The organism is Marinibacterium sp. SX1 (genome assembly GCF_050389775.1).
Classification (GTDB): domain Bacteria; phylum Pseudomonadota; class Alphaproteobacteria; order Rhodobacterales; family Rhodobacteraceae; genus Marinibacterium.
Window position 1 is genome coordinate 3361871 of record NZ_CP177144.1, and the last position, 227561, is coordinate 3589431.

A 227561-nucleotide genomic window follows, 5' to 3' on the forward strand; every position below is an offset into this window, starting at 1 on the left:
GGTGCCCGAAGGCGCCGACCGGGTGGTCATCCAGGAAGACGTGCGCCGCGACGGAAAGCTGATCTCGCTGCTGGAAGAGCCCGAGGACAGCCTGAACATCCGCCCCGCCGGCACCGATTTCACCGCCGGCACGCAGGTCGACGCGCCGCGCCGGCTGGGCCCGATGGACGTGGCCCTGCTGGCCGCGATGAACATCGGCCGGGTCACCGTCACGCGCAGGCCCCGAGTCGCGCTGATCTCGACCGGCGACGAGCTGGTCCTGCCCGGCGAAGATCCCGGCCCCGACCAGATCATCGCGTCCAACACATTCGGGCTGAAGGTCATGCTCGAGGCCGCCGGGGCCGAGGTGCACCTGCTGCCCATCGCCCGCGACACCACGGCCTCGCTCACCACGGCCTTCGACCTGGCCCGGGGCGCCGACCTCGTGGTGACGATCGGCGGCGCGTCTGTGGGCGATTACGACCTGGTCGGCGACGTGGCCGCCCAGCTGGGCATGAACCAGAGCTTCTACAAGGTGGCCATGCGCCCGGGCAAACCGCTGATGGCCGGGCGCATCGACGGCGCGGCCATGGTCGGCCTGCCGGGCAACCCGGTCTCGGCACTGGTCTGCGGCGAGGTCTTCCTGCGGCCGATGATCGACGGCTTCCTGGGCCTGGGCAAGGCCCCGGCCCCGCGCCGCCAGGCCGTGCTGAGCCAGCCGCTTGGCCCCAACGGCCCGCGCGAACATTACATGCGCGCCACGCTCGGCCCCGAGGGCATCCAGGCCTTCGACCGCCAGGACAGCGGTCTGCTCAGCGTGCTGACCCGGGCCAATGCGCTGCTGGTCCGCCCACCGCGCGACGCCGCGCGCGAGATCGGCGAGACGGTCGATTACCTGCCGCTCTGACAGGTATCCCTGCGGCGGCCGGGCAAAACGCCGCAGGGCAGATGCCGGAGGGGAAGGCTGTTGACACAAAACGGGAACATGCGTAGAACATATGTAAACGCAAGGTCCTGAAGGAGCGGCGCATGCTCACCAAGAAGCAGTTGGATTTGCTGGATTTCATCAACAAGCGGGTGCAGCGCGACGGCGTGCCCCCCAGTTTCGACGAAATGAAGGAAGCGCTGGATCTGCGATCGAAATCCGGCATTCACCGGCTGATCACGGCGCTCGAAGAGCGGGGCTTTATCCGCCGCCTGCCGCACCGGGCCCGGGCGCTGGAAATCCTCAAGCTGCCCGAAAGCCTGGGCGGCGCGCCGACCACGGGGTTCCATCCCCGGGTGATCGACGGCGACCAGGGCGAAAGCCACGTGGCGGCCAATGTCGAGCCGGCGGCCTTTGCCGCGGTCGAACTGCCGGTGATGGGCCGCATCGCCGCCGGTGTGCCGATCGAGGCGATCAGCCATGCCTCGCACCAGATCGCAGTGCCGGGCACGATGCTGTCTCAGGGCGAGCATTACGCACTTGAGGTCAAAGGCGATTCGATGATCGGCGTGGGCATCAACGACGGTGACATCGTGGTGATCCGCGAAACCTCGACGGCCGACAACGGGGATATCGTCGTGGCGCTGGTCGAGGATCACGAGGCCACGCTGAAGCGCTATATCCGCAAGGGCAATGCCATCGCGCTGGAGGCCGCCAACCCGGCCTATGAAACCCGTGTCTTCCCCGAGGACCAGGTCAAGGTGCAGGGCCGCCTGGTCGGGCTGATCCGCTCCTACTGATCAATTCCTGCGGATCCGCTCGGGTTGATTGCTCCCTTCTGACCCGTTCAGACTGGTCCGCTCGGTTGATCGCACCCATCTGGCCCGCTTCTGCTGATCCGTTAGCGCTGATCACCACCGTCTGGTCTGCCCTGCTAGTACGCTCAGGTTGATCACCCCCTGCTGATCCGCACCTGCGGGTCCAGTCGGGTTGATCACCACCGTCGGATCCACTCCTGCTGATCCGTTCGTGCTGATCACGACCCCTTCTCACCTGATCCTGCTGATCCCCATCTCCAAGCCACTTCACCGGCCGAGGTTCGGTGGAGTGCTCTTCCCGGGTTTGCGGTCGGGACATTCGTTCTCGCTGTTCAGCGTTTCATTGAAACGCCCCTGGCCACAGTCGCGGTGATGCCCCGTTCCACAGCCTGTGACCGGAAAGCTCCTGCGCGGTGACGATGCGCAGCCCCTTTGGCCCGGGGATGACCGCAAGGCTGCCGGTGTCGCGCAGACGCCGGGCGTCGTAGATCTCGCATCCCTGCGCGTTGTGGGCCGATGACTTCCCCGTCGCGATAGCTTCCTGCGACGTCTCTCCCCTCGTGCCGCTACTCCTTGACCTCAGTCCGCCTGTGCCGCTCTTCTGCGATGTTTCTCCCCTCGCGCCGCCACTACTTGCTCCCACTTCGCCCGTGCCGCTCTTCTGCGCCGTCACCCCACTCGCCCCGCTATTTGACGCCACCCCACTTTCCTCGACTTGCAACGTGGCCCCCGTCCACAACGCCGACCCGATCCCATTGCCCGTTTGCGCCGCTCCCCCTTCCGCATTGCCCGTCCCCGCCGTCTTGCCCGCCAGCACCGACAACGGCTCGGTCGAAATCACCAGGTCGCCCGCCTTGCAGCCACCGAATTGCCGCGCCGCGCGTTTGCCCGCCACATGGATCAGGGTCCCGCCCTCCAGCCCGATCCGCCGGATCAGTGCCGCCGGGTCGTCATCGGCCGGCCAGCGCGCCGCCGCCTGGGACTGGTCGGCCAAGTCGCCATCGTTCTCCAGCCAGATCCCCGCCACGAAGCCCGCCCCGCGCGGCCGGCTGAGCGCCCGGCCGCCTTCGGTCATCACCCCGACCAGCCCGCCGGTATCAGCGACCAGCACCGCCGGCCGCCCGGCGTCGGACCAGACCATCAGCGCCACGACCATCACCGGCACCCCGGCCCATCGCGCACGCCCCTGCCACAGGATGACCCACAGCGCCCCGAGGCTCAGCATCGGCAGCACCGCCGGCCCCGGGGCCACGACCGGCCGGCGCGCACCCTGCCAGGAGGACACCTCTCCGGCCACGGCCAGGATCCAGTCCAGCCCCAGCCCCATCACCTGCAATGCCGGCCCTTCCAACCCCAGCGGCGCCAGGATGGCCGCGACCACTGCCGCCGGCACGACGATCGTGCCCATCACCGGCACCGACACCAGGTTGGCCACCAACCCATAGGGCGCCAGAGCGTTGAAATGCGCCGCCGCCACCGGCGCGGTGGCCAGCCCGGCCACGGCCGAGGACAGCACCACGCCCATCACCGGTCGTGCCCAGCCCGGCAACAGCCGGCTTTCCAACCCGCGCAGGCCCGTGAACACCGCCACCAGCGCCGTCGTCGCGGCAAAGGACATCTGGAATCCCGGGGACAACAGCGCCTCGGGCCGCAATGCCAGGACGATCAGCGCGGCCAGCGCCACCGCCCGCAAGGACAGCGCGCGCCGGTCGAACAGCACCGCGACCAGCGCCACGGCAACCATGATGAAGGCCCGTTCGGTGGCCACGTTGCCCCCCGACAGCGCCAGGTAGACCGCCGCCGCGGCCAGCGCGCCAAGTGCGGCCATCTTGCGGATCGGCCAGCGCAACGCCAGTCGCGGCACCAGCGCCAGGGCCAGGCGCAGCCCGGAAAACACCACCCCCGCCAGCAGCCCCATGTGCAGCCCCGAGATCGCCAGCAGATGGGCCAGGTTGGACGCCCGCAACGCCTCCAGCGCGGCCTGCCCGATGCCCGACCGATCGCCGGTGGTGACCGCCGCGGCAAAGCCGCCGGTCTCGCCCGGCAGCCGGGCGCGGATATGGGCGGACACGGCCATGCGCAGGGCAAAGATCCGCATGGCCAACCCCTCGGCATCGGGCGGCCCGGCGATCAGCACCGGCACGCGGGTATAGCCCACCGCGCCAAGGCGCTGAAACCAGACATGGCGGCGGAAATCGAACCCGCCCGGCTCGGCCGGCCCCTGGGGCGGCGACAGGTGGCCCGTGGTCATGACCCGCTGGCCCGGCCGCAGATCGGCCCCCGGCCCGTGCAGCGACAGCCGCACCCGCGCCGGCACGCGCGCCGGGTTCATGTCGCGCAGGACCACCCGGTCCAGCGTCATGCGCGGCGCGTCGGAGGCCGAGCGATCCAGCGCCACGATGCGCCCTTCGACCGGGCCGTAATAACGAAATTCGAGCCGGGGCGCGCCGACCTGGTGGGCCCGGTGGCCGGCCAGCCCGAAGCCCAGGGCGCAGAGCGCCAACCCGGTCAGCAACGGCGCCCAGGCCCCCGGCCAGCGCCAAGCCACACCCGCCAGAAGGACGAAGAGCCCGGCCGCGATCGCGTAGCAGATCGCGCCGGGCTCTGTCCGCAGCCCGAAATAGAGCCCTATTCCGGCCGCGACGCAAACCGGCGACCAGGGAAACAGAAAGCCCCGCTGTCCCCAAAGGGCCGTTTCTACCCGGACCAGTTCGCGCATCTTGCCCCTTCATTGCGGGGTCGCTAGACAGGCTCAGATCCTACATTCGCTTGGTTAGCAAAAGGTAAACGCCTCCCCGTGACCGGCTCCGAGACTTCTCCCGTCATCACCCGCTTCGCGCCTTCGCCCACCGGCTTCCTGCATATCGGCGGCGCGCGAACCGCTTTGTTCAACTGGCTTTATGCCCGCGGCCGCGGCGGAAAATTCCTGCTGCGAATCGAGGACACCGACCGCGAACGGTCGACCCCCGAGGCAACGGCGGCCATCCTCCAGGGCATGGCCTGGCTGGGGCTCGACCACGACGGCGAGGTGGTCAGCCAGTTCGACGGCGCCGCGCGCCATGCCGAAGTGGCCCACCAGCTGCTGGCCGAGGGCAAGGCCTACAAGTGTTTTGCCACCCAGGACGAAATCGCGGCCTTCCGCGAGGCGGCCCGTGCCGAGGGCCGCTCGACGCTCTTCCGCTCGCCCTGGCGCGATGCCGACCCGGCCAGCCATCCCGACGCGCCTTTTGTCGTGCGGATCAAGGCCCCGCTGGAGGGCGAGACGGTCATCCGCGACCAGGTCCAGGGCGACGTGACGATCCGCAACGACCAGCTCGACGACATGGTCCTGCTGCGCGCCGACGGCACTCCGGTCTACATGCTGGCCGTGGTGGTCGACGACCACGACATGGGCGTGACCCATGTGATCCGGGGCGACGACCATCTCAACAATGCCGCGCGCCAGATGATGATCTATGACGCCATGGGCTGGGACGTCCCGGTCTGGGCGCATATCCCGCTGATCCACGGGCCCGACGGCAAGAAATTGTCGAAACGTCACGGCGCGCTGGGGGCCCAGGAATACCAGGCCATGGGCTATCCGGCCGCCGGCATGCGCAATTACCTGGCCCGGCTGGGCTGGAGTCATGGCGATGACGAATTCTTTACGGATGCGCAGGCACAATCCTGGTTCGATTTCGACGGAATCGGCAAGAGCCCGGCCCGGTTCGACACCAAGAAACTGGAAAACCTCTGCGGCCAGCACATCGCCGTCAGCGATGATGCCGCGCTGCGGCAGGAAATCGAGGCTTACCTGGTCGCCGCCGGCCAGCCCGCCCTGGCTCCGGCCAAGGCAGAGGCGCTGGAAACGGCCATGTATTGCCTGAAGGATCGCGCGAAGACATTTCCCGATCTTCTTGAAAAGGCACACTTCGCGTTAACCGATCGCCCGATAGAACCCGAACCGAAAGCCGCCAAGGCCCTCGATTCTGTATCCCGTGGTATGCTGAGCGATTTGACGCCGCAGTTGCAAAATGCTAGCTGGTCCCGTGACACGCTGGAGGCCGTGCTCAATGGCTTCGCCGAGGCGCAAGGGATGAAGTTCGGCAAGCTGGCCGGACCGCTTCGGGCCGCGTTGGCCGGTCGGGCCGCAACGCCTTCGGTGTTCGACATGATGGTGCTCCTGGGACGTGAGGAAACGATCGCCCGGCTCACCGATGCGGCGGGCTAGGCCCCGCCCCATGCCATTCGGGCCTGCGCCTCGCCGCGCGGGCCCTGTTCCGAGCGGGACCATACCGGGCCCCGCCCCTGTTAGGAGGGAGTCCCAATGACAGAACCCAGCAAGACAGCGACGCTGACCCTCGATGGACAGTCTATCGACCTGCCCATTCATTCGCCTTCCGCCGGGCCCGACGTGGTCGACATCCGCAAGCTCTATGGCGGCGCGGGCGTCTTCACCTATGACCCGGGCTTCACCTCGACGGCGTCCTGCCGCAGCACCATCACCTTCATCGACGGTGACAAGGGCGAGCTGCTGCACCGGGGCTACCCGATCGACCAGCTGGCGTCCAAGTCGCATTACCTCGAAGTCTGCTACCTGCTGCTTTACGGAGAGCTCCCGACCGCGACGCAGCTGGAAGATTTCGAAAGCCGCGTGACCAACCACACGATGCTGCATGAACAGATGCAGTATTTCTTCCGCGGGTTCCGCCGCGACGCCCACCCGATGGCCATCCTGGTCGGCGTGGTCGGCGCGATGTCGGCCTTCTACCACGACTCGACCGACATCAACGATCCCTGGCAGCGCGAGGTCGCCTCGATCCGCCTGATCGCCAAGATGCCGACGATCGCGGCCTGGGCCTATAAATACCACTTGGGCCAGCCCTTCGTGTATCCGCGCAACGACCTGGATTACGCGTCGAACTTCCTGCGCATGTGCTTTGCCGTGCCGGCCGAGGAATATGTCGTTGACCCGATCCTGAGCCGCGCGATGGACCGGATCTTTACCCTGCACGCCGACCACGAGCAGAACGCCTCGACCTCGACCGTGCGCCTGGCCTCGTCCTCGGGTGCCAACCCGTTTGCCTGCATCGCGGCCGGCATCGCCTGCCTCTGGGGCCCGGCCCATGGCGGCGCCAACCAGGCCTGCCTGGAGATGCTCAAGGAAATCGGCACGGTCGACAAGATCCCCGAGTTCATCGCCCGCGCGAAGGACAAGAACGATCCGTTCCGCCTGATGGGTTTCGGCCACCGCGTCTACAAGAACTTCGATCCCCGCGCGACGGTGATGAAGCAATCGGCAGACGAGGTGCTCGACCTGCTGGGTGTCGAGGACAACCCGATCCTGCAGGTGGCCAAGGAGCTTGAGAAACAGGCGCTGGAAGATCCGTATTTCGCGGACAAGAAACTCTTCCCGAACGTCGACTTCTACTCGGGCATCATCCTCGAGGCCATGGGCTTCCCGACCTCGATGTTCACCCCGATCTTCGCCCTGTCGCGGACCGTGGGCTGGATCTCGCAGTGGAAGGAACAGCTGTCGGATCCCGAGCACAAGATCGGCCGCCCGCGCCAGCTGTATGTCGGCGAAACGCTGCGCGACTACGTGGACATCGAAAACCGCTGATCGCGGCGACATCCGAAGACACCAGCGCCCCGGACTCGGTTCCGGGGCGCTTTTTTCTGCATTGTCGGTCCGGCGTCACCGGCGTGCCGGATATTTTCAAAGAGAAAGAAGCAGCAAGCGGCGCGCTCCTGCTTCTTTCTCTTTCCAAGTATTCCCGGGGGAGTCCTCCAACGGAGGACGGGGGCAGCGCCCCCTCAGCGACCTTCGAACCTGGCGGGCCGTTTCTCGAGAAAGGCCATCACGCCTTCCTGGAAATCGCGGGTCTTGCCACAGGCGCCCTGCAGCTGGGCCTCGACCGACAATTGCGCCTCAAGCGGGTTCTCGAAGCTCTGGCGCATGGCCGTCTTGACCGCCTTGAAGGCCTCGGTCGGGCCATTGGCCAGGTGGGCGGCGCGGGCCTGCCAATGGGCTTCGAACCCGTCATCCTCGACCGCTTCCCAGATCAGGCCCCAGTCTTCGGCCTGCCGGGCCGGGATCTTTTCGGCAAAGAGCGCGGCGCCCATGGCCTTGGCCAGGCCGGCCTTGCGCGGCATGAACCAGGTGCCGCCGGCATCGGGCATCAGGCCGATCCGGGTGAAGGCCTGGAGGAAATAGGCGCTTTCGCTGGCGATCACCACGTCGGCCGCCAGGGCCAGGTTGGCCCCTGCACCCGCCGCCGGACCATTGACCGCCGAGATCGTCGGCACCGGGCTTTCGGTGATGGCCAGGATCAGCGGGCCATATTCCTCGCGCAGGGTGCGTTCGAGATCGGCATCGGCCGCATTGGCCCGGTCGCCCAGGTCCTGGCCCGAACAAAAGGCCTTGCCCGCGCCGGTCAGCACGATCGCCCGGGCGCCTTCGGCCGGGGCGGCCCGTACGGCATGGGTCAGCTCGGCCCGCATCTGGGCGGTCAAGGCGTTGTATTTCTCCGGCCGGTTCAGCGTGATCACCGCAACGGCGTCGCGGATGTCCAGCGTGATCGTCGTATAGTCCATGGGGTTGGTCTCCGTCCCTGTCGCGGCGCATCGTGGGTTGCGCCGCCTCTCTTGGCCAGCAGAACGCCGCGTCAGCGGCCCTGGGCCTCGTCACTCTCCAGGATGGCCTTCAGCCGGGCCTGCTCGTCGGGGCTGAGCCCGGCCTCGGCCGTGGTCTCTGCCCGCGCACGCCCGCGCAGGAAGGCCAGCGCGGTGCCGGCGGCCAGGAGGAACATCAGCGGCCCCGCCGCCCAGAGCACCCAGTTGGCCCCGGTGGCCAGCGGGCGCAGCAGAACATATTCGCCGTAGCGGTCGGTGACAAAGGCCACGACCTCGGCGTCGCTGTCGCCGGCCACCAGCCGTTCGCGCACCAGCAGGCGCAGGTCGCGGGCCAGGTCCGCATTGGATTCGTCGATGCTCTCGTTGCGGCAGACCAGGCAGCGCAGGCCCTTGGAAATCTCGCGCGCCCGGGCTTCCAGCGCCGGGTCGGCCAGCACTTCGTCAGGCTGCACCGCCGCGGCGGGGATGGCCGCCAGCAGGGCCAGCGACAGGCAGATCCAGCGCAGCAGCCTCATTCCGCCGGCACTCCACCCGCAGTCCGGGCCTTGCGTGCCCCGGCGGCCACGCGGAACCGCCGGTCGCTCAGGCTGAGCACCCCGCCCAGGGCCATGATCAGGCAGCCCGCCCAGATCCAGTTGGCAAAGGGCTTGATATAGGTGCGCATGGTCCAGCCGCCGTCGGCCTGGCGGTCGCCGATCACCACGTAGAGATCGCGCAGCACGCGGTAGTCGATCGCCGCTTCGGTCGTGGGCATCCTCGCGACGGTGTAATTGCGTTTCTCGGGATACAGCCGGGTCAGCTCGCGCCCCTTCACAAAGACATGCACCTCGCCGACGATCGACGCATAGTTCGGCCCGCGCTGGCTGGTGACATCATGCAGGATCATGTCATAGCGCCCGACGGTGAACGGCTCGCCCGGATAGGCCACGCGGATGTCTTCCTTCTGCCAGGCGACCAGCCCGCAGATGGCAAAGATCGTGATGCCCAGCCCGGCATGGGCCACGGCCTTGCCCCAATCGGCCCGGGCCACGCGCATCAGCCGGCCAAGCCGGTCGATCCCGCCGCGCCCCGTCCGCCGCCACAGGTCGATCAGCGCGCCGGCAAAGACCCAGACGCCCAGAACGACGCCCATCGGCCCGACCGCGCTTTCGCCCGTGGTCACGGCATAGGCCAGCCCGCCAAGCGCGACCGACAGGCCCAGCACCGGCCAGAGCGGCTGCATCGTGCGCCGCAGGTTGCCGCGTTTCCAGGGCAGCATCGCCCCGACCGGCAGGATCACGGCCATGACGATGACAAAGGGCGTGAAGGCGGTGTCGAAGAACGGCGGCCCGACCGACAGCTTGCGGTCAAAGGCCATCTCGGCCACGACCGGCCAGACCGTGCCGACAAAGACCACAAGCGCGCTGACGGCCAGCAGGATGTTGTTGACGACCAGCGCACTTTCCCGGCTGACCATGCCAAAGACGCCCTTGGCCTCCATGGCCTGGGCGCGCACGGCGAAAAGGGTCAGCGCCCCGCCGGTGAAGGCGGCCAGGATCATCAGGATGAAAATCCCGCGCTCGGGATCGTTGGCAAAGGCATGCACCGAGGTGATGATGCCCGACCGCACGATGAAGGTGCCGATCAGCGAAAAGCCGAAGGCCAGGATGGCCAGCAGGATCGTCCAGCTCTTCAGCGCCTCGCGCTTTTCGACGACGATGGCCGAATGCAGCAGGGCCGCGGCAAAGAGCCAGGGCATGAAGGACGCGTTTTCCACCGGATCCCAGAACCAGAACCCGCCCCAGCCCAGCTCGTAATAGGCCCACCAGGACCCCAGCGCGATGCCGATGGTCAGAAAGACCCAGGCCGCCAGCGTCCAGGGCCGCACCCAGCGCGCCCAGGCCGCATCGACCCGGCCTTCGATCAGCGCGGCGACGGCAAAGGAGAAGGACATCGAAAGCCCGACATAGCCCAGGTAGAGAAACGGCGGATGGAAGGCCAGGCCCGGGTCCTGCAGCAACGGGTTCAGGTCCTGCCCGTCAAAGGGCGGCACGGCCATGCGCAGGAACGGGTTCGACGTGAACAGGATAAAGGCGAAAAAGGCCACGGCAATGGCCGATTGCACGGCCAGCACCCGCGCCCGCAGCGTCGGCGGCAGGTTGCCCCCGAACCAGGCGGCCATCGCGCCGAACAGCGTCAGGATCAGCACCCAGAGCAGCATCGACCCTTCGTGGTTCCCCCAGGTCCCGCTGATCTTGTAGAGCATCGGCTTGGCCGAATGCGAATTCAGCACCACCAGCTGCAACGAAAAATCCGAGGTCACGAAGGCCCAGGTCAGCGCGCCGAAACTGGCGGCTGTCAGGAGGAATTGCGCGGTGGCCGCGGGCTCGGCCACGGCCATCCAGCCGGGCCAGCGCCGGGCCGCCCCGATCAACGGGACAACGGCCTGCACGATGGCGACCAGGAAGGCGAGCACGAGGGCGAAATGGCCGAGTTCTGTGATCATGCCCTCAGGTATAGATCCGCGCCCGGGCGCCGCCAATCGCTTTCCGCCCGCCCCGCCCTGCGCAGATGGTCACGCCTGCGTCAGGGCGGGGCCGCGTCAGGCCGCCTGCGCCCGCCCGGCCTTCCAGGCCTCCAGCGCCGGGTTCTCGCCCCCGGCCACGACGCTCAGCGCCAGCCCGGCATCGGGCCCGGTATCAGCCGCCCCCGGCGTATCGGCCCGCATCTCGCGCAGCGCGGCGACGTTCTGCATCACCTCCGGCACCCGGCTCATCGTCTGGGCAATCTCGCGCTGAAAGGTCTGTGCCTTGGCCTGGTGACGCGCCCCGAAGTAAAAGGACACGATCACGCCCAACAGCCACCACAGCGGCTCGGGCACCAGGGCAATGCCCTGCATCCGCTCGGCAAACCACAGCGGATCGACCATGGCCGACACGAAAAGCCCCAATGTTCCCAAGGCCATGGCCGGCCGGGGCACGCGGTTGATCCCGTCCATCACCGCGTCGAACCGGCTGCGCCGGCCGGGCAGGAACTCGGCCGCTATCTGGGCCATGGCCTGGCCCTGCACCGCGCTTGCCCGCATCGCCCCCTTGTCGGAATTCTCGCGAAACAGTTCGACCGTCTCGGCCACCACGTTGCGCCCACCGCCAAAGACCAGCCCCATCGCTCCCTCGATCAGCCCCATGCCGCAACCCTCGCCTCGAATTCCGCGCCGCTCAGGTGCCAGGCCGGCGACAGGAACTCCTCGGCCCGCCGGATCCAGCCGCCCTTGCCGCCCGCCCTTGTGCGCGCGTACTTGCGGCTGGCCGGGCGCTGGTCGGCCAGACGAAAGTAGTAGTTCCGCCGGGCCACCCCATAGGCGTCACGCAGGGCCAGCGGATCGGGACGCGCGGCATCCTCGGCCGCCCCGATCGTCTGCGGCCCGATTGCCCCGTCGACGGCCACCGCATAGCCCATCTCCCGCAGTAGCCGCTGCAGGATCTTCACCGCGTTGGCCCCGGCATTCACATACATGTCGAACACGCTGGCCTGGATCTCGGCGGGTAGCTCGGCAATCCGCGGCCGCTGGTAATAATGCCGGATGAAGATATCCACCGCCTGCCCCCGGCTCAGCGCCCGCACATCCTCTTCGCTGACCCGCCCGTCCCCGGTCAGGTCCAGCCCCAGCCCCCGCATCGTGTGAATGGTCACCCCGTGGTTCGTCGCCCCGCCCGGGTCATCGGGGTCGTTGACGAAACCGCCTTCGCGGGCAACGATCTCTTCGGCTATCTCGCGCACTGTCTGCATGGCCGCCTCTCCGCGTCAAAACCGCAAAGACCCTGCCACCGCAAAGCTTAACGCCCCGCGCCGCCGGCGTACGTTGCGCCGCGCTCCTGCTTCTTTCTCTTCTTAAATATCCGGCGCGCCGGTCCCGCCCGCGCGCCGCTTCAGAACGGGGCGCTCAGCTTTCCGGTTCCTGGTAGACACCCTGTTCCTTCAGCGCATCCACCACTTCCTTGGGCATGTAGGTCTCGTCATGTTTGGCAAGGATTTCAGAAGCTTCGAAGACACCGTTGATGTAACGCCCGGTGCCGATCATGCCCTGGTTCTCCTCGAAGAGATCGGGCAGCACCCCGGTGAAGGTCACCGGGATCGACGCCCCGCCATCGGTCACGGAAAACCGCACCGTTTCCCCCTGGCCACGCACCAGCGTGCCTTCCTCGACCAGCCCGCCCAGGCGGAACACCTCCGAGGCCTGCGGCGGCTCTTCGACCACCTGGCTCGGCGCACGGAAATAGTTGATGCCGTCCCGCAGCGCATAGCCGATCAGCCCGGTCGACACGGCCAGCGCCACGAAGGCCAGCACGATCACCTGCACCCGCCGTTTCTTCTTCAGCCCCTTCATGACGCCTCCTCAAGCCATCACGGGAAGATCGGCGCCATCATCAGCCCCGAGGTTTCCTCTTCACCTAACATCAGGTTGGCGTTCTGCAATGCCTGGCCCGACGAGCCCTTGGTCAGGTTGTCGATCACCGAGACCACGATTGCCCGCCCGGGCACCCGGTCGGCAACCACGCCGACATGGCAGAAATTCGATCCGCGCACGTGATGCGTGCTGGGCGCCTCGCCGAAGGGCAATGTGACCACAAACGGCTCGTCGGCGTAAGCCTTTGACAGCGTGTCGTGAATCTCGGCCGCATCACCCCGCACGTAACAGGTCATCAGGATACCCCGGTTCACCGGCAGCAGATGCGGCGTCAGCTGCACCCGCACCTCGCGCCCGGCCGCCCGCGAGAATTCCTGGTCGAACTCGCCCAGGTGACGATGTGTCCCACCCATCGAATAGCCGTGATAGCCCTCGGACAGCTCGGCATGCAGCAGGTTTTCCTTGAGCGACCGCCCGGCCCCCGACACCGCCGCCTTCAGGTCCATGACGATCTCGTCCAGGTCGATCACCCCGGCCTTGACCAGCGGCATCAGCGCGAATTGCCCGGCGGCCGCGTTGCAGCCCGTGCCGGCCACCAGCCGCGCGCCCCGGATCTCGTCGCGGTAGAATTCGGTCAGCCCATAGACCGCCTCCTTCTGCAGCTCCAGTGCCGCATGGGCATTGCCGTACCATTTCTCATAGGCCGCCGGATCGCGCAGCCGGAAATCGGCCGACAGGTCGACGATCTTCAGATCGCGCGGCAGGGCCGAGATCACCGCCTGGCTGGTCTTGTGCGGCAAGGCGCAGAAACACAGGTCGATCTGCGAAAAGTCGATCTCGTCGATCTTCACCAGGTCCGGCAGGTCCAGGTGGCGCAGGTGGGGAAATACCTCGGCCATCGGCTGGCCGGCCTTGCGGTCGGCCGACAGGGCCTTGATTTCAAAAGACGGATGGCCGGCAATCAGCCGGACCAGCTCGGCCCCGGTATAGCCGGAGGCGCCAAGGATGGCGATGGAATGGGTCATGTGCGGACCTTTGATTCATGTGGGGGCGGATCGGGGCGATGGCCCGGCCCCCGGACAGGGAAGAAACGGATCGGGCCGTGATCAGACGGCGGAAAAGGCGATCTGTCGTCGCAGGAACTGCGTCGCGCGGTCGCTGACCTTGCGCGGATCGCCCGTGGTCACGAACCCGCCCGGGCCCTCGCCCAGCATGTTGGGATGGCGCGCCAGGTAATCGGCCAGGCTGGCCGCCACCAGGTCGGCCTGCGAGAACACCTTGACCTGCGGCCCCAGCGCCTCCTGAAAGGCCTCCTGCAGCAGCGGGTAATGGGTGCAACCCAGGATCGCGGCCTCGGGCTCGGGCATCTTGCGCTTGAGCGCGTCGACATGGCTGCGCACCAGCGCCTCGGCCAGGATCAGGTCGCCGTCCTCGATGGCATCCACCACCCCGCCGCAGGCCTGCGCCTCGACATCGACACCGATCGCCCGGAAGGCCAGCTCGCGCTGAAAGGCCCGGCTGCGCACCGTGGCCGGCGTGGCAAAGAGCGCCACGTGCTGCACGGCCACCTCGCGCGGCGGCGAGTTGTCGCCCCATTGCCGTTCGGTCAACGCCTCGATCAGCGGCACAAAGACACCCAGCACGCGCTTGCCGTTGGGCACGCCGTCTTCCTGCATCCGCCGCAGGCCGGCGGCCGAGGCCGTGTTGCAGGCCAGGATCACCAGGTCGCAGCCATTGTCCCACAGCCAGGTCACCGCATCGCGGGTCAGCCCGTGGATGTCATCGGCCTCGCGCACGCCGTAGGGCGCATTGGCGCTGTCGGCGTAATAGCGGAAGGGCACGTCGGGCAGACGCTTGGCAACGGCATCAAGGACGGTCAGGCCGCCCAGGCCGGAATCGAATATGCCGACGGACATGGCGCTTGCGGGGCTCTCGGGGTTCAGGCGCGGGTCACGCGCGGTGTTTCTCTTCGAATTCGAACCCGTATTCGTCGGAACGAAGCGGCTTCGGTGACAGCTCATACGTGGATTTGCGCAGGAAATCCATCATCGCCTTGCTGTCTTTTGCCAATGGGTTCAGCACCTCGCGCGAAATCGGCTTGCCAACGACCAGCCGCACGGGCGCATCGACCCGTTTGCGGAACTCCTTGATCAGCAATCCCATGCGCAGCGTGTAGTGGATATGGCTTGCCAGCTGGAACAGCCGCGAGTTCGACCCTTCGAAGAAGATCGGCACGACGGTGGCATCGCTCTTGGCCACCATCCGCGCGGTGAACCCGCGCCAGCCCGGATCCATGGGCCGTGAAAACGGCTTGGCCGCGGTCGACACGGTGCCCCCGGGAAAGATGCCGATGGCCCCGCCATCGCCCAGGTAGCGCAGCGATTCCCGGCGGGTTTCGATATTGGTGCGCACGGCTTCCTTGGTCTCGTCGAACGAGATCGGCAGGATGATCCGGTTGAGATCCTCGGCCTTGCGAAACACCCGATGCGCCAGGATGCGGAAATCGCCCCGGGTGACCGACAGGATATGGCCCATCACCAGCCCGTCGAGAATGCCGTAGGGATGATTGGCGATCAGGATCAGCGGGCCGGTGCGCGGGATGTGATCCAGCGACCCGCCGATGACATCCAGCGTCAAACCATAGCGTTCGACCATCACGGCCCAGAAATCCCGCCCTGCGGCCACCTCGGATTCGTAGCCGTTCGCGCGCTTGATCAGGCCGATCCGCCCGGTGGTGTTTTCCATGAGCCGGATCATGGCCCGGCCGGACTTGGTCTCGGCCGAATTCGCATAGGTAATATCGCGAACAACGTGTCGACGCGATGGCATCTGTGTCTCCGTCAGCCTCCCGGACCAATTTGCGGTCCGGGATACTAACATATGCTTTACGACACCCCGATGACAGCCCTATTCGGCCGCGCTCGCGACATCGGGACCGCCCGCGCGGATGACCGACAGCAGCTCTTCGCGGCGCTTGGCGGCCTTGCGTTCGTTGGCCTGCTTGACCGGTCCGAAGCCGCGGATGTCGAGCGGCAGCCGGGCCAGCGCGATGACCGCGTCGCGGGTTGCGGCGGACAGAAGGGGCAGCACCTCGCCCATGTCACGTTCGTATTGGTCGATCAGCGCGCGTTCCATCCGCCTTTCCTCGGTGCGCCCGAACGGGTCCAGCGGCCCGCCCCGCAGGGGCTTCATCCAGCTCAGCAGGCGCAACGGCAGTGTCATCCATGCGCCAAAGCGGCGCTTGGCCGGCCGGCCGTCGGGCCCCGGCCGGGCCAGCACCGGCGGCGACATGTGAAAGGACATCGAGAAATCGCCGTCGAACTCGGCCTCGGCCTTGGCTCGGGTGTCCAGCAGCAGGCGCGCGACCTCGTATTCGTCCTTGTAGGCCAACAGCTTGTGATAGCCCAGGGCCATGGCCTCGCGCAGGTCGCGGTCGGTCACGGCATCGACCCTCTCGCGATAGCGCCGGGCCAGCCGCCGCGATTGATAGGCCACCAGGTGATCCGCCCGAAAGGCAATGCGATCTTCCAGCGACCGGGGCAGCTGCACGACTTTGTCGGTCAGCAGCTCGGCGGCCTCGTTCGGGTGCAGAACGGCCCAGCGACCGATCTCGAAGGCCCGCTGGTTGCGCGCGACCGCCGCCCCGTTCAGCTCGATCGCGGCCATTATCGCGCCATGGCTCAGCGGCACCAGCCCGCGCTGCCAGGCCGCGCCGAAGACCATCATGTTGGAATAGATCGAATCCCCCAGCACCGACCGCGCCAGGTCCGAGGCATCGAACAGCGCGACCCTGTCCTTCATCCGTGCCTGAAGGGCCAGTTCAAGCCGGTCCGCCGGCAGGGCAAACTCGGTGTTGCGGGTGAAATCGCCGGTGATGATCTCGTGGCTGTTGACCACTGCCCCGGTCCGGCCCGGCCGGGTCAGGCCCAGCGTCTTGGCCCCGGCGCTGACCACGAGGTCACCGCCGATCAGCGCGTCTGCCTCGCCGGTGGCCACGCGTATGGCGCTGATATCGCCCGGTTTCTCGGCCAGCCGGCAATGGATGTGCACGGCGCCGCCCTTCTGGGCCAGCCCGGCCATTTCCATCATGCCCGCGCCCTTGCCGTCGATCTGAGCCGCCTGCGCCATCACCGCGCCGATGGTCACCACGCCGGTGCCGCCGACGCCCGTGATCACCACGTTCCAGGTCCCGTCGATGACCGGCAAGGCCGGTTCCGGCATGTCGGGCAGGTCCAGATCGGTCGTGGCCTCCTTGCGCGGCTTGGCCCCTTCGAGCGTCACGAAGGACGGGCAGAAGCCCTTGAGGCAGGAGAAATCCTTGTTGCACGACGATTGGTCGATCGCCCGCTTGCGGCCCAGCTCGGTTTCCTTGGGCACGATCGACACGCAGTTCGACTGGACCCCGCAATCGCCGCACCCCTCGCAGACGTCGGTATTGATGAAGACCCGCTTGTCGGGATCGGGGAACTTGCCGCGCTTGCGCCGGCGGCGCTTTTCCGCCGCGCAGGTCTGGATGTAGACGATGGCCGACACGCCCTCGACCTCGCGCAGGCGTTTCTGCACGTTGTCCAGCTCGGCCCGTTCGTGGAACGCCATGCCACGGGGAAAGGTCGATTGGTCGACGTCTTCCTTTTCGTCATAGACGACAACCACTTCGCCCACGCCCATCGCCTGCAGTTCGCGCACGATGCGCTGGGGCGACAGCCCGCCTTCGTTGGCCTGCCCGCCGGTCATGGCCACGGCGTCGTTGTAGAGGATCTTGTAGGTGATGTTGGTGCCGGCGGCCAAGGCGGCCCGGATGGCCTGCACGCCCGAATGGTTGTAGGTGCCGTCGCCCAGGTTCTGGAACACGTGTTTCGTCGTGGAAAACGGCGCCTCGCCGATCCAATTCGCGCCTTCGCCGCCCATGTGGGTGAAACCCAGCGTGTCGCGGTCCATCCATTGGGCCATGTAGTGACAGCCGATCCCGGCATAAGCCCGCGAGCCCTCGGGCACCTTCGTCGAGGTATTGTGCGGACAGCCCGAGCAGAAATAGGGGATGCGCGCGGCGATTTCCTGGGCATTGTCGTTGCGCCGCGCCTCGTCCAGCGCCTGCAGACCGGCCCGGATGCCGTCGGTCTCGCGGCCCTCTTCGACCAGGATGTCGCCCAGGGTCTGGGCGATCAGGATCGGATCCAGCGCGCCGCGCGTCGGGAACAGCTCTTCGCGGTGCATCGCGCCCGAGCCGCCCTTGTACCAGCCATAGACCCGCCGGCCGCGGCGGTCGTCGAATATCGCCTCCTTGATCTGCACCTCGATCAGCTTGCGCTTTTCCTCGACCACGACGATCAGGTCCAGCCCCTCGGCCCAGTCGTGAAAGCCCTGCATGTCCAGCGGGAAGGTCTGGCCGACCTTGTAAAGCGTGATGCCCAGCCGTTCGGCCTCGTTCTCGTCGATGTTCAGCAGCGACATGGCATGGATCAGGTCCAGCCAGTTCTTGCCCGCAGCGACAAAGCCGATCTTGGCACCCGGCTTGCCCCACATCCGCTTGTCCATGCCATTGGCCCGGGAAAACGCCTCGGCGGCAAAGCGCTTGTGGTCGATCATCCGGGTTTCCTGGGCCACGGGCGTGTCGAGCAGGCGGATGTTCAGCCCGCCCTCGGGCATCGGGAAATCGGGGGTCACCAGCTGCATGCGCTGGGGATCGCCATCGACCACGGCGGTGGTCTCGATCGTGTCCTTCATGGTCTTCAGCCCGACCCAGACCCCGGCAAAACGCGACAGGGCAAGGCCGTAGATGCCGTAATCCAGGATTTCCTGCACGCCGGCCGGGCTGACCACCGGGATATAGGCATCCACCATCGCCCATTCCGACTGGTGCAGCACGGTCGAGCTTTCGCCGGTGTGGTCGTCGCCCATGGCCATCAGCACCCCGCCCAGGGGCGCGGTGCCGGCCATGTTGGCATGTTTCATCGCATCGCCCGACCGGTCGACGCCCGGGCCCTTGCCGTACCACAGGCCGAACACCCCGTCGAAACGGTTCTCGCCCCGCAGGGCGGCCTGCTGGCTGCCCCAGAGCGCCGTGGCCGCCAGGTCTTCGTTCAGGCCGGATTGAAAGGTGATGTCGTGTTCGGCCAATGGCTTGGCCGCGCGCAGCATCTGCAGGTCGACGGCGCCAAGCGGCGATCCGCGGTAGCCCGTCACCAACCCGGCGGTTTCATGCCCGGCCGCCCTGTCGCGCATCTTCTGCATCATCATCAACCGGACCAGCGCCTGCGTACCGTTGAGCAGAACCGGGCTTTTTGTCAGGTCGAACCGATCGTTTAGGGAAATCTTTTGCTGAGTCATCTGGCTCCTCCCGTCCGGGTCAATTATTGATCACCGTAAGGGAAGGTTAGGTCAACTATACTGACCTGAACAGTGTTTTCTGTCGAAAGACCTCTTGTGAGGTTTATCTTAAGGCGTAGGTAGCAGTGTCAGGAAACACGGTCTCGTGTAGATGAAAGCGAAGAGATGGACTGGGACAAGCTGAGAATTTTTCACGCGGTGGCGGATGCGGGCAGCCTCACCCATGCCGGCGACAAGCTGAACCTGTCGCAATCGGCGGTGAGCCGGCAGATCCGCGCGCTGGAGGAAAGCCTTGGCGCCATCCTGTTCCACCGCCATGCCCGCGGGCTGATCCTGACCGAACAGGGCGAATTGCTGTTCGACGCGACCCGGTCGATGTCCAAGCGGCTGGAAGCCGCCGCCGCCCGCATCCGCGACAGCGAGGAAGAAGTCTTTGGCGAGCTGCGCGTGACCACGACGACCGGTTTCGGCACCATGTGGCTGGCCCCGCGCCTGCCCAAGCTCTACGAGAAATATCCCAATCTCAAGGTCGACCTGATGCTCGAGGAACGGGTGCTGGACCTGCCCATGCGCGAGGCCGACGTGGCCATCCGCATGAAAGAGCCCAGCCAGGCCGATCTCATCCGCAAGAAGCTGATGAACGTGCAGATGCGGCTGTATGCCTCGCGCGATTACCTCGACCGCGAAGGCGAGCCGGAAGAGATTTCCGACATTTCCGAACACCGGCTGATCTCGCAGAACACGCGGTCCGCCCAGGTCGCCGCCGGCGCGCTGCTGACCCAGCACCTGATGACCTTCAATCCGCGCTCGCTGTTGACGGTCAACAATTACTTCGGCGTGCTGCAGGCCGTGCTGAACAACCTGGGCATCGGCATCCTGCCCGATTACCTGGCCCAGGATTTCCCGGCCATGGTCCGCGTGCTGCCCGACCTGGAATCGGCCCCCGTGCCGACCTTCCTCGCCTATCCCGAGGAACTGCGCCATTCGCAGCGCATCGCGGCCTTCCGCGATTTCGTGCAGGACGAGATCATCGCCCACCGCAAGCAGCTGCGCGAGCTGGAACAGGTCTGATCCCCAGCTGACCCCGCCCCTGAGGTGGCCGGGCCCCGGGCGTTTCGCGCCCGGGTTGAACGTGATGGTGCGCTCAGCCCCGCAGTATCGCGCCGCGCCGACCTGACGCCATCTGGCGTCATCTTGTCTTTTGCCTTTGCGCGCTAGGTCTTGGACTGTCTTCTCCGGGGTCCGATCGGACCGCACCGGCCAGCCATGCATTGGGAACAGGTCAAGGCATGCACCAGATGCATAGCGGAGTTGACCTCGATTCGGCCGATCGCTCTTGATCGTTCGCATCCCGCCCCCTAAATGCGCAATTGAAGGTGGGAACGCTCAGCTGAGCATCACCTTCATACCTCCCTGTTGGACTTCGGCCGAGCTTAGTGCTCGGCCTTTTTTTTGGCCCCGGCGGAAATGCCGTGGCTGGCCCGCGCGCCCCTGCCCGGCCCACCCGTTCCCCCGATCACACAATCGTGCGCCTTTCTCGGCCCGGCCCGGCCTGCGGCCTTGCCCGGAGGCCGCCGCTCGTTAGGCTGGCCGCGTATTCAGGTTAATCGCCCACAGGTGGTGTCCCCATGTTCCATTTTGCCAGGATCATCCTGCTGGCCGCCGTGACGGCCGTTTTCGCGCTGTCCGCCCAGGCCCAGCACATGCCCGGTTCGTCCTCGGGCGGGTCGTCGGCGCCCCCCGCCACGCCCAGCCTGCCCGACCCGCTGACGCCCCAGGCCATCGAGGCCATGGTCGCGCGGATGTCGGACGACCAGGTGCGCAGCATGCTGCTCGACCGGCTCGATGCCGTGGCCGCCGCCGATGCCGCCTCGACCGGGCCCGACACGCTGACACATGACATCATGAGCGCCTGGCAGGCGTTCAGCGGGTCGATCACCATGGCCATCCAGCGCCTGCCCATGCTGCTGTCGGGCCAGGTCAGCGCCCTGGGCGCGTTCTTTGACACCTACGGGGTCGGCGGGGCCTTTGTGATGTTCCTGCTGATGGCCGTGGTCCTGGCGCTGGCCTATGGCGCGGAACGGCTGGTATCGATGTTGTTCCGCCGCTGGCAGAAGGAACCGCTGGCCGAGACCGACGAGGACAGCGGCCTGCTCGACACGGTCAGCTTCCTCGCTCGGCGGCTGATCCGCGAGCTGATCGGGCTGGCGGCCTTCTACCTGGTCATCCGCATCGCCGGACGGCTGCTGCTGAGCCCCGAACAGATCATCTTTGCCGGGCCGTTTGCCATCTACCTGATCTGGATGCCCCGCCTGGCCGCGGCCATCGGGCGCTTTGTCCTGGCTCCGAAACGGCCCGACAAGCGCCTGCTCACGGTCGACGACCACTGGGCCCGCTACCTGCAGCGCAACATCGTCGGCCTGGTCTTCCTCAGCGGGCTGACCATCTTCGTCGTCGCCTTCAACGCGCGCTTCGGGGTCGAGCCGGGCCTGACACGCATCGGCTTCTGGTTCGACAGCGCGGTCTATGTCTACATCATCATCATCGCCATGCAGGCCCGCGAGGCCCTGATCGGCATGATGCTGGGCAATCCGGAATCCCCCACCCGCTACGAGAAGATGATCTCGCGGGCCTATCCCTGGTACGCGGTGATCGTTTCCGTCGTGATGTGGGTCGTGGTCAACACGCTGATCGGCATGAACGAAATCGCCCTGCTGCTGGGCGGTGCCCATTACAAGACGCTGTTCTGGCTGCTGATCGCGCCGCTGCTCGACACGATGATCCGCGGCCTGACCCGTCACCTGGTGCCGCCGATGATCGGCGAGGGCCCGGTGGCCGAACATGCCCACGAGGCGACCAAGCGCAGCTATATCCGCATCGGGCGAGTCGTGCTGGTTGCCGCCGTGGCGATGATCATCCGCGACATCTGGAACATCAAGCTGACCGGCCAGGAAAGCTTTGGCGCCGACCTGATCGAATTCGTGATGACCTGTGCCGTGGGCTACATCGCCTTCGAACTGGCCGCGCTCTGGGTCAACCGCCGGCTGGCGCGGGAACAGACCTCGATGGGCAACCCGGCCGAAACCGAGACCGGCGGCGAAGGCGGCGGCGCGGGCGGCTCGCGGCTGACCACCGTCCTGCCGCTGGTGCTGGCGGCCGTGCAGGTGGCCATCGTCGTGGTCTTTGCCCTGCTGGCCATCGGCTCGCTGGGCATCGACACCACGCCGCTGCTGGCCTCGGCCGGCATCTTGGGCCTGGCCATCGGGTTCGGCGCCCAGAAGCTGGTGTCGGACGTGGTCGGCGGGATCTTCTTCCTGATCGACGATGCCTTCCGGGTCGGCGAATATGTCGATGTCGGCGGCACCACCGGCACGGTCGAAAAGATCTCGATCCGCTCGTTCCAGCTGCGCCACCACCGCGGACCGGTGCACACGATCCCCTATGGCGAGATTTCCAAGCTGACCAATTACAGCCGCGACTGGGTGATCATGAAGCTCAAGTTCACCGTGCCGTTCGACACCGATCCCAACAAGGTCAAGAAGATCTTCAAGAAGATCGGCGCCGAGATGATGGCCGACGAGCTGTACAAGGACGACTTCCTGGAGCCGTTCAAAAGCCAGGGCGTGTTCGATTTCGACGATGTCGGCATGATCATCCGGGGCAAGTTCATGGCCAAGCCGGGCACCCAGTTCACGATCCGCAAGGAGATCTACAACCGGGTCAAGAATGCCTTCCGCGAGAACGACATCGAGTTCGCCCGCCGCGAGGTGCGCGTGGCCATTCCCGCGCTCGAAGACGAGGACCTGTCCGACGACGAGCGCAAGGCCATTGCCGCGGCCGCCGGGGCCGCCGTGCAGCAGCAGGAGAACCCGCCGGGCTGACGCCCCGCCCGACCCTTGCGCGATGGCGCCGCAGCCCTGCCCGCCCCGTCCCCGCGACGGGGCGGTTGTCGTTTGCGGGCCGCGTCCTTTGCGGGGCATTGCGGGCCCAGTCGGGGGCGCGAAACCGGGCCGGCGGAGCGGGCCGACGCACCCCTTCGGAGCGGGGCGATATGTTTCCTTCGGACCGGGCCGATGTGTTTATGTGCAATTTTCTTGGAACCTATCCGGGTGCCCGCGGTTGACCAACCAGAGCAACACGGAAGGGAATGTACAATGCAACGCCTTGTTATGACTTCGATTTTCGCCCTTGGCATCGCAACCGCCGCAAGCGCCACGGTTGTGTCCGAAGACTCGCCGGCTGCAGACAACACCGACAGTGTCTATGAAGAGACGCTCGATTTCGTGGGCAACCCGGTCTACACCTCGGACGGTGAAATGATCGGCGTCGTGTCGTCGGCCACCACCGAAGCCGATGGCGACCGGATGATCCTGGTCACCTTCGACGACAGCTTCAACGACGAATATGCCGGCTGGGAATTCGAACTGGACGACAAGTGGGAAACCACCGGTGAGCTGACCGTCCTGTGGACCGCCGAAGAGCTGAAAGGCTGGATCGACGCCAACGGCGCCCTGCAGCAAGAGGCCCGCGAAGCGGCCAAGGTCGAAAACTGACCTGACCTGTGGGGGTGACATTGCCCCCGGGCCGCCGGCCGCATCCGCCCGGCACATGCCCCGAACAGACCAAGGCCCCCGCGCATCACGCCCGGGGGCTTTCGCGTGGGGGGCTTTCACCTTGCGCGGCGCTTCGGTAAAGGACCATCAACGGGAACGGGACAAAGGAAGCGCAGGCCATGTCGGAGCCCGCAATCACGCCGGAACTGATCGAAGCTCACGGGCTGAAGCCCGAGGAATACGCGGATATCCTGCGAATCCTCGATCGCGAGCCGAATTTCACCGAGATCGGCATCTTTTCGGCCATGTGGAACGAACATTGTTCCTACAAGTCGTCGAAGAAATGGCTGCGGACCCTGCCCACCAAGGGCCCCCAGGTCATCTGCGGCCCCGGCGAGAACGCCGGCGTGGTCGATATCGGCGATGGCCAGGCGGTGGTCTTCAAGATGGAAAGCCACAACCACCCGTCCTACATCGAGCCCTACCAGGGCGCGGCGACGGGCGTGGGCGGCATCCTGCGCGACGTGTTCACCATGGGCGCGCGGCCCATCGCGGCGATGAACGCGCTCAGCTTTGGCGAGCCGGCCCACCCCAAGACGAAATCGCTGGTGGCCGGTGTCGTCGCCGGTGTCGGCGGTTACGGCAATGCCTTTGGCGTGCCGACCGTGGGCGGCGAAGTGCGGTTCCATGCCGCTTACAACGGCAATTGCCTGGTCAATGCCTTTGCAGCCGGTTTGGCCGACGCCGACAAGATCTTCTACTCGGCCGCCTCGGGCGTGGGCATGCCCGTCGTCTACCTGGGCGCCAAGACCGGCCGCGACGGTGTCGGCGGGGCCACCATGGCCTCGGCCGAATTCGACGAGACCATCGAGGAAAAGCGCCCCACGGTGCAGGTCGGCGACCCGTTCACCGAGAAATGCCTGATGGAAGCCTGCCTCGAACTGATGACCACCGGCGCGGTGATCTCGATCCAGGACATGGGCGCCGCAGGCCTGACCTGTTCGGCCGTGGAAATGGGCGACAAGGGCAACCTGGGCATCAAGCTGGACCTCGACCGGGTGCCGACCCGCGAAAAGGCGATGACGGCCTATGAGATGATGCTCTCGGAAAGCCAGGAACGCATGCTGATGGTCCTGCGCCCCGAGAAAGAGGCCGAGGCCAAGGCCGTTTTCGACAAGTGGGACCTGGATTTCGCCATCGTCGGCGAAACCATCCCCGAGGACCGGTTCATCGTCATGCATGGCGGCGAGGTAAAGGCCGATCTGCCGCTCAAGGCGCTGTCGGGCGAGGCCCCGGAATACGACCGCCCCTGGGAGCCGACCGAGGCGCCCGAGCCGATGGCCGACGTGCCGGAGATCGACGCGATCGACGGGCTGAAGGGCCTGATCTCCAGCCCGAATTATGCCGCCAAGCAATGGGTTTACGAGCAATACGACAGCATGGTCATGGCCGATACCGTGCGCAACCCGGGGCTGGGCGCGGGCGTGATCCGCGTGCATGGCACCGACAAGCTGCTGGCCTTCACCTCGGACGTGACGCCCCGCTACGTGGTGGCCGACCCGGTCGAGGGCGGCAAGCAGGCGGTGGCCGAAGCCTGGCGCAACCTCTGCGCCGTGGGGGCCAGGCCGCTGGCCACGACCGACAACATGAACTTCGGCAACCCCGAAAAGCCCGAGATCATGGGCCAGTTCGTCGGCGCCATCCAGGGCATCGGCGCGGCGGTCGAGGCGCTGAACATGCCCATCGTGTCGGGCAACGTGTCGCTTTACAACGAAACCGACGGCGAGCCGATCCTGCCGACGCCGACCATCGGCGCGGTCGGGCTGATCGCCCATGCCGACCAGATGATCGCCGGCACCGCCCGTGACGGCCACCTGGCCATCCTGGTCGGCGAGACCACCGGCCACCTGGGCCGCTCGGCCCTGCTGGCCGAAGTGTTCAACCGCGAGGACGGCACCGCGCCCACCGTCGACCTGGACGCCGAAAAGCGCAACGGAGAGTTCATCCGCGCCAATGTCGACCTGATCCGCGCCTGCACCGACCTGGGCGACGGCGGGCTGGCGCTGGCCGCCTTCGAGATGGCCGAAGCCTCGGGCGTGGGCATCCAGATCGACGACGGCAGCACCCCGGCGCTCTTTGCCGAGGACCAGGCCCGTTACCTGATCGCCTGCAACTGGGATTGCGCCGAAGAGCTGATGATCCGCGCCGGCCAGGCCGGGGTGCAGATCTCGACCGTGGGCAAGTTCGCCGGCGACAGCGTCAAGTTCGGAAGCAGCGAAGCGCCGCTGGACGAGTTGACCGCGCTCTATCGCGGGGCCTTTGCCGAGGCCGTGGGCTGAGCCGCCGCCGCCCGGACCGGCGCGCATGCGGGGCCTGCCCTGCGTCTTGCACCGGGCCGGGCCACGGCCTACATTTTCTCACCGAGCAGGGAGACCATCGCCATGGCCATGCAAGCCCATGAAATCGAGACTCTGATCCGGGAGAGCTTTCCGGAGGCCAGGATCACCATCACCGACCTCGCGGGGGACGGAAACCATTACGCGGCCGAGGTGATCGACGAAAGTTTCCGCGGCAAGAACCGGGTGCAGCAGCAGCGCGCGGTCTATGCCGCGCTCAAGGGCAAGATGGACGGCGCGCAGGGCGAATTGCATGCCCTGGCCCTGACCACCAAGGCGCCCGACTGACCGACCGCAGGGGCCGCCGGGCCGCAGATCGCCCGGCCCCCGCCGCGACCCCACCTTCGACCGTAAAGGGACAAGAACATGAGTGCTGAACAGCAGATCAAGGACACGATCACCGCCAACACCGTGGTGCTCTTCATGAAGGGCACCAAGTCGATGCCGCAATGCGGCTTTTCCAGCCGCGTGGCCGGGGTGCTGAACTACATGGGCGTCGATTTCACCGACGTGAACGTGCTGGCCGATGACGAGATCCGCCAGGGCATTAAGGATTTCTCCGACTGGCCGACGATCCCCCAGCTCTATGTGAAGGGCGAATTTGTCGGCGGCTGCGACATCATCACCGAAATGACCCTGTCGGGCGAGCTGGACACGTTGTTCGAAGACAATGGCGTGACTTACGACAAGGACGCGGCGAACAAGATCCGCGAAGCCAACGCCTGAACGCCGCTCGCCCGGGCCTGACCCGGCACGGCCGATCCTGATGCAAACGGCCCCCGGGAGATGTCCCGGGGGCCGTTTTCCGTTTCTGCGCTGTCAGGCTCCGCGCTGTCAGGCGCCGCGCGGCCTATTCGTCGGCCGTGGCCGGAGCGGTGTCATCCGCCGCTGCCGCGGGAGGCTGGCCGGGCGCGCCCGCCTGGTCGCGGCGCGCTCGGGGCAGCTCGTCGCGGGTGATCACGCCGTCGGAATTGGCATCGAGCCGGCCGAAGATCTGGTCGGCCTTGGCATCGAACTCGGCCCGCGAGATTTCGCCATCGGCCATCAGCTCGGCAAAGAACGGCGGGTGGCGCAGCGGCCCACGGGCCTGGCCGGGGCCAACTTCCTTGCCGGACATGCGCCGGTGCTCACCCATGCCGGGCTTGCCGCCCTGCGGGCCATGGCCGCCCATCATGCCGCCGGGATGGGGCATCATCTGCTGGCCCATCTGCGGCCCCATGCCGGGCATCATCTGGGGCATCATTTGCGGCATCGGCATCATCTGGGGCATCATCGGCGGCATGACCGGCACCATGACATAGCCCGGCACCATGGCGTAGCCGGGCATCATGGGCGCCATCATCGGAGGCATCATGCCGGGCATGCCACCGGGGCGCATGCCCTGGCCCATCCCCTGCCCCATGCCCATCTGGCCGGGATACTGACCATGGTGATAGCCCTCGCCCCGGGCCTGGTGTTCGGGCCGCGGGCCCTTGCCCTTCCCGTGGCCCATGGCCCCACCGGCCGCGCCCTGCTCGGCCGCCTGTTCGCGGGCCGGCGGCGTCGTCGGCGCCTGGGTGTCGGGGGTGGTCTGGGCAAAGGCCGAGGCGGCCGTGACGGCCAGGACCTGGGAAGCGATCAACAAGGATTTCATAATCCGCTCCTGTCTTTAGGGTCTTGTCCCTAGCAAACGCAGGAGCCCCGTCGATCCGTCGCGGAAAATCCGCGGCCCGGGAAAGGGGGTGGCAAAGGGGCGGGCCGTGGGCGGATCACCGCCGCCCACGGCCCGGTGCCGGGCTCAGGCCGGCGGCGTGGTTTCGTCGGCCGGCGCCTCGCCTTCGGCCTTTTCCTCGACCTCGGCAGCCAGTGCCTCGGCCTGGGCGGCCAGTTCGGCCAGCGTGTCGGTCACCGAGGCCGGCACCACCGGCACCTCGACACGCTCGGGCTCGGGCGGCGGCGCATCGCGGAAGGCCGCCAGTTCGGCATCGCGTTCGGCCAGCACGGCCTCTACCTCGCGGATGCGGTCTTCGACCGCCGCGGTCTTGTCGGCCAGCATCAGCCCGGCCATCAGCAACATCCGCCCCTCGGGCATGCGCCCGATCTGCTGGGCCAGCACCTGGGCCTCTTCGTCCAGCATGGCCGCGGCCGATTGCAGGTAGCTTTCCTCGCCTTCCTGGCAGGCCACGGCAAAATCACGGCCGCCGATCTGGATCGTCACCTCGGGCATCAGGCGTCCTCCTCGTCGGTGTCATTGGCCAGGGTCGAATTGGCCGCCGCCAGCAGCGGCTGCAGCCGGGCCAGGATCGCCCCGGCCTCGGCGGTTTCGGCCGCCCGCGCCGCACGCAGGGCTTCCAGCTCGGCCAGCATGGCCTTGTTGATCAGGTCGGGGGCGCCGACGCCCTCTTCGTTGGCCGCACGCAGCTGCGCATTGCTGTCGCGCAGCTGGTCATTGGCCTGGCGCAGGCGCTGAACATCCATGTCCAGCCGGGCCATCGCGTCCGACTGGGCCTCGATTTCCTTTTTCAGCGTGGCCAGTTCCGTGTCATGGCGCGCCCGCAGGGACAGGATGCGCTCGGCCAGCTGGGCATTGGCCAGCCGTTCCTCTTCCAATGCCTCGGCCAGCCCCGGTTCGGGGGCGTCGACCGCCGGGCCAAGCCCGTCCAGCCCGGTGCGGATCCGCTGCATGGCGGCGACGATCCGCCCCTGCAATTCCTCGATTTCGCTCATGCCCGTCACCTTGCTTCGTGCGGTTGTCGTTTGCTCCCTGCCCCGGACCGGACCGCGAATCGCGCGTCCGGCCGGCGCGGTCCAGTTTAACGAATGGGAACAAGAATTGCCCAGCCATTGCAATCAAGCACTTGGGCGGCCCGGCTGACCCGGGGCGCGCGCTTGCACTTTGCGCCCCGCTTGGTATTCAGCGTCGAACAGAGATCAAATCAAGGAGTGTCCCGGTGGATCTCACTGCGCTGCGCAATGCCAACCCCGAACATTGGGCCAAGGCGGCCGCCATCCGCACCCTGACGCTGGATGCCGTCGCCGCCGCGAATTCCGGCCATTCCGGCATGCCGATGGGCATGGCCGACGTGGCCACGGTGCTCTTTGAAAAGCATCTGAAGTTCGATGCGGCCAATCCGCAATGGCCCGACCGCGACCGGTTCATCCTGTCGGCCGGCCATGGGTCGATGCTGATCTATTCGCTGCTCTATCTCACCGGCTCCGACGAGATCACGCTGGACCAGATCAAGAACTTCCGCCAGTGGGGCGCCAAGACCGCCGGCCACCCGGAAAACTTCCTGGCCGCCGGGATCGAGACGACGACCGGCCCACTGGGCCAGGGCATCGCCAATTCGGTGGGCTTTGCCATCGCCGAGGCCAGCCTGCGGGCGCGGTTCGGCAAGTCGCTGGTCGATCACTACACCTATGTCATCGCCGGCGACGGCTGCCTGATGGAAGGCGTCAGCCAGGAAGCCATCGCCCTGGCCGGGCGCCAGGAACTGGGCCGGCTGGTCGTGTTCTGGGACAACAACAACATCACCATCGACGGCACCGTCGACCTGGCCGACCGCACCAACCAGGTTGCGCGGTTCAAGGCCAGCGGCTGGCATGTCCAGGAAATCGACGGCCATGACCCCGAGGCGATCGACGCCGCGATCACGGCGGCCAAGTCGACCAAGAAACCGTCGATGATCGCCTGCAAGACCCATATCGCCATCGGCTCCTCGGCCCAGGACACGTCCAAGGGCCATGGCGCGCTGACCGATGCAACGCTGATTGCTGATGCCAAGAAGGCCTATGGCGCCCCCGCCGGTGCCTTCGAGGTTACCGACGAGGTCAAGACGGCCTGGGAAGAGATCGGCAAGCGCGGCGCGGCGGACAAGGCCGCCTGGGACGACCGCCTGGCCGCCCAGGGCGAAGCCAAGCGCAACCGGTTCAACCGGGTCATCGCCGGCGAAGCGCCCAAGCGCCTGTCGGCCACGATCCGCGCGCTGAAGAAGCAGGTCAGCGAGAGCGCGCCCAAGGTGGCCACGCGCAAGAGCTCGGAAATGGTGCTGGAAGTGGTCAACCCGATGATGGTCGAGACCATCGGCGGTTCGGCCGACCTGACCGGGTCGAACAACACCAAGACCGGCGACTTGGGCATCTTCGACACCGACAACCGCAAGGGCCGCTACATCCATTACGGCATCCGTGAACACGGCATGGCCGCGGCGATGAACGGCATGGCGCTGCATGGCGGCATCCGGCCCTACGGCGGCACGTTCATGTGCTTCACCGACTACGCCCGTCCGGCCATGCGCCTGGCCGCGCTGATGAAGGTGCCGACGGTCTTTGTCATGACCCACGATTCGATCGGCCTGGGCGAAGACGGCCCGACCCACCAGCCCGTCGAGCACCTGGCGATCAGCCGGGCCACGCCCAACACGCTGGTCTTCCGCCCGGCCGACACGGTGGAAACCGCCGAAGCTTGGGAACTGGCGCTGACCCAGCAGGACACGCCGTCGGTGCTGTCGCTGACCCGCCAGGGCCTGCCGACCGTGCGGACCGAGCACAAGACCAAGAACCTCACCGCCCAGGGCGCCTATATCCTGGCCGAAGCCGAGGGCAAGCGGCAGGTCATCCTGATGGCCACCGGTTCGGAAGTGGCCATTGCCCTGGAAGCCCGCGAGGCGCTTCAGGCCGAAGGCATCGGCACGCGCGTCGTGTCCATGCCCTGCATGGAGCTTTTCGCCCAGCAGGACGAAGCCTATCGCAAGCGCGTGCTGCCCGCCGGGCCGGTGCGCGTGGGCATCGAGGCCGCCGTGCGCCAGGGCTGGGACCGCTGGCTGCTGGGCGAACGTGGCCGCGACGCCAAGGCCGGCTTCGTCGGCATGGACAGCTTTGGCGCCTCGGCCCCGGCCGACGTGCTCTACGAGAAATTCGGCATCACTGCCGAGGGTGTGGTTGGCAAGGTCAAGGCTCTGCTCGCCTGATCCTTTGCCCCGATCACATCCAGAAGGCCCGCCGGCACCCGCCGGTGGGCCTTTTTTGTGGCCCATGGGCGGCCCGGCCCCTGGCCCCCGGTCCGCCTTTCCCGGCCGCATCTGACCCCGCCTGCCCGTCCCCCATCGTTCCGGCCATGTCGGCTTGCCTTGCCCGGGCCGGATCGGGCGTGTCTCATCCGTTACTCACCGGGCGCTTGCCGCTTTCCCCGGTCTGCTTGACGGTCGGCCGCGCCACACCCTGACCGCCCCGATCCGCCATGATCACCATCTGCCGCTTGCGCCCCGTCCGTCTGTCCATCTCAGCCCCCTGAACACGACCAAAACCACGGCAGTCAGCGGCAGATCGCCGCCCGCTCACGGTTTGCTGAAGATGAGCGTTTTTATCGGAATTGACTTCCCGAGTAATTCTGTCATCTATAAGGCACAAGCGACCGGGACCTAACGAATGATCATCTGCAGTTGCCAGCGCATCAGCGACACCGACATCAATTCGGCCATCGACTGGATGCGCAGCGCCGATCCGGCGACGATCATCACCCCCGGCAAGGTCTACCGCGCGCTCGGGAAAAAGCCCGATTGCGGCGGGTGCATGCATCTGTTTGTTGCCACCATGCGCCAAAGCGATAACCTAGAGGTACCCGCGGTCCTGCGCGGGTTGAAACCCAGGTACCGCGAGAAGGACAAGGCGCATGAAGGGCGACACCAAGGTCATCGAATATCTCAACAGGGCTCTTAGGGCCGAGCTGACGGCGGTCAACCAGTACTGGCTGCACTACCGGCTGCAGGCCGATTGGGGCTATGGCAAGCTGGCCAAGAAATCGCGGGCCGAATCCATCGAAGAGATGCATCACGCGGACAAGATCATCGACCGCATCATCTTTCTCGAAGGCCACCCCAACCTGCAGACGCTGGACCCGCTGCGCATCGGCGAAAACGTGCGCGAGACGCTGACCTGCGATCTGGCCGGCGAAATGGATGCGGTGGCGCTGTATTCCGAGGCCCGCAAGTATTGCAACGAGGTCGGCGATTACGTGTCGATGGCCCTGTTCGAGGAACTGCTGGTCGACGAGGAAGGCCACGTGGACTTCCTGGAAACCCAGATCGAGCTGCACGACCGGATCGGCGAACAGAATTACGGCCAGCTCAACGCCCAGTCGGTCGACGAGGTCGAAGGCTGACCCATCGGGCGGGCGCCCTGCGGCCCCGCCCCTGTCACCCCGGAACGCCCTGGCCCGCGGATGCGCCGGGCCGGGCAGGTTTGTTGCGTGATCATCGGACTGGATGGCACACACCGGAACGTGCCCAGTGGACCGGGCCGCGATCACGGGTCCGCACGACGCTCGCCAGGCTGAATCGCGCAGATCGACGCGCGCCAACCCGGGCCGTAATGCGCCCCACGGTCCTGCCCTTGGAACCATGGTCCCGCCTTGGCCAATCGTTCTGACCGGCTTCGATGTTCGCCTGACGGGAGCGCACACGCCAAACCGGGCCAACCCGGGCCGTGATGCGCCCCACGGTCCTGCCCTTGCCACCATGGTCTCGCCTTGGCCAATCGTTCTGACCGGCTTCGATGTTCGCCGGACGGGAGCGCACACACCAAACCGGGCCAAACCGGGCCGTGATGTGCCCCGCGGTCCTGCCCAGGCCACCACGCGTCCACCTTGGCCAATCGTTCTGCCCGGCTTTCGTTTTCCCCGGACTGGAAAACACCCCCCGGACGGGACCGCACGCACCGAACCGGAACACCCCAAACCTGACCGGGACACGCCCGCGCGCCCCGGATCAAACGCCCGACGCCCTGGCTCAGTGGGCGGCGCCGTCCTTGTCGCCGCCACCAAACAGCCGGATCACCGGCTGGATGACATGTTCGGCCAGGGGCATCAGCGCCGCGCCCAGGGCCACGCCGAAGATGCCGTCGATCAGCGCCGTGACCAGCCATTCGACCGTGGCCGTCAGGTTCTCGGGGACCAGGTGGCCGACAAAGGCCGCCACGCCGTGGATGGCATGGCCGATGGCGCTCAGGCCCAGCTGTTCCAGCGAATGGATGACGATCGACCCGCCGACCCAGAGCATGGCCGCCGTGCCGACGATGGTCAGGATCTTCATGAAATGGGGCATGACATGCACGATGCCCCGGCCGATCCCCCGCACCGCGCCCGAGGGGCTGGACGCCAGGTAGAGCCCGAAGTCATCGGCCTTCACGATCAGCGCCACCGCGCCATAGACCACGATGGTGATGCCGATGCCCACGATGGCCAGAACCAGCCCGACCCAGGCCCAATGGCCGTCGGGAATCGCCGACAGCGCGATGGTCATGATCTCGGCCGACAGGATGAAATCGGTCTTGATCGCCCCGCTGGCCTTTTCCTCTTCCAGGTGGGCCGGATCGGTATCCACCGGGTTGACCTCGGGCGCATGGCCCTCGTGGGGCAGGAAGGAATGCAGGACCTTCTCGGCCCCTTCGTAACACAAGTAGCCTCCGCCCAGCATCAGCAGCGGGGCAATGGCCCAGGGCGCGAATTGCGACAGCAGCAGGGCGATGGGCAACAGGATGACCAGCTTGTTGCGGAACGATCCCTTGGCAATGCGCCAGATGATCGGGATCTCGCGGCTGGCATCGAACCCGTGCACGTATTTGGGCGTCACCGCCGCGTCGTCGATAACCGCCCCGGCTGCCTTGGCCCCGGCCTTGGCCGCCTGGGCCGCCACGTCGTCGACCGACGCCGCCGCCACCTTGGCGATCCCCGCCACGTCGTCCAACAATGCGAGAAGTCCGCTCATGCCCTGGTTCCTTGCCTTTGCCCAGCCTGTCCATCCGCCGGCCCGGGGCCGGTGTCGCCGGGAACCCTAGAGCATATCCGCCCCAAGGCAAGCGTTAGCGCAACCGGCATTGGTTTGCGCTAACATACTAAAAACACGCTGTTTTTGGCTTTTCGCGCTGCTGTGCAGCGTCTATATCACGGCCAAGGAAACCCTTTTTCGGAGCGCGTTTCATGACCATCCATGTTGGCATCAACGGCTTTGGCCGCATCGGCCGTTGCACCCTTTCGCACATCGCCCAGTCGGGGCGCGACGACATCCGCGTCGTCAAGGTCAATGCCACCGGCCCGCTGGACACGGCCGCCCACCTGATGCGCTATGACAGCGTGCACGGCCGCTTCCCCGGCCAGATCACCGTCGGCGACGGCACGATGGACCTGGGCCAGGGCCCGATCCAGATGTATTCGACCTATGACCCGGCCGAGATCGACTGGTCGGGCTGCGACGTGGTGCTGGAATGCACCGGCAAGTTCAACGACGGCGAGACCGCTGCCGTGCACCTGGACCAGGGCGCCGGCGCGGTGCTGATCTCGGCCCCGGCCAAGAACGTCCAGAAAACCGTGGTCTATGGCGTCAACGACCACGAGCTCAGCGCCGACACGACCATGGTGTCGAACGGCTCGTGCACGACCAATTGCCTGGCCCCGCTGGCCAAGGTGCTGGACGAGGCCTTTGGCATCGAACACGGCATCATGACCACCGTGCATTCCTATACCGGCGACCAGTCGACGATCGACCGCCGGCACAAGGACCTCTATCGCGCCCGCGCGGCGGCCATGGCCATGATCCCCACCACCACCGGTGCGGCCAAGGCCCTGGGCGAGGTGCTGCCCAAGCTGAAGGGCAAGCTGGACGGGTCGTCGATTCGCGTGCCGACGCCGAATGTCTCGGCCGTCGACCTGACCTTCCGCGCCGGGCGCAACGTGACGGCCGAAGAGGTCAACGCCGCCGTGGCCGCTGCGGTCAAGGGCAAGATGGCCCGCGTGCTGGCCTATGACAGCGAACAGAAGGTGTCGGTCGATTTCAACCACACCGAGGAAAGCTCGATCTTTGCGCCCGACCAGACCCGGGTCGTCGATGGCCGCATGGTGCGCGTGCTGGCCTGGTATGACAACGAATGGGGTTTTTCGGCGCGCATGGCCGACGTGGCCGTGGCCATGGGCCGGCTGCAGAAATCGGCGCTGGCGGCGGCCTGAGCCGGCCCCGCGCCACCCGGCCCTGGCCCGGGCGGCGGCGTCGGAAACGGCCCCGCCCGGACACGCGGCAACGACGAACAGGCTGCGAACTTGCGGCACGAGGCCCGGTCAGGCATATCTGGCCGGGCCTTTCCTTTTGCGGATGTCCCGATGACCAACAGCCTGGCGCTTTTTCTCGCGGTCGTGATCAGCGTCGCCATTGTGCTGGACCTGGCCGTTTTCGGGACCGATCACACCATCTTCCTTGGAAAAAAGCTTTACGATCTGATCGAATGGATGGCCTTCTGGCGCTGAGCCCATTGGCGATCGCCCGCGCGGGCGGTTGACAAGGCGGGGCGCGCCGTGTTGTTACCTGCGTTGTTAGCGCAAACAAGACACGCCTTCATCACCGGCGCCGCATCGGCGCCATTGCGGGTCCGGCGGCCCGCCAGCCGGGAGAGGACAGATGACAGTCAAAGTTGCCATCAACGGATTTGGACGGATCGGGCGCAACGTGCTGCGCGGGATCGTGGAAAGCGGGCGCAGCGACATCGAGGTGATCGCGATCAACGATCTCGGCCCGGTCGAGACCAATGCGCATCTGCTGCAGTTCGACAGCGTGCACGGCCGGTTCCCGGCCGAGGTCAAGGTGGCGGGCGATGCGATCGACGTGGGCTATGGGCCGATCAAGGTCACGGCCGAACGCGATCCGGCCGCCCTGCCCTGGGGCGACGTGGATATCGCCCTGGAATGCACCGGGATCTTCACCGCCCGCGACAAGGCCGCGGCGCATCTGCAGAACGGGTCCAGCAAGGTGCTGGTCTCGGCGCCGGCGTCGGGCGCGGATCTGACGGTGGTCTACGGGGTCAACCATGACCAGCTGACCGGCGATCACGTCGTGGTGTCGAATGCTTCCTGCACGACCAATTGCCTGTCACCGGTTGCCAAGGTGCTCAACGATGCGATCGGCATCGAAAAGGGCTTCATGACCACGATCCACAGCTATACGGGCGATCAGCCGACGCTGGACACGATGCACAAGGATCTCTATCGCGCCCGGGCGGCGGCGATGTCGATGATCCCGACCTCGACAGGGGCGGCCAAGGCCGTGGGGCTGGTGCTGCCCGAGCTGAACGGCAAGCTGGACGGGGTGGCCATCCGGGTGCCGACGCCGAACGTGTCGGTGGTCGACCTGACGTTCAACGCCGCGCGCGAGACCAGCGTCGAAGAGATCAACGCCGCGATCAAGGCGGCAGCGGACGGGCCGCTGAAAGGCATCCTCGGCTATACCGACAAGCCAAACGTGTCGATGGATTTCAACCACGACCCGCATTCGTCGATCTTCCACCTGGACCAGACCAAGGTCATGGACGGCACGATGGTGCGCATCCTGACCTGGTATGACAACGAATGGGGCTTTTCCAACCGCATGGCCGATACGGCCGTGGCGATGGCCAAGGTCTGAATGCGCCGGCCGCGGGGCCGGTAGAGCACAGGACAAGGGCGGGATCTTTCCCGCCCTTTTTCATTGGGGTGATCGGGTGAAATTGGTCGCGGGCGTCACCACCGCCCGGCGGATGGCCACGGACCCGTGCCCCGCCCGGCGCTTCGGTCCAGGGCATCGCGCCCGATACACACCGCCCCGCCCGGCTCATCGGCCTCTTGCAAGGCCGCCTCGCGACTAACCGTGCAGACGGCGGACCAGCGCGTCATGTACCGCCGGCGGTACGAACTTGGACACGTCACCGTTCAGCCGGCAGATTTCCTTGACCAGCTTGGACGCGATCGCCTGATGCCGGGCCTCGGCCATCAGGAACACCGTCTCGACGGAATCGTCGAGCGCCCGGTTCATGCCAACCATCTGGAATTCATACTCGAAATCCGCCACCGCCCGCAGCCCGCGCACGATGATCGACGCGCCGACATCATGGGCGCAATCGATCAGCAGGTTCTCGAAGGGATGGGCCACGATCTGGGTGCCGGTCTGTTCGGACAGGCTGGCCAGCTCGGGTTCCAGCAGCGACACACGCTCTTCCAGCGAGAAGAGCGGCCCCTTGTCCCGGTTGATCGCCACGCCGATCACCAGCTTGTCCACCAGCGCCGAGGCGCGGCGGATGATGTCGATATGACCCAGCGTGACCGGGTCGAATGTTCCCGGATACAACCCGACGCGCATGACGGTCCTCCCACTTGCGTACCGGGTTGCACCGAAACAAAATTTCGTGGCCGATGCAAGCGGGCTAGTGGCCCATGATCATGCCTTCGAGCGCATCCTTTTCCATTTCCAGTTTCTGCAGCTGCGCCTTGACCACGTCGCCCAGCGAAATCAGCCCGATCAGCGCCCCGTCCTCGTCCAGCACGGGCATGTGGCGGAAATGGCCGTCGGTCATCTTCTTGAGCACCTCGGCCACGTTGGACTGGGCCGTGCAGGTGATCAGGTTGCGCGTCATGTAATCGCTGACCGGCCGGGTCAGGCAGCCGCCCCCCGCCCGCGACAGCTCGCGCACGATGTCGCGTTCCGACAGGATGCCCAGGGGGGTCTTGCCGTCTTCGCTGACCAGGACGGTGCCGATGCGGCGCTCGGCCAGGATGGTCGCCGCTTCGGAAATGGGGGTCGTGGGGGTGACGGTCACAACCCCGGCCTCGGGCTTGGACCTCAGGATCTGGTGAACAAGCATGCGTCTCCTCCCATGCCAGTTTCGTTTGGTATTTTTCTTTCTATTCCTAAAGCGTTGCCGCAATAAAAGTTAAAGTCAAGCCGCAGCTTCCAGACGCAGCACCTCGGCCCGCAACCGCTCGGCCAGAAGCTGGGAAAAGCGGTTGAGACGTTCGCTTTTCTGGTCGCTCTGGTGGCGCACCAGGTAGAAGGCCCGGGTCAGCGAGATATCGTCGGTCAGCACGCGGCGCAGACCCGGATGCGAGGGCAGCGCGAAGTCATGGGCCACGCAAAGCCCCTGCCCGCCTTCGGTCATGCGCAGCTGGACGGGCACAGAGTTCGAGGCCAGGGCCACCCGTTCGACGCCCAGCTCGTGCAGGTAATCCAGCTCGGCATCGAAGATCATGTCGGGGATATAGCCGACCATCGGCCGGCCGCGCAGATCGCCGGTGCCGGCCAGCGGGTGGCGGGCCAGGTAATCGGCCGACCCGGCCAGGTGCAGGTGGTAATCGGTGATCTTCTGCACCACCAGCTGGCCGGCGGTGGGCGGGCTGACCGTCACGGCCATGTCGGCTTCGCGCCGGGACAGGTTGACCACCCGGGGCTGGGCCACGATCTGGATGTCGATGTCGGGATTGTCCTCGGCGATCGACAGGCAGACCTGGGGCAGCAGGTAGGTGGCGCAGCCATCCGGCGCGCCGATGCGGATCTGTCCGGTCAGCCGGTCGGTCGATCCGGTGATCGCATCCATGCCCGAGCGCATCGCCTGTTCCACCCGCTCGCCATGGGCCAGCAGCCGTTCGCCCGCCGGGGTCAGCGCATAGCCCTGGGGAGACTTGCGGAAGAGCGGCGCCTCGACGGCGGTTTCCAGCCGCAGGATGCGCCGGCCCACGGTGGCCGGATCCATCTTCAACTTGCGCCCGGCCCCCGACAGGCTTTCCGCCCGGGCCACGGCCAGAAAGACCTTTACGTCGTCCCAATGCGGCTCCATTCCGATCCCCCTTCCCTTTGCAAAACTGCAATACCTTTTTGAGATCTTGCCCCTGTTCAGCCCTTTTCTGCAAGACTAGGATGCGCCGCAACTGTCAGACCATTCAGGGAAGAGACCAGATGGAAGAGATCTGCCACTATATCAACGGCGCACGTGTCCAGGGCACGTCGGGCCGGTTCACCGAGGTCTTCAACCCCGCCACCGGCGAGGTCCAGGCCAAGGTTCCGCTGGCCACCGTCGAGGAAGTCAACACGGCCATTGCCAAGGCTGCCGAGGCGCAGATCGCCTGGGGCGCGACCAACCCGCAGCGCCGCGCGCGGGTGATGATGAAGTTCGGCCAGCTGATCAACGAGAACATGGACACCCTGGCCGAGCTGGTCAGCCGCGAACACGGCAAGACCCTGCCCGACGCCCGGGGCGACGTGCAGCGCGGGCTGGAGGTCGTCGAGGTCTGCATGGGCGCACCGCACATGCTCAAGGGCGAATATACCGACGATGGCGGCCCGGGGATCGACCTATATTCGATGCGCCAGCCGCTGGGTGTGGTGGCCGGCATCACCCCGTTCAACTTCCCGGCGATGATCCCGCTGTGGAAGATGGCCCCGGCCCTGGCCTGCGGCAACGCGATGATCCTCAAGCCGTCTGAACGCTGCCCGTCGACGGCGCTCTACCTGGCCGAGCTGATCCGCGAAGCCGGCCTGCCCGAAGGTGTGCTGCAGGTGGTCAACGGCGACAAGGAAGCCGTCGACGCGATCCTCGACAATGACACGATCGCCGCCGTGGGCTTTGTCGGCTCGACGCCGATTGCCCAGTACATCTATGGCCGGGCCACGGCCAACGGCAAGCGCGCGCAATGTTTCGGCGGCGCCAAGAACCACATGATCGTCATGCCCGATGCCGACATGGACAAGGCCGCCGACGCGCTGGTCGGCGCGGGCTTTGGTGCGGCCGGCGAACGCTGCATGGCCATTTCGGTGGCCGTGCCCGTCGGCGAAGAGACCGCCGAGGCGCTGATCGAACGGCTGGTCCCGCGCATCGACAAGCTGAAGGTCGGCCCCTACACCGCCGGCGACGACGTCGATTACGGCCCGGTCATCACCAAGGCCGCCGAAGAGCGGATCAAGGGCCTGATCACCAGCGGTGTCGACCAGGGCGCAACACTGGTCCGCGACGGCCGCGATTTCTCGCTTCAGGGATATGAAAACGGTTTCTTCGTCGGCCCGACCCTTTTCGACAATGTCACCCCGGACATGGAAATCTACAAGGAAGAGATCTTTGGCCCGGTCCTGTCGCAGGTGCGCGCCGGTTCTTATGAAGAAGCGCTGAAACTGACCATGGACAATCCCTATGGCAATGGCACCGCAATCTATACCGCAGATGGTGACACGGCCCGCGATTTCGCCCATCGCGTCAATGTCGGCATGGTCGGCATCAATTTCCCGATCCCGGTGCCGCTGTCCTATCACACCTTCGGCGGCTGGAAGAAATCGGCATTCGGCGACCTGAACCAGTACGGCCCCGACGCCTTCCGGTTCTACACCAAGACCAAGACCGTCACGGCGCGCTGGTTCTCGGGCATCAAGGATGGCGGCGAATTCAATTTCAAGGCCATGGATTGACGTTGGATTGACAAAGGTCAATCACCACATTGACCATTTCGTCAAAGCGTGTTTTCAGAGGGGATCGGCGATTGCCGGTCCCCTTTCTACTTGGGCGCAACAAACTGGAATGTCTGTAAGTTTTCGAATTCTCCCGCGCCGTGGGCTGGTCTATGTCCATTACGAGGGTATGCTTCGCGCCGATGATACGCTGACCGTATTCGGCGAATACATGCAACACCCCGATTGCCGGCCCGGCCAGAAGCAATTGGTCGATCTCGAAGCCATCACCGGATTTGAAAGAGACTTTACCCGGCTCTTCGAAGTCCAGGCCAAGAAGGTCGAAGTTTTTGCCAGCGGCGGAATCGAAACCCTGCTTGTCTATTATGCGCCGACCCGCATCGCCCGCGAGATGTCGCAGCTGATCCTGCGCTCGTGGGAGCCGTTCGACGGCGTGATCCCCCTGATCCAGGACACCGAGGCCGGCGCCCTTGCGCTGCTGGGCCAGCCCGAGACCAGCTTTGCCGCGCTGCTGGAACAGGCCGACAAGGTCTGAATCGGCCGGCGCATGGGGCGCGATGACGGTGCCGGGCCTCGCCCGGGACTTCTCCGGACCTCTGCCGAAACGCTGCCAGCCGCCGCCGATACGCCGCCAGACCTCTGGGCGCGGACGGTGAAAACTTTGTGAGGGGCGATCAATTCGCCGCCCTGCCGCTGGCCGGATCGACCGGATCGGCGTAAATATATGCCAAATGCCTCATGTGTCAGATGAAAGAGGACCGAGCACCATGTCCGACCCCCGGCTGTCCCGCCGCAAGATCCTGCTGACCGGCGCCGCGGCGCTGGCAACGCCCGCCGTGGCCCGCGCCCAGTCGACCGACGCCTTCCCCACCGACGAGCCGGCGATCCGCGACCAGACCCCGGTTCAGCGCAACATCTCGTCCTTCTCGACGCAGAACTGGCAGGACCATTTCGACGAGCTGGGCGTCGGCTGCCTGCTGGCCGACATCACCAGCCGGGCCGTGCATTACTGGTCGGGCGACGGCTATTCCTACCGGCTCTATCCCTCGTCGGTGCCGATGTCCGAAGAGCTGACCCGCCGCGGCTATTCGCGCATCGTGCGCAAGACCGAATTCCCCAGCTGGACGCCCACCGCCTCGATGCGCGAACGCGATCCGACCCTGCCGGTGCGCATGGAAGGCGGCGAGCCGGGCAATCCGCTGGGCACGCGGGCCATGTATCTCGACTGGCCGGCCTACCTGGTGCACGGCACCCATGACACCCGCAAGATCGGCCGGCAAAGCTCGTCGGGCTGCATCGGGCTCTACAACCAGCATGTCGAAGAGTTGTACCCGCTGGTCGAGGTCGGCACCCAGGTGCGCCTGCTCTGATCGGGCGACGGCGTTTCCCGCGCGGGAAACGCCACCGCGCGGGCCTCAGCGCTTGCGCATCCAGAAGCTCTGCGCCCGCCCGCCGGCCAGGAACGGCAGCGCCTCGACCGCGTCGGGGCGTTCCTTCTGCAGGTAGAAGCCCGGCCAGAGAATGTCATACCCCCCGCCCTGCAACAGCGCATGCAGCATGTATTGCTCACCCCAGCCCGGGCAATCGTAGAAGAACCGCTTGGGGTATTCGTAGGGCAGGAACACGTCGTGGACATGGATCACCACGCCGGAGGGCAGCGCGGGGATGATCCGGCAGAACAGATGCGCCACGTCGTTCGACATGCGCACGACATGGCTGGAATCGATGAACAGCACGTCCCCCGATTGCAGCTCGGCAAAAAGCGCCGGATCGACGGCCTCGACATAGCCCTGTTCGAACCGGTCGACGACCCCGGCGATATCGGCCCGCGGCCAGGGATCGATGGCGGTGATCGTTCCGTCCGATCCGGCGTCGCGCAGGGCCTGGCGCGTGACCCTCGTGGAATTGCCGCAGCCGACCTCGATCACCCGAGCCGGGTTGAACCGCCGGATCATCAGGTAGAGCGCCTCGGCATCCGGCGTGTCGTAATAGCCGTTGTCCGGCGCATAGCCCGTGGTGCTGGCCCGGCGCAGGCGGTCGAGATCATCGGCATGGGCCCGGTAATCGGCCACCAGCTGCGCGATGTCGAAATCGGCCATGCCGGGCGACAGGGCATAGGCCGGGCCATCCAGCCCGCCCCGGGCCTCGAAGGCCTCGAGCCGGGCGCGTTCGGCGCGGATCTCGTGCTTGTCGACCAGAGCCACGTCGAGCTCGTCCAGCATCGCGTTCATCTGCGGAAATTTGCGTCTGGCCATGGTGCCTGCCCCTGCTTGTGCTGCTGCCCGGTCGGCTTAGGCCCGCGCATCACCTTGTGCAACCGCCCGCCGGCCACAGCGGCGTGATCCCTGCGCGGCCGTCGCCCACAGGTCCCAGAAAATTCGCCGAATTTTCTGGGACCTGTCGCGCCCTGCCCGCCCGTTCGACCGACACCCCGGCAAATCTGCAAGACCGATTTGCGATCCTGCGACTTGCCCCTTGCCCATTGCAAAGGCTAGCAATGGAACATCTGTTCAATAAACCGGGCCACGAGGGGGAGCGTGCCATGGATTTTGCACTGAGCGAGGAACAGCAGGCCATCTTCGACATGGCCCATGGCTTCGGACAGGATAACATCGCGCCACATGCCCGCCTCTGGGAGCGCCAGGGCACGATCCCGAAAGATCTCTGGCCCCGCCTGGCCGAGTTGGGCTTTGGCGGGCTTTATGTCAGCGAGGACAGCGGCGGCAGCGGGCTGGGCCGGCTGGATGCCACGCTGGTCTTCGAAGCCCTGTCCATGGCCTGTCCTTCGGTCGCGGCCTTCCTGTCGATCCACAACATGTGCGCCCGCATGATCGACAGCTTTGCCTCCGATGCCTTCAAGGCCCGGGTCCTGCCCGGCGTGCTGACCATGGACACGGTCCTGTCCTATTGCCTGACCGAACCCGGCTCCGGCTCGGATGCCGCCGCCCTGACCACCCGGGCCGAGCGCACCGACACCGGCTATCGCCTGACCGGCACCAAGGCCTTCATCTCCGGCGGCGGCTATTCCGATGCCTATGTCTGCATGGTGCGCACCGGCGCGGCCGGCCCGGGCGGCATCTCGACCGTCTATGTCGAGGCCGGCACGCCCGGCCTGTCCTTCGGCACCCCCGAGGACAAGATGGGCTGGCGCAGCCAACCCACGGCCCAGGTCCAGTTCGACGATTGCGAGATCCCCGCCGAGGCGCTTGTCGGCGAGGAAGGCCAGGGCTTCCGCTATGCCATGATGGGCCTCGACGGCGGCCGGCTGAACATCTCCGCCTGTTCGCTCGGCGCCGCCCAGTCCGCCCTCGACATGACCCTGGCCTACATGGCCGAACGCAAGGCCTTCGGCCGCAGCATCGACCAGTTCCAGGCCCTGCAATTCCGCCTGGCCGAGATGGAAATCGAATTGCAGGCCGCGCGCACCTTCCTGCGCCAGGCGGCCTGGAAGCTCGACCAGGGCGCGCCGGATGCCACCAAGTTCTGCGCCATGGCCAAGGCCTTTGTCACCGAGACCGGCTCGCGCGTGGTGGACCAATGCCTGCAGATGCATGGCGGATACGGCTACCTGGCCGATTATGGCATCGAAAAGCTGGTGCGTGACCTCAGGGTGCACAAGATCCTCGAAGGCACCAATGAAATCATGCGGTTGATCGTCGCCCGCAGCCTGCTGGCCGGGCACTGACATGGCCGAGACCGATATCCGCATCATCGGCCGCGCCGGCCGCATCACCCTGACCCGCCCCAAGGCGCTGAACGCGCTCAGCTACGACATGTGCCTGGCCATCGACGCCGCGCTGATCGCCTGGGCCGACGATCCGGCCGTGGACCTGGTCGTCCTCGATGCCCAGGGCGACAAGGCCTTTTGCGCCGGCGGTGATATCGCCCGGCTCTACGACACCGGCCTGGCCGGCGATTACGCATTCGGCCGCCGCTTCTGGCGCGACGAATACCGCATGAATGCCCGCCTGGCCGATTACCCCAAGCCGGTCATCAGCCTGATGCAGGGCTTCACCATGGGCGGCGGCGTGGGCATTGGCTGCCACGGCGGCATCCGCATCGTCGGCGACAGTTCCCGCATGGCCATGCCCGAATGCGGCATCGGCCTGGTGCCCGACGTTGGCGGCACCCACCTGCTGTCGCGTGCGCCCGGCCGGCTGGGCGCCTATCTCGGCCTGACCGCCGCGCGCATGAGTCCGGGCGATGCCATCCACGCGGGCTTTGCCGACCGCTACCTGCCCGAGGCCGACTGGCCCGCCCTGATCGCCCGGCTCGAAGCCACCGGCGACACCGCCTGCATCCCCGACCACGCCCCGCCGCCATCGCCCCTGGCCGCTGAGGCCGCGCGCATCGACCGCCTGTTCGCAGGCAGCGACGTGACAGATATTTCTCAGCGAATTCAAGAGGATGACAGCGACACCTCATCCGCTGCGCTAAAGGCGATCCGGCGCAATTCGCCCCTGGCCATGGCCGCAACGCTCGGCCTGCTGGACCGGCTGGATGCCTCCACCACGATCCGCGACGCGCTGACCGGCGAATACCGCTTTACATGGCGGGCCATGGACCAGGGTGACTTCCTCGAAGGCATCCGCGCCCAGATCATCGACAAGGATCGCAACCCCCACTGGCGCGACACGCTCGACACGCTCGACCCGGCCCGCGTCGCGGCCATGCTGGCGCCGCTGGGCGCCGATGACATCACGTTCCAAGAGGAGACAGGCCCATGAAAATCGCATTCATCGGTTTGGGCAACATGGGCGCGCCGATGGCCGCCAACCTGGTCGCCGCCGGGCACCAGGTCACGGGGTTCGACACCGCCGGCATCACCGTCGACGGCGCGGCCGCCGCCACATCCGCCGCCGAGGCCGCAACCGGGGCCGAGGTGGTCATCACCATGCTGCCCAACGGCACCATCCTGCGCGCCGTGGCCGACCAGGTCATTCCCGCCATGGCCCCCGGATCAGCCCTTGTCGATTGTTCGACCGTCGATGTCGACAGCGCGAGGATCGTCGCGCAACAGGCTGAAGACGCGGGACTTCTTTCGGTCGACGCCCCCGTCTCGGGCGGTATCGGCGGCGCGGCGGCGGGCACGCTGACCTTCATGGCCGGCGGCTCGGATGCCGCCTTTGCCATGGCCCGCCCGCTCTTTGACATCATGGGTCAGAAGGCCGTGCATTGCGGCGGATCGGGCGCCGGCCAGGCCGCCAAGATCTGCAACAACATGATCCTCGGTGTCACCATGATCGCCACCTGCGAAGCCTTTGCCCTGGCCGACAAGCTGGGCCTGGCCCGCGACAAGATGTTCGACGTGGTCTCGACCTCCTCGGGCTACAGCTGGTCGATGAACGCCTATTGCCCAGCCCCCGGCGTCGGCCCGACCTCGCCGGCCGACAATGGCTATGCCCCCGGTTTCGCCGCCGACCTCATGCTCAAGGACCTGCGCCTGTCCCAACAGGCCGCCGCCACCGCCGATGCCGACACACCCATGGGCGCCCTGGCCCAGGCGCTCTATGCCCGGTTCGTCGAAGAAGAAGACGGCGCGGGCAAGGATTTCTCGGCCATGCTGCCCCGGTTCGAAACCCGCGGCCACGGCGGCTGATCGCGCCGACCTGCTGCTTCTTTCTCTTTCCAAGTATCCCAACCCGACGGTGCAGCCCGCGCCGTCGGTCGCCACCCCGGGCGCTCACCGCCCCACCCGATCGGCGGAAACCCTCCGGTTTGCCCGCCGCCCCGACGCCCCACCGACGGAAGCCCCCGCGCCCCTTCGTATCAGCCCTGACGGATGGACCACCCTCCGCGAGCAGACATGAAGGAGCCCGAAATGAAACCGCTGACAATCGCCCTGCTGGCCGCCGGCCTCACCCTTGGCAGCACCGTCGCGATGGCCCAACCTCAGGGCGGCCAGCCGCAACAGGCCTGCGGCAAGGGCCAACAGGCGCAATGCGGCCAACAGGGGCCGGACAAGGGGCACCAGCAACAACAGGGCAACCAGCAGCAACCCGGCAAACAGGCCCCCGGCCAGCAACAGCCGGACCAGCAACAGGGCCATGCCCAGGACAAGACGCCCCCGAAACAGCAACCCCAGCACCAGCACCAGCAGCAACAGGCCAAGGCCCCGCCGCAGCCGGCCAAACCGGCCCCGGCCCATTACGCCCCGGGCCAGAAGATCTCCGGCCCCGCCCCGATGGTGCGCGATCCGGGCCGTTACGGGCTGGTGCCCACGGGCCGCTACGTGACCCAGGGCGATTACGTCTATCGCATCGACCCGGACACCCAGAAGGTGCTCAACCTCGTCGGCGCCATCGCCGATATCCTCAACTGATCACCCGCCAGCCCCGGCGCGGGCGGAAACCGGCCGATCGCACCGGCCCCGCCCGCCCGCATTCCGCCCAATGGAACCCGACCGCGCATCCGGGGGTTGAGAGCTCAGGAAGGTCGCGCCACGCTGTGCGACGACGACCCAAGCGAAAGGCCACAACATGAAACCGATCCTGATCGCCCTGCTCGCCGGCTCGATGAGCCTGACCGCCGGGGCCGCGCTGGCCAACAACGGGAACGGCAAGGGCAACGGCCATGGCAACAGCCACAAGTCAAAGGGCAACGTGGTGCAGGTCACCCCGACCGCAAGCTGCCCGCCCGGGCTGGCCAAGAAAAACCCGCCCTGCGTGCCGCCGGGCCAGGCCAAGAAATACAACCCCGGCCAGTACATCAACGATTACACCTATATCCGGAATCCCGGCAATTACGGGCTGAACAACGGCTATTACGTGACCGCCGGGAATTATGTCTATCGCATCAACAAGGACACGCGCGAAGTGCTGAACCTTGTCGGTGCCGTGGCCGACATCCTGAACTGACGGACCGCCGGGTCATCGCCCGACGGACGGACCGCAAAACGCCGGGCCCGATGGGTCCGGCGTTTTGGCATGATCTGCCGGTCACAGTTTTAGGTCGAGATGGTCGGCCAGCTTGAAGCAATAGGTCCACCACTCGACAAGCTCCTCCCGGTTGGCCGGGTTGTCCCAATCGCCCGCATCCCAGCGGTCGTGCCAGAGGCTGCGCTTGGTGGTCGCCATGTCGCGCACATAGGCCGGCGAGCTGCGGCGCGTGGCCTCGGCCATCATCAAGGCCGAACCGGCAACATAGAGATCGATCATCTCGTTCTCGCCCGGCACAAAGCTCTGCTCGCCCAGCAGAAGATCGATGAGCACCGAACATTCCACGAGGCTTTCGTGCAGCGGCTGCCCCGCGCGCAAGGGCGCGGCCGGGGCCAGCGCGGCGAGGATGGCCAACAGGGCGGCAGGACGGGCAAGGACGGCAGGCAAGGCAAAAGCTCCGGTCGTGTGGTCACGCCGGAGCCTGGGGGATCATTCGGGCGGAAGTGCGGCGCCTATTCGGCGGCAACGCGCTTGGGGTTCAGCATGGGCTTGAGATACCGGCCGGTGTGGCTGGCCTCGACCTCTGCCACCTGTTCGGGCGTGCCCGTGGCCACCACCGTCCCGCCGCCATCGCCGCCTTCGGGGCCGATGTCGATCAGCCAGTCTGCGGTTTTCACCACGTCGAGATTGTGCTCGATCACCACGACCGTGTTCCCCTGGTCGACCAGTTCATGCAGCACTTCCAACAGCTTGCGCACGTCCTCGAAATGCAGACCCGTTGTCGGCTCGTCGAGGATGTAAAGCGTGCGCCCGGTGGATCGCTTGGACAGCTCCTTGGCCAGCTTGACCCGCTGTGCCTCGCCGCCCGACAGCGTCGTGGCCTGCTGGCCAACCTTGATATAGCCGAGACCCACGCGCATCAGCGCATCCATCTTGTCGCGGATCGACGGCACGGCCTGAAAGAAACCCTGGGCATCCTCGACGGTCATGTCGAGCACATCGGCGATGGACTTGCCCTTGAACGTGACCTCGAGCGTCTCGCGATTGTAGCGCGCGCCCTGGCAGGTTTCGCAGGTGACATAGACATCGGGGAGGAAGTGCATCTCGATCTTGATGACGCCGTCACCCTGGCAGGCCTCGCAGCGCCCACCCTTGACGTTGAAGCTGAACCGCCCGGGCTTGTAGCCCCGGGTCTTGGCCTCGGGCAGGCCGGCAAACCAGTCGCGAATGGGCGTAAAGGCCCCGGTATAGGTCGCCGGGTTCGACCGGGGGGTCCGGCCGATGGGCCGCTGGTCGATGTCGATGACCTTGTCGAGGTGTTCCAGCCCCTTGATCGTCTCGCAGGGCGCGGGCGTCTGGCGGGCCCCGTTCAGGCGCATCGAGGCGGTCTTGAACAGGGTTTCGATGGTCAGGGTCGATTTGCCCCCGCCCGACACGCCGGTGACGCAGACGAACTTGCCCAGCGGGAAATCGACGGTGACGTTTTGCAGGTTGTTGCCCGTGGCCTTGACCACGGTCAGCTTCTTCTTGCCCTTCTTCCCCTTGCGCCGTTCGGCGGGCACGGCGATCTCGCGCGTGCCGGCAAGGTATTGGCCGGTCACCGAATTCGGGTCGGCGGTGATTTCGGCGGGTGTGCCCTTGGCCACGACCTGGCCGCCATGCACGCCGGCACCGGGGCCGATGTCAAAGACGTAATCGGCCTCGCGAATGGCTTCCTCGTCATGTTCGACAACGATGACCGTGTTTCCCTGGTCCCGCAGGTTCTTGAGCGTCTGGAGCAGCCGGTCGTTGTCGCGCTGGTGCAGGCCGATCGACGGCTCGTCGAGCACGTAGAGCACGCCGGTCAGGCCCGACCCGATCTGGGAAGCCAGACGGATGCGCTGGCTTTCGCCGCCCGACAGGGTGCCGGCGTTGCGCGACAGCGTGAGGTATTCGAGGCCCACGTTGTTGAGGAACCCCAGCCGCTCGCGGATTTCCTTGAGGATGGCGCGGGCGATCTCGTTCTTCTGGGCGGTCAGGCTCTCGGGAACCGAAAGGGTCCAGTCATAGGCCTCGCGGATCGACATCTGGACAACCTGGCCGATGTGGAGGTCCGCAATCTTGACGGCCAGCGCTTCCTCGCGCAGGCGGTAGCCATGGCAGGTGCCGCAGGGGCGATTGTTCTGGTAGCGCTCGAATTCCTCGCGGATCCAGTTTGAATCGGTCTCGCGGTAGCGGCGTTCCATGTTGGGAATGACGCCTTCGAAGACCCGCTCAACCTGGTAGACCCGACCACCCTCGTCATAGCGGAACTGGATTTCCTCGTCGCCGGAGCCATGCAGAAAGACCTGCTGGACATGGGCCGGAAGGTCCTTCCAGCGGTCGTTCTTGTTGAACTCATAATGCTTGGCGATGGCTTCGATGGTCTGGAGGAAATAGGGCGACTTGCCCTTGCGCCAGGGGGCCAGGGCGCCATCGGCGATTTTCAGGGTGACATCGGGGACAACAAGCCGTTCGTCGAAGAAAAGCTCCATCCCCAGGCCGTCGCAATCCGGGCAGGCGCCGAAGGGGGCGTTGAAGGAAAACAGGCGCGGTTCGATTTCCGGGATGGTGAAGCCCGAGACCGGGCAGGCAAAATTCTCGGAAAAGGTGACGCGGACAGGCTCGTCCGTCTCTTGCGAGTCGGCCTCGCGGGCGGCGGGCGCGGTTTCCAGGATGGCGATACCACTGGCGAGGTCGAGCGCAGTGCGCAGGCTGTCCGCCAGCCGCTGTTCGATGCCCTCGCGCACGACGATGCGGTCGACGACCACGTCGATGTCATGGCGGAATTTCTTGTCCAGCGTGGGCGGCTCGTCGAGCTCGTAGAAGGTGCCGTCGACCTTGATCCGCTGGAACCCCTGCTTGCGCAGTTCCAGCATTTCCTTGCGGTACTCGCCCTTGCGGTCGCGCACGATGGGGGCCAGCAAGTAGGCGCGGGTGCCCTCCTCCATGGCCATGATGCGGTCGACCATGTCCTGGACCTGCTGCGCCTCGATGGGCAGGCCGGTGGTCGGGCTGTAGGGCGTGCCGGCACGGGCGAAGAGCAGGCGCAGGTAGTCGTAGATCTCGGTGACGGTGCCGACGGTCGACCGGGGGTTCTTGGACGTGGTCTTTTGCTCGATGGAAATCGCCGGGCTGAGGCCCGAGATGTGATCGACATCGGGCTTTTCCATCATGTCGAGGAACTGCCGGGCATAGGCCGAGAGCGATTCGACATAGCGGCGCTGGCCCTCGGCATAGATCGTGTCGAAGGCCAGCGACGATTTCCCCGAGCCGGACAGGCCGGTGATGACGACAAGCTCGTCACGGGGGATGTCCACGTCGATGGACTTCAGGTTGTGTTCACGCGCACCGCGGACTTCGATGAATTTCTGGTCAGGCATGGCAGGTCCCTCAATGGCGCAAAGGTAGGCGATCGCCGGGCCGGGGCCAAGCGGAAACTGAGAACAAAAGGTAAACTTCCGACAAGGCGCATCACCCTGCCCCCGGCCGCATCACCCCAGCGGGCCTTGGCCGATATAGGGCATCGCGGCGTGGGTGCCAGCCCCCGGCCTCAGGTCTTTTGCGCCAGGGCCCAGGCGCAGATCGGCATCTCGGGATCGTTGTCCAGCGAATCGCGGTCCGCGTCGTAATCGGGCGGCCATTTGCCTGGGTCCAGGTTGCGCAGGGCGGCGTTGCGATTGCCCCATTGATCGGCCTGGATGGCGTCTTCGGCAAAGCCGGCTTCGATCAGAAGGTTCTTCAGCCCGCGGGCGGACCAGCGCGAATTGTCCATCGGCGCGGCGTGGAACGGCACGAAGAAGGGCACGGCGACCCAGAAATGCCCGCCCTTGCGCAGCATCTTGCGCACGTTCTTCGTGGCGGCATAGGGCCGGTCGAGATGCTCCCAGACCTGGTTGGCCAGCACCAGGTCGACTTTCAGCGGCTGGCCATCCGGCGCATAAGGCCCGGCGCAGATGTCCCATTCGGGATAGAGGAACTGGCGATAGGACCGGAAGGCAAAGCTGCGCCCCCATTTGCCCGAGACTTCGGCCACGTCCAGCCGCTCGGGGCCCAGGGCCTTGATGAGCGCGCGGCTCGATTTCTGCATGACGACGCGATTGAGGCTGACCATGGCGGCAGGAAAACGCATCCGGCGGGGCGCGTCTACCCGGGCCATGCGCTGGCCCCGAGGTTGCGCCGGGTACTTGAGACCAAGAAGAAGACAAGGGCGCGCGCTCCTGTCTTCTTCTTGGTAAAAATACCGCCGCCGCAGGCGTTGCGCGCAGCGCAAATCTGCCGCATCCGCCAAAGCGCAGCGCCGGGCCTCTGTTCACCACGGCAGGACCGGCTAAGCTGTGGACGACACGACCCAGACGGAGCCCCGCCATGCCGACCCGCCGAGACCTTCTTGCCAGCGCACTTGCCGCCCTGCCCGCCCTTGCCTTGCCCGCCCTGGCGCGGGCCGATGGCAGTCGGCGGCTGGACAACGGGATGACCGAGATCACCGGCTTTCTCGACCGGGTCGAGGCTCGGGGCGACACCAATGTTCTGATTGTCACGGCCGGAGGCCAGGAATGGACGGTGGATTTCCCGACACCGCCAGCCAATGCCAATGACCAGCCGATCGGACTGGCGCTGCATCCGGGGATGGAGTTGACCGTTCAGGGGCACCAGGCGCAGGACACGGCCTGGCGGATGCGGGCGGCCCGGCTGATCATCGACGGGACGCCCTACGAGCTTTAGGATCCGCCCCGCCCCGGCCGCAGGATGGGCCGGGGCGGGCGCGAGCGATCAGAAGTGGATCGCCCGGCCGTAGGCGTCCAGCACGCTTTCGTGCATCATTTCCGACAGGGTCGGGTGCGGGAAGACCGTGTGCATCAGGTCTTCCTCGGTCGTTTCCAGCTGGCGGCCGACAACGTAGCCCTGGATCAGTTCCGTCACCTCGGCCCCGACCATGTGCGCCCCCAGCAGCTCGCCCGTTTTCGCATCGAAAACGGTCTTGATCATGCCTTCGGGCTCGCCCAGGGCAATGGCCTTGCCGTTGCCGATGAAGGGGAAGCGGCCGACCTTGATGTCGTAGCCCAGTTCCTTGGCCTTGGCCTCGGTATAGCCGACCGAAGCCACCTGGGGCTGGCAATAGGTGCAGCCGGCGATGGATTCGGGTTTGACCGGGTGCGGATGCTGGCCGGCGATCAGCTCGGCCACCATGACGCCTTCGTGGCTGGCCTTGTGGGCCAGCCAGGGCGCGCCGGCGATATCGCCGATGGCATAGACGCCCTCGACCCCGGTGCGGCAATATTCATCGGTCACCACATGGGTGCGGTCGACCTTGATGCCGGCGTCCTCCAGGCCCAGGCCTTCGACATTGCCGACGATGCCCACGGCCGAGATGACCGTGTCGAAATCGTGTTTCTCGACCTTGCCGCCGGTTTCGATATGGGCCGTGACCTTGCCCTTGGCCCGGTCGAGCTGCTTGACCATGGTCTTTTCCATGATCTTCATGCCCTGCTTGACGAATTGCTTCTTGGCGAAGGCCGAGATCTCGGCATCTTCGACCGGCAGGATCCGGTCCATCACTTCGACCACCGTCGTGTCGGCGCCCAGGGTGTTGTAGAAGCTGGCAAATTCGATGCCGATCGCTCCCGACCCGATGACCAGCAGCTTCTTGGGCATGCGCGGCGGCATCAGCGCGTGCTTGTAGGTCCAGACCAGGTCGCCATCGGCCTCGAGCCCGGGCAGTTCGCGGGCGCGGGCGCCGGTGGCCAGGATGATGTTGGCGGCCTTCAGGGTCTCGGTGCCCTTGTCGGTGGTCACGCTCACCTGGCCCTTTCCGGCCAGTTTCGCCTCGCCCATGATGGCGTCGACCTTGTTCTTCTTGATCAGGTGGGCCACGCCGCCGGACAGCTGCTTGGCCACCCCGCGCGAGCGCTTGATCACGGCGTCGATGTCATAGCCGATCTTGTCGGCCGACAGGCCAAAGTCCTTGGCCCGTTCCATCAGGTGGAAGACCTCGGCCGAGCGCAGCAGGGCCTTGGTCGGAATGCAGCCCCAGTTCAGGCAGATCCCGCCCATGTGCTCGCGTTCCACGATGGCCGTTTTCAGACCCAGCTGGGCGGCCCGGATGGCGGCGACATAGCCCCCCGGCCCGGCCCCGATTACGATGACGTCATAGGATTTCTCGGCCATGTCCTGTCCTCCTGACCCGGCGCCTGGAAATTAGTTTAGCGTTAAACTATTATTCCCGAGCCTTCAATGGCGCAGCCCACGACAATTGCGGCGCGGGCCGTCTTGACCCCGTCACAGTGGCGACGGATGCTGGTTTCGACAATGCCGGAGGTAAGCCAATGGGTAAAGTTCTCAAGGATCTGGTGCTGGCCTTGCTGAATGCGACGCTGATCCTCGTCGCGCTGTGCCTGTTCCTGGCGCTGCAGGTCAGCCGCAGCGCCGAACGGGTGGTCGAGCGGGCCTCGGACGCGGTGGCACGGATCGAGCCCGTGACGATCGAGCTGGAGGGGTTGCGCGAAGACGTGGCCGGGCTGCGCGGCGACCTGGACAGCCTGGCCACCGGGGCCACCGACCAGGCCGATGCGGCGCTGGCGGCGACGCGGGCGCGGCTGGACGAGATCCAGGGGCGGATCGACGGGATCGAGGCGCGGGTGGCCGAATTCGGAGAATTGCCGGAAAGCCTGTCGGGCGATCCGCGGCAGGACATGCTGGACCTGATGCGGCTGGGACTGCACATGATGCGCGGGGCGCTGACGGCCGGGACGGAGATACCCGACGGCGCCGGGACGCAGTAGCCTGCGGGAAGCGGCCGGCGGCGATATTCATTAGCCGCCTGGAGAGTGGCCGGGGCGGCGGGGCGAGCCCCGCCCTACACGCCCCGGAACAGCAGCAGGCAAAGGGCACCGGGGCGGCTGGGTGGCCGGCCCCGGGAGAGAAACTCAGCCTGCGGCCTGAAGCTCGCGCACGGTCTGGCCGTAGCCGCCGGCGCTGACATAGGCGTCTTCGTTCGCCGTGGTCGAGCGTTCGAGCGCCTCATTGCGATAGGGGAACCGGCCGAACTGGCGGATGACCTCGCGATGGGCGCGGGCATGCAGCAGGTTCGGCGCGCCGGTCTCGGGCATGCGATCGGCCATCAGCCGGACACAGCGTTCCTGGTCGCACAGGCTCTCGGAATGCATCAGCGGCAGGTAGAAGAACTGGCGCGCCGGTTCGTCGATCTTGAAATCCCAGCCCTTGTGAATGGCCACCTTGGCCGCGGCCAGCGCCGCGCGGTCGGTGGCAAAGGCCCGGCCATCGCCGCGGAACATGTTGCGCGGGAACTGGTCAGTCAGGATGATATAGGCCAGCGCCCCGCTGGGATAGGTCAGCCACAGCGAATACGACCCTTCCGAGGCCGCCTGCCAGGCCGCGCCGAACCGGTCGCGCACCTGCGCATCCAGAGCCTCGTCCTGCTTGTACCAGCCGTCTTCGCCGACTTCGTCCAGCCAGAAGGCCAGGACCTCTTCCGCACCCACCATCGCGATGTTCCTCCGTATTCGCGCTCACGGTTCCTAGAATCAGTTAACGACGTGCAGGGCCCGGCGAACAGTCACGATTTGCAACCTCGGTGACATATCGCCGGTTTCCGCTCGCCTCAGGCCGCCTGCTCGGGCTCGTCGCCGTCCTGCTCGGCCTCGATGACCATTTCCTGTGCAACTTCCATGGCCACCGGGGTCAGGGTCTGGGTCACGGCGGCATAGGCGCCGGTATCCTCAACCGGAACGGCCGGACGACGGGTCGACCGATAGGCCGCATAGGCCGCGACACACAGCAGAAGCGCGCCGATGAACAGGAAGAAGCCCGACGGCCCGACCACGTTGGGGCCCATCAGCCAGCCGGTGATCAGCGGCCCGGCAATCGCGCCCAGCCCGTTGATGAAGATCAGGCCGCCGGACGCGGCGGGCATGTCCTCGTATTCGATATGGTCGTTGGTATGGGCCAGCAGCAGCGAATAGAGCGGGTTGGTCATGCCACCGACGACAAAGGCCGCGCCCAGCAGGATCCAGAAGCCTTCGTCAGCCCACATGCCGACAATGGCCGCCACCCCGCCGATCAGGCCGGTGACCATGATCAGGAAGCGCCGGTCGATCCGGTCGGACATCCAGCCGATGGGATATTGCAGCAGCATGGCCCCGATGTAGAAGGTCGCCACGAAGGTCGAGATCTGCACCAGCGTCAGGCCGATCGCCGCGCCATAGACCGCGCTCATGCCGAAGAGCCCGGAATAGACCCCGCCCAGCAGAAAGATGCCGACACAGCCCAGCGGCGAGCTTTCGAAGAGCTGGCGCAGGGTCATCGGCTTTGAGGTTTCATAGGCCGGGGTCGGCGTGACCGACAGAAGGATCGGCGCGAAGGAGATCGACACCAGAACCGAGGCGATGATGAAGACCTCGAACCCCGCCGGATCGCCGATCAGCAGGGCAGCCTGGGCGCCGACGATGCCCAGGGTCTGGACGATCATGTAAAGCGACAGGGCCTGGCCGCGGTTCTCGTTGGTCGACTGGTTGTTCAGCCAGCTTTCGGCGGTGACGTAGACGCCCGAGAAACAAAAGCCCACGATGCAGCGGCCGATCGTCCAGGCGATGGGATTGGTGAAGATCGGATAGGGGTAGAGGATCATCACCGCCGAGATCAGCGAGGCCAGCGCGGCAAAGACCCGCACGTGGCCGACCCGGCGGATCATCTCGGGAGCCAGCCGCGACCCGCCGAGGAAACCGACGAAATACCCGGCCATGACAAAGGACATCTCAAGCGTCGAAAAGCTCTCGATGCCGCCGCGCACGCCCAGCAGGGTGGATTGGATGCCGTTGCCGACCATCAGAAGCATCATGCCGAGCATCAGCGCCCAAGTGCTGGAAAGAACCTGCATCATCTGCGGATCTCCTTCGTCATTCGTTCCGTCCTGCCCGGTCTGGGCGATTCGCCCCCGTCACGTCGGGGTCAGACGCGACCGGGGTCAGGTCGCTTTTGACGCATGTGTGGGCGCCGGGATCAACAGCGAGGCATCGCCATAGGAAAAGAAGCGGTATTTCGCAGCCAGGGCATGGGCATAGACCGCGCGGATCTCGTCGACCCCCAACAGCGCCGAGACCAGCATCATCAGCGTCGATTTCGGCAGGTGGAAATTGGTCATCAGCGCATCGGTCACGTTGAAGCGGAAACCGGGGTGGATGAAGATGTCGGTCTCGCCCTGCCAGGGCGCGATGGCCCCGGTCTCGCGGGCGGCGGTCTCGATCAGGCGCAGGGCGGTGGTGCCGACGGGAATGACCCGGCCGCCGGCGGCCCGGGTGGCGGCGATCTCGGCCGCGGCCTGGTCCGAGACACGGCCCCATTCGGCATGCATCTTGTGATCTCGGATATCGTCCACCTTGACCGGCAGGAAGGTGCCGGCGCCCACATGCAGGGTGACGCGGGTGAAGTCCACGCCCCGGGCGGCCAGGGCCTGCATCAACGCATCGTCGAAATGCAGCGAGGCCGTGGGCGCGGCAACGGCGCCGGAATGTTCGGCCCAGATGGTCTGGTAATCCTCGCGGTCGCGGGCATCGGCCGGCCGGCGGGCAGCGATGTAGGGCGGCAGGGGCATGGCCCCGGCACGGGCCAGCGCGGCATCGAAATCGTCCCCGACGAGGCCAAAGCGCAGGTGCCCCTGGCCATCGGCCACGCCCTCCAGCACGGCCGTCAGCCCGGCGCCGAAATCGACGGTCTCACCCTGTTTGAGCTTCTTGAGCGGCTTGATCAGCGCGGCCCAGGTGCCATCGGCCCGCGGGCCCAGCAGCGTGGCCTCGATCCGGGCCTCGGTCGGGCCCTGGGCGGTGTCGCGGCGGCGCAGGCCCGACAGGCGCGCGGGAATGACCCGGGTATCGTTCAGCACCAGCCGGTCGCCCGGGCGCAGCATGTCGGGCAGATCGAAGACACGGGCATCGCGGATGTCCCGGCCCTCGGCCACCAGCAGACGTGCCGAAGACCGCGGCCGGGCGGGCCGCGTGGCAATCAGGTCGTCGGGCAGGTCGAAATCGAAATCGCTGAGTTTCATGGCCGCGCCCCATGCGCGGGATCGGCGGGAATTGCAATCCCCCATCGGGCCGCGGGGTCAAGACACGGGGCCACGGGGTGAAGTCTTGGGGCAAAGGGCCAGGACCGGACATGTGACGGGGCCAATGACCCGGACAAGAGACGAACGCGGGACGGGCAAGAGACCCGACATGTCACAGGGACATGGGCCGGGCATGTCACTGAGCAGGGGATCGGGCATGAAATCGGTCCTCAGACCGCGCATGGGATCATCGGCCCGGGCCACGTGCCGGCCCGGCCGGGGCCTAGCGTTCCGACCCGCTCAGCGGTTTGATCCGCGACCCGCGCTGGGGTTCGGGCGCCACGCGCAGCGGTGCGGGGGTGGACGGATCGGGACTGGCCGCGCCCTGCCCCGGTTCCTGGCCCGCCTCCTGTCCAGCCGCCCCGCCCGACAGGTCTCCATCGGTGCGGCTCTTGCTGACGGTCGGGGCCGGATCGCGGAACAGCTCGCGCAGGAACCCCGGGGCCAGGGCCGACAGCGGGTTGACCGAAATGCGCGGCGCCGAGGCCGGGCCGCTCAGATCGAAATTCACCCCGATCAGCCCTTCGCCCTTGCGGGTCAGCACGCTGCCGATGGCGTTGAGCGCATAGAGCGGCGACAGCACGCCCTGCATGTCGAGCGTGGCGCTGGCCAGGTCATAGATCCCGTCCAGCGACAGCCCGATCGACGGGCCGATGGCCGAGGCGCTCAGCAGGGTCAGGCGGCTGGGCGACAGGCGAAAGCTGGCATCGACTTCGGAGAACGTGATGCCGTTGCCGGCCAACTCGTCGATCAGCCCGACCAGGCTGATGGCATTGAGAATGGCCCCGATGCCGCTGCCTTCATGCACGCTGGTGTTGGTCACGCGCAGGGTGCCGTCATAGCTGCCGGTCTCGGGCGCCGGGCGCAGGATCAGGTTCAGCGCCCCGCCCCGCGCCTGTTTCAGGATACCGGCGTCGCGGAAGATGCCCCCGGCATCGGCCGAGGTGACCTGGAAGGCGTTGCGCCCGGCCTCGGGCACGATCTTGCCCGACAGGGCCGTGCCGCCGTTCATCTGCCCCGTAAAGGTGCCGGCCAGCCCGCCCGCCGTGGTCAGCTGGGCCTGGAGCCCGGTCAGGGCCAGGCCCCTGGCGATCTGCAACCGGTCCAGCGAAACCGAGAGCGGCGGGCTGTCGCCGTTGGCCGTGCCCTCGTCCTTGCCGAAGGTCGCCCCGCCCAGGTCGAGGCTGCCGGAATTGATGCGTACCGCCGGGCTGCGGCCCGCGCCGCGGCCGGTCAGGGTGGCCGAGACATTCAGCCAGTCGCCGATGCGCAGGCTGTCAAAGATCGCCTGGTCGAACTGGCCCCCGGCCTTGGTCGTCACCCGCCCGCTCAGCGCCAGCCCGCCGCCGGTCAGCGACAGGATGTCGACCCGGGGCGCGCTGCCCAGCGTGGCGGCCACCTTCAGCCGGCCGGTGGCCCCGCGCGACATCGACCAGCCCAGCGACGGCACGCTCAGCCCCAGCCCGTCGAGATCCGATTGCACCGACAGCCGCGGCGGCTGGCCGCCGCCCAGGTCGACGGCCAGGTCGGCCATGGCCCGGCCGCTGACCATGCCCTCGGGCAGGCCCAGCCGAAAGATCCGCACGGCCTCGGGCGTCAGCGGCGCCCGGCCGGTCACCCGGCTGCCCGCGCCCGGCACGCCCAGGGCCTGGGTCCAGGTAAAGCTGGCCGGGATGCCGCTGATCTCGCCTTCTCCGCCGATCCGCACGCCGTCATTGTCGACAAAGACCTCCAGCGCCTCGGCGCTCAGCGGGTGACCCGGGACCAGCACCTCGCTGGTCACGTCGCGTATCGTGCCGCTGGCATGGTATTGCATGTCGGCCAGGGTGATGACCTCCTGCATCGGCAGGGCCAGCGTGCCGGCCAGTTCGACGCTGCCCCGGGCCAGGTCGACCGGCAGGTCGGATTTCGACAGCACGCTCAGCGGCGGCCGGTCGAGCAGCGACAACACGGCCGTCGGCGTGCCCCGGCCCTGGACCCGCACGATGGCCGGCGTGCCCGGCTTGACGGCCACGTCGGGCACGATGAACGCCGTGCCCGCCACGTCCAGCGCGCCGCCCGCATCGGCCATGACCTGGCCTTGGGTCGCCGTGGCGACCAGCCGGTTGGACGCAAAGCTGGCCTGGCCGGCCAGCCCGGTCAGCGGTGGCAGGTTGGGCGAGAATTCGACCTCGCCGCCTTCGAATTCGAAATCGGCATAGACATCGGGCTCGGCCTGGCCCGGCCGGCCGCGCACGGCCCAGTCGACATCCAGCAGCCGCCCGGCATGAACGTTGCGATTGACCCAGATCCGCGGCTTGGCCAGCGCGGCCTGGGGCCAGATCTCGAGCAGGCGGGCGGCCTCGATCTCGCCGATGCGCCCGTTGATCGCATAGCGCCAGCCCAGCGGCGTGGCCCGCAGCCGGCCATCCAGACGCACCGGGTTGTCCCCGTCGTGGATCAGCGCCTCGCCCAGGGTCAGGTCGAACGGATGCAGGCGCAGACGGAACTCGGCATGGGCCCCGGTCAGTTCCAGCGGCGCGGGATAGACATCGGCCGGGTTCAGCGTCAGGGCGCCCACGGCGAACTGGCCGGTCAGCGCGTCCAGCCGGCCTTCCTCCAGCCCCTCGATCCAGGCCCGGCCCTCGACCGATCCGCTGCCCCAGGCGCTGTCAAAGGACAGCTCCTGAAAGGTCAGCTGGTCATTGGCCGGGTCAAAGGTGAAATAGCTGCGCGCGCCGTGGAAGGGGATCGGCCGGGTCGCCTCGGTCGGTTGCAGCACGCCTTCGCCGATGCCCAGCGTGGCGCTGACCGGCAGCATCTCGCCGCCCTCGCCGATGCCCCCGCGCAATGCCCCCGAGATCGGCGCGCGCAGGGGTTCCAGCCAGCCGAGCGCGGCGCTTTGCATGGCAATGTCCTCGGCGGCCACGTCGGTGACCTGGATGCCGAAGGTCGCCGCCCGCGATCGGATGGAACTGTCATAGCTGGCCTCGACCCGCGCGGCCTCGTCCCGGCCCGACAACAGGTTCAGCCCGGCCGACAGGCTGAGACGGTCGCCATGGCGTTCCAGCAGCAGCCGGCCGTCGTCGATGGTCCAGCTGCGGCCCGACAGGGCGTCGTCGTAGCGCAGGGTCAGCTGGGACAGTTCGAATTCGGTCAGGGCGGTCAGCGGCTCGGCGGTCAGCCGGTCCTCCCAGCCCTGGATCAGGCCGGGCAGGCTTTCGGCCTCTTCGACCACCTCGCCGCTGTCGCCGAAATCCAGCGCCACGGCCCCGTCTGCGGCCCGGCGAAAGACGGCCCGGGCGCCGGTCAGGGTGATCTTCTTGGGGTTGACCTGGCCGCGCAGCAACGGGCGCATGGCCAGGCTGGCCTCGGCCCGCGACAGGTCCAGCAGGACCTGGCCATCGGCATTGGCGATGCGCAGGTCGCTGACCCCGACCCGCGGGCGCCAGCCCTTGCGGATGACCAGGTGCATCTCGGCAAACGCGACCTGGGCGCCCTTCAGGTCGGTGTCGTCCAGCGCGCGCTCCACGCGGTCGGACACGACATGGCGCAGCCAGTCGGGGGCGGTCAGGGTCTGGCCGGCGAACATGACGGCCATCAGGGCGACCAGCCCGCCCAGCAGGGTCAGCCGGCAGGTCTGGCGCCAGAGCAGCCGCCGCCAGAGCGACGGCCGGGCCCGGCAATTGCGGAACGGCCGGCGGCCGGCGGCGCGGACGCCTTCCCCGGCCGGCCCCTCTCCCACGGCCTGCGACCCGTCACACGGCTCCGCCCCGCCCGCGCCTTGCGGCGCGCGGCTCTCGGCCCGGTTGTCCGGGGTCGGGGGCTCGTGGCTGTCCACCGCCAATGGCGATCCTTTTCCATCGCCCCAAAGGGGCGTCTTGAACTTTCCACCGCCCCGAAGGGGCGTCTTGACCTAGTCCCCGAAGGGGCGCCTTGAACTGTTCCCCGAACGGGCGTTTTCAACGTTCCCCCAAAGGGCCGTCTTGACCTGATCCCCCGCCGGGCGTTTCAAACCGCTCCCCGCCGGGCCGCGCAATCTGACCCCATATCGGGCCGTCCCAATTGACCCCCAAGGGTCGTTGTCCCATTGCCCACCAAGGGACGTCATCCCATCCACGGCCCCACCGGGGCCGGCTGCGCATGTCTCCTGGCACCGGATACCTTTACACCGGCCTGACCTGCTCTAATCTCCGCCCGGCCGTTGGACCTGACGGCTGCACCAGACCCCGGAGGCCCCCAATGCTGGACGCGCAAGACACCGCACCCGATTTCACCCTGCCCCGCGACGGCGGCGAGACGCTGCGCCTGAGCGACCTGCGCGGCTCGGCCGTCGTGCTGTTTTTCTACCCGCGCGATGATACCTCGGGTTGCACGAAGGAATCCATCGGGTTTTCCGAAGCATTGCAGGACTTTGCCGAAGCCGGCGCGCAAGTGGTGGGGATTTCGAAGGACAGCGTGGCCAGCCACGACAAGTTCGTCGCCAAGCACGGGCTCAAGACGATCATGGTCTCGGACGAAACCGGCACGACCTGCGAGGACTACGGAGTCTGGAAGGAAAAGAAGATGTACGGCAAGATCTTCATGGGCATCGAACGCACGACCGTCCTGATCGACGCCCAGGGCCAAATCGCGCGCATCTGGCGCAAGGTCAAGGTGCCCGGCCACGTGGATGACGTGCTCGCCGCCGTCCGCGCGCTCTGACAGGCCCTGGCCGGCGCGGCGCCCCTGCCCGGCGTCGCCCGTCTGGCGAATGACACCGTAGCGGTATTTTCACCAAGAAGAAGACAGGAGCGCGCGCCCTTGTCTTCTTCTTGGTCCTAAATACCCGCCGCAACTTGCACCACGCGGCGGAACGGCCCAGAAGAGGGCGCCCGGCCCTTCACGACCAGACAGAGACCCAGATGCGCCCGCTTGCCGAACTTGCCACCGATGTTCTGACCACCGCCGACGGACGGGCCAAGACCGCCCTGTCGCGGCGCTATGCGGCCGAATGGTTTGCCGCCCGCGCGGCCGGTGACATGCCCGAGGTCGGCGAGGCCCGCCCGCCGATGCAGCCCGCCCGCCCCGCCACGCCCGAGCTGCGCGATCCACGGGACGTGCCCAAGCGCAAGCCCGGCAGCCCCGCCGGGCGCATCGCGCTGCTGCATGCCGTGGCCCACATCGAACTCAACGCCGTCGACCTGCACTGGGACATCATCGCGCGCTTCGGCCATGTGCCCATGCCTCCCGGCTTTTATGACGACTGGGTCCGGGCGGCCGACGAGGAATCGAAGCATTTCAACCTGATGTGCGACTGCCTCGAAGACCTGGGCAGCCATTACGGCGCCCTGCCCGCCCATGCCGGCATGTGGCGCGCCGCCGAGGACACCGCCACCGACCTGCCCGGCCGGCTGGCCGTCGTGCCCATGGTGCTCGAAGCCCGGGGCCTGGATGTCACCCCCGGCATGATCACCATTTTCGAAAAGGCAAATATCGACCATGCGGTCGAGGCCCTGAAGATCATCTATTCCGAGGAAGTCGGCCACGTGGCCTACGGGGCAAAATGGTTCCATTTCCTGTGCGGCCGCGACAATCTCGACCCCAAGGTGGCCTTTCATGACCTCGTCCGCCAGTACTTCCACGGCGCCCTCAAACCACCTTTCAACGAGGAAAAACGCGGCGAGGCCGGGCTCCCGCCCGATTTCTACTGGCCCCTTGCAGACGAGATTCCGCCCAGTTTCCGCTGAGAATCGCATCCATATGCTGTGAGACGCAGGGTAAGACCGGCAATATCTTGCCGGTCAGCCGGCATTTCCCCGCAGGTTAGCTGACAAATAACACAATAATGTTGCCCGCTTGCCACGAGGCTTGTATGCACCCTGCCCATGGCGAGGCCACCCCACGGGGCGGTGCGCCACACGGGGATGGGACAGGAACGAACAGCGTGCAAAAGCGTTTTGCTGTAAAGATAAACCGTGTCGTGGAGCCTTGGTTCCCGGAACGGCGCGTCTTTCTGAAATCTGATACGGACACCCGCTTCATTCGCCTTCGCCCTGTCACGCAGCTGGCCGCCTATACGGTCGGTGGCGTGGTGGTGTGCTGGGCGATCCTGGCGACAGCGATCGTGGTCATGGACAGCATCGGCTCCGGCAGCTACCGCGAACAGGCCAAGCGGGATCTGGAAACCTACCGCGAGCGGCTGGATGCCCTGGCCGGGCAGCGCGATGCCCGGGCCGAGGAAGCCGTCGCGGCCCAGGAGCGGTTCAACGCCGCCCTGACGCAGATCTCGTCGATGCAATCCGAGCTGCTCAGCTCGGAGACCCGGCGGATGGAGCTGGAAACCGGCATCGAGGTCATCCAGTCGACCCTGCGCGACACGATGAAGGCCCGCGAGAGCGCCCGCGACCAGGTTGCCGCGCTGGAGGCCGAGATGGCCGACGACCCGCGCGCGCCCGCCGCGGCCCAGGGCAACAGCGCGCCGACCGAGATCCTGGCCGAGGCGCTGGAACGCACCGCCCGCGAGCGCGACCAGATCCGCGCCGATGCGGCCCAGGCCCTGACCCGGGCCGACGACCTGGAACGCGAGCTGGACCTGATCCAGGACCGCAACGACATGATCTTCCGCCAGATCGAAGAGGCCATGCAGGTCTCGGTCGAGCCGCTGGACAAGATGTTCCGCTCGGCCGGCCTGCCCCCCGAGCGGCTGATCGAACAGGTGCGCCGGGGCTATTCCGGCCAGGGCGGGCCGCTGACCCCGCTCAGCTTCTCGACCCGGGGCGAAGAGCCCGGCCCCGACGAGATCCGCGCCAACCGCGCGCTGCAGCACATGGACACGCTGAACCTCTACCGCATCGCGGCGTCCAAGGCGCCCTTTGCCACCCCGGTCAAGGATGCCTTCCGCTTCACCAGCGGCTACGGCTATCGCCGCGATCCCAAGACCGGCGGCCGGCGCATGCACATGGGCGTCGATTTCGCGGCCTCGACGGGCACGCCGATCTATTCCACCGGCGAGGGCGTTGTCGTCCATGCCGGCTGGCAATCGGGCTATGGCCGGCTGGTCACCATCCGCCATGATTTCGGCATCGAGACGCGCTATGCGCATATGTCCAAAATCCGCGTGAAGGTCGGGCAAAGGGTCTCGCGCGGGGACCGGATTGGTGATATGGGAGCTTCCGGACGTGTGACGGGCGTGCATCTGCATTACGAAGTCCGTGTCAACGGATCTCCCGTCAATCCCATGACCTACATCAAGGCTGCGAAAAATGTTTTCTAAGAGCAAGATCAACGAGCCCGGCCCGAAGGGCTCCGAAGGCGACAAGCCCGCGCCCGCGGCTGCGCCGGAAATGCCGTCGGCCCCGCGTCAGACCGATTACAAGCCCTCCTCGCCGCCCAAGGCCAAGCCGCCGGCCTCGGTCCTGTCCTCGGACCTGCACATCACCGGCAACATCAAGACCAGCGGCGACATCCAGGTCGAAGGCACCGTCGAAGGTGACATCCGCGCGCATCTGCTGACCATCGGCGAGACCGCGACGATCAAGGGTGAGGTCACCGCCGACGACGTCGTCGTCAACGGCCGCATCGTCGGCCGCGTCCGGGGCCTGAAGGTCCGCCTGACGGCCACCGCCCGGGTCGAGGGTGACATCATCCACAAGACCATCGCCATCGAGAGCGGCGCCCATTTCGAGGGCTCGGTCCAGCGCCAGGACGATCCGCTGAGCCAGGGCCGCAAGCCCGCCGGCGCGGCACCGGCCGCAGCAGCCCCGGCCGCCGAAGGCTGAGGCCCCTCACCAACGATTGCCTTGCGGGGCGCCGCCGGCCAACGGGCCGCGGCGCCCCGTTGCGTTTCGCGGGTCGGCCACCGGACAGCCGGCAGCAATAGGCGCATGCCGGGCAGGCATCGGTCGCACGGCCTGCGGGACCGGTGTGTCTGACGGTCTCTGCTGTGTTTGGGAAATACACCACCGGCGCCCTGCCCGCCTGCAAAGGCCCATGCCGGGCCGGCACGCCGATGGTCCGGGGCTGTGCCGGCGCCGTCGCTCGACCAGCCCCGCATTGCGCATGCGCCCGCTCTTTCGGCCCCGTGATACATGGCATCGCCACGGCATCTGCCCATGGCCGTGCAGCACCGACAGCACAGCGGTCCGGGGGGCATTCAACTGCAGGAGATCTGTCAGGGGGCTGCCGAACTGGCACGACATCTGCCCCGGCTGTTGCAAGCGCGCAGGGCGTCTGTCCGGGGGCTTGCAACCACTCGCCGGGCGACAATCCGGCGTCAAGCCTGTGCCGGTGGGCGATCAACCTGGGGGATGTTGCATGCGCCGGCGGGCCATCACCCCGAAAGGGCGCAGGGGCCACCGGACCGGCAGGAACGGCAGGGGCGCGGCCGGCTGTGGCCGCGCCCCTGCCGGTTGGTCAGATCACTCGACGACGGTCACGCTGACCATGCGGTCAGGTTCGCCTACGACGGCGCCGTTGGGCCCGGTGCCGCGCTTGATGGCGTCGATCACGTCCATGCCGTCGGTCACCTTGCCGACAACCGTGTACTGGCCGTTCAGATGCGGCGCCGGTTCGAACATGATGAAGAACTGGCTGTTGGCGCTGTCGGGGTTCTGCGACCGGGCCATGCCCAGCACACCGCGATCAAAGCTCTGGTCCGAGAATTCGGCCTTGAGATCGGGGTAGGACGATCCGCCCCGCCCGGCCATGCGCATGTCCTGGCCTTCCTTGGCGAATTCCACGTCACCGGTCTGGGCCATGAACCCGTCGATCACCCGGTGAAAGTAGACCCCGTCATAGGCGCCTTCATTGGCCAGCGTGGTGATCCGCTCGACGTGACCGGGGGCCACGTCGTCGAAAAGCTCGACGGTCACGGTGCCATTGGCCTCGCCCCCGATTTCGATCTGCAGGTCGGTCGCCGCGGCCGGGCCGGCCGCCAGCACCGCCAGGGCCAGCGCCAGCTTACGCATCTGCGGCCACCTTGACGCTGATCATCCGGTCGGGGGTCGCAGGCGGCTCGCCCCGCACGATGGCGTCGACATGTTCCATGCCCTCGATGACCCGGCCATAGACGGTGTACTGGCCGTTGAGGAAATGGTTGTCCTTGAAGTTGATGAAGAACTGGCTGTTGGCCGAGTTCGGGTTCTGCGAGCGCGCCGCGCCGAGGGTGCCCCGGTCATGCGGCAGGCGCGAGAATTCGGCCGGCAGGTCGGGCAGGTCGGATCCGCCGGTGCCGGCCATGCGGATGTTGAACCCGTCTTCCATGTCGCCGTGCTGCACGTCGCCGGTCTGGGCCATGAAGCCGTCGATCACGCGGTGAAAGCAGACATTGTCGTACTGGCCGCCCCGGGCCAGTTCCTTCATGCGCGCCGAATGCTCGGGCGCCACGTCGGGCAGAAGCTCGATGACGACGTTGCCGCCCTTGAGCTCGATGATGATGGTGTTCTCCGGATCCTTGATCTCGGCCATGGGTCTCTCCTGTCACAGTCGGATCGATACCTAAGCGCCGGGCGGCCGATTGCCAAGCCGGGCATTGACCGACAGGGCCGAACCGGAGAACAAACGCCTGACCAAACGTGACCGGAGGAGCCCCCCATGGCCTGGAAAACCCTCGACGACATGGATCTGGCAGGCAAGCGCGTGCTGACCCGCGTGGATCTCAACGTGCCCATGGACGGCGGCCGCGTGAGCGATGCCACCCGGATCGACCGCATCGTGCCGACGCTGAAGGATATCGTCGCCGCCGGGGGCACGCCGGTGCTGCTGGCCCATTTCGGCCGACCCAAGGGCCAGCACGTGCCCGAGATGTCGCTGCGCCCCGTCGTGCCGGCGCTGGAGGCCGCCTGCGGCCTGCCCGTGACCTTTGCCGCCGATTGCCGTGGCCCCGCGGCGGCGGCGGCCATCGACGGCGTGGCGCCCGGTGGCGTGGTGCTGCTGGAAAACACCCGGTTCTACCCGGGCGAGGAAAAGAACGACCCCGACCTGGCCGCCGATTTCGCGGCGCTCGGCGACATCTATTGCAACGATGCCTTCTCGGCCGCCCACCGGGCCCATGCCTCGACCGAGGCCCTGGCCCGGCTGCTGCCCGCCTGTGCCGGCCGACTGATGCAGGCCGAGCTGTCCGCGCTGGAAACCGCGCTTGGCGATCCGGTGCGCCCGGTGGTGGCCGTGGTCGGCGGGGCCAAGGTGTCGACCAAGCTGGACCTGCTGGGCAACCTGGTGGGCAAGGTCGATCACCTGGTGATCGGCGGGGGCATGGCCAATACCTTCCTGGCCGCCCAGGGCATCGACGTGGGCAAGTCGCTGGCCGAACATGACATGACGGCCACCGCCTCCGAGATCATGGCCAAGGCCGAGGCCGCCGGCTGCGAGATCATCCTGCCCGGCGATGTCGTGGTTGCCCGCGAGTTCAAGGCCGGGGCGGACAATGAAACCGTGGCCGCCGATGCCTGCCCGTCCGATGCCATGATCCTGGACGCCGGGCCGCAGACCGTGGCCCGCATCGCGGCCACGCTCGACACGGCAAAGACGCTGATCTGGAACGGCCCGCTCGGCGCCTTCGAAATCCCGCCCTTCGACACCGCGACCAATGCCGCCGCCAGCCAGGCCGCGGCGCTGACGGCCGCCGGCGGGCTGACCTCGGTGGCAGGTGGCGGCGACACCGTCGCGGCGCTGAACCAGGCCGGCGCGGCCGCGCGGTTCACCTATATCTCCACCGCCGGGGGGGCCTTCCTGGAATGGATGGAAGGCAAGGTTCTGCCCGGCGTCGCCGCCCTCGGGGGCTGAACGTCGCGCGCGCGTCATGTGGTTGCGCTAACCTATTTGCATGACGCTGACTCAATGACTTAAGCACGGGACGCGGTCGCGGATCGCGCCCGGATCATTTACAAAAAACGGACATTGAAAATGCCCAACCCGACCCAGACCGACAAGATTTCCAAAGGCCAGGGCTTCATCGCCGCGCTCGACCAGAGCGGCGGCTCCACCCCCAAGGCCCTGCGCCTCTACGGCATCGAGGAAGACGCCTATGGCTCGGATGCCGAGATGTTCGACCTGATCCACGAGATGCGCGCACGGATCATCAAGTCGCCGGCCTTTACCGGGGACAAGATCGTCGGCGCGATCCTGTTCGAACAGACCATGGACCGCGAGATCGACGGCACGCCGACCGGCCAGTACCTGTGGGAAGAATGCGGCGTCGTGCCCTTCCTCAAGGTCGACAAGGGCCTGGCCGATGCCGAGAACGGCGTGAAGCTGATGAAGCCGATGCCGGGGCTGGACGCGGTGCTGGAACGGGCCGTGGCCAAGGGCATGTTCGGCACCAAGATGCGGTCCGTCGTCGATGCGGCCGACCCGGCGGGCATCAAGGCCATCGTCGACCAGCAATTCGAGGTCGGCCAGCAGATCCTGGGCCATGGGCTGATCCCGATCATCGAGCCGGAAGTGACGATTTCCATCGCCGACAAGGCCGAGGCCGAAGAGATCCTGAAGACCGAGATCCTGGCCAAGCTGGATGCCCTGCCCGAGGGCGAGGTCGTCATGCTCAAGCTGACCCTGCCGACGGTGGCCAACACCTACAAGGCGCTGGTCGATCACCCCAAGGTGCTCAAGGTCGTGGCGCTGTCGGGCGGCTATTCCCGCGACGAGGCCAATGCCAAGCTGGCCGAGAACAGCGGCATCATCGCCAGCTTCTCGCGCGCGCTGACCGAAGGCCTGTCCGCCCAGCAGAGCGATGCAGAGTTCGACACGACCCTCGGCGCAGCGGTCGACGCCATCCACGCGGCCTCCGTCGCGGGCTGAATGCCGCCCCGGGGGCGGCATGCCTCCGGCGGGGAATACTTGGAAAGAGAAAGAAGCAGGAGGGGGTGCCAGGCGCGGCATCCCCTCTTCTGCTTGGCTCCCCGGTCATCCTTGCCCCCTGTCCGCTTGCCGGTCCCCCTGTCTTCTTCTTGGTCCCAAATACCCTGCGACCGGGCCGGGCCGACGCGACGTCCGGCAAGGGCGGATCACCGGCAGGGGCGCAAATAGGGGATTCACAAGGCGAATCGCCTGTGCGATACTGGGCCAAGCCCAACAAGAACAATCCGGGCACAGAGGCACATGAGCGTACCCCGCAGCAACCGACCGTCCTTTGGCGCGCTGATCTATTTCACCCTGGCCTTCGCGCTGGGGATCTATTTCACCTTTGCCGCCGTGCAGGGGGATTACGGGCTGTTCCGCCGGGTCGAGATCGCCGCCGAGGCCGAAGCGCTGAGGACCGACCTGGACCGGCTGAACGCCGAGGTCGAGCGGATGGACAACCTGACCCGCCGGCTGTCGGACACCTATCTCGATCTCGACCTGCTCGACGAACAGGCCCGCAACGTGCTGGGCCTGCTGCGCGCCGACGAGATCGTCATCCGCTGATCCCTACGACCACCATCCGCTGATCCTTTCGATCACCTTTCTCTGATCCTTCCGACCAGCCACCGATCGTCGCCCCCGGCCACCGCCCGATCCGCACGGCCTGCGCCGCCGGCCACCGGGCCAGGGGTCCTGAAATCCCCCCTTGTCAGCCAAATCATGGCACTAGCTTCCCCCATGAACTGAGCGCAGACGGGGCATGCCGATGCCGCGTCACATTAACCCTCGCTTGCGCGTGGGATTTGCGATAATAGATAGTTTAACGTTGAACTATTTCTTCTGCGGAGGGGAGCACAGCCGATGGCAGCCCGGAGAACCACAAAGAAACCAAACGTTTCAGCAGACGAGCTCAAGGCCTTTTACAAGGACATGCTGCTGATCCGGCGATTCGAGGAAAAGGCCGGCCAGCTCTACGGCATGGGTCTGATCGGCGGCTTCTGCCACCTCTACATCGGCCAGGAAGCCGTGGTCGTCGGGCTGGAAGCCGCGGCCGAGGAAGGCGACAAGCGCATCACGACCTACCGTGACCACGGCCACATGCTGGCCTGCGGCATGGACCCCAACGGCGTGATGGCCGAGCTGACCGGCCGCGAAGGCGGCTATTCCAAGGGCAAGGGCGGGTCGATGCACATGTTCTCGACCGACAAGCATTTCTACGGCGGCCACGGCATCGTCGGCGCCAACGTCCCGCTCGGTGCCGGGCTGGCCTTTGCCGACAAATATCTCGACAACGGCCGGGTGACCTTTACTTACTTCGGCGACGGCGCGGCCAACCAGGGCCAGGTCTACGAGACCTTCAACATGGCCTCGCTGTGGAAGCTGCCGGTCATCTTCGTCATCGAGAACAACCAATATGCCATGGGCACGGCCCAGAAACGCTCGACCTCGTCGGCCGACATCCACACCCGGGGCGAGGCCTTTGGCATCCCCGGCGAGGCGGTCGACGGCATGGACGTGCTGGCCGTGAAAGAGGCCGGGATGAAGGCGGTGAAACACTGCCGCGAGGGCAACGGGCCCTACATCCTCGAGGTCAAGACCTACCGCTACCGCGGCCATTCCATGTCGGACCCGGCCAAGTACCGGACCCGCGAGGAAGTGCAGAAGATCCGCGACGAGAAGGACGCCATCGAACATGTGCGCGACCTGCTTCTGACCGGCGGACATGCAACCGAAGACGATCTCAAGGCGATCGACAAGGACATCAAGGCGGTGGTCAATGCCTCGGCCGAATTCGCCAAGGAAAGCCCCGAACCGGGTGCGGGCGAACTCTGGACCGACATCATCACCGATGTCGCACCGCAGAACGCCTGAGGAGGAGACAGACCATGGCAACCGAAATTCTCATGCCCGCCCTCTCTCCGACGATGGAGGAAGGCACCCTGGCCAAGTGGCTGGTCAAGGAAGGCGACACGGTCAAGTCGGGCGACATCCTGGCCGAGATCGAGACCGACAAGGCGACGATGGAATTCGAAGCCGTCGATGAAGGCACGGTCGGCAAGATCCTGATCGCCGAAGGCAGCGAAGGGGTGAAGGTCAACACGCCCATCGCCGTGCTGCTGGAAGAAGGCGAAAGCGCCGACGACATCGACACCACGCCGGCTGCGGCGCCCGAGGCGGTCTCGCAAGAGAGCGAAGAGGCGCCTGCCCCGGCCCCCGCCGCGGCCAAGGCGCCCGAAGCGCCCCAGCCCGACACCAGCCCCGACTGGCCCGAGGGCACCGAGCTGCAGAAGATGACCGTGCGCGAAGCGCTCAACTCGGCCATGGCCGAGGAAATGCGCCGCGACGAGACGGTCTTCGTGATGGGCGAAGAGGTGGCCGAATACCAGGGCGCCTACAAGATCACCCAGAACCTGCTGGACGAATTCGGCGCCAAGCGCGTGATCGACACGCCGATCACCGAACACGGCTTTGCCGGGATCGGCGTCGGCGCGTCCTGGGGCGGGCTGCGGCCCATCGTGGAATTCATGACCTGGAACTTCGCCATGCAGGCGATCGACCAGATCATCAACTCGGCGGCCAAGACGCTCTACATGTCCGGCGGCCAGATGGGCTCGCCCATCGTGTTCCGCGGCCCGAACGGCGCCGCCGCCCGCGTGGCCGCCCAGCACAGCCAGGATTACGCGGCCTGGTATGCCCAGGTGCCCGGCCTCAAGGTCGTCATGCCCTACACTGCCGCCGATGCGAAGGGCCTGCTGAAAAGCGCCATCCGCGATCCCAACCCGGTGGTCTTCCTGGAAAACGAGATCCTCTACGGCAAATCCTTCGACGTGCCGGTCATGGACGATTTCACCATCCCCTTCGGCAAGGCGCGCATCGCCCGGTCGGGCAATGACGTGACCATCGTCAGCTTTGGCATCGGCATGACCTATGCCATGGAAGCGGCCGAGAAACTGGCCGAGGACGGCATCGACGCCGAGGTCATCGACCTGCGCACCCTGCGCCCGCTGGATTACGACACCGTCCTGGCCTCGGTCATGAAGACCAACCGCTGCGTGACCGTCGAAGAAGGCTGGCCGGTGGCATCGATGGGCAACCACCTGTCGGCGACGATCATGGAACGGGCCTTCGATTACCTCGATGCCCCGGTGATCAACTGCACCGGCAAGGACGTGCCCATGCCCTACGCGGCCAACCTTGAGAAACTGGCGCTGGTGACCACCGACGAGGTGATCGAAGCCGTCAAAAAAGTCACCTATCGGTAAGGAGTTAGTGCGATGCCTACCGAAATCCTGATGCCCGCCCTGTCGCCGACGATGGAAGAGGGCACGCTGGCCAAGTGGCTCGTCAAGGAAGGCGACACCGTGTCGTCGGGCGACCTGCTGGCCGAGATCGAGACCGACAAGGCGACGATGGAATTCGAAGCCGTCGACGAAGGCGTCATCGGCAAGATCCTGATCGCCGAAGGCAGCGAAGGCGTGAAGGTCAACACGCCCATCGCCGTGCTGCTGGAAGAGGGTGAGAGCGCCGACGACATCGCCGACGCCCCTGCCCCGGCGGCCAGCTCGCCCACCTCGGCCGAGGCGGTCTCGCAAGAGACCGAAGAGGTGCCCGCGACCAGCGCCGCACCCGCCCCGGCGGCCCCCGCCGCCGCCGATGGCAGCCGGATCTTTGCCTCGCCCCTGGCCCGCCGCATCGCGGCCCAGAAGGGGCTGGACCTGGCCGGCATCAAGGGCTCGGGCCCCCATGGCCGGATCGTGAAGGCCGATGTCGAAGGCGCCAGCGCCGCCCCGGCGGCCAGCGCGCCCAAGGCCGAAGCCGCGGCCCCTGCCCCCGCCGCGGCAGCCGCCGCCGCACCGGCCGGGCCGTCGACCGACGCCGTCATCAAGATGTATGCCGACCGCGAGACCGAAGAGGTCAAGCTCGACGGCATGCGCAAGACCATCGCCGCCCGCCTCACCGAGGCCAAGCAGACCATCCCGCATTTCTACCTGCGCCGCGACATCCAGCTCGACGCGCTGCTGAAATTCCGGGGCGAGCTGAATGGCCAGCTGGCGGACAAGGGCGTGAAACTGTCGGTCAACGACTTCATCATCAAGGCCTGCGCCCTGGCGCTGCAGGCGGTTCCCGAGGCCAATGCCGTCTGGGCCAGTGACCGGATCATCAAGCTCAAGCCCTCGGACGTCGCCGTGGCCGTGGCTATCGAAGGCGGGCTCTTCACGCCGGTCCTGCGCGATGCCCACCAGAAATCGCTGTCGGCCCTGTCGGCAGAGATGAAAGATCTGGCCACCCGTGCGCGCGACCGCAAGCTGGCGCCGCATGAATACCAGGGCGGGTCCTTTGCCATTTCCAACCTGGGCATGTTCGGCATCGACAATTTCGACGCCGTCATCAACCCGCCGCACGGGTCGATCCTGGCCGTGGGTGCCGGGGTCAAGAAGCCTGTCGTGGGCAAGGATGGCGAGCTGAGCGTGGCCACGGTGATGTCGGTGACGCTGTCAGTCGATCACCGGGTGATCGACGGCGCGCTGGGGGCCGAGTTCCTCAAGGCGATTGCCGAGAACATCGAAAGCCCGCTGCTGATGCTGGCATAAGCCCCTGTACAGAAACGACAAAAGCCACCCTTCGGGGTGGCTTTTTTGTTGCTCGCCCGGCTGGAGCGTCAGACGGGGCCCGCGATCACTTGCCGTGGAACATCTGGTCCATCTTGACCGACGGCTGGTCGCAACCGGCTTCGCCCACGATCCGGGCGGGCACGCCGGCCACCGTCTTGCAGGGCGGCACGTCCTGCAGGACAACCGAACCCGCCGCCACGCGCGAGCAATGGCCGACGGTGATATTGCCCAGCACCTTGGCCCCCGCCCCGATCAGCACGCCATTGCCGATCTTGGGGTGCCGGTCACCGTCTTCCTTGCCGGTGCCACCCAGGGTCACGCTGTGCAGCAGCGAGACATTGTCGCCGACGCTGGCGGTCTCGCCGATGACGATGGAATGGGCATGGTCGATCATGATGCCCTTGCCCACGGTCGCCGCCGGGTGAATGTCGATGGAATACAGCTCCGACACGCGCATCTGCACGAAATAGGCCAGGTCGTGACGGCCCTGCTGCCACAGCCAATGGGCCACGCGATAGGCCTGCACGGCCTGGAACCCCTTGAAATAGAGCACCGGCTGCAACAGCCGGTGGCAGGCCGGATCGCGTTCATAGATCGCCACAAGGTCGGCCCGGGCGCTTTCGACGAGCGACAGGTCGGCCTCAAAGGCCTGGTCGGCGATCTCGCGCAGGATGACCATCGACATCTCGTTCGAGCTGAGCTTGGCCGCGAACCGATAGCTCAGCGCGCGGTCCAGCGAACGATGGTGCAGGATACAGGCATGGATCAACCCGCCCATCAGCGGCTCGTCGCGGACGGCCTGGTGGGCATCGCGGGTGATCTCATCCCATACGGGGTCCACGCGGGCGATCTTGGACTTCGGTTCGGCCATGGGTCACTCTCCCTGGGTTGGACCACAGGTTAGGCACATAAGCGAGTTTTCCCAAAACGCAAATCCGTGATGGTCCGGATCACGCAGCAAAATAGGACCAATGTCTCGGTCCGGCCGGTGTTTCCCGGAAAATTGACCCCTGGCCCGGGCGGCACGGCGAACAAGGCGCCACTCTGCATGGCCGTTCAATGCCCCGTCAGAACCCCGTCAATGGCCGGCCACGTCATGTTCGATCAGGCAGGCCAGCACCGTTTCCATGCACCGGCAGTAATCCGCATCGCCGCCCCATGGCGCCGGCGCCAAGCGCCGTTTGCGGGCCGCCGATGTCAGCGAGCCGTTGCCCCAGGCCGGGTGCAGGGTGCCGGTCAGGTTCACATGGACAAGCGCCGCATCGGCCTCCGCGATCATCCGGCGACACAGCCGTTCTCGTCCTTCGTCTGGCGCGGCCAGCAAGACGCGGGCCGCGTCGCTTACGTCTCCGTGCAGGATGGGTCTCATGGTGCCTCCGTCAGGGCACATCGGGCATAGGGCCCGGGCCCGTAGCGTTGCGATATCTGGGCGACCTCCCAGGCGTCGGCCCCCGCGGCCAGGTCCGCCGAAAGATCACCCGCTGCGTAACTCCATCCCTGACGGTCCGCCGTTGCCTCGCGCAGGATCGTCTGTCCCGCCCGGATGCGGATCCGGTATGTCTCGCTGTCCTCGCCCAGCGGAACGTCGTCCAGTTCCCAGCTGTCGCCGTCGATCCGCGTGCGTCGCACCCAGCTGAGTTCGAGCCCGTCGGCCGTTGGCACGGCGGCAAGGTGGCAGGGCGCATAGGGTCGCAGGCCCACTCCGTCGAACGCGGCGACCACATGGGTATAAGACGGGTCGTCATAGCCGCGCCGGGCCGGGCCGATGCGGTAGTGCCGGGCGATGCGCCGGGCGGCCGCGGCCAGATCGATCTGGCCCGGAACACCGTCGAGCAGCACCACCCTGGATCCCGCCGGCCAGACGTCCGGCATGATCCCGTCGGTGCCCAGCTGTCCGCGCAGACGCCCGGTCAGCAGGTAGGTATCGGGGCCGATCAGCTCGGCCTCGCGGAACTGGAACAGCTCCCAGTCATTGCCGGTGCCGGCCGCACTGCCAGCCCCGATGGCCATCAGGTTGGCCCCGGTGAACAGGGCCGCCTCGGGCCGGGTTTCCAGCGTGCCGCTGTAAAGCCGCACCTGAAGCGCCGCGCCATTGTCCCACAGGCCCGCCGGCGCCGCATCCAGAGGCGTTTCCGTCACGCCGATCGTTGCGCGCGTGTCGATGACCTCGCTCAGACTATACGCCTCATCCGTGTCCGAAGCGTAAACGGCCACCGACCCCGGCCAGGGATTGCCCGTCACCGCCAGATGCGGCGCATGGGGCACCTCGTCGCCACGGATGAGCGGCAGGTCTAGGAACAGCGGCTCGACCGGCATCGGCGGCACGAAGGCCCGCAGGCTGGGCAGGTCTTCGGGCGCGTCCGACGGCTCGTAGATGCCCGGCTCGATCCGCACCGCCTCGATGACCTGGTGGTCGGTCATCTCGACCTGGTCCACCCGGTAGAGCGCCGGTGTCTCGCCGGCCTCGACCGGCAGGCGGATCACGTCGCCCGCACCCAGGGCCAGGGCCGATGGCGGCAGCGCCAGCCGGGCGGTATCACGGGCCACCCGCGCCTCGGCCAGCCAGCGTTCGGCCACCGCCCGCCCCTCGGCCCGGGTCATCGACATGGGCAGGTCGTTGGCCGTCACCGCATGGGTGGCATCGTCGGGCAGCACGGCCTCTTCGGCCACGATGTCATGGTTGGCCTCGGCCTCGACGAAACGCAGGCGCACCCGCCCGGCCAGTTCGGCCTCGGCCTCGCGCCGCTGTTCCAGCCGCCCGGGGACATCGGCGCTTTCGGCCAGCTCATCGGCCTCGACCGCCACCGCCCCGCGCCCGTCGCGCAGCACGAATTTCAGCACACCGTCGCGTTCCACCGCATCAAAGCCGTAGCGCAGCATCAGCGGTTGCAGGGCCTGCCGGGCATCGCCCACATCCTCGACCGCATAACCCCGCACATAGCCCCACAGCTCGGAGACATCATAGGCCGTCAGCCCCGCCCGCCGGCAGATCTCGGCCACGACCGAAGCCAGCGACCGCCCGCCGATCCGCCCGGAAATCCAGTGCCCGCGCCGGTAATTGGCCCCGTCCGACCACAGATCGCCATTGTTGGGAAAGACCGGGAAGGGCCGCGCATCCCAGGCCCAGATGAAGGACCGGTCGATATCCAGCATCCGCCCCTCATATTCCTCGGACATCGGGTTGCGCGCGGGATCGGCCCAGTAGTCAAGCATCACCCGCAGGTATTGCATCTGGATCAGGTCGTCGCGCCGGCCGGTCGAGAAATACGGCAGGCTCGATTCCGAGGATTTCGGATCGAGGAACTTGTTGGGCTGGTTAGTGCCCTTGTCGACGGCCGCACAGCCCAGCTCGGTGAACCAGATCGGCTTGGACTGGGGCAGCCAGGCGGTGGGCGCGGCCTGGCGCTGGCCGCCGATCCGTTCGTGATGGGCATTGGCCCACCAGTTGCGGATGTCCTTGTAGCGCCAGATCCAGGGCTCGTCATGGTCGCCGTCGCTGATCGGCGTGCGGATCTGCGCCGCCCGGGCGGCGTCGGAATGGTAGAACCAGTCATAGCCCTCGCCGCCCTCGACATTGGCCGCCAGGTACTCGGGGTTGTAGACATGGCCCCAGCCGGCATCCAGGTGGTCCTCACCCTCGCGCCAGTCGGACAGGGGCATGTAATTGTCGATGCCGATGAAATCGATCTGCGGATCGGCCCAGAGCGGGTCCAGGTGGAAATACCGGTCGCCGCTGCCGTCCTGCGGCTGGTAGCCAAAATATTCCGACCAGTCGGCGGCATAGCCCAGCCGGGTGTCGGGCCCCAGGATCGTGCGCACCTCGGCCGCCAGGCTGCGCAGCTCTTCGACCGCTGCAAAGCCCCCGGCGCCTCGGATCTGGGTCAGCGAGCGCATTTCCGACCCGATGCAAAAGGCCTCGACCCCGCCGGCCGCGGCGCAGAGCGCGGCGTAATGCAGGATGAACCGGCGCAGGCTCCATTCCTCGGGGCCGGTATAGGTCACCACGCCGTCGCCGACCTGGAAATCACCGGCCGAGGCCGTGCCAAAGAAGGCGCCGACCTCGATATCGGCGTCAATCGTGCCATCGGGGCTGTCCGCGCGGCCCGGCGCGACCGACAGGGTCACCCGCCCGCGCCAGGGCAGCGGCGGCTGGCCGGTGGCCCCGGTCCAGGGATCGGGCAGCGTGTTGCCTTCCATCTGGTCCATCAGGATGAACGGGTAGAACATCACCTCCTGGCCCTGGTCGCGCAGGTGGCGGATCCCCTCGACCACGGCCTGGTCGGACGGCGTGCCGCCATAGACCGGCCGGTCGTCGACCCGGGCGATCAGGTCGGCGTCGAACCGGCCCAGCCCCGAGACCGACCAGGGCATGCCCTCGCCATCCATCTCCTGCTGTTCGACCTTGGGCTGCAACCGGCATTCGCCACAGCGCAGGTCGTCACCGAACCAGCAGACCACCATCGACACCGACTTGCAGCCCGGCAATTCGCCTTCGAGCGCCTCGGCCGTATAGGCCATGTCGGTGACCGTCGAGACGGCGTTGAGGTTGGCCACCCGGCGTTCGCCGAACTCGGTCTTCAGGTAAACCGGCGTCGTGGCCAGGGCGTATTCGCCGGTGCCCGGGATCAGAGCCACCGCCCGGGCGGCATGTTCGGGGTCGTCGTCGTGGAAATCCGATCCGGGCTGTTCACCGCGGATCACCTCGAACGAGAATTGCGGCACCCGGTTGCCATAGGGTTCCAGCGCCAGGTCTTCCATCACGACGTAGGCCGTGCCGCGATAGGCCGGCACCATGCCCTCGCCCTCGATCGCCTCCATCACCGGGTCCGGCAGCTGGTCGGGCGTGCCGGTATAGACCCGCATGTTGAGATCCTCGCGCGGCACTTCCTCGCCATCGGCCCAGACCCGCGAGACCCGTTCGATCTCGCCCTCGCAGATGGCAATCGCAATCGACACCGAATAGCTGTAGCGCGTCGTCTTGGGCGCCTTGGGCATGCCCTTGCCCCCGCCCGAGGTCGATGCGCTTTCCTGGAAATCCGAAGCCCAGATGACCTGGCCGCCCACGCGCATGCGGCCATAGACCTGGGTGATCGGCTGGCCGTCGCTGGCATTGGTCAGGCGGAACCGGTCGACCTTGCCCGTCTCGACCGGATCGGCCCCCGCACCCAGCAGCGACTGGTCGATCACCCGGCCGATGGTCGCGCCCACGGCCCGGCCCAGCACGGCCGTCGACAGGCCGGCCACGGTGCCCCCCAGGGACCCGCCGATGGCGGCGCCTGCCGCCGAAAGTAGGATAGTCGCCATCAGCCGTCCCTTTCCGGAAATGCGAACCGCGCCACGATGCGCCGGGCCCAGGGGCCGCTCATCGGGCTTTCGACCACGCCGCGCCGGTTGTAGGCGTGGATGAACCTCTCGTGGGGCACCGACACGATGCCCAGATGCTTGGCCACCGATCCCGCCCGCATGCGGAACAGGATCACGTCGCCCGCCGCCTGGCCGTCGCGGGCCAGCGGCACCAGGTGGGTCAGGGCCGCCGCCCACAGCCGCTCTTCGCCCTGCGGCTCGGACCAATCCATCGAATAGGCCGGCACGGCCACCGGTTCGGGCCCCAGCAGATCGCGCCAGATGCCCCTGACCAGGCCCAGGCAATCCGCCCCCGCACCCCGGCATGACGCCTGGTGGCGGTAGGGCGTGCCGATCCAGCCGCGTGCCGCCTCCACCACCCTTGTGCCCACCGTATCCACCGTGCCTGCCACCGCCGCCGATCCCGTCATCGCCGGCTGCCACCCGTGTTGGGCCGGGTCGATTTCGGCACGGCCATCACCCAGTCTTCGCCCGGAATGTCGGGAAAGCCCTGGAAGTTCAGCAGGTTGTTGAACTTCAGCCGGCAGGTTTCAAACCGCTTGTCGCAACCTGCGACCAGCCTGACCCGGTCACCGGCCACCACCGGCGCGCGCATCGGCTCCCAGGTCTCGATCACCCGCCCGCCGTCGCGCGCCACGTCGCGCTTGATCGCCGCCCACAGGCCCTGGGCCGCGCCGCTCAGCACTTCCAGCCGCCCGCGCGTGAACCAATCGGCGTCGAACCCGTCCAGGTCGGGCCAGCGGAAGAACCGCGCCTCTTCGACCTCGGCCACCTCGCGTTCGGTGGCATAGCCCGGCTGACCGGTGTCGAACCGGCAGGCCCGGTCGCCCAGAACGGCGGTGCAGGGTTTCTGATAGACCCGCCCCAGCGGCCGGTTCAGCGCCGCCGTCAGCCCGCGCAGTTCGGCCGTGAACGCCCCGCCCGTCCGCCGCATCTCGCCGATGGTGCCCCGGAACTGCAACCAGCGCACCTCCGGGTCGGCCCAGTTGACCAGCCAGGCCCGCAGTTCGGCATTGTCGAACCGCCCGGCCTCGATATCCGCCTCGGTCACCGCCGCATCGCTCAGCGCGCCAAGCGCCTCGGTGTTGTCGACCGACAGGCCCGTCGATTGCTGCAACGCCCGGGCCGACAGGCCGGTATCGGCCTTGAAGTCGATACCCTCGAAGGCCAGCCCGCAATCGTGATCGGTAAAGCCAAAGGTCACGCCGTCGCGCCGGGTCAGCGCCCAGCACCGCGCCAGCGTCGTCAGCCCGCTTTCCACGTGGGCCCGAAATGCCGCATCCATCCCCGCCATCAGACCCGCACCTCGACCACCGGCACGTTGGGCGCATCCCCGGCCTGGAACGATGCCACCGAGGTCTGGATGCGGTCGGTGTCGAACCGCACCGGCACGTCGAATTCGAACCCGGCCAGGATCTGCTGTCCCGGCGCCGGCGGATGGGCCAGGATCACCTGGCCCGTGGCCGTGTCGAGCGTATAGTCGATGCCCTCCTGCAGCTCGTCCTGTTCGATGCCCAGCCGCACCGTGCCGGCCACCGGCTTGGCGATCGGCCGGGCATAGGTGAAGGCCCCCGACCGATAGGTCTTGGCCAGCTGGAACTGGCGGCTGACCCCGTCCGACAGGGCCACGACCTGGTCGGTAAAGGCCGGCGCCGCACTGGCCGCGCAGGACTTGTAATCCGACCAATCCTTCCAGCGGAACCCGTACATCTGCCCGCGCCTGGCCTCGAAAAAGGCAATCAGCGTCTCGATATCGTCCAGCGAGCGCATGCCCAGCCCGGCGTCATAGCGCCGGCGGGAATGGGCCCAGGGCGTGTTGCGCTCTTCGAACCCGTTGGCCAGCGTCACCACGTCGGTGCGCCGCTCGGGCCCCCCGACCGAGCCGAAGCTCAGCGAGGCGGGAAAGCGGACTTCGTGGAAATTCATCGGGATCCCTCCTCAGCGATTGCGATTGCCACGGCTCAGCGCGCGGCTCATCTGCGCGGCGATCTGGCCCTGGCTGCGCTGGAAGCTCTGCGCGTCCGGCGTCTGGATGTTCATCACCACGTTGACCGTGCCCCCGCCGCCGCCACGCACGCCCAGCTTGCCGTCGGGGCCGCGCGCCAGCGGCATGATCGCCTCGGGCCCGGCCTCGCCCATCAGCCCCATGCCCCCGCGCATCGGAAAGCCCACCGGGCTCGACACCACCCCGCCGCTGGCAAAGGGCGTCACCCGCCCGCCCGCAAAGGCCCCGCCATTGGCAAAGGGCAAGGCCGCGTTCACCAGGCTGCCGACACCGCTGGCCAACAGCCCGCCGACATGGTCGGTCACCGGTTTCATCGCCGCGGAATAGGTCGTCTGGATCATGGATTGCGCCACCGTGTTCAGCGCATCGGACAGTTTCATCCCGTCAAAGATCACCCCGTCAAAGGCCCGCCGCAAGCCCTTGGACATCCCCCGTTCCAGCCCGGCAATCCCCGCGCCGGTGGCCGCGAAGGCCGCGTTGACCCGGCGCAGCTCGCTGTCGAAACTTGCCGCCATGCCGGCGGCATTGCCCAGGCTGTCGCCAAGCGCCTCGGCCTGGTCATCCAGCGCCTCGATCCCGTCCAGATCCGTCATCCTCGCCTTCCTTCACTTGGTCCGGGTAGGCCGCCAGAAGCGCGTCCAGACCCGCACGGTTGAGCGGAGCCGCCGCCCCGGTCTGCCCCAGCAACAGCCGCAATTCGGCCGGGGTCAGCGCCCAGAACTCGGCCGGTTTCAGGCCCAGCCCCAGCATGCCGGCCCGCATCATCGCGGGCCAGTCCAGCCGCGTGGTCACGTCGTCTCGGGCAGGACAAAGGCCCGGGCCAGCAGCTCGGCCGCCGCGCGTGCCGCCACCATCGGTCCGCCCTCGATATCAGCCCGGCCCAGCTCGGCCGCACCGATCTCGTGGCCACCGCCCCGCAACCCGGCAGCCAGCAGCACCAGCACGTCACGCGCCGTGAAACCGCCACCTTCGAACCGCCGGACCATCTCGACCAGCGATCCCTCGCCCAGGGCGCTTTCCAGCTCGGCCAGCGCGCCCAGCGTCAGCTTCATCACCCGCGGCTGCCCGTCGATCACCAGGGCAACCTCCCCCGTCCAGGGATTGGCCATGGCTCAGGCCGCCGAGAAGGTCAGCGCCCCGGCACTGGCCATCGCCAGCTCGTAGGTCGCCTCGCCGTCATGGGTGCCGGCATATTCGATCGAGGTCACCTGAAAGGCCCCCTCGACAATGCCGAAATCGGGGATGATCACCTGGAAGTCCGGAGTGATCCCGTCAAAGAAGATCTGCCGGGCCCGTTCGTCGGTCGTATCGTCGCGGAACACGCCCGACCCCGAGATCGCCGCCGATTTCACCCCGGCCCCCGACAGCAGCTCGCGCCATCCGCCCTGGCTTTCCAGGCTGGTCACGTCGACGCTTTCGGCGTTGAAGCTGATCCGCGTCGCCCGCAGGCCCGCCAGCGTTTCGAACTGACCGCCGCCGGTCATGTCCACCTTGATCAAAAGATCCTTGCCGTTCTGGGCAACCATCGTATTTCTCCCGTTCCAATAGGGGGTTAGTCGTCTTGCACCCGGGCGCGGAACCGCAGGTCGATCCGCCGGATCCGCTCTGCCTGGCCGGTCCGCCGGGCCGAGGCCCGTTCGAACCACAGGCCCACCAGCCGGCCCCGGTCCAGCGCCGGGCTGGCGCCGTTCAGCGCATCGCCCACCGCCGCGGCCACCGTCTTGACCGTCGCAAAGCCCTCGGCCTCGCTGATCACCGACACCGTGAACCGGTGCACCGCGCCCGGCCCCGTCCCGTCGGACCGGTCGCGCACCTCTTCGGGGCCGATCGCCACGTAGGTCGGCGGCACCGGCCCGCTGGGCACCGTGTCGAACACCCCGGTGCCGATCAGCCCGGCCAGCGCCGGATCGGTCACCAGCAGCTCATAGACCGCCTTCTGCAGGGCGGCCGCCACGCCATAGCTCATGTGGCCACCTCCTCGTCGGCGAAACAGACCAGGTAGCGCCCGGCCGCGTCCTCTTCGGCCACCGCCCGGATGGCAAAGACCCGGGCGCCCTCGCGGAACCGCTGGTCGGGGCGCGGCCGGGCGTCGCTGCCCATGGGCGCCGCGCGCACCACGATGCGATAGGACATCTGCGAGACCGGCAGCCCCGCCTGGGCCCGCTCCCGCCCCGACCGGGCGGCCACCTCGGCCCATAGCGTGCCCAGCTCGACCCAGCTGCGCGACAGGCCCCCGGCGCCATCGGCCGCCATGTCGGGGCTTTCCAGCACCAGCTTGCGGTTCAGCCGCGGCCGGTTCATTGCCCGGCCCCCAGGGTCAGGCGCAGCGGGCGGTAGCGCTGGATCAGGCTGGTCACGCCGAACGGCATGCAGCCGTCGCTCAGCGCCGTGTCGTCGCGGTATTCATAATAATGCGTGGCCAGCATCAGCACCGCATGGGCCAGGTCCGCCGGCAGTCCGGCCCAATCCGCCGCCATGCCCGCCGAAAAGCGCAGCACAACCGAACCGTTGGTCGGCACATGCGGCAGCAGCGTGCCCTTGGGCCGCAGAACCGGCCGGTGGGTATCGGCCTCGATCCGCACCAGGCCCGGCGCCAGGACAACCTCGTCGCCATCGCCCTCGATGGACCGGATCTCGGTGATCGCGCCCACCGGCGCCACCGGAAAGACCTCGCCCAGGGCATTGTGCCATTCGTAGATGGTCCAGGCCCAGTCGCGCACCAGCAGGGCCTTGCCCGTCCGCGCCTCGATGGCCGCGATGGCCGCGCGCAGGAAGGTGATCAGCGTCTGATCCTGAAGGCTGTCATCCGCAAAGCCGGTCCCGACCTTCAGATGCGCCTTGAATTCCTCCACCGGCAGCGCCGCATCGGCAAAGGTGGTCTCCTCGATCAACATCATGCATTACTCCGCGCGTTGCATCCCGCCCCGGGTCCCGGCCGGCGCGTCCCGGGCTGTCCCGGCCCGGTTCGGTTCCGGCCCGGCAATCCCCGGCCCGGCCGTCTTCCGGCCCGGTCACGGGCCCTTCACCCTCAGGCGGGCACGCGCCGCTCCACGCCGCTCGGACGGAGGGAAGCAGCTGGACGACGTGAAGCACCTTCCGACACGCGCCCGCCTGGTGGGGCCGGTCACCCGGCCCCGTCTTCGCCGCTTACGACGTGGCGAATTTCAGCAGCTTGATCGCCGCAAAGTCCGACACGTCACCGCCCACGCGCTTGGTCGCGTAGAACAGTACATGCGGCTTGGCGCTGAACGGATCGCGCAGGATGCGCAGGTCGGGGCGTTCGGCAATGGTGTAGCCGGCGGTGAAATCGCCAAAGGCGATCGAGAACGACCCGGTGGCGACGTCCGGCATGTCCTCGGCGATCAGCACCCGGTAGCCCAGCAGCCGCGCCGGCTCGCCGGCGGCCAGCCCGTCGGCCCACAGGAACCGCCCGTCGCCGTCCTTCAGCTTGCGCACCACGCCGGCGGTCTTCGAATTCATCACGAAGGTGCCATTGGCCCGGTATTGCGCGCCAAGCGCATAGACCAGCTCGATGATCGCATCGCCCGTGCCGACCCCGCCATCGACCCCCGTCGGCACGTAGCCGATCGAATCCCAGGCCCAGCTGTCGTTGTCGACCTTGGTGTGGGTCAGCATGCCCCGCGGCTTGTCGGTGCCATCGCCCGAGATGAACGCCGCCGCCTCGGCCCGCGCGAACTTGTCGGCAATGCGCCCGGCCAGCCAGCCCTCGATGTCAAAGGCGCTGTCGTCCAGCAGCCGCTGCGACGCCTTGGGCAATGCGCTCAGCTCGTGCAGCGGAATGGTGATCCGGTCGATCACCGGGCTGTCGGTCTCGCTCACCGAGCCGGTCTCGGTCGCCCAGCCCGCACCCACGTCGGTATGGTCGATCAGCACGTCATAGGACGTTGCCTCGACATTGACGACCGAGGCCACCGCCCGCAGCGAGGCCGTCGAGGACAGGACCGACTTGATCGCCTCCGAGGTCGCCGGATCGACCAGGTAGCCGCCATCGCTGTTCACCGCCGTCGACAGCGACTTGCTCTCGAATTCCAGGCCGCGCAGCCCGTCGTCGTCACCGCTGCGCACATAGGCGTCAAAGGCCTTCTGATGCGGCGCACCGGCATCCGTCGCGCCGGCCAGCTGCGGACGCGCAGCAATTTGAGTTTTACGATCCAGCATGGTCAGTCGCTCTTCCGTCTGTTGCAATTTGGTTTCGATTTCGGTCTGGAAACCCTTGAATTCGCTCACGAAGCCGGTCACCGCCTGCTTCACCTCGTGAACAAGGGGCATCTCCTCGCCGACCGCAGCCTGCGCTTCGGTCTTGCTCATCGGCCTGTCCTTCCTTTCAGGTGAGGGTTGAAGCGCGTCACCGCCGCGCCAGTTCAAGCCGCGCGCCATCGAAGGCCGCCGCCAATTCGCGCAAGGCGTCCCCGGCCCCGGGCTCGTCGCCCTTGGCCGCCACCCGCGCACTGGGCAGCATCGGAAAGGTCACCAGAGACACTTCCCAAAGCTCCAGTTCCGTCAGGACCCGCTGGCCCTTGTCGTTCTTGGTCGCGCGCCGGGTCCGATAGCCGATCGACAGCCCGTCGATGGCCCCGGCCTCGATCAGCGCCCGTGCCTCGCGGCCCTTCTCGACGCTCTCCAGCAGCCGGCCGGACACGAACAGCCCACGGCCATCCTCGCGCACCTCGTCCCAGATGCCGATCGGCTGGGCAGGGTCGTGCTGCCACAGCATCTTGACCGACCCGCCCCTTGCCTTCAGCGCCGCCAGCGAGGCCGCATAGGCCCCCGCCGCAACCACGTCATTGCCCTGGTCGGGCGCGCCGAACAGGCTGGCATACCCCGCGATCCGCGTGCCGTCTTCGACCTCGATCGCCTCTCCGAACCGGGCGAACTTGTGCTCCAGCCCCATTTCCGTGGTCATCGTCATCTCTCCTGGTTTCAGGGGGTTACCGACAGGATCGACTGAAAGGCCTGGGCCAGGATGGCCGCTGCCACCCCGTAGACCGCCAGCCACAGCCGCTTTTCCAGCCGCGTCATCATGTCCTCGATCCGGTCGAGCCGCTGACACAGCATGTCGTGGTGGATCTGGCAGACCTTCTCATGCGCCTGCAGCCGCAGCCCCGGGGCACATTCGAAGGTCTCGAAGACGCGCCTGTCGTCAGCCATCCGCATCCGCCTCGGCCAGGACAGGCAGGCCCAGCAACGCGCGTTTCTCGCCATCCGACAGGAAATCGGCCTGGGCCACCCGCGCCCATTGCGCATCGCGCTCGGCCGACAGCGCCGGCACCTGGTCCAGGTCGGGCTTCAGCTCCAGCATCTCGCCGGTGAAACCCGACAGCCAGTCGGCCAGCGCCGCCGCCACCCGCGTGGCCAGAGGCAGCACGGTCAGGCGATAGAACGCCCGGTTGGCCTCCTGGTAATTGGCATAGGTCGCATCGCCCTGGATCCCCAGCAGCATCGGCGGCACCCCGAAGGCCAGCGCGATCTCGCGCGCGGCGGCTTCCTTGGTCTTCTGGAATTCCATGTCGCTGGGCGAAAAGCCCATCGGTTTCCAGTCCAACCCGCCTTCCAGCAGCATCGGCCGCCCGGCATTGCGCGCGCCCTGGTGAAAGGTCTCGATCTCGGTCGACAGCCGCCGGAACTGGTCGTCGCCCATCAGCCCCTGGCCCTCGGCCCCCTTGTAGACCAGCGCCCCACTGGGCCGCGCGGCATTGTCCAACAGCGATTTCGACCAGCGCGAGGCCGAATTGTGCACATCGACGGCCATCGCCGCGGCCTGCAACGGCGACAGCCCGTAATGGTCGTCCTGCGGGTGGAACATCTTGACGTGGCAGATCACCGGCCGGCCGGTCACGTCGAAGCGGTGCTTCTTGCCGGCCACCGCATACTCATACGCCACCGGCCAGCCATCCGCCCCCGGCACCACGGCCATCCGGTCCGACCTCAGCACATGAAGTTCCAGCGGCGCGCCATCCTCGCCCAGCACGGCCTCGACATAGCCATTGCCCGACAGCAGCAGCTGGCCATAGAGCGCCTCCATCAGCTCGGCCCGGCCCTGGGCCGCGTTGGGCCGACGCACCAGGCTGACCAGCGGGTGGCAATCATAGCGCCGCACCCGGTCCTGCAGCACCAGCGGCAGCGCCGCGGCGGCCTCGGCGATCAGCTTGACCGACCGAAAGCCCACCGGGTTGCCAACAAAGCCCGAGCGGGTCAGCGACACCGTATCGCGCGGCGACCAGGCCACCCGGCCCTGGCTGTGCCAAGCCACCAGCGATCCGGCCGCGCTGGCCTTGCGCTCCGGCGCTGCGCCCGTCCGGGCCTGCGCCCCGGCGCCCCCATCGCGGCGAAGAAAGTCGAATACCATGCCAGATGCTCCTTCCTGCGGTCCCTCGCGCCCCGAACGGGCCGCCAACCAGGCTCGCGGAGGTTTTCCCGCAATTTCGGTAAATCTTCTCGAACAGACCGCGCGCCGCCCCCGCAACACCCCGCCAACCCCTTGCCCCCAAAAGCAAAACGGCGGCTCGCCCCCGCGACCCGCCGCTCCGTCCCCGTCAGGAATTCACCCGACCATCAACAAATCCCACCTCCTGAACCTGTCCCACCGCAACACCCGGCCCCACCTCCACCGCCGTCCCGCCCTCCGGCAAAGGCACCCCACCTCCTGCTTCTTTCTCTTCCCAAGTATCCGGCCCAGCCCCCGCCACCTTCCCAACTTCCGGCAAGGGCCCCTCTTACAACACCCGCGCCCGCGGCCTGCGCCACCGTGCCGCCGGCTCAATCATCAGCTCGAACAGCGCCCAGACCAGCGCATCCACCCGGTCCGGCGATCCCCGCCCCTCAAAGCCCCTGACCGTCATCTGCATCATCTGCTCTTCCAAACGGTCCAGCCCGCCCACATGGCGCACCCGGCCCTGCTCGTAGAGCGCCGCCACCGGCTCGGCCCGCGCGCCTTTTCCCTGCGCCGCATGCACCGTCTTCAGGGGCACCAGCGGATCGACCTGCCGCAGCACCTCGGTCACCAGCTGCCCCCCCTGGTTCACCTCGGCCACCAGCCGATCGCCCCCGAACCGCTCCATCGCCCGCAGCGCCGCCGCCGCCCAGCCCGAGGGCGACACCCCATCGACCGTGCAATCGCCAAGCACATAGGCCCGCCAATCCTGCGGCGGCCCCTGGGTCACGGCCCCCACGGCCACGATCCCGCAGGCATCGCTGCCCCCCACCGACGGGTCCAGCCCGACCACCACCCGGTCCAGCTCGGGCAATTGCTCGACAAACGCCGCATCCAGCATCGCCCCGGTCCAGAGCGCGCCCTTCACATCCGTCAGCATGACCCCGTCCAGCTCCTGTCGGCCCAGCCGCGTGCCGGCGTATCTCGCCCGCACCTCTTCGAGGAAGGACGCCGCCAGGTTCGCCCGGTTGGCTTCGGTCGGCGCATGGGTCACCACCGTCGACGGCGTCTCCAGCAACCGTTTCAGCGCAACCACGTTGCGCGGCGTCGTTGTCACGCAGACCCGCGGATCCTCCCCCAGCCGCAGCGCGAATTGCAGCATGTCCCAGGTCTCCTCGCCCTTCTTCCACTTGGCCAGCTCGTCCACCCAGGCCCCGTCGAACTGCGGCCCGCGCAGCCCCTCGGGATCATGCGCCGAAAAGGCCTGGGCCTCGGCCCCGTTGTGCCAGACCAGCTTGCGCTCCCCGGCCTTCCAGTCCGGCCGCCGGTCGGGCGGCGAACAGGCCATGATCCCGCTGTCGCCAAAGATCATCACGTCGCGCACCTGGTCGAAGGTCTCGCCCACCAGCGCGATGCGCCGGCACGGGCCCCGGTCGGTCGGCTTGGCCCCCTCGACCCGGCTGCGCACCCATTCCGCCCCGGCCCTTGTCTTGCCCGCGCCCCGGCCGCCCATCACCACCCAGGCCCGCCAATCGCCCTCGGGCGGCATCTGGTGATCCAGCGCCCAGAACTCGAACAGGTAAGGAAGGGCGCAAAGCGCGCCCTCCCCAAGCCCGTCGAGAAACTCAGCCCTTGCCGCAGCAGGTGCGGAGGCGACCAAGGCGGCACCCGATCTCAGCTCGAGCGACGTCAAGGTCGAGCGCGTATCCCCCGCGCACGATTCCGGCTTTCCGGTTGCAGATTTCAGCAAGGCTCACCTCCGTTTTCATGCAATTTCGGGCAAGCTGATCCACCGCCGCGATCTCCTTCGCGCCGGCGGCCAGGTCCTGGGGCTCGCCGCTGTCGATCTTCTGTTTCAGCGCCACCGCCGTGCGGCGCAGGTCGCTCAGGCTTTCCTGCAGCGCGCGCAGCAGGTCGGCCGTGCTCTCGGTATCCTTGGTCAGGTCCTGTTGGGTAATCAGAGTCATTGTCTGCCTCTTGGGGTTGTTATCGGTTCTGGTTTGTCCCCGTCGCGAACGCGCAAACGAAAAAACGGCCGCCCGGGTATCCCCGGGGGCCGTTTCCGACAGCTTGTCCAGCATGTCACAATCTATAGTTGCGTCCGCTCGCAAAGTCAACGCGTTGCGCAACAACGGGCTCTAACCGCCCGGAACGATTACCAAATCGTGAAAACCACCCCCGGTCCGACCGGAGGCGGCAAAGGTTAATTCCCGGCCCGTTCCGCCTCGATCTGGCGCCACTTGGCCACGTTGGCATTGTGCTCGTCCAGCGTGGTGGCAAAGGCATGGCCGCCGCTGCCGTCAGCCACGAAGAACAGGTAATCGGTGGCCTGCGGGCTGGCCGCCGCTTCCAGGCTGGCCATGCCGGGATTGGCGATGGGCGTCGGCGGCAAGCCGATGATGACATATGTATTCCAAGGCGTTGCGCGGCGAAGCTCGCTCTGACGCAACCCACGGCCCAACACGCCTTCGCCCTGGGTAATGCCATAGATCACCGTCGGGTCGGTCTGCAGCCGCATGCCCCGTTCCAGCCGGTTGGCAAAGACGCTGGCCACCTGGCCGCGTTCTTCGGGAACGCCGGTTTCCTTCTCGATGATCGAGGCCAGGATTAACAATTCCTCGGGGCTGTCGACCGGCACATCGGCGCTCCGGCCTTCCCAGGCCGCGCCAACGCGCAACAGCTGCACCGCTTCCATCTCGTCCAGAAGCGCCTGGCGCGCGCCGCCGTTCACCACTTCGTAACTGTCGGGCGCCAGCATGCCCTCGTCGGGCACCTCGGCAATGGTGCCGTCCAGCATGTCCATCGCCTTCAGCCCCTCGACCACCTGCCAGCTGGTCGTACCCTCGGCCACGACCATGCGGTAACGCGTGTCGCTTTCCTCGCGGGCGGCACTGTATTCCTGCGGCAGGGCCGTGCCTTCGGTCGGATCGAACTCGGCCGCCACGACAAAGCCGCCCTCGGCCGGGTCATAGGTCGTCACCTGGGCGGTGATCCGCGTCACGCCGATGCGATAGACCACTTCGGTGCCACAGGTCGATGCCCCGCCCCGCGTGATCTGCTCGACGATCTCTTCCATCGACGCGCCTTCGGGCACCAGGAAGCTGCCGGCCTTCAGGTCAGCCGACTTGCCCGCGTAATCCGCCCCGATGCGGAACAGCTTCTCGCTGCTCACCGCGCCCTGGTCCACCAGCGATTTCGACACCCGGGTCATGTTCGACCCGCGTTCCACCCGCAGGCAGATCGGCGCCTCAAGCGGCCCTTCGGCGCGATAGCTTTCCTGACCCCACAGCACCAGCCCGCCCACGAGGAACAGGCCGATGATCAGCAGGGTCAGGACATTGGACGCCAGGCTGCGCCACATCATGCAGCCTTTCCGAAGATCACGCTGGCATTGGTCCCGCCAAAGCCAAAGCTGTTGGACAGCACGATGTTGATCTCGCGCTCGACCTTGGCATTGGGCGCCAGGTCCAGCGGCGTGTCGATGGCCGGCGTGTCCAGGTTGATTGTCGGCGGAGCAACCTGGTCACGGATCGCCAGGATCGAAAAGATCGCCTCGACGGCCCCGGCCGCGCCCAGCAGGTGGCCAATCGACGACTTGGTCGACGACATGGTCACCTTGCCCGCCGCATTGCCCAGGATGCGCTCGACCGCGCCCAGCTCGATCGTGTCGGCCATGGTCGAGGTGCCATGGGCGTTGATGTAGTCGATGGCATCCGCTTCCAGCCGCGCCGATTTCAGCGCCGCCTTCATCGCCCGTTCGGCCCCGTCGCCATCCTCGGACGGCGCGGTGATGTGATAGGCATCGCCCGACAGGCCATAGCCCAGCACCTCGGCATAGATCTTGGCCCCGCGCGCCACGGCATGGTCGTATTCTTCCAGCACGACAACGCCCGCGCCTTCGCCCATGACAAAGCCGTCACGGTCGGAATCATAGGGCCGGCTGGCCACTTCGGGCGTATCGCGGAACTTGGTCGACAGGGCCTTGCAGGCGTTGAACCCGGCAATCCCGATCTCGGAAATCGCCGCTTCGGTCCCGCCGGCCACCATCACGTCGGCATCGCCGTACTGGATCAGCCGCGCGGCATCGCCGATGGCATGGGTGCCCGTCGCACAGGCCGTCACCACCGCATGGTTCGGCCCCTGGAACCCGTACTTGATGCTGACCTGGCCCGAGACCAGGTTGATCAGCGCGCCGGGGATAAAGAACGGCGACACCCGCCGCGGGCCGCGGTCACGCAGCAGCAGCGAGGTTTCGGCGATCGAGTTCAGCCCGCCGATGCCCGACCCGATCATCACGCCCGTGCGCTCGCGGTCTTCCTTCTCGGCCGGGGTCCAGCCCGAATCCTCGACCGCCATGATGGCGGCGGCATAGCCGTAGAGGATAAAGTCATCGACCTTGCGCTGTTCCTTGGGTTCCATCCACTCGTTCGGATTGAACGTCGCATCCGACCCGTCGCCGCGGGGAACCTCGCAGGCATAATTCGTCGCCAGGTGGTCCGCGTCGAAACGGGTGATGGTCCCGGCCCCCGACTTCCCGTCGATCAGACGCGACCAGCTGGCTTCGACACCGCTTGCCAGGGGCGTCACCAGACCCAGCCCTGTCACAACCACTCTGCGCATTTCAGCCCTCTTGCCTCTCTCTCTTGTGCGAACCGCTCATACCGCGCCCCCCCGCCCATGGGCAAGGGGAACCGCGTTCGGCCCTTTTTTTCATCCCGCCGGCGGAGAATTGCGCCGGAGCAGAAGCACCTGCCCGGCCCCGTCCTCGACCACCCGCAGGCGTCCGTATCCCATTCGTGCCGCCAGCACCTTGCCGGCGGGGTCCGTGTCGCGCACCCGGCCGACCAGCGGGCCGGTCACCACGCGGTCGAACCAGTCATGTGCGGCCGACAGCGCCTCGGCGCCCAGCCCCTGGCCCTGCATCTCGGGCAGAAGCAGCACCGATGCCTCGGGGTAGGCATCGAAATCCTCGCCCAGTTCACTCACCGAAAACCGGAAACCCGCCTGGCCGATCACCCGGCGCGAGGCCCGGTCCTCGATCGCCCATTCGCCGAAGCCCGTCATGTGCCAATGGCCGGTGATCCGCAGGAACACGCCCCAGGCCTTGGACCGGCTCATCGGCCCGCCCGCCGCATGCCGCGCCGTGATCGGCGAGGCCCAGAGCGCGGCGAAGCCGTCGAAATCCTCGGGCCGCATGGCGCGCAGGGTCAGCCTGGCTGTGTTGATGTTCGGAATCGCTCGGATCATGCAGTCTTTTCGGGAGAAATCGGGATTGGCGTGCTGCCGCCCCCAACCTGTCCCCGCCGGGCGCCCGCTGCAAGGGGCTGCGTCGCCGGGAAACGAAAAATGGCGCCCTCCCGCCGGGAAAGCGCCACCTCGTCCGCGCCCCTCGGGGCACCGGATCGCCCTTACTGGGCGTCCTTGATGAACTTGACCGCGTCGCCGAAGGTCTGGATGGTCTCGGCGGCGTCGTCGGGGATCTCGATGCCGAACTCTTCTTCGAAGGCCATCACCAGTTCCACGGTGTCGAGGCTGTCCGCGCCGAGGTCGTCGATGAACGACGCATTTTCGGTCACCTTGTCCTCTTCCACACCCAGATGCTCAACAACGATCTTCTTCACGCGATCTTCGACGTCGCTCATGTCTGTTCCTCATTCCTTCCGGGCGGTTTGCCCTGATGTGATGCCTGTACCCGACCGGGTGGCCTGTTTTGCCCCCCTTTGCAAGGGGCAGCTCTGTCCCGGCAACACCGGGGCAACCACACCGGACGCATCGTCCGCCGTGGCCAAATGTGCGTGGCCTATAGCATACCAAATGGGGAAGGCAAACGTTTATGCAACCACGCTTTCACCACGTCATGGCCTGCAGGCACATGCCATATTTTGCGCCCAATCCCGGCGGCAATGCCGCGATGGGAACCCCTTGGCATACCACGCGCGCCAGCCCGCGCCCTGCCGGGCATGGGGAATCGGGGTTGGTGTCATCCCGCCCCGAAATCGGCGTGATCCTTGGAAAACAGCAGGAAAAGGCGGCCATCGCGATGGGTTTTCGCCGTCCTGAACGCCCCCGCCCGTCGGGCAGAGGCGCTGTGATGTAGCAAAGACGGGAATCACCGGCCCCGAGTGGGGCCGGCCGGTCCGTCAGACCATGGCCAGGCCGCCGTTCACATGCAGCGTCGAGCCGGTGACATAGCCGGCCTCGGCGCTGGCGAGATAGAGCACGCCGGCGGCGATTTCCTCGGGCGAGCCCATCCGGCCGGCGGGCACGTTGCCCAGGATGCCGGCGCGCTGGTCGTCGTTCAGCTTTTCGGTCATCGCCGTCTCGATGAAGCCCGGCGCCACGGCGTTGACCGTGATCCCGCGCGAGGCGACCTCGTAGGCCAGCGCCTTGGACATGCCGACCATGCCGGCCTTGGCCGCGCAGTAATTGCCCTGGCCGGGGTTGCCCGTGGCGCCCACGACCGACGAGATGTTGACGATGCGGCCCCAGCGGGCCTTCATCATGCCGCGCAGCACGCCGCGGCACAGCTTGAACGTGGCCGTCAGGTTGACGTCCAGCACGGTGTCCCAGTCTTCGTCGGACATGCGCATGAAGAGGTTGTCGCGGGTGATGCCGGCATTGTTGACCAGGATGTCGACAGCGCCCATCGCCTCGGCGGCCTGTTTCGGCAGCGCCGCGATGGCGGCGTCGTCGCCCAGGTTGCAGGGCAGCACGAAGGCCCGGTCGCCCAGCTCGGCGGCCAGCGCCTCGAGCGGCTCGGTCCGCGTGCCCGACAGGCCCACGTTGGCACCCGCGCCATGCAGGGCCCGTGCGATGGCCCCGCCAATTCCACCGGACGCACCGGTGATCAGGGCGCTCTTGCCCGTCAGATCGAACATGGAAATTTCTCCCCTTCGGCCCTTGGTATGCCCGGGCCGCTCGTCACGAGCTGCCCCGGGCCGGGCCAGGCTTTCAAGATACGGCTTCTGCCGAACGGGTTTCGGCCAGCGCGGCAACGGCGGCCACGACATCCTCGGGCGTGCCGATGGCACGCGAGCCGAGCGACCGGTCGATGCGCCGGGCCATGCCACAAAGCGCCTTGCCGGCGCCCAGTTCCCACAGCTCGGTCACGCCATGGGCGACCATGTATTCCACGCTTTCGCGCCAGCGCACGTTGCCGGTGACCTGGTCGACCAGCAGCGAGCAGATCGTTGCCGGATCGGTGACCGGGCGCGCCTCGACATTGGCGATCAGCGGCACGCGCAGGGTGCCGTGCTGAACGGACGACAGGGCCTGGGCCATGGCATGGGCGGCCGGTTCCATCAGCGCGCAATGGAACGGCGCGCTGACCGGCAGCATCACGACGCGCTTGGCGCCCTTTTCCTTGGCGATCTCGGCAGCGCGCTCGACGGCGGCACGATGGCCCGACACGACAACCTGGCTGGGATCGTTGTCATTGGCCGCGGCACAGACCTCGCCCTGGGCGGCCAGCGCGGCCACCTCTTCGACGGCCTCGAAGCCCAGCCCCAGCACGGCGGCCATGGCGCCCTGGCCCACCGGCACGGCCGATTGCATGGCCTCGCCCCGGGTGCGCAGCAGGCGCGCGGTATCGGCCACGCTGAACAGGCCCGACGCGGCCAGCGCCGAATATTCGCCCAGCGAATGGCCGGCCACGAACGCCGCCCGGCCGACATCGACACCTTCGCTTTCCAGCGCCCGCAGCGCGGCCATCGACGTGGCCATCAATGCCGGTTGCGCGTTCTCGGTCAGCGTCAGGGTCTCGATATCGCCATCCCAGATCAACGCGCTGAGCTTTTCGCCCAGGGCCTCGTCGACCTCTTCGAACACGGCCTTGGCGGCCGGATAGCTTTCGGCCAGGGCCTTGCCCATGCCGACGACCTGGGACCCCTGCCCCGGGAACACGAATGCGAGTGTCATCTGCCCTCAAACCCATCTGATGATTGGACGGTCATGTAGACCGCCATCGGGCGTCACACAACCCATGGCCAGTTTGCACGGCATATGTGCGCGGAGGATGCTTGCGGAAATGACGCAACGGCATAGGAAAGGTCGGGAATGGCCCATGGCCCGCAACGCCCGCCCCGAAAGGAGTTTCAATGCCCGCCGCTAACACCGCCAGCAGCTATGGCTCGGTGGCCCGTACCTTCCACTGGCTGACCGCCCTGCTGATCCTGGCTGCCTGGCCCATCGGCCTGATCGCCAACAACCTGTCGCACCAGATCCTGGATCCCCAGGTCCAGGTCACCGAAGCGCAGATCCTGCGCACCGTCTTCCTGTTCTCGATGCATAAAACATTGGGCGTTTCCGTGTTCTTCGTGGCCCTTGCGCGGATCGCCTGGGCCCTGACCCAACCCCGGCCCGGCCTGCTGAACGCCGATCGCAAGCTGGAATCCGGGCTGGCCGAAACGGTGCACTGGCTGCTCTATGGCAGCCTGGTCCTGGTGCCCCTGTCGGGCTGGATTCACCATGCCGCCACGACGGGCTATGCGCCCATCTGGTGGCCCTTTGGGCAGTCCCTTCCATTCGTGCCCAAGGATGCGGCCTGGGCCGAGATCGCGGGCGGGGTGCACGAGGTTCTGACCAAGGTCCTGCTGGTCTCGGTTCTGTTACATGTGGCCGGGGCCGTGAAACATCATGTGATCGATCGCGACGCCACCCTGCGCCGGATGGTCACCGGTCGGGGCGCCGATACGCCGGTTCCGGCCCATGGTCACAGCCTGGTGCCGCCGGTCCTGGCGCTGGTGCTGGCCGGGCTGGCGCTGGTCGGGGGCGGCTATGCCGGGGTCTATGGCCATGCCAGCGGTGCCACCGGCGGCGGCGCGCTGGCCGAGGTCGCCTCGGACTGGACGGTCGACGAGGGCAGCCTGCAGATCACCGTGCAGCAGATGGGCTCCGAGGTGACGGGCAGCTTTGCCGACTGGACTGCCGCCATCAGCTTCGAGCCCCGCGACACGCCCGGGTCGGCCGGCACGGTCGAGGTGACCGTCGCCATCCCTTCGCTGACCCTGGGCACGGTGACCAGCCAGGCCATGGGCGGCGAGTATTTCGACGCCGAGGCCTTCCCCACGGCCAGTTTCGTGGCCGAGATCCTGCGCACCGAAGACGGCTATGTCGCGCCGGGCACGCTGACCATCCGCGACACGCCGGTGGCGGCCGAGCTGCCCTTCACGCTGGAACTGGACGGCGACACAGCGCGGATGGCCGGCCAGATGCAGGTGGACCGGATGGATTTCGGCATCGGCAGCGGCGTGAAGGATGAAAAGACACTGGCCTTCGGTGTGACCATCGACGTGGCCCTGACCGCCACGCGCGGCGCCGGCGGCTGACCCGCCCTTCGCCCGGGCCGTGCCTTGGCCGGCCCGGGCGCTGATCGCCCCGGGCGGTGGGCACTTCCGCGCCACACGGGCAGCACGGTCCCCGGCACCCAAGCGCAACGCGCTCCGCCGCACCCGGGCGCAACGCTCTCTCCGCCCGCATCCAAGCGCAATACACCCTCCGCCTGTACCCGGGCGCAATACACTTGCCACCGCACCCAGGCGGTGCGCCCCCACCGCACCCGGGCGGCGCGCCCCCACCGCACCCGGGCGGTGCGCCCCTCGGGTCCCGGGCACCATGCCCCAGCTGCCAGGTGCCGCGCGCTCCCGCATCACGCCCGGGCGCCACATTCTCCCGATCCCGGGCATTGCGCCCCTCCGCGTCCGGGCACCGCACCTCGCCCGCCATAACTAAAAAACCGCCGGCCCCATGACGGGACCGGCGGTCTTGCTTTCTGCCGTCATCCGCCCGAAGGCGGCGCGGATCACTCGGCTTTCATCGCCTCGAGCGAGATCTCGACAGCCACTTCGTCGCTGACGTAGGGCGCGAAGGCGCCGACATTGTAATCCGAGCGCACCAGCGTGGTGGTGGCCGAGAAACCGGCCCAGGGCTTGCCTTCCATCGGGTGGTCGCCGGCCTGGTTCAGCTTGGCGTCCAGCACGACTTCCTTGGTCACGCCGTTCAGCGTCAGGTCGCCGGTGATCAGCGCGGTATCCTCGCCGGTCACTTCGATCGAGGTCGAGGTGAAGGTCACCATCTCGTCTTCGGTGGCCCCGAAGAAGTCATCCGACATGAAATGGTCGAACCGGCCTTCCCAGCCGGTCAGCATCGACATCACCGGCATCGACACGGTGACCGACGAATTGGCCGGCTCTTCGGCGTCGAACATGATCTCGCCCTCGAAGCCCGAGAACATGCCGTAGCCGGTCGAATAACCGAGGTGGTTATAGGAAAACACGATCTGGCTGTGGCTGGGGTCGAGCACGTATTTCTCCGGCTCGGCAAAGGCTGCGGTGGCTGCCGCGACCGCGAAACCGGCGGCCAGAAGGGGGGTTTTCATGTGAAGTCTCCATGTCGACTGAAAAAACATCCGTGCCAGTCATGTGCTGTGGCGGGGTCGTGCCGCAACTGCACAATTCCCCACAGGACCTGTGAAACGGCGAACAGCCCTGCCTGCCGCTTGGGCACGGATCCGCCGGACGACCGACGCCGCCCCCGAAACAAGAGGACGGCGCCGGATCGTCGCCGGAGTGGTAACGGGCTGAAAACGGGGGTGTATCGCGGCCTAGGCGCAGAGCGGGCCGAACTGGTCGCGCAGCTCGGCGCGCATGCCGGCATCGGGCACGGGCAATGTCAGGAAGGGCGTGCCGTCGGTGTCCCACAGGTCGATCGCCCCCGACGAGATATAGACCGCGCCAAAGGTGTCATAGCCCCGGCTGAGGATCGTCTCGCTGCGGCCCTGGTTGTTGCGCTGTGTGATGCGCAGCTCGCGCCGGCGGGCATCGAAATGCACCTCGGGCTTGGTTTCGTCGTGGTTGCGCATCAACAGCGCCACGCCGCAGAACAGGAAGAACAGCGAGGCCACCAGCTTCATCATGCGCAGATGGGCCATGTCGGTCATGCCGGCCGGGTCGGGCAGCATCCACATCACGGCCGAACAGATGACCAGCAGCGTGCCGGCAACCTGGAAGATGATCCGCTGGACGTTGCGCCGGGTGTCGAAGGTCAGCCTGACCGGGCGTTGCGTCGACTTCCGCCGGGGCCGCGAGGGAACGACCGGCTCGGAAATCATGGTCGGATCAAGGGATGTCATCGTTAATGTGCTCCTGCACGTCATGGTGCGAGGCACAACCAGACCGCGCCCCATGCCGCGATCCTGCAGGATTTCACGGCAACTTTGGGGCAAGCATTGGAAAATGGAATGGCATCCCTCCCGTCTGCCCGCCCCGCGGCCACCGGCGGTTGCGGCCCGGCCCCGACAGACCCGCCCGGGGCGATGGCGCTTGATCCCTGCACAGAACCGTGTATAGGGGCATCTCCCCGCATCACGCATGAAACGCGCAGTCTCTCGTGGTGGGACCGCGGGGCCCGACCGTCCCGCCTATGAAATGCGCCCAGATAGAAGCAGGAGTGCACATGCCGCTTTACGAGCATGTCTTCATCGCGCGTCAGGACCTGTCCAACGCGCAGGCCGAAGGGCTGATCGAACATTTCGGTGCCGTTCTGAACGACAACGGCGGCCACATCGTCGACCAGGAATACTGGGGCGTGAAGACGATGGCCTACAAGATCAACAAGAACCGCAAGGGCCACTACGCCTTTCTCAAGACCAATGCACCGGCGCCGGCCATCCAGGAAATGGAACGCCTGATGCGCCTGCATGACGACGTCATGCGCGTGCTGACCATCAAGGTCGACGAACACGCCGAAGGCCCGTCCATCCAGATGCAGAAGCGCGACGAGCGGGACAACCGCCGCGAGCGCCGCTGATCGCTTGAGAAACAGGAGCTAAACCATGGCCGCAAAACCGTTTTTCCGCCGCCGCAAGGTCTGCCCCTTCTCGGGCGACAATGCACCCGCAATCGACTACAAGGACACTCGTCTGCTGCAGCGCTACATCTCCGAGCGCGGCAAGATCGTGCCCTCGCGTATCACCGCCGTCTCGGCGAAGAAGCAGCGTGAACTGGCCCGCGCCATCAAGCGCGCCCGCTTCCTCGCCCTGCTGCCCTACGCGGTCAAGTAAGGAGCAAGCACATGCAAGTCATCCTTCTCGAACGGGTCGCCAAGCTTGGCCAGATGGGCGAAGTCGTCGACGTCAAGCCGGGCTATGCCCGCAACTACCTGCTGCCCCAGAAAAAGGCGCTGACCGCTTCGAAAGCCAATATCGCCGCCTTCGAAGACCAGAAAGCCCAGCTGGAAGCACGCAACCTGGAAACCCGCAAGGAAGCCGAAGCGCTTGGCGAAAAGCTGGACGGCCAGCAGTTCGTCGTGATTCGCCAGGCCTCCGACGGCGGCTCGCTCTACGGTTCGGTCACGCCGCGTGACGCGGCCGACGCGGCCACGGCCGACGGGTTCTCGATCGACCGCAAGCAGGTGCTGATCGCCAAGCCGATCAAGGACCTGGGCCTGCACGACGTGCACGTCACGCTGCACCCCGAGGTCGAAGTGATCATCAAGCTGAACGTCGCGCGTTCGCCCGAAGAGGCCGAGCTGCAGGCGTCGGGCAAGTCGATCCAGGAGCTGGCCGCCGAAGAGGAAGCCGCTGCGGAATTCGAGATTGCCGAGCTGTTCGAGGACATCGGTTCGGCCGCGTCCGACGACGACGACCTGGGCCCGGTGGCCGATGCCGCCGAAGCTTCGGAAGACGACACGAACAACGCCTGATCCACTTTGGATCACTGTTGACGGACCAGGGGCCGCGCCGGGAAACCGGGGCGGCCCTTTCCTGTCTCAGCCCTTCGGCATTGCCCCGCCGGGCGGGCTTGCCCGCCCCACCGGGCGGTCGCGCGGGCCACATGCCCTGCCCGAACACGCCGCGAATCCCCGTCTGCCACATGGGCCGGGACGCATTCCGGCCCCGCTTTTCCGGGCCGTTTCAAGCCAAACCGGCCGGGCCGAGGCCCGCAGCCCGGCAATGGCCGGATCGTGCCGCAGAAGCGGGCCGGCGGGCAGATCCTTGCCGATGAGGGTGGACAGGAGGGAATTGAAGGCTAGGCAGATCGTTTTGGACCGGGTTATTAGACCGCATGACCCATCTGATCCGCCCCCTGATCATTGCCGTCATGGCCGCGACGCTCGCGACGGCAGGATGCACGAGCAGCAAGCAGGACGACACGTCCGCCAAGCTGCAATTCGCCGCCAATGAACCTCCGCTCTATCCCAACGAGACACCGGAGCTTCGGGCAAAGATCAACAAGTGGGCCGACCACTACGAGGTGCCCCGGTCCCTGGTGCACCGCGTGGTGATCCGCGAAAGCACCCACCGGCCCTGGGCGCGCAACGGGCCCTATTACGGGCTGATGCAGATCCTGCCGGCCACCGCGCGGGGGATGGGCTATGGCGGCAATGCCGAGGGGCTGCTGGATGCCGATACCAACCTGGAATACGCGGTGAAGTACCTGCGCGGCGCCTGGCTGGTGTCCGACGGCAACCCGTCGGAGGCGGTGGGCTGGTACGCCAAGGGATATTACTACGAGGCCAAGCGCCTCGACATGCTGGAAGAGACCGGCCTGCGCTGAGCCGGTGCTTTCGGGCACGGGCAACATCAGGCAGTGGCGGATGTAGGGCGGGGATTTCCCCGCCTTTTCCTTTGGGGTCCCGGCGATTCGTACTGGGGCCAAGTCCCGAGGGCACAAGGCGGCGGGTGTTGTCGGACGGGGGCGTCCCCGCCTGTCTCGTGGGCGCCACCATCGCCCCATGCCAAGAGCCGCATCCTCCACAGCGCGCGCGCCTGCCCGGCTCCCCGACCGGGCAGAGCGGCGGTCAGACGGTCTTGTGGCGCCGGAATTGTTCCGGCGTGCCGCAGCGATAGCTGCTGATCCGCCAGTCGGGATGGGTGGCCGTCCATTCGGCCAGGTGGGGCTGGGCGTTCATCAGACAGGCCATCGGCGTCATCTGTTCGCTGAACAGCAGGCTGCGTTCCTCGCAGACCGTGGGGCTGGTCTGCAGGCAGGTCACGAATACAAGAGCGATCATTCGTATCTCCTTTGGGCTACCGCTCGACAAGGCTTCGCCATGGCGAAACCATCTGGCTCCTCCCCAAAAGTCCGGTTGATCCTGCGTACGGTCTGTTAGGACTTTCTCCCGCCCGGACGCCCCTGAATTACGGCGCCGGACGGACAATGCGTTCATGCTGCGATGCAGCGTAAATGAAAAGACCTTATACTTCGTGAATCCCGGAAATCCTCGACCATGGTTAACGGCGCCCAAAAAACGGGCATTCCGCAGACCACCCGACCGACACGACCCCCGGCCAAACCGCCCCTGCCGACAACGGCCAACCATGTCCCCAATGGAAAAGGGCCGGCGCAGCGGCCGGCCCTTTCACCATGATGTCCCCTCAGGTGCGAAGAAGCGCTTACGCGTCTTCTTCCTCCAGTGCCTCGACGGCTTCTTTCAGCTCGTCCTTGGTCACGTCCTTTTCCGAGATCTGGGCCAGTTCGAAGATGTAGTCAACCACCTTGTCTTCGAAGATCGGCGCCCGCAGCTGCTGCTGCATCTGCGCGTTCTGCTGGACGAACTCGAAGAACTGGCGTTCCTGGCCCGGGTACTGGCGCGCCTGCGCCATGATCGCCTGGGTCATCTCGGCATCCGAAACCTCGACCTCGGCCTTCTGGCCCAGCTCGGCCAGCAGTAGGCCCAGGCGCACGCGGCGCTCGGCCAGGGTGTTGTGCTCGTCGGTCGGCTCGATCTCGGCGTGGTCATGGCCCTGCACGTCGGGGTTTTCCTCGTGCCACAGCTGGTGCGCGATCTGCTTGGCCTCGGCCTCGACCAGGCTCGGCGGCAGGTCGAAGGACACCACGCCGTCCAGCGCGTCCAGCAGCTTGCGCTTGAGGACCGACCGGGCCGCGCCGGCATATTCGGCTTCCAGGCGCTCGGTGATCTGGCCTTTCAGGGCCTCGAGATCCTCGGCGCCGAACTTCTTGGCCAGCTCGTCGTCGATCTCGGCCGCCTTGGGCGACTTGACCTCTTTCACGGTGCAGTCAAAGACCGCTTCCTTGCCGGCCAGGTGAGCGGCGCCGTATTCCTCGGGGAAGGTCACGGTCACGGCCTTTTCCTCGCCGCCCTTCACGCCGACCAGCTGCTCTTCGAAGCCGGGGATGAAGCTGCCCGAGCCCAGGACCAGCGGGTAATCTTCGGCCGAACCGCCGTCGAAGGCTTCGCCGTCGACCTTGCCCACGAAGTCAAAGACCACCTGGTCGCCGTCTTCGGCCGCGCCGTCCTTGGCTTCGAAATCCTGGGCGTTCTCGGCCAGGCTTTCCAGGGCTTCGGTCACCGAGGCCTCGTCGGCCTTGACCACCATCTTCTCGAGCGAGATCACCGACAGGTCGACCTCGGGGATCGCCGGCAGGGCTTCGTAGGTCATTTCGACCTCGACGTCGTCACCCTCTTTCCAGTCCTCGTTGGTCATCTTGACCTGGGGCTGCAGGGCCGGCCGGTCGCCGCTGTCCTCGAAATGCTTGTTCATGGCGCCGTCGATGCTTTCCTGCATGACTTCGCCAAGGATACGCTGGCCGAACTGGCGCTTGAGCAGCGGCAGGGGCACCTTGCCCTTGCGGAAGCCCTTCATCTCGATGTCGGGCTGGGCTTCGGTCAGCTTTTCCATGACCTTTTCTTCCAGCTCGGCCGCGGACACCGTGATGGCGTAGCCGCGTTTCAGACCCTCGTTCAGCGTCTCGGTAACCTGCATATCGTCTTTCCCCATGGCTCAACCCCGCGGGGAGCCCCCACGCGGCGCGCGAAAATTTGGCACCTTCTATGTGGCGGGCCGGACCTGTGCAAGCGGCTAACGGCGATTGAGGGGGTTTGGCCGGCGAAAACCGCCGGTCTTCAAGGAAACAAGGGGGCCCGGGGGGCCCGGACGAGGCTGCGAATCGCTTGAGGCGGGCCGTTCACACCCCTCGCCACGCCATGGTCCGGCCATCGGCTGACAGCCGTTCCCCCCGGCCCCGCGTGGACGGGCAGTCGGTCGGTTCCTTGCGCGGGCCTGTCCGCGACCGGCCGTCACATCACGAGCCCGGCAGGCGTCCGGTGGTCACATTCTCCGGCCCAGGACGCGCATCGCACAACACGGCAGGCGGTCGCCGACGCCTCGGCGCGTCCCGCCATGCGATCGCCCGTTGCGTCGCGTGGCCCGGCAGATGGCCGGCGGGGACATCGCGCCCCCTGCCCGCCACCGGCCGGCGCACCATCCGCCCCGGCCGCCTGCCAGCGCCAAGGATCAGCCGGTGAACCGCTCGGCCCCGGCCAGCCGGCCCGGCGCCAGCTGCGCGGCGTCCAGCCCTTCGGCAGCGATGTCGGCCGGTACCGGCCGGCCGAGGAGCTGGGCGGCGGCAAAGCGGGCCAGCGCGGGGGCGGACTGGATGCCATAGCCGCCCTGCCCGGCCAGCCAGTAGAACCCCGGCACCACGTCGGACCAGCCGGCCACCGGTTCCTTGTCCGCGACAAAACTGCGCAGACCGGCCCATTGGCTTTCGACACGCCGGATATCCAGGTCGCAGGCCGTCATCACCCGGTCGATGCAGATCGCCACGTCCAGCTCGTCGGGCTGGGCATCGGCGGGCATCTGGGGATCCTCGTTGGCCGGCGAGATCAGCAACCGGCCGGCATCGGGCTTCATGTACCAGGTCTCGGCCGCGTTCACGACCAGCGGCCAGGCCTGCACGTCCATGCCTTCGGGCGCGGCGACGATCAACGCCGTGCGGCGCTTGGGCACCAGCCCGATCGGTTCGGCCCCGGCCATTTCGCCCAGCTGGTCGGCCCAGGCCCCGGCGGCATTGACCACCACCGGCGCGCGCCAGCTGCCCTTGCGCGTGCGGGCCTCCCACAGGCCATCGGCGTCGCGGGTCAGGGCCTCGACCCGGGCATCGGTCGCAACCGTGCCCCCGCCGGCCCGCAGCATGCGCAGGAAGCCCTGGTGCATCCGCGCCACGTCGATATCCGAGCCGCCATGGTTCAGCGCCCCGTCGACGGCATAGCCCGCCTTCAGCACCGGCACGGCCCGGCGGATCGCCTCGGCATCCAGGTCTTCGAACTGGTCGCGCCCGACCTCGTCGCGGGTGGTTTCCAGCAGTGCGCGTTCCTCTTCGGGCGCCACGAAGAGCGAGGCCCGGGGCGATATCAGCGGTCCCTCGCCGAAGATCTCGGGCGGGTTGGTGAAGAAATCGAGCCCCGCCCGGGTCAGCGCGCGCATGGCCCTTGGGCCATAGGTCGGTTCGTACATCGCGGCGGACCGGCCGGTGGTGTGATAGCCCGGCTGGCTTTCGGCTTCGAGAAGGATGACCCGGGCCGAACCGGCCAGCATCGCCGCGACCGAGGCCCCGGCCATGCCGCCGCCGATCACCAGGATGTCGGCATCCCCCGCGTCCCGAGCGGTGTCCCGGGCCGTGGCGCTGTCGGTATCCCCGGGCATGGCGCTGCCCGCGTCCCGGCCCCCGTCATGTCCCGTGTCATGTTCCGTGGTGCCGCCCGTGTCCTGGCCGGCGTCCTGGCCCGTGGCACGGCCCGTGGGCCGGCCGGCGTCTTCCCTCAAGGCGCTGCCCGTGTCCTGCCCCATGGCGCTGCCCATATCCCGGCCCGCGTCTGTGTCGGCGGTGTTCCCCGTGCCCTCGCCTGTGGCGCCCGTCCCTGCGTTGATGTCAGACATTGTCGTCCTGCCCTTCCGACTTACTTCCGTTGCGGCCCTTCATGGGCCAGCGCCGGGCCAAGTACCAGCCCGCGCCCGGTCCGCCGCGCCCTTATCCACAGGCGCCGGCCCCGAAACAGGCACAGGCCCCCACCGGACGTGGCGTCCCGCCCGGCGAACGGCGCCTGTCATCTTAGCTTCATCAAAGCGTCACGCATCCGTTTCCCAACGCCCCTACGAGGCCGCGTCAAGGGACCGACAACGAGGTCCCGTGAAAACACCTGGAGTTGTCTTATGACCTTTACCTCGAAAGCCGTGGCTGCCGCCGTGGCCGTCGCGGGCCTTGCCGGCAGCGCAAGCGCCCAGACCGAAATCACCTGGTGGCATGCCATGGGCGGCCACCTGGGCGACGTCGTCAACGAGATCGCGACCCAGTTCAACGCGTCGCAATCCGACTACAAGATCACCCCGGTGTTCAAGGGCGGCTACGAAGAGACCCTGACCGCCGGCATCGCCGCCTTCCGCGCCGGCGAACAGCCCAACATCCTGCAGGTCTTCGACGCCGGCGCCGCCACCGTGATCGGCGCCAAGGGCGCCACCGTTCCGGTCCAGGACCTGCTGACCGACGCCGGTGCCGATTTCGACATCGAAGATTACATCTCGGGCGTGCGTTACTTCTACGCCGATGCCGACGGCAAGATGATCGGCATGCCATTCAACTCGTCCTCGCCGGTGCTGTATTTCAACACCGATGCCCTGGCGAAAGCCGGCGTCGAAGCCCCCGCGACCTACGAGGAATTCGAAGCCATCGCGCCCGCGCTGAAAGAAGCCGGCTACATCCCGATGGTCCAGACGCACCTGCCCTGGGAATTCGTGGAGAACTTCCATTCGCGCAACGACCTGCCGTTTGCCACCAACGACAACGGCTACCTGGGCGCCGAAGGCACCGAGATCCTGATCAACTCGCCGGAAATGGCCATGCACTTCACCAAGGTGAAAGAATGGCTGGACGAGGGCCTGTTCGGCTTCTACGGCACCGGCTGGGACGACAACAAGGCTGTCTTCCTCGACCAGCAGGCCGCGATGTACATCGGCTCGTCGGGTGACTTTGGCGGCCTGACCGCCATGGACCTGCCCTTCGAATGGTCGGCCAGCTTCCTGCCCTACTGGGACTCGATCAACCCGGGCGGCAGCCAGTCGTTCATCGGCGGCGCGTCGCTGTTCGCGATGGCCGGTCAGCCCGACGAAGAGAACATGGCCACTGCCGCCTTCTTCGAATTCCTGACCTCGCCGGAAGTCCAGTACATGTGGCACCGTGAAACCGGCTATGTGCCGATCACCACGGCCGCCTATGAAATGGCCAAGGCCGACGGCCATTACGAGCGTTTCCCGGCCGCCGAAACCGGCATCCTGCAGCTGTCGCTGCCGGCCGGTGACAACACCCACGGCTACCGCATGGGCTTCTACGTCCAGATCCGCGACATCGAAAACCGCGAGATCGCCCGTTTCCTGAACGGCGAGACCACGATCGAGGACGCCCTGGCCACGATCGAAGCCGAAGGCAACGAGCTGCTGGCCCGCTTCGCCCAGACCGTGAACTGATCCCGGTTCATCCGATCCCGCTGGCGGCCGCATCCGTGGCCGCCAGTTTCCGTTCCTACCAGACCATATTCGGGGCCCCATCTTGAAACGCGCTGGATTCACCAATCCCTGGCTGCCCGTCCTGCTGCTGATCCCGCAGCTGGCTATCATCTGCCTGTTCTTCTACTGGCCCGCCTGGCAGGCCCTGAAATCGTCCTTCTACCTGCAGGATCCCTTCGGCTTTGGATCGACCTTCGTGGGATGGGACAATTACACCCGGCTGTTCCGCAGCGGCGAATACCATTCGATCGCCTGGTTCACGGTTGTCTTCTCGGTGCTGGTCACTTTCTTTTCCCTGTCGCTGGCCCTGCTGCTGGCCGTCAAGGCCGACAAGGTGATCCGCGGGGCCAAGACCTATCGCACGCTGCTGATGTGGGTCTATGCCGTGGCCCCGCCCGTCGCCGGGTTCATCACGCTGATCATGTTCAACCAGCGCTGGGGCCCGCTGACCGAGTTCTTTGCCCTCTTCGGCTGGGATTTCCGCGTGCGGCTGGACTACTACGACACGGCCATCGCGCTGGTCATCGCCTCGGTCTGGAAACAGATCCCGGTCAATTTCATCTTCTTCCTCTCGGGCCTGCAATCGATCCCCCGGGCCGTGCGCGAGGCCGCGCTGATCGACAACCGCTCGGGCTTCAGCCGGTTCTGGACGGTGACCTTTCCGTTGCTGGCACCCACGGGCTTCTTCCTGCTGATCATCAACATCACCTATTCGCTGTTCGACACCTTCGGCACGATCGACACCATCCTGCGCAACAACCCCGGCGATAACCCGGTGACCCTGGTCTACAAGGTCTACCTGGACGGCTTCCGCGGTCAGGACCTGGGCGGCTCTTCGGCGCAATCGGTTGTCCTGATGGTGCTGGTGCTGGCCCTGACCATCTTCCAGTTCCGCATGGTGGAACGCCGGATCCATTACACCTGAGGCGCGACATGGCTGACACCACGCATACCCCCGCCGCATCGATCCCCGCCCCCCGGCGCCAGCGCTTCCGCTGGGAGACCCTGGGCGATCATGTCGTGCTGATCATCGGCGCCTTCGTCATGATGGCCCCGCTGCTGATGCTGATCCAGATGAGCACGATCCCCGATGCCGATATCATGCGCACCGGCCCGTCCCTGGAGATCGGCGACCAGTTCTGGCCCAACCTGAAAAAGGCGCTGTTCGAGTCGATGTCGTTTTCCGGCGACAACACCGGCCTGTCGATGTTCCGCAACTCGCTGATCCTGGGCCTGGGCTTTGCCATCGGCAAGATCATCGTGTCGATGATGGCCGCCTATGCCATCGTCTATTTCCGCCTGCGCTTTGCCACCCTGGCCTTCTGGCTGATCTTCACCACCCTGCTGCTGCCCCTCGAAGTGCGCATCCTGCCGTCCTACGAGGTCACCCAGAAGATGGGCCTGCTGAACAGCTATACCGGGCTGATCGTGCCGCTGATCGCCTCGGCCACGGCGACGTTCTTTTTCCGCCAGTTCTTCATGTCGGTGCCCGAGGAACTGGTCGAGGCCGCGCGGATCGACGGGGCCGGGCCGATGAAGTTCTTCATCGACATCCTCGTGCCCCTGTCCCAGACCATGATCGCCGCGATCTTCATCATCATGTTCGTCACCGGCTGGAACCAGTACCTGTGGCCGACGATGATCGTCACCGACGAGGGCAAGTTCACGCTCGTCCAGGGCATCAAGCAGATCACCCAGGGCCTGGAAGGCAATCACATCCCCGAATTCGGCCGGTCGAACCTGCTGGCCATCCTGGCGGTGCTGCCGCCCGTCCTGGTCGTGGTCTTTTTCCAGGGCTGGTTCGTCAAGGGCCTCACCGAAAGCGACAAATAGGAGAACGGACCATGGGCAACGTGCGTCTGCAAGAAGTCACCAAGACCTATCCCAACGGCACCCTGGCGGTGCATCCCACCAGCTTCGACATTGCCGATGGCGAGCTGATCGTGCTGGTCGGCCCCTCGGGCTGCGGCAAGTCCACCCTGCTGCGCATGGTCGCCGGGCTGGAAGACATCACCGGCGGGTCCGTGACCATCGGCAACCGCGAGGTCAACGACCTGGATCCGGCCGAGCGCGACATCGCCATGGTGTTCCAGAACTATGCGCTCTACCCGCACATGACGGTCTACAAGAACATGGCCTACGGGCTGAAGAACCGGGGCACGGCGAAATCCGAGATCGACGCCAAGGTGCGCGCCGCGGCCGAGATGCTGAACCTGTCGGATTACCTCGACCGCAAGCCCTCGCAGCTGTCGGGCGGCCAGCGCCAGCGGGTGGCCATGGGCCGGGCCATCGTGCGCGAGCCGGCCCTGTTCCTCTTCGACGAGCCGCTGTCGAACCTCGATGCCAAGCTCAGGAACCAGATGCGCGTCGAGATCCGCGCGTTGCAGCGGCGGATCGGCGTGACGGCCATGTACGTGACCCATGACCAGGTCGAGGCCATGACCATGGCCGACCGGATCGTCGTGCTGAACGGCGGGCGGATCGAACAGATCGGCACGCCGGGCGAGATCTACCGCCAGCCGGCCTCGGCCTTCGTGGCCAGTTTCATGGGCGCCCCGCCGATGAACCTGGTGCCGGCCGATTACAGCGGCAACGGGTCCGTGCACCTGGCCGGGGCCGCGCTGCCCGTGGGCCCGTCGCGCGATTACCGCGGCGCGGTGTCGCTGGGCGTGCGGCCCGAGGATGTCGACCTGGTCGCCGCCCAGGACGGCGCGGCCCTGCCCTTCGACCTGGAGCTGGTCGAGGAGCTGGGCGCGCACCGGCTGCTGCACGGCAAGGTCCATTCCCATCCCTTCGTGGTCAACGTGCACAATACCGCCGAGCTGGGTGAAGGCCGGCTGTTCCTGCGCGTGGCCCCGGCCAACCTGCACCTCTTCGCCCCCGACAGCGGTCGCCGCCTCTGACCGGCGCCCGGCCGGGCCCTCCCGCCCCCCGGCCCCGCGCGGCACAGCCGCGCCGCCCCGGGCGTTGGGCCCGGCCGCAGGCGCCCCACGGGGCGCCTGCGGCGGTTGCGCCCCCGCCGTAGGTTGGGTGCTTGCACCCAACACCCGCCGCGCGCGGCACGGGCCACCGTGCGACATCCCCTGCACCACGCGTCCCCCATCCCTCATCGCCCTGCGCTCACGGCACCATCACCTCTCCTGGGCCAACACACCGCGCACCCGATGTGACCGGGCCCGCCCTGCGCCACCCATTGGTCGCCCCCGTCTGTCACGCGCCATAGCGCCAACCACCGCTCCGTACCCAGCATTTCGGCCTTCACGCCGATCACCGACCGTCGCACCACACGCCGCTCACCAGCGATCCCACCGCACGTCACTCACCAGCTTCGGGCAACGCACCAGCCATCGGCCACCACCACGCACTTGCCTCCGGCTATCGCAGCGCGCCATCCATCGGCCCTCGCCGCGCACCGGCAACCGCACCGCCCCCATCCGCCACCGCCCCGCGCCCCCATCCCCCCGGGTCACCCGCCCGATTTTTCGTTGCGCATCCGCCCAAAACCCTCACAATAAATGCCAAATACCAGACCCGCAGAGGGCATCCTTGGGAGGACAGATGAACAAGATCGCCGCCATGGCGCTGCTTGCCAGCGCCGCAACGACCGCCGTCACGGCCCCGGCCCGGGCCGATGACGTCCGCATCGGCTTTGTCACCACGCTGACCACCGGCGCCGCCGTCATCGGCAACGACATGAAGAACGCCGTCGACCTGGCCATGGACCATCTCGGCGGCAAGGCCGGGGACAGCACGCTGGAGATCATCTTCGGCGATGACGGCTTTGCCCCCGAGACCGGCAAGCAGGTCACCGACAAGCTGGTCAAGCAGGACGATGTCGATTTCGTCGCCGGCTACATCTGGAGCCACGTCCTGCTGGCCTCGCGCAAGACCGTGCTGGACGCCGACAAGTTCCTGGTCTCGGCCAATGCCGGGCCCAGCCAGATCGCGGGCAAGCTCTGCGACGAGAATTTCTTCTCGACCTCCTGGCAGAACGACCAGGTGCCGATGGCCATGGGCGAGGTGCTCAACCGCCAGGGCGTCAGCTCACTTTATGTCATGGCGCCCAATTATGCCGCCGGCAAGAACATGGTCTCGGGCATCGAACGCACCTTCGAAGGCGAGATCGTCGGCAAGGACCTGACCAAGTGGGGCGCCGATGCCCAGCTGGACTTCTCGGCCGAACTGGCCAAGGCCCGGGCCAGCGGGGCCGACGGGCTCTTTGTCTTCTATCCCGGTGCCGCCGGCGGGGCCTTTATCCGCCAATACGACCAGGCCGGGCTGAAGGACGAGCTGCCGCTCTACTCGGTCTTCACCGTCGACGCCCTGTCGCTGCCCAAGCTGCAGGAAGCCGATTTCCAGGCCGTGCTGGGCAGCCGGTCGACCCTGCAATGGGATCCCTCGCTGGAAAACCCGGCCAACGCGAAATTCGTCAGCGATTACAAGGCAAAGTACGGCGGCTACCCGTCTTATTACGGCGCCCAGGCCTATGATGCCATCATGCTGATCGCCTCGGCCGTCGAGGCCGTGGGCGGCGACATGGACAACAAGGACGGCATCCGCGCCGCGCTCGAAGCCGCCGATTTCGACTCCGTCCGGGGCAATTTCGCCTTTGGCACCAACCACATGCCCGTGCAGAACTTCTACCTGCGCGAAGTGGTCATCGACGAGGACGGCACCTGGACCACGCAGGTCGTCGAAACCGTCTACGAAGACGCCGTCGACCCCTATGCGGCCGAGTGCAAGATGAAGTGACGCCCCGGCGTCGCCCCCAATGACACATGACAGGCGCGGCCGGCCCCGGCGTTCCGCCCGGCCGCGCCCTGCCACCGAGAGCCTGATCCCTTGGACCCGACCCTCTTTTTCATCCAGCTTCTCAACGGGCTTCAGCTGGGCCTGCTGCTGTTCCTCGTGGCCTCGGGGCTGACGCTGGTCTTCGGCATCCTCGATTTCGTCAACCTGGCCCATGCCTCGCTCTACATGCTGGGCGCCTTCATCTGCGCCTCGCTGACTTTGTGGACCGGGCATTTCCTGCTGGGCGTGCTGCTGGCCCTGCCGGTCACGGCGGTGATCGGGCTGCTGGTCGAACGGCTGGTCGCCCGGCCGCTCTATGACCGCGACCATCTCGACCAGGTCCTGGCCACCTTCGGGCTGATCCTGGTCATCGACACCCTGGCCCAGATGATCTGGGGCCCGGCGGGCATTGCCGTGCCACTGCCCGGCTGGCTGCAGGGCCAGGTCCGCCTGGGCGCGCTGACCCTGCCCAGTTTTCGCCTGCTGATCATCGGCGCCGGGCTGGCCGCCGCGGCGGGGCTGTTCTGGCTGGTCAACCGGACCCGGCTGGGCATGCTGATCCGGGCCGGAGCCTCGAACCGCACCATGGTCGCGGCCCTGGGTATCGACATCCAGATGCTGTTCTCGCTGGTCTTCGCCCTGGGCGCCGTGCTGGCCGGGCTGGCCGGCATGCTGATCGCGCCGATCACCGAAGCCTCGATCGGCATGGGCAATTCGGTGATCATCACGGCCTTTGTCGTGATCATCGTGGGCGGCATCGGCTCGATGAAAGGCGCCTTCATCGCCGCGCTGATGATCGGGCTGATCGACACGCTGGGCCGGTCCTTCCTCGATGACCTCTTCAAGCTGGTCATGTCGGCCGAAGCCGCCGAAACCTCGGCCCCGGCGATCTCGGCCATGCTGATCTACATCATCAAGGCCGCCGTGCTGGCCTTTCGGCCGGCCGGGCTGTTTCCGCCGCGGATGCGCTGATGGGCCGGCGCATCCTGACAATCGCGGTTCTGGCCGCACTGGCCGTGCTGCCGCCGGTCTTTCACCTGACCGGCCAGGCGTTTTACCTGGACCTGGCCACGCGGCTGGTCATCCTGGCCATGGCCGCCGTGTCGCTGAACCTGATCCTGGGGTACGGCGGCATGATCTCCTTCGGCCATGCGGCCTTTGTCGGGCTGGGGGCCTATGCCGTGGGCATCCCGGCCCATCACTGGCTCTATGACGCGACCGGCGACTGGGCCGTGTCGGGCCTGGCCCAGATCCCGCTGGCCATGGGCGTGACGTCCCTCTTTGCCCTGCTGACCGGGCTGATCTGCCTGCGCACGCGGGGGGTGCATTTCATCATGATCACCATGGCCTTTGGCCAGATGGTCTATTACCTCATCGTGTCGGTCGAGGCCTATGGCGGCGACGACGGGCTGGTCATCGACACGCGCAGCCAGCTGCCCGGGCTCGATCTCGACGATCCGCTGCAGCTTTACGGGCTGGCCTATGTCTCGCTGCTGCTGGTCATGGGGCTGGTCCGGCTGATCACCCGGTCGCGCTTTGGCATGGTGCTGCAAGGTGCCCGGGGCAACGACGAGCGCCTGCGCACGCTGGGCTTCGACACCTATGCCTACCGGCTGACGGCCTATGTCATCTCGGGCGCGATCTGTGGGTATGCCGGCGCGCTGCTGGGCAATTTCACGACGTTCATCTCGCCGGACATGATGGATTGGACCCGGTCGGGCGAGCTGATGTTCATGGTCATCCTGGGCGGAGCCGGCACGGCGCTGGGGCCGGTTCTGGGGGCCACGGCCTTTATCGTGCTCGAAGAGGTGCTGTCGTCGCTGACCGTGCATTGGCACCTGCCCTTCGGCCTGCTGCTGATCGGCGTGGTGCTCTTTGCCCGGGGCGGGCTGCTGGGTCTGCTCGGCCGGATCGGTGGGCGGGATGACGGCGCGGCGGACAACCCGGGCAACGGTCGGGACGACGGACAAGAAGACAGGCGCGGCGACCGGCAAAACGACACTTCGGGGGACGGACAAGGCGACGGGCATGCGAATGGCCCCGCCGCCCGGACCGATGGCACCCGCGGCACTGACGCGGAGGACGGGCGATGAGCCTTCTCGACATCCGCGGCCTGCACAAGAGTTTCGGCGGCATCCGGGCCACCGACGATCTGACCCTGGCCGTGGCCGAGGGCGAGCTGCATGCCGTGATCGGGCCCAACGGGGCGGGCAAGACCACGCTGGTTTCGCAGCTGAGCGGGCTGCAATATCCCGATGCCGGCACGATCACCTTCGCCGGCCGCGACATCACCCGCCTGCCCGCCCATCGCCGGTCGCGGCTGGGCATGGCCCGGTCCTTCCAGGTGACCTCGTTGGTCATGGACATGTCGGTGCTCGACAACGTCGCCCTGGCCGTGCAGGCCCGCCAGGGCAGTTCGTTCCGCTTCCTGCGCCCGGCCCGGTCGATCCCCGCCCTGCGCGATCCGGCCCGGGCCCTGCTGGAGCGGGTCGGGCTGGGGGCCAGGGCCGACATGCCGACCTCGGCGCTGTCGCATGGCGAACACCGCAGCCTGGAAATCGCCATTGCCCTCGCCGCCGAAGCCCGCCTGATGCTGCTCGACGAGCCGATGGCCGGGCTGGGCACCGAGGAGGCCGCCGCCATGGTCGAGCTGCTGCGCGGGATCAAGGGCCGGCAGGCCATCCTGCTGATCGAACATGACATGGATGCGGTCTTTGCCCTGGCCGACCGGATCTCGGTACTGGTCTACGGCCATGTCATCGCCACCGGCACGCCCGAAGAGATCCGCGGCAATGCCCGCGTGCGCGAGGCCTACCTGGGAGAGGACGCATGCTGAGCCTGCGCGGGGTGACCGCCCATTACGGCCCGTCGCAGGCCCTGTTCGGCATGTCGCTGGACATCGCCCCGGGCCAGGTCGTGACGCTGCTGGGCCGCAACGGCATGGGCAAGACCACGACGATCCATGCGCTGATGGGCATCGTGGCGGCGACGGGCGGGTCGATCACGCTGGACGGGCAGGAACTGATCGGCCAGCCGTCCTTTCGCATCGCCAACCTCGGCCTGGGGCTGGTGCCCGAGGGCCGGCAGATCTTTCCCAACCTGACGCTGATGGAAAACCTGGTGGCCACGGCCTCGAACCACCTGGGCCGGGCCGATCCCTGGACCGTCGACCGGGTGATGGCGCTGTTTCCCGAGTTGGCCGACCGGGCCGGATCGATGGGCAGCCTGCTGTCGGGCGGCGAGCAGCAGATGCTGGCCATCGGCCGGGCGCTGATGACCAATCCCCGCCTGCTGATCCTGGACGAGGCGACCGAGGGGCTGGCCCCGTTGATCCGCCAGAAGATCTGGGCCGCGCTGGGGGCGATCCGCGACGAGGGGCTGTCGATCCTGGTGGTGGACAAGAACCTGTCGGACCTGCTGCGCCTGGCCGATCGCCATTACATCGTGCGTCGCGGCCAGGTCGCCTGGCAGGGCAGCAGCGCCGAGCTGCTGGCCGATGACGGGCTGCGCGACGGGCTGCTGGGGGTGTGAGGGGGCCGATTGGGGGTGTGAGGGGGCCGATGACGGGCCGCGTTGCAGGCTGCCCGAGGGCGGGCTCTTCGGGCCGGGGTCCGGCCCGTCTCGCAGCCGACGGCCGGGATCAGTCGGGCCGCACCTCGCGCACGCTCAATCCGCGCGAGACCATCGAGAAATCAAAGGCTTCGCGCGCATAGACCCCGTGGCGGAACGAAAACGTCTGGCTGCGCGGCGGCTCGGGATCGCCGGGCACGTAGACCCCGTAAAGCTCCTGGCGGCCGTCGAGGTAGAGCGTCGTCTCGAACCCGCCATGGCCGTCGAAATTGACCAGGATCTCCAGCAGGTGTTCCGTGCCGTCGCGCCGGATCACCCGTTCGGACGGCGCCAGCGTCGTCACCCGCGTCACGCAGCCCCGCGTCCTGGGTTCGGGCACGCCGGAGACAAAGCGCATCTGGCCGTTTTCGGTCACGTTGACCTTGAGCGGCGCCGTGCAGCCCTTGCGCCCGTCGCTGATGCGGAAGAGGTCGAAGGGTTCGAAACGGCCCGACCGGAAGGTCAGCATCGTCGAGAACAGCCAGGCCCCGCGCGTGGTGGCCTTGACCTTGCGCGTGGTGATCTCGCTGCGCTGGCCGTCGCGGATGCTGCCGCCCGAGCCCGGGCAGAAATCGCGGCTGGGCGCGAAATGCCAATCGGTCCCCTCCTTGCGCACCGCGCCCTTGTCGGCGCCACAGGCCACGCGCCAGTCGTTGAGCAGCTGCGCCCGTGCCGGAACACCGAGGCCGGCGCCGGCCAGGGCCACCAGGACAAGCGCCATCAGCGCCGGAACTCGTTTCACAATACGTCCACCACGATTACGGAAATGTTGTCGGCCCCGCCGCCCGACAGGGCCACCGACACCAGGTGATCGGTGACCGTTTCGATGGGCATCTCGCCCAGGGCCTTTTCCAGCATGCCAAAGGTCGCATACTTGGTCAGCCCGTCGGAACACAGCAGGAAGCGGTCGCCTTTCTCGGTCTCGCCGCGCACCTTGTCCAGCTCGACCGTCTCACCCACGCCGACGGCCCGGGTGATGGCGTTGGAATGCGGGTGCTGTTCGGCCTCGTCCCAGGTCATGGTGCCGGCCTCGACAAAGACGGCCACGGCCGAATGATCCTTGGTCAGCATCTCGATCCGACCGCCGCGCAGACGGTAGATGCGGCTGTCACCGGCCCAGAGCGCGACGAAATGGCCATTGGCCATCATCAGCGCGGCCACCGTTGCCCCGATCACGCCCCGGCCGCGGCTGTCGGCCTCGCGGGTGATCATGTCATGGGCCCGGGCGATGGCATCGCGCAGCGCCTGCATGCGCGCCGCGGGGTCCAGGCCTTCGGGGATGGCCGCGATCGTGTCGGCGATCAGCCCCGAGGCAAAATCCCCGGCCTCGTGCCCGCCCATGCCATCGGACACGACCCAGATCGCCTGGTCGGGCAGCGCCAGCACGGCGTCTTCGTTCACCTTGCGGCGCAGGCCCACATGGGTGCGGGCATTGTAGCGATAATCAGATGCGCTCACGCACCGACCTCCTCGTTCCAGGGCGCCGCCGCAGGGTCGAAGAGCGCCGGGACCTCAGCCTTTCCAGGCAAGCCCGTGCAGAGCATCATGCGGGTCACCCCGTCCAGCTCTGCCGACCACAGGCTTTGTCCACCCGCGATCGCTCCGACATGCGCGGCCGCCAATCCGGCCTGAAGAGGACTTGCCCCGATCCCAATTACTGTCTGCCCCGCCCGGGTCAGCCTTGTCAACGCTGACGGGACTATCGGCGCGGGAAGCGCGCCCAGCCCCTCGCCCAGCCGGTCGCGCGTCATCCCGTCGTCAAGCGCGGCCAGGGCCAGGTCCTCCATCGCGGCAAATAGCCCGTCATTGGCGAAATGCAACGGACCGGCCGGCTGGCGGCCGACCCCGCCGACCAGGGTCAGCGGAAAGCGCCGGCCGACCCGGTCGACCGAGGGCATGACCACGCCCAGCACGGCCTGCGGCCCGGCCAGCCCCGGGGCCAGGGTAAAGCGCCAGATCGGCGCCTGCATGTAAAGCCCGTCCCACCCCGGCCCATGGGCGGCCTGCCCGGTCAGCATGGCCTGTTGCACCCAGCCGTCCCAGGGTTCGACAAACCCCGCGGGCGGGCCCAGGCGAAAGAAATCGCCGACCGCCGGCATCTTGCCGAATGCGCCGAAACCTGCCGTCATCACAGCGACTTGGGGCAGCTGAACTTGGCCAGCGCCGGCAGGGCAAAGGGGTTGAGGACCGACCCCGATTGCAGCTGGAAGATGGCGATGCGCCCGCCGACATTGAAAATCACGCGCTTGCGGTCGGACACGTTGGTGCGGCGCACCTCGGCGGCGTCGAGCAGGCGGAACCAGGCCCAGGGACCGTTGCGGTCGAGCACGCTTTCGGTGGTGTTGCGCGACGGCTCGAAGGTCACCCGCGCCGACCCCACCGCGCCGGGCCAGGTTACGGCCGTCGGCGGCGGCTGGCCCGAGCGCTGGTCGAACTCGACGTTCTGCCCGTCGATCGACAGCACGACCGAGCGGGCCTTGGGATCCAGCGCCTCGGGCGTGATCTGGAACTGGACCAGCGGCGTGGCATTGCCGTTGAAGAAGGCATCGCGGATCTCGGCGGCGTTCTGGAACTGCTCCAGCACCTGTTGCGAGATGCCCAGGTCGACATCGTTGACCCGCTTCCAGCTCCAGGGCCGGGTCCGGGTGTCGACATAGCGGAAGAGGTTGTCGGTGAAGAACCCGTCGATCAGCCCGCCCGGGGCGAAGAGCCGGGTGAAATCCTGCAGCGCCACGTCGGCCCGGGCCCGGCGGGCAAAGGGATAGCGGTCGGTCAGGGCCTGTTCGCAGAAGGGCAGCACGTTGGCCTGCCACTTGGCATTCATCGAGGCCCGCGTGCCATCGGCCGCAATGCCCGACGACCCGGCGACGATCTGGGTGGCCCAGCGGGGCACCGGCCCTTCCAGCCGGGCGGCGGTCTGCTGAAAGACTTGGATCGCCTCGCCGGTCTGGCTGCCCGATGTCACGCCCGAAAAGGACATGTTCTGCAGCTCCTTGTAGACCTCGTTGAGGATCGACAGCAGCTCGTCGAGCTGCGAGCCCTGCCCCTGTGGCCGGGCGACCATCTGGTGCAGCCACGAGAACCGCTCCTCGACATAGGCCCCGGGCGGCGGCAGCGGCTCGCCCGTGGGGCTCGTCGCGGTTTCCATCAGCGCGCCCAGCAGGATCTGGCCCTGCATCGACAGCGCGGCCTGGCTTTCGATCGAGATGATCCGGTCCAGCCCTTCGCTGACCGCCTCGTTGTTCAACGCCGAACGGTCCTCGGTCAGCCGCGTCTCGCGCGAGATCTCGGTCAGGATGTTGCGGATCGGAGAGGTCGAACCGGACAGCACGTTGGTGACCTCGACCGCATGGACCAGGCTTTCCATCGGGATGATGTCGAGGTCGGCCAGCAGGGTGTCATAGCGGGTGATGAAATCGTTGTAGTAAAGATCCAGCACATCGCGCGACAGGGCCAGCAGGGCGTTCTGGTTTTCCAGCAGCGCCCCCTGTTCGCCCAGCACCCAGGCCTCGGATTGCACCCGTTCGGCCACGCTGACGGCTTCGGGCAGGAAGACATCGTAGAACCCGTCATAGGTAAAGATGCCCTCGATCCCCGCGTTCAGCGGCGCGCCCGACGACCGGGCCATGGCCCGGGCCACGGCCGGCCCACCCACGTCGGTGATGCGCCAGTCGGGCAGCGAGGTGGCCTTTTCCGAGGCGATGATGCCGTTATAGACCCTCTGGGCCAGGGGCAGCTGGGTCAGCACAGATTGGACCTGTTCGACCAGCGGCCCGTTCAGGGCGATCTCTTGCATCGGCTGCGACAGCAGCGCGCCCAGGTGGACCCCCAGGTCGGTGCGCAGCTGGGCCCGGGCCGGGCCGCGATAGGCAAAGTCCCAGTCGTCGGTCAGCCATTGTTCGACCAGGTCGGCGTTCATCGGCCCCTGCAGGCCCAGCATCAGGTAGATCTTGAGCGCCTCGAAAAGCAGCTCGGGATCGTTCATGTTCGCCGTCATCTGCTCTTCGAGCCGCAGCAGCAGGCGCGGCAGGAACCGCTGGTTGAGCGCCGCGCGATAGGTCTGGGCGGCCTGGGTGCCGATGACCTCGCCCCGGTAAAGCCCCCAGGTCAGCGCGCGGTCGGGCTCGGGCGCGGTGACGGCCGGGTTGCCCGGCAGGTCACGCAGCTGGTTCAGCGCGTCGACCACCGGCGGCAGGTCGGTGTCGCTGACCGGGCTGCCCGGCAGGGTGGCCGCGGCCGCCGAATAGGCCGCCACGTGATCGCCCGCATCGGTGATCAGCGCGACATTGCCCAGGTAGCTGCGCGCCCAGAGCGCGCCGGTGGTCAGGGCAATGATCACGGTCGCCGCGATGGCCCCGGCCCGGGCCCAGCGATAGCGCCGCTCGACCTTGTCATCGGCCGACACCAGCCCGGCCTCGGGGAACATCACCCCGTCGAAAACCCGGGTCAGGAAATAGGACCGGCCAGTGCCCTGCCCCGTGCCGATGGCCTGGCGCCCGATGCCGAAAGTCTGGGCCATCGACAGCATCAGCCGGTCGATCGGCGTGCCTTCCTGGGTGCCAGAGGTGAAATAGACCCCGCGCAGCATCTGGCGGGTTTCATAGCGGTTGTCCTGAAACACCTCGCCCAGGAAGCTGCGGGCCACCCCGCGCATCGAGGCCACCTGCCCCGGGAAACCCGCCACCAGCGCCCGGCGCTGGGGATCGGTCTCGCCCTGCATGCGTTCCAGCAGCTGGGCGTTGAGCTGGCCCAGCAGACGGGCGAATTCACCGTCGAAATGGCCCATCGGCCCTTCGTCCGTCGCCCCGGCATTGAGCGGCAGGGTAAAGCCCCAGACCTGTTCGCGCTCTTCCTTGCCGAGGATGTCATAGTATTCGGCAAAGCCCGCGATCAGGTCGGCCTTGGTGAACAGCACGTAGACCGGAAAGCGCACGCCCAGCTGTTCGCGCAACTCGTGCAGCCGGCGGCGCACGGCCTGGGCATGGGCCTTTTGCGTCAGCTCGTCCTGCAGGTAGAGATCGCTGAGGCTGATCGCCACGATGGCCCCGTTGACCGGCTGGCGCGGGCGGTATTTCTTGAGCAGGCCCAGGAAGCCCAGCCAGGCCTTGTTGTCGGCCTCGGCATCGCTTTCCTGCGTCGTGTAGCGCCCGGCCGTGTCGATCAACACGGCCTCGTTGGTGAACCACCAGTCGCAGTTGCGCGTCCCCCCCACGCCCCCGATCGCCGCCTTGCCCAGGGTTTCGGCCAGCGGGAATTGCAGGCCCGAATTGACGATGGCCGTGGTCTTGCCCGCGCCGGGCGGGCCGATGATGACATACCAGGGCAGCTCGTTCAGCGTCTTGCGCCCGCCCTTGGACTTGCGCAGCTCGGCCATGGCCGTCTTGAACTTGGATTTCAGCTCGTCCATCTCGGCGGTGATCAGCGCCTCGCCGGGGTCGATGGCCTCGACCATCTCTTCGGCCATGTCGTCGTCATGCTTGCGCCGGGTCAGCGCGACGATCAGCATCGCCGTGCCGAAGAGCAGCGCGATCACGCAGATCACGACCACCCGCGGGATCACCGCCGCAAAGGGCCGCCAGTCGTCATTGCCGATCAGCGGACCGAAATACCAGAACGCCCCGCCAAGGACGGCGGCCACGAAGAACAGCACGAAATAGATCGAGCGGAACAGCCGGAAGAAGGTGCGCAGGATCATCCGTCGGTCTCCTGGACAAGCAGGACCTCGATCCGCCGGTTGGCGGCGCGGCCCTCGCGGGTGGCATTGTCGGCAATCGGTTCCTTGTCGGCCCGGCCCTCGGCCGACAGCCGGGAAGGATCGTCCAGCCGCTGTTCCATGCCGGCCATGACCGACTTGGCCCGGGCCAGCGACAGGGCCATGTTGGACGGGAAGCGCGACGACCGGATCGGCACGTTGTCGGAATGGCCGGTCACGATGACCGGCCCCGGCTCGTCGTTGAGCGCATCGGCCACGCGGTCGACGGCATCGCGGAACCGGTCCTGCAACTGGTCCGAGCCCGAGGCGAACATGCCCGAGCCCTTGATGCGGATGATCAGCGTGTTGCCCTTCTGAAAGACCTCGACGATGCCCTCGTCGATCTCGACCTCCAGGAAGCCTTCGACCTTGGCGATGCGCTCTTCGACCGTCGGCGCGGGCGGCGGCGGTGGCGGTGGCGGCGCGCGGCGTTCCAGCCGTGCGGGCGGACCGGCGTCGATGATGGCCAGCTGGCCGATCACCCGCTCGGTCTGGACCGACAGCGCATAGGACAGCCCGCCGAATTCCATCAGCATCAGCAGGGCGGTCACGCCGACGGCGATCCACACCACGCGCCATGCCGACAGCACGCGGAACGGCTTGCGCACGCCCTTCCAGGCCGGCGAGAGATCGCGTTCGACCTGGCCCCGCTGGGCGCGGATGATGCGGGCCAGGCCTTCGCGGATGCGCAGGTGCTTTTCCGAGCCGTTCTGTTCGATGCGCAGCCGGCCTTCAAAGCCCAGCGACATGCACATGTAGAGGAATTCCAGCATGTCGATATTGTTGGCCGGGTCCTTTTCCAGCCGGGCCAGCAGGTCGTAGAACCGGTCGCCGCCCACCGTTTCGCGGTGGAACGTGCCGACCATGGATTGCAGGCCCCAGTCCGACTGGCCGCCCCAGGGCGTGTTCAGCACGACATCGTCGATCGTGGCGCACATGGCATATCGCGCGACCTTGACGGTCTGAGCCTGGATGCCGGCCTGCAGGGCGCGGTTCTCGAAGGCGCGCACCTCGGCCACGACCGACTGGCGCAGCTTGTCCGGGTCCATGTGCTGGGCTCGATTGCGGATGCGGCTGATCAGCGAGAACAAGGTCGATGCACAGGCCACCAGCTGGTTCATGCCGGTCATGGCCTGGGCCGCCACGCCATCGCCGCCGGGCGGGGGCCGGTGGCCGTGGGGCACGCCATAGCCGCCCTGCCCGCCCCCAGGACCACCGCCGTGACCACCACCATGACCGCCGGCCTGGCCGCCCCCATGGCCGCCCCCAAAGCCGCCCGAAGCCGGCGCGGCGCCCGCGGGGGGCGGCGGGGCAAAGGGATCGGCCGGCTGGGCGGCGGCCGGACGGCGGCCGCCGGGATTGGGCCGGATCACCGTCTTGTCGGTATCCCCCGGTTCGGCAAATGGATCCTTGTCCGCCATCGGCTCCCCCTCAGGTGTTGCGGATCGCCCAGAGCTCCATCTTGAGCCCCGGGAACTGGCCGGAGACATGCACCGCGATCCCCCCCGACGTGGTCATCTTGCGCCAATAGGGGCTGTCGCCGTCGAGTTCGAAATAGACCACGCCGGCATGATACGGGATCTGACGAGGCGCCACCGGAAGGGGGCGAAGAGTGATCCCCGGCAGGGCCGAATTGACCAGCTGGCGGATCTCTTCGACCGGCCCGATCTTGGCCTGGCCGGCAAAGTGGCGGCGCACGTCCTCGGTCGGGATCTCGGCATCGACGGCCAGCACGAACCCCGCGTTGCCGATCAGCTTGCGGTCGGCGATGACCCCGACCGAAATGCCGTATTTGCGCAGTTCCAGCGGGATCGGGATGGCCGTCTGCTCCAGCACCGAGCTGAGATATTGCCGCAGGATGCGCATGACCGGCAGGAAGCAGTTGGTCAGGTTGTCATGGGTATAGGGCGGCAGGTCGGGCGCGACCTTCTCGACGGTCATGAAGACCGACAATTCGCCGGCAATCCCGGCCAGGAAGCGAAAAGCCTCCTCGGGGTGCAGGTTCTCGATCCCGCCCATGTGGCGCACCTGGGGGATCAGCCGGTTGATGATCGTCAGCAGCAGGAAGTCCGACACCTCGGCCACGCCCCGCGCCGCGCCGCCCTCGGACAGCCGCCCGGCCAGGGCCGTCATCCGATGCGACAGCAGCCCGTCGAGCTCGCGGAAGAACCCGGCGATGGTCTGGCTGGCCCGGATATCCAGGCAGGACGGGATGAACGACTGGTCCAGCACGATTTCCCGGTCCGAGCGCACCTCGATGATGCGCGCCACCGGGATCGCCAGCCGGTCGGCCATGTCATCGACCTCCAGCGCGAATTGCAGGCGCATCTTGCCCACGCCCAGCATCACCGGCTTGCGCTCCTGGCTCATCGTGTCGGTGACCTCGATCTCGGCCGGGCGCAGCCGGCTGGCCGAGCTTTCGGCCCCGGTCAGGTCGACCTCGGAAGCGCCCTGGCGGCGCTGGGGCACGGTGAGGTAGACGATGCAATCCTTGACCGTTTCGGGCACTTCGAGCGCCGGCGGGTGATCGTCGGCCATGGGTATGCGAAAGACCGTGCCGTCCTGGGTCAGCCCGGTGGCCGTCTTCAGGGCGAACTGGCCGACCTTGAGCACGTCGAAATCGATGTCCAGCGTCGACACCCCCCAGGCATAGGGCCTGAGCCGGCGCGCCAGCCCGTTGACCAACGCCTCGGCATAGCGGTCGGCCTGCTGGAAATGATGAGGCTGGACGAAGAGGCCTTCGGTCCAGAGCACCTTGCTGTCCCAGGACATGGGTGTCGTTCTCCTGCGTCCCGCCGGATGCGGGTGTTCCTGTTCTGCCCGCCCGCTGGCGGGTCCTGCTGTCGGCCCCGCGGGCGGCGGGGGTGGTGCGCCGGGCCCGCGGGCCGGGCGGTCAATCCGGGCCGGCGGGCGGCGCGATGCCATCCCGGTCGTGATCCTGACCTTGGTCGTCCCGGGCCTTCAGGCGGTTCAATTGTTCCTGGTAGGCTTTTGCAAATTCACGGCTGAAGAAATGGTGAAAGTCGTTCTCGGCCTGGTCGGAAATCTCGGCGAACATCTTCTCGTAGATGTCCCAGTACTGGGCCTTGCGCCCGCCACGCAGGATGCCGCCCAGCAGGCCGGAGGATTCGATGCGGTCCGACAGCACGGCCGGGCTGAGCTTGCCCAGCACCGAGCGGATGGCGCTTTCCATGCCGGCGACCATGGCCACCTCGTGGGCGGCGATGTCGTCGAGCGCCTCGCGGGCGGCGGCCTCGGGGGCCATGTAGCCCCGCCGGCGCGGGCGCAGCAGGGCCTCGACGGCCTGCTCCGGGCTGACCGAGAATTTCAGGGGGTTGTTGCCGCCTGCGGCGATCATCGTCTGTTCGATGCGGAATTCCGACTTGATCGAGGTCCGGGTCATCAGGATCTCGCGGATGCCGGTGACCAGCTCGCGCATGATCGCCCCGGCCCGGGCCATGGTCTCGGGCAGATCCTCGTCGCGGATGTCCATGTCGTCGGCGCCAAGCGCGTCGAGAAAGGCCCGGACGGCGGCGCTCTCGCCGACCGATGCGGGCGCGGCGGGGGGCGGTGTGGGCGCGGCAGGGGTCGATGGTGTGGCGGGAGACGTCGCCGCAGGCGCGGCGAGCGGCACGGTCGGCGGCGGCGGCGCGTTGGCATGCGGCGGGCGCGGCACGGCGGTGGGGTCGCGCGGGGCCTCGGGCTCGGTCGCGCCAGGCGACGCGACGGGCGGCTGGGTCGGCGGCTTCAAGGGCGGCTGGCCTGACGGTGCCAGCGGCGGCTGGGCCGGCGGGGTCTCGGGCGCGCCGGCGGGCGGCACATCGGGCAAGGCATCCGGCACCTCCGGCGCCCCCCGGCGCGCGGGGGCCGCAGCGGGCGGCGGCACGTCGAACTCGGCAAAGGGATCGTCCAGCGGGGCCACCGGCGGGACCGGCTCATCCGTCCCTGGCAGGCCGTCCTCGCCACCACCCTGCGCCGGCGTCGGGGCCAGGAAATCGTCCCAATCGTCGGGAATGATCGCCCGCCCGGGGCTGGGCGGGGTGAAACTGTCGCTGGCCGAAGGGCTGTGGGCGCCAAAGCTCGCCCCCTGCCCTTCGCGCCCGTCGGCGGGCGGGCGTAAGAACGGATCGTCGTCCCCGGCCCCGTCGGGCGGCAGCAACTCGTCGATCGGATCGACCGGGTTCAGCTGGGCCGGCCCCGTCGGCACCGAGGCCCCGCCCAGCAGTTCATCCAGCACGTCGCCGCCCTCGCCGGGGCTGTCGAGCAGGTCGAGCGGATCGGGCGACAGCTCGGCCCGGCCCGGCGAGACCGGGTAATCGCCCAGCGGATCCGGCCCCAGATCGAGCGCCGAGGGCGCCATCGCCCCGATCGACACGACCAGTTCGAACACCCCCAGCGTCAGCACGTCGCCATTGGACAGCGGCGTCGGCACCGGGCCGAGCGGGACCTTGGCATAATTCAGGAAGGTGCCGTTGGTCGACAGGTCGATGACCACGACATTGCCGCCCTGGTCCTCGATGACACAATGGCTCTTGGACAGCATGCGGTCGGGGTCGGGCAGCACCAGGTCATTGGCCGGGCCGCGCCCGATGGTCAGGCTGGACCCGGACATGGTGACCGGCCCGGCATTGCCGGGCACGGGGCCTGTGGGCTGGAAGGACACGGTGACGGACATGGGCGCTCTCAGCGGCCGGTCCGGCCGCGCCGGATGGACCTGATTGCCTTCGATCTGGACGTGCTCATGCCTGACTTACGCGCTCCCCGTTTCTTCGAGCCGCCCGTTCCCTCCGCGAGCGATGTCGACGGCCCTGTCGACCAGAAGAAGGCCATGTTCCTCAAACCTATCAGACATTTCCCCAAGCGCTACCATATTCATCCCGAAGGCCGCCGCCTCGGCCGCGCCGGCGGGGGCGGGAAAGCGGGCCAGGTCGCCGGGCCCCAGCGTGCCGTCGAAATAGAGCGCGGCCATGGCGCAATGCACGGTGTTGTCGTCGACATAGGCCGCGTCGATGGCATCGCTGGCCGCCGTGCGGTTGTCGTCGCTGGGGTCAAAGACCCAGGCCTCGGCGGCGCTGAGCGGGCGCGGGTCGCGCTCGCTGGCCGGTCCGACGTAATCGCGCGCGGCCAGGCAGGCCCACCACACCCGTTCGCGCGGCGGCAGGGCCACGGCCAGCAGGTGCAGCATGTCGAACAGTTCGCCCCGCGCCTCCAGCTCGGCCAGCACGGCATCGACCCCGGCGCTGGCCGGCGCCTCGATGGCCACGGTCAGCCGGGCCCCCGCCCGGGCCAGCAGTTTCGCCGCCGGTTCCTGCGGCACCTTGATCATTCCTGAAAACCGGTCGCTCATGACATGCCCTAGTTGATCATCGTGATACCGCCCTTCAGGGTCAGCATCGCCGCGCCCTTCACGGTGGTCATCTTGCTGTCGACCGTCGCCATGCCCTTGGCCTTGACGTCGACCATCGGCGCGTCGATCGTCACGCCCGACATGTCGATCGTGATCGACGACTGGCCGACCTTGAGCACGATCTTCTGCTTGGCCTCGATCTCGATCTTGCCCAGCGAGGCGGTCACGGCAATGTTGCCCTTCTTGACCGTTGTCGTCTGGTTGCCCGTGTCGATCGCGATCGTCTGGTTGCCCTTCTCGACGGTGTTGGTCTGGTTGCCCGACTGCACCGTGGTCTCGTGGTTGTCCTTGATGGTTTCCAGCAGCTTGCCCTTGACCACGTCCAGCAGTGTATCGCCGGTCTCGACCGTGGTCTTGAAATCCTTGTGGATGACCTTTTCCTGGCTGCCCTTGGTCACGTAGAAAAAGGCATCGCCCTCCTGGACCTCCTGTTCCATGTTGGCCTTGACCACCTGCAGCAGCGACGCATCGGCCGCGTTCTTGAAGGCGTAATCCTTCAGCTCGTCGGCCTTGGCCAGACCGACCCCGATGCGCGAGATGTTCTTGGTCAGGAACTGGTGGTCCTTCTGCGCCTGCAGGCGCATCATTTCCTTGTCCTTCTCGTCGTCGAACATCAGCTCGTTGAAGGCCTGGGCATCGTTGACGCCCTTGGTGCTGTCGGTGCGGATGCCGACCTGGGTGGCCGTCGTCTTCTTGGAATAGAAGGTCGGGTTGACCTCGTTGTAGAGCATGCCCACGCAGATCGGCCGGCTGGGATCGCCTTCCTCGAACTGGATGATGACCTCTTCGCCGATGCGCGGCACGGCGGCAAAGCCCCAGTTCTTGCCGGCCCAGGGCGTGGCCACGCGCACCCAGCACGACGAGGTCTCGTCCTTCTTGCCCTCGCGGTCCCAGTGGAACTGGACCCGGATGCGCCCGTAATCGTCGGTATAGATCTCTTCGCCCGAAGGCCCGACGACCAGCGCGGTCTGCAGGCCCGACATCATCGGCCAGGGCGTCGACAGCGGCGCGCGGTAGGGTTCGGCCAGGGCGATGGTCTCGATCGTCGCGGCATAGGCGAAATCGGCAATACCCTCGGGAAAGTCGAGGTTGGCCGCCCTGAGATCGTAATCGGTGGGCTCGTCGGCCACGTCCATGTCGGTCTGGACGTAATGGGTCGCCCGGATCACCAGGTAATCGGTATTGGCCGCGCTGTCGGGATGATCGGTCAGGGCAAAGCTGTGGCCCACGCCCATCGTGCGCACGCTGGACGCCCCGCGCCAGGTCTTGTGGCGGATGGTCTCGGCTTCCAGCCGCACCCGCGCCCGGCGCTGCGCACGGTCGCTTTCCGACGTGACGGGCTTGTCCTTGGGCGTGTTGCCCTCGCCCCGGAACCGGCCGGGGTAATCATAGATCTCCATGTCGTCGCGCGGGAACTGGCGCGAGCCCGCCGCTTCGGTCGTGACCATCGAAGCCGTGGGCTTGAACAGGTCGTAATCGTTCAGCGTGACCTTGCCCGAGGTCACAGCCCGCGTTGCGGCCCATTCGGTGATCTTCTCCTCGCGGCCCTTGGACGCGTTGGTCATGGCCTCAAAGGGCACCTTGGCCAGTTCGGGCACCGGGCTGTGCGAGCTCTTGCTGTCGCAGAAGGTCAGCTGGTCGGGCTCGGCCGACCCCGACTTGGTGCCGAAGAAATAATAGATCCCCTCCTGTTCCAGCAGCCGGCTGATGAAGGCGAAATCGCTTTCGCGGTACTGCACGCAATATTGCCGGACGTCATAGCTGTCGGACAGCTTGAAGGTGAAATCGGTAAAGCCGTATTCGCCGAAGATCTGTTCGACGATGTTGCGCGTGGTCAGGTTCTGGAACACCCGGCAGTCGCGGGTGCGGGTCAGCAGGTAGAACCACGGCCGGATCTCGGCCACGTACTGGCGCACCCCGGCCCGCAGCCCGAGGTTCTCGACCGACACGCAGATGCCCCCGAACTCGCGTTCGTTCTTGTCCTGGGTCTTCAGGTGCACCTTCATCGCCTTGCCGATGAACTGGGTCAGGTCCAGGTCCTTGGTCTTGGACTGGAACGACACCGTCATCTCGGTCAGCCGGCTCATGCCCTCGCGCACGATGGCCTTGCGGAACTGCAGGTCCTGGGCGCCGTAATCGCCCGACATCCAGGCAATGGCGTCGTCATGTGGCTTGCTGACGGTCATGGCCGGCCCGCCCCGTTTGTCGTGCCGTCGAATAACAGCATCTACAGGTCCTCCAATAAAGCGGCGAGTTCGGCGTCAATATCGCCATCGCCGGCCTGCGCCGGCGGCACGGCCGGCGCGTCGTTTGCGAAATCAGATAGAAGATCGTCCAGTTCGGCCATCATGTCTGTGTCCTGGGTCACAGAGGGCGCGGTTTCCCCGCCCGTGGCCGCCGTCGTCGGCCGGGGCGGACGCGGTGGCGACGGCTCCGGTGGCGGCAGGTCGCTCCAGGGTCCGCGCAGGGGCGCGCCGCCCAGGGCATTGAACGAACCCAGCCGGATCTCGTCGCGGCCCTTGATCCAGACCACGGGCATCAGCCCCCGGGCCATGACCTCTTCGACCCGGGCCAGCGTCAGGTTGCGCTCGGTGCAGGGCAAGGCCACCTGGTCGCCATGGCGGTCGGTGACGTAATGGTAGGGGATGTCGCCCAGCGACATGACGCTGCCCAGGTCCAGCGCCGGGCCGTTGCGCCGATAGCTGCGGGCCAGAAGGATCGTCACCAGCACCACCGGGTTGGCCCACAACAGGCCCGACAGCCCCTCGGCCATGGTGAATTCCTCGAAGTCGAATTCATAGGTCGGCTCGGTCCGGGCGCCGTAGGGCCGGCGCAGCATGAACCGCGGCGTGGCCAGACCCAGGTAGGCCGCCTCGGGCATGGCGCGCAGGGTGTCCCAGGCCTCGGCCACCAGCGGGTGGCGGTCGTCCCTGGGCGTGGCCATGAAGCCGGTCGACAGGGCCGAGACAAAGGGCGCATCGACATGGGCCGCCACCCGGGCGATCCGGCCCAGGATCTGGGCATGCACCGGGGTTTCCTCGAAGGTGTAAAGCCCGATCAGCGCCGAATAGCCGCCCCGCCCGGTGTCCTCGTCCAGCGGCGGGCCTGTCAGCAGCTGCACCAGCCCGCTGTCCGACAGGTCTTCGGAGGCGGCCAGGTCGGCGGCGATTTCCTCGGCCGAAATGTCATAGAGCATGATGTCGAGCCGGTCGTCGGCCTCGACCGAGCGGGCCAGCAAGTCGAGGCTGCGCCACTGGGCTTCCAGGGCCTGCACGTCGGGGTGGTGCAGGATCAGGCGCATGGCGGCGGCCACCGATGCATCCACCGCAGCGATGGCCTGGCCGTCGGGGGCCTGGCGCAGGTGCGGGCCGACGATGCGGGCGATCATCTCGTCCAGCGGGCCGGCCGTGGCCGGCGCCGGGGCGCTGGCGCCGATCAGCCGCTGGAAATCGCTCAGCCGGCAATCGGCAGGCACGGCGGTGGCGGCCGAGCGTCGCCGGCTGGGCGCCAGCGGCATGTCATGGGTCTCGGCCCAGGTCTTCAGCCGGGCCAGCGCGGCATCGGCGGTGGCCCCCGCGCCCAGCTGCGCGCGCAGGGCCTTCAGCTCGGCAAAGAGCGGGACATTGGCAAAGATCTCGTCGGGGTGCAGGTCGTCCAGCCCGCTCAGCGGCAGGTGCACCCCGGCCCCGTCCCGGCCCAGCGGCAGGACCATGTCTTCGGCAAAGCCCTCGATGATGTCCTCGACGGTGTCGGGGTCGAGCATCACCGGCGCCCGGGCAGCCAGAGCCGCGCCAGTCTCGATCTGCCCCCGCGCGGCGCGGCCGCTGAAATCGCCGAAGAGCGCGATGCGGAAGCGCTTGCGGTTCAGCATGTCCGGCGCCGGCCGGTCGCCGGTCATGGTGCCAAAGACCAGCTCGGGCTCGGTCGGCCTCGGGGGCTGTTCCTGCCCGGCAGCCGCCTCGGGAGACGCGCCCTGCGCAGAGGCATCACCCTCACCACCCCCCGCATCCGCCGCGCCACCCGCAGGCAAGCCAAGGTCGCCCAACAGATCATCCAGATCGTCCAGCGCCGCCGTGGCGGTCTCTTCGCCCTGGTCACTGTTCGCCGCACCCTGGTCCCCGGCATCTGCGCCTTGCCCGGCGGCACCGTCCTTGCCAATGGCATCCGCACCCAGCCCGGCGACATCGGCCTGGCCACCGGCATCTGCGGCCATCCCCAAATCGCCGCCAGCCTGGTTTCCGGCACCTGCACCCTGCCCGGCACCCAGGCTGCCCGGCCCATCCGAAACAGCCTCGGCCCCACCCAGATCTCCCAACAGGTCATCCAGATCGCCCAGCACGTCGGCCGCGCCCTTGTCTGCGTCATCCGCATCTGGCGCGGCGCTCGCGGCCCCCGATCCATCCGCCTGCCCCGACGCCTCTGCGGCCGCCACAGCTGCGGCCAGATCCGTCGCCCCCGGATCACCCAGCAAGTCATCCAAATCGCCCAGCGCGGCGGCTGCAGCGTTCTCCGCTTCATCGGCCCCTACTGCGGCATCCCCCGATCCAGCCGCCCCCCCGGCGTCGGTCGGCGCATCCGGTGCGGCCATGTCTGCCCCACCCGGATCGCCCAGCAAATCATCCAATTCGCCCAGCGCGTCGGAGGCATCACCGGCCCCTTCATCCAACCCGGTGGCTGCACCGGCATCACCTGGACCATTGCCCAATTCGGTCGCCTCTGCAGACGCACCAGCCGTGGCATCCGATCCCCCCGCATCCGGCCCGGCGAGATCACCCAGCAAGTCGTCCAGACCATCCAGCGCCCCGCCATCAGCATCGGCGTCGGCTCCGCTATTGGCGTTGGCGTTGGCGTTGGCGTTGGCGTTGGACATGCCTCCCTCTGCATCGACAGCGTCAACCGGGTTCCACAGAACATCGTCCATGTCGTCTGCCTCTCCGTCGCCCGTTTCGGCAGCAACGGCACCGACATACGCTCCCACATCGGCGTCCCCACCCGGATCAGCCAGCATGTCCCCTAACCCGTCATCATCAGACGTAGCTTCGGAAACCGGTTCAAGACTGGCCAAGGCTGCTCCTGCCGCATCCTCTTCCTCAGTGTCCGGCGCGGGGGCGCTCATCCCGCCAAGGATGTCATCCAGGCCGTCGTCTGCCGGCGTATCATCGGCGACGGGCTCAAGGCTGGCCAAGGCCGCGCCTGCCGCATCCTCTTCCGCTGTGTCCGGCGCGGGGGCGCTCATCCCGCCAAGGATGTCATCCAGGCCGTCGTCTGCCGGCGCATCATCGGCAACCGGTTCAAGGCTGGCCCAGGCAGCCCCTGCGGTATCCTCTTCCGCTGTATCCGGCGCGGGGGCGCTCATCCCGCCAAGGATTTCATCCAAGCCGTCGTCTGCCGGCGCATCATCGGCAACCGGTTCAAGACTGGCCAAGGCTGCTCCTGCCGCGTCCTCTTCCGCTGTTTCCGGCGCGGGAGCACTCATCCCACCAAGGATGTCATCCAGGCCGTCGTCTGCCGGCGCATCATCGGCAATAGGCTCAAGGCTGGCCAACGCAGTCCCTGCGGTATCCTCTTCCGCTGTGTCCGGCGCAGGGGCGCTCATCCCGCCAATGATGTCAGCCAGGCCGTCGTCTTCGGCCTTCTCTTCCTCGACCGGTTCAAGGCTGGCCAAGGCCGCCGCAGCTCTGTCATCCCCGGTCGGCTCCTGTGGTGCGCTTGCAATGGCTCCGAGGATCGCCGTATGATCTTCGGCGGGGTCGTTCTCATCGACCGGGGCGCGTGCCAGGTCGCCCAGCACATCTGCCGTGTCCTCACCGGCGTCTTCCACGGTCGGCGCGGATGGCAGGCCCGCCAGGACGTCATCCAGAACTTCCGTGTCCCCGGGATCGACAGGCTCGGACGCTGCAAGCCCGGCAAGCACGGTGCTGGTGGTATCCTCCGCGTCTTGCTCTGCCGGTTCAGACGACAACCCGGCCAATACATCACCGGTGGTATCCTCTGTCTTCTCCTCCACCGGAGCGCCTGCCAGGCCCGACAGCACCTCCGCTGCCGTGTCGTCCTCCTCTGCCTGCGCGGGCGCCATTTCCGACAGACCGGCCAGAACGTCCCCGGTCGTATCCGCCTCGGCTTCTTCTACCGGCGCAGACGACAGCCCGGCCAGTACATCACTGGTGGTATCCTCTGTCTTGTCCTCCTCCGGGGCGGATGCCAGGCCCGCTAACACCTCCGCTGCCGTGTCGTCCTCCTCTGCCTGCGCGGGCGCCATCTCCGACAGACCGGCCAGAACGTCCCCGGTCGTATCCCCCTTGGCCTCCTCTTCCGGCGCAGACGACAGCCCCGCCAGGACAGCGCCGACATCATCCTCTGCCGCCTCCTCCACCGGCGCGGACGCCAGGCCGGCCAGAACGTCCGCCGTATCGTCCTCCTCCGCCTCGGACACGGGTGTGGCTACGAGGGCGGACAGGACTTCGCCGGTCGTGTCGGCCGGGCCCTTATCGGCGGGCGGTGCGAGGCTGCGCAGGGTGGCCAGGGCTGCGTCGGCCTCGGGCGAGCCGGAGGGCGCGGCGCCGCCCAGCGCGGCCAGAAGCGACGGATCGGCCAGGATCGTCTCGATCAGCGCCTCTGCCCCGGCCTTGCCGTCCATGTAGGCCATCAGGTCGCTCAGCTGGCGGCGCGCCTCGAGCAGCGCGCGCAGCGGTTCGACCCGCGCGGCAATCGCGCCGGGCTCGAAATCGGACATCGCCTCGAAGGTCAGATCGACCGCCAGGTTGCCCTCGCCGGTCAGCGTGTTCGGCACGGCGAATGCCACCCGCGGCGCCATCGCCTTCATCCGCGCATCGAAATTGTCGACATCGATCTCAAGGAACGCCCGGTCGGCCACGGCGGGTGGCTCGACATGGGACTTGCCCGACAGGTCCGACAGCACCCCCATGACAAAGGGCAGCTGGACCGATTTCTCGGAGCCGTAGAGCTCGACATCATATTCGATCTGCACCCGCGGCGCGCGGTTGCGGGCGATGAACTTCTGGCTGTCGCTCATGACCCGCCTCCCTGTTTCAGCGTGCCGATCTCGCCGCGCAGCGCGCGGATCTCGTCGCGCAGCGCCAGCACGTGTTCATCGACCACGTCGGTTTCCGAGCGCACCAGCTCGCGAAGGCGTTCGAACTCGGCCTCGGCATCGGCCTCGACGGCCTGTTGCATCGTGTTGACCAGGATACCGATGAAGAGGTTGAGCACCGAAAAGGCCGTGAGCACGATGAAGGGCACGAAAAATGCCCAGGCCATCGGGAATTCCGCCATGACCGGGCGCACGATGCCCATCGACCAGCTCTCCAGCGTCATGATCTGGAACAGCGAATAGACCGAACGGCCCAGCGTGCCGAACCAGTCGGGAAAGGCATCGCCATACATCAGCGTGGCCATGACCCCGAAGACGTAATAGACGATCGACAGCATGACGATCACCGCGCCCATGCCGGGCAGCGCGTCGAACAGCGCCTGCACCACCGCCCGCATCTGGGGCACGGCCGACAGCACGCGCATGGCCCGGATCACGCGCAGCCCGCGCAGGGCCGACAGCTCGGACCGGTTGGGCAGCAGGCCCAGCCCGACGACAACCAGGTCGAAGATGTTCCAGGCGTTGCGGAAGAACCCCCAGCCGTAGGCATAGAGCTTGAGCAGCATCTCGGCCACGAAGATGGCCAGGATCACCCGGTCAAAGCCGGTCAGGAAACCGCCGGCCGCATCCATGACCTGGTCCGAGGTCGACATGCCCAGGGTGATGGCATTGACGATGATGATCACCAGGATGCCGTTGGCGACCTGGGGCAGTTCGACGAAATGACGGACGCGGTCGCGCAGGGTGGGCTCGGCACCGGTGCCCGGCCCTGCGTCGCCACCACCAGCACCCGCCGGAATACGAGCGGTGACGGGCCCGGCACCATGAATGGCCTGATCCGCAGGATCACGACCGGCGCCAGACCCGGTGTCGGAGCCGGCGTGGCCCATCGTACCGCGACCGGTGGCCGACACGGGTTCGGGCCCAACACGGCCCAGCGGTTCCAGACCTGCGCCCGACACCGCACCATGTCCGGTGCTGCCCGTCGGAGCGGGACCGGTGACTGATCCGGTATCACCGGCGCCATTGTCCCTGCCGGCGGCCACGGGTCCGGGGGCGGCGGTGCCATTTCGGCCCGCCGCCTGGCTGGTGATCTCGCCCCTGTCCGTCCTGTCTGCCATGGCGGTCTGTCTCCGCTCCTGTTCACCGTTCACGCAAGTCTACCGTTCACGTTTATTGTCGTTCACGCATGGTCGCCGTTCATGCCGTCCGTCACCGGCCGGTGCGGCCGCCCCGGCCCGGGCGCCCGCCTGTCGTTCGTGCCCGCCCCGGCCCGGCCGCCGGATTGCGAGGCTTTGCCCCGGGTCAGAAGGCCTTGACCGCGCTCGACGTCACATCGGCCGCGTTCTTGAAGAAATCGGCCCAGCGGTTCGACGTATCCAGATCGGGCACCTTGCGCGGCTGGGCCTTGACCAGGTCCTGCTTGGCCGTCTTCAGCGCGGCCAGCACATCGGCCGGCTTGCCGCCCAGCTGGGTTTCGAACTTCAGGATGTCCGACTGTCCCTGTTCCAGGTTCTTGCGGGCTTCCTGCACCTTCTTGTCGCCGCTCTTGTCACCGTCGAGCTTCTTGATCGCCACCAGGAATTCCTGTTTCACCTGGCCCACCTTCAGCGTCATCGCCTCGTGGTTGGCATTGGCCGCCTCGATCGCCTTGAGCGCCTTGTCGATGGCCTTTTCGGCGGTCGCGACCTCGTCGGCGGCAATCGCCACATTGGCCCGGTACTGCTTGGCATAGGCCGTCAGGTCCTTGGCCGTGGACACGATCAGCGACAGCCCCTTGGTGATCAGCGCCGCGGCCGCCACGATGACCACCGCCGCTGCGCCCCCGGTGGCAATGGTGGCCACCGTGGCAAAGGCGATGGCCGTGGCCACGACGACGAACTTGACCAGCGTCCAGGCCAGCTTGCCGTGATCCTTCTTGAGCGTCGCGCCTTCCTGGATCTTCTTGCAACCGGCCTCGTGCGCGGGCCGGGTCAGCCGGGCCACGGCCTCCTGGTAGAGCTTCTGCGCCTCGGCCCCGATCTTGACCAGCTCGCTGTCCTTGAAGGCGTTCATCTGCTTGAGCGCCGCCTCGACCTCCTTGCCCGTCGGCGGCGACTTGGCGTGTTTCTTGGTAAAGGCCAGTTCCATGGCCATCATCTTCTTTTCCACCCCGTCGATCAGCGCCTGGATCGCCTTGGTCACCGCGGTCAGCGCCTTCTTGTAGGCCGACTGGATCGTCTTGCCGACCTCGGCCAGGTACGCCCCCCGGCTCTTGTCCGAGATCGCGGCGATCCCCTCGTTCTTCCAGCTGAACGTGGCATCGCCCGACAGCTCGACATATTTCTTCGAACTCTTCAGCCGCATCTTTTCGACAACCTTGTAGCCGCCGGCCTCCATCACGAATTGCATCCCTGGCTCCTCCTCCGAAGCTCCTATTCGAACGTGTAGGCGAACTCTCCCTCACTCGTATCAACAGAGACTTTACGGATCTCGCCGCCCTCCATCATCCGGCGCAGGAATTCGGCCGAAATCTCGGGCAGCATGGTGTTGGTCACGATGGCGTCGATCATGCGCCCGCCGCTCTCCAGTTCCTGGCAGCGCTCGACGATCATCTCGACCACCCCGTCGGAATAGTCGAACGGCACGCCGTGGCTTTCGGACACGCGTTTCTGGATGCGGCCCAGCTGCAGCCGGGTGATCGCCGCGATCATGTCGGGACTGAGCGGGTAATAGGGGATCGTCACCAGCCGGCCCAGCAGCGCGGCGGGAAAGACCTTGAGCAGCGGGTCGCGCAGGGCCTTGGCGATGCCCTCGGGTTCGGGCATCAGCTCGGGATCGGCGCAGAGATCCATGATCAGGTCCGACCCCACGTTCGAGGTCAGCAGGATCAGGGTGTTCTTGAAATCGATGATCCGGCCCTCGCCGTCTTCCATCACGCCCTTGTCGAAGACCTGGAAGAAGATCTCGTGCACATCCGGATGGGCCTTTTCGACCTCGTCCAGCAGGACCACCGAATAGGGCTTGCGCCGCACCGCTTCGGTCAGCACCCCGCCCTCGCCATAGCCCACGTATCCCGGCGGCGCGCCCTTCAGCGAGCTGACGGTATGGGCTTCCTGGTATTCGGACATGTTGATGGTGATGACGTTCTGTTCCCCGCCATAGAGGATCTCGGCCAGGGCCAGGGCTGTTTCGGTCTTGCCGACGCCGCTGGTGCCGGCCAGCAGGAAGACCCCGATGGGCTTCGATGGGTTGTCGAGCCCGGCGCGCGAGGTCTGGATGCGCTTGGCGATCATCTTCATCGCGTGATCCTGGCCGATGACCCGCTTGGCCAGGTGGTCCTCCAGGCTCAGCACGGTCTGGATCTCGTCCTTGACCATGCGGCCCACGGGAATGCCCGTCCAGTCGCCGACAACGCTGGCCACGGCCTGGGCGTCGACGATGGGCAGGATCAGCGGGCTGTCGCCCTGGGCCTCTGCCAGGCGCTCTTTCGCGTGCAGCAGCTTGTTCATCAGCGCATCGCGCGAGACGGTCTCGTCGTCCCCGGGGACCTCGGGCGCAGGATCCGCCGCATCGACAGGTTCCCCCTTGGCCCGCAACTGGGCACGCAGATCGAGGATGGTCTCGACGATCTCCTTTTCGGTGTCCCAGCGTTTGGTCAGACCGGCCAGGCGCTCTTCCTCGGCGGTCTTGGCGGCCGTCACCGCCTCGCGCCGGTCGGCCACGTCGTAACCGGCGGTCTCGTCCCGGTCGATGATCTCCAGCTCGGTGGTCAGCGCCTCGATGCGGCGCTGGCTGTCGTCGACCTCGGCCGGGACGGCATGTTGAGACACCGCCACCCGGGCGCAGGCCGTATCCAGCAGGCTGACCGACTTGTCCGGCAGCTGGCGGGCGGGAATGTAGCGGGCCGAGAGCGTCACCGCCGCTTCGATCCCCTCGTCCAGCACCTGCACCCGGTGGTGTTTCTCCAGCATCGAGGCAATGCCCCGCATCATCAGGATGGCCTTGGGAATGCCCGGCTCGTCCACCTGCACCACCTGGAAGCGGCGGGTCAGCGCCGGGTCCTTTTCGATGTATTTCTTGTACTCGGCCCAGGTCGTGGCCCCGATGGTGCGCAGGGTCCCGCGCGCCAGCGCCGGTTTCAGCAGGTTGGCCGCATCGCCCGTCCCCGCAGCCCCCCCGGCCCCCACCAGCGTGTGGGTTTCATCGACGAACATGACGATGGGCACCGGGCTGGCCTGCACCTCGTCGATGACCTGGCGCAGGCGGTTCTCGAACTCGCCCTTCATCGAGGCCCCGGCCTGCAACAGCCCCACGTCCAGCACCAGAAGCTTGACGTCCTTCAGCGCCGGCGGCACGTCGCCGCGCGCGATGCGCAGGGCAAAGCCCTCGACCACGGCCGTCTTGCCCACGCCGGCCTCGCCGGTCAGGATCGGGTTGTTCTGGCGCCGGCGCATCAGCACGTCGACGATCTGGCGGATTTCCTCGTCCCGGCCGACAATCGGGTCGATCTCGCCGTTGCGCGCCTGTTCGGTCAGGTCGGTGCAGAATTGCTCCAGCGCCTCGCCCTGACCCATCTGGGGCGCATGCATGGCATCGGATGCCTCGCCCGGATGCGCCCCGCCGCCGGTCTGCGATCCGTCCTGGGGCCGCATCGCGCCTTCGGGCGAGCCGTCGGTCGCCGCGCCGAAATGATCCGCCAGGTCATCGGGGCCGATCCGCCCCAGCTCGGGCGACATGGTCTGCAGGATGTTGCGCAGGGGCGGCGTCTTGAGCATGCCCAGCAGCAGGTGGCCGGTGCGCACCTGGTTCGAGGAGTAAAGCAGCGAGCCCCAGACCCAGCCCCGTTCCATCGCATCCATCAGGTGTTCGCTGAGGTCGGAGATGGTCGTCGCCCCGCGCGGCAGGCGATCCAGGGCGCGGGTGATCTCGGTCGCGATGGCGCCCGGGTCCAGGTCGTAATGCCGGACGATGCGGTGGATGTCGCTGTCCTGGGCATTCAGGATCTGGTGCAGCCAATGCACGATTTCGACATAGGGATTGCCCCGCATCTTGCAGAAGACCGTGGCGCTTTCGACTGCCTGGTAGCCCAGCGTGTTGAGCTTGCCGAACAAGGCAACGCGGCTGATTTCCGTCATCTCGTACTCCCTTGTCGTTCCTGTCGTTCAAATCGCGCCCGGTTGGCCCGGCGCCCCTGGTATCTCATGGTCCCGCGACCCCCGCCCTGTCGCCATCCGGGTGCAGCCGGGGATAGATGAACAGATCCCCGGCATCGGGGCGCACGGCATCGGGATCGGGGCGCGCGCCGGTCCAGCTCATCAGGCCCAGCCGGGTATTCCCGCCCAGCGAGGCGCGCGGCACCTCGCTGCCCTTCAGCACCAGGTTGATGTCCCATTCCAGCGCATCGCCGGCATAGGACCGCACGATGGCCGTCAGCCGGTCGAGCGCCGGGCCGCCGGGCAGAAGCCGTTCGTAATCGGGCCGCGACAGCGGGCCGATGCGGATGCGGAACTTGGCCGAGCGCGACCAGACCCGGCTGCCGATCGACGTGCTCTGGCCCAGGGCGGCGGGCCGGCCCAGCTCCCATTGGTCATCGGGTTCCAGCTGCAGCCAGGTGCCGACGAATTCCTCGACCGCAACCGGCACGTCGAAATAGGCCGACAGGATGGCGATCAGCCCCTCGGCATTGCGCGGACCCTGCGACAGGTGGCCGGCAAACGCCAGCCGGCCCAGGCCCGGGACGGCATCGCGGTCATGCAGGTGGTCGCCGTGATAGCCGGCCAGCGCGGCCACCTTGCGCGCCACGCCATCGTCGCGGTCGGTGCGGTCGTAGCTGGGCGCCGGCTGGCCGGTGGCCCAGGCCCGGTAGAACAGGGACATGATGCGATGGGTCAGCATGTCGCCAAAGGCCTGCAGCGTCCAGTCGCGGTGATTGCGCCGCCGGTCGCGGGCCCATTCGGTCAGGTGCAGGGGCAAGGGCCCGTGCGGCCCGAAGAGCCCGAAGAACCGGTTGGTCAGCTTGTCGGGCCGGCCCTCGCGGCCCTTCGTGTAGGCCGCGATGGTCGATGTCGGAAAGGCCAGCTCGGCCTCCTGGCCCAGCCGCACGCGATCCTCGCGCGGCCGCCGGCTTTCGCCCAGCCGCGGCGCGTCGGAATGGTGGGCCTCGATCACCCGAAGGGCCTGGAACAGGTGATGTTCCTCGGGCGCCTCGACCAGCCGGTCGTAGAGGCTCAGATGATCCGGGCCAGGCCGCTGACTGGGCGCCATCTGGAAATCTCTCCCCGTTCGCGGGTCTTCAGGACGGTTTCGGTGAAGGAATTGAGGGTCGAATACTTGCGGAAGAACCGTTCGAGCACGGCGCCCAGCACATAGACGCTGGAGCCCTCGAAGAAGCTGTCGTCGAAATGCAGCGTGATCTCCAGCCCGCGCACGGCCGTCGACAACACCTCGTCGCTCATCCGGCGCACGATGGGCCGGCTGGTCACGCCGGTGATGCCTTCCAGCTGCTTTTCGGTCACCTTGTCGCCCAGCGGCGCGTACAGCCCGATCATCTCGCGCAGGGCCGCCGCCCCGTCGCCCCGGCCGGTGTCCGAGATCGACAGGTAGTTCAGGCTGAGATGGCTGATCAGGCGCCAGGCCGTGTCGCCCTGGGCCAGCGTCGGCGACGGGCGCGTCGGCGTGACCGGCAGGCTGACCCGGGTGACCGGCCCGCCATCAGGCAGGTGAAAGACGTCATCGCCCCCGGTGGCCAGCAGCAACGGCAGGTCGCGGTTGGAACACAGCGCCTGCACGGCCACCTGGTCCAGCGCCGCACCATAGGGCGCCTGGGCCCGGTCGATCAGGGTCAGATACAGTTCCGAGCCGAGGTAATTGGTGCGCACCCCCCGCAGACGCTCGCGTTCCGAGCGCTGCCGCATCTTTCGGCTGATGGTGTAATAGGCCGGGTGGCTTTCGCCGGCGGCGGTGAAATCGTCGGCCGAATAGAACGGCCGAAAGGTCACGTCATCGGCGGTGCCGGTGGAAATGCCGGTCACCGAATGCAGGCTGTGGATCTCGTAATCCAGCGACGCCGTGCGCGAGGGCACCACATGGTGCTCGGTGTCGCGGCTTGACAGATGGACCCGGTCGCAGCGCTTGGGGAAGAGATTGACCGCAGGCACCGCGTTCAGCACGAACGCCCCGGGCACCACGGTCGGGATCATCTCGCGCCGGCCGTCGCGCAGCAGGATATAGATGTCGACGGCATCGCCCTCGGCCTTTTCCAACGCCGGGCGCAGGCCCTGCAGCTCGACGAAGAGGAACCGCTCGGGCATGGCGAAATATTCCTGCAACAGCCGGTAGCCGTCGAAGGTGCGGCGCGGCCGGGGCAACAGCGCCTCGTCGGGTTCAAAGCCGCGCTGGCGCACGGCGCCGCCGGGCAGCGGCAGGCGCCAGTCGGCCCGGCGGTCGGCCGAGCGGCCGGTCAGCCCGGTGACCTGCGAACAGAGCAATTCGAGCAGCAGCCAGGCATTGCCGGCCTGCGGGCTCAGATGCAGGGTCAGCCGGTCCATCGGCAGGGCCGACATCGGCTCGCCGTCCAGCCGGCGCAGGCGCAGGCGCACGGCCGCCCGGGCCTCGCGCCCGGCGGTCACCCCGGCGGCCACCAGCTCGCCCCGCCCGTCGATATATTCGGCCTCGGCCACCTCGATCGGCCACAGGGTGACATCGGCCGCGGTGCGGAATTCGCAGGGCGTGGTCTCGCCTTCCAGCGGCCGGCTGCGCAGGGCGCTGTCGCGGGGCAGCGTATAGCCGTCCTTGAGCGCGGTATTGGTCACGTCGGCACCGAAGGCCGCGATCATCATCGACGGCGTCGGCGCCAGGTAATGGGGATAGACGATCTCCAGCAGGTGCTGGGTGATGTTGGGATATTGCAGTTCCAGCTCAAGCTGGACCCGGGCCGACAGAAAGGCCACGCCCTGCAACAACCGCTCGACATAGGGATCAAGGACCTCGACCCCTTCCATGCCCAGCCGCGAGGCGATCTTGGGGAAGGCCTCGGCAAATTCCGCCCCCATGTCGCGCATGAAGAGCAGCTCTTTCTCGTAATGGCGCAGCAGCCGTGTATCCATCGCCTACACCCGCCGCTCGACCGACACTTCGCCGGTCGTCACGTCGACCACCGACCGCAGGTACAATTCCAGCGGCAGCGGCTGGGCCCACATGTCGGCATGGATGTCGAAGGCCACGGTCATCTCGCCCCGGGCATCGTCGGGCGACAGGGTCACGTCGACCGAGCCGGGAATGATCCGCGGTTCGTGCAACCCGATGGCCCGTTCGATCGACGCCCGGATCAGCTCGGCCCGCCGGGCGGTGGAATATTCGCCCGACACCTCGGCCAGCCCGTAATTCAGGACCGACCGGGCCACGTTGGGCAGGAGGTCGGCGTCAAAGGTGCTTTCCAGGTTGGTCGTGTTCAGCAACCAGCTCAGGTCGCGCTGGATGATCTCGCGCAGCCGGGCCACGTCGATCACCCGCTCGTCGCGGCGCTCTTTCAGGTCGCCGGGCGCATGGTCGGTCAGCCGGTCGAGCAGCGAAGGCTGCAGCCGGTCCGTGAGCGTCTTGTCAGCCATCGGCGGTACGTGCCGCCTCCTCCTCGGCCGGTTGCAGGGTCAGCGCGCGCAGGTCCCACAGCGGCAGGTCGCCGGCGCTGGTCGTCAGCAGGCGCTGGCCCAGGCCCACGAAGGTCTCGCCCCCCGCATCCACCCAGGAGGTCGCCCTGGCCAGCCGCGCGGCATCGTCGCCAAGCGCCGTGGTGCCGGGATAGCGCGTCGGGATCAGCGCGGGCACCTCGCCCCCGGTGACCAGCCGCAGCGTGGCCGCCGTCCAGACCGCGTCGCGCAGATCGCTGGGCGGCTCCATCGTCAGCGCACCGATCTGGTCGAAGGGCAGCCAGAAATACCGCCCGTTGACGATGATCTCCAGCACCGGACCCAGCCGCATGTCGGCATCGGCCACCCAGTCGAACCCGGCCCCGTCGGCCATGCCCGCACTGGCCGGCGCATCCTCGAAGGCCCGGGCGCGCAGCTCGGCGGCCTTGCCCGGCTCGCCCGCGGCCAGCACCTTTTGCGCCTCGATCAGCAGGGCCAGCCATTCGCGCGGCTCGCCCATGATCATCGGGTCCTTCTCGCCGGCAAAGACCTTGTCGCGATAGACCTCGCAGATGATCGCCTCGCGGTAGGTCCGCGCCATCATCTCGGCCCCCGGGTCCAGCTCGGCCGATACCTTCAGCTGGGCAATCGCCCGCTTCCAGTCGCCCAGCACGCAAAGCAGCTGGAACAGGAAGATCCGCAGCCGCGCGTCGGACGGATCCTTGCGCACCCGGTCCTGCAGGCTGGCCAGCGTCGATCCCAGGTCTCCGGCTTTCAGATGCTCTTCCGGCGTCATGGGCCCACGCTCTCCCGCAGAAATTCTATGCACATGTAAGTCAAACAGGTCGGCCCGGCCCGCGGCGCACATGGCGCCTGGCGGGCCGGGCCGGTCAGGCCGTGATCAGCCTGCGATGCCTTGCAGCAGGTCCCAGGCGAACTTGTTCTTGGGCTTGAGCGCGCCGGTCTTCGGATCGGCCATCTTGTACTCGATCTCGATATGGCGATAGGCCACGGCCCAGCTTTCCTCGGGCACCTGCTCTTCGCCACCGTTCACCGAATAGGTGTCGATGACCGCATGCTTGAGCGTGAAGATCAGGTAGGGCTCCATCCCTTTCGACGGGTCGTCGCCCGAGCGGCAGAGGTGGATCTTGATGTCGTCGCGCACGGTGCCGTTGGCAACCGAGGTCATGATCTTGGCCGATGCGCAGGACAGTTCGGTGGTCACCGAGATCTTGTTGAACTTGGCGTTGGCATAGCCGCGCTGGGTGGTCGACAGGTCGTCCATGTCCAGAGTCCGCTCCAGGCCCCAATCGACCGATTTCAGCGGGATCCACTTGATGTGGTTCTTTTCGGTGCCTTCGCCTTCGATATCACCGATGTGCATAAAGGAGTTCTCAGCCATTTCGCAACCTTTCTGTGGTGTACGGGCCGGAGGCTAATCCGGCAGGGAAAATCAGTTTTGAGTGTTAACGGAAGGCCACCATCGCAAAATCAGGCGCCCTTCTCGGAAGGCAGCTTGGAAACAAGCCGCAGGGAGACCGAAAGTCCTTCCAGCTGGTAATGTGGTCGCAGGAAGAATTTCGAGGAATAATATCCGGGGTTCCCTTCCACTTCTTCGACCAGGACTTCCGCTGCTGCCAGCGGTCTCCGGGCCTTTTCAGCTTCCGAGGAAATATCTGCATTCAAATCGACGTATTGTTCAATCCAGCCTTGGAGCCAACCCTCCATATCGTTGCGACTTTTGAAGGATCCGAGCTTGTCCCGGACCATGCACTTTAGATAGTGAGCGAACCGGCACGTTGCAAACAAATATGGGAGTCTTGCCGCAAGATTCGCATTCGCCGAGGCGTCCGGATCGTCATATTCTGCCGGCTTGTGCAGCGACTGCGCGCCGATAAATGCCGCCAGGTCCGAGTTTTTTCGGTGAATGAGCGGCATCATTCCATTTTTAGCCAATTCCGCTTCACGTCGGTCGGAAATGGCAATTTCGGTCGGGCATTTCTGGTCGACCCCGCCGTCATCCGTGGGGAACGTATGGCTGGGCAGGTTTTCCAGCGCCCCGCCGCTTTCCACGCCGCGAATACGCGAGCACCAGCCGTAATTCTTGAACGACCGGTTGATGTTGACGGCCATGCCATAGGCCGCGTTCACCCAGCCGTATTTCGAGCTGTCGGCGCCCTCGGTGTCTTCCTCGAAGGCAAAGGCCTCGACCGGGTCGGTCTTGGCGCCATAGGGCAGCCGGCCCAGGAAGCGCGGCATGGCCAGGCCGACATACTTGGCATCCTCGCTTTCGCGCAGGCTCCGCCACGAGGCATATTCGGGCGTCTGGAAGATCTTGGTCAGGTCGCGCGGATTGGCCAGCTCGCCCCAGCTGTCCATCTGGAACAGCGACGGCTTGGCCCCGGTGATCAGCGGCGCATGGGCGGCGGCGGCGATCTTGGACATCTCGCCCAGCAGTTCGACGTCGGGCGGCGAATGGTCGAAATGGTAATCGGCCACCAGCGTGCCATAGGGCTCGCCCCCGAACTGGCCGAATTCCTCCTCGTAGACCTTCTTGAAGATCGGCGACTGGTCCCAGGCCGTGCCCTTGAACTTGCGCAGGGTCTTGTGCATGTCCTTCTTGGAAATGTTCATGACCCGGATCTTCAGCATCTCGTCGGTTTCGGTGTTGTTGACGAGGTAATGAAGCCCGCGCCAGGCGCTCTCCATCTGCTGGAATTCCTCGTGGTGCAGGATCAGGTTGACCTGCTCGGTCAGCTTCTTGTCGATCTCGGCCACGATGCTTTCGATCGAGCGCAGCGCGTCGTCCGAGATCAGCGCCGTGTTGGCCAGGGCCTGTTCTGCCAGCGTCTTGACGGCGCTTTCCACGGCCGTCTTGGCCTGGTCCGACTTGGGGCGGAATTCCTTTTGCAGCAGCGCCTCGAATTCCGAAGAGCCAAAGGCCGTGGCGGCGCCACCGGCTTCGGACTGAAGTTGTTCTTCTGCCATGTGCCTGTCCTTATTCCTCGGTGGATTTCGGCGCCGGCTGCGCGGCCAGCGTCTTCAGCAGGGCGGGATCCTGGATGATCTTGGCGATCAGGTCCTCGGCCCCGGTCTTGCCGTCCATGTAGGTCATCAGGTTGGACAGCTGGGTGCGCGCATCCAGCAGCTCCTTGAGCGGCTCCACCTTGGCGGCAATCGCGGCGGGCGTGAAATCGTCCATGCTCTCGAAGGTGATGTCCACGGCCAGGTTGCCCTCGCCGGTCAGCGTGTTGGGCACGGTGAACGCCACCCGCGGGGCCAGCGCCTTCATCCGGTCGTCGAAATTGTCGACGTCGATCTCCAGGAACTTGCGGTCCGCAACCGGAGGTTGTTCGACCTCCGACTTGCCCGCCAGGTCCGACATGACCCCCATGACAAAGGGCAATTGCACCTTCTTTTCGGCGCCGTAAAGCTCCACGTCATACTCGATCTGGACCCTGGGCGCCCGATTGCGCGCAATGAACTTCTGTGAACTTTCGGCCATCTCTTGCTCCTGAATTACCTTTGGTCGTGTCCCGGCGCCGCGCGGTTCAAAATAAATTGGCGGCAGCGGGAAAATTCAATTCCGGGCGGTTCAATCATCATCTTCGTCAAGCCCTCCGATCGTCTGCACATTGTCCAGCCCATGGGGGGCCATGTCCTTGATGATCGTCAGGAAATCGGCGTTCACCAGCCGCTTGGCCCGCTCCAGCAGCATCGGGATCGGGCTCGACGGCTCGTTGCGGTGGTAATAGCCGATGATCCGGTCCAGCGCGGCCGAGACATCGGCGGTTGAATTGATCGTGCCGGGCACGGCCGGCGCCCCCGCCGCGGGCGTGCCCGAGACCGGCATGTCAGAGCCGGGCGAGGCCGGCGCGTCGCCCGCCGTCCCGGCGCCGGCATCGCTGTAGGACGTCAGCCGCCGTTCCATCGCCCCCAGCAGCTTGACCAGCTCATCATATTCCGGCCCCTGCCCGGGCGTGTGGCTGTCAAAGGCCGCGCTGATCGCCTTGATGTCCTCGCGCGCCTGGCGCACCGCGGCCAGCGTGGCCTCAAGCACCGCGTCATCGCTGTCCTTGAACGCCGCCCCGATCGAGCCGGTGTCAGGCAGGTGATCCATGCCCGCCGGCGGCGGCACGATGCCCTCGGCGATCTCGATGTCGCGCAGCGAGAACCGCCCGAACCCCCGGCTGTCGGTCAGCGCCGCCCGGCGCAGCGAGGCAAAGACCGGCGACGGCCCGCCCAGCCCGCCGGGCTGGCCGGACAGGCCCTGCAGGGCGTTGATGCGCATCGTCGGATCGTTGTCGTCATCCTCGTCCAGCTGCGGGTGGCAGCTGTCCCAATATTGCTCGACACAGCCCCGCAGATAGCCCGTGACCTCGGCAAAGCCCGCCAGCCCGTCAAGCCGCAGCACCGCGTCGCCCAGCACGATGGCCGCGCGCAGGTCGTGGCTGCGCTCCAGCACGTCCAGCGCCGTGCGCTTCATCTCGCGGTAATCGGGGTCTTCGGCGGCCGTGACCTCGTCGCCGATCTGGCGTTCCTCGCCCGGTTGGGCAGCCAGTTCCATTTCCGTGAAAACCGGATCGTATTCCAGATTGTCGCCGCTCGGCGGCTCGCTGACCCTCGGCTCGAGGAGCGCGCGCAAATCCATCATACCTCCCCAGGCATCCCGTGCCCGAAATCAACACCGGACACATTCGTAAATTGGCAATTGTCAATCACGGCACAAACAAACATCAAAACAATTCCTTGACGTGAAGTCAGCCTTATCGTCTTCTCAAAGTCAATTGATTTCGTGGGATTTCCGAAGAAGGACCGCCATTCGATGCCCGTGTCGGTGCCCATCTCGATGGCTGGCCCAATGGCCGTGTCGGCGCCTGTTTCGGTCGCCGCATCATCGCCGGATGGATGCCACCCCCGAGGGCCGTCCCGCCCCACGGCACCGATCCCGCCGCTGCCCCTCTTGCGCGCCTCCGGCCCGGCCCCTGCGCCGCCCCATCCCCCGATCCGCGCCGCTGATCCGGCCCGTCATGATCCGCCCATACGCACCGCCCTCTCGACCGCAGGAGACCCCAATGCCCATCGCGTCCCGCATCCTTGCCGCCCTTGCCGCCACCTGCATCGCCCTGGCCGCGCCGGGCCCCTCCCGCGCCCAGGCCGCCGATGACGGCACGCTGACGGTCGAGCTGAACAAGTTCGAAGAGATCGACACCGGCGGCTGCCGGGCGTTCTTCCTGTTCCGCAACCGCACCGGCAAATCCTATGACGGCTTCGAGATGTCGCTGGCCATCCTCGACGGCAATGGCGTGATCGACCGGTTGCTGGCCATCGACGCAGCCCCTCTGCCCGTCGCCCGCACCACGCTCAAGCTCTTCGAGATCCCCGACCTCGCCTGCACCGACATTTCCGAGGTGCTGTTCCACGAGCTGACCTCCTGCAAGCCGCAGAACGAGGACGAGATGGATTGCTTCCCGCTGCTCGTGCTCGACAGCAAAACCCCGGCGCCGCTGGTGAAATAGGCGATGCCCGCGCTGTTTCAGACCGTCGGGACCGGAGGTCCGGTGATTGCCGTGCTGGGCCTGATGTCCGTGCTGTCGCTGACCCTGATCGTGGTCAAGATCGTCGACCTCTGGCCGGTCACCCGGGGCGCCGATCGCCGCGACCGGGCGCTGCGCCACTGGCAGCGCGGCGAGCGGGCCGAGGCCATGGCCGCCGTTGCCTCCGGCGCGGCCCCCGCCGACCGGCTGCTGGCCACTGCGATGCAGGATCTCGACGCCGGGCGCACCGGTCCCCGGCTCGATGCCGACCTGCAAAGGCTGGGCAACGAAGAGGTCGCCCGGATGAACCGTCTCGTGCGGCTGCTGGAAATCATCGCCATGACCGCCCCGCTGCTGGGCCTGCTGGGCACCGTTCTGGGCATGATCCAATCCTTCCAGGAACTGGAGATGGCCGAAGGCGCGGCCAATGCCTCGGTCCTGGCCGGGGGGATCTGGCAGGCCCTGCTGACCACCGCCGCCGGGCTGCTGGTGGCCATTCCCGCCGCGGTGGCCGCCGGGCTCTTTGCCGGCTGGATCGACCGCGGGGCGCTGGCCATCGAAAGCGCCGTCGGCCGGCTGCTCAGCCTGGCCGCACCGGACGACTAGCGCGATGGGCGCGCCGACCCTCTCCCGCCCGGCCCGGCCCCGCGCGCTGATCTCGCTGGTGCCCATGATCGATGTCATGCTGATCCTGCTGGTCTTCTTCATGGTCACCTCGACCTATCTCGATCTCGACATGATCCCCGCCGCGCGCCGGTCCGATGCGCCGGCGGATGCGCCCACGGCCAGCCCGGGTCAGGGCGCCGGGGCCGGCACGCTGCTGATCCGCATCGGCGCCGATGACGTGCCCGTGCTGCGCGGCCAGCGGCTGGACCCGACAGCCCTGGCCGATCGACTGGCCCGCCAGGTCGCCGAAGCCCCGCTGACCCAGGTCCTGTTGCTGCCATCCCCCGCCGCCCGCACCCAGGCGCTGGTCTCGGTCATGGACCTGGCCACCACCGCCGGGATCACCCGGCTGCGCGTCGTGCGGCTGGAGGCCAGCCCGTGAGTGTCCCTCGCCGGATCCGGGGCCCGATCCGGGGGACAGGCCCATGAAGCTGGCCCGCCCGGCACGCCCGGCCCAGGGCGAGACGATCATCGCCCTGATCGACGTGGTGTTCTTCCTGCTGGTCTTCTTCATGCTGATCGGGCGGATGGATGCCACCGCCCCGTTCGACGTGGCCCCGCCGCTGGCCGGCACGGGCCGCGACATGCCGGCCGGCGGGGTCACCCTGTCGGTCTCCGCCGATGGCGCGCTGGCCTGGGACGGCACGCCGATCGACCGCGCCGCCCTGCCCGCACGGATCGCGGGCGCACTGGCCGACCGGCCCGACCTGCTGCTGCGGCTCAACGCCCATCGCGATGCCGAGCTGCGCTTTGTCCTGCCCCTGCTGTCCCTGGCCGAGACCGCCGGGGTGGCCGACACGGTGCTGGTCGTGACACCGGCCACCGCCCAGGGCGCACCGTGACTGCCCGGCGCATCGCCTGGCCCGCCGGCCTGCTGGCCTCGGCCCTGATCAATGCCGGGGCGCTGGCCGGGCTGGCCGCCTTCCTGGCCCCCGCGCCCCTGCCCGAACCGCCCCGCCCCGAGACCGAGCTTGAGGTCACCGCCTACCGGCTGGACCGCACCCGGGCCGAAGAGACCGCGCCCCAGGCCGATCCGGCCACGCCCGCCGAGGCCCGGGGCGATACCGCGCCGCCCGGGGCCATCCCGGTCAGCCGGGGCCGTCCCGCCCCGCCACCGGCCCTGCACCTGGCCGATGCGCCGGCGGATGCCGCGCCTGCCGAGGCCGCCGATCCGCCGGCCCAGGCCCTGCCCGCCGCATCGGCGCCCGGAGCCCGGATCGTTGCAGCCGCGCCGCGCTTTTCAGGCCTGGCCGCCGCCGCGCCGGCCAATGCCCGGCTGCCCGATACGGCCCCCGATGTCAGCCCGGCCAGCGCCCTGCCGCCCGCCGCCCGGCCCGCGCGCAGTCATCTGCCCGCGCCATCGGTCATCGACCAGGCCCGGCCGGCCTTTGCCCTGGCCACCACTGCCGAGGCCCCGGCCACCGGCCTGCCGCCCGCCCGGCCCCGGCCCCAGGGGCTGGACCCGGCCCAGGCCGCGGCCTTCACCGCCCATCCCGCCCTGCCCGAGACCCTGCCGCTGGACAACGCCCGCCCGGCCAGCACCACGGCCATTGCCGCGGCCCTGCCCCCCGATCCCGCCAGTTCGGCCCAGCCTGCCCGGGCCGAGGCCCAGGCCGTCACGCCATCGGTCAGCCGGGCCTTTCCGTCGCGCGGCCAGGCCAGCCGGGCCACGGCCGGCACCGCCCGGCTGGACGCCGCCCCGGCCGTGGCCGCCCTTGCCCGGCCCGCCGCGCCCGAAGACCCCGAGCCCCGGCGCCTGGCCCCCGGCACCGCCCCGGCCCGGCCGTTGTCGCCAACCCTGCCCCAGCCCGAGCGCATGCAGGCCATGTTGGCCTTTCCCTCCGATGGCGGGCCGGTCGATCCGGTGTCCTTCGCCGCCTTCCAGAGTTTTGTCGCCCCCGGCCAGGCACCCGCGGCGGCCACCTTGCGCGACGGGCTTGAGGGGCTCCTGGCCGGGGTGCCCTGTTCGCGGCTGCAGCTGGCCTTTGATCCCGACACGGCCAGCCTGCGCGTCGACGGCCATATCCCCGAGGACGGGCTGCGCGCCGGGGTGCTGGACGCGCTGCGCGCCGAGATGGGCGGTGATATCGGCGTGTCGGACAACATGGCCCTGCTGCCGCGCCCGCAATGCGGCGCGCTGGCCGGGATCAGCCGGGTCGGGCTGGCGCAATCGACCGACCAGGCGACCAACCCGTTGCTGCTGGGCGAGACGCTGCATGCGCGGGTGCTGGAATTCACCGATGGCGAGCTGCTGTGGTTCGACCTGACCGCGCCCGATTACGATGCCTTTGTCTATATCGATTACTTCGATGCCGAGGGGAACGTGCTGCACCTGTCACCGAACGACACGACCGAACTGGTCTATGCCCGGCTGGCCAGCACCTTTCGCGTCGGCGCGGCACGGGATACGGACCCGGGGCTGAAGCTGTATGTCGGGCCGCCCTTCGGGCAGGAAATCGCCGTGGCCTTCGCCGCTTCGATCCCGCTTTACGACGGGCTGCGCCCGATGATCGAACCGGCCGAACCCTACCTCGACTGGCTGCGCGGACGGGTGGCCGAGGCCCGGGCGATGGACCCGGATTTCAAGGGCGAATGGGTCTATTTCTTCGTGACAACCAGGCCGGAATGACCCCGGCCCGCGCGGGGCTTAACGGCAACCGCCGGCGGCCCAGTCGCGCAGCGCGGTCTTGAAGGCGCCGCCGAAGGGATGCGGCTTGTCCAGTGCCCGTTCGGCCCGGGCCACAAGGTACCGGCTGGCCTGTTCGCAAAGCGCGGCCTCGGTCCATTGGTGGCAGTTCGAACAGGGTTTGTTCTGCCAGACCACCTCGGGCAGGCCGGGGATCGGCGGATAGATCGGCGAGCCACGGATGACCTGGGAAATCGACCGGCCCGACAATTGCGGCACATCCGAGACCAGCGGATCGCCAAAGGCCACCACCTGCGGCGCCCCGCCGGCCCCGCCGCCGAGCGCCTCGAGCTCAGCCTGGGCCATGTCGGCAAAACGGCCGCCGGGATAACGCGCGAGATAGGCCTCGAAGGCCGCGCGGGTGCCATCGCCCCGGGCGGCGGCAAACATCTGTTCCTCGTGCGTGAGGCCGATGTCAGGGTCGGGCTCCGGCGTTGCGGCCTGCGCCGAATTCTGCACCGGATCCTGCGCTGCGCCCTGCGCCGTATCCTGCGGGCCGGTCTCGGCCGGTGGGGCCGGTTCGACCACCACGACCGTTTCCCCCGGGCGTTCGCCCGGCGCGCGGTCGCGCATGCGCTCGGTCAGCAGCGACTGGGCGTCATCCGCATGGGCGCTGTCGGGATAGGTGCGCAGGAACAGGATCAGCTTGACCACGTCGCCATCCGCGCGCACGGCCTCCCAGGCGCGGGCGGCCTCTTCCTCGGCGCTGATCACCGCGGCACCCCGGTTGAACACGAATTCGCTGGTCAGCGAGGAACTGTCCCAGGGCGTCTGCCGGCCGCCGGTCGTTTCCAGAACCGCGATGCGCACCTGTCGGAACATGCGTTCGATCGACTGGCCGGGGCGGCCGATCTCGTCGACCACGGCGCGGGTGAACGGGCTGTTGCCGTCCTCGCCGTCATAGGCCACCTCGCCCGGGGCCGTGGCATAGGCCAGGAACGTCCCGCGCGGGGCCTGCATCTCGGCCAGGCCGGGGTCGTTGAATTCGGGGATCTCGGTAAAGGGATTGTTGCGGCAGGCATCGAGGATGAAGATGTTCGTCCGGTTGGCCGCCGAATACATCTGGCGCAGCACGGTCTGGGCATCGACCCCGGCGAGATCCAGGTCGGCCGGATCGCTCAGCGCGACATCGACGGGCAAAAGGTAATTGGCGCCAAAGGATTGCACCCCGTGGCCGGCATAATAGAACAGCCCCGTCGCATCCGCCCCGGCCGAGCGCAGGGCGCGGCCGAACTGGGCAATGCCGCGCTTCATCTCGACCTGGTTGGCATCGACCAGCAGCGTCACGTCAAAGCCCAGCCCGCCAAGCGCCTCGGCCATCAGCCGGGCATCGCTGGCCGGGTTGTCCAGCGAGGACACCGCGCCATAGGCGCCGTTGCCGACCACCAGCGCGATCCGCTCCTCGGCCCGCAGCCCCGCCCCGGCCCAGCCGAAGAGCAGGCCCAGACACAGGACAAGACGGCAGCCCCAGGGCGCAACCGCCCCGCAAGCGCCTGCCCAGGACACAACCGACCGAAAAGCGCCCGAAACGACACCCGCGGCAAGCCCCCGCGCGTGCCGGCACATCATGCGCATCCATACCCTCCCTTCCGGCCGTGGAAACGGCCGCCTACGGGCGGATCATGCAAAGCCCGCCCCCGTGTCGCAAGCCCCGCCCGTCGCTTCGTCATACAGAAAAGCCCTTAACGGTTCCTCTACACCAGATATCTGCTACAGCTGGGGATCATGCACGTCCAGATTGCACCAAGGCCCGATCGCCCGATGGTCCAGATGCCGGCCCTGCGCCGTTTCGCCCTTGCCCTGGCGCTGGCCCTGCTGGCGGCCGCCCTGCCCGGCCCCGCGCCCGCCCAGGGGGGCCATGACCCGTTCGAACACGGCTGGACGCTGGACCCGGACGCCTCGCGCCTGCGCTTTGCCTCGGTCAAGAACGACCGCGTGGCCGAGGACAACGGCTTTACCGCCCTGTCCGGCCAGATCACCCCCGACGGCGAGATACGCCTGGCCGTCGACCTGGAAACCGTGGAAACCGGCATCGATATCCGCAACGTGCGCCTGCGGTTCATCTTCTTCGAAACCTATCTCTACCGCGAGGCCGTCATCACCGCGCGGCTGGCCGAGGCCGACCTGGCCACGCTGGGCCTCGACCGTCACCTGGCCCTGACCCTGCCCGTCACCCTGTCGCTGCACGGGGCCGAACAGGCCTTTGACGTGCCGCTCGACATCACCCTGCTGGACCATGACCGGGTGGCCGTGCATGCCATCACGCCGGTCGCCGTGCCGATGGCGCCCTTCGGGCTGGACGGCGGGCGGGCCCAGCTGGAATCTACGGCCAACGTAAAGATCCTGCCGCTGGTCTTCGTGACCTTCGAGCTGGTCTTTCAGCGCAACGCCCCCGGCACGCGGCCGCCCGAACCGGGCCAGACCATCCTGGCCGCGCGCGGCGCCGAGATGAGCCGGCCGGAATGCATCGCCCGGATCAGCGCCCTGTCGCGGCTCAACGACATCACCTTTGACGATACCGGCCAGCCGCCGCGCGACAGCCGCACGATCGACCGGCTGGCCGACATCACCCACCGCTGTGCACCCCATCGGCTGGGCATTGCGGGCCATGTCGGAGCCGGTGGCAGCCGCGCCCAGCAGCAACGAAGCAGCCTGGCGCTGGCCCGGGGCGTGGCCGATGCGCTGATCGCCCGGGGCGTGCCGGCCGACCGGCTGGAGGTGGCCGGCCTCGGCGCGACACGGCCGCTGGTGCCCGGCGACACCCCCGGCGACCGGGCCCGCAACCGGCGGGTCGAATTCCGCCTGCTGGAGTGACATCCGCCCCGTTCCGGCCAGCCGGGCGACATTTTCGATACCTCCAACACCCCTGAACGCAATTTTTTGACCGAAGGCACTGGCAATTTTCGGCCGGGGTTCTGATATATACCGTATTGAGCCAAGTTCATTTTACCAAAAGGTGCGTCATGCAACCTGTCCTGCGCCGTGTTTCGGGCGATCTTCCGTTCCTCATTGCGATACTGGCCCTCGGGGCCGCGCTGGTGCTGGCCGGGCCGACCCGGGCGGCGACCGAGAAACAGGCGCTGGTGATCGGCATGTCCGACTATGAAACCATCGGCCGGCTGGACAACACGATCAACGATGCCCGGGGCGTGGCCGCCACGCTGGGCACCATGGGCTTTGATGTCACCCTGTCGCTGGATGCCGGTGGCGCCGAGTTGCGCCAGCAGCTCGACGATTTCGCCTTTCGCTCGGAAACCGCCGACCTGGCGCTGATCTATTTCGCCGGGCACGGGGTCGAGGTCGCGGGTGAGAATTTCATGATCCCCGTCGATGCCCAGGTGCGGTCGAACCTCGATGTCCAGCGCCAGTCGGTCTCGCTCAAGCAGATGCTGGCGGCCGTCGACCGGGCGCGCAAGATGCGCATCGTCATCCTCGACAGCTGCCGCGACAACCCGCTGGGCGGCGCCATCGACCTGGCCGCCGCGACCGAGACCGAGGGCAGCGTGACCGACAGCGCCCGCGCGCCGGGCGGATCCTCGGGCGGGCTGGCCCCGGCCGATCCCGACCGGGGCACGCTGGTGGCCTTTGCCGCCCGTGACGGCCAGGTGGCACTGGACGGCGTCGGCGTGCACAGCCCCTATGCCACGGCGCTGATGGAAAAGATGGTCGAACCGGGGCTGGAAATCAGCCTGATGTTCCGCCAGGTCCGCGACAAGGTGCTGGAAATGACCGGCAACCTGCAGGAACCCCATACCTATGGCTCGCTGACCGGCGTGCCCTTCTACCTGGCCGGGCCGGGACAGGGCCAGATCCAGGGCACCGAAGGCTCGGCGCTGGATGCCTGGGCCGGCATCCGACCCGACCAGGAACAGCAATTGCTGGCCCTGGCCGAACAGGGCGACACGCGGTCGATGCTGGGCCTGGCCTACATGCGGCTGAACCCCAACGAAGACCGGTTCGATCCCGACGCCGCCGCCGATTTCCTGGAACGGGCCGCCGCCGCCGGTTCACCCGAAGCCCAGTTCGAGCTGGCCAAGCTCTATGAACGCGGGCTGTCGGTGGTTGTCGATTACGACCGGGCGCTGGAGTTGTACAATGCCGCGGCCGAGGCCGATTACGCCGATGCGATCAACGACCTGGGCTTTCTGTATTACCAGGGCGGGCTGGGCCTGCCGGCCAATCCGCCGCGGGCGATCGACTATTTCCGGCGCGCCGCCGACCTGCGCCACCCCCAGGCCCAGTTCAACTATGCCGCGCTGATCGATGACGGGCTGGTGGCCGGGTCCGGGCCGGACGAGGCCGCGCAATATCTCTATGCCGCGCTTCGGTCGGGCAGCCCGGACGTGCTGAAGATCCTGCAGGAACGGCCCAACATGTTCACCGGCGAGACCCGCCGGGCCCTGCAGGAACAGCTGACGGAATTCGGGTTCTACCAGGGTGCCATCGACGGCGACATCGGCCCGGGCACCAAGCGGGGCATCCGCCTGGCCTACGGGCTGGACGACTGACCCCGGGGCGCGGCGCAGGAGATCGGGCAGATGAGCGGCGCGGGGATCAGCAGAGCAACGATCGGGCGGATGCCCCGCGCCCGGCCACCCGGCCGCTTGCGGACCGTCCCGATGCTGCCCCGCCCACCGCGTGGCATGGCCAAGGTGGCGGCGGGCCAGAGGCCCGCCCTACAGCAACCCGGCATCCAGCCATTCATCCAGCTGGCGGCGGCTGATCTCGAAATGCATGCTGTCCTCGCGCCCGAAGGCTGCGCCCCAGACCCAGCCTTCGGCATGGAAGAAATCGGCCAGGATGGTCAGGCCCAGCTGGGTGCGCCCGTCGCCCAGCGTATCCAGCCGGCCATCGATGTTGAGATCGACGGCCAGCCCGTAGGAATGGGTCGACAGCCGGTTCTGGGTGCCCCGGATGCGCCGCACGCAGAGCGCCCCGGCCGTGTTGATCCGGGCATAGAGATCGGGATCGGTCTGGCGCACGTTCTCGAAGACCCGGCGCAGCGACTCGATGGCCGGTTGCAGCATGCGCACGCGGATCGGCCCGACCTGTTCGGTCACCAGCTTCGAGGCCAGGCTGACATTGGTCATCTCCTCGCAGCTGTCGCTGAGCACCTCGCGCGGACGGCCCAGCCGCGCTTCGAGGTAATCCGGCCCGGCCACCTGCAACCCCCTGTTCACGTTGCGCCGGTCGGCGATCAGCACGACCTGGGCATAGGCGTCGAGGATATCGTTGTCGGCCCCGGTGTCGGGCCGGAACCCGTCGTCGAACCCGTCACCGTCGCCGGGCGGGGTCACCGGGCGTTGCAGCGTGGCAATGGCCGAGGACAGTTCCTGTTCCAGACGTTCCATCCGGGCCTGCACGTCTTCCAGCTGCTGGCGCATGCGCTCCAGCTCGATCCGCGCGCCGGAATCGACGGCCGAGGCGCCAAAGCCGTCGCCCCCGCCCTGGCCGGATTGCAGCAGGTAGGTCGTGCCCACCCAGATGACCGGCGCCAGGATCAGCGCCACGGCAATGATGATCGCCGGTACAAGTCGCATGATCGCCCGGTCCCGTCCCTGTCTCGATGCCCTCGTGCCGCCGGTGGCCCGCCGGCGGGCCCCGTGTCGCCCGGCCTCGCCCGGCCGCCCGCAGCGCGTCGAGTTAAGCAGCTTTGCCGGGGCTTTGCCAATTCCCTTTTGCCGCGCCCGGTCCGGACATCGGCCCGCGCCCCGACCCGCACATCGCGTGGCCTGGGCAACCGCCAGACCCGCACCCGGGGCGGTGCTGACCGGACCTTTTCCCCCACCCCGACGCGATCCCTGGCCTGCACCTTGCGGAGCTTGGCCCATTCATCGCCGCGATCCCCGGGCCACCCCGCACCCCCATCCACCATCGCGACCATGATCCGCCAGCCCCGCATATGGGCGCGATTTGCGCCATATTGCGCGGGCAACACCCGGCCAAAACCGTTGAGACCGCGCCCGCATTCCGTTACGTTCACTGCCAATAAGACTGCTTTTCATTTCATTTGTTTATAGGAGGGTTCTTCCATGAGCCGCATTATTGCCTGCCTGTCCGTTCCCCTTGTCGCCGGTTTTGCCGCGCTGGCGGCCCCGGCCGTTGCGCAATCGGCCGGGACGGAAATGACCGCCGAAGAGATTTCCGAGGCGTTCCAGAAACAGAAGACACGCGGGCTGGTCATCGTGCCGGCAACCGGCGGGGCCACCGACGATGCCGTCGAAGAGGCCGCCGTGACCGCCGCCGCGGCGGGCGAATACAACGAGGTCGCCCGCGAGGACCAGGTCAACATCCAGATCGCCTTCGATTACGACAGCGCGGCGATCCGGCCCGACCAGAAGGTCAAGCTGGGCCAGCTTTGCGAAGCGATGAAATCGGTCGACGTGGCGGTGTTCCAGATCATCGGCCACACCGACAGCTCGGGCAAGGCGTCCTACAACGAACGGCTGTCCCTGCTGCGGGCCGAAGAGGTCAAGCGCCACCTGATCAACGATTGCGGGATCGAAGACACCCGCCTGAAGGCCATCGGCATGGGGGAAACCGCGCCGTTCAACGCCGACAACCCGCGGGCGGATGAAAACCGCCGGGTCGAATTCCAGGCGCTCGGCTAAGGCCGGGCCCTGCCCCAGGGCGGAACGACGACGCATGACCCAATCCCGGCCCGCCGATGCCTTTCAACCCGGCGACGTGATCAACAACACCTACCGGATCGAAGCATTGCTGGGCCGGGGCGGCACTTCGGATGTCTACAAGGCCCGGAACGTGATTTCCGAACGGCCCATGGCCATCAAGGTGCTCAAGGCCGAATTCTCGACCAATGACGATTACCTGATCCTGCTGCGCCGCGAGGAAGAGATCCGCGAGGTGCGCCACGACGCCGTTGTGCGCTATTCCGAAAACCACCGCATGAGCGACGGGCGGGTCTATCTGCTGATGGATTACGTCGACGGGCCGGGGCTGGATGCACGGATGCGCGACGGGCCGATGTCGGCCGACGACCTGCTGGTGATCTGCCGGCGGGTGGCCCAGGGGCTGGAGGCCGCCCATGCCCGCCACATCGTGCACCGCGATCTCAGCCCCGACAACATCATCCTGCGCGATGGCGACCCGGCCCAGGCCGTGATCATCGATTTCGGCATTGCCAAGGACACCAACCCCGGCGCGCAGACCATCGTGGGCAACGAGTTCGCGGGCAAGTATGCCTATGCCGCGCCCGAGCAATTGCATGGCCGGACCGACGCGCGCACCGATCTCTATTCGCTGGGCGCGCTGCTCCTGGCCAATTTCCGGGGCGCGCCGCCCCGGCTGGGCAACAACCCGATGGAGATCATCCAGTCCAAGACCCGGCCGCTGGATACGTCGGGCGTGCCCGAACCGCTGAAAAGCCTGATCGACCGGATGACCGCGCCCGAACCCGATCACCGCTTTGCCTCGGCCCGCGCGGTGCTGGATTTCCTCGATGCGCCCGAGGATGCGCTGCTGGACGAGGCCACGATCATTCCCACCGGCGCGCCTTCGGCGCTGGTCGCCCCGCCAGTGGCCGAACCCGAGATCGCCCTGGCCGAGCCGGCCCCGGCCATGGGCCAGCCGGTCTCTGCGACCGGCATGTCGACCACCACATCGCCCGGCACCTCGACGCCCCCCGCTACCGGTGGGCCCGGCGCATCGCCCCCCGCGCCGGGTGCACAGGCCGCACCAGCGCCCGCCCCGGCGCGGCGTGGGCGGGGCGGGCTGATGGCCGCCGGGGCGCTGGTTGTCGTGTCGGCCGCCGCCGCGGGGGCCTATGTGACGGGCGCGCTGGACGGGCTGCTTGGCCCGGCCTTCCCGCCGGCCAATCCCTATACGCTGGTCCTGACCCACCCGGCCGAAGGCGCGCCCACGGCCATCGGCCACGTGCCCGGCGAAGAGATGCGCGACCAGCTGGCCGAGGGTTTTACCGCCCAGGGCGGCAGCGCCGACCTGACCCTGTCCTCGGGCGACATCCCGGCCAGCTGGGACAGCGATATCCTCGCCGCGATGGACCTTCTGGCGCCGCTCGACAGCTGGCAGTTGGCCGCTGACGGGGCGCATGTGTCGATCACCGGCGACACCGCCGATCCCGAGGTCGAAGGCCGGGTCGAGGCGGCCTTTGCCGAGGGCCTGCCCGGGGCGCTGGATGGCACCGTCGACATTGCCCTGCGCGACATCTTCCTCGATCCCGCCGCCGTGCGCGAGATCCTGCGCGACATGGCCGATTGCGGACCGCTGAGCCTGTCGGGCGCCGGGCCGGCCGGGTTCGGCCCCGATGACGGGCTGACCGTGCAGGGCCGCGTGGCCGAAACAGCCACCCGCGTCGGGCTGTTCGACGCCCTGCGCGCCGTGGCCGGCGACCGGCCCGTCGTGCTCGATCTCGACGTGCGCAACCACACGCTGTGCCTGCTCGACGATCACCTGCCCGATGCCCCGCCCGGCGGCGTGGGCTTCGACTATACGATCGGCGAGACCGGCGCGCCCAACCCGTCCGACAATTTCCTGGTCGGCGAGAACCCGGTGATCGACGTTGTCATCCCCGCCGACATGACCGACGGCTTCCTGTCGGTCTCGGTCATGGATGTCTCGGGCAAGGTCTATCACCTGCTGCCCAACCTCATGCTCGAAGACAACGACGTGGCCAGCCTGCGCGCCGGCCGCGACGGGCCGGTGCCCGTGCGCGTGGCCTTTCCCGTGGATCCCGACCGCCAGGAACAGCGGCTGGTCTTCACCGTCCAGGACAATTCGCTTGGCAAGTCCGAGGTCGTGGCCATCCATTCCACCGAACCGCTGTTCGACGGGCTGCGCCCGATGGAGGAATCGGCCGAAGGATATGCCGAGGCCCTGCAGCGCCATGCCGAGACGAACCAGGCCCTGATCCAGTCGATGGACCGCCGCCTGCTGGTCACGCAGGCGCCGTGAACGGGCCGTGTCGATCCATGTCGATCTCTGGCTGTGGCACCTCGACCGGGGCCCCGAGGCGGTTCACGAACTGACCTGGCCGCTGTCGGATGCCGAGCGCCTGCGCGCGCAGAGCTTCATCAAGCCCACCGACCGCACCCGCTTTGCCGTCGGCCGCGGGCGGATGCGCCAGATCCTGGCCGGCTATACCGGCCAGGCCCCCGGCCTGCTGCAATTCCGCGAACGCGGCCGGGGCAAGCCGGTCTTGCGCGACGGGCCGGCCTTCAACCTCAGCCATGCCGGCGGCTGGGCCGCGCTGGTCGTGGCGCCCGACAACGAAACGCTGGAGATCGGCGTCGACATCGAGGCCATGCGCCCGATCAACCCGGCCGTGGCGGTCAAGGCCTTCTCGCCGCTGGAACAGGCCGAGATGCGCCGCCTGCTGCCCCAGGGTTGGATGCGCGGGTTCTTCAACGGCTGGACCCGCAAGGAAGCCGTGATCAAGGCCACCGGCGCGGGGCTGAGCGTCGATCTGCACAGTTTCGATGTCTCGCTGCTGCCCGACCTGCCCGCCCGGGTGATCCACAGCCGCGGCCCCCTGCCCCCGGCGCCCGACTGGGCGCTGGTCAATCTCGACACCGGCCCGGGGTTCTGCGGTGCCGTGGCCGCCGTGACCCATGGCGCCCCGCTGGGGCCGATCTCGATCCGCGAAGGCCGTCTTCCGCTGCTCGGCACGCCGCTGAACCAGGCCCACCCCGTTGTGACTTGACAGCCTCTCCACAGCCGCTAGTTGTGACGGCGCGTTACTTTACCAAAACAATAAGGAAAGAACGCACAACGGAAGGAAGGCCCGGCACCCAGGCCGGGTCACGTAACGGGAGAGACCCATGCCGACATCCCCCCTCAAGGCGGCCACCGCCGCGATTGCGCTTGCCGTGACGGCCGCTCCGGCCGCGCTATGGGCCGAAGGTGAAGTAAACCTCTATTCCTCGCGCCATTACGACACCGACGAGGCGCTGTATTCCGATTTCGAAGAGGCCACGGGCATCCGCGTGAACCGCATCGAAGGCAATGCCGACGAGCTGATCGCGCGCATGGAAGCCGAGGGCCAGAACTCGCCGGCCGACGTGCTGATCACCGTCGACACCTCGCGGCTGACCCGCGCCAAGGAAGCCGGCGTGCTGCAGACCATCGACAGCGACGTGCTGGAACGCCGCATCCCGGGCTACCTGCAGGATGACGAGAACCAGTGGTTCGGCTTCTCGCAGCGCGCGCGGATCATCTTCTACGACAAGAACGACGTGCCCCACCCGCCGGCCACCTATGCCGACCTGGCGAACCCCGAGTACAAGGGCATGATCTGCATCCGGTCCTCGACCAATGTCTACATGCAGACCCTGCTGGCCTCGGTCATCGCCCACGAGGGCGAAGAAGCGGCCAAGGCCTGGGCCGAGGGCGTGCTGGCCAATTTCGCCCGCGATCCCCAGGGCGGTGACACCGACCAGCTGCGGGGCATCGTGTCGGGCGAATGCGACATCGTGCTGTCGAACACCTATTACTTCGGCCGGGCCATCCGCACCGACGTGAAGGGCGTGACCGAAGCCATGGACCAGATCGGCTGGGTCTTCCCCGACCAGGCCGGCAATGGCGCACACATGAACCTGTCGGGCGCCGGCGTTGCCGCCAATGCCCCGAACCGCGAGAACGCCATCCTGTTCCTGGAATACCTGGCCTCCGACCAGGCCCAGAAGTACTTCTCGGCCGGCAACGACGAATACCCGGCCGTGCCGGGCGTGGGCCTCAGCCCGTCGGTCGCCGCGCTTGGCTTCTTCAAGCCCGATGATGTCGATCTGTCCGACGTGGCCGGCCACCTGCCCGCCGCCCTGCGGATCTACAACGAGATCGGCTGGAAGTGATCCTGCCCCGGCCCGGGTCCCGCACCCGGGCCGGAACGGGCGTGCGGCCTGCCCGGCCGCGCGCCCCCGCGCCGCCCGTCCGGCGCTCTGTCATTCCGACCGGCCCCTTCGGGGAGCGGCTTGGCCCTGAGACATTCTGATGGCCACGCGCATCGGCCTGTGTCGCCTGCCGGATGTCGCGCGCCGCCCCACATGCCGGATCATGCATACCGGTCCTTCGGGTGCTCGGTGGCCCCCTTGCCCCATCCAAACACCGCCACCGGCCAGCCCACGGTCGACGTAAGATACGCCCCCATCACGCGAATTTCCCGGCCAAACAATATCCGACGCAAACAATCGGGATTGACTTACCCGACTAGTTAACTCAACATTCCGGCACAATTCGCAGCCCTTCGCCAAGGCCCGCGCAACGGGGTCCCTGGCCGGGCCGCTTGCCATGACAAGGGACAGCCACCCATGAACTTCAAGACCCTCGCCATCCTGGGCACCACCGCGCTGACCGCCGTGCCGGCCTTTGCACAGACCTCCAAGAGCGATGTGCTGACGACCTATGCCGACATCGCCCATGCCGGCTACGAGGACAGCCTGATCACGGCCAAGGCCCTGCAGGCCGCCGTTGACGCGCTGATCGCCGAGCCGTCGGCCGAAACCCTGCAGGCCGCGAAACAGGCCTGGCTCGAAGCCCGCGTGCCCTACCAGCAGACCGAGGTCTACCGCTTCGGCAATGCCATCGTCGACGATTGGGAAGGCAAGGTGAACGCCTGGCCGCTCGACGAAGGCCTGATCGATTACGTCGATGCGACCTATGGCGGGGCGACCGAAGAGAACGAATATGCCGTGCTCAACGTCATCGCCAACCCGACCTTCACCCTGTCGGGCGAAGAGATCGATGCCACCGAGATCACGCCCGAACTGCTCGAAGGCGCGCTGCACGAGGCCGACGAGGTCGAATCGAACGTGGCCACGGGCTATCACGCCGTGGAATTCCTGCTCTGGGGCCAGGACCTGAACGGCACCGAATATGGCGCGGGCAACCGGCCCTGGACCGATTATGCCACGGGTGACGCCTGCACCGGCGGCAATTGCGACCGCCGTGGCGCCTATCTCAAGGCCGCGACCGACCTGCTGGTCTCGGACCTGGAATGGATCACCGGCCAATGGGCCGAAGGCGGCGAGGCCCGGGCCACCGTGCTGGCCGACGAAGACGCCGGGATCTCGGCCATGCTGACGGGCATGGGCTCGCTGTCCTACGGCGAACAGGCCGGCGAACGGATGAAGCTGGGCGTCATGCTGAACGATCCCGAGGAAGAGCATGATTGCTTCTCGGACAACACCTACAACAGCCATTTCTACGATGCCCTGGGCGTGCGGAATGTCTACCTGGGCGCTTATACCCGGGTCGATGGCACCGTGGTGACCGGCGCGTCGCTGTCGTCGCTGGTGGCCGAGGCCGATGCCGGCGTCGATGCCGAGCTGAAGGCCAAGCTGGACGCGACGATGATGGAAATGTCGGAAATGAAGACCGCGGCCGAGGCCGGGTTCTCCTATGACATGATGCTGGAACGGGGCAACGACAAGGGCGAAGCCCTGATCATGGGCGCGGTCAACGCGCTGGTCGACCAGACCGCCTCGATCGAACGGGCCGTGGCCGCGCTGGGGGTCGACCAGATCGATTTCGAAGGCTCCGACAGCCTCGACAACCCCGACGCCGTGTTCCAGTAACACCGGCCCGACGGTCCCGTCAGGGGGCCGGGCGGCCCGGGTCGCCCGCCCCGACACGAGGTGCGCAAGATGAGCAAACCGGCCAGCCCCTGCATCGGCGTGTGCAAGTTCAAGCGCGCGGGCCATTGCATCGGCTGTTCGATGACCAAGGACCAGAAGTCCCTGTTCAAGACGCTCAAGAAGGACAAGCACCGCCGCGCCTTCGTGGCCCTGCTGATCGACCAGCAGCTGCGGATGGGGCGTTACCTGCACTGGGCGCCGGCCTACCTGCGGCGCTGTGCGAAGAAGAAGACCAGGCCGCTGATCAGCCCCGACCGGCTGCGCGGCGCCAACCCGTAGGATGGGTGCACGCACCCATCCTACCGCTGGACGCAAGGGCCACGAGGGTCCGAAACGAAATGCGGCGCCCGAGACACTCGGACGCCGCACCGGAAACGAAGTACCTGGGGACGTTGCGGGGTGACCTGACTGCGTGGCTGGGCCTGCCTGGCTGCGGGACGGTGTAGGGACCGTCGTCCGTGGCTGGGTGGATCCTGGCTGCGTGGTTGGGAAACCTGGCTGCGTTCCTGGGGACCTTCCGACCGGGGCCGCGAACGGCCCCGGAAGATCTGTCTAGCACGGGTGCGGCGATCTGGCGACCGTCCCGGTGGCTGGCCCGCCGCTTGCCCGTCGCGGGCCATGTTCACGGCCCGGCATCTGTGTCGGCAATGCCCTGGGCACCCCCCTGACATCACCCCGGCGACCGCCCCTTTCCCGCCCGGCCCGAAAACCGGCCGGCATGGATCAGCAGGGCCGCCCGCCCGTCCGGCTCAGCCCAGGTGGGCGCGCAGGAACCAGGCGAATTTCTCGTGTTTCTGACCGCGTGCGATGCACAGGTCCTCGGTCAGCGCGTCGCCATGCCCGGCGGCCAGTTCACCGGCGCCGGCCACGGTGGCGGCCAGGGTTTCCTGGGCGGCCAGCATGGTTTCGATCATCTCGCGCGCTGTGGCCGTGCCTTCATGCTCGGCCACTTTCGACCGTTTCAGCATGCCGGCCAGCGTGCCTTCGGCGAACCCGCCCAGGATCTTCACGCGCTCGGCCAGCTCGTCCTGGGCCGCGAAATGGTCTTCGTAGATTTCTTCGAACAGGTGGTGCAGCGGGGCAAAACCCATGCCCGTGACGTTCCAGTGAAAGTTCTGGGCCAGCATGGTGGTCACGGCGGTTTCGGCAACCGACTGGTTCAGGGCCTCGACGATCTGGGCTTTGGCATCGGTCGACAGGGCTGCGGCGGTCTGGGTCATTTCCTGATCCTCGTATTGGGGGAAGCGGTGGACTGGCTGCGCATCGGCTCGTCCGTTGACCCCTACATAACAACGCCGCAGGATTTGCCAAGACCTTTTTAGAATAATTCTAATCCTAAGAAATTTCGTCGGAATTCCGGGCCTTTACCGAGCGCATTAGTCAACATTAACCACACCCGGACCGACGGAAACACTCAGGCATCCGCCTGCACGACCCGCCTAGCAACCGCAGGCTGAGGCCGCCCCTCCGGGCACCCGCAATCCAGCTTGTCACGATGATTTGAGCATGGGGCCCGCGCCCCGTTTCACGCCCGCCGCGGCAGGCCTTGGCGGCCGGTCAGACGGCCAGCCGGTCGCGGGCGTTGCGCAGCAGAAAGCCCAGGTTGCGGCAGGCCGCGGGATGGACCCGCGAGCGCAAGAGGAACAGCAGGCTGGCATCGTCGCCCCCGTCCATCGCCACAACGATCCGCAGGATCCAGGCCTCGTCAAAGGAAATCTCGGCCACGCCAGGGCGGTAGAAAACCGCAGGCTTTCCAATGGCTTGCGACATGCCCTTCACAAGGACCTCGGCATGGGCCGTATCGGCCACGTGGCGGTCCGACGACAGCACGGCACAGGCTTCGAACAGGTCGACACGCGCCGCCGCCCGGCAGCCCAAGGCCACCCAGCGCAGCCGGTCGAGAAAGCCGCGCAGCGCCGGCCCCGGCTCGGCCATGGGCGGACAGGCCGCATCTTCCCAGCCCAGATCGTCCCTTACTATGCGAAGTGGCACCATGCCGCAGCCTCGTTGACCCGTGATCCCGCGGAAAGGTCTCGCCTTTCCCTTTCCCGACCATAAAGATAAGAAATCCGTGCCAAAAGCAATGATAAGCTGTCAGCCCGTGAAATACCTGCCCTTTACCGCCATCGCCGTTGCCCTTGCCGGGCCGCTTCTCTCCGGCCCGCTGGCCGCGCAGGGGCATGCCCTGGACGATCCGCATGTCGTCATCGTGCCGCGCACGGAGGCCGAACAGGCCCGCATCGATGCCGTGACCCGCCCGACCGGCGATTTCACCACCCCCGAGACCTATGAGACCAAGCAGGGCGGCGCGGCCTCGGTCCGCCGGCGCGATACCTCCGAGGCCTTCAGCCAGCCTTCGGCCAACATGTCCTTTGAACGCGAGCTGGATTTCCGCGTCGGCAACGGGCTCTTCAAGAAGCTCTGGGTCTCGGCGCCGTCGTCGACGCTGGCCTCCGACGGGCTGGGCCCGCTCTACAATGCCCGGTCCTGCCAGCGCTGCCACCTCAAGGACGGGCGCGGCCACCCGCCCGAAAGCCCCGACGATTCGGCCGTGTCGATGCTGGTGCGCCTGTCGGTGCCCCATGACGGGCTGGCCCCGGTGCCGGCGATCGAAGGCTACCTGGCCGACATGCCCGACCCGGTCTATGGCGGCCAGCTGCAGGATTTCGGCATTGCCGGCCATGCCGCCGAGGCCCGGGTACAGATCACCTATGACGAAGAGCCGATTACCCTCGCCGGGGGCGAGACGATCAGCCTGCGCCGCCCGACGCTGACCCTGGCCGATCCGGGCTATGGCCCGATGCGCGACGACCTGATGGCCAGCGCGCGGATCGCCCCGCAGATGATCGGGCTGGGCCTGCTGGATGCCATTCCGGCGGCCGATATCCTGGCCCTGGCCGATCCCGACGATGCCGATGGCGACGGCATTTCCGGCCGGCCCAACATCGTCTGGTCGCTTGACCATGACCGGCCGATGCTTGGCCGGTTCGGGCTGAAGGCCGGCCAGCCTTCGATCCGCGAGCAATCGGCCGCGGCGTTTTCGGGCGACATCGGCATATCCACCAGCCTGCTGCCCTTTGGCGCCGGCGATTGCACCGCCGCCCAGACCGCCTGCATGGGCGCGCCCGATGGCAATGACGCCGATACCGGCGGGGTCGAGATCGGCGAGGACGGGCTGGAGCTGGTGTCGTTCTATTCGCGCAACCTCGGCGTGCCCGAACGCGGGGCGGTGGACGATCCGCAGGTGCTGCGCGGCAAGCAGGTGTTCTATGACACCGGCTGCATCGCCTGCCACACGCCCAAGTTCGTGACCCACCGGCTGGAAAACCAGCCCGAGCAGAGCTTTCAGCTGATCTGGCCCTATTCCGACATGTTGCTGCATGACATGGGCCCCGGTCTGGCCGACAACCGGCCCGAGGCCCGGGCCACCGGCCGGGAATGGCGCACGCCGCCGCTCTGGGGCATCGGGCTGACCGAAACCGTGTCGGGCCACAGCTATTTCCTGCATGACGGGCGGGCGCGGTCGCTTATGGAGGCGATCCTGTGGCATGGCGGCGAGGCCGAGCCGCAGAAACAGGCCGTGATCGGCATGGCCAAGCCCGACCGTGACGCCCTCGTCCGTTTCCTGGAGAGCCTCTGAATGAAGATCCCCCGCCTGATGGCAACCCTCACCGCCCCGTTCCTGCCGCTGGCCCTGGTGGCCGGGCCGGCGCTGGCCGGGCTGGAAGAGCTGACCGCCGGCCATATCCTGCCCGGCCATCATGCCTTTGCCGAAGACACCGCCGCGCTGGCCGAAACCGCCGCCGCCGATTGCCTGGGCGACGAGACCCGGGCGGCCTACCAGCAGGCCTTTGACGCCTGGATGGGTATCAGCCATATCCAGTTCGGGCCGATCGAACAGCTGAACCTGGGCCTGGCCGTGGCCTATTGGCCCGATCCCAAGAACCGCACGGGCAAGGCCCTGCTCGGGCTGATCGCCGATGAAGACCCGGTGGCCTATGACCGGGCGGCCTATCGCGAGGTGTCGATCGCGGCGCAGGGGCTCTTTGCCCTGGAACGGCTGCTGTACGATCCGGCCTTTACCGCTGATGCCTATACCTGCGCGCTGACCACGGCGATTGCCGGCGGGCTGGCCGACACGGCACTGATGCTGGACGAGGCCTGGCAGGGCTATGCCGAGATCCTGACCCGGCCGGGGCCGGAGAACCCGGTCTATCCCAGCCAGGCCGATGCCGCGCGCAAGGCCTATACGGCGCTGCTGGGCGGGCTGGAATTCACCCGTGACCAGCGGTTGGGCCGGCCCCTGGGCAGCTTTGACCGGCCGCGCCCGAACCGGGCCGAGGCCCGGCTGGCCGGGCGCAGCCAGCGCAATGTCGAATTGTCGCTGGCCGCCCTGCAGGAGATGGCGCGCACCCTGGCCGACGATCCCACCCCGCGCACCGAGGTGGCCTTTGCCGCCGCCCGGAGGCGCGCGGCCGAGCTGGACGACCCGGTCTTTGCCGGGGTGGCCGATCCGATGGAGCGCTTCCGGGTGGAATCGCTGGTCCAGGAGATCCGCGACATCCAGACCGAGCTGGGCACCGAGATCGGCAGCGCGCTGGGGGTGTCGGCCGGGTTCAACGCTTTGGACGGAGACTGACCATGCCTGATCGCCGCACGTTTCTGGGCTCGCTGATTGCGGCCACCTCGCTGGCCACGACCGGCTGGGCGGCGGCCGGCGGGCCGTCCTACCTGGCCGCGGCCCGCACCCCGGCGGGCGATTTCGCCCTGGTCGGGCTGGACACCGAGGGCCAGATCGCCTTTGACATCCCCCTGCCCGCGCGCGGCCATGCCGCCGCCGCCCATCCCCACGTGGCCGAGGCCGTGGCCATCGCCCGGCGGCCGGGCACCTATGGCATCGTGCTGGATTGCCGCACGGGTGACGTGCTGAGCCGGATCGAGGCGCCAGAGGGCCGGCATTTCTATGGCCATGGCGCCTTTTCCCGCGATGGCACGCGGCTTTACACGCCCGAGAATGTCTATGCCACCGGCGAGGGCCGGATCGGCATCTGGGACCGCGACGCCGGCTATGCGCGCATCGGCGAGGTGGCCTCGGGCGGGATCGGCCCGCACGAGATCCTGCGCATCCCCGGCACGACCCGGCTGGCCGTGGCCAATGGCGGCATCCGCACCCATCCCGACAGCGGGCGCGACAAGCTGAACCTGGAGGACATGGCCCCGAACCTGACGATCCTGTCCGAGGCCGGCGAGATCCTGGAACAGGCCGCGCTGGACCCGGCGCTGCACCGGAATTCCCTGCGCCACATCTCGGCGGCCGGTGACGGGCGGGTGGCATGTGCCTTTCAGTGGCAGGGCGACCTGTTCGACCCGGCGCCGCTGCTGGCGGTGTTCCACCCGGGGCGCGGGCTGGACCTGCTGGCGGTGCCCGAGGGGCGGTTGATGGCGATGGACGGCTATGCCGGGTCGGTGGCGTTCTTTGACGGCGACCGGCGCATTGCCGTGACCTCGCCCCGGGGCAGCGTGCTGCAGGTCTTTGACGCCGAGACCGGGTTCGAGAGCCAGATCCCGCAGGACGATGTCTGTGGCGTGGCCCCCGGGGCGCTGGGGGCGCTGGCCACCGACGGGCTGGGCCGGGTCAGCCGGATCGGCCGGACGGGCATGGTGGCGCTGGCCCGCCATCCGCTGGCATTCGACAATCACCTTGTCGCCCTGCCGCGCTGAAGGCGGCGGACCAACAGGGTACTTGGACCAAGAAGAAGCAGGGGACCTGCGCCCCACCCCGGCGCCGGTCTCAGAACATCGCGCGCAGGGCGGCTTCGACACGGTCGGGATCCAGCCGGTCACGGCGCGACAGCGGCGAGGGCCGGTCGCGCACCAGCCGGGCCGGGCTGCCGTCGATCTCCAGGATGCGGTCGCAGAGCGACAGGGCCTCGCGCCGGTCATGGGTGGTCAGCAGGGCGGCGGCGCCGGTCTGGTCGAGGCTGTCGCGCAGCAGGGCGCGCATCTGGTCCGCGGCCCGGGGATCGAGCGAGACCAGCGGTTCGTCGAGCAGGATCAGGCCCGGATCGACGGCCAGCGCGCGGCAGAGCGCGGCACGGCGCTGCATGCCCAGCGAGACCTTTTCGGGATAGTGATCGGCGGCCTCGGCCAGCCCGGCCCGGGCCAGCAGGGCGCGGGCGCGGTCCATGCCCCCGGCCCCGGGCACCAGGGCAATGTTGCGGGCCAGCGTGCGCCAGGGCAGCAGGCGCGGGGCCTGGAAGACCATGGCCAGCCGCCCTGCCCCGGGATCGATGCGCCCGTCGTAATCGTCATCCAGCCCGGCAATCAGCGACAGCAGGGTGCTCTTGCCGATACCCGAGGGGCCCAGCAGGCAGGCCCGTTCGCCCGGCGCCAGGCGGAAGGCGATGGGGCCGAGCACCGCCCGGCCGGCAAAGGCCTTGCCCTGCAGGGCGACATCAAGCCCGCTCATCGGCGCCACCGGCGGGTGGCCCGTTCCCAGGGCGCCAGGACCAGCCATTCGATGGCCTGCACGACCAGGATGAATCCCAGCGCATAGGCCAGGATGCCGGCAACGTCGAAGAGCTGGAACTGGGAATGGATTTCAAAGCCCACGCCGTTGGGCCGGCCCAGCAGCTCGACGACCAGCACGATCTTCCAGACCAGGGCCAGCCCGCCCCGGGCGGCGGCGGCGAAGAAGGGCGCCAGCTGGGGCAGCACGACATGGCGCAGCCGGTCGCGGCGCGGCAGGCGATAGACCCGGGCCATTTCGTCCAGGTCGGTCGACAGCGCCCGGGCGCCTTCGCGCAGGGTGGCCGCGACGTTGGGGATCTTGTTGATGGCCACGGCCGTCACGGCGGCGGTTTCGGTCAGGCCGAACCAGACGTAGCAGAGCACGATGGTGACCAGAGCCGGGACGTTGAGGAAGAAGATCACCCAGGACCACAGCAGCCGGTCGGCCCCGGGCGTCATGCCCAGCCAGATCCCCAGCGCCGAGCCCAGCGTCATGGCCAGGGCAAAGGCCGCGGCCACCCGGCCCAGCGTGGCGCCCATGTCGGCCATGTAGCCCAGCCGCCATTCCCGCTCGAAAGCCTGCCAGACCGCGCCCGGCCCGGGCAGCAGATCCGATTGCATCACCATGGCCACCAGGGCCCAGGCCACCAGCAGCAGACCCAGCGAGACCAGCGGCCAGGGCACCGCCCGCCCCGGAACCGTGCCGCCGTGCCCGGGGCGCGCGCCGCCCCGGGGCGCGGGATCAGCCGGCATCCGGCGTGGCAGCCGTGGGATCGTTGAACACGCCCGGATCGAAAGGCCCGGCCTCGGCCCGGAAGCCTTCGCCGCCCAGCTCGGTCAGCAGGTCATAGAGCGCCCGCGCGGCGTCGGTCTCGGCATCGGTCCAGGGCCCGGGGCGACCGGCCTGGAAGGCTTCGCGCAGGGCGATGAACTCGGCGTCATCCTTGACCCGCATCATCGGGCGCAGTGCCTCCCAGGCCGCGTCATCGGCCAGCGCCGCCCGCCCGGCCTCGGCCGCGCGCAACATGCCCGCCACGGTGTCACCGTCGCTGCGCGCGCTGTCCCAGACAAAGCCGATCATCGGCGGGGCCGGGTCGATGCCCAGCTCGACCATGGCCTCCTGCACGCCCACCAGGCGGGGCATGCCGATGGCCTCGAGCTTGGCCGCGAAATGCCAATAGGTCGACACCGCATCCACCGCTCCGCTTTCCAGCTGCTGCGACATCAGCGGCGGCGCGCCGAACAGCACCTTGGCCTCGCGGGTGATGTCGAAACCGCAATCGCGCGTGGCCAGGGCCTGCAGGATCAACCAGCTCTTGTCGGTCTCGCCGCCGACCACACCGACCGACTTGCCCTTGAGATCGCAGATCGTCTCGATCCCCGGCCGGGCCATCAGCGCGCCCAGCGTGTTGGAATAGGGCACGAATTCGATCGGCACGCCCCGGTCGCGCTGATACAGAGCCCAGACCCAGTCATCGACGATCATGTCGACATCGCCCGACCGGAAGGCCACCGAGGTGGCCGCTCCGCCGGCCAGCGGCACGGTGTCCAGGCGAAAGCCGTTGGCCGTGTCGAAACCGTTGGCCGTGATCGTCTCCATCAGCCAGTTGACCGTGCCGAACTTGAGCACGGCGATGCGCAGGACCGGCAGGTCCTGGGCGGCCGCCGGAACGGCCGGCAGCGACAGCGCAAGGGCGGCGCAGGCGGACAGCAGAAAGCGTTTCATTTCAGGATCCTGTTTCTGAGGATATAGCTGACCCCGCGGCGCCAGCTGTCATCGGTATTGCCACGAATGTCGGCCGATCCGCCACCGATCAGCGCACCGCTCTGCGCGTCGCGCAGGTAGAGCGTGAAGGACAGGATCAGGTTCGAGGTCTTCTGGAATTCGCCGGTCATGGCCAGGTCGGCGCCCAGGTCACGGGCAAAGCCGCTGTCGCAGCCGTTGCACTGGGCGAGATTGGCAAAGAGATCGGCCCGCCCGGCGACCGGCGCGGTATCGACAAAGGTGAACCGGCCGCTGTCGGTCATGGCCGCGACGATCTGGTCCTCGGCCGCCCGGCGCCGGGCTTCTTCGGCGGGTGTCACCGCTTCGAGGCTGGTGTTGATCAGCGTGATGCCGAAAAAGGCCACGCTTGCCGGTGACGCCTGCGCGGCACCCGAGGGCACGGTATCCGCGGTATCGCCCGCGGTATTCGTCGTGCCCGCCCGCGCCGCCCGACCCGGTGCCATGGCCACACCGGCCGCTGATGCCAGCCCCGCCAGGGCCAGTCCCACAAGCTTGCGTCTGTGCATGCCGCTCCCCACGGTCCAGGCAGGCCGCCCGGTCGGCCCACCGCGCGCAGCATAGACCGAAACGGGGCTAAGATCCTAGCCCGTCGGGAAAATCCTACTTTGGTCTAAGACCCGCTCTCAGAATGTGAGAGCGCCCGGCCACGGGTTTCGCCCCGGGTTGACGGAACGGCCGGCGCCCGGCTTGATCGATGGTGGGAGTAGATCATGCCACCAGTGGCAGAGGGGGAGTTCATGCGCCGTAGCATCACGCGGGCCGTTCGCGCGGCCTTCGTCTGTACGCTTGCCGGCGGGATCGGCCTGGGCGGGGTCGGGTTCGGCGGAACGGGCATGGCCCGGGCCGAGGCCAATGCCCGCATCGGGCTGGTGCTGGTCCGCGATGACGACGCGCCCATCCCCCTGTCGCGGCTGGAAGATCCGGCCGACGACCAGGCCATCGCCGGGGCCGAGGTGGCCATTGCCGACAATTCCACGACCGGCCGTTTCCTGAACCAGACCTACGAGCTGACGGTCATCCCCACCGCTCCCGACGACGCCGTGGCCGCCGTGGCCGAGGCCCGGGCCCAGGGCATCGATTTCTTCGCCGTGGCCGCCGATGCCCCGCTCCTGGGCGATATCGCCGGGGCCGTGCCCGAGGCGCTGGTCTTCAACATCCGGGCCACCGACGACAGCCTGCGCCTGGCCGAATGCCGGCCCAACCTGTTCCATGTCGCGCCCAGCCGGGCGATGAAGGCCGATGCCCTGGCGCAGTACCTTGTCTGGAAAAAATGGACCCGCTGGTTCCTGATCCATGGCTCGCACCCCGAAGACATCGCCATGGCCGAGGCCTATCGCCGGGCCGCGCGCAAGTTCGGTGCCGACATCACCGAAGAGCGGGTCTTCGAGGACACCGGCGGCGCGCGCAGCAGCGACAGCGGGCACGTGCTGGTGCAACGCCAGATCCCGGTCTTCACCCAGAATGCCAAGCGCCACGACGTGGTCATCGCGGCGGACGAGAACGAGGTCTTTGGCCTTTACCTGCCCTATCGCACCTGGGATGCCCGGCCGGTCGCCGGCGATGCCGGGCTGCGCGCCCGCGACTGGCACGCCGGGTCCGAGGCCTGGGGCGGTGCCCAGTTGCAGACCCGGTTCGAGAAACATGCCAACCGCCACATGACCGGCCCCGATTACCTGGCCTGGCTGGCCCTGCGCGTCATCGGCGAGGCCGTCACCCGCACCGACAGCGCCGCGCCCGACACCATCCGGGCCTACCTGCGCTCGGACGATTTCGAGATCCCCGGCTTCAAGGGCCTGCCCCTGTCGTTCCGGCCGTGGAACCAGCAATTGCGCCAGGGGATCATGCTGGCCGACGGGCCGTTGGTCGTCTCGGTCTCGCCGCAGGACGAATTCCTGCACCAGCGCACGCAGCTTGACACGCTGGGCTACGACGAACCCGAAACGGAGTGTTCCCTTGCCGATTAAGTATCTCCTGCCCGCGCTTTTCGCCGCCGGCCCCGCCCTGGCCAACATTGCCTACGTGTCCAACGAACGGGGCAATTCGGTCACCCTGATCGACACCGACACGCTCGAAGTGCTGCGCACGATCGACACCGGCCAGCGCCCCCGGGGCATCACCATTTCGCCCTCGGGCCACGAGCTGTACCTCTGCGCCTCCGATGACGACACGGTCGAGGTCTACGACCCCAAGACGATGGAGCTGCTGCACACCCTGCCCTCCGGGCCGGACCCGGAATTGTTCGTGCTGCATCCCTCGGGCAATCCGCTTTACATCGCCAACGAGGACGACAACATCGTCACCGTGGTCGATGTCGAAAAGCACAGCGTGCTGGCCGAGATCCCGGTGGGTGTCGAACCCGAGGGCATGGGCGTGTCGCCCGACGGCAAATACGTGGTCAACACGTCGGAAACGACCAACATGGCCCATTTCATCAACACCGAGACCTACGAGCTGGACATCAACACGCTGGTCGACAGCCGGCCGCGCTTTGCCCAGTTCACCGATGACGGGGCCAAGCTGTATGTCTCGGCCGAGATCGGCGGCACGGTCAGCGTGATCGACCCGGCCAGCGGCGACATCACCAAGAAGATCGGTTTCGAAGTGCCGGGCATCGTGCCCGAGGCGCTGCAGCCGGTCGGCGTGCGGGTGACCGGCGATGGCAAGACGGTCTTCGTGGCGCTTGGCCCGGCCAACCGGGTGGCGGTGATCGACGGCGAGACCGACGAGGTGGTCGATTACCTGCTGGTCGGCCAGCGGGTCTGGCAGCTGGGGTTCACGCCCGACGAGAAATACCTGTTCACGACCAATGGCAATTCCAACGACGTGTCGGTCATCGACGTTGCCGCGCGCAAGGTGATCAAGTCGATCCCCGTGGGCGAACAGCCCTGGGGCGTGGTTGTCTCGCCCGATTGACGGGCGGAAACGGGTCCTGGCCAGACCGACGGGCAGAGTTGGAACAATGCCCTGATGCCGGGCGGGGCCGGATCAACGCCCGGATGACGAACCGAGCTGGATCGCCCGGCTGACAGGCGGAACCGGGTCACCGCCATACGGACAGCCCGGGCCGGACCATCGCCGGACCAACGACCGCCCGACGCCGTACCGCCCCGGCACAGGGCATTGAGACATGGCCCCCAAGCCGGGCCACAAGGATGACCCCACACCTGGCCCCGCCCCGGGGCTGCACCGAAACTCCAGGGAGGAGAGAATGAAACACCTGATTGCCGCCGCGGCCCTTGCCCTTGTGGCCGGCCCGCTTGCCGCCGCCCCGCTGTGCGACAACCTGGGCTTTGCCGGCCTGTTGGCCAAGTGCAACCGCGAGGAACTGCCCCGCGTGACGCTCTCGGCCGGCCAGCCGCTGTCCGAAGGTCCCATGGCCCTGAAATCCGGGGTCTATTACACGATGTACATCGAAGCCGACGGCAGCCAGGAGCTGGCCCTTGTCGGCCCCGAGTTCTTCCGCGCGATCTGGATCAACGAGGTTGTCATCAACGATCTCGAAATCCGGCCGATGGCGCTGGACAGTTTCGAATTCGATGATGAAGGTACCATCAGGTTCACCTTCATTGCCATCAAGCCCGGCCGCTACGAGCTCAAGATCCCGGGCTCGACCGGCGACAGTCAACGTGTGGAGATTTCGATCCAATGACCCGTAAACCTGCCTCTGCCCTGGCCCTGGCCGCCGCCCTTGGCGCGGTTCTGGCCCTGCCTGCCCCCGTCCTGGCCGACGAGATGCCCAGCGAAGCCGAGATGGAAGCCATCCTCGACGTGCTCGACAACCTGGAATGCGAAATGGATCCCGACGACATCGAGATCGAGGACGAAGGCTACGAGCTGGACGATGTCTTCTGCGCCGATGGCCAGTACGACATCGAGCTGAACAAGCAGTTCGAGGTCGTCGAGAAGCGCAAGGAATAACCTTGGCCGCGTCCGACCTGTCACCCGATGCGCAGGCGCCCGCCCTTTCGGTTGCGGGCGTCAGCCATTCCTACGGCCCGCGCACGGCGCTGGACGACGTGTCGCTCGACGTGCCGCGCGGGCGCTTTGTTGCCCTGCTGGGCGTGAATGGCGCGGGCAAGTCGACGCTGTTCAACCTGGTCACCCGGCTGTTCACCACCCGCCGGGGCCGGATCTCGATCTGCGGCCATCCGGTCGACAGCGCGCCCCGCGCGGCGCTGGCCGCGACCGGCGTGGTGTTCCAGACCCGGGCGCTGGATGTCTCGCTGAGCGTGGCCCAGAACTTTCGCTACCAGGGCGCCCTGCATGGCCTGCCCTGGGCACGGGTCGAGCCGCGCATGATGGCCCTGCTCGATCGCATCCACATGGCGGACCGGGCCGGCGACAAGGTCGGCCGGCTGTCGGGCGGCCAGCTGCGCCGGGTGGAAATCGCCCGCGCCCTGCTGCACGGGCCCCGGCTGCTGCTGTGCGACGAGGCCACTGTCGGGCTGGATGTCCAGTCGCGGGCCGATATCGTGGCCGATGTGCACCGGCTGGCCGCCGAGGATGGTACCGGCGTGCTCTGGACGACCCACCTGATCGACGAGATCTGGCCCGACGACCCTGTGGTCGTGCTGCATCGCGGCCGGGTGCTGGCCCGCGACACCGCCCGGGCGCTGGCCGGGGACGGCACGCTGCAACAGGCCTTCCTGGCCATGACCGGCCCCGATGCCGCCACGCCCGCCCCGCCTGACACGGCCGAGATACCCGCGTGACCGGCTGGTGGATCTGCCTGCGCGGGATTTTCTGGCGCGAGATGCTGCGCTTTGTCCAGCAGCGCGAACGGTTCTTCGCCGCGCTGGTGCGCCCGCTGGTCTGGCTATTCATCTTTGCCGCGGGCTTTCGCGCCGTGCTGGGCCTGTCGATCACGCCGCCCTACGTGACCTACGTGCATTACGAGGTCTATGTCGTGCCCGGGCTCTGCGGCATGATCCAGCTGTTCAACGGCATGCAATCCTCGCTGTCGATGGTCTATGACCGCGAGACCGGGGCCATGCGCACCCTGCTGGTCAGCCCCTACCCGCGCGGCTTCCTGCTGTCGGCCAAGCTGCTGGCCTCGGTCATGGTGTCGCTGCTGCAGGTCTATGCCTTCCTGCTGATCGCCCGGATCTGGGGGGTGGATCCGCCCTGGGCCGGCTACCTGGCCGCGGCCCCGGCGCTGGTCCTGTCGGGCATCGTGCTGGGGGCGATCGGGCTGTTCATCTCGTCGGCGGTGAAACAGCTGGAGAATTTCGCCGGGGTGATGAATTTCGTGATCTTCCCGATGTTCTTCGCCTCGTCGGCGCTCTACCCGCTCTGGCGGGTGCGCGAAGGCTCGGTGCTGCTGTGGCAGATCGGCCAGCTCAATCCGTTTACCCATTGCGTGGAACTGATCCGCTTTGCGCTCTATCTTCAGATCAACTGGCTGGCCCTGGCCGTGGTGGTGGCCACCGGCGCCCTGTTCCTGGGCGCGGCGCTCTGGGCCTACAACCCGTCGCGCGGGCTGATGAGCAAGCGGCGATGACAGGACCGGGCGCCGGTGCGCCCGAGGGAGGACAAGACAGATGACATCCAGACATGCGATCCCCGGCCTTGCGGCCCGCCGCCCGACACTCACCCTTGTGCCGCGGCTGGTTCTGGGGCTGTTTCTGGGCCTGGGCCTGGCCCCTGCCGGCCCGGCCCGGGCCTTCGGCGACGAAAACTGGCCCTGCGTGCAGCGCAAGGTCGAACACATGTCCTGGGGCCAGATGTGGACCGGCCCGGCCCTGCCCGAAACGGCGGCCTGGCGCCAGGATGCCCAGCTGGCCGAGCTGGTGCCCCTGCTGACCGCCCGGGGCGTGTCGCTGGACCGGATCGCGCCGCTGCTGGCCGGGCTGGAGGCCACCGAGACCGAAACCCGTGACGAACGCCTGACCCGGCTGTTTGCCGGGGCGTTCCAGGAGATCGACACCGAGCGATATCGCATCATCGGCGGGATCAGCCGCTTTGCCGAGAAACACCGCGGCCTGTCGGAACAGATCGACACCAAGCGCGAAGAGGCCGCCCGCCTGCTGGCCGTGGCCGAGGATACCGATGCCAATGACGCCTGGGATGCCTACGAGGCCCTGGAAGACGAGATCTACTGGGACACGCGGATCTACCAGGACCGCCAGCGGTCGATCACCTATGTCTGCGAAAGCCCCGTCCTGCTGGAAAAACGCGCCTTCGCCGTCGCCCGCCTGATCCTGGCAGAGATGGGTCAATGACCCATCCCACGATTGGCGCCCTTGCCGGAGATCACCGAAGGTAGACAGGCGTTCGGCCGGATATTTGGAAAGAGAAAGAAGCAGGAGCGCGGCGCTTGCAGCTTCTTTCTCTTCTTAAATATCCGGCCGGACTTCAGCCAGCTGGTGCAACATTTCAGAAAAGGGCCCCCAAACGGGCCACGGGGATCAGGGCGCCCAGGGCTGGATCTTGTCCAGGGGCAGGTCCTCGAAGCTCCAGCCGTCGAGCCCGTCGGGATACCAGATGACCCGGGCATAGCCCAGTTCCGTCATCGCCCGCTTGGCCGCGTTCCAGGACATCCAGCAATTGATCTGGCAGAAGAACACCACAGGGGCGGCCTTGTCGCCGGCGGTGGCCGCGTCAAGCCCCTGTTCGAGGTAGGCATTCATCCCCGGCGGCATGCGCCCGTAGCCCGTGTTGGGCAGCCAGGCCGCGCCGGGGATCGTCGCCCGGGGCTTGTCGATCCAGAGCGTCCCCTCGGGCAGGTTGTCAGGCCGGGGCGGACGGGGGAAGACATCGACAAAGACCGCCCCGCCATCTTGCCACAGCGCCCGGGCGGCCGGGGTATCGACCACCTGGGCCCCTTGCAGCGTGTCGGGCACGGGCGAGCGGTAATCGTCGAGCTTGTAGCCCGGCGGCTCGGGCACGCCCTGGGCCAGGGCCGGACCGGCCAGGAGGCAGATCAGGACAGCCGCTTCACTCCGCACGCCCGAACTCGTCGACCAGGGGCACGCCGTATTCGGTCAGGATGGCATCGATCTCGTCCTGGTTGCGCCGGATCAGCGAATTCAGCTCGCGCTTCCAGCTCAGCTCGCCCTGCCGCACGCCCATGGTGATCCGGTAGAACAGGCGCGGCGCGCCGTCTTCCTTGAGCAGCGGGGTCACCACGACCTCGGCCCCGGTCTCGCGCGCGTAATAGCCCGCCAGCGGACCCCAGAGCACCGCGGCCTCGATCTCGCCGGCCTGCAGGTCGGCCAGCATCTGTTCGGCCGGGCTTTCCGACCGGCGATCGACCATCAGCTTGTAGCCCCGGGCATCGCCGATCAGCCCGTAGCGCGCCATGTGGGTGGCCGGCGGGCTGCCCGCCGTCACGCCCAGCACCCGGCCCTGCAGGCGCGGGTCGCCCAGGTGGTCGACATCGGCGATCTCGCTGCCCTGCGGCACGACGATGGCATAGGCCGAGGTGTAGTAATGGTTGGTGTTCAGGACCAGCTCGTGGCCCTGGGCAAAGCCGATCACCACGTCGCACTTGCCGATGGCCAGGGTCCGCCGCACGAAGCCCACGGCCTGGGGGAACCAGGTGTATTGCACCGGCCGGCCCATCTTGTCGGCAAAGAGCTGGGCGATGCGGTTTTCGAACCCGTCTTCCTGCTGGTTGGAAAAGGGCATGTTCGCCGGATCGGCACAGACCCGAAAGAAATCCTTGCTGACCAGGTCCGACGTATCCGTCTCGGCCCCGGCCTCCGCCGCCACGAGGCACAGCCCCAGGGCGGCGGCGGAAAGCAGGCCCGTGGGCCGGGCCAGCCTGCGCGCGAGGTGACCGATCAGCCCATGCACGCGTTTTCATCCTCGACGAACTGCTCGGACTTGGCCGCCTTCTTGGCCGGCCGGCCGCGCGGGATGGCATCGGCGCCGCGCGCCTTGAGATAGATGTAGATATCGTCCAGGTAGCACATCACGTTCTTGTTCAACCCGAAGGCCGGCATCACCTGGTTGTCGGCCGCATCGACCACCTTGCGGCCCTCGACGGCGACATAGACGAAATCGTAGTAATCCATGTCCACGGCGCTGTCCTTGAGCGCCGGAGCATAGGACGAGCCTTCGCCGTCGGGCCCGTGGCAGACATGGCATTCGGCATGGTAGCGCCGGAAGCCCGAGAAGGTATACCAATCCACCGTGCCATCCTCGGCCACGTTGTAGGTCGGCACGTCATCCTCGGTGAAATACTTGCCGCCCTCCTCGTAGGCGGCGGTGAGGTTGTCGATCTCTGCATCCTGGGCCAGGACCGGCACGGCGGTCAGGACAAGCGCCAGGCCGGCGGACAGAGCGTGGTGGATGGGTTTCATCTGATTCCTTTCTGGGATGCGCTCGGGCACGGAAATCACGTGTCTTTTCAGACCTATCCTGCCCGATCGCCCGGACAATCGAAGTAGTACTTTTGTCGTTTTCTCAGGATCTGAGACAAAGCGGGCGCCCGGATCGGGCGCCCGCGAGGTCATCAGGCGCCGTGCCTCAATCCGGCAGGGCGAAGACCGTCATCTGGCCACCCAGAGCGGTATAGCTGCTCAGACCGGCATATCCGCCCACGGCGCCGAGGCCGTCGTTCGGATTGACCAGGCCTGCCGCAAGGCCGATCCCGGCCCAGCCGCCGATGCCCGAGAACACCGCGACGTACTGCTTGCCCTTGTGGGAATAGGTCATCACGTTGCCGATGATGCCCGAGGGCGTCTTGAAGCGGTAGAGCTCTTCGCCGGTGGTCGCGTCGACCGCCTTCAGGTAGCCTTCGAGCGTGCCGTAGAACACCACGTCACCCGCGGTGGCCAGCGCGCCGGACCAGACCGAGAATTCCTCCGGCAGCGACCAGACGATCTCGCCCTTGATGTTGTCCCAGGCGATGAAGTTGCCCATGCCGCCATGGCTGTTGGGCGCGGGATACATCGCCAGCGTGGCGCCCACATAGGGCTGACCGGCGGTGTAGGACACGCGGAACGGCTCATAGTCCATGCAGACGTGGTTGGTCGGCACGTAGAACAGTTCCGTCTTGGGCGAATAGGCCGCCGGCTGCTGGTCCTTGGTGCCCAGGGCCGCCGGGCAGATGCCCGTCGAGTTGACGTCTTCGCCGTTCTGCTCGGTCGAGTATTCGGCCACGACGGCCGGGCGGCCGTAGGTTTCCGAATTCGGGTCCATGTCGACACCGGTGGTCCAGTTCACGACCGGGTCGAACTTTTCGGCCACCAGCAGCGCGCCGGTTTCACGGTCGAGCGTATAGCCCAGGCCGTTGCGGTCGAAATGGGTCAGCAGCGGGCGCATCTCGCCGTCGATTTCCTGATCCGTCAGGATCATCTCGTTGATGCCGTCGTAATCCCATTCGTCATGCGGGGTCATCTGGTAGACCCACTTGGCCACGCCGGTATCGGGATTGCGCGCCATGATGGTCATCGACCACTTGTTGTCGCCCGGGCGCTGCGCCGGGTTCCAGGTCGAGGGGTTGCCGGTGCCGTAATAGACCAGGTCCAGTTCCGGGTCATAGGAATACCAGCCCCAGGTCGCCCCGCCGCCGATCTTCCACTGATCGCCTTCCCAGGTGTTCAGCGAGCTGTCGGCGCCCACGGGCTTGCCCAGTTCGGTGGTGTTTTCCGGGTCGAACAGGATCTGCTCGTCCGGGCCCATGGAATAGGCGCGCCAGACCTGCTCGCCGCTTTCCATGTCATAGGCGGTCACGTGGCTCTGCACGCCGAATTCACCGCCCGAGATGCCGACGATGACCTTGTCCTTGACGGGCAGCACGGTGGCCGTGTTGGTTTCGCCCTTGGACGGGTCGCCGTTGACGACCGACCACTTGACCGCCCCGGTCTTGGCGTCCAGCGCCACGACGGTGGTGTCGGCCTGGTGCAGGAAGATCATGCCATTGGCATAGGCCGGACCACGGTTGACCGTGTCGCAGCACATGACCGGGATGACATCCGGGTCCTGCTTGGGTTCGTATTTCCAGATGATCCGGCCGTCGGCGTTCAGGTCGAGCGCGTAGACCTTGTTCGGGAAGGGCGTGTGGACATACATGATGTCGCCCACGACCAGGGGGCCGCCTTCATGGCCGCGCAGGACGCCGGTCGAGAAGGTCCAGGCCACCTGCAGGTCACCCACGTTGTCGCGGTTGATCTGGCTGAGCTTGGAATAGCGGGTGTTGGCGTAATCGCCGGTCTGCAGCACCCAGTCGTTCGGGTTGGACTGCAGCGACAGAACGCTGTCATTGGCAAGTGCCGCGCCGGACATCATGGTGCCGGCAAGCAGGCATGCGACAAGCTTTTTCATGGTTCCTCCCATTCAGAAACGCGGATCAGCATCATTCCTCCTTGACGCGGATCCGTGCGGGTCTTGACAGAGACAGAGGATTTAACCGTTGATTTTCAACGATTTGACAGATTTCAGGCTGTCCCCGTATACCGATGTGAACCGATGAGACGCGACGTTGCAACCGAAAATCTCAGAATCTAAGACTTAGGTAGGGCCGCGTTCCTCACTCCCATTCGAGGGCGCGATAGGCGCTTGTCAGGTTGCGTGGATGAAAGGTGTCGGACAGCAGCCAGGCGCCGGGTTCCGCAGGGTCAAACTGGCCCGCCACACTGGCCTCGGGACCGGCATGTGTGCCGGCCTCCGCAGCGCCCTCCTTGCCGGTTCCCGTGTCGCCATCCGGGCCGGCGCCTGTGCCCGCCCCCGGCCCGGCCTGCCTGTCCGGCGCCGTGATCGTCGCCTGCGGTCCGGCGCCCAGCAGGTCGATCAGCGCCACGCCCCCGTCCAGCGCCGCGCGCACCTCGGCCACCAGCGCATCGAGATAGGCCGCCGTTGGCCCGGCCGCCCCGGGCCAAGGTGCGGCGACCGGGCCATGGCCGGGCACGACCCGGTCGGCCGGGCGCTCCCCGGCGGCGGCAATCGCGCCCTGCCAGCCGCGCAGGTCGCCGTCGATCGACGGCATGTGTCCCAGGAACACCAGGTCGCCCAGGAACCATGTGCCGGTCCGCCGGTCATAGACGCTCAGGTCGTTGGACGTGTGGCCCGTGGCATGCCGGCGCAGCTCCAGCACGCGGTTGCCCAGGTCGATCTCGTCCGGCGCCGCCCGGATCTCGGGCGGCACCTCCGCCGCCTGCCAGCCCGGCCCGATGTCGCGGGCATAGGCCGCGTGGTAATGGGCGTAGCGGGCCGCGAGACCGGCCGCCAGGGCCGGATGAGCCACCACCCCCGCGCCCTGCCCGGCGATCATCCCCGCCCCCATCACGTGGTCGGGATGCATATGCGTCAGCACCAGCCATCTCACCGGCAGATCGCTGCGCGCCCGGATCCCGGCCAGCAGCGCCCCGGCCACCGCATCCGACCCGCCCGCGTCGATCACCGCGATCGCATCGTCGCCGATGACAAAGCCGATGTTGGCCGTGTCGCCCCCGTTGCCCGGCCCCGGCTCGGCCTGGGCGCCCTTGTGCACGTAGACCCCGGGCGCCACCTCGGCCAGCCAGAACCCGTCGGTCCCGCAGGTCCAGGCCTGTTTCGAAACGCCGGCGGCGGGGAGATACGCTCTCCCCGCCGCCTGGCATGTTGCCTCGTCCGGCCAGGTGCCGGCCGTTACCGTCTCGCAGTCGCCCGGCGCGCCGGTCAGGCACGCCAGGACCAGCAACGGCAGCATCGGATCAATAGACCACGACGGCCCGGATCGATTCGCCGGCATGCATCAGGTCAAAGCCCTTGTTGATGTCTTCCAGCTTGAGCGTGTGGGTGATCATCGGATCGATCTCGATCTTGCCGTCCATGTACCAGTCGACGATCTTCGGCACGTCGGTCCGCCCGCGTGCACCGCCGAACGCCGTGCCCCGCCAGGACCGCCCGGTCACCAGCTGGAACGGCCGGGTGGAAATCTCCGCCCCCGCCGGCGCCACGCCGATGATGATCGATTCGCCCCAGCCCTTGTGCGCGCATTCCAGCGCCGTGCGCATCACGCCCACGTTGCCGGTGGCATCAAAGGTGTAATCCGCCCCGCCCTTGGTCAGCTCGACCAGGTGCGCGACCAGGTCGCCCTCGACATCCTTGGGGTTGACGAAATCGGTCATGCCGAACCGCGTGGCCATCTCGACCTTGGCCGGGTTCAGGTCGACACCGACGATCTGGTCGGCGCCCGCCAGGCGCAGGCCCTGGATCACGTTCAGCCCGATGCCGCCCAGGCCAAAGACCACCGCCCGCGAGCCGATTTCCACCTTGGCCGTGTAGATCACCGCGCCGATGCCCGTGGTCACGCCGCAGCCGATGTAACACACCTTGTCGAAGGGCGCGTCGGGGTTGATCTTGGCCAGCGACACCTCGGGCAGGACCGTGTGGTTGGCAAAGGTCGAACAGCCCATGTAATGCAGGATCGGCGTGCCATCGAGCATCGAGAACCGCGAGGTGCCATCGGGCATCAGGCCCTGGCCCTGGGTCGCGCGCACCTTCTGGCACAGGTTGGTCTTGGGGTTCAGGCAATATTCGCATTCCCGGCATTCGGCCGTGTAGAGCGGGATGACATGGTCACCCGGCTTCAGGCTGGTCACGCCCGGCCCGACTTCCAGCACCACGCCCGCGCCCTCGTGGCCCAGGATCGCCGGGAACAGCCCTTCGGGATCGGCGCCCGACAGGGTGAATTCATCCGTGTGACAGATGCCCGTGGCCTTGATTTCAACCAGAACCTCGCCGGCCTTGGGGCCTTCCAGGTTCACTTCCATGACTTCGAGCGGCTTGCCGGCTTCCAGGGCAACCGCGGCGCGCGTTCTCATTCTGACGTCCCTCCGATAGGTCTTCGGCCGCGACGCTAACGCCCCCGGCCGGCGGTGCCAAGTTGGCCGTTGGTCGGACTGGCTCAGGTGGTTTCTTCCGTGGTGATCATGGCGCAGTTCCAGGACTGCACCTGCCAGGCCTCGTTCATGATCTGCCAGCGCGCCACGCGCGGGATCGACGAATAGAGGCATTGCGACGGGCTCAGCCCCGGGGTCAGCAGCGTGAGGTTATGCGCGCGGCAATGGGTGGGATCCCGCGCCAGGCAGGCGATGACGATCAGTTCCAGCATGCTCCGGCTCCTTTCCGCCCGGGCGTAGGGTCTGGCCATGATCGTCCGGCCGGGGCTAGACTTCCACCGGGACAAAAGGCGCAGGCCGCGGCCTGTGCCGATCGGATCGGGGCAGCGGCCGGCCAGGCGCCCGCCGCGCCCGGGGGAGGAAGAGGAGGAGACCGACCCGTGACCAAAGATTTCATCCGCAGGGCCGGCGCCCTTGGCCTGGCCGGTCTGCTGGCCCTGCCCGGCGCCCCGGCCCGCGCCCAGCAGGCCGACGCGGCCCCCGGGCTGGTCATCGCCGACGCGCCCGGCCAGGCCGCCGCCCATCAAGAACGCCAGGCCGTTGACCTGTCGGTCGGCCATGCCCTCGCTCAGCCCTCGGACCGCGCCGTTGCCCAACCGGCCAGCATGGCCGTCACCCACCAGGCGGAGCAGACCCTTGCCCAACTGACGGGCCGGATCACAGCCCAGGCCGATGCACCGCCCGCCGCCCGGCTGGCCCAGGCCGCGGCCACACAATCCGCCCCCGAAACCCCGAACACGGCCTCCACGAACACGGGCCAGACCCCGCCCCAGATCGACCTGCTGTTCGGCACGGCCCACATGGCCGCCCTGCCCCCCGGCGCGCCGCTCGACTACACCGTGCGCGCGCTGCGCACCGACAGCACCAGCGGCGAGACACGGGCCACCACGGGCCATATCGCCCTGGCCACCGCGCCCGGGGCCGACGACCGGCGCCGCGATGTCGAGGCCGTGCTGACCCGCGACGGGACCAGCCGCAGCCTGCCGCCCTTCCAGTCGGTCGAAGGCAACCCGGTGCTGATCATCTTCCTCGAACAGGTGCTGCAGGACCTGTCGCGCGACACCGGCGGATCCAGCTTCTACCTGCGCAACCGCATGCGCGACGGCATGGCCCGGGGGATGCAGGTGGAAACCCGGCCCGACGGCACCCGGCTGGTCATGCGCCCGCTGGCCGGTGATCCCAACACGGCCGCGCTGGGGGACTATACCAATCTCGAAATCAGCCTGCTGCTGGATGACAGCCTGCCCGGCATGTTCGCCCGGTTGTCGGCCGTGGCCGGCCCGGCCGACGCCCCGGTCTTTGTCGAAGAGGTGAGCCTTGATGTCGAAAGCTGATCGCCTCTCACTGCCCCGCGCCGCCCTGGCCCTGCTCTTGGCCGGACCCGCCATGGCCCAGACCCCGGTGCTGAACGATTACCCCACCGTGGCCCGGGCCGATTATGTCTTTGCCTGCATGAGCACCAACGGCGAAACCGCTGAAATGCTGGCCAAATGCTCCTGTTCGATCGACCATGTCGCCCGGCTTTTGCCCTATGACGATTACGTCAAGGCCGAGACGATCCTGCGCACCGTCCAGGTCGGCGGCGAAAAGGTCGCCCCCTTCCGCGCCTCGGCCCGCCACAAGGCCATGGTCGCCGACATGCGCCGCGCCCAGATCGAAGCCGATATCCTCTGCTTCCAGTGACCCCGCCCTGCCCGGATGCTTGCATCCGGGGCCGGCCGCACGGTGTAGCCGAATGCAGGCACGCGGATCATGGCCAGGGGCACCCCGCACAGGGTCAAGCGGATCACGGCCAAGGGCGCCCCGCAAGCCGGCATTCGGATCACGGCCAGGGGTACCCCGGATGCGAGCATCCGGGTCACAACCCGAGGTGCCCGGAAACAAGCATCCGCATCATGTCCAATGGCACCTCGGATGCCAGCATCCGCATCACGGCCAGGGGCACCCCGAAAGCAAGCATCCGGTTCACGGCCAAGGGCGCCCGGAAACAAGCATCCGCATCACGGCCAAGGGCGCCCGGATGCAAGCATCCGGGCGACGGCCACCAGATCAGAACGCCGCGTCCAGTGGAAAGCTCTGGGCAAAGGCCGCGCCGTCGGTGTCCTCGGCCTCGACGCGCAGCGGCCCGGTGCCCGCCGGAGTGAACCGGAACCGCAGCGAAGGATCCTCGCTCAGGGAAATCCCGCCTTCCAGCGCAAAGAGCGGCCGGTCGCCTTCGAACACCGCGATGCGGTCGACGAACCGGGGCGGAACGTACAGCTGGGTGACCTGGTCCAGCTGGAACCCCGAATTGTTGGGATGGCGGATCATCACCTGGGCATCCAGCCGCCCGTCACCGCCCGTCGCCGACCCGGCCGCATCGAAGAGCCGCATCTTCATCTTGCCCATGGCCGCCAGCGCCGCCGCCGGATCACCCGTGGCCGGGGCCGAACAGCCGCCCGAAGCCTTGACGTAACGCGCCGTCTGCATCCAGCTGCCATCGCTCAGCCCGACCACCGCGCGCACGTTGGAATAGGCATTGACCCGCAGCCGGGTCGAGATCTCGATCACCGGGCCCATGGCCTCGCCCAGGGTAAAGGTCGCGGCCACCGGCGCGGGGTTCTCGTCGACGATCAGGGTCAGGCTGTCGACATGGCGGCCCGGGCCCGGATCGATGCGCAGGCGCACGGGCACGGCGGCGGCATCATGGGCGCGATAGGGCGCTTCGAGCGAGATGGCCTCGCCGGCCTCGGCGATCACCAGGTCCTCGGGGAAAATCGCCGCGCGGATCTCGGCCCAGGTCTCGCCGGGCTGTTCCGGCGCGGCCATGCGGTCCTGCGCGGCGGCGCCGGCCATCGGAACGGTTCCGGTGGCCATCACCAGCCCGGCGGCCAGCACGACGGCCCGCATCGCCCGGCCCCTGCGCTGCCCTGTTGACCGGCCGTCGGACAGGCGCCCCGCGCCCCCCGGCCCTGTTGATCGGCTGTCGGACAGGCGCGCCCCGCCACCCGGCCCGTACCCGTGATTTGCGCTGTGTTTGGCCCGGTACATGGCCCGGAATTTGACCCCGATGACGGCCCCGGTTGTCGACAGACGCATGGCTCCTCCTCCCGCTCTGCGTTCGGGACCAAGGCTGACACGGCGGCCCCCGGCCTGTCGATGGCGTCATGGTCGTAGAAAACCGGCCCCTCGGCGGGCGTTTCGGTCACATCCGCGTGACCCCTGGCCTTGCGGGCCGGTCGCATGCCGGGGGGAGGTGTTCGGCTGAACGGCGATCTTCGCGGGGCAATGCCCAGGGTTCATCGCAGTCCGGTCGCGATACGGGGATCACCCGATCCCACCCACCACGCGCGGATCACCACACGGGACGAATTGCAAAACAGCCATGACAAAGGAGCAACGTGCCCGGCCCGATCATACCGATCAGCCCGCATCGGGCCGGTCAAGCCCGCGGCCACTGCCGGACGGACCCTACCCCGCGCCGGATCACCCGGCGCGGGACCAGGGGATCACTCGGCGCAGGTCGGTTCGACATAGGCCGCGCCGTCCTGCACGCCGGTCAGCGACAGGGCGCAGCCATTGCCCAGGTCGAGCGGGCGGAACCGGTCAAGCGTGACAGTGCCCTGGCCGACCTGCATCAGCTGCACCGCATCACCGGGCAGGCGCTGCACGAAGAGCCGGACATCACCCACGATGGCCGTTTCCCCGACGCGCAGTTCCAGCCCGTCGGCGCTGAGCCCATCGGCCAGGCGCGGGGCCGGGGTTGCCGCCTCGACCGGCTCGGGGGTGTCGGCGGCGGGTGCGGGCGTGGCCGGGGCGGCTGCCGCTTCGGCCTGCGGTTCGGCGGCGGGCTCGGCGACGGCGGCGCGCAGGTCGGACAGGCCGCCGGCCGCATCGCCGCAAGCCGCCTGCAACCGGGCCGTGCGCCCGTCGATCCCGGCCAGGGCAATGCCGCAGCCGGGGCCGAACATGTGGGGCTGGTGCGCCGCGACGGTGGCGCTTTCGCTCAGGCCGGTCAGGGTGAAGATGCGCAGATGCGCCGTGCCCGCATCGAGCCGCGACAGGAAGACCCGGTAATCCCCGAACAGCCCGGTCTGGCCGGTGGCCAGGGCTAGCTCGGCCGTGTCGGGCACCTCGACGGGCGGCACGTCGGCCACCGCTTCGGCCGCTTCCTCGGCGCAGGCGCCGGTCATGTAGGCCCGGCCACCGGCAATCCCGGCCAGGCGGATCGTGCAATTGCCCCCGAGCTCGGCCGGCGCCCCGCCCATGGCCGCCAGGATCGGCTCCTGGCCGCGGATGCGCAGATGGGCGCCCTGGTCCGACAGGCGCGACAGAAAGACCTGGCGGTCACCCACGGCCACGGCCTGGCCCACGGCGAGGACCAGGCCATCGTCGCCGACCTGCGCCTGCAGCTCGGCCATCCGCGCGCTGTCGTCAGCCGGTTCAGAGGCCGGTGCCTCGGCGGTTTGCGTTTCGGGTTCGGGCGCAGGTTCAGACGCCGCTTCGGGCGCCGGGGCCGCCGCAGGTGTCGCGCCCGCATTCGACGCACCACCACCCGATCCGCCGGTCATCCCGACGGCCGCGGCGGCGGCCAGCGTGTCCTTCATCGCGGCCATCAGCTCGCCGCGCATCTCGCCCATGTCGCCGGTCATGCCCGACACCCGTTCTCCCAGCGCCGCCTGATCGCCCGACAGCGCTTCGAGCACGCCGTTCAGCCCGTCGAGCGCCGCGGCATTGGCCTCGGCCCGGGCGCCCAGATCGGCCAGGCTGTCGGACTGCCCCGTCAGCCCCGTCGACAGGGCCGCGACCGAAGCCTCGTTGGCCGCCAGCCCGCCCGACAGCTCGTCGACCTTGCCCGACACGGCCGCCACGGCGTCGGCCAGTTCGGCCCGCATCTCGTCCATCTGCCGGCTCACCGCCGCCTCGTTGCCCGATCCGCCGCTCATGGCCAGCCCGATCACCAGGCCGGCCACCGCCGCGCCCCCGGCCCACAGATATTTCTCGGTCATGGCGCGCTGGTTCCTCCCATTCGCTTGCTCATGGCTTGATTGCCGCTCCCTAGTTGAAAGGACTAGCAAATCCGGGCGTTTCGGTCATCAGGAAATCCCCTTCAACCGCTCAGCCGGAAGCCCTCTCCGCGCAATGTCTCGATGCGCACATCCCCATCCAGTTCGGCCAGCTTGCGCCGCAGGTAACCCACGTAGACATCCACCGTGTTGGCCGACACCGCATCCTCGCCGCCCCAGGCCGCGGCCAGCAGATCCTCGCGCCGCACCGTCTCGCCGCGCCGGTCCAGCAAGGGCTGGGCCAGCGCCCATTCGCGCTTGGTCAGCCGCACCTGCCGCGCGCCCAGGACCAGGCTGCGGCTGGCCTCGTCGCGGCGCAGCTCGGGCCGTTCGGCCGGGCCGCGCCGGCCGAGCGCATGCAGCCGGGCCAGCAATTCGTCGAACTCGAAAGGCTTGACCAGGTAATCATCGGCCCCCGCGTCGAACCCCCGCAGCTTGTCTTCGAGCGCGTCGCGCGCGGTCAGCATGCAGACCCGGGCCGGGTGGCCGAACTTGCGAAGGGCCGCACACAGTGCCGCCCCGTCGCCATCGGGCAGCATGCGGTCAAGCACGACCAGGTCATGGGCCAGCCGCCCGGTCTGGGCCACGGCATCGTGCAGCGTGCGCGACCAGTCGACGACATAGCCGGCCTGTTGCAACCCGCGTTCCAGCATGCGGGCCACGCCCACGTCGTCTTCGACCAGAAGGATGCGCAATTCGCTCATGTCCAGATCAACCGCACCACGGCCCCCCTCTCCCGGCCGTTCTCGGCCTCGACCCTTGCGCCGTGATGGTCGGCGATCCAGGCCACGATGGCCAGCCCCAACCCGGTGCCCCCGCGCAGCTTGCCGCTGCCGCCCTGGACGTAGCGGTCGAACAGGTCCATCGGGTCGGTGTCGCCGAAGCCCGGGCCCTCGTCGCTGACACAGAGCCGGTCGGCGCCCAGCCGCACGGTGATCCGCCCGCCCGGCGGCGAGAATTTCACGGCATTGTCGATCAGCGCCAGCACGGCCTGGCGCAGGGCCGAGGCATCGCCCATTACTTCGCGGTCGCCGGTGACCAGCAGGTCCAACGCCACCTCGTTGACCTCGGCAAAGGCCCGGGCGGCGGCCACGGCGGCGGTCACCTCGTCGGCCAGGTCGAAGGGCACGCGGTCAAGCTGCAGCGTGCCGTCCTCGGACCGGGCCAGGGCCAGGAGGTCGTCGAGCCTGCGGCGCAGGAACCCGCCGCTGGCCGAGATCCGTTCCAGCGCGGCGCGGTGGCCGTCGTCGGATTTCAGGGCGACCTGAGCCTCGCCCAGCAGCACCGTGATCGGCGTGCGCAGCTCGTGGCTGATATTGGCAAAGAAGGCCCGGCGGGCGCTGTCGATCCGGCGCAGCTCGGCATTGGCCCGGGCCTGGTCGGCGGTGGCCGCCTCGACCTGGGTGCGCAGGCGGTCCTGTTCGCTGTCGATCCGGTCGAGCATGGAATTGAACCGGTCGGCCAGCAGGGCGAATTCCCCGGGCAGGTCACTGGGCGCGCGGATCGGCGCGGCGGGTACGGGCGCGTGGGCATCCGGTTTTACGGTGGCATCGGAGGGCTGTGCCTTGCCGGTCGCGGGTCGGGCGCCGGGCCCCAGGGTGGCGCCGGTTGCATGGCCGGCCATGACCTCGTGGGTGTCGCCCGTGGCGGTGCCGTGTCGGTTTGCAACCTCCGTCGCGGTGCCAGCGTCGATCGCGCAGGCACCGCAGGTCACTCCTCCGGCATGAGCCTCGGGGGCATCGCCGGCAGCGCGGGCGGCATCGGCCGGGCCATCGCTCTCCGGCCCGGCCGGGCCGGGCAGGCTCGCCGCATCCGCATCGCCCTGCCCCTCGACCGCGCGGGTCAGGGCACGGATCGGGCGCAGGAGCTGGCGATAGGCCGCCACGCCGACCAGCAGCACGACCAGCAGGCCCAGCCCGGCCAGCCAGCCGCCCAGGGTCAGGTAGCGCTTGCGCAGGTCTTCCAGCCGCGTGAGGGCGGCGGCGGATTCGGCCTGCTCGTCGGCGATGATCTGGGCCAGGATGCGCCGGATCGCCGCTTCGTCCGGGGCGACCAGAACGGCCATGTCCGCCGCGCTGAGCCGCTCGCCGGTGCCGGCCAGCTGGGCCCGGGCATAGATCGTCTTGCGCTCGATATCCTCGAAGATCGTCGACAACTGCAGCGCGCGGACCATCTCGGCGCGTTCCCGGGCCTCTTCGGCCGGCGTGGCGGCGGCGGCGATTTCCTCGGCCACGATGCCCCGATGCACCAGCAGCGTGCCGCGCAGGTTGCCCGCCGCCGGGCTGTCGCGGCCATCCGCGCCAGGCGGGTGGCGGTTGAGATCCAGCAGGTAGCGGTTGAACCCGGCCTCGATGATCCGGGCGGTTTCCAGCTGGCGCAGCGACTGGCCGGCGGTTTCGATCTGTTCGCGCGCCGCGCGGAAGCCCAGGAAGGTCAGCCCGGCCAGGCCGAGCAGCGCGACCAGGGCCACGGCATAGGCCACGATCAGCGACAGGGCGATGCGACGGCGGGGCTGGGGCGTCATTCGGACAGGAAGCTCCCGAAGGCCCGGGGCCCGGCGCCCACGGCAATCTCGCCCAGCACCTGCAGGCTGTCGGTGTCGATGATGCTGAGCGTGTCGGTCATCCAGTTGGCCACGTAGATCCGGCGCCCGTCGGCGCTGGCGTCGATGCCTTCAGGGTATTCGCCCACGGCGATCTCGGCCAGCACCTCGTGGCTGTCCAGGTCGAACACCGTGACGCTGTCGCCGTAGGAATTGGTGACAAAGCCCCGCCCGGCGGCCAGCGCGACCTCGTAGGGGCGCAGGCCGGTGGGGATGGTGGCCACGACCCGGGCGGCGGCGATGTCGACGACCGAGACATCGTCGGACCCGACATTGGCCGCATAGGCCAGCCGGCCCCGGGCGTCGATGGTCACGCCGAAGGGCCGTTCGCCGACGGCCACCACCGCCCGGCGCGTGCCATCGGCGTCAAAGAGGCTGAGCTGGTGGGAATCGCGGTCGGCGGTCAGGATCTGGTGGCCGTCGGGGGTGACGGCCACGCCCGAGGGGCTGTCTCCGGTGGGCCAGTCGGCCAGGTGGCGGCCGTCGACGACAACCGACAGGCGGTCGCCATGCCAATCGGCGGCATAGACCGCGCCGCTGACCGGGTTGACGGCCAGGCCCAGCGGCCCGCCGCCCAGCTCGATCTGGTCGAAATGGCCCGAGGCCGGATCATAGACGCCCAGCCGCCCGGCCTCGGGGCTGGTGACCCAGACCCGGCCATCGGGCGCCACGGCCACGCCCGCGGGCTTGCCCGGCACGGGCACCCGGGCGCGTTCGCGGCCGGCGTCGAGATCGACGATGGACAGGCTGTCGTCGGATTGGTTGGTCACGTAGGCCAGCGGCCCGGCCCCGGCCAATGTCGCGACCGGCCCGGCCAGTATCGCGGCCAGCACCATGGCGGCAGTCCGGGGCGCAAGAGCGGGGCGGCCATTCGTCGAACGGCCTGCGCCGTCGGGCGCCTGTGCCATGCCACGCCATGGGCCAAGCGCCATTTTACACGCGCCAACGGGTCGGACATCGGTTGCCCCCCACAGGCGGCCTGTTGCCAAGCCCAAGCGACCTGTTGCCCGGCCCGAATTGCCAGTTACCGAGCCCGAACCGCTTGCTGTCCGGCCCAAACCGTCCGTTGCCAGACCCGAACCGCCTGCTGCCCGGACCGAGTTGTGCGTTATCTGGCCCAAGCCGTCTTTCGCCCGGGCCAAACCGTCTGTCACCAGGCCCGGACCGTCTGCTGCCCGGCCATAGGTGTGCGTTACCCGGCCCATGCCGTCTTTTGCCCGACCCGAACCGCCGAATGCCAAGCCCGACCCGTCTGTCGCCCGGCACAGGCCCTCCGTCGAACGGCGCGCAGCACACGACCGGCCAACCATCGCCCCGAACGCCGAAAGGGCGCTATGGGTCCATCGCCCCGCGCCCTGCCCGCCTGTGCGCCCCGGGCCGGCCTGCCGCCGGCCCCGGGCCATTGTTCCGGCCCTTCCGATCAGTTCGCCGCTCCGAACTCTGCGGCCAGCGCCTCAAGCCCGGCCCGGTAGACATCGGTCACCGCCGCGATGGCCGCCTCGTCGTTCAGCTCGGGCGGCGGGTCGTTGTTCGGATAGCCCCGGTAGAACGCCCCGCGCCATTCGATCAGCGCGCCGCCGTTCTCGCCCTCCTTGACCGTCAGGTGCGACGAATAATTCGTCACCGGCAGCACGTTCACGTCGACCTCGGTGATCCGGTAGGAATAGGTCCGCTTGTCGGCGTCGTACTTGTAGAGCACCTCGTTGATCACCGGCCCGTCCTCGGCGCCCAGGCTCAGCACGCGGGTGGCGTCGATCTCGTTGCCGCCCTCGCCCACGGTCTTTGCCACGGCCGGATGCCAGCTCATGTCCTGGAAATCGCCGATCCGCGCCCAGACCTCGTCGGGCGCGGCCGTCACGGCCACGGTTTCGGTCACCTTCTGGCGCGACGGCCCGTGGGCCAGCGCCGCAACGGGCACCGACACCATTGCCAGGGCCAATGCCGCTCCCTGCAGGATACGTCCCATCTGTCCTCCCATTTCTCACGCGGAAGCCCGCATGTTCGCGATCGTCCGGGCCAGGGCCCATGCCCCGGCCGCTCTCCTCCGGGCAGGCCCGGCGGCCTGCCCCATGGTCGCGATGTTACAGGGGATACGATGGTATTCCATGATGCCAAAGTCGCAGGCCCCTGCCGCACGACCGGGTTCCATTTGGCGCCCGGCCCCCTCGACGCTGCTCCGCCCAGGCCCGATCCCCACCATCCGGTCCGCGCCGTTCGGCCCGTTTCCCCTATGTGACCGGACTCTCTCTCGCGACGACTGCCCTTTCCTGGTCCACCCCTCGCGGCCCGGCCGCGCCCGCCAACCGGCTCGCGAACTGTCTCTCCTTGGCCCGCGGCCGCCATACGACGACTGCCCATTCGTGGCCTGCCCATCGCGACCCACCACTGCCATCCGGTCCGCACCATTCGCCCCGTCTCCCCAGTGCGACCCGGCACCCTCGCAACCACTGCCCGCTCCTGGTCCACCCTTCGCGGCCCAGCCGCGCCCGCCAACCGGCCTGCGCCGCGCGACCTGTCTCCCCTTGTCCCCCGGCCCGCCTCTCCGGCGCCCTGTCCTGGCCCCGTCCCCAACGGCCAGACCAAACCCGCCATCCGCCCAAGGGGCTGCCCGTCCTCACCCGAAACGGCCCGGCCCCACCCCACCCGACCGGCGCGCCATGCTTGCCAGTCCGGGCCCCGATGTGGCAGACTTGGGACACAATTTTTATGACCGTTTGTTTTCAACCTGTTATTGACGAGGTGTTCCCGTGACCACCGTCCTGTTCCTGTTGGCCGTTACCCTTCTGACCTGCCCGGGCGACTATTGCATCAAGCTCTCCACCCATCATCCTTCGGGCCTTGGCTCAGGCCTGTTCTGGATCGGCCTCGTGCTTTATGGCCTGCCGGCCTTTGGCTGGTTTGTCCTGATGCGCAGCCATTCGCTGGCCTCGGTGGCCGTGCTCTATTCCTCGGCCACGCTGGTCCTGCTGGCCGGGCTCGGCTGGCTGGTCTTCAACGAGCCCTTCGGGTCGCGCCAGGTGGCCGGGCTGGGCCTGGCGCTGGCCGCCGTGGTCGTCATGGGCGGCGATTGACCCTTGCCAGCGCGGTCGTCCTGGGCCTCTGTGGGCCCATGATCCGCCGCCCCGTCCTCCTTGCCCGCCGCCGGCCCGCCCCGCGCGGCCCCGTCTGCCGATGACCTCGGTCCGCCTGCGCCTGCTGATCCTGGCGCTCCTGCCGCTCATCGTGCTCATGCCGTTCCTGCTGTTTCTCGGCATGACCCGCTGGACCGCCGATTACGACGACGTGCTCATCGCCAATGTCGAAAGCGACCTGCGCATCGCCGGGCAATATCTCAACCGGCTGATGACCGGCACGGCCACCGGGCTCGAAGGCATCGCCCGCTCGACGGCCTTTGTCACCGCCCTGGACGGCCCGGCCGAGACCTATCTCGCCGCCATGCGCGCCCGGCTGTCGCTGGATTTCCTCTATTACCTGCCCGATGCCCAGGCCGGCCCGGCCGCCGCGCGCTGGCCGGTCATCGCCTCGGCCCTGGCCGGGCTGCCCGACAGTCAGATCGACATCTTTCCGCCCGGGGTGCTGGCCGGCTTTCCCGGCCAGCTTGACGCACGCGCCCGGATCGACCTGATCGAGACCGAGGCCGCCCGGCCCACCGACCGGCGGACCGAGGATCGCGGCATGGTCATCCATGCCGCCGTGCCCGTGGCCCAGCCCGGACATGCGGGCGTGCTGGTCGGGGGCATCCTGCTGAACCGCAACCTTCAGTTCATCGACCGGGTCAACGCCTTGGTCTATCTCAACGCCGTGACCGGCGGCGACCGACAGGGCACGGCCACGCTGTTTCTCGACGATGTGCGCGTGTCGACCAACGTGCGGCTCTTCGAGGATGTCCGCGCCCTGGGCACCCGGGTGTCGGCCGCCGTGCGCCAGGGCGTGCTGGACGAAGGCCGCACCTGGCTCGACCGGGCCTTTGTGGTCAACGATTGGTACATCTCGGGCTACCTGCCCCTGGCCGACAGTTTCGGCCGCCGGGTCGGCATGCTCTACGTGGGTTTCCTCGAAGCGCCCTTCACCACGGCCAAGCGCAAGGCCTTTGTCTGGATGATGGCCGCCTTCTTCGCCGTGCTTGCCCTGTCGGCCCCGGTCTTCCTGTGGCTGGCCAAGGGCATCTTTGCCCCGCTGGAACGGATGACCCAGACGATGAAACGGGTCGAGGGCGGCGATCTGTCGGCGCGCAACGGCAATATCGGCACGCGCGACGAGATCGGCCAGGTCGCGGCCCATCTCGACCTGCTGCTCGACGGCATCCAGGACCGCGACGCCCGGCTGCGGGCCTGGGCGGACGAGCTGAACATGGCCGTCGAGGACCGCACGGCCGAATTGCGCCTGGCCAATGACCGGCTCGAAGAGACCTTCCGCCAGCTGGTCATGTCCGAGAAGCTGGCCTCGATCGGGGAAATCACGGCCGGCGTGGCCCATGAGATCAACAACCCCGTGGCGGTGATCCAGGGCAATGTCGACGTGATCCGCGACAGCCTCGGCCCGGCGGCGGCGGCCGAGGTCGAAACCGAGCTGGCGCTGATCGACGGCCAGGTCACCCGGATCTCGGCCATCGTGGGCAAGCTGCTGCAATTTGCCCGGCCCGGTGAGTTCTCGGGCTACGGCGAGCCGGTCGAGCTGGGTCCGGTGGTCGACGATTGCCTGCTGCTGGTCGACCACGTGCTGTCGCAAAGCGGGGTCGAGGTGGTGAAATCCTGCGATCCCGCCACGCCATCGGTGCGCATCGATCCGGGCGAGCTGCAGCAGGTGGTGGTCAACCTGATGGTCAACGCGGCCCAGGCCATGGACGGGCCGGGCCGGCTGACCCTGCGCCTTGCGCCGGGGCTGCGCGACGGGATGCGCGGGGCGATGCTGGTGGTGGGCGACACCGGGCCCGGCCTGCCGGCCACGATCCGCGACAAGGTCTTTGATCCGTTCTTCACAACCAAGCAGGGCGAAGGCACCGGGCTGGGCCTGTCGATCAGCCAGACGCTGGTGCAGCGCGCCGGGGGGATCATCGAAGCGTCGAACCTGGACGGTGGCGGGGCCGAGTTCCGCATCTGGCTGCCGGTGGTCGATCCCCCGGTGTAAGGCGTTGCCGATCCTGCCCGAAGTTGCGCATCTGGCCGGTGGAGGGCCGGATATTTAAGAAGAGAAAGAAGCAGCAGGACGGTGCCACTGCCCCGATCCTCCGCGCGGCTGGTCAACGGGGCACAGGCGGTCCCGCGCCCGATACCGTCTTTCCCCCCGTGCCACAGGCCGCGCCGCCGCCATCCATCCGCTGCGACCTCGCCAATGCGCGGCCAGTTGCGGCGCCACTCAAACGCTCCCTGACCGCCCCGCGCGCCTTCGGGCAACCGGGCGCGCGCTTCTGCTTCTTTCTCTTCTCAAGTATTCCCCGCCGGAGGCAAGGCCGGTCCCCGACCGGCCTTTCACCCGCCGGCCACAGGCGCCACGCAGGCACAAGGCCCTACCGTCACCAGCGCATGCCCCCTCCCGTTGATCTCACGATACCCGCGGGACGGTCACATCGCCCAGGACGCGCATTTCCGGTCAATCGTCTTGCGCGACACACCCAGCCGCCGCGCAGCCTCGGCCCGGTTGCCGTCGCAGCGGTCCAGCACATGCAGGATGTGGCGCTGCATCACCAGGTCCAGCGTTTCGATGGCCCGCTCGCCCGTCACCTCGCCCCGCCCGGCAAATTCCGGCGGAAAGGCCCCCAGGATGACCGAGCGCTCGATCAGGTTGCGCAGCTCGCGCACGTTGCCCGGCCAGTCGTAGCGCCGCAGCTTCAGCAGCGTCTCCTCGTCCAGCTCCAGCGCCGGCATGCCCAGGGCCTGGGAAAAGCTCTGCATGAAATGCGTGGCCAGTTCGACGATATCCTCCGACCGCTCCTGCAGCCGCGGCATGTCGACGGTCACGATGTTGATCCGGTGATACAGGTCGGCCCGGAACCGCCCCTCGGCCACCGCCCGGGGCAGGTCGTCATTGGTCGCAAAGCAGAACCGCAGGTTCAGCGGAATGTCCCGCTCGCCCCCCACCGGCCGGATCCGCCGGTCTTCCAGCACGCGCAGCAGCATGGCCTGCAATTGCGGTGGCATCATCGCCACCTCGTCCAGCAACAGCGTGCCCCCGTCGGCCAGCAGGAACAGCCCGGCCGCCCGCTTGTCGCCCTTCTCGATCACCCCGAACAGCTCTTCGCCGATCCGGTCCGGCGCGATCGTCGCGCAATTGACCGCCACGAAGGGCGCCTCGGCACGGTCGGACAGGGCGTGCAGGGTCCGCGCGGCGATTTCCTTGCCCGTGCCCGACGCCCCGGTGAACAGCACCGGGGTCTGCAGCGGGGCCAGCTTGTGCAGCATCTGGCGCACCGCCGTCAGCGCCACCGAATGGCCGATCAGCGGCCCGCGCCCGGCCGCCGTATCCGCCGACAGTTCATGGCGCAGCAGCCGGTTTTCCTGGCGCAGCATCTTGCGGTCCAGCGTCCGAGCCACGGCATTCAGGATCTGGTTGGCCCGGAACGGTTTCAGCACGAAATCGCTGACGCCCGCCCGCAACGCGGCAATGGCCGTTTCCAGGTCGGCATAGGCCGTGATCATCACCGTGTCGGCAAAGAACCCCAGCCGGCGCTGTTCGACCAGCCAGTCCAGCCCCTTCTTGCCCGGCAGGATGTTGTCCAGGATCACCACGTCGAAATGCGCCTCGTCCAGCAGGGCCGAGGCCTCGGCCGGCGACGCCGCCTGTTCCACCCGCTTGCAGCGCGGCCGCAGGATCTTGGTCAGGAAGTTGCGCATGCCCACCTCGTCGTCGATCACGAGGATCGACGCGCTGGCGAGCGTTTCGCCATAGGGTTCGGCTGTGAACTCGGTCATGGCTCCCCCGTTTGTCGGGCCGTCACGTCTTGGGCCCGTCGGTCAATCCAGCCTGACATCCGCGCCGGAATTGCGCGCCTGCGAGGTCAGGCCCATATGTGTCAGCCCAGCATATGCGCCGATGGCAATCAAGGCCATGGCCACGAAACCGGCAAGGATGGCTTTCATCTGTCTAGTCCTTCTTGGTGGCTTCCCGCAGGAAGTCGATCAGGTCGGCCCGGTCGTCCGGCGCGGCAATCACCTGCATCGGCATCTTTGAACCGGGTATGTAATGGTCGGGGCCGGCGTCGAACAGGGCATCGATCGTCGCGTCCTGCCAGACGATGTCGGACCCGTCGAGAACGGGTGAATAGGCATATCCCGCCACGCTGCCCGCCCGCCGGCCGAACAGCCCGTAGAGCGTCGGCCCGGCCTTGCGCGACGGCCCGTCGTCTAGGGCGTGGCAGATCGAGCATTTGCGCATGAACTGGCGCTCGCCATTGCTCATCGTCCCGGCCTCGCGCAGGAAACTGCGCTCCTGGCCCATGGTCGCGTCAAAGGCCTCAAGCAGGGCCACCGGCCAGCCATAGGCCACGTCGTCCAGCCCGCCGGCATAGAGCATGGCACCATCCGGCGAAAAGGCCAGCGCCCAGACCGGGCCCTTGCGCGTCGCGCGGTAGTCGCGGGCGATGCGCCAGTCCCGCGTGTCGACAACCATGATATAGCCCTGCCCGTCACCCACGGCCAGCTGGCCGGTCGCGGGGTGAAAGGCCATGGCCAGGATCGGCCGGCGGTCGAGCGAGAAATCGGCCAGCGCGGCACCGGTGGCCGGATCGATGACCCGGGTGCCGCCATCGACGGCGCCGTAGGCCAGCCAGCCCGGCCCGGCGATCAGCTCGTTCACGCCGAAGCCGTGGCGCACCAGGGGCAAAGGCGGCGCATCGTCGGGGCCGGTCAGGTCGTAGGCCAGGATCTCGCCGGCCGTTGTCGCAGCGTGCAGGCGCGTGCCATCGGATGACAGGGCCAGGGCGTTGATCCCCGATCCCGGAGCGTGCAGGCTGCGCGGCGGCCCGGCTTCGCCGGGCGACAAGCGGGGCCCGCCGGGTGTGCTGGGCGAAGGGCCGGGTGCGTCGGGCGTGGCGGACGGCAGGCCGGATGCGTCCGATGCAGCAGATGACGGGCCGGATGCGCCTTCCTCCCCCGGCGACAGCGGCCACAGCCGCAACGTGCCGTCCCAGCTGCCGCTGGCCAGCCAGCGGCCGTCAGGCGTGACGGCCAGGGCCTGGATCTTGCCCTGGTGCCGGCCGATCACCCGCGGCGCCGGCGGGGTGGCGGCGGTCAGCGGGCCCGGCCAGTGATGGATGGTGAAATCGTCGCCTGCCGAGACCAGCCCGCCATCCGGTGTGAACACCAGAGCGGTGACGGCGGCGGCATGGCCCTCCAGCCAGCCCGGCACCCCGTCCTGCCAGAGGCCCACGGAATTGTCGAAACTGGCCGTGGCAATGCGCCCGTCGGGCGCCACGGCAATACCCATGACCGGACCGCCATGGCCCTTGAGCGTGGTGAAGTCCTGCGCGGCGGCCGGAGCGCCGAGCGACAGGGTGATGATCAGGCAGGCCAGCCGCCGGACCGCCCCGCGCCCCGCTCGATTACCGGCCCGCCGCACGAACACCCCGCACTCCGGCCGGCCACCGGCCAGCCGCACGACCGCGCCGTGCCCCGGCCGGCCATCGGCCGGGGCGGCGGCCGGCGTCGGGCCGGGCCGGAAGACCGCGACCGGCACCGGCCTATTCCGCCGGGGTCGCGCCCCGGGCCGCGGCGTCGGCCGGGTCCGTCTCGCGGGCCTTGACCTCGTCCAGCCAGATCGAATGGTGCTGATGGGCCCAGGCCTCGTCGACCTGGCCGTTGCCCATGGCATCAAACGCGCCTTCCATGCCCAGCGTGCCGATGTAGATATGGCCGATGATGATGGCCATCAGAACAAAGGCCACGATGGCATGCCAGGCCTGGGCCAGCTGCATTTCCTCCTGCGGCGCCAGGTTGACGGGCAGCGGCGACAGGCCGAACCAGCCCGGCACGCCGATGTCGTTGATCAACCCGAAGGTCTTGGCAAAGAGCGGCAGCTCGAACGGAAAGAGCAGCGACAGGCCCGACAGCGAGATCGACGCACCCAGCAGGATGACCGACCAGAAGATGATCTTCTGACCGGCGTTGAACTTCTTGGCCGGCGGGTGGTTGTCGCCGATGATGCCCCCGGCCTGCTTGAACCAGGTGATGTCGGTCTTGTCGGGAATGTTGTGCCAGACCCACATGACGAAGACGAGCACCAGCGCCACCATGAAGGCCCAGGCCACGTTGTTGTGGATGTATTTCGACCAGGTCAGCAGGATGGCATTGGCCTCCTTGCCGAAATGCGGCGCGATGTAGAACCGGCCCATCAGGCTGAGCAGGCCTGTCAGGCCGAGCAGGATGAACGAACCGGCCAGGGTCCAGTGCGCCGCGCGTTCGATGAACTTGAACCGTTGCACCGTGCGCCCGGCCAGCCCGCCTTCGACGCGGACGCGGCCGCGCAGCAGGTAGAACACGGCCAGGATGGCAATGGTGCCCAGCAGCAGCCAGCCGCCATAGGTGATCAGCGGGCCCTTGCGAAATTCGTACCACGTCATGCCGCCGTCCTGGACCAGCACCTTGGCCACGTCGCCCCCGGCCGAGACCCGGATATCGGCCTCGTTGAAGCGCAGGGCGCGCCAGAGATCGGGGTCGGACGCCCCGCCCAGCGTGCCCAGCTGGCCGGTCATCGGCGCGGCATGATCCGGGTCGCCGATGTTGAGCTTGCGGAAATCGTTGCTGACGGTCTCGCCGCGCTGGCGGGCGAGGATGTCGTCCAGTGTCTGCGCGCCGCCGGTGGCCTGGCGCGCCTCGATCCGGGCGGCCACCTGCGGGTCCGGCGCGGTTGCCGGCTGCATCAGGGTGACGGCCAGGCCGACGGATATGAGGATGAGGGCCAGGAACCATCCGAAGCCCGTGGATCTGTTGGTCATATGCCGGATACTCCCTGTCCAACGCCCTGTGCTGCCCGGGCCGGGGGGATCGTCGCCGCACCGGCCCTTCCGGGCCGGGCGTCTCGGGGACGAAGGGCAAGGCGATCGCCCGACCGCCCTGCCCTTCCTGTTTCACCTTGCGGTTTCGACGGGGCCGCGCGGGCCCCGCGCTCAGCCGCCCTTCTGGTCGTAGGCCGTGCCCCAGCCCCAGGCGCCCGAGCCGAAGCCCCGGGCCACCACGCGTTCGCGGTAGATGGCCGAGACCACGTCACCGTCACCGGCCAGCAGGGCCTTGGTCGAACACATCTCGGCGCAGAGCGGCAGCTTGCCCTCGGCGATCCGGTTGCGCCCGTATTTCTGGAACTCGACGGTCGAGTTGTTCTCTTCCGGGCCGCCGGCGCAGAAGGTGCACTTGTCCATCTTGCCGCGCGAGCCGAAGTTGCCGGCCTGCGGGTATTGCGGCGCGCCGAAGGGACAGGCGTAGAAGCAATAGCCGCAGCCGATGCAGAGGTCCTTGGAATGCAGGACCACGCCTTCTTCGGTCTGGTAGAAGCAATCCACCGGGCAGACGGCCATGCAGGGCGCGTCGGAACAATGCATGCAGGCCACCGAGATCGAGCGTTCGCCCGGCTTGCCGTCATTGATCGTCACCACCCGGCGCCGGTTGATGCCCCAGGGCACCTCGTGCTCGTTTTTGCAGGCGGTCACACAGGCGTTGCATTCGATGCAGCGTTCGGCGTCACAGAGAAATTTTGCGCGTGCCATGTCTCGATGTCTCCTTACGCGGCCCAGATCTTGCAGAGGGTTGCCTTGGTTTCCTGCATCTGGGTGACGCTGTCGTAACCATAGGTCTGCGCGGTGTTGGTGCTTTCGCCCAGCACGTAGGGGTCCGACCCTTCGGGATATTTGCCCCGCTGGTCCTCGCCCTGGTAATGCCCGCCGAAGTGGAAGGGCATGAAGGCCACGCCCGAGCCGACCCGTTCGGTGACCAGCGCCATGACCCGGATCCTGCCGCCCTCGGGGCCTTCGACCCAGACCTGCGCCCCGTCGCGGACGCCCAGGTTGTTGGCATCGCGGGGGTTGATCTCGATGAACATGTTCTGCTGCAGCTCGGCCAGCCAGGGGTTGGACCGGGTCTCGTCGCCGCCGCCTTCATATTCGACCAGCCGTCCCGAGGTCAGGATGATCGGATAATCTTCCGAGAAGTCGTTCTTCTGGATCGAGGCATAAAGCGTCGGCACCCGCCAGAACTTGCGGTCCTCGTAGGTCGGGTAGTCGGCGACCAGGTCGCGGCGGTTGGAATAGAGCGGCTCGCGGTGTTTCGGCACCGGGTCGGGGAAGGTCCAGACCACGGCGCGGGCCTTGGCATTGCCGAAGGGCGCACAGCCATGGGCGATGGCCACGCGCTGGATGCCGCCCGACAGGTCGGTCTTCCAGTTCACGCCACCGACCTGCTCGGCATAATCGCTGGGCCGTTCGCCGGTCTGGCTGGTCTCGCCGACCTCTTCCTGGCCGTCGCCCGCGGTTTCCGGTGCGACATAGCCGGCCACGGCCTCGATCGAGGCGCGTTCCTCGGCGGTCAGGTCACCATCCCAGCCCAGGTCGATGAGCATCTGCATGGTGAATTCCGGGTAGCCGTCCTGGATCTCGGAGCCCACCGAATAGACACCGTCGGCCAGCAGGTTGTCGCCATCATGTTCCACGCCGAACCGGGCGCGGAAGGTCAGGCCACCTTCGGCCACGGGCATCGACATGTCGTAGAGGTTGGCCGTGCCCGGGTGGTTCATCTCGGGCGTGCCCCAGCAGGGCCAGGGCATGCCGTAGAAGTCGCCGTCGCAGGGCCCGCCGTTCGCCCGCAGCGTGGTGCGGTCGAAGGTGTGCTGGTTGGCCATGTGCAGCTTGAGCCGCTCGGGCGACTGGCCGGTATAGCCCACCGTCCACATGCCCTTGTTGAATTCGCGGGTGAGGTCCTCGATCAGGGGTTCCTCGCCGTTGACCTCGATGTTGCGGAACAGCCGGTCGGCAAAGCCGAACTTGGTGGCGAACTTGTGCACGATGACGTGGTCGGGCTTGGATTCGAACAGCGGGTCGACGATCTGTTCGCGCCACTGGATCGACCGGTTGGACGCCGTGACCGAGCCATAGCTTTCGAACTGGGTCGCCGCCGGCAGCAGGTAGACCCCGTCGGTGCGGTCCTGCAGGATGGCCGACACGGTCGGATAGGGATCGACCACGACCATCAGGTCGAGCTTTTCCATTGCCGTCTTCATTTCCGGCAGGCGGGTCTGGGAGTTGGGCGCGTGGCCCCACAGGACCATGGCCCGGGTGTTGTCGGGCTGGTCGATGTTTTCCTTTTCTTCCAGCACGCCGTCGATCCAGCGGCTGACCGGGATGCCGGTCAGGCCCATCATCTCGACATCCTTGCCATCGGCGCCCTGCATCACGGCAAAGCGGCTCTTGAGCCAGTCGATGTCCTCGTCCCAGACGCGCGCCCAATGGGCCCAGGCCCCGGCCGACAGGCCGTAATAGCCCGGCAGCGTATCGGCCAGCACGCCCAGGTCGGTCGCGCCCTGCACGTTGTCATGGCCGCGGAAGATGTTGGTGCCGCCACCGGCGGTGCCCATGTTCCCCAGCGCCAGCTGCAGGATGCAATAGGCCCGGGTGTTGTTGTTGCCGTTGGTATGCTGGGTGCCGCCCATGCACCAGATCACGGTGCCGGGGCGGTTGTTGACCAGCGTCCGCGCCACCCGGCGCAGCTGGCTTTCCGGCACGCCGGTGACCCGCTCGACCTCGTCGGGGCCCCAGTTGGCCACTTCCTCGCGGATCTGGTCCATGCCCCAGACGCGCGTGCGGATGAATTCCTTGTCTTCCCAGCCGTTCTCGAAGATGTGCCACAGCAGGCCCCAGACCAGGGCCACGTCCGAACCGGGCCGGAAGCGCACGTATTCGTCGGCATGGGCCGCGGTGCGCGTGAAGCGCGGGTCGCAGACGATCAGCGGCGCGTTGTTCTGTTCCTTGGCCTTCAGCAGGTGCAGCAGCGAGACGGGATGGGCCTCGGCCGGGTTGCCGCCGATGATGAAGATGGCCTTGGAATTGTGGATGTCGTTGTAGCTGTTGGTCATGGCGCCGTAGCCCCATGTGTTGGCCACGCCGGCAACGGTCGTCGAATGGCAGATCCGGGCCTGGTGATCGACGTTGTTCGTGCCCCAGTAGGCCGCGAACTTGCGGAAGAGATAGGCCTGTTCGTTGGAATGCTTGGCCGAGCCCAGCCAATAGACGCTGTCCGGCCCGCTTTCCTCGCGGATCTGCAGCATCTGGTCACCGATCTCGTCGATGGCCTGCTCCCACGAGATGCGGACCCATTCGCCGTTCTCTTTCTTCATCGGGTATTTCAGCCGGCGCTCGCCATGGGCGTGCTCGCGGACCGAGGCGCCCTTGCAGCAATGCGAGCCCAGGTTGAACGGGCTGTCCCAGCCGGGTTCCTGGCCGATCCAGACGCCGTCGGACACCTCGGCCATGACCGTGCAGCCGACCGAGCAATGGGTGCAGACGGATTTCTTGAGGTCCACCGTCCCCGAGGCGGCAGCCGCCGCGGCCTGGGCCGGTTTCACGGTGCCGCCGGTGGCGCTGATGGCGGCAAGCCCGCCGATGGCCAGGCCGGAGCCGCGCAGGAAGCTGCGGCGATCGACGGTCTTTTCGGCCATGTCGGACAGGATGCTGGTGCGCTGCGGTCGACGCGCGGCACCGTTTGTCTTCTTCCTGAGCATGTCTCTCGTCTCCCCTTGCTCGCCGGGACCGTTCCGCCCCGCTCGCTTGGCTTTGGTGCGGCCCCTGGCCGGACCCCTGCCCGCCCCGGGCCGGGTCCGGGCGCGGGCCCGGTTCATCTGTGCGGCGGTCTTCTCAGAACCGCGCGCTGTCGTAATAGGCCCGGGTGTGCAGGGTATCCTGCATCCGGTCCGATGCCGGGTCGGGCTCGGCGGCCTCGGCCTGGGTCGCGCCGGTCACGGCCACGGCGGCCGCGATCGGCGCCGTAGTTCCGGCCAGCTTGAGAAAGTCGCGGCGGCTCGCTGCCTCTTTCTTCGTGGTCACGTGAGCACTCCTTCTCTCACACCTGGGTTGTGGCGGCCCGCGGGCCGCCGGTTCGTTACGGGGGTCAGGCCCCGCTCAATCGAAAGGCCTCCCCCTCGATATCCATGAATGCCCGGCCGGTGGTGCCCACCGCGGCATAGAAGACGGCGCTCTTGGCGGCTTCGAGATCGGCAAAGAAATGGCCGGCCCAGGGCGCGATATGACGGTTGAAGAAGGTCTTCTGGACCTCCAGCCCGGCGGGCGGGCCAAAGCGGCCGACGATCATGGCGGCCATCATTTCCATCAGCGAGGCGATGTTGTCCTCGGGTTCGAACACGGTGTCCGACCGGGCCAGCCCGTTGCGGGCCATGTCCTGGCGCAGGGCGGCCAGCGGTTTCTCGTTGAGAAAGCCGGTCAGGTAATAGGACGCATAGGGCAGCAGCTCGCCCCGGCCCAGGCCGATGAACAGCGTGTTGAACTCGCGGCGCACGGCCTTGGGCCCGGTGGCCCGGGCGGTGCGGGCCAGGCCGGCGATGCCCCGGCCGAGATCGGTGGATTCATCGCCCTGCAGCGTGGCAGCCTGGTCCAGGATGCCCTGGTCGGCCGGGTTGGCCAGCAGCACGCCGAGGAAATTGTAGAGATCGGCGCGCAGGCGGTCTTCTTCCGGGATGCGGGCGATATCGGGCGCGGCGCTCATGCTGTCTCCTGCTGGATGTCGGGCTGGTCGTCGAAGGTGATGCGGATGCGCCGGCGCGGGGCCGGCGGCAGATCCTCGGCCGGGGCGGCCTCGGGGCCGGGCCCCTCGGGCGCGGCTGCGCCACGTGCCTCGGCGGTGGAACGGGTGTCACCGGTCGCGGCTGCGCCGCTGGTATCGTCGGCGGCTACGCCGCTTGTATCGGTGGCGGCTGCGCCGCTGTCGGTCTTCGCCCCCACGGCGGCTTTGTCGCCGGATGTCGTGGGGCCGGCTTCGCCGGCATTCAGGGCCATGTCCCGGATCCTGGGCGCGATGCCCCGGCCGACCTCGTAGGCCGTGCGCATGACATCGGGGACCATGGCCGCATCGGTGTAATCGTCGTCGTAATCGACCAGCCCGTCGAGATTGGCCAGCACCGGGTTGGTGCGCCACAGCCGGCGCAGGGCGCGGGATTTCAGGCGCTGGGGCAGATCGGCGGCCAGGAACCGGCGGATCGCCTCGGCATCCTGCAACGTGTCGGGATCGGGCATGCCGGCCGCATCGAGCAGTTCGGCATCGCTGCGCTCGGCCAGGGCGGCATCGTGGCGGGCCTCTTCGGCCACGGCCTGGGCGGTGGCCTCGGCCCTGGCCTCGGCGGCCACGGCGGCTTTGCGGCGGGCCCAGAAATCGCTCATGACAGGCGCCTCCGGCGGGCGGCGGGCGAGCGATAGACATCGCCGGGCTGGGCGATGCGCGCATCGCCGATGCCGTCCTCGACCTGGTCGACCCGGGTCTTGTCGCGCCGGCGCTTCACGAAAACGCTTTCGCGGTGGAATTCCTCGATGAAGGCCTCGATCCAGGCGATCAGCCCGTCGGGCATCGGCACCTTTTCGACCAGGTCCTCGCCGCTCTCGGCGTAATCCTGAGCCTCGAAGGGCGAGGCCGTGACCAGCAGCACGCGGAACGGCGGCTCGGCCTTCTGGGGCCGCATGACCACGTAGAGCCCGGGCATGTCCGAGGCCAGGTTGTGGCGGTAGGATTCGGTTTCCGCACCGTGCAGTTCCAGCACCGGCGTGGCGGCATGGTATTCGACGGCCGGACCTTCGCGGCGCAATTCCACCCAATCGGCCGGCCTCGCACCGGGCAGCACCGCCACGGCACGCCAGTCCCATGCCACCCAACGGGTCACACCGGGCCTGCGCCGGACAACAACACCCATGGGCATCGTGCGATAGGATTTTTCATTGCGGATCACGTATGCGGTCCCTCCCCGCGCTTATTGAATCAGCCCCGGGCACGAACGAAAGGGGAAAACGGTGCACGACGGCATTCATCGCCCTTTCGGGTCAATTTGGCCCGCCGTGAAAGGCCGCCGGGACGGCGCGGGACGAATTGTCCATCTCGACTGAAAATGTCGGGAAATTGTTCCGCCCCGGCCGGCGAATCGCGACGCCCCGGATGGGCCGGCTGACGCCCGGTGAGCGGCGAGAAAAGCGGTTGCCGCCGGTCTGAAAACGCGTTTAGGCTCTGGCGCGCAGCGGCTTGGGGCCCCCGGGGGGCCCGCGGGGACCGCGCGTGAGCCAAGCGCCACAGGGGCGCGAGCAGGACGGGAAAAACATGGTCAAGCATCTGATAACATGTGATTGTTCGGGCAGCATGACCATCGATTCCGAGGCCCTGTCCCGGGCCACCGGCATCGAGGTGGCACCGGCCTGTTCGGCTCTTTGCACCCGCGAGATCGGCCGGGCCGAGGCCGGGTTGACCCGGGGCGAGACGATGATTGCCTGCCAGCAGCAGGCGCGGATCTTCGAAGACCTGGCCGAAGAGCTGGGCACCGACCCGGCGCCGCTGGTCGACCTGCGCGACCGGGCCGGCTGGACCGCCGACAGCGCGCCGACCCTGCCCAAGATGGCCGCCCTCCTGGCCGAGGCCCAGCTGCCCGCGCGGCCGGCCAAGACGATGGACGTGGTCTCCGAGGGGCTGTGCCTGGTGCTGGCGCCCGAGAGCGGCGCGGCCGAGGTGGCGATCGAGGCCGCGGCGACGCTGGCGCAATACCTGTCGGTCACCCTGCTGCTGGCCGACGGCCAGGCGCTGACCGATCCGCGCGACCATGACGTGATGATCGGGCGCATCCGCAATGCCCGGGGCGCGCTGGGACAGTTCAACCTGACCCTCGATGGCGTGCGCGAGCTTCGGCCCGGCGGGCGGGGCACGCCCGAGCCGGGCGCGGCCCGTGACGGGGGCAGCGCGGAATGTGACGTGATCCTCGACCTGCGCGGCGGCCTGCCGCTGTTCCCGGCCCATGAGAAACGCGAAGGCTACCTGCGGGCCGACCCGGCCCATCCGCCGTCGGTCGCGGCGGCGGTCCTGGCCGCGTCGCACCTGCTGGGCACCTTCGAAAAGCCGCTCTACGTACGCACCGAACCGCTGCTCTGCGCCCATGAACGGGCCGGCCAGACCGGCTGTACGACCTGTCTCGACCTGTGCCCGACCGGGGCGATCACGCCCCAGGGCGACCACGTGGGCATCGACCCGATGATCTGTGCCGGCTGCGGCGCCTGTTCGGCGGCCTGCCCGTCGGGGGCGATCAGCTATGACGCGCCGGCCGTGGACGAGACGATGCTGCGGGTGCAGACGCTGGCCCGGGCCTACCTGGCCGCCGGCGGCCACGACCCGCGCCTGCTGGTCACCGATGCCCATGGCGCCGAGATGATCCGCCTGGCCGCGCGCCATGGCCGGGGCCTGCCCGCCGACGTGGTGCCGATGGAACTGCCGGCGATCGGCGCCTTCGGCCATGCCGAGGCCGTGGCCGCCCTGGGCGCGGGCTTTGCCCATGTGGCACTGCTGCCCGGGCCGGGCGCCGACCGGGATGCGCTGACCGCCCAGGTTGCCCTGGCCGCGGCCATCGGCGGCCCGGCCCGGGTGGCCCTGCTGGACCTGGCCGATCCCGATGCGCTGTCGGACCTGCTGTTCGACCAGGTGGCCGCGGCGGTCACCCATGCTCCGGTCCGCCCGATGGGCACCCGCCGCCAGATCACCCGCCAGGCCGCCCGGGCGCTCTATCCCGCCGGCACCGCCCTGCCCCTGCCCGAAGGCGCGCCCTACGGCGCCGTGCTGGTCGATACCGATGCCTGCACCCTGTGCCTGTCCTGCGTCTCGCTCTGCCCCTCGGGCGCGCTTGGCGACAATCCCGACCTGCCCCAGCTGCGCTTCCAGGAAGACGCCTGCCTGCAATGCGGGCTCTGTGCCAATATCTGCCCCGAGGATGCCATCACCTATGAGCCCCGCCTGAACCTGGCCGACACGGCCCTGGAACAGGAAGTGCTGAACGAGGAAGAGCCCTTTGCCTGCGTCGAATGCGGCTCGCTCTTCGGGGTGAAATCGACGGTCGAACGGGTGATGGAGAAGCTGGCCGGCCATGCCATGTTCGCCCAGGGCGATGCGCTGCGGATGATCCAGATGTGCGACGATTGCCGGGTGAACGCCCAGTACCACGCCCAGAACAACCCCTTTGCCGGCGGCGAGCGGCCCCGGCCGCGCACCACCGACGATTACCTGAGCAAGCGGCGGGACCATTGATGGCCCTGCCTCCGCGGCCGGGTCCGGCCCGGCCGATCAGCCATGGCTGCGGTTCAGAAGTCCTGCGCCTGCAACGGCGCGCCCAGGTCCGCCGGGGCCAGCCGCGAGACATAGGCCATCAGCGCCTCGAGCTCGTCGATGGTCATGTGGACCGGGGCGATGGGCGACGGCCGGTCGGGCGGAAAGGGCGCGGTGATCTCGGCGACCTGGGTAAAGGCCGGATGCGGGTTGAGCGCGTAGAAGGCGGCAAAACGGTCTTCCCAGTCGGCAAAGGCCCGCAGCACGAAGAAACTGGGCGTCGAGCCGATATCGGTCTTGCGCCCGGCCTCCTCGACCGCGTGGCAGCGGGCACAGGCCCGGCGCGACACGTCGAGCCCCAGCCGGGCATCACCGGCCAGGATCGTCGCGGCCTCCGGCGCGGCCACGACCTGTGGCGCGGCAAAGCCCGGACCGGTCTCGGGCGTGAAGGACAGCACGGTGTTCAGCCCGACCTCGGAGGTCAGCCAGCCGGCCAGCCGCTCGGCCCCCGGACCCGGCGCCGGGGCCAGCTGCATCCGCCAGGCCCCGCCCGGCCCGTCAAAGACCGGCCGGCCGCTGTCGCCCAGCAGGACCTGGGCCTGGGCCGGATCGTCGACCAGGACGACCCGCACCCGGGTCTTGAGAGAGAAGCGCGGCAGGATATGTCCAAGCAGGCCAGTCTCGGCCAGGGCCGCCGGCACATGCAGCCGGACCGGGCCGTCCTCGGCCGCGCCCGGCAGGGGCGACAGGCAGAGCGCCATCAGGATCATTGCGCGGCGAAGGCCCATGGGGTCAACCTAGGGCCGGGCCGGCCTGCCGGTCAACCGCAACGAAACACAGCCATGTCCCCGAAGATATGAAAGGACACAGACCATGACCGACGAATTCAACATGTCGATGCGCAAGTTCCTCAAGCAGGTCGGCGTGACCTCGCAGCAGGAAATCGAAGCCGCCGTGCGCGAGAAGGGCGAAGCCGGCAAGACCTATGCCGTCAAGGCCGTGATCACCATCGAGGAGCTCGGCCTGACCCACGAGGTCACCGGCTCGATCGAGGGAGAATAAGCCCATGCGCGAGGCCGTTCTCGCCGTCCTGAAGACCATTGCCGACCCTGCCGGCGGCGACATCGTCGCCAGCGGCGTCGTGCGCGCGCTGACCGTGTCGGCCGAAGGCGCGGTGCGCTTCGTGCTGGACGTGCCGGCCTCGCGGGCCGAGGCCTACAAGCCGGTCAAGGCCGAGGCCGAGGCCCGGCTGGCCGCGATGCCCGAGGTGGCGGGCGTGTCGGTTGTCATGACCGCATCCACCCCGCCGCCGCCCGATCTCAAGCCCCAGCGCCCGGCCGAACCCAAGGGCCCGCAAAAGGTGCCGGGCGTCGAGCGGATCATTGCCGTGGCCTCGGGCAAGGGCGGCGTGGGCAAATCCACGCTGACCTCGAACCTGGCCTGCGCCCTGGCCCAGCAGGGCCGGCGCGTCGGCCTGCTGGATGCCGATGTCTACGGCCCGTCCCAGCCGCGCATGCTGGGCGTGTCCGGCCGGCCGGCCTCGCCCGATGGCAAGACCATCCTGCCCCTGCGCAACCACGGCGTGACGATGATGTCGCTGGGCCTGATGACCAATGACGACCAGGCCGTGGTCTGGCGCGGGCCGATGCTGATGGGCGCCCTGCAGCAGATGCTGACCCAGGTGCAATGGGGCGCGCTCGATGTGCTGCTGGTCGACCTGCCGCCGGGCACCGGCGATGTCCAGATGACCCTGGCCCAGAAGGCCCATGTCGACGGGGCGGTCATCGTGTCGACCCCCCAGGACGTGGCCCTGCTGGATGCGCGCAAGGGCATAGACATGTTCCGCCAGCTCGACGTGCCGATCCTGGGCATGGTCGAGAACATGTCCACCCATGTCTGTTCCAAATGCGGGCATGAAGAGCATGTCTTCGGCCATGGCGGCGTGGCCGCCGAAGCGGCCAAGCTGGGCGTGCCCCTGCTGGCCGAGATCCCGCTCGACCTGGAGATCCGCCTGGCCTCGGACGGCGGTGCGCCGGTGGTCGTCTCGGCCCCCGACAGCGCCCAGGCCCGGGCCTTTGCCGCCGTGGCCGAGGCGCTGGTCGCCCAGGGCATGGCATGACCGGCCCGGGCGGGCTGCTGCTGCCGCCGCTGATGTCGGCGCGGGCCTGCGCCGACGATCCGGCGCGGGCGGCCTGCCAGGCGGCCATGCAGGGTTGCGACGCCGGTCTGATGACCTGGCGGGTCACCCCTGCCGCGATGCAGGCCGCCCTGGTCTTTGCGCCCGAGGTCGACCTGGCCCGGGCCATGATCATGCTGCCGCTCTGCGGCGTGGGGTTCCAGAACGCCCTGGGCGCGCTGTCGCCGCCCGAGGTGGCCGTCGAGCTGCGCTGGGACGGCACGATCCTGCTCAACGGCGCGGCCTGCGGCCGGCTGCGGGCCCATGCCGCCGATCCCGGAGGCCCTGCCGCCGGGCCGCCCGACTGGTTGGTCGTGGCCCTCGACCTGCGCCTGACCCTGACCGAAGGCGGCGCCGATCCGCAGATCACCGCGCTCTACGAGGAAGGCTGCGGCGAGGTCACGCCCGAGGCCCTGCTCGAGGCCTGGGCCCGCCACACGCTCAACTGGATCGGCCGCTGGGAGGCCGACGGCAACCGGGTGCTGCACGAGGAATGGCGCGGGCTGGTGCCCGATATCGGCCAGGCCAGCACGCTGGCCGACCACCCGGGCAAGGTGCTGGGCACCGACGAGAGCTTTGGCCTGCTGATCGCCCGCGACGACACCACCCACCTGGTTCCGCTGACCCACCTGCTGGAGGACATGCCTTGAAACTCGCCCGTGCCATCCATTTCGACGAAAGCGACAGCCGCGTCTACAACAACCCGGCCCGGACCGGGGAATGGTGCATCTCGGGGGGCTTCGAATTCTCGGACTGGACCGAGGCCGACCTCGAAGGCAAGGCCCGCCAGGCCTTTGCCAACGGCTGGTTCGGCCTGGAAACCGGCGGGCGGGTGACCTTCGTAGCCGTCACCACGCTGGAACCGGCCGAGGTGGCCACCCTGACCGACCTGCTGGCCCATCATTTCGTGACCTTCTATGGCGCGCCCTCGGTCGAGGCCGCCCGGCCCGTCGCGGCCGAGGAAATCGCCCAGATGGGCGATCTGTGCGACGAGCACGAGGCCAACACCTTGCTGACCGTCTCGCGTGAGCTGACGCCGGCCGGCGTGCGCGAGGCCTACCGGGTGATCGAGGCCCGCGAGGCCGATCTGGGCCAGTTTGCCGTGCACGGCTCGGCCGATCCCTGATCGCCGGGCCGCACGGGCGCAACGCGCAACCTGCACAACACCTAACCGGCACAGCACGTGACCGGCGCGGCGCGCCTGCCAGGGCGCGACAAGCAAAACGCGCCGGCCTGGGCGGGATGGCAAAGGCGCGCCGGTTTTCCACGACGTCAAACGCGCCGGTTTGGCGTGACAGGCAATGCGCCGCTTGAACCGCGACGCCCCTCCCCATCATCGCAGCGCAAAGACCCGTTACTTGCCAATCCTGACAAGTAAACCCGGCGATTTTCCATTTTTGCCTTCCCTCAATTCATGTCAAACTGCCCGCGATCGACCAAGGGGCCGCCTTGACGCGCCCCGCCCATGGCACGAAGACGAGGAGGGGATTGTCCATGTCCGATCGCTACACCACAGGTATGGCCGTACGCCGTTCGGTGCTCGGAGACGCCCATGTGGACCGGGCCGAGGCCGGCAAGACCGAGTTCGACCAACCGTTCCAGCAGCTGATCACCGAAGGCGCCTGGGGCACGGTCTGGGCCGGCCAGGCCATCCCGCCGCGCGAACGCTCGATGCTGACCCTGGCCCTTCTGGCGGCCACCGGCAATTTCGAGGAAATCCCGATGCATGTCCGGGCCACGGCCAATACCGGCGCCAGCCGCGACGACATCATGGAGGCCTTCCTGCACGTGGCCATCTATGCCGGCGTGCCAAAGGCCAACCATGCCATCAAGCTGGCCAAGCAGACATTCGCTGAAATGGAGGAAGCCACAGATGACTGACCAGGGACCGCTCATCCCACGCAACCGCGCGGCGCATCCCGTCGCCTTCGATCCCGATTACAAGACCACCGTTCCGCGCTCGCCGAAACTGGCCCTGCTCAGCGCCGACAGCTCGATCACCGAAGAGACCGGCCCGGTCTTCGGCCATGACATCCTCGGCCCTCTGGACAACAACCTGATCCTCAACTGGACCCGTGGCGCGGCTCCGGCGGTGGGCGAGCGTATCCTGATCCACGGCCGTGTCGTCGACGAGAACAACCGCGCCGTTCCCCATACCCTGGTCGAGATCTGGCAGGCCAATGCCGGCGGGCGCTATCGCCACATGAAGGACAGCTACTTTGCCCCGCTCGACCCCAATTTCGGCGGCTGCGGGCGGACGATCACCGATGAGAACGGCCATTACCAGTTCCTGACCATCCGTCCCGGCGCCTATCCTTGGCCCAACCGGGGCAATGACTGGCGACCGATGCACATCCATGTCTCGGTCTTCGGCCATGCCTTCGGCCAGCGCCTGATCACCCAGCTCTATTTCCAAGGCGACCCGCTGATCGATCTCTGCCCGATCGCCGCGACGATCAAGTCGCGCAGCCAGCTCGACGCGCTGGTCGCGCCGCTGGACATGGCCCAGTCCAAGCCGATGGACTACCTGGCCTACAAGTTCGACATCGTCCTGCGCGGGCGCCGTCAGAGCATGTTCGAGAACAAGCTGGAGGGCATGTGACATGGTGCAGAAACTGAACACCCTGGTCGAAACCGCTTCGCAGACCGCCGGACCCTACGTGCATATCGGGCTGATGCCCAGCTATTGCGGCAATGCCGGGGCCTATGACCGCGAGATCGGGCTGTCGCCCATCGCCGAGGGCTGCCAGGGCGAGATCATCGAGATCCGCGGCCAGGTCATCGACGGCACCGGCTGGGCCCTGCGCGATGCGCTGATCGAAAGCTGGCAGGCCGATGCGGCCGGGCGCTATCCGGGTCAGCCGGGGGCCGATGACAAGGTGACGGGCCATTGCCGGTTCGGAGCCGATGCCGAGAGCGGTGAATTCACCCTGCGCACGGTCAAGCCCGGGCGCACGCCGACCCGCACCGGCGGCTGGCAGGCCCCGCATATCGCCCTGTGGATCGTGGCCCGGGGCATCAACATCGGCCTGCAGACCCGGATCTATTTCGAGGACGAGGACAACAGCACCGACCCGCTTCTGGCGCGTATCGAACAGCGCCCGCGCGTCGACACCCTGATCGCCGCCAAGACCGGGCCGGGCCAGTATCGCTTCGACATCCGCCTGCAGGGCGACGGCGAAACGGTGTTCCTCGACCTTTAAGGCCCCAACCAGCTGTTTCGGATCGCTGACGCGATCCGACCGGCGGGGGCGGGCATCTGCGATGCCCGCCCCCGCCGCCCCCGCCGCCCCTGCGCCCCGCGTTCCAATCATGCCCCGCGCTCCTTCGTCAGGCAGCACCATGCGCCGCGCCTGCCGCCCTGCCCCGCCCGTGTCGCTGGACCGGGCCGGGCGCAACGCGCCCCGTAGAGCCTCGCACCGCTCAGGATACGCCACCCGCCGGGGGAAACGCGTCCGCCCCCTGTGCCAAGCCTCACCGCCCCAACCCGGCCACGACGCCGCCCCTTGCACAACCGGCAGAGCGTGAGGCACGTCACCGGCCCGCGCACGCCGCGCCCAAAGTCCCGCACCACAACGCCATTCCACGTGGCAACCAGCCGCCGCCCCCGACCAGAGCGGGGCAACCCGACGCCGATGCCCATGCGCCGCCCCATTGGCCGATGGCCCGGGCTGGTCTAGGAAGACATCATGGCTCCTGAATCGCACAGCTCGCCCGGGGCGGAGGCCCCGATCTACCTGACCACCCGCGAGGTGGCCGATCTTTTGCGGGTGAAGGAACGCAAGGTCTATGACCTGGCCGCGGCCGACGAGATCCCGCATCGGCGGATCACCGGCAAGCTGCTGTTTCCCCGGGCCGAATTGCAAGCCTGGATCGACGGCGACGGCCCGGCCGAACCGGCCGAGCGGCCGGCTGTCCTGACCGGCTCGCATGATCCGCTGCTGGACTGGGCCGTGCGCGAATCCGGCGCCGGGCTGGCCACGCTGCTCAATGGCAGCGCCGAGGGGCTGGAGGTCTATGACCAGGGCCGGGCCGCGCTGGCCGGGCTGCACCTGCCCGAGGATGACGGCTGGAACCGGCGCAGCGTGGCCGCGCGGGGCCTGCGCGATTGCGTGCTGGTGGGCTGGGCGAAACGGGCGCGCGGGCTGATCCTGGCGCCCGAGGTGGCCGACCGCGTCGCGGGGTTCGGCGATCTGCGCGGGCTGCGCGTGGTCATGCGCCAGCCCGGCGCCGGGGCGGCGGCGCTCTTTGACCGGCTGCTTGACGAACACGGGTTCACCCCGTCCGACCTGCGGCCCTATGATGCCCCGGCGCGCACCGAAAGCGATGCCGCGGCGGCGGTGGCCGCCGGCGAGGCCGAGGCCGCGCTTGGGATCGAGGCCATGGCCCGCCAGTTCAACCTGGCCTTCCGGCCGATCCTGACCGAGAATTTCGACCTGCTGATCGACCGGCGGGCCTATTTCACCGACCCGGTCCAGGACCTGCTGGCCTTTGCCCGCGGCGAGGCCCTGCAGCGCAAGGCCCTCGCCATGGGCGGTTATGACCTGGGCGAGGCCGGCGTCGTGCGCTGGCTCTCGCCCTGATCACCTGTCACGCGGCGGTCATTCCCCGGCGTTGGGGAAGAACAGCTGCTGGCCGTCGACCTTGTAATCGGCAATCGCGGCCTGGCCGTCCTGGGAAATGACCCAGTCGACAAAGGCCTGGCCCTGCTCGGCCTTCACGCCGGGATGCTTTTCGGGCGAGACCAGGATGATGCCGTATTGGTTGAACATGCGCGGGTCGCCTTCGACGGCGATCTGGTAATCGCCCTTGTTGCCGAAGGCGATCCAGGTCGCCCGGTCGGTCATGATATATGCGCCCATGGCCGTGCCCGCGTTCAGCGTGGCGCCCATGCCCGAGCCGGTCTCGCGGTACCATTCGCCCGAAGCGGCCGGCGCGTCGATGCCCGCGGCCGTCCACAGGCGCAGCTCGGCCTTGTGGGTGCCGCTGTCGTCGCCGCGCGAGGCAAAGGGCGCGCCGGCTTCGGCGATCTGGGTCAGGGCGGCGGTGACATCGTCGGAACCGGCCACGCCGGCCGGGTCATCGGCCGGGCCGACGATGACGAAATCATTGTACATCACGTCGAACCGTTCGACCCCGTCGCCATCGGCCACGAATTTCTCTTCCGAGGGCTTGGAATGGACAAAGAGCACGTCGCCATCGCCATTGGCCGCGTTCTTGATGGCCTGGCCGGTGCCCACGGCCACGACGCGCACCTCGATGCCGGTCTTGTCCTGGAAGATCGGCAGCAGGTGGTCGAACAGGCCCGAGTTCTGGGTCGAGGTGGTCGATTGCACGACGATGAAATCGTCGGCCGCCAGCACCGGGGTGCCAAGGGCCAGGATCGTTGCGGCCGCGAGGCCCGCAAATGTGCGTCGGAACATGGAAAACTCCGTTGTCTTGAGTGTCTCAGGGGGTTGGGTCGAGAAACAGCCGCCCGCCGATCCAGGCCTGGGCCGGGCCGGATCGCGGAGCGGTCAGCACGCGGGCGGCCGGGCCGGTTTCGGCCACGCGCCCTTCGTGCAGAAAGATCGCGTCATCGCCCATGCGCCGGGCCTGGCCCTGGTCATGGGTGACAAGGACGATGGTCACCCCGGTGGCATGGGCCTCGTCGATCAGGGTCTCGACCGCATGGGTCGAGGCCGGATCCAGGCTGGCCGTGGGCTCATCGAGAAACAGGATGCGCGGCTCGCAGGCCAGGGCCCGGGCCAGGGCCAGGCGCTGCTGTTCGCCGCCCGACAGCACGCGGGCCGGGCGATGGGCCAGGTCCTGCAGCCGGGCGGTTTCCAGCGCCCGGGCCTCGCGTTCGGCCCGCTCGGCCCCGGCAAAGCCGCGCACGGCCAGGGCAAAGCGCAGGTTGGCCCGCACCGTGCGGCGCAGCATCACCGGCCTCTGGAAGACCATGGCCTGTTCGGCCCGGCCGGCGGCATCCAGCGGCGCGCCGTTCCACAGCACCTCGCCCCGGTTGGGCCGCAGCAGGCCATGCATCAGCCGCAGGGTCAGGCTCTTGCCGGCGCCGTTGGCCCCCAGGATCACCGTGCGCCGGCCCGGCCGGATGGCCAGGCTGAGCCCGTGGATCAGGGCCCGCCCGCCGGCGACATAGCGCAGGTCGCGGGTTTCCAGGATCGGCGCCGGATCGGGCGCGTCCTGCGCCGGGGTCCGGAGCGGCGTCGCGGCGCCGGTGGCCAGGGGAAAGGGCACGGGATCGACCATGTCACGCATGGGCCACCTCGGCCGTCAGCCCGCGCACGGCCATGACGGCGGCATTGACGATCAGGGCCAGGCCCAGCAGCACGACGCCCAGGGCCAGGGCCAGCTGCAGGTTGCCCTTGGAGGTTTCCAGGGCGATCGTCGTGGTCATGACCCGGGTGACATGGTTGATGTTGCCCCCGACGATCATCACCGCGCCGACCTCGGCCACGGCCCGGCCGAACCCGGCCAGGGCAACGGTCAGCAGGCCGACCCGGGCATCCCACAGCAGGGCCGACAACCGGCGCATCGGCCCGACACCGAGCGAGGCGAATTGTTCGCCATACTCGGCCTGAAGGTCCTCGACCGCCTGGCGCGTCAGGGCGGCGACGATCGGCGTAACCAGGATGGTCTGGGCGATGATCATCGCAGCCGGGGTATAAAGTAGACGCAGCGGGCCGAGCGGGCCGGAGGCCGAGAGCATGAGATAGACGGCCAGGCCGACGACAACCGGCGGCAGGCCCATCAGGGCGTTGAGCAGCACGGCCAGCAGGCCCCGGCCGGGAAAGCGCCAGGCCCCCACGGCCGCGCCCAGCGGCAGGCCGATGGCGCAGGACAGCAGGACAGCGCTCAGCGTCACGCGCAGCGACAGGCCGACGATCTCGATCAGATCGGCGTCACCGCTCAGGATCAGGCCCAGGGCCGCTCCCAATATGCCGCTGTCGGACTGCATGTCCTGCGTTCTCCTCCACCTGATGGGAAAATTTGCACAAGAATCGCAGATAATCCACCTTTAACTGAGATGCACCCCCAATCGTCGCCTGCGACACCTTTTCCGGGACCGGCGCATGGCCGGTGTGATGCCCTGCCCGATGCGCCGACCTGGCCCTGTCCGACCCTGTTCCGGCCCGTGACCGCATCCAGCCCTGGGTGCCGCCCATGCAGACACCGGTGCCGCAAGCCCACCGCCTGCCTTGCCGTACGTCTGCCGTCGCTCTTTCAACGATCCTCGACCTACATCCGTGAACCGCGCCCTGCCCCGATTGCCGCCTTGCCCAAACGCCGCCGCAAGCCACCTTTCCCCTGCGATGTGTCTGCCGGATCTCAGGCGGCGTTCCCCATCAACAAGTCCGGTGCTGCCAGCCACCCACGCGCCCCGCCCGAACACCGGCACCGGAATACCCCCACTTGCCCTGCCTCGCGTCTGTCGGCACTCTGGCCCCGATCCCCGTCCCCGATCCCGGAGCCGTGCCCCATGTCCTCTGACCATGCCGACATCCGCCCGCTGGAAATCGCCGTTTCCGGCCAGGCCGGTGTCGATGCCACGCTGCAATTCATCGGGCGCATCCAGACGCCGTTCACCGACCGCAGCCTCTGCCCGCGCCAGGGCCGGCCGGACGGGCCGGAATGCCGGATCGAGATCTTTCCGCCCTGGGACCAGGCCCTGCAGGGCATCGAGGATTACCCGAGGATCGAGGTGCTCTACTGGCTGGACCGGTCGCGCCGGGATCTCGTCGTGCAGAACCCCGGCCATTCCGACCGGACCTTTGGCACCTTTGCCCTGCGCTCGCCGGTGCGGCCCAATCCGATCGGCACCTGCATGGTCGACCTGGTGCGCGTCGAGGGCAACGTGCTGGTGGTGCGCAGCCTGGATTGCCTGGATGGCACCCCGCTGCTGGACATCAAGCCCGACCGCTGTGCCTTTTCCCCGAAGGCCGCGCCCAAGCCCGCCGGCTGAACGCGCCGGGACCGCCCCGAGGGCGTCCCAAGCACAACCCAGGCGATAGCCAAACCCCCGTCTGCGCAATTTTTGCGCAGGCCGGCCCGATATGACAGGCGCCGCCCCACCCGCCATCGCAATGGCCGTGGCGCGCGCCGCTGCGGCGCGGCAGGATCGGTTCACCCGATCCCGAGGCAGGCCGACACGGCCCGGCCGAGGCGCCGGGGACGGCCCGGTTTCCGCCCTGCGCCCGGGCCGGGGGTCCCATGCCCGGGGCTTGCCCCCGCGGCCCGCCAGGAAAGGAATTGGTTCTGAAACCCAGGCAATCCCGTCCCACCCGCGCCGCTCCGCCCCATCGCCCGCGTTTCGATGTCACCCCGCTGGGCGTGCGCATCGGAGCCCAGGTCCGTGGCCTGGCGCTGGACGATGCCCCCAGGGGCGACACGCTGAACGCCCTCGAAGACCTGCTGGAAACCTGGGGCGTGCTGGTCTTTCCCGGCCAGCAGATCACCCCGGCCCAGCAGGTGGCCTTTTCCCGGGCCTTCGGCGAGCTGGAGACCGCCGGCACCGGCGAGGCCCGGCTGGACGGCCAGCCCGAGATCTTCGTCATCGCCAATACCGACGCCCGGCCCGGCCAGGCCCCGCCCGAGGCGCTGTTCTGGCATGCCGATCACCAATGCTGCAGCGAACCGGCCCGGGCCTCGCTGCTCTATTGCCGCCAGACCCCGCCGGTCGGGGGGGATACGGTCTTTGCCTGCATGTACAGCGCCTACGAGGCCCTGCCCCCGACCGACAAGGCCGAGGCCCAGCGGCTGATCGCGTTGCATGCGGTGGCCGCGCCGGACGCAACCGGCGACGGGACGGCGGATGATCCGGCCGGGCCGCTCATCCTGCGCTGCCCGCTGGTGCGCCACCATCCGCGCAGCGGGCGCATGGCGCTGTGGTTCGGCTCGCGGACGACGATCGGCATCGAAGGCTGGGAGGCCGAGCGCGCCAGGGAATACCTGGCCCGGCTCGAAGCCCATGCCACCCGGGCGGCGTTCCTCTATCGCCACGGCTGGAAACCGGGCGACGCGGTGCTGTGGGACAACCGGCGCGTGTTGCATGCCGGCACCGGGTTTGACGGCGCCCGCCACCTTCGCGAGATGCACCGCACCACGATCCGCGAGACCGGGCCGATCCGCTGACCCCGCCCGGGGCCTTTGCCTGCTGGCCCGCAGCCGCCCGCCCCGGCGACGCCCACGCCCCCGCCGCCCGAACCATGGCGGCGGCACGGCGCCCGCTGCGCCAATTGGCCACGGTGGGGAAAAGCCTGCCCTCACCGGACCAGTTTTCGCTACTAGGTTGAGAAAGGTATGCTAAGCTTGCGCCAAACAAGACGAACATGTCGACGGGACGCGTGGGGGGAACGAAGTGGCGCCGGATACCAAGTCCGAGACAGCACCGCAGGACATCGTGGCGATTGCCGCCTCGGCCGGCGGCCTTGAAGCCACGTCGCTGCTGGCCCAGAACCTGCCGACCGGGCAGAATTGCTGTTACGTCATCGCCCAGCACATGTCGCCGACCCACAAGAGCATGCTGGTCCAGTTGCTGTCGCGCGAGACCTCGCTGGCCGTCGAGGAAATCCAGAACCCGACCCTGCCGCAGGCCAACACGATCTACATCCCGCCGCCGGGCCATGACGTGGTCTTTGAAAACGGGTCCTTCGTGCTGCGCAAGCCTTTGGGCCACCCGGCCGCGCCCAAGCCCTCGGCCGACCGGCTGTTCAAGTCGCTGGCCCAGGAGAAACGCGAACATGCCATCGGCATCGTGCTGTCGGGCACGGGCAGCGACGGCACCTATGGCATCCAGGCCATCCGCGAGGCCAGCGGCATCACCATCGCCCAGGAGCCGGGCAGTTCGAAATACGACAGCATGCCCGTCTCGGCCATCCGCACCGGCTGTGTCGACCTGACCCTGCCGCCCCAGCAGATCGGCCAGCACCTGGGCCTGATCCTGCAACGCCCGCGCGACCTGTCCAGCCTGCGGCTGATCCAGGACGACCGCACGCGGAACACCGATCTCTACCAGATCCTGCTGGCCCATACGATGGTCGACTTTCGCCAGTACAAGGAAAGCACGATCAACCGGCGCGTCCACCGGCGCATGATCGCCAAGGGCATCGAGGATTTCGACGCCTATGTCGAGCTGTGCCGGCGGTCGGTCGAAGAGGTCGATGCGCTCTATCGCGACCTGCTGATCTCGGTCACCAGCTTCTTCCGCGATCCCGACCAGTTCGAAGCCCTGGCCAAGCTGCTGCGCGAGCGTGCCGCCGCCGACGACGATCAGCCGAAGGAGCCGCTGCGCGTCTGGGTGCCCGGCTGTGCCACCGGCGAAGAGGCCTATACGATCGCCATCCTGGTGATCGAGGCCCTGGGCGGGCTGGACAATATCGAGAACGACGCGCTGCAGGTCTTTGCCACCGACATCGACCAGCACGCCCTGGCCGTGGCCCGCAAGGGCAGCTATCCCCCGGCGGCGGCCAGCGACATTCCCCGCGAATATCTCAACCGCTATTTCGAGTTCGGCCAGGAAAGCCTGCTGGTCAAGCCGAAGCTCAAGAACTTCGTCATGTTCTCGCGCCACAACGTCTTTCAGGATGCGCCCTTCATCTCGGTCGACCTGGTGTCGATCCGCAACGTGCTGATCTATTTCTCGGCCCGCCTGCAGGAACGGGTGCTGACGCGCATCCAATATGCGCTGAAGGCCGACGGCATGCTGTTGCTGGGCACGTCCGAGACGACCGGCGTGCAGGAAGACATCTTTGTCCAGGTCGAGCCCACGGCCAAGATCTTCCGCAAGCGGTCCAACCGGCTGACCAACAAGATGGGCCGCAACCTGGTGCCCTCGTCGCCGCAGATGTACCCGCGCACGCAGGAAAGCTCGGTGCCGGCCGATCACCAGGGCGAAAGCTGGGCCCGGTTCGACGTGCTGGCCCGGGCCGTGGTGCGCAACGGGCTGGTGACCAACCGCGACCGGTCGGTCCTGAAGATCTACGGCGATATCGCGCCCTTTGCCGAGATGACCCGGCCCATCGCCGGGGGCATGACGCTGAACGTGCTGCTCAAGCCGCTGGCCTTCGAATCCGCCTCGATGACGCTGGTCACGCTGAAACAGCGCGAAATGCGCTATGGCCAGTGGCACAACATCTCGGGGCGCGATTTCGACATGGTGCGCATGGTGGCCTATCCCCTGCCCGCCCTCGACGACCGCGAGGAAGACCTGGTGCTGATCGGTTTCGTGACCGAAATGCGCCCCGAGGCCGAGCCCGACAAGGGGGAATCCAGCGATTACGTCACCCACCTGGAAACCGAGCTGGCGCGGTCGCGCGAGACGCTGCAGGTGACGATCGAACAATTGCAGACCTCGAACGAGGAACTGCAATCGGTCAACGAAGAACTGCAATCGGCCAACGAAGAGCTGCAATCGACCAACGAAGAGCTCGAGACGACCAACGAGGAACTGCAGTCGACCAACGAAGAGCTGATCACGGTCAACGAGGAGCTGCTGGTCAACACGGCCCAGCTGGAACGGATCTCGGCCGAGCTGCGCGGGCTGATCCACGCCCTGCCGGCCAAGGCCATCATGCTCGACCAGGGGCTGCTGATCCGCCATGCCTCGGCCCAGGCGCTGGCCGATTTCGGCATCCGCGACCGGGGCCATTCCTATGGCCATCTCAGCCAGATCAACCTGCCCGCGGGCTATCCGCCGCTGATCGAGATCTGTTCCCAGGCGCTGGTCGACCGCAAGCCCCGGCGCTTCAATTTCGAGACCGACACCGGCTCCAAGATCCTGTCGGTGGCGCCGCTGATTTCCGGCGATGACCAGCTGATCGGGCTGGTTGTGCTGGCCGTGACCGACGAGACCGTCGTGCGCCCCGTCCTGCGCGTGCTCAGCCATTTCGGCTCTGTCGGCACCTGGCAATACGATCCGGGCACCAAGACGGCCTATTGGAGCCAGGAGACCGCGCGCATCCACGGCGTCGATTACGACGGCACGCAACGGTCGCTGGACAGCGCGCTGTCCTATTACCATCCCGACGATCGCGAACAGGTCGCCCGCCACCTCGAACTGGCCCAGACCACCGGCCAGGGTTTTCAGTACCGCGTGCGGCTGATCCGGCCCGACGGGCGGCTGGTCGTCGTGGAAGCGGCGGCCTACACGATCACCAACCAGGCCGGCGAGGTGGCCACGGTCATCGGCGTCATGCGCGACCGCTCGCGGTCCTATTACGAAGAGCTTCTGGCCCAGTTCCACGAGGAAATGTCCGTCGAGAACGAGGTCGGGTTCTATTGCACCGACATCGAGTTCGACGTGCCGACATGGAGCCCCAACCTGCACAGGATACTGGGCTATCCCGAAGACAGCGTGCCGACCTCGGATGCCTTTCTCGACCGGTTTTCGCCCGAGGCGCGCGAGCGGATCCGCAAGGCGCAATCCGAAACCATGCGCAACCGCACGCCTATGGATTTCGTCGAGCGGATCACCATGCCCGACGGGTCGGACCGGCTGTGCCGCGGGCGCGGGCGGGTGGCGATCGACGATGCCGACCAGGTGACCCACCTTTACGGCTCGCTGCAGATTCTCGAAGACCCCGATGCCGATTCCGCGGCGCCGGACGGTGATACCACCCAGAATGACGAAACGTGATTTCCCTGTGACGCCCCCTTTCTCTCACGGTTAACGATTTTTCAAGGTTCTGCGGGCAAAACCTGATCAACCAAAACGTGTAACAAGCAGACGACGGGCAGATGCCAACTTCATTCCAGACTGACGACAGCGCCATCGCGATCTCGCTGTTTCGCGACCTGGCTACCGGGCAATGGTTTGTCGCCCGGATGGACCTTTCCTTCGGGAACGTGATGCACCAGATGCGGTTCAAATCCGCCTCTCCGCTTGAACAGACCTTTTGCGCGCCCTTCGTCGAGATGCTGGTCAAGTACCTGCCCCGACGGCCCGACCCGACGGTGCTGGCCGATTCCGGGGTGACATTCAGCCTGTCGCGCGTGGTGCTGAGCGGGCTGCGGGTGATCGCCACGCGGGTGATGGACGGCTACCAGACGGTGGTCGTGCGCTTTGCCCGGGCCCTGGGCGCGCTGACCACCCTGCTTGAGCCGCAATACCGGCCCGACCAGAACATCGACATGCCCACGCAGCTGGGTGATGCGGCCGGCGGCTCAGCCCTGTCGGGCAACCCGGCCGAAGACCTGCACCAAGGCGGCGCGGCGTCGGGGCCACTGGACGATCGGCCCGTCGAAGCCACCCTGCCCCTGCGCCCCCCGGGCACCGCCCGCCGACACTGAGTCCCCCCGCCCCGGACCGCGTTTGATCCGATGGGGTCACTCCAGGTTCGCGCGCAGTGTGTATTTTGGCCGGGCACTGGCCCGGCAGCCTGGCCCTCGAAGCGAACAGCCATAGGCCATAGGCCATAGGCCATAGGCCATAGGCCATAGGCCACAGGCCACAGGCCACAGGCCTCAGGCCTCAGGCCTCAGGCCTCAGGCCTCAGGCCTCAGGCCTCAGGCCTCAGGCCTCAGGCCTCAGATCGGGACCACGCGGCCTTGCAGCGGTCAAGCCCATCTTCCGGAGATAGCACCGTTGCCCCCGGTTCTGGTCGATTGCCCTCGGACGACCAAGCCCCCATCGCTCAGCCCCCAAGAACCCGGCGCAGATCCAACCCCATAAACCCGGCGCAGATCGCGACCGGGATTTTTCTTTCCTGCCGTTGCGTGAAAACCGAATGGGCCCCCGTGGCCGGAGCTTTACGCCGGGAAACCGCTTCGCCGGAACGACAAAACAACCTTAAGGCGAATCACCCGGGCCTTTCAGAGGCGCGTTCACCCCAATCACGACCGGCCTGCGTTCACAACGGGCGCCACAGACCCACGTTCATCCAAAGCACCATCGGCCCCCGTTCAACTCGGGCACTATGGGCCAGCGCTTACGCGGAACACCAAAGGCCCGCGCTCACACGGAGCACCACGGGCCCGCGTACACCCTGCGCATGTCACGCCCGGCTGGCCATCCCGTCGCAGTTCCAATTGGCGCAAGCCGCCAGTTCGGCGGCCGGCATCGGCTTGCCAAAGAGATACCCCTGGGCAATCGTGTCGCCGATCCCGGCGATCATCTCGGCCTGGCTTTCCGTCTCGACCCCCTCGACCACCACGTCGGTGCCAAGCGCATGGCCCAGCGACACGATGCTCGACACGATCTCGCGGTCGCGCCGGTTGGTGTCGATATGGGCCACGAAGCTGCGGTCGATCTTCAGCCGCGTGACCGGCAGGTCCTTGAGCAGCGACAGCGTGGAAAAGCCCGTGCCGAAGTCGTCCAACGCGATCTGCAGGCCCAGCTCGCGCAGCCGCGCCAGTGACCGCCGGCCTGGGTCATCGGCCAGCAGCAACATGCTTTCGGTCAGCTCGATCACCAGGTCGCCCGTCGACACGCCGAATTCCTCACAGCAATCGCTGAGGAACCGCACGAAGCCCGGCTCGGTCAGCGTGGCCGCCGAGACATTGACCGAGATCGGCAGCCGCCCCCGGGCGCGTTCGTTCCAATCGGCCATCTGGGCGCAGACCTTGCGGATGATCGCCCGGTCGATCTCGCGGATCATGCCATTGGTCTCGGCCGTCGAGATGAAGGCCGCCGGGCGCAACAACCCATGGCGCGGATGCTGCCAGCGGCAGAGCGCCTCGGCCCCGATCATCTCGCGCGTGGCGAGATCGACGATCGGCTGGTAATAGGGCACGAAACAATCGTCGCCCACCGCATCGTCGAGATCCTCGGCATGGAACTCGGCCGTCGAGGGCCGTTCCAGCGCGGCGCGGGCGGCGGCAAAGAGCGACACGCGGTTCCGCCCCAGCTGCTTGGATTGGTACA

Annotated in this window: 207 protein-coding genes and 1 pseudogene (2 of these 208 running past the window's edge); 90 read left to right on the plus strand and 118 right to left on the minus strand. The window is 67.7% G+C overall.

Annotation, left to right across the window (positions count from 1 at the left end; genetic code table 11):
- Together ACK3BB_RS15180 and lexA are read left to right on the plus strand one after the other, a co-directional pair.
- Window positions 1-886, plus strand: the 3' portion of a protein-coding gene (locus ACK3BB_RS15180; RefSeq protein ID WP_428928747.1) for a molybdopterin molybdotransferase MoeA. Its footprint begins 287 nt before the window's first position; the window shows 886 of its 1173 coding nt (coding positions 288-1173); its start codon lies beyond the left edge, outside the window; the stop codon is at window positions 884-886.
- A 122-nt stretch (window positions 887-1008) separates the two neighbouring features.
- Complete coding sequence (lexA, locus tag ACK3BB_RS15185) at window positions 1009-1704, plus strand: transcriptional repressor LexA (protein ID WP_428925481.1); 696 nt, start codon at window positions 1009-1011, stop codon at window positions 1702-1704.
- Between the two features lie 358 nt (window positions 1705-2062).
- Here the strand turns inward: lexA and ACK3BB_RS15190 are convergent, their stop codons facing one another.
- A complete protein-coding gene (locus ACK3BB_RS15190) occupies window positions 2063-4441 on the minus strand; it encodes a ComEC/Rec2 family competence protein (RefSeq protein WP_428925482.1) in 2379 nt (792 codons plus the stop codon).
- Between the two features lie 78 nt (window positions 4442-4519).
- Between ACK3BB_RS15190 and gltX the strand changes: the two genes are divergently transcribed.
- Both gltX and gltA read left to right on the plus strand, forming a co-directional pair.
- The gene (gene gltX / locus ACK3BB_RS15195; RefSeq protein ID WP_428925483.1) at window positions 4520-5932 is read left to right on the plus strand and encodes a glutamate--tRNA ligase; all 1413 of its coding nucleotides are present in this window, start codon (window positions 4520-4522) and stop codon (window positions 5930-5932) included.
- A gap of 96 nt (window positions 5933-6028) precedes the next feature.
- The gene (gltA, locus tag ACK3BB_RS15200; RefSeq protein WP_428925484.1) at window positions 6029-7324 is read left to right on the plus strand and encodes a citrate synthase; all 1296 of its coding nucleotides are present in this window, start codon (window positions 6029-6031) and stop codon (window positions 7322-7324) included.
- A 194-nt stretch (window positions 7325-7518) separates the two neighbouring features.
- Here gltA and ACK3BB_RS15205 read toward each other — a convergent pair whose 3' ends face one another.
- From ACK3BB_RS15205 to ACK3BB_RS15250, 10 genes are all read right to left on the minus strand, one after another.
- Entirely contained in the window at window positions 7519-8298 is a 780-nt protein-coding gene (locus tag ACK3BB_RS15205; protein WP_428925485.1) for an enoyl-CoA hydratase-related protein, read from the minus strand.
- A 71-nt stretch (window positions 8299-8369) separates the two neighbouring features.
- Window positions 8370-8852 carry a cytochrome c-type biogenesis protein gene (locus ACK3BB_RS15210; RefSeq protein WP_428925486.1) on the minus strand — a complete coding sequence of 161 codons (483 nt, stop codon included), beginning with the start codon at window positions 8850-8852 and terminating at the stop codon, window positions 8370-8372.
- Window positions 8849-10822, minus strand: a complete 1974-nt coding sequence (locus tag ACK3BB_RS15215; RefSeq protein WP_428925487.1) for a heme lyase CcmF/NrfE family subunit — start codon at window positions 10820-10822, stop codon at window positions 8849-8851. Before ACK3BB_RS15215 ends, ACK3BB_RS15210 begins: the two co-directional genes overlap by 4 nt.
- A gap of 96 nt (window positions 10823-10918) precedes the next feature.
- Window positions 10919-11503 (minus strand): holin family protein, encoded by a 585-nt coding sequence (locus ACK3BB_RS15220; protein WP_428925488.1) that lies wholly within the window; start codon window positions 11501-11503, stop codon window positions 10919-10921.
- Window positions 11494-12105, minus strand: a complete 612-nt coding sequence (locus ACK3BB_RS15225; RefSeq protein ID WP_428925489.1) for a holin-associated N-acetylmuramidase — start codon at window positions 12103-12105, stop codon at window positions 11494-11496. Before ACK3BB_RS15225 ends, ACK3BB_RS15220 begins: the two co-directional genes overlap by 10 nt.
- A gap of 154 nt (window positions 12106-12259) precedes the next feature.
- Window positions 12260-12703 (minus strand): cytochrome c maturation protein CcmE, encoded by a 444-nt coding sequence (gene ccmE, locus ACK3BB_RS15230; protein WP_428925490.1) that lies wholly within the window; start codon window positions 12701-12703, stop codon window positions 12260-12262.
- A 17-nt stretch (window positions 12704-12720) separates the two neighbouring features.
- Window positions 12721-13749 carry an N-acetyl-gamma-glutamyl-phosphate reductase gene (gene argC, locus ACK3BB_RS15235; RefSeq protein WP_428925491.1) on the minus strand — a complete coding sequence of 343 codons (1029 nt, stop codon included), beginning with the start codon at window positions 13747-13749 and terminating at the stop codon, window positions 12721-12723.
- Between the two features lie 81 nt (window positions 13750-13830).
- On the minus strand, window positions 13831-14640 hold the full coding sequence (locus ACK3BB_RS15240; protein ID WP_428925492.1) for a glutamate racemase: 810 nt from the start codon (window positions 14638-14640) through the stop codon (window positions 13831-13833).
- Window positions 14641-14674: 34 nt separating this feature from the next.
- On the minus strand, window positions 14675-15553 hold the full coding sequence (locus ACK3BB_RS15245; protein WP_428925493.1) for a lysophospholipid acyltransferase family protein: 879 nt from the start codon (window positions 15551-15553) through the stop codon (window positions 14675-14677).
- 78 nt (window positions 15554-15631) lie between these two features.
- Complete coding sequence (locus tag ACK3BB_RS15250; protein ID WP_428925494.1) at window positions 15632-19051, minus strand: indolepyruvate ferredoxin oxidoreductase family protein; 3420 nt, start codon at window positions 19049-19051, stop codon at window positions 15632-15634.
- Between the two features lie 165 nt (window positions 19052-19216).
- Here ACK3BB_RS15250 and ACK3BB_RS15255 point away from each other — a divergent pair, with 165 nt between their 5' ends.
- The 6 genes from ACK3BB_RS15255 to grxD all read left to right on the plus strand — a co-directional run bounded on the left by ACK3BB_RS15255 (window position 19217) and on the right by grxD (window position 26726).
- Window positions 19217-20122: a LysR family transcriptional regulator gene (locus ACK3BB_RS15255; RefSeq protein ID WP_428925495.1), complete on the plus strand. Its 906-nt coding sequence runs from the start codon at window positions 19217-19219 to the stop codon at window positions 20120-20122.
- Window positions 20123-20679: 557 nt separating this feature from the next.
- Window positions 20680-22932, plus strand: a complete 2253-nt coding sequence (locus ACK3BB_RS15260) for a mechanosensitive ion channel family protein (protein ID WP_428925496.1) — start codon at window positions 20680-20682, stop codon at window positions 22930-22932.
- A gap of 273 nt (window positions 22933-23205) precedes the next feature.
- Window positions 23206-23604, plus strand: a complete 399-nt coding sequence (locus ACK3BB_RS15265; protein WP_428925497.1) for a hypothetical protein — start codon at window positions 23206-23208, stop codon at window positions 23602-23604.
- 179 nt (window positions 23605-23783) lie between these two features.
- On the plus strand, window positions 23784-25943 hold the full coding sequence (purL, locus tag ACK3BB_RS15270) for a phosphoribosylformylglycinamidine synthase subunit PurL (RefSeq protein ID WP_428925498.1): 2160 nt from the start codon (window positions 23784-23786) through the stop codon (window positions 25941-25943).
- 102 nt (window positions 25944-26045) lie between these two features.
- A complete protein-coding gene (locus tag ACK3BB_RS15275) occupies window positions 26046-26288 on the plus strand; it encodes a BolA/IbaG family iron-sulfur metabolism protein (protein WP_428925499.1) in 243 nt (80 codons plus the stop codon).
- Window positions 26289-26366: 78 nt separating this feature from the next.
- The gene (grxD, locus tag ACK3BB_RS15280) at window positions 26367-26726 is read left to right on the plus strand and encodes a Grx4 family monothiol glutaredoxin (RefSeq protein ID WP_428925500.1); all 360 of its coding nucleotides are present in this window, start codon (window positions 26367-26369) and stop codon (window positions 26724-26726) included.
- Between the two features lie 124 nt (window positions 26727-26850).
- Here the strand turns inward: grxD and ACK3BB_RS15285 are convergent, their stop codons facing one another.
- The 3 genes from ACK3BB_RS15285 to ACK3BB_RS15295 all read right to left on the minus strand — a co-directional run bounded on the left by ACK3BB_RS15285 (window position 26851) and on the right by ACK3BB_RS15295 (window position 28706).
- Complete coding sequence (locus tag ACK3BB_RS15285; protein ID WP_428925501.1) at window positions 26851-27633, minus strand: hypothetical protein; 783 nt, start codon at window positions 27631-27633, stop codon at window positions 26851-26853.
- 144 nt (window positions 27634-27777) lie between these two features.
- Window positions 27778-28206, minus strand: coding sequence for a cell division protein ZapA (locus tag ACK3BB_RS15290; RefSeq protein WP_428925502.1), 429 nt, complete (start codon window positions 28204-28206; stop codon window positions 27778-27780).
- Window positions 28206-28706, minus strand: a complete 501-nt coding sequence (locus ACK3BB_RS15295; protein WP_428925503.1) for a hypothetical protein — start codon at window positions 28704-28706, stop codon at window positions 28206-28208. The genes ACK3BB_RS15290 and ACK3BB_RS15295 overlap by 1 nt, the downstream gene beginning before the upstream one ends.
- 224 nt (window positions 28707-28930) lie before the next feature.
- On the opposite strand from ACK3BB_RS15295, the gene tkt reads away from it, so the two are divergent.
- Window positions 28931-30949 carry a transketolase gene (gene tkt, locus ACK3BB_RS15300; protein ID WP_428925504.1) on the plus strand — a complete coding sequence of 673 codons (2019 nt, stop codon included), beginning with the start codon at window positions 28931-28933 and terminating at the stop codon, window positions 30947-30949.
- A 184-nt stretch (window positions 30950-31133) separates the two neighbouring features.
- On the opposite strand, the gene ACK3BB_RS15305 is transcribed toward tkt, so the two are convergent.
- Entirely contained in the window at window positions 31134-31259 is a 126-nt protein-coding gene (locus tag ACK3BB_RS15305; RefSeq protein ID WP_428925505.1) for a hypothetical protein, read from the minus strand.
- Between the two features lie 147 nt (window positions 31260-31406).
- Between ACK3BB_RS15305 and ACK3BB_RS15310 the strand changes: the two genes are divergently transcribed.
- Window positions 31407-31697, plus strand: a complete 291-nt coding sequence (locus ACK3BB_RS15310; RefSeq protein WP_428925506.1) for a (2Fe-2S)-binding protein — start codon at window positions 31407-31409, stop codon at window positions 31695-31697.
- A complete protein-coding gene (bfr, locus tag ACK3BB_RS15315; protein WP_428925507.1) occupies window positions 31651-32139 on the plus strand; it encodes a bacterioferritin in 489 nt (162 codons plus the stop codon). Before ACK3BB_RS15310 ends, bfr begins: the two co-directional genes overlap by 47 nt.
- Before the next feature lie 625 nt (window positions 32140-32764).
- On the opposite strand, the gene ACK3BB_RS15320 is transcribed toward bfr, so the two are convergent.
- A complete protein-coding gene (locus ACK3BB_RS15320) occupies window positions 32765-33742 on the minus strand; it encodes a DUF808 domain-containing protein (protein WP_428925508.1) in 978 nt (325 codons plus the stop codon).
- 212 nt (window positions 33743-33954) lie between these two features.
- Between ACK3BB_RS15320 and gap (ACK3BB_RS15325) the strand changes: the two genes are divergently transcribed.
- From gap (ACK3BB_RS15325) to gap (ACK3BB_RS15335), 3 genes are all read left to right on the plus strand, one after another.
- Window positions 33955-34977, plus strand: coding sequence for a type I glyceraldehyde-3-phosphate dehydrogenase (gap, locus tag ACK3BB_RS15325; protein ID WP_428925509.1), 1023 nt, complete (start codon window positions 33955-33957; stop codon window positions 34975-34977).
- A 150-nt stretch (window positions 34978-35127) separates the two neighbouring features.
- Entirely contained in the window at window positions 35128-35271 is a 144-nt protein-coding gene (locus ACK3BB_RS15330; RefSeq protein ID WP_428925510.1) for a hypothetical protein, read from the plus strand.
- A gap of 151 nt (window positions 35272-35422) precedes the next feature.
- Window positions 35423-36421, plus strand: coding sequence for a type I glyceraldehyde-3-phosphate dehydrogenase (gene gap / locus ACK3BB_RS15335; RefSeq protein ID WP_428925511.1), 999 nt, complete (start codon window positions 35423-35425; stop codon window positions 36419-36421).
- Between the two features lie 216 nt (window positions 36422-36637).
- On the opposite strand, the gene coaD is transcribed toward gap (ACK3BB_RS15335), so the two are convergent.
- From coaD to ACK3BB_RS15350, 3 genes are all read right to left on the minus strand, one after another.
- Window positions 36638-37132 (minus strand): pantetheine-phosphate adenylyltransferase, encoded by a 495-nt coding sequence (gene coaD / locus ACK3BB_RS15340; RefSeq protein WP_428925512.1) that lies wholly within the window; start codon window positions 37130-37132, stop codon window positions 36638-36640.
- Window positions 37133-37196: 64 nt separating this feature from the next.
- The gene (locus tag ACK3BB_RS15345; RefSeq protein WP_428925513.1) at window positions 37197-37634 is read right to left on the minus strand and encodes a CBS domain-containing protein; all 438 of its coding nucleotides are present in this window, start codon (window positions 37632-37634) and stop codon (window positions 37197-37199) included.
- 75 nt (window positions 37635-37709) lie between these two features.
- Complete coding sequence (locus tag ACK3BB_RS15350) at window positions 37710-38603, minus strand: LysR family transcriptional regulator (protein WP_428925514.1); 894 nt, start codon at window positions 38601-38603, stop codon at window positions 37710-37712.
- A gap of 119 nt (window positions 38604-38722) precedes the next feature.
- On the opposite strand from ACK3BB_RS15350, the gene ACK3BB_RS15355 reads away from it, so the two are divergent.
- The 3 genes from ACK3BB_RS15355 to ACK3BB_RS15365 all read left to right on the plus strand — a co-directional run bounded on the left by ACK3BB_RS15355 (window position 38723) and on the right by ACK3BB_RS15365 (window position 41592).
- Window positions 38723-40222: a CoA-acylating methylmalonate-semialdehyde dehydrogenase gene (locus ACK3BB_RS15355; protein ID WP_428925515.1), complete on the plus strand. Its 1500-nt coding sequence runs from the start codon at window positions 38723-38725 to the stop codon at window positions 40220-40222.
- A 169-nt stretch (window positions 40223-40391) separates the two neighbouring features.
- Window positions 40392-40757 carry a hypothetical protein gene (locus tag ACK3BB_RS15360; protein WP_428925516.1) on the plus strand — a complete coding sequence of 122 codons (366 nt, stop codon included), beginning with the start codon at window positions 40392-40394 and terminating at the stop codon, window positions 40755-40757.
- 232 nt (window positions 40758-40989) lie between these two features.
- On the plus strand, window positions 40990-41592 hold the full coding sequence (locus tag ACK3BB_RS15365) for a L,D-transpeptidase (RefSeq protein WP_428925517.1): 603 nt from the start codon (window positions 40990-40992) through the stop codon (window positions 41590-41592).
- Between the two features lie 45 nt (window positions 41593-41637).
- Here the strand turns inward: ACK3BB_RS15365 and ACK3BB_RS15370 are convergent, their stop codons facing one another.
- Window positions 41638-42477: a class I SAM-dependent methyltransferase gene (locus ACK3BB_RS15370; RefSeq protein WP_428925518.1), complete on the minus strand. Its 840-nt coding sequence runs from the start codon at window positions 42475-42477 to the stop codon at window positions 41638-41640.
- Between the two features lie 287 nt (window positions 42478-42764).
- Between ACK3BB_RS15370 and ACK3BB_RS15375 the strand changes: the two genes are divergently transcribed.
- From ACK3BB_RS15375 to ACK3BB_RS15395, 5 genes are all read left to right on the plus strand, one after another.
- Window positions 42765-43907, plus strand: a complete 1143-nt coding sequence (locus ACK3BB_RS15375; protein ID WP_428925519.1) for an acyl-CoA dehydrogenase family protein — start codon at window positions 42765-42767, stop codon at window positions 43905-43907.
- A gap of 1 nt (window position 43908) precedes the next feature.
- The gene (locus tag ACK3BB_RS15380) at window positions 43909-44949 is read left to right on the plus strand and encodes an enoyl-CoA hydratase/isomerase family protein (protein WP_428925520.1); all 1041 of its coding nucleotides are present in this window, start codon (window positions 43909-43911) and stop codon (window positions 44947-44949) included.
- A complete protein-coding gene (gene mmsB, locus ACK3BB_RS15385; protein WP_428925521.1) occupies window positions 44946-45821 on the plus strand; it encodes a 3-hydroxyisobutyrate dehydrogenase in 876 nt (291 codons plus the stop codon). Before ACK3BB_RS15380 ends, mmsB begins: the two co-directional genes overlap by 4 nt.
- A gap of 222 nt (window positions 45822-46043) precedes the next feature.
- Window positions 46044-46544 carry a hypothetical protein gene (locus ACK3BB_RS15390; RefSeq protein WP_428925522.1) on the plus strand — a complete coding sequence of 167 codons (501 nt, stop codon included), beginning with the start codon at window positions 46044-46046 and terminating at the stop codon, window positions 46542-46544.
- Between the two features lie 157 nt (window positions 46545-46701).
- Window positions 46702-47079 (plus strand): hypothetical protein, encoded by a 378-nt coding sequence (locus ACK3BB_RS15395; RefSeq protein WP_428925523.1) that lies wholly within the window; start codon window positions 46702-46704, stop codon window positions 47077-47079.
- A gap of 81 nt (window positions 47080-47160) precedes the next feature.
- Here the strand turns inward: ACK3BB_RS15395 and ACK3BB_RS15400 are convergent, their stop codons facing one another.
- From ACK3BB_RS15400 to ACK3BB_RS15410, 3 genes are all read right to left on the minus strand, one after another.
- Window positions 47161-47547, minus strand: a complete 387-nt coding sequence (locus ACK3BB_RS15400; protein ID WP_428925524.1) for a hypothetical protein — start codon at window positions 47545-47547, stop codon at window positions 47161-47163.
- A gap of 65 nt (window positions 47548-47612) precedes the next feature.
- Window positions 47613-50501, minus strand: coding sequence for an excinuclease ABC subunit UvrA (gene uvrA, locus ACK3BB_RS15405; RefSeq protein WP_428925525.1), 2889 nt, complete (start codon window positions 50499-50501; stop codon window positions 47613-47615).
- Window positions 50502-50671: 170 nt separating this feature from the next.
- Entirely contained in the window at window positions 50672-51232 is a 561-nt protein-coding gene (locus ACK3BB_RS15410) for a methyltransferase domain-containing protein (RefSeq protein WP_428928748.1), read from the minus strand.
- 254 nt (window positions 51233-51486) lie between these two features.
- On the opposite strand from ACK3BB_RS15410, the gene ACK3BB_RS15415 reads away from it, so the two are divergent.
- Complete coding sequence (locus ACK3BB_RS15415; protein ID WP_428925526.1) at window positions 51487-51843, plus strand: hypothetical protein; 357 nt, start codon at window positions 51487-51489, stop codon at window positions 51841-51843.
- Between the two features lie 48 nt (window positions 51844-51891).
- Here the strand turns inward: ACK3BB_RS15415 and lpdA are convergent, their stop codons facing one another.
- Window positions 51892-53286, minus strand: coding sequence for a dihydrolipoyl dehydrogenase (gene lpdA, locus ACK3BB_RS15420; protein ID WP_428925527.1), 1395 nt, complete (start codon window positions 53284-53286; stop codon window positions 51892-51894).
- Window positions 53287-53444: 158 nt separating this feature from the next.
- Between lpdA and ACK3BB_RS15425 the strand changes: the two genes are divergently transcribed.
- The gene (locus ACK3BB_RS15425; protein ID WP_428925528.1) at window positions 53445-53900 is read left to right on the plus strand and encodes a hypothetical protein; all 456 of its coding nucleotides are present in this window, start codon (window positions 53445-53447) and stop codon (window positions 53898-53900) included.
- Between the two features lie 144 nt (window positions 53901-54044).
- Here ACK3BB_RS15425 and ACK3BB_RS15430 read toward each other — a convergent pair whose 3' ends face one another.
- The 4 genes from ACK3BB_RS15430 to ACK3BB_RS15445 all read right to left on the minus strand — a co-directional run bounded on the left by ACK3BB_RS15430 (window position 54045) and on the right by ACK3BB_RS15445 (window position 61058).
- On the minus strand, window positions 54045-54623 hold the full coding sequence (locus ACK3BB_RS15430; protein ID WP_428925529.1) for a DUF924 family protein: 579 nt from the start codon (window positions 54621-54623) through the stop codon (window positions 54045-54047).
- 116 nt (window positions 54624-54739) lie between these two features.
- Window positions 54740-56017, minus strand: a complete 1278-nt coding sequence (locus ACK3BB_RS15435; RefSeq protein WP_428925530.1) for an MFS transporter — start codon at window positions 56015-56017, stop codon at window positions 54740-54742.
- Window positions 56018-56101: 84 nt separating this feature from the next.
- Window positions 56102-57178, minus strand: a complete 1077-nt coding sequence (queA, locus tag ACK3BB_RS15440; protein ID WP_428925531.1) for a tRNA preQ1(34) S-adenosylmethionine ribosyltransferase-isomerase QueA — start codon at window positions 57176-57178, stop codon at window positions 56102-56104.
- 283 nt (window positions 57179-57461) lie between these two features.
- Window positions 57462-61058 (minus strand): DUF3971 domain-containing protein, encoded by a 3597-nt coding sequence (locus ACK3BB_RS15445; protein ID WP_428928749.1) that lies wholly within the window; start codon window positions 61056-61058, stop codon window positions 57462-57464.
- 401 nt (window positions 61059-61459) lie between these two features.
- Between ACK3BB_RS15445 and ACK3BB_RS15450 the strand changes: the two genes are divergently transcribed.
- From ACK3BB_RS15450 to ACK3BB_RS15465, 4 genes are all read left to right on the plus strand, one after another.
- Complete coding sequence (locus ACK3BB_RS15450) at window positions 61460-61921, plus strand: peroxiredoxin (protein WP_428925532.1); 462 nt, start codon at window positions 61460-61462, stop codon at window positions 61919-61921.
- 200 nt (window positions 61922-62121) lie between these two features.
- Window positions 62122-62946 (plus strand): ferritin-like domain-containing protein, encoded by an 825-nt coding sequence (locus ACK3BB_RS15455; RefSeq protein WP_428925533.1) that lies wholly within the window; start codon window positions 62122-62124, stop codon window positions 62944-62946.
- Between the two features lie 197 nt (window positions 62947-63143).
- Window positions 63144-64472, plus strand: coding sequence for a DUF5930 domain-containing protein (locus ACK3BB_RS15460; RefSeq protein ID WP_428925534.1), 1329 nt, complete (start codon window positions 63144-63146; stop codon window positions 64470-64472).
- Window positions 64462-64977 (plus strand): bactofilin family protein, encoded by a 516-nt coding sequence (locus ACK3BB_RS15465; protein ID WP_428925535.1) that lies wholly within the window; start codon window positions 64462-64464, stop codon window positions 64975-64977. The genes ACK3BB_RS15460 and ACK3BB_RS15465 overlap by 11 nt, the downstream gene beginning before the upstream one ends.
- A gap of 639 nt (window positions 64978-65616) precedes the next feature.
- On the opposite strand, the gene ACK3BB_RS15470 is transcribed toward ACK3BB_RS15465, so the two are convergent.
- Both ACK3BB_RS15470 and ACK3BB_RS15475 read right to left on the minus strand, forming a co-directional pair.
- Window positions 65617-66165, minus strand: coding sequence for a peptidylprolyl isomerase (locus ACK3BB_RS15470; RefSeq protein WP_428925536.1), 549 nt, complete (start codon window positions 66163-66165; stop codon window positions 65617-65619).
- Window positions 66158-66664 (minus strand): peptidylprolyl isomerase, encoded by a 507-nt coding sequence (locus ACK3BB_RS15475; RefSeq protein WP_428925537.1) that lies wholly within the window; start codon window positions 66662-66664, stop codon window positions 66158-66160. Before ACK3BB_RS15475 ends, ACK3BB_RS15470 begins: the two co-directional genes overlap by 8 nt.
- 126 nt (window positions 66665-66790) lie before the next feature.
- Here ACK3BB_RS15475 and ACK3BB_RS15480 point away from each other — a divergent pair, with 126 nt between their 5' ends.
- From ACK3BB_RS15480 to ACK3BB_RS15505, 6 genes are all read left to right on the plus strand, one after another.
- Entirely contained in the window at window positions 66791-67981 is a 1191-nt protein-coding gene (locus ACK3BB_RS15480) for a phosphoglycerate kinase (RefSeq protein ID WP_428925538.1), read from the plus strand.
- A gap of 120 nt (window positions 67982-68101) precedes the next feature.
- Window positions 68102-68995, plus strand: coding sequence for a fructose bisphosphate aldolase (locus ACK3BB_RS15485; RefSeq protein ID WP_428925539.1), 894 nt, complete (start codon window positions 68102-68104; stop codon window positions 68993-68995).
- 300 nt (window positions 68996-69295) lie between these two features.
- On the plus strand, window positions 69296-69601 hold the full coding sequence (locus ACK3BB_RS15490; protein ID WP_428925540.1) for an FtsB family cell division protein: 306 nt from the start codon (window positions 69296-69298) through the stop codon (window positions 69599-69601).
- A gap of 297 nt (window positions 69602-69898) precedes the next feature.
- Complete coding sequence (gene pdhA, locus ACK3BB_RS15495; RefSeq protein ID WP_428925541.1) at window positions 69899-70909, plus strand: pyruvate dehydrogenase (acetyl-transferring) E1 component subunit alpha; 1011 nt, start codon at window positions 69899-69901, stop codon at window positions 70907-70909.
- 14 nt (window positions 70910-70923) lie between these two features.
- Complete coding sequence (locus ACK3BB_RS15500) at window positions 70924-72300, plus strand: pyruvate dehydrogenase complex E1 component subunit beta (RefSeq protein ID WP_428925542.1); 1377 nt, start codon at window positions 70924-70926, stop codon at window positions 72298-72300.
- Window positions 72301-72312: 12 nt separating this feature from the next.
- On the plus strand, window positions 72313-73629 hold the full coding sequence (locus ACK3BB_RS15505) for a pyruvate dehydrogenase complex dihydrolipoamide acetyltransferase (protein ID WP_428925543.1): 1317 nt from the start codon (window positions 72313-72315) through the stop codon (window positions 73627-73629).
- A gap of 85 nt (window positions 73630-73714) precedes the next feature.
- Here the strand turns inward: ACK3BB_RS15505 and cysE are convergent, their stop codons facing one another.
- The 25 genes from cysE to fabD form a co-directional block, all read right to left on the minus strand.
- The gene (gene cysE, locus ACK3BB_RS15510; protein ID WP_428925544.1) at window positions 73715-74521 is read right to left on the minus strand and encodes a serine O-acetyltransferase; all 807 of its coding nucleotides are present in this window, start codon (window positions 74519-74521) and stop codon (window positions 73715-73717) included.
- A 207-nt stretch (window positions 74522-74728) separates the two neighbouring features.
- Window positions 74729-75019 carry a hypothetical protein gene (locus ACK3BB_RS15515; protein WP_428925545.1) on the minus strand — a complete coding sequence of 97 codons (291 nt, stop codon included), beginning with the start codon at window positions 75017-75019 and terminating at the stop codon, window positions 74729-74731.
- A complete protein-coding gene (locus ACK3BB_RS15520) occupies window positions 75016-78954 on the minus strand; it encodes a baseplate multidomain protein megatron (RefSeq protein ID WP_428925546.1) in 3939 nt (1312 codons plus the stop codon). The genes ACK3BB_RS15515 and ACK3BB_RS15520 overlap by 4 nt, the downstream gene beginning before the upstream one ends.
- Window positions 78954-79424 (minus strand): NlpC/P60 family protein, encoded by a 471-nt coding sequence (locus ACK3BB_RS15525; RefSeq protein WP_428925547.1) that lies wholly within the window; start codon window positions 79422-79424, stop codon window positions 78954-78956. Before ACK3BB_RS15525 ends, ACK3BB_RS15520 begins: the two co-directional genes overlap by 1 nt.
- Window positions 79421-80308, minus strand: coding sequence for a DUF2163 domain-containing protein (locus ACK3BB_RS15530; protein ID WP_428925548.1), 888 nt, complete (start codon window positions 80306-80308; stop codon window positions 79421-79423). The genes ACK3BB_RS15525 and ACK3BB_RS15530 overlap by 4 nt, the downstream gene beginning before the upstream one ends.
- Entirely contained in the window at window positions 80308-80940 is a 633-nt protein-coding gene (locus ACK3BB_RS15535) for a phage distal tail protein, Rcc01695 family (RefSeq protein ID WP_428925549.1), read from the minus strand. Before ACK3BB_RS15535 ends, ACK3BB_RS15530 begins: the two co-directional genes overlap by 1 nt.
- Window positions 80941-80952: 12 nt before the next feature.
- A complete protein-coding gene (locus ACK3BB_RS15540) occupies window positions 80953-81612 on the minus strand; it encodes a phage tail tape measure protein (RefSeq protein WP_428925550.1) in 660 nt (219 codons plus the stop codon).
- On the minus strand, window positions 81578-81811 hold the full coding sequence (locus ACK3BB_RS15545; RefSeq protein ID WP_428925551.1) for a rcc01693 family protein: 234 nt from the start codon (window positions 81809-81811) through the stop codon (window positions 81578-81580). Before ACK3BB_RS15545 ends, ACK3BB_RS15540 begins: the two co-directional genes overlap by 35 nt.
- On the minus strand, window positions 81808-82128 hold the full coding sequence (locus tag ACK3BB_RS15550) for a gene transfer agent family protein (RefSeq protein ID WP_428925552.1): 321 nt from the start codon (window positions 82126-82128) through the stop codon (window positions 81808-81810). Before ACK3BB_RS15550 ends, ACK3BB_RS15545 begins: the two co-directional genes overlap by 4 nt.
- A 3-nt stretch (window positions 82129-82131) precedes the next feature.
- The gene (locus ACK3BB_RS15555) at window positions 82132-82545 is read right to left on the minus strand and encodes a phage major tail protein, TP901-1 family (protein ID WP_428925553.1); all 414 of its coding nucleotides are present in this window, start codon (window positions 82543-82545) and stop codon (window positions 82132-82134) included.
- Between the two features lie 26 nt (window positions 82546-82571).
- The gene (locus ACK3BB_RS15560) at window positions 82572-82985 is read right to left on the minus strand and encodes a DUF3168 domain-containing protein (RefSeq protein WP_428925554.1); all 414 of its coding nucleotides are present in this window, start codon (window positions 82983-82985) and stop codon (window positions 82572-82574) included.
- The gene (locus ACK3BB_RS15565; protein WP_428925555.1) at window positions 82982-83320 is read right to left on the minus strand and encodes a phage head closure protein; all 339 of its coding nucleotides are present in this window, start codon (window positions 83318-83320) and stop codon (window positions 82982-82984) included. Before ACK3BB_RS15565 ends, ACK3BB_RS15560 begins: the two co-directional genes overlap by 4 nt.
- On the minus strand, window positions 83317-83916 hold the full coding sequence (locus tag ACK3BB_RS15570; RefSeq protein WP_428925556.1) for a head-tail connector protein: 600 nt from the start codon (window positions 83914-83916) through the stop codon (window positions 83317-83319). Before ACK3BB_RS15570 ends, ACK3BB_RS15565 begins: the two co-directional genes overlap by 4 nt.
- Before the next feature lie 250 nt (window positions 83917-84166).
- A complete protein-coding gene (locus ACK3BB_RS15575) occupies window positions 84167-85348 on the minus strand; it encodes a phage major capsid protein (protein WP_428925557.1) in 1182 nt (393 codons plus the stop codon).
- Between the two features lie 37 nt (window positions 85349-85385).
- Window positions 85386-85943 (minus strand): HK97 family phage prohead protease, encoded by a 558-nt coding sequence (locus tag ACK3BB_RS15580; protein ID WP_428925558.1) that lies wholly within the window; start codon window positions 85941-85943, stop codon window positions 85386-85388.
- 17 nt (window positions 85944-85960) lie between these two features.
- Window positions 85961-86188 (minus strand): GTA head formation protein, RCAP_rcc01685 family, encoded by a 228-nt coding sequence (locus ACK3BB_RS15585; RefSeq protein ID WP_428925559.1) that lies wholly within the window; start codon window positions 86186-86188, stop codon window positions 85961-85963.
- Window positions 86181-87386 (minus strand): phage portal protein, encoded by a 1206-nt coding sequence (locus ACK3BB_RS15590; RefSeq protein WP_428925560.1) that lies wholly within the window; start codon window positions 87384-87386, stop codon window positions 86181-86183. The genes ACK3BB_RS15585 and ACK3BB_RS15590 overlap by 8 nt, the downstream gene beginning before the upstream one ends.
- A gap of 367 nt (window positions 87387-87753) precedes the next feature.
- Window positions 87754-88959 (minus strand): DNA-packaging protein, encoded by a 1206-nt coding sequence (locus tag ACK3BB_RS15595; RefSeq protein ID WP_428928750.1) that lies wholly within the window; start codon window positions 88957-88959, stop codon window positions 87754-87756.
- Window positions 88960-89035: 76 nt separating this feature from the next.
- Window positions 89036-89377 (minus strand): hypothetical protein, encoded by a 342-nt coding sequence (locus ACK3BB_RS15600; RefSeq protein WP_428925561.1) that lies wholly within the window; start codon window positions 89375-89377, stop codon window positions 89036-89038.
- 236 nt (window positions 89378-89613) lie between these two features.
- Window positions 89614-90771, minus strand: a complete 1158-nt coding sequence (gene mltG, locus ACK3BB_RS15605) for an endolytic transglycosylase MltG (protein WP_428928751.1) — start codon at window positions 90769-90771, stop codon at window positions 89614-89616.
- A complete protein-coding gene (gene fabF / locus ACK3BB_RS15610; RefSeq protein ID WP_428925562.1) occupies window positions 90771-92030 on the minus strand; it encodes a beta-ketoacyl-ACP synthase II in 1260 nt (419 codons plus the stop codon). Before fabF ends, mltG begins: the two co-directional genes overlap by 1 nt.
- Before the next feature lie 90 nt (window positions 92031-92120).
- Window positions 92121-92657, minus strand: a complete 537-nt coding sequence (locus ACK3BB_RS15615; protein ID WP_428925563.1) for a GNAT family N-acetyltransferase — start codon at window positions 92655-92657, stop codon at window positions 92121-92123.
- 161 nt (window positions 92658-92818) lie between these two features.
- Complete coding sequence (locus tag ACK3BB_RS15620; RefSeq protein WP_428925564.1) at window positions 92819-93052, minus strand: acyl carrier protein; 234 nt, start codon at window positions 93050-93052, stop codon at window positions 92819-92821.
- Between the two features lie 498 nt (window positions 93053-93550).
- Window positions 93551-94288, minus strand: a complete 738-nt coding sequence (fabG, locus tag ACK3BB_RS15625) for a 3-oxoacyl-[acyl-carrier-protein] reductase (RefSeq protein ID WP_428925565.1) — start codon at window positions 94286-94288, stop codon at window positions 93551-93553.
- A 73-nt stretch (window positions 94289-94361) separates the two neighbouring features.
- Window positions 94362-95327, minus strand: coding sequence for an ACP S-malonyltransferase (fabD, locus tag ACK3BB_RS15630; protein WP_428925566.1), 966 nt, complete (start codon window positions 95325-95327; stop codon window positions 94362-94364).
- A gap of 179 nt (window positions 95328-95506) precedes the next feature.
- On the opposite strand from fabD, the gene ACK3BB_RS15635 reads away from it, so the two are divergent.
- Window positions 95507-96736: a cytochrome b/b6 domain-containing protein gene (locus ACK3BB_RS15635; protein WP_428925567.1), complete on the plus strand. Its 1230-nt coding sequence runs from the start codon at window positions 95507-95509 to the stop codon at window positions 96734-96736.
- A 473-nt stretch (window positions 96737-97209) separates the two neighbouring features.
- Here ACK3BB_RS15635 and ACK3BB_RS15640 read toward each other — a convergent pair whose 3' ends face one another.
- Both ACK3BB_RS15640 and ACK3BB_RS15645 read right to left on the minus strand, forming a co-directional pair.
- Window positions 97210-97785, minus strand: coding sequence for a YceI family protein (locus ACK3BB_RS15640; RefSeq protein WP_428925568.1), 576 nt, complete (start codon window positions 97783-97785; stop codon window positions 97210-97212).
- A gap of 225 nt (window positions 97786-98010) precedes the next feature.
- A complete protein-coding gene (locus ACK3BB_RS15645) occupies window positions 98011-98538 on the minus strand; it encodes a hypothetical protein (protein ID WP_428925569.1) in 528 nt (175 codons plus the stop codon).
- A 323-nt stretch (window positions 98539-98861) separates the two neighbouring features.
- Here ACK3BB_RS15645 and rpsF point away from each other — a divergent pair, with 323 nt between their 5' ends.
- The 4 genes from rpsF to ACK3BB_RS15665 all read left to right on the plus strand — a co-directional run bounded on the left by rpsF (window position 98862) and on the right by ACK3BB_RS15665 (window position 100963).
- Window positions 98862-99215, plus strand: coding sequence for a 30S ribosomal protein S6 (rpsF, locus tag ACK3BB_RS15650; RefSeq protein WP_428925570.1), 354 nt, complete (start codon window positions 98862-98864; stop codon window positions 99213-99215).
- A gap of 25 nt (window positions 99216-99240) precedes the next feature.
- A complete protein-coding gene (rpsR, locus tag ACK3BB_RS15655; protein ID WP_005852865.1) occupies window positions 99241-99468 on the plus strand; it encodes a 30S ribosomal protein S18 in 228 nt (75 codons plus the stop codon).
- Window positions 99469-99479: 11 nt separating this feature from the next.
- Complete coding sequence (gene rplI / locus ACK3BB_RS15660; RefSeq protein ID WP_428925571.1) at window positions 99480-100109, plus strand: 50S ribosomal protein L9; 630 nt, start codon at window positions 99480-99482, stop codon at window positions 100107-100109.
- Between the two features lie 362 nt (window positions 100110-100471).
- Complete coding sequence (locus ACK3BB_RS15665; RefSeq protein ID WP_428925572.1) at window positions 100472-100963, plus strand: transglycosylase SLT domain-containing protein; 492 nt, start codon at window positions 100472-100474, stop codon at window positions 100961-100963.
- 244 nt (window positions 100964-101207) lie between these two features.
- Here ACK3BB_RS15665 and ACK3BB_RS15670 read toward each other — a convergent pair whose 3' ends face one another.
- The 3 genes from ACK3BB_RS15670 to ACK3BB_RS15680 all read right to left on the minus strand — a co-directional run bounded on the left by ACK3BB_RS15670 (window position 101208) and on the right by ACK3BB_RS15680 (window position 105090).
- Window positions 101208-101420: a hypothetical protein gene (locus ACK3BB_RS15670; protein ID WP_428925573.1), complete on the minus strand. Its 213-nt coding sequence runs from the start codon at window positions 101418-101420 to the stop codon at window positions 101208-101210.
- A gap of 382 nt (window positions 101421-101802) precedes the next feature.
- Window positions 101803-103134 (minus strand): trigger factor, encoded by a 1332-nt coding sequence (tig, locus tag ACK3BB_RS15675; protein ID WP_428925574.1) that lies wholly within the window; start codon window positions 103132-103134, stop codon window positions 101803-101805.
- Between the two features lie 531 nt (window positions 103135-103665).
- Window positions 103666-105090, minus strand: a complete 1425-nt coding sequence (locus ACK3BB_RS15680) for an NAD(P)/FAD-dependent oxidoreductase (RefSeq protein ID WP_428925575.1) — start codon at window positions 105088-105090, stop codon at window positions 103666-103668.
- A 273-nt stretch (window positions 105091-105363) separates the two neighbouring features.
- Between ACK3BB_RS15680 and ACK3BB_RS15685 the strand changes: the two genes are divergently transcribed.
- From ACK3BB_RS15685 to ACK3BB_RS15725, 9 genes are all read left to right on the plus strand, one after another.
- Entirely contained in the window at window positions 105364-106671 is a 1308-nt protein-coding gene (locus ACK3BB_RS15685; protein ID WP_428925576.1) for an extracellular solute-binding protein, read from the plus strand.
- Window positions 106672-106753: 82 nt separating this feature from the next.
- Entirely contained in the window at window positions 106754-107635 is an 882-nt protein-coding gene (locus ACK3BB_RS15690) for an ABC transporter permease subunit (RefSeq protein ID WP_428925577.1), read from the plus strand.
- Between the two features lie 8 nt (window positions 107636-107643).
- A complete protein-coding gene (locus ACK3BB_RS15695) occupies window positions 107644-108543 on the plus strand; it encodes an ABC transporter permease subunit (RefSeq protein WP_428925578.1) in 900 nt (299 codons plus the stop codon).
- 11 nt (window positions 108544-108554) lie between these two features.
- A complete protein-coding gene (gene ugpC / locus ACK3BB_RS15700) occupies window positions 108555-109613 on the plus strand; it encodes a sn-glycerol-3-phosphate ABC transporter ATP-binding protein UgpC (RefSeq protein WP_428925579.1) in 1059 nt (352 codons plus the stop codon).
- Between the two features lie 655 nt (window positions 109614-110268).
- Entirely contained in the window at window positions 110269-111462 is a 1194-nt protein-coding gene (locus ACK3BB_RS15705) for an ABC transporter substrate-binding protein (RefSeq protein WP_428925580.1), read from the plus strand.
- Between the two features lie 90 nt (window positions 111463-111552).
- Entirely contained in the window at window positions 111553-112473 is a 921-nt protein-coding gene (locus ACK3BB_RS15710) for a branched-chain amino acid ABC transporter permease (RefSeq protein WP_428925581.1), read from the plus strand.
- Window positions 112473-113594 carry a branched-chain amino acid ABC transporter permease gene (locus ACK3BB_RS15715; protein ID WP_428925582.1) on the plus strand — a complete coding sequence of 374 codons (1122 nt, stop codon included), beginning with the start codon at window positions 112473-112475 and terminating at the stop codon, window positions 113592-113594. The genes ACK3BB_RS15710 and ACK3BB_RS15715 overlap by 1 nt, the downstream gene beginning before the upstream one ends.
- Window positions 113591-114337: an ABC transporter ATP-binding protein gene (locus tag ACK3BB_RS15720; RefSeq protein WP_428925583.1), complete on the plus strand. Its 747-nt coding sequence runs from the start codon at window positions 113591-113593 to the stop codon at window positions 114335-114337. The genes ACK3BB_RS15715 and ACK3BB_RS15720 overlap by 4 nt, the downstream gene beginning before the upstream one ends.
- Window positions 114331-115032, plus strand: a complete 702-nt coding sequence (locus ACK3BB_RS15725; RefSeq protein ID WP_428925584.1) for an ABC transporter ATP-binding protein — start codon at window positions 114331-114333, stop codon at window positions 115030-115032. The genes ACK3BB_RS15720 and ACK3BB_RS15725 overlap by 7 nt, the downstream gene beginning before the upstream one ends.
- A gap of 109 nt (window positions 115033-115141) precedes the next feature.
- Here the strand turns inward: ACK3BB_RS15725 and ACK3BB_RS15730 are convergent, their stop codons facing one another.
- The 22 genes and pseudogenes from ACK3BB_RS15730 to tssA form a co-directional block, all read right to left on the minus strand.
- Window positions 115142-115852: a hypothetical protein gene (locus tag ACK3BB_RS15730; RefSeq protein ID WP_428925585.1), complete on the minus strand. Its 711-nt coding sequence runs from the start codon at window positions 115850-115852 to the stop codon at window positions 115142-115144.
- Window positions 115849-116568 carry a PP2C family protein-serine/threonine phosphatase gene (locus ACK3BB_RS15735; RefSeq protein ID WP_428925586.1) on the minus strand — a complete coding sequence of 240 codons (720 nt, stop codon included), beginning with the start codon at window positions 116566-116568 and terminating at the stop codon, window positions 115849-115851. Before ACK3BB_RS15735 ends, ACK3BB_RS15730 begins: the two co-directional genes overlap by 4 nt.
- Window positions 116565-117239 (minus strand): type VI secretion system-associated protein TagF, encoded by a 675-nt coding sequence (gene tagF / locus ACK3BB_RS15740; protein ID WP_428925587.1) that lies wholly within the window; start codon window positions 117237-117239, stop codon window positions 116565-116567. The genes ACK3BB_RS15735 and tagF overlap by 4 nt, the downstream gene beginning before the upstream one ends.
- On the minus strand, window positions 117239-120805 hold the full coding sequence (gene tssM / locus ACK3BB_RS15745) for a type VI secretion system membrane subunit TssM (RefSeq protein WP_428925588.1): 3567 nt from the start codon (window positions 120803-120805) through the stop codon (window positions 117239-117241). The genes tagF and tssM overlap by 1 nt, the downstream gene beginning before the upstream one ends.
- Window positions 120802-122283, minus strand: coding sequence for a type VI secretion system protein TssL, long form (gene tssL / locus ACK3BB_RS15750; RefSeq protein WP_428925589.1), 1482 nt, complete (start codon window positions 122281-122283; stop codon window positions 120802-120804). The genes tssM and tssL overlap by 4 nt, the downstream gene beginning before the upstream one ends.
- 10 nt (window positions 122284-122293) lie before the next feature.
- Window positions 122294-123634 carry a type VI secretion system baseplate subunit TssK gene (tssK, locus tag ACK3BB_RS15755; RefSeq protein ID WP_428925590.1) on the minus strand — a complete coding sequence of 447 codons (1341 nt, stop codon included), beginning with the start codon at window positions 123632-123634 and terminating at the stop codon, window positions 122294-122296.
- Window positions 123635-123755: 121 nt separating this feature from the next.
- Window positions 123756-125537 carry a type VI secretion system-associated FHA domain protein TagH gene (gene tagH, locus ACK3BB_RS15760; RefSeq protein WP_428925591.1) on the minus strand — a complete coding sequence of 594 codons (1782 nt, stop codon included), beginning with the start codon at window positions 125535-125537 and terminating at the stop codon, window positions 123756-123758.
- A gap of 75 nt (window positions 125538-125612) precedes the next feature.
- Window positions 125613-126209: a DUF6931 family protein gene (locus ACK3BB_RS15765; RefSeq protein ID WP_428925592.1), complete on the minus strand. Its 597-nt coding sequence runs from the start codon at window positions 126207-126209 to the stop codon at window positions 125613-125615.
- 8 nt (window positions 126210-126217) lie between these two features.
- A complete protein-coding gene (locus ACK3BB_RS15770; protein WP_428925593.1) occupies window positions 126218-128455 on the minus strand; it encodes a type VI secretion system Vgr family protein in 2238 nt (745 codons plus the stop codon).
- A gap of 41 nt (window positions 128456-128496) precedes the next feature.
- Window positions 128497-132528: a type VI secretion system contractile sheath domain-containing protein gene (locus tag ACK3BB_RS15775; RefSeq protein WP_428928752.1), complete on the minus strand. Its 4032-nt coding sequence runs from the start codon at window positions 132526-132528 to the stop codon at window positions 128497-128499.
- 270 nt (window positions 132529-132798) lie between these two features.
- A pseudogene (gene tssB / locus ACK3BB_RS15780) lies at window positions 132799-133302 on the minus strand (type VI secretion system contractile sheath small subunit); the annotation flags it as partial.
- A complete protein-coding gene (locus ACK3BB_RS15785; RefSeq protein ID WP_428928753.1) occupies window positions 133299-134270 on the minus strand; it encodes an ion transporter in 972 nt (323 codons plus the stop codon). The gene ACK3BB_RS15785 and the pseudogene tssB (ACK3BB_RS15780), both read right to left, overlap by 4 nt.
- Window positions 134271-134685: 415 nt before the next feature.
- Entirely contained in the window at window positions 134686-135771 is a 1086-nt protein-coding gene (locus ACK3BB_RS15790; RefSeq protein ID WP_428925594.1) for a hypothetical protein, read from the minus strand.
- Window positions 135772-135794: 23 nt separating this feature from the next.
- Window positions 135795-138497 carry a type VI secretion system ATPase TssH gene (gene tssH / locus ACK3BB_RS15795; RefSeq protein ID WP_428925595.1) on the minus strand — a complete coding sequence of 901 codons (2703 nt, stop codon included), beginning with the start codon at window positions 138495-138497 and terminating at the stop codon, window positions 135795-135797.
- A gap of 64 nt (window positions 138498-138561) precedes the next feature.
- Window positions 138562-139626, minus strand: a complete 1065-nt coding sequence (tssG, locus tag ACK3BB_RS15800) for a type VI secretion system baseplate subunit TssG (RefSeq protein WP_428925596.1) — start codon at window positions 139624-139626, stop codon at window positions 138562-138564.
- Window positions 139590-141467: a type VI secretion system baseplate subunit TssF gene (tssF, locus tag ACK3BB_RS15805; protein WP_428925597.1), complete on the minus strand. Its 1878-nt coding sequence runs from the start codon at window positions 141465-141467 to the stop codon at window positions 139590-139592. Before tssF ends, tssG begins: the two co-directional genes overlap by 37 nt.
- 3 nt (window positions 141468-141470) lie before the next feature.
- Window positions 141471-141968: a type VI secretion system baseplate subunit TssE gene (gene tssE, locus ACK3BB_RS15810; protein ID WP_428925598.1), complete on the minus strand. Its 498-nt coding sequence runs from the start codon at window positions 141966-141968 to the stop codon at window positions 141471-141473.
- Window positions 141961-142782: a type VI secretion system accessory protein TagJ gene (locus ACK3BB_RS15815; RefSeq protein WP_428925599.1), complete on the minus strand. Its 822-nt coding sequence runs from the start codon at window positions 142780-142782 to the stop codon at window positions 141961-141963. Before ACK3BB_RS15815 ends, tssE begins: the two co-directional genes overlap by 8 nt.
- 105 nt (window positions 142783-142887) lie before the next feature.
- Window positions 142888-143370, minus strand: coding sequence for an Hcp family type VI secretion system effector (locus ACK3BB_RS15820; protein ID WP_428925600.1), 483 nt, complete (start codon window positions 143368-143370; stop codon window positions 142888-142890).
- A gap of 107 nt (window positions 143371-143477) precedes the next feature.
- Complete coding sequence (gene tssC / locus ACK3BB_RS15825; RefSeq protein ID WP_428925601.1) at window positions 143478-144974, minus strand: type VI secretion system contractile sheath large subunit; 1497 nt, start codon at window positions 144972-144974, stop codon at window positions 143478-143480.
- 10 nt (window positions 144975-144984) lie between these two features.
- A complete protein-coding gene (gene tssB / locus ACK3BB_RS15830) occupies window positions 144985-145491 on the minus strand; it encodes a type VI secretion system contractile sheath small subunit (RefSeq protein ID WP_428925602.1) in 507 nt (168 codons plus the stop codon).
- A gap of 90 nt (window positions 145492-145581) precedes the next feature.
- Window positions 145582-146637 carry a type VI secretion system protein TssA gene (gene tssA, locus ACK3BB_RS15835; protein WP_428925603.1) on the minus strand — a complete coding sequence of 352 codons (1056 nt, stop codon included), beginning with the start codon at window positions 146635-146637 and terminating at the stop codon, window positions 145582-145584.
- A 424-nt stretch (window positions 146638-147061) separates the two neighbouring features.
- On the opposite strand from tssA, the gene ACK3BB_RS15840 reads away from it, so the two are divergent.
- The 5 genes from ACK3BB_RS15840 to ACK3BB_RS15860 are packed head-to-tail and all read left to right on the plus strand — an operon-like array spanning window position 147062 to window position 150818.
- Window positions 147062-147505 (plus strand): hypothetical protein, encoded by a 444-nt coding sequence (locus tag ACK3BB_RS15840; RefSeq protein WP_428925604.1) that lies wholly within the window; start codon window positions 147062-147064, stop codon window positions 147503-147505.
- Window positions 147506-147508: 3 nt separating this feature from the next.
- Window positions 147509-148129, plus strand: a complete 621-nt coding sequence (locus ACK3BB_RS15845) for a MotA/TolQ/ExbB proton channel family protein (protein ID WP_428925605.1) — start codon at window positions 147509-147511, stop codon at window positions 148127-148129.
- A gap of 4 nt (window positions 148130-148133) precedes the next feature.
- Window positions 148134-148571 (plus strand): ExbD/TolR family protein, encoded by a 438-nt coding sequence (locus ACK3BB_RS15850; RefSeq protein WP_428925606.1) that lies wholly within the window; start codon window positions 148134-148136, stop codon window positions 148569-148571.
- 43 nt (window positions 148572-148614) lie between these two features.
- Window positions 148615-149031: an ExbD/TolR family protein gene (locus tag ACK3BB_RS15855; protein WP_428925607.1), complete on the plus strand. Its 417-nt coding sequence runs from the start codon at window positions 148615-148617 to the stop codon at window positions 149029-149031.
- On the plus strand, window positions 149028-150818 hold the full coding sequence (locus tag ACK3BB_RS15860) for a hypothetical protein (RefSeq protein ID WP_428925608.1): 1791 nt from the start codon (window positions 149028-149030) through the stop codon (window positions 150816-150818). Before ACK3BB_RS15855 ends, ACK3BB_RS15860 begins: the two co-directional genes overlap by 4 nt.
- An 18-nt stretch (window positions 150819-150836) precedes the next feature.
- On the opposite strand, the gene ACK3BB_RS15865 is transcribed toward ACK3BB_RS15860, so the two are convergent.
- The gene (locus tag ACK3BB_RS15865) at window positions 150837-152381 is read right to left on the minus strand and encodes a caspase family protein (protein ID WP_428925609.1); all 1545 of its coding nucleotides are present in this window, start codon (window positions 152379-152381) and stop codon (window positions 150837-150839) included.
- 255 nt (window positions 152382-152636) lie between these two features.
- Between ACK3BB_RS15865 and ACK3BB_RS15870 the strand changes: the two genes are divergently transcribed.
- Both ACK3BB_RS15870 and ACK3BB_RS15875 read left to right on the plus strand, forming a co-directional pair.
- On the plus strand, window positions 152637-153689 hold the full coding sequence (locus ACK3BB_RS15870) for an OmpA family protein (RefSeq protein WP_428925610.1): 1053 nt from the start codon (window positions 152637-152639) through the stop codon (window positions 153687-153689).
- Between the two features lie 149 nt (window positions 153690-153838).
- Window positions 153839-155383 (plus strand): caspase family protein, encoded by a 1545-nt coding sequence (locus tag ACK3BB_RS15875; protein WP_428925611.1) that lies wholly within the window; start codon window positions 153839-153841, stop codon window positions 155381-155383.
- A gap of 168 nt (window positions 155384-155551) precedes the next feature.
- Here the strand turns inward: ACK3BB_RS15875 and ACK3BB_RS15880 are convergent, their stop codons facing one another.
- Window positions 155552-156415, minus strand: a complete 864-nt coding sequence (locus ACK3BB_RS15880; RefSeq protein WP_428925612.1) for a M15 family metallopeptidase — start codon at window positions 156413-156415, stop codon at window positions 155552-155554.
- Between the two features lie 492 nt (window positions 156416-156907).
- On the opposite strand from ACK3BB_RS15880, the gene ACK3BB_RS15885 reads away from it, so the two are divergent.
- From ACK3BB_RS15885 to ACK3BB_RS15910, 6 genes are all read left to right on the plus strand, one after another.
- Entirely contained in the window at window positions 156908-157486 is a 579-nt protein-coding gene (locus ACK3BB_RS15885; protein WP_428925613.1) for an OmpA family protein, read from the plus strand.
- A gap of 34 nt (window positions 157487-157520) precedes the next feature.
- The gene (locus tag ACK3BB_RS15890) at window positions 157521-159806 is read left to right on the plus strand and encodes a protein kinase domain-containing protein (RefSeq protein WP_428925614.1); all 2286 of its coding nucleotides are present in this window, start codon (window positions 157521-157523) and stop codon (window positions 159804-159806) included.
- 7 nt (window positions 159807-159813) lie between these two features.
- Complete coding sequence (locus ACK3BB_RS15895; RefSeq protein ID WP_428925615.1) at window positions 159814-160554, plus strand: 4'-phosphopantetheinyl transferase family protein; 741 nt, start codon at window positions 159814-159816, stop codon at window positions 160552-160554.
- A 118-nt stretch (window positions 160555-160672) separates the two neighbouring features.
- Window positions 160673-161701, plus strand: a complete 1029-nt coding sequence (locus ACK3BB_RS15900) for a Fe(3+) ABC transporter substrate-binding protein (protein WP_428925616.1) — start codon at window positions 160673-160675, stop codon at window positions 161699-161701.
- A 456-nt stretch (window positions 161702-162157) separates the two neighbouring features.
- Window positions 162158-163423, plus strand: coding sequence for an imelysin family protein (locus ACK3BB_RS15905; RefSeq protein WP_428925617.1), 1266 nt, complete (start codon window positions 162158-162160; stop codon window positions 163421-163423).
- A 69-nt stretch (window positions 163424-163492) separates the two neighbouring features.
- Window positions 163493-163762, plus strand: coding sequence for a DUF1289 domain-containing protein (locus tag ACK3BB_RS15910; RefSeq protein ID WP_428925618.1), 270 nt, complete (start codon window positions 163493-163495; stop codon window positions 163760-163762).
- 470 nt (window positions 163763-164232) lie between these two features.
- On the opposite strand, the gene ACK3BB_RS15915 is transcribed toward ACK3BB_RS15910, so the two are convergent.
- Both ACK3BB_RS15915 and ACK3BB_RS15920 read right to left on the minus strand, forming a co-directional pair.
- Window positions 164233-164703, minus strand: coding sequence for a Dps family protein (locus ACK3BB_RS15915; RefSeq protein WP_428925619.1), 471 nt, complete (start codon window positions 164701-164703; stop codon window positions 164233-164235).
- Between the two features lie 337 nt (window positions 164704-165040).
- Complete coding sequence (locus tag ACK3BB_RS15920) at window positions 165041-165478, minus strand: hypothetical protein (RefSeq protein WP_428925620.1); 438 nt, start codon at window positions 165476-165478, stop codon at window positions 165041-165043.
- An 88-nt stretch (window positions 165479-165566) separates the two neighbouring features.
- On the opposite strand from ACK3BB_RS15920, the gene ACK3BB_RS15925 reads away from it, so the two are divergent.
- Genes ACK3BB_RS15925 through ACK3BB_RS15935 form a run of 3 tightly spaced genes read left to right on the plus strand, consistent with a single transcriptional unit; the run spans window position 165567 to window position 169204 of the window.
- Complete coding sequence (locus ACK3BB_RS15925; RefSeq protein WP_428928754.1) at window positions 165567-167123, plus strand: di-heme oxidoredictase family protein; 1557 nt, start codon at window positions 165567-165569, stop codon at window positions 167121-167123.
- Complete coding sequence (locus ACK3BB_RS15930) at window positions 167124-168122, plus strand: imelysin family protein (RefSeq protein WP_428925621.1); 999 nt, start codon at window positions 167124-167126, stop codon at window positions 168120-168122.
- A gap of 2 nt (window positions 168123-168124) precedes the next feature.
- Window positions 168125-169204 (plus strand): DUF1513 domain-containing protein, encoded by a 1080-nt coding sequence (locus tag ACK3BB_RS15935; protein WP_428925622.1) that lies wholly within the window; start codon window positions 168125-168127, stop codon window positions 169202-169204.
- 70 nt (window positions 169205-169274) lie between these two features.
- Here the strand turns inward: ACK3BB_RS15935 and ACK3BB_RS15940 are convergent, their stop codons facing one another.
- The 4 genes from ACK3BB_RS15940 to ACK3BB_RS15955 are packed head-to-tail and all read right to left on the minus strand — an operon-like array spanning window position 169275 to window position 172285.
- A complete protein-coding gene (locus ACK3BB_RS15940; RefSeq protein ID WP_428925623.1) occupies window positions 169275-169952 on the minus strand; it encodes an ABC transporter ATP-binding protein in 678 nt (225 codons plus the stop codon).
- Window positions 169949-170677, minus strand: coding sequence for an ABC transporter permease (locus tag ACK3BB_RS15945; RefSeq protein WP_428925624.1), 729 nt, complete (start codon window positions 170675-170677; stop codon window positions 169949-169951). The genes ACK3BB_RS15940 and ACK3BB_RS15945 overlap by 4 nt, the downstream gene beginning before the upstream one ends.
- A 58-nt stretch (window positions 170678-170735) precedes the next feature.
- Complete coding sequence (locus ACK3BB_RS15950) at window positions 170736-171719, minus strand: ABC transporter substrate-binding protein (protein ID WP_428925625.1); 984 nt, start codon at window positions 171717-171719, stop codon at window positions 170736-170738.
- Complete coding sequence (locus ACK3BB_RS15955; protein ID WP_428925626.1) at window positions 171716-172285, minus strand: DUF3280 domain-containing protein; 570 nt, start codon at window positions 172283-172285, stop codon at window positions 171716-171718. Before ACK3BB_RS15955 ends, ACK3BB_RS15950 begins: the two co-directional genes overlap by 4 nt.
- A 231-nt stretch (window positions 172286-172516) precedes the next feature.
- Here ACK3BB_RS15955 and ACK3BB_RS15960 point away from each other — a divergent pair, with 231 nt between their 5' ends.
- From ACK3BB_RS15960 to ACK3BB_RS15990, 7 genes are all read left to right on the plus strand, one after another.
- Window positions 172517-173743, plus strand: coding sequence for an ABC transporter substrate-binding protein (locus ACK3BB_RS15960; RefSeq protein WP_428925627.1), 1227 nt, complete (start codon window positions 172517-172519; stop codon window positions 173741-173743).
- Window positions 173733-174692 (plus strand): YVTN family beta-propeller repeat protein, encoded by a 960-nt coding sequence (locus ACK3BB_RS15965; RefSeq protein ID WP_428925628.1) that lies wholly within the window; start codon window positions 173733-173735, stop codon window positions 174690-174692. The genes ACK3BB_RS15960 and ACK3BB_RS15965 overlap by 11 nt, the downstream gene beginning before the upstream one ends.
- A gap of 295 nt (window positions 174693-174987) precedes the next feature.
- On the plus strand, window positions 174988-175428 hold the full coding sequence (locus ACK3BB_RS15970; protein ID WP_428925629.1) for a hypothetical protein: 441 nt from the start codon (window positions 174988-174990) through the stop codon (window positions 175426-175428).
- Window positions 175425-175697 carry a PepSY domain-containing protein gene (locus ACK3BB_RS15975; protein ID WP_428925630.1) on the plus strand — a complete coding sequence of 91 codons (273 nt, stop codon included), beginning with the start codon at window positions 175425-175427 and terminating at the stop codon, window positions 175695-175697. The genes ACK3BB_RS15970 and ACK3BB_RS15975 overlap by 4 nt, the downstream gene beginning before the upstream one ends.
- Window positions 175698-175699: 2 nt before the next feature.
- The gene (locus ACK3BB_RS15980) at window positions 175700-176491 is read left to right on the plus strand and encodes an ABC transporter ATP-binding protein (protein WP_428925631.1); all 792 of its coding nucleotides are present in this window, start codon (window positions 175700-175702) and stop codon (window positions 176489-176491) included.
- 41 nt (window positions 176492-176532) lie between these two features.
- Window positions 176533-177279 (plus strand): ABC transporter permease, encoded by a 747-nt coding sequence (locus ACK3BB_RS15985; RefSeq protein ID WP_428928755.1) that lies wholly within the window; start codon window positions 176533-176535, stop codon window positions 177277-177279.
- A 40-nt stretch (window positions 177280-177319) separates the two neighbouring features.
- Entirely contained in the window at window positions 177320-178000 is a 681-nt protein-coding gene (locus ACK3BB_RS15990) for a hypothetical protein (RefSeq protein WP_428925632.1), read from the plus strand.
- Window positions 178001-178186: 186 nt separating this feature from the next.
- On the opposite strand, the gene ACK3BB_RS15995 is transcribed toward ACK3BB_RS15990, so the two are convergent.
- The 7 genes from ACK3BB_RS15995 to ACK3BB_RS16025 form a co-directional block, all read right to left on the minus strand.
- Window positions 178187-178726 (minus strand): PQQ-dependent catabolism-associated CXXCW motif protein, encoded by a 540-nt coding sequence (locus ACK3BB_RS15995; RefSeq protein WP_428925633.1) that lies wholly within the window; start codon window positions 178724-178726, stop codon window positions 178187-178189.
- Entirely contained in the window at window positions 178716-179525 is an 810-nt protein-coding gene (locus ACK3BB_RS16000) for a substrate-binding domain-containing protein (RefSeq protein ID WP_428928756.1), read from the minus strand. The genes ACK3BB_RS15995 and ACK3BB_RS16000 overlap by 11 nt, the downstream gene beginning before the upstream one ends.
- Window positions 179526-179563: 38 nt before the next feature.
- Window positions 179564-180085: a c-type cytochrome, methanol metabolism-related gene (locus ACK3BB_RS16005; protein WP_428925634.1), complete on the minus strand. Its 522-nt coding sequence runs from the start codon at window positions 180083-180085 to the stop codon at window positions 179564-179566.
- 166 nt (window positions 180086-180251) lie between these two features.
- Window positions 180252-182051, minus strand: a complete 1800-nt coding sequence (xoxF5, locus tag ACK3BB_RS16010) for a lanthanide-dependent methanol dehydrogenase XoxF5 (RefSeq protein WP_428925635.1) — start codon at window positions 182049-182051, stop codon at window positions 180252-180254.
- Between the two features lie 205 nt (window positions 182052-182256).
- Window positions 182257-183405 carry an MBL fold metallo-hydrolase gene (locus ACK3BB_RS16015; protein ID WP_428925636.1) on the minus strand — a complete coding sequence of 383 codons (1149 nt, stop codon included), beginning with the start codon at window positions 183403-183405 and terminating at the stop codon, window positions 182257-182259.
- A gap of 13 nt (window positions 183406-183418) precedes the next feature.
- Window positions 183419-184531, minus strand: coding sequence for an S-(hydroxymethyl)glutathione dehydrogenase/class III alcohol dehydrogenase (locus ACK3BB_RS16020; protein WP_428925637.1), 1113 nt, complete (start codon window positions 184529-184531; stop codon window positions 183419-183421).
- 83 nt (window positions 184532-184614) lie between these two features.
- Complete coding sequence (locus tag ACK3BB_RS16025) at window positions 184615-184821, minus strand: hypothetical protein (RefSeq protein WP_428925638.1); 207 nt, start codon at window positions 184819-184821, stop codon at window positions 184615-184617.
- Window positions 184822-184989: 168 nt separating this feature from the next.
- Here ACK3BB_RS16025 and ACK3BB_RS16030 point away from each other — a divergent pair, with 168 nt between their 5' ends.
- Together ACK3BB_RS16030 and ACK3BB_RS16035 are read left to right on the plus strand one after the other, a co-directional pair.
- Window positions 184990-185943, plus strand: a complete 954-nt coding sequence (locus tag ACK3BB_RS16030) for a hypothetical protein (RefSeq protein WP_428925639.1) — start codon at window positions 184990-184992, stop codon at window positions 185941-185943.
- Window positions 185930-186292, plus strand: coding sequence for a hypothetical protein (locus ACK3BB_RS16035; RefSeq protein WP_428925640.1), 363 nt, complete (start codon window positions 185930-185932; stop codon window positions 186290-186292). Before ACK3BB_RS16030 ends, ACK3BB_RS16035 begins: the two co-directional genes overlap by 14 nt.
- A 366-nt stretch (window positions 186293-186658) precedes the next feature.
- Here the strand turns inward: ACK3BB_RS16035 and ACK3BB_RS16040 are convergent, their stop codons facing one another.
- From ACK3BB_RS16040 to ACK3BB_RS16065, 6 genes are all read right to left on the minus strand, one after another.
- Complete coding sequence (locus ACK3BB_RS16040; protein WP_428925641.1) at window positions 186659-187687, minus strand: quinoprotein dehydrogenase-associated SoxYZ-like carrier; 1029 nt, start codon at window positions 187685-187687, stop codon at window positions 186659-186661.
- 410 nt (window positions 187688-188097) lie between these two features.
- Window positions 188098-189597 (minus strand): hypothetical protein, encoded by a 1500-nt coding sequence (locus ACK3BB_RS16045; protein ID WP_428925642.1) that lies wholly within the window; start codon window positions 189595-189597, stop codon window positions 188098-188100.
- A 101-nt stretch (window positions 189598-189698) separates the two neighbouring features.
- On the minus strand, window positions 189699-190358 hold the full coding sequence (locus ACK3BB_RS16050) for a response regulator transcription factor (protein WP_428925643.1): 660 nt from the start codon (window positions 190356-190358) through the stop codon (window positions 189699-189701).
- The gene (locus ACK3BB_RS16055) at window positions 190355-192178 is read right to left on the minus strand and encodes a sensor histidine kinase (protein ID WP_428925644.1); all 1824 of its coding nucleotides are present in this window, start codon (window positions 192176-192178) and stop codon (window positions 190355-190357) included. Before ACK3BB_RS16055 ends, ACK3BB_RS16050 begins: the two co-directional genes overlap by 4 nt.
- Entirely contained in the window at window positions 192175-193092 is a 918-nt protein-coding gene (locus ACK3BB_RS16060) for a YncE family protein (RefSeq protein ID WP_428925645.1), read from the minus strand. Before ACK3BB_RS16060 ends, ACK3BB_RS16055 begins: the two co-directional genes overlap by 4 nt.
- 584 nt (window positions 193093-193676) lie before the next feature.
- Window positions 193677-194222: an SRPBCC family protein gene (locus tag ACK3BB_RS16065; protein WP_428925646.1), complete on the minus strand. Its 546-nt coding sequence runs from the start codon at window positions 194220-194222 to the stop codon at window positions 193677-193679.
- Between the two features lie 781 nt (window positions 194223-195003).
- On the opposite strand from ACK3BB_RS16065, the gene ACK3BB_RS16070 reads away from it, so the two are divergent.
- Window positions 195004-195327 (plus strand): hypothetical protein, encoded by a 324-nt coding sequence (locus ACK3BB_RS16070; RefSeq protein WP_428925647.1) that lies wholly within the window; start codon window positions 195004-195006, stop codon window positions 195325-195327.
- 100 nt (window positions 195328-195427) lie between these two features.
- Window positions 195428-197383, plus strand: coding sequence for a sensor histidine kinase (locus ACK3BB_RS16075; RefSeq protein WP_428925648.1), 1956 nt, complete (start codon window positions 195428-195430; stop codon window positions 197381-197383).
- Window positions 197384-197817: 434 nt separating this feature from the next.
- Here the strand turns inward: ACK3BB_RS16075 and ACK3BB_RS16080 are convergent, their stop codons facing one another.
- The 10 genes from ACK3BB_RS16080 to ACK3BB_RS16125 all read right to left on the minus strand — a co-directional run bounded on the left by ACK3BB_RS16080 (window position 197818) and on the right by ACK3BB_RS16125 (window position 208150).
- Window positions 197818-199164, minus strand: a complete 1347-nt coding sequence (locus ACK3BB_RS16080; RefSeq protein WP_428925649.1) for a sigma-54-dependent transcriptional regulator — start codon at window positions 199162-199164, stop codon at window positions 197818-197820.
- A gap of 42 nt (window positions 199165-199206) precedes the next feature.
- Window positions 199207-199332, minus strand: coding sequence for a hypothetical protein (locus ACK3BB_RS16085; RefSeq protein ID WP_428925650.1), 126 nt, complete (start codon window positions 199330-199332; stop codon window positions 199207-199209).
- A 4-nt stretch (window positions 199333-199336) separates the two neighbouring features.
- Window positions 199337-200926: a c-type cytochrome gene (locus ACK3BB_RS16090; protein WP_428925651.1), complete on the minus strand. Its 1590-nt coding sequence runs from the start codon at window positions 200924-200926 to the stop codon at window positions 199337-199339.
- Between the two features lie 4 nt (window positions 200927-200930).
- Window positions 200931-202184: a formate dehydrogenase subunit gamma gene (locus ACK3BB_RS16095; protein WP_428925652.1), complete on the minus strand. Its 1254-nt coding sequence runs from the start codon at window positions 202182-202184 to the stop codon at window positions 200931-200933.
- 171 nt (window positions 202185-202355) lie between these two features.
- Window positions 202356-202949, minus strand: a complete 594-nt coding sequence (fdh3B, locus tag ACK3BB_RS16100; protein ID WP_428925653.1) for a formate dehydrogenase FDH3 subunit beta — start codon at window positions 202947-202949, stop codon at window positions 202356-202358.
- Between the two features lie 14 nt (window positions 202950-202963).
- Complete coding sequence (locus tag ACK3BB_RS16105) at window positions 202964-205951, minus strand: formate dehydrogenase subunit alpha (protein WP_428925654.1); 2988 nt, start codon at window positions 205949-205951, stop codon at window positions 202964-202966.
- 133 nt (window positions 205952-206084) lie between these two features.
- Window positions 206085-206273: a twin-arginine translocation signal domain-containing protein gene (locus tag ACK3BB_RS16110; RefSeq protein WP_428925655.1), complete on the minus strand. Its 189-nt coding sequence runs from the start codon at window positions 206271-206273 to the stop codon at window positions 206085-206087.
- A gap of 64 nt (window positions 206274-206337) precedes the next feature.
- Window positions 206338-206949, minus strand: coding sequence for a TorD/DmsD family molecular chaperone (locus tag ACK3BB_RS16115; protein WP_428925656.1), 612 nt, complete (start codon window positions 206947-206949; stop codon window positions 206338-206340).
- Entirely contained in the window at window positions 206946-207620 is a 675-nt protein-coding gene (locus tag ACK3BB_RS16120) for a DUF3306 domain-containing protein (protein ID WP_428925657.1), read from the minus strand. Before ACK3BB_RS16120 ends, ACK3BB_RS16115 begins: the two co-directional genes overlap by 4 nt.
- A complete protein-coding gene (locus tag ACK3BB_RS16125; RefSeq protein WP_428928757.1) occupies window positions 207617-208150 on the minus strand; it encodes a DUF3305 domain-containing protein in 534 nt (177 codons plus the stop codon). Before ACK3BB_RS16125 ends, ACK3BB_RS16120 begins: the two co-directional genes overlap by 4 nt.
- 392 nt (window positions 208151-208542) lie before the next feature.
- On the opposite strand from ACK3BB_RS16125, the gene ACK3BB_RS16130 reads away from it, so the two are divergent.
- Window positions 208543-210504, plus strand: coding sequence for a 4Fe-4S binding protein (locus ACK3BB_RS16130; RefSeq protein ID WP_428925658.1), 1962 nt, complete (start codon window positions 208543-208545; stop codon window positions 210502-210504).
- A gap of 53 nt (window positions 210505-210557) precedes the next feature.
- Here ACK3BB_RS16130 and ACK3BB_RS16135 read toward each other — a convergent pair whose 3' ends face one another.
- Window positions 210558-211310, minus strand: coding sequence for a hypothetical protein (locus ACK3BB_RS16135; protein ID WP_428925659.1), 753 nt, complete (start codon window positions 211308-211310; stop codon window positions 210558-210560).
- Window positions 211311-211395: 85 nt separating this feature from the next.
- On the opposite strand from ACK3BB_RS16135, the gene ACK3BB_RS16140 reads away from it, so the two are divergent.
- From ACK3BB_RS16140 to ACK3BB_RS16175, 8 genes are all read left to right on the plus strand, one after another.
- Window positions 211396-211584 carry a DUF6494 family protein gene (locus tag ACK3BB_RS16140; RefSeq protein ID WP_428925660.1) on the plus strand — a complete coding sequence of 63 codons (189 nt, stop codon included), beginning with the start codon at window positions 211396-211398 and terminating at the stop codon, window positions 211582-211584.
- Between the two features lie 4 nt (window positions 211585-211588).
- A complete protein-coding gene (locus ACK3BB_RS16145) occupies window positions 211589-212641 on the plus strand; it encodes an Mrp/NBP35 family ATP-binding protein (protein ID WP_428925661.1) in 1053 nt (350 codons plus the stop codon).
- Entirely contained in the window at window positions 212638-213348 is a 711-nt protein-coding gene (locus ACK3BB_RS16150) for a DUF4444 domain-containing protein (RefSeq protein ID WP_428925662.1), read from the plus strand. Before ACK3BB_RS16145 ends, ACK3BB_RS16150 begins: the two co-directional genes overlap by 4 nt.
- Entirely contained in the window at window positions 213345-213824 is a 480-nt protein-coding gene (locus tag ACK3BB_RS16155) for a DUF6505 family protein (RefSeq protein WP_428925663.1), read from the plus strand. The genes ACK3BB_RS16150 and ACK3BB_RS16155 overlap by 4 nt, the downstream gene beginning before the upstream one ends.
- 368 nt (window positions 213825-214192) lie before the next feature.
- Window positions 214193-214579, plus strand: coding sequence for a 4-carboxymuconolactone decarboxylase (gene pcaC / locus ACK3BB_RS16160; protein ID WP_428925664.1), 387 nt, complete (start codon window positions 214193-214195; stop codon window positions 214577-214579).
- Window positions 214572-215300: a protocatechuate 3,4-dioxygenase subunit beta gene (gene pcaH / locus ACK3BB_RS16165; RefSeq protein ID WP_428925665.1), complete on the plus strand. Its 729-nt coding sequence runs from the start codon at window positions 214572-214574 to the stop codon at window positions 215298-215300. Before pcaC ends, pcaH begins: the two co-directional genes overlap by 8 nt.
- A gap of 1 nt (window position 215301) precedes the next feature.
- Window positions 215302-215901 (plus strand): protocatechuate 3,4-dioxygenase subunit alpha, encoded by a 600-nt coding sequence (gene pcaG / locus ACK3BB_RS16170; RefSeq protein WP_428925666.1) that lies wholly within the window; start codon window positions 215302-215304, stop codon window positions 215899-215901.
- A 486-nt stretch (window positions 215902-216387) separates the two neighbouring features.
- Complete coding sequence (locus tag ACK3BB_RS16175) at window positions 216388-217281, plus strand: substrate-binding domain-containing protein (RefSeq protein ID WP_428925667.1); 894 nt, start codon at window positions 216388-216390, stop codon at window positions 217279-217281.
- Window positions 217282-217299: 18 nt separating this feature from the next.
- Here the strand turns inward: ACK3BB_RS16175 and ACK3BB_RS16180 are convergent, their stop codons facing one another.
- The 3 genes from ACK3BB_RS16180 to ACK3BB_RS16190 are packed head-to-tail and all read right to left on the minus strand — an operon-like array spanning window position 217300 to window position 219659.
- Window positions 217300-218121, minus strand: coding sequence for a substrate-binding domain-containing protein (locus ACK3BB_RS16180; RefSeq protein WP_428925668.1), 822 nt, complete (start codon window positions 218119-218121; stop codon window positions 217300-217302).
- 25 nt (window positions 218122-218146) lie between these two features.
- Window positions 218147-218959: an ATP-binding cassette domain-containing protein gene (locus ACK3BB_RS16185; RefSeq protein ID WP_428925669.1), complete on the minus strand. Its 813-nt coding sequence runs from the start codon at window positions 218957-218959 to the stop codon at window positions 218147-218149.
- A complete protein-coding gene (locus tag ACK3BB_RS16190) occupies window positions 218952-219659 on the minus strand; it encodes an ABC transporter permease (RefSeq protein ID WP_428925670.1) in 708 nt (235 codons plus the stop codon). Before ACK3BB_RS16190 ends, ACK3BB_RS16185 begins: the two co-directional genes overlap by 8 nt.
- 522 nt (window positions 219660-220181) lie before the next feature.
- On the opposite strand from ACK3BB_RS16190, the gene tsaA reads away from it, so the two are divergent.
- The 4 genes from tsaA to ACK3BB_RS16210 all read left to right on the plus strand — a co-directional run bounded on the left by tsaA (window position 220182) and on the right by ACK3BB_RS16210 (window position 225988).
- On the plus strand, window positions 220182-220664 hold the full coding sequence (tsaA, locus tag ACK3BB_RS16195) for a tRNA (N6-threonylcarbamoyladenosine(37)-N6)-methyltransferase TrmO (RefSeq protein WP_428925671.1): 483 nt from the start codon (window positions 220182-220184) through the stop codon (window positions 220662-220664).
- Window positions 220665-220951: 287 nt separating this feature from the next.
- Complete coding sequence (locus ACK3BB_RS16200) at window positions 220952-221833, plus strand: TauD/TfdA dioxygenase family protein (RefSeq protein WP_428925672.1); 882 nt, start codon at window positions 220952-220954, stop codon at window positions 221831-221833.
- A gap of 226 nt (window positions 221834-222059) precedes the next feature.
- A complete protein-coding gene (locus ACK3BB_RS16205; protein WP_428925673.1) occupies window positions 222060-225335 on the plus strand; it encodes a chemotaxis protein CheB in 3276 nt (1091 codons plus the stop codon).
- 101 nt (window positions 225336-225436) lie between these two features.
- Window positions 225437-225988, plus strand: coding sequence for a hypothetical protein (locus ACK3BB_RS16210; RefSeq protein WP_428925674.1), 552 nt, complete (start codon window positions 225437-225439; stop codon window positions 225986-225988).
- A 704-nt stretch (window positions 225989-226692) separates the two neighbouring features.
- On the opposite strand, the gene ACK3BB_RS16215 is transcribed toward ACK3BB_RS16210, so the two are convergent.
- Window positions 226693-227561, minus strand: the end of a protein-coding gene (locus tag ACK3BB_RS16215) for a putative bifunctional diguanylate cyclase/phosphodiesterase (RefSeq protein ID WP_428925675.1). Its footprint extends 1057 nt past the window's final position; the window shows 869 of its 1926 coding nt (coding positions 1058-1926); its start codon lies off the right edge, out of view; it ends in the stop codon at window positions 226693-226695.

Coding starts and splice junctions, on each gene's coding strand:
- lexA (WP_428925481.1), top strand. CDS start 1,009: ATGCTCACCAAGAAGCAGTTGGATTTGCTGGATTTCATCAACAAGCGG.
- ACK3BB_RS15190 (WP_428925482.1), bottom strand. CDS start 4,441: ATGCGCGAACTGGTCCGGGTAGAAACGGCCCTTTGGGGACAGCGGGGC.
- gltA (WP_428925484.1), top strand. CDS start 6,029: ATGACAGAACCCAGCAAGACAGCGACGCTGACCCTCGATGGACAGTCT.
- ACK3BB_RS15205 (WP_428925485.1), bottom strand. CDS start 8,298: ATGGACTATACGACGATCACGCTGGACATCCGCGACGCCGTTGCGGTG.
- ACK3BB_RS15210 (WP_428925486.1), bottom strand. CDS start 8,852: ATGAGGCTGCTGCGCTGGATCTGCCTGTCGCTGGCCCTGCTGGCGGCC.
- ACK3BB_RS15215 (WP_428925487.1), bottom strand. CDS start 10,822: ATGATCACAGAACTCGGCCATTTCGCCCTCGTGCTCGCCTTCCTGGTC.
- ACK3BB_RS15220 (WP_428925488.1), bottom strand. CDS start 11,503: ATGGGGCTGATCGAGGGAGCGATGGGGCTGGTCTTTGGCGGTGGGCGC.
- ACK3BB_RS15225 (WP_428925489.1), bottom strand. CDS start 12,105: ATGCAGACAGTGCGCGAGATAGCCGAAGAGATCGTTGCCCGCGAAGGC.
- ccmE (WP_428925490.1), bottom strand. CDS start 12,703: ATGAAGGGGCTGAAGAAGAAACGGCGGGTGCAGGTGATCGTGCTGGCC.
- argC (WP_428925491.1), bottom strand. CDS start 13,749: ATGACCCATTCCATCGCCATCCTTGGCGCCTCCGGCTATACCGGGGCC.
- ACK3BB_RS15240 (WP_428925492.1), bottom strand. CDS start 14,640: ATGTCCGTCGGCATATTCGATTCCGGCCTGGGCGGCCTGACCGTCCTT.
- ACK3BB_RS15245 (WP_428925493.1), bottom strand. CDS start 15,553: ATGCCATCGCGTCGACACGTTGTTCGCGATATTACCTATGCGAATTCG.
- ACK3BB_RS15250 (WP_428925494.1), bottom strand. CDS start 19,051: ATGACTCAGCAAAAGATTTCCCTAAACGATCGGTTCGACCTGACAAAA.
- ACK3BB_RS15255 (WP_428925495.1), top strand. CDS start 19,217: ATGGACTGGGACAAGCTGAGAATTTTTCACGCGGTGGCGGATGCGGGC.
- ACK3BB_RS15260 (WP_428925496.1), top strand. CDS start 20,680: ATGTTCCATTTTGCCAGGATCATCCTGCTGGCCGCCGTGACGGCCGTT.
- ACK3BB_RS15265 (WP_428925497.1), top strand. CDS start 23,206: ATGCAACGCCTTGTTATGACTTCGATTTTCGCCCTTGGCATCGCAACC.
- purL (WP_428925498.1), top strand. CDS start 23,784: ATGTCGGAGCCCGCAATCACGCCGGAACTGATCGAAGCTCACGGGCTG.
- ACK3BB_RS15275 (WP_428925499.1), top strand. CDS start 26,046: ATGGCCATGCAAGCCCATGAAATCGAGACTCTGATCCGGGAGAGCTTT.
- grxD (WP_428925500.1), top strand. CDS start 26,367: ATGAGTGCTGAACAGCAGATCAAGGACACGATCACCGCCAACACCGTG.
- ACK3BB_RS15285 (WP_428925501.1), bottom strand. CDS start 27,633: ATGAAATCCTTGTTGATCGCTTCCCAGGTCCTGGCCGTCACGGCCGCC.
- ACK3BB_RS15290 (WP_428925502.1), bottom strand. CDS start 28,206: ATGCCCGAGGTGACGATCCAGATCGGCGGCCGTGATTTTGCCGTGGCC.
- ACK3BB_RS15295 (WP_428925503.1), bottom strand. CDS start 28,706: ATGAGCGAAATCGAGGAATTGCAGGGGCGGATCGTCGCCGCCATGCAG.
- ACK3BB_RS15305 (WP_428925505.1), bottom strand. CDS start 31,259: ATGGACAGACGGACGGGGCGCAAGCGGCAGATGGTGATCATGGCGGAT.
- ACK3BB_RS15310 (WP_428925506.1), top strand. CDS start 31,407: ATGATCATCTGCAGTTGCCAGCGCATCAGCGACACCGACATCAATTCG.
- bfr (WP_428925507.1), top strand. CDS start 31,651: ATGAAGGGCGACACCAAGGTCATCGAATATCTCAACAGGGCTCTTAGG.
- ACK3BB_RS15320 (WP_428925508.1), bottom strand. CDS start 33,742: ATGAGCGGACTTCTCGCATTGTTGGACGACGTGGCGGGGATCGCCAAG.
- gap (WP_428925509.1), top strand. CDS start 33,955: ATGACCATCCATGTTGGCATCAACGGCTTTGGCCGCATCGGCCGTTGC.
- ACK3BB_RS15330 (WP_428925510.1), top strand. CDS start 35,128: ATGACCAACAGCCTGGCGCTTTTTCTCGCGGTCGTGATCAGCGTCGCC.
- gap (WP_428925511.1), top strand. CDS start 35,423: ATGACAGTCAAAGTTGCCATCAACGGATTTGGACGGATCGGGCGCAAC.
- coaD (WP_428925512.1), bottom strand. CDS start 37,132: ATGCGCGTCGGGTTGTATCCGGGAACATTCGACCCGGTCACGCTGGGT.
- ACK3BB_RS15345 (WP_428925513.1), bottom strand. CDS start 37,634: ATGCTTGTTCACCAGATCCTGAGGTCCAAGCCCGAGGCCGGGGTTGTG.
- ACK3BB_RS15350 (WP_428925514.1), bottom strand. CDS start 38,603: ATGGAGCCGCATTGGGACGACGTAAAGGTCTTTCTGGCCGTGGCCCGG.
- ACK3BB_RS15355 (WP_428925515.1), top strand. CDS start 38,723: ATGGAAGAGATCTGCCACTATATCAACGGCGCACGTGTCCAGGGCACG.
- ACK3BB_RS15360 (WP_428925516.1), top strand. CDS start 40,392: ATGCTTCGCGCCGATGATACGCTGACCGTATTCGGCGAATACATGCAA.
- ACK3BB_RS15365 (WP_428925517.1), top strand. CDS start 40,990: ATGTCCGACCCCCGGCTGTCCCGCCGCAAGATCCTGCTGACCGGCGCC.
- ACK3BB_RS15370 (WP_428925518.1), bottom strand. CDS start 42,477: ATGGCCAGACGCAAATTTCCGCAGATGAACGCGATGCTGGACGAGCTC.
- ACK3BB_RS15375 (WP_428925519.1), top strand. CDS start 42,765: ATGGATTTTGCACTGAGCGAGGAACAGCAGGCCATCTTCGACATGGCC.
- ACK3BB_RS15380 (WP_428925520.1), top strand. CDS start 43,909: ATGGCCGAGACCGATATCCGCATCATCGGCCGCGCCGGCCGCATCACC.
- mmsB (WP_428925521.1), top strand. CDS start 44,946: ATGAAAATCGCATTCATCGGTTTGGGCAACATGGGCGCGCCGATGGCC.
- ACK3BB_RS15390 (WP_428925522.1), top strand. CDS start 46,044: ATGAAACCGCTGACAATCGCCCTGCTGGCCGCCGGCCTCACCCTTGGC.
- ACK3BB_RS15395 (WP_428925523.1), top strand. CDS start 46,702: ATGAAACCGATCCTGATCGCCCTGCTCGCCGGCTCGATGAGCCTGACC.
- uvrA (WP_428925525.1), bottom strand. CDS start 50,501: ATGCCTGACCAGAAATTCATCGAAGTCCGCGGTGCGCGTGAACACAAC.
- ACK3BB_RS15410 (WP_428928748.1), bottom strand. CDS start 51,232: ATGGTCAGCCTCAATCGCGTCGTCATGCAGAAATCGAGCCGCGCGCTC.
- ACK3BB_RS15415 (WP_428925526.1), top strand. CDS start 51,487: ATGCCGACCCGCCGAGACCTTCTTGCCAGCGCACTTGCCGCCCTGCCC.
- lpdA (WP_428925527.1), bottom strand. CDS start 53,286: ATGGCCGAGAAATCCTATGACGTCATCGTAATCGGGGCCGGGCCGGGG.
- ACK3BB_RS15425 (WP_428925528.1), top strand. CDS start 53,445: ATGGGTAAAGTTCTCAAGGATCTGGTGCTGGCCTTGCTGAATGCGACG.
- ACK3BB_RS15430 (WP_428925529.1), bottom strand. CDS start 54,623: ATGGTGGGTGCGGAAGAGGTCCTGGCCTTCTGGCTGGACGAAGTCGGC.
- ACK3BB_RS15435 (WP_428925530.1), bottom strand. CDS start 56,017: ATGATGCAGGTTCTTTCCAGCACTTGGGCGCTGATGCTCGGCATGATG.
- queA (WP_428925531.1), bottom strand. CDS start 57,178: ATGAAACTCAGCGATTTCGATTTCGACCTGCCCGACGACCTGATTGCC.
- ACK3BB_RS15450 (WP_428925532.1), top strand. CDS start 61,460: ATGCTGGACGCGCAAGACACCGCACCCGATTTCACCCTGCCCCGCGAC.
- ACK3BB_RS15455 (WP_428925533.1), top strand. CDS start 62,122: ATGCGCCCGCTTGCCGAACTTGCCACCGATGTTCTGACCACCGCCGAC.
- ACK3BB_RS15465 (WP_428925535.1), top strand. CDS start 64,462: ATGTTTTCTAAGAGCAAGATCAACGAGCCCGGCCCGAAGGGCTCCGAA.
- ACK3BB_RS15470 (WP_428925536.1), bottom strand. CDS start 66,165: ATGCGTAAGCTGGCGCTGGCCCTGGCGGTGCTGGCGGCCGGCCCGGCC.
- ACK3BB_RS15475 (WP_428925537.1), bottom strand. CDS start 66,664: ATGGCCGAGATCAAGGATCCGGAGAACACCATCATCATCGAGCTCAAG.
- ACK3BB_RS15480 (WP_428925538.1), top strand. CDS start 66,791: ATGGCCTGGAAAACCCTCGACGACATGGATCTGGCAGGCAAGCGCGTG.
- ACK3BB_RS15485 (WP_428925539.1), top strand. CDS start 68,102: ATGCCCAACCCGACCCAGACCGACAAGATTTCCAAAGGCCAGGGCTTC.
- ACK3BB_RS15490 (WP_428925540.1), top strand. CDS start 69,296: ATGAGCGTACCCCGCAGCAACCGACCGTCCTTTGGCGCGCTGATCTAT.
- pdhA (WP_428925541.1), top strand. CDS start 69,899: ATGGCAGCCCGGAGAACCACAAAGAAACCAAACGTTTCAGCAGACGAG.
- ACK3BB_RS15500 (WP_428925542.1), top strand. CDS start 70,924: ATGGCAACCGAAATTCTCATGCCCGCCCTCTCTCCGACGATGGAGGAA.
- ACK3BB_RS15505 (WP_428925543.1), top strand. CDS start 72,313: ATGCCTACCGAAATCCTGATGCCCGCCCTGTCGCCGACGATGGAAGAG.
- cysE (WP_428925544.1), bottom strand. CDS start 74,521: ATGGCCGAACCGAAGTCCAAGATCGCCCGCGTGGACCCCGTATGGGAT.
- ACK3BB_RS15515 (WP_428925545.1), bottom strand. CDS start 75,019: ATGAGACCCATCCTGCACGGAGACGTAAGCGACGCGGCCCGCGTCTTG.
- ACK3BB_RS15520 (WP_428925546.1), bottom strand. CDS start 78,954: ATGGCGACTATCCTACTTTCGGCGGCAGGCGCCGCCATCGGCGGGTCC.
- ACK3BB_RS15525 (WP_428925547.1), bottom strand. CDS start 79,424: ATGACGGGATCGGCGGCGGTGGCAGGCACGGTGGATACGGTGGGCACA.
- ACK3BB_RS15530 (WP_428925548.1), bottom strand. CDS start 80,308: ATGGCGGGGATGGATGCGGCATTTCGGGCCCACGTGGAAAGCGGGCTG.
- ACK3BB_RS15535 (WP_428925549.1), bottom strand. CDS start 80,940: ATGAATTTCCACGAAGTCCGCTTTCCCGCCTCGCTGAGCTTCGGCTCG.
- ACK3BB_RS15540 (WP_428925550.1), bottom strand. CDS start 81,612: ATGACGGATCTGGACGGGATCGAGGCGCTGGATGACCAGGCCGAGGCG.
- ACK3BB_RS15550 (WP_428925552.1), bottom strand. CDS start 82,128: ATGGCCAATCCCTGGACGGGGGAGGTTGCCCTGGTGATCGACGGGCAG.
- ACK3BB_RS15555 (WP_428925553.1), bottom strand. CDS start 82,545: ATGGTTGCCCAGAACGGCAAGGATCTTTTGATCAAGGTGGACATGACC.
- ACK3BB_RS15560 (WP_428925554.1), bottom strand. CDS start 82,985: ATGAGCTATGGCGTGGCGGCCGCCCTGCAGAAGGCGGTCTATGAGCTG.
- ACK3BB_RS15565 (WP_428925555.1), bottom strand. CDS start 83,320: ATGAACCGGCCGCGGCTGAACCGCAAGCTGGTGCTGGAAAGCCCCGAC.
- ACK3BB_RS15570 (WP_428925556.1), bottom strand. CDS start 83,916: ATGATGTTGATCGAGGAGACCACCTTTGCCGATGCGGCGCTGCCGGTG.
- ACK3BB_RS15575 (WP_428925557.1), bottom strand. CDS start 85,348: ATGAGCAAGACCGAAGCGCAGGCTGCGGTCGGCGAGGAGATGCCCCTT.
- ACK3BB_RS15580 (WP_428925558.1), bottom strand. CDS start 85,943: ATGACCACGGAAATGGGGCTGGAGCACAAGTTCGCCCGGTTCGGAGAG.
- ACK3BB_RS15585 (WP_428925559.1), bottom strand. CDS start 86,188: ATGGCTGACGACAGGCGCGTCTTCGAGACCTTCGAATGTGCCCCGGGG.
- ACK3BB_RS15590 (WP_428925560.1), bottom strand. CDS start 87,386: ATGGTATTCGACTTTCTTCGCCGCGATGGGGGCGCCGGGGCGCAGGCC.
- ACK3BB_RS15595 (WP_428928750.1), bottom strand. CDS start 88,959: ATGCCGCCCGAGGGCGATTGGCGGGCCTGGGTGGTGATGGGCGGCCGG.
- ACK3BB_RS15600 (WP_428925561.1), bottom strand. CDS start 89,377: ATGACTCTGATTACCCAACAGGACCTGACCAAGGATACCGAGAGCACG.
- mltG (WP_428928751.1), bottom strand. CDS start 90,771: ATGTGGCGCAGCCTGGCGTCCAATGTCCTGACCCTGCTGATCATCGGC.
- fabF (WP_428925562.1), bottom strand. CDS start 92,030: ATGCGCAGAGTGGTTGTGACAGGGCTGGGTCTGGTGACGCCCCTGGCA.
- ACK3BB_RS15615 (WP_428925563.1), bottom strand. CDS start 92,657: ATGATCCGAGCGATTCCGAACATCAACACAGCCAGGCTGACCCTGCGC.
- ACK3BB_RS15620 (WP_428925564.1), bottom strand. CDS start 93,052: ATGAGCGACGTCGAAGATCGCGTGAAGAAGATCGTTGTTGAGCATCTG.
- fabG (WP_428925565.1), bottom strand. CDS start 94,288: ATGTTCGATCTGACGGGCAAGAGCGCCCTGATCACCGGTGCGTCCGGT.
- fabD (WP_428925566.1), bottom strand. CDS start 95,327: ATGACACTCGCATTCGTGTTCCCGGGGCAGGGGTCCCAGGTCGTCGGC.
- ACK3BB_RS15635 (WP_428925567.1), top strand. CDS start 95,507: ATGCCCGCCGCTAACACCGCCAGCAGCTATGGCTCGGTGGCCCGTACC.
- ACK3BB_RS15640 (WP_428925568.1), bottom strand. CDS start 97,785: ATGAAAACCCCCCTTCTGGCCGCCGGTTTCGCGGTCGCGGCAGCCACC.
- ACK3BB_RS15645 (WP_428925569.1), bottom strand. CDS start 98,538: ATGACATCCCTTGATCCGACCATGATTTCCGAGCCGGTCGTTCCCTCG.
- rpsF (WP_428925570.1), top strand. CDS start 98,862: ATGCCGCTTTACGAGCATGTCTTCATCGCGCGTCAGGACCTGTCCAAC.
- rpsR (WP_005852865.1), top strand. CDS start 99,241: ATGGCCGCAAAACCGTTTTTCCGCCGCCGCAAGGTCTGCCCCTTCTCG.
- rplI (WP_428925571.1), top strand. CDS start 99,480: ATGCAAGTCATCCTTCTCGAACGGGTCGCCAAGCTTGGCCAGATGGGC.
- ACK3BB_RS15665 (WP_428925572.1), top strand. CDS start 100,472: ATGACCCATCTGATCCGCCCCCTGATCATTGCCGTCATGGCCGCGACG.
- ACK3BB_RS15670 (WP_428925573.1), bottom strand. CDS start 101,420: ATGATCGCTCTTGTATTCGTGACCTGCCTGCAGACCAGCCCCACGGTC.
- tig (WP_428925574.1), bottom strand. CDS start 103,134: ATGCAGGTTACCGAGACGCTGAACGAGGGTCTGAAACGCGGCTACGCC.
- ACK3BB_RS15680 (WP_428925575.1), bottom strand. CDS start 105,090: ATGTCTGACATCAACGCAGGGACGGGCGCCACAGGCGAGGGCACGGGG.
- ACK3BB_RS15685 (WP_428925576.1), top strand. CDS start 105,364: ATGACCTTTACCTCGAAAGCCGTGGCTGCCGCCGTGGCCGTCGCGGGC.
- ACK3BB_RS15695 (WP_428925578.1), top strand. CDS start 107,644: ATGGCTGACACCACGCATACCCCCGCCGCATCGATCCCCGCCCCCCGG.
- ugpC (WP_428925579.1), top strand. CDS start 108,555: ATGGGCAACGTGCGTCTGCAAGAAGTCACCAAGACCTATCCCAACGGC.
- ACK3BB_RS15705 (WP_428925580.1), top strand. CDS start 110,269: ATGAACAAGATCGCCGCCATGGCGCTGCTTGCCAGCGCCGCAACGACC.
- ACK3BB_RS15715 (WP_428925582.1), top strand. CDS start 112,473: ATGGGCCGGCGCATCCTGACAATCGCGGTTCTGGCCGCACTGGCCGTG.
- ACK3BB_RS15720 (WP_428925583.1), top strand. CDS start 113,591: ATGAGCCTTCTCGACATCCGCGGCCTGCACAAGAGTTTCGGCGGCATC.
- ACK3BB_RS15725 (WP_428925584.1), top strand. CDS start 114,331: ATGCTGAGCCTGCGCGGGGTGACCGCCCATTACGGCCCGTCGCAGGCC.
- tagF (WP_428925587.1), bottom strand. CDS start 117,239: ATGACGGCAGGTTTCGGCGCATTCGGCAAGATGCCGGCGGTCGGCGAT.
- tssM (WP_428925588.1), bottom strand. CDS start 120,805: ATGATCCTGCGCACCTTCTTCCGGCTGTTCCGCTCGATCTATTTCGTG.
- tssL (WP_428925589.1), bottom strand. CDS start 122,283: ATGGCGGACAAGGATCCATTTGCCGAACCGGGGGATACCGACAAGACG.
- tssK (WP_428925590.1), bottom strand. CDS start 123,634: ATGTCCTGGGACAGCAAGGTGCTCTGGACCGAAGGCCTCTTCGTCCAG.
- tagH (WP_428925591.1), bottom strand. CDS start 125,537: ATGTCCGTCACCGTGTCCTTCCAGCCCACAGGCCCCGTGCCCGGCAAT.
- ACK3BB_RS15765 (WP_428925592.1), bottom strand. CDS start 126,209: ATGAGCGACCGGTTTTCAGGAATGATCAAGGTGCCGCAGGAACCGGCG.
- ACK3BB_RS15770 (WP_428925593.1), bottom strand. CDS start 128,455: ATGACCGTCAGCAAGCCACATGACGACGCCATTGCCTGGATGTCGGGC.
- ACK3BB_RS15775 (WP_428928752.1), bottom strand. CDS start 132,528: ATGGCGCCCGCGCAGGCAGAGGAGGACGACACGGCAGCGGAGGTGTTA.
- ACK3BB_RS15785 (WP_428928753.1), bottom strand. CDS start 134,270: ATGGGCCACGCCGGCTCCGACACCGGGTCTGGCGCCGGTCGTGATCCT.
- ACK3BB_RS15790 (WP_428925594.1), bottom strand. CDS start 135,771: ATGCAATTCGTGATGGAGGCCGGCGGCTACAAGGTTGTCGAAAAGATG.
- tssH (WP_428925595.1), bottom strand. CDS start 138,497: ATGACGGAAATCAGCCGCGTTGCCTTGTTCGGCAAGCTCAACACGCTG.
- tssG (WP_428925596.1), bottom strand. CDS start 139,626: ATGGCGCCCAGTCAGCGGCCTGGCCCGGATCATCTGAGCCTCTACGAC.
- tssF (WP_428925597.1), bottom strand. CDS start 141,467: ATGGATACACGGCTGCTGCGCCATTACGAGAAAGAGCTGCTCTTCATG.
- tssE (WP_428925598.1), bottom strand. CDS start 141,968: ATGGCTGACAAGACGCTCACGGACCGGCTGCAGCCTTCGCTGCTCGAC.
- ACK3BB_RS15815 (WP_428925599.1), bottom strand. CDS start 142,782: ATGACGCCGGAAGAGCATCTGAAAGCCGGAGACCTGGGATCGACGCTG.
- ACK3BB_RS15820 (WP_428925600.1), bottom strand. CDS start 143,370: ATGCACATCGGTGATATCGAAGGCGAAGGCACCGAAAAGAACCACATC.
- tssC (WP_428925601.1), bottom strand. CDS start 144,974: ATGGCAGAAGAACAACTTCAGTCCGAAGCCGGTGGCGCCGCCACGGCC.
- tssB (WP_428925602.1), bottom strand. CDS start 145,491: ATGGCCGAAAGTTCACAGAAGTTCATTGCGCGCAATCGGGCGCCCAGG.
- tssA (WP_428925603.1), bottom strand. CDS start 146,637: ATGGATTTGCGCGCGCTCCTCGAGCCGAGGGTCAGCGAGCCGCCGAGC.
- ACK3BB_RS15840 (WP_428925604.1), top strand. CDS start 147,062: ATGCCCATCGCGTCCCGCATCCTTGCCGCCCTTGCCGCCACCTGCATC.
- ACK3BB_RS15845 (WP_428925605.1), top strand. CDS start 147,509: ATGCCCGCGCTGTTTCAGACCGTCGGGACCGGAGGTCCGGTGATTGCC.
- ACK3BB_RS15850 (WP_428925606.1), top strand. CDS start 148,134: ATGGGCGCGCCGACCCTCTCCCGCCCGGCCCGGCCCCGCGCGCTGATC.
- ACK3BB_RS15855 (WP_428925607.1), top strand. CDS start 148,615: ATGAAGCTGGCCCGCCCGGCACGCCCGGCCCAGGGCGAGACGATCATC.
- ACK3BB_RS15870 (WP_428925610.1), top strand. CDS start 152,637: ATGGTCCAGATGCCGGCCCTGCGCCGTTTCGCCCTTGCCCTGGCGCTG.
- ACK3BB_RS15875 (WP_428925611.1), top strand. CDS start 153,839: ATGCAACCTGTCCTGCGCCGTGTTTCGGGCGATCTTCCGTTCCTCATT.
- ACK3BB_RS15880 (WP_428925612.1), bottom strand. CDS start 156,415: ATGCGACTTGTACCGGCGATCATCATTGCCGTGGCGCTGATCCTGGCG.
- ACK3BB_RS15885 (WP_428925613.1), top strand. CDS start 156,908: ATGAGCCGCATTATTGCCTGCCTGTCCGTTCCCCTTGTCGCCGGTTTT.
- ACK3BB_RS15890 (WP_428925614.1), top strand. CDS start 157,521: ATGACCCAATCCCGGCCCGCCGATGCCTTTCAACCCGGCGACGTGATC.
- ACK3BB_RS15900 (WP_428925616.1), top strand. CDS start 160,673: ATGCCGACATCCCCCCTCAAGGCGGCCACCGCCGCGATTGCGCTTGCC.
- ACK3BB_RS15905 (WP_428925617.1), top strand. CDS start 162,158: ATGAACTTCAAGACCCTCGCCATCCTGGGCACCACCGCGCTGACCGCC.
- ACK3BB_RS15910 (WP_428925618.1), top strand. CDS start 163,493: ATGAGCAAACCGGCCAGCCCCTGCATCGGCGTGTGCAAGTTCAAGCGC.
- ACK3BB_RS15915 (WP_428925619.1), bottom strand. CDS start 164,703: ATGACCCAGACCGCCGCAGCCCTGTCGACCGATGCCAAAGCCCAGATC.
- ACK3BB_RS15920 (WP_428925620.1), bottom strand. CDS start 165,478: ATGGTGCCACTTCGCATAGTAAGGGACGATCTGGGCTGGGAAGATGCG.
- ACK3BB_RS15925 (WP_428928754.1), top strand. CDS start 165,567: ATGATAAGCTGTCAGCCCGTGAAATACCTGCCCTTTACCGCCATCGCC.
- ACK3BB_RS15930 (WP_428925621.1), top strand. CDS start 167,124: ATGAAGATCCCCCGCCTGATGGCAACCCTCACCGCCCCGTTCCTGCCG.
- ACK3BB_RS15935 (WP_428925622.1), top strand. CDS start 168,125: ATGCCTGATCGCCGCACGTTTCTGGGCTCGCTGATTGCGGCCACCTCG.
- ACK3BB_RS15940 (WP_428925623.1), bottom strand. CDS start 169,952: ATGAGCGGGCTTGATGTCGCCCTGCAGGGCAAGGCCTTTGCCGGCCGG.
- ACK3BB_RS15950 (WP_428925625.1), bottom strand. CDS start 171,719: ATGAAACGCTTTCTGCTGTCCGCCTGCGCCGCCCTTGCGCTGTCGCTG.
- ACK3BB_RS15955 (WP_428925626.1), bottom strand. CDS start 172,285: ATGCACAGACGCAAGCTTGTGGGACTGGCCCTGGCGGGGCTGGCATCA.
- ACK3BB_RS15960 (WP_428925627.1), top strand. CDS start 172,517: ATGCGCCGTAGCATCACGCGGGCCGTTCGCGCGGCCTTCGTCTGTACG.
- ACK3BB_RS15970 (WP_428925629.1), top strand. CDS start 174,988: ATGAAACACCTGATTGCCGCCGCGGCCCTTGCCCTTGTGGCCGGCCCG.
- ACK3BB_RS15975 (WP_428925630.1), top strand. CDS start 175,425: ATGACCCGTAAACCTGCCTCTGCCCTGGCCCTGGCCGCCGCCCTTGGC.
- ACK3BB_RS15985 (WP_428928755.1), top strand. CDS start 176,533: ATGCTGCGCTTTGTCCAGCAGCGCGAACGGTTCTTCGCCGCGCTGGTG.
- ACK3BB_RS15990 (WP_428925632.1), top strand. CDS start 177,320: ATGACATCCAGACATGCGATCCCCGGCCTTGCGGCCCGCCGCCCGACA.
- ACK3BB_RS16005 (WP_428925634.1), bottom strand. CDS start 180,085: ATGAAACCCATCCACCACGCTCTGTCCGCCGGCCTGGCGCTTGTCCTG.
- xoxF5 (WP_428925635.1), bottom strand. CDS start 182,051: ATGAAAAAGCTTGTCGCATGCCTGCTTGCCGGCACCATGATGTCCGGC.
- ACK3BB_RS16020 (WP_428925637.1), bottom strand. CDS start 184,531: ATGAGAACGCGCGCCGCGGTTGCCCTGGAAGCCGGCAAGCCGCTCGAA.
- ACK3BB_RS16025 (WP_428925638.1), bottom strand. CDS start 184,821: ATGCTGGAACTGATCGTCATCGCCTGCCTGGCGCGGGATCCCACCCAT.
- ACK3BB_RS16035 (WP_428925640.1), top strand. CDS start 185,930: ATGTCGAAAGCTGATCGCCTCTCACTGCCCCGCGCCGCCCTGGCCCTG.
- ACK3BB_RS16040 (WP_428925641.1), bottom strand. CDS start 187,687: ATGCGTCTGTCGACAACCGGGGCCGTCATCGGGGTCAAATTCCGGGCC.
- ACK3BB_RS16045 (WP_428925642.1), bottom strand. CDS start 189,597: ATGACCGAGAAATATCTGTGGGCCGGGGGCGCGGCGGTGGCCGGCCTG.
- ACK3BB_RS16050 (WP_428925643.1), bottom strand. CDS start 190,358: ATGAGCGAATTGCGCATCCTTCTGGTCGAAGACGACGTGGGCGTGGCC.
- ACK3BB_RS16055 (WP_428925644.1), bottom strand. CDS start 192,178: ATGACGCCCCAGCCCCGCCGTCGCATCGCCCTGTCGCTGATCGTGGCC.
- ACK3BB_RS16060 (WP_428925645.1), bottom strand. CDS start 193,092: ATGGTGCTGGCCGCGATACTGGCCGGGCCGGTCGCGACATTGGCCGGG.
- ACK3BB_RS16065 (WP_428925646.1), bottom strand. CDS start 194,222: ATGGGACGTATCCTGCAGGGAGCGGCATTGGCCCTGGCAATGGTGTCG.
- ACK3BB_RS16075 (WP_428925648.1), top strand. CDS start 195,428: ATGACCTCGGTCCGCCTGCGCCTGCTGATCCTGGCGCTCCTGCCGCTC.
- ACK3BB_RS16080 (WP_428925649.1), bottom strand. CDS start 199,164: ATGACCGAGTTCACAGCCGAACCCTATGGCGAAACGCTCGCCAGCGCG.
- ACK3BB_RS16085 (WP_428925650.1), bottom strand. CDS start 199,332: ATGAAAGCCATCCTTGCCGGTTTCGTGGCCATGGCCTTGATTGCCATC.
- ACK3BB_RS16095 (WP_428925652.1), bottom strand. CDS start 202,184: ATGACCAACAGATCCACGGGCTTCGGATGGTTCCTGGCCCTCATCCTC.
- fdh3B (WP_428925653.1), bottom strand. CDS start 202,949: ATGGCACGCGCAAAATTTCTCTGTGACGCCGAACGCTGCATCGAATGC.
- ACK3BB_RS16105 (WP_428925654.1), bottom strand. CDS start 205,951: ATGCTCAGGAAGAAGACAAACGGTGCCGCGCGTCGACCGCAGCGCACC.
- ACK3BB_RS16115 (WP_428925656.1), bottom strand. CDS start 206,949: ATGAGCGCCGCGCCCGATATCGCCCGCATCCCGGAAGAAGACCGCCTG.
- ACK3BB_RS16120 (WP_428925657.1), bottom strand. CDS start 207,620: ATGAGCGATTTCTGGGCCCGCCGCAAAGCCGCCGTGGCCGCCGAGGCC.
- ACK3BB_RS16125 (WP_428928757.1), bottom strand. CDS start 208,150: ATGCCCATGGGTGTTGTTGTCCGGCGCAGGCCCGGTGTGACCCGTTGG.
- ACK3BB_RS16130 (WP_428925658.1), top strand. CDS start 208,543: ATGGTCAAGCATCTGATAACATGTGATTGTTCGGGCAGCATGACCATC.
- ACK3BB_RS16135 (WP_428925659.1), bottom strand. CDS start 211,310: ATGGGCCTTCGCCGCGCAATGATCCTGATGGCGCTCTGCCTGTCGCCC.
- ACK3BB_RS16140 (WP_428925660.1), top strand. CDS start 211,396: ATGACCGACGAATTCAACATGTCGATGCGCAAGTTCCTCAAGCAGGTC.
- ACK3BB_RS16145 (WP_428925661.1), top strand. CDS start 211,589: ATGCGCGAGGCCGTTCTCGCCGTCCTGAAGACCATTGCCGACCCTGCC.
- ACK3BB_RS16150 (WP_428925662.1), top strand. CDS start 212,638: ATGACCGGCCCGGGCGGGCTGCTGCTGCCGCCGCTGATGTCGGCGCGG.
- pcaC (WP_428925664.1), top strand. CDS start 214,193: ATGTCCGATCGCTACACCACAGGTATGGCCGTACGCCGTTCGGTGCTC.
- pcaH (WP_428925665.1), top strand. CDS start 214,572: ATGACTGACCAGGGACCGCTCATCCCACGCAACCGCGCGGCGCATCCC.
- pcaG (WP_428925666.1), top strand. CDS start 215,302: ATGGTGCAGAAACTGAACACCCTGGTCGAAACCGCTTCGCAGACCGCC.
- ACK3BB_RS16175 (WP_428925667.1), top strand. CDS start 216,388: ATGGCTCCTGAATCGCACAGCTCGCCCGGGGCGGAGGCCCCGATCTAC.
- ACK3BB_RS16180 (WP_428925668.1), bottom strand. CDS start 218,121: ATGTTCCGACGCACATTTGCGGGCCTCGCGGCCGCAACGATCCTGGCC.
- ACK3BB_RS16185 (WP_428925669.1), bottom strand. CDS start 218,959: ATGCGTGACATGGTCGATCCCGTGCCCTTTCCCCTGGCCACCGGCGCC.
- ACK3BB_RS16190 (WP_428925670.1), bottom strand. CDS start 219,659: ATGCAGTCCGACAGCGGCATATTGGGAGCGGCCCTGGGCCTGATCCTG.
- tsaA (WP_428925671.1), top strand. CDS start 220,182: ATGTCCTCTGACCATGCCGACATCCGCCCGCTGGAAATCGCCGTTTCC.
- ACK3BB_RS16210 (WP_428925674.1), top strand. CDS start 225,437: ATGCCAACTTCATTCCAGACTGACGACAGCGCCATCGCGATCTCGCTG.